Below are 223,388 nucleotides of genomic sequence, written 5' to 3' on the forward strand. Positions count from 1 at the left end.
AAGAGAGGTGCTTACGAAATACGATTACAAAAATGTCAAAGAACTTAAAAATAAACAATTAATAATCAGTGGGTTTTAAGCGCCCACCAATGATAAAAAGACTTTAAAGGCTGTTGAAAAAGTAGACATGAAAATCATGAGATATTTACCAGAATACAGTTACATTCCTAAATAAATAAAAAAAATGCGCCGCACTGTACTATTCTAAGAATATTAGTGCGGCGTTGCATTTTACCTCCAATATTTTACTCTTTCACTTCTTCTTTATCAGGTGTCCAGGCCAATGCAATCCCTAAAATAATCATGGTGGCCAAAAATTCATAATAATATAAGAAATGCCCCTTCAGATTGGCTAATAGATTAACCGAAGCAACTGTAATCAATAAAAGTAAGGTGATCATTATAATCCATTGAATCTTGCTAAATACCTCTCGTTGGGTATAAAACAATATGGGGAATCCAAATAACGAAAATGTTATATAACCAAAACTACCTGTCACCAAAGCTACCAATGATAGGATTGCGATAACAGAAAGGATTGATATTAAGATAATTTTGCGTTCCATAATGTACATGTAATAATCACAATTAATTCAGATTTCATGTTTAAAGACAATTTAAATGTGAAAGTGTTTAAACAACAGTGAATTTTTATTCTGAATGACAAATATCCAATCACAATTTTATACAGTACTATATCCAATTTTAATTAAGAACCGATTTTAGACTACTTTTTCAACCTTTGAGAATACCATAAAAATCGATTTTAATATCATTTAACCTTTCTGTACAGAAATTCAAATTAACTCACAATACACTCATTTGCATACTATTAAAACCATAACAAACTCAAAAAACAGACTGAAACCTGCATTTAAATATTTTTAACTGATAACCAACGGTTTCCAACAAAACAATTTCCACCTTTTTCCATTTATTACATTGACCAAAAGACACTCAAGCGGTCAAGGGGATTAAATAAAGGGAAACACTTGGGAAATGATTAAAATGACATTCAGAACTAAACTTATTCTGGTGGTTTTTGCACCATTAATTGTAGCTACCGGAACTGCAATTTATGTCTCGTCTTCAATGCTTAAAAAGCAAGGACTTGAGACACTCGAAAGAAAAACCAACGCTATTCTTAGCAGAATGGAAGCCGTTAGAAGTTATGTTGCAAGCCAATTTAATTTCGAAGAGGAACAAAACAAAGTAAAACTAACACACCCGGATGGGATTCTATCAAGGGCTGCAAAAGATTCTGTTTTAAAGAAGGTTCCCATCTTTGCTTCAATGGCTGTAGGTAAAGACAATGCCGAGAAAGATAGTTATGAATTCAGAGTTGCCTCCTTAAAAGCGCGAAATAAGGATAATAAAGCTACTACTTTTGAAACCAAATTTATAAATAAATTTGAATCAAATCCTGAACTGGAAAGCCTGACATACACCAATAAGGAAACCAATGAATTATGGGTGATGAGACCCGTTAAACTATCAGAAAAACAGGGGTGTTTACATTGTCATGGTCATCCATCACGCAGTCCATGGGGAAATGGTAATGATATACTGGGATATCCAATGGAAAATTATGCTGACGGAGATATGGTTGGTTTATTTATTCTTAAATCAAGTTTGAATGCCAATAATAACGAAGTACAGGCTCATATAAAATCCGCCATATGGAAGATTACAATCATCATGTTAATCATCCTACTTGTGGTGGTTATTTTTAGCAGTTTGTTTATCAAATCAACCAATGCTAAAATTCAAAATATCATTAGTATCAATAAAAAAATTGCCAGTGGCGATTTAACTCAAAAGCTTGAAATTAAGGGGGAAGACGAATTTTCGGAGATTAACCGCAACCTGAATCAAATGACTGAGTCTTTGACTCAAGTAGTACAATCGGTTATTGACACTTCTAAAAAGTTAAAAGCCGAAAGCTCAGGTACTACCAAGTTATCGCGTCAATTAGCAGATTCATCCAACAATCAAGCTGCAGCTGTAGAGGAAATTTCGGTATCAGTTGAAGAAATCACAGCCTCTATTGAAAGTAATTCCGATCATGCCCGAACAACCGAAAAGGTAGCGATGAACTCTTCTCTTGAAATGGAGGAAAGCAACCATAGTTCTCATCAGGCAATCAAATCGATGATGGCAATCAAGGAGGAGCTGAAAGCTATTAATGATATTGCAATGCAAACCAACATACTAGCCTTAAATGCCAATGTTGAGGCTGCAAGAGCAGGTGCAGCCGGTAGTGGTTTTGCTATTGTAGCCAGTGAAGTTCGAAAGCTGGCAGAGAAGAGTAAGCTGAGTGCCGAAAGTATCGAAGCTTTATTCAGCAGTGGTTTAGACACTGTTGAAGAGACAGGGAATAAAATTTCAGTTTTGGTACCTGAGATTAAAAAGACATCCAGCTTAGTTGCTGAAATAGTCGCTTCCAGTCTGGAACAAAAAACGGCCGCTTCTGAGGTTAATAATGCTATTCAGGGATTGAACAATAGTACACAAACCAATGCCTTTATTGCCGAAAACATGTCAGCAAAGGCAGATGAACTGCAGAAATACGCTGACATACTTGAACAACGTGTTTCATTTTTTAAACTAAACAAATAAAAATATTAAATCTGAATCCTATATTTTCGATTTTTCGAATCAGAACATTTTCTCGGAACTCCACTTATTCTGAAATATTTTCTCCCCTCTGATTTGAGATTTCAATTAGGATTCAGATTTTTTAAAAGTCTGATGAGTCTTATCTGCCAACTTTTCCTATTTGATGAGTTTTTTATTAAAATCAGAACACTTTAATTAATTTTACTGCAAAACATTTATATGCGAAGTATTCTGATTCTGTTTTTTCTGGTATCGATAACGTTGAATGCACAACAAAAAATTCAACTTTTATTTTTGGGTGATGTAATGGGGCATGATTCTCAAATAAACTCTGCCCGAATTAACGAAACAGGCGAATATGATTATTACAGTTGCTTTCAATACATTAAGGATGACATAAAAGCAGCAGATATTGCCATTGCCAATCTGGAAGTAACATTGGCAGGCCCACCACACAAAGGATACCCTCAGTTTTCATCCCCCGACACACTTGCCGATGCTTTAGTTGATGCAGGAGTTGACGCTTTGGTGATGGCAAATAATCACTGCATTGATCGCAGAAGACAAGGATTAGAGCGAAGCATTCAAATTCTAGATACAAAAGAAATTCCTCGTACTGGAGTATTTAAAGATAGCATCGACAGGATAGTGCATAATCCTCTTATAATAGAAAAAAAAGGATTCAGACTTGCCATCTTAAATTACACTTACGGAACAAATGGTATTAAGGTAACTCCACCCAATATTGTAAATTACATCGATACAGCATTAATGTCGAAAGATATTGCCCTGGCAAAAACGATGGAGGTTGATAAGGCAATTGTGTTTCTTCACTGGGGTTGGGAATATAACCTGTCTCCTAATTCAGAACAAAAACAGCTTACTCAGTTTCTATGGCAAAAAGGAATTGATATAATCATTGGATCTCATCCACATGTTGTTCAGCCAATGAAATGGGTAAAAAACGAAAATCAAAACCAACTGGTTGTTTACAGCTTGGGTAATTTCATTTCTAACCAGCGAACAGCACCCAGAGATGGTGGAGTAATGGCAATGGTTGAGCTGACCAAAGAAGGCGACTCTACTTATATCTCCAATGCTGATTATCAATTAACATGGGTGCACACCCCAATTGAAAATGGTAAAAAGAAGTTTTATGTTCTTCCGGCAGATCGGTACAAAAATGCCTATTGGCCTGATACAACTGCTCGAGAAAGAATGAATGAGTACATTAAAGAAGCGGGACAGGTTTTTAAAAACAATATCAACATTCCAAAGCGGAATTTTCAAATTCCGTTGTTAGCCATAAAAAGGAAAGAAATTGATACCGTTCAAATCAAGGCCCCAAAAAAAATATAAAAGTAATCCGCTTTCCTCTTTACATCAGGAACCTATTACTAGCTCGGCTGTAGGTATTTCCTGAAGCATCTGGTAGGCACCTTTATCATCAGTTAACTGAGCACAGAAATGCTGCAACCCATTTGTAACCATCATATAGTCAACCTGAAGTTTCATATTATACCTGGCAGCCTGATCAAAAACCGATTTTGTTATAGCAACCGCCGGAGCCTTGCATTCCACAATCATACTTGGCATACCTTTTCTGTTATACACCACTATATCAGCCCGCTGATTCAATCCATTTACTTTAACAGGCATTTCAACAGCAATCAATCCCGGTGAGTATTTTTGATGATGAATTAAAAAAGAAATCAGATTTTGCCTTACCCATTCTTCGGGAGTTAGTGCTACAAATTTCTTTCGAATCACATCAAATATTTGTTCCTTACCTTGATGATTTCGAAATCTGAACTCATAAGTCGGGAGATTAAGCTTTTGCATTCCTCGAATTTTTCAACAAAGTAAATCAAATTAGGCAGAAAAAGTTACCTTAGCGGATTAATTAAAAACCGGCTTCGAAGTCCGGCTAAAGTTCGAAAAACTGCCAAACGAAGCCTAATACACATCCTTAACTAAATTGCCCATGAAGACAAAAAAAGAAATTGTTGACAACTGGCTACCCCGATATACAGGTAGAAAACTGGAGGAGTTTACCCCCTATATTTTGCTGACCAACTTCAATCATTATGTTGAGTTGTTCTCGCAATGGTATGATGCTCCCATACTTGGTAAAAATGGAAACATGCCTAACTGTTCAGCCAATGGAGTTACCATTATCAATTTTGGTATGGGAAGTCCAAACGCTGCAACCGTAATGGATTTATTGAGTGCCATTATGCCTAAAGCAGTGCTATTCCTTGGTAAATGTGGGGGATTAAAAAGAAAAAATAAACTGGGTGACCTGGTACTTCCTATTGCAGCAATTCGCAGCGATGGTACGTCTGACGATTATTTACCACCAGAAGTTCCAGCATTACCGGCTTTTAGTCTGCAACGTGCTGTTTCCAGTACCATTCGCGACAGGGAAATGGACTATTGGACAGGCACTGTTTTTACAACCAACAAACGGGTATGGGAATACGACGATCGGTTTAAAAAATATTTAACCAAGACTCGCGCAATGGCTATTGATATGGAAACTGCAACCATATTCACGGTTGGTTTTGCCAATGGTATCCCAACAGGTGCGTTGTTGTTGGTTTCAGATCAGCCTATGATTTCAGCAGGTGTAAAAACCGAAACTAGTGACAAAAAAGTTACTGCTAATTATGTTGAAAACCATTTGAAAATTGGAATCAAAGCAATGGACACCATTCAAAACAATGGAAAGTCGGTAAAACATTTGAAGTTTGACAATTAATAAAGGTTGAGCAATGACTTTTGAGCAGATCTTAAAAGATTTAAAGCAAAAACAATACAAGCCAATTTATTTCCTGATGGGTAATGAAGGTTATTTTATTGACCAAATAACCAATTATATTGCCAACAATGTATTAACGGAAGAAGAGAAAGGATTTAACCAAACTATTCTGTATGGGAAAGATGTTGAGGCAGAAGATATAATTATGGCTGCCCGACGTTTCCCAATGATGTCGCAGCATCAGGTGATAATAGTTAAGGAAGCTCAAAACATTGCAAAAATAGAGGATCTGGTCATTTATGCCGATAATCCTCTAAACTCAACTATTTTAGTAATTAACTATCGTTATAAGACTCTTGATAAGCGTAAAAAACTTTACAAGAGTATTCAAAAAAACGGGGTATTATTTGAGTCAAGTGCTTTACGTGAATATGAGATACCCAAATGGGTAAGCTCGTATTTGCAAAACAAAGGCAAAACCATTGATGCGAAAGCCTCAGCCTTGCTGGCCGAATTTCTGGGAACAGACCTATCCAAAATAACGCATGAACTGGATAAACTTGAACTGGCAATAGGCAGTTCTGTTAAACAGATTGACTCCTCTCATATTGAGAAGAATATTGGAGTTAGTAAGGATTATAACAATTTTGAATTGCAGAAAGCAGTACTTTATCGCGATATTGCCAAAGCCAACAAAATAGTACTTGCCTTTGGGAAAAACCCGAAAGCATATCCAATTCAGGTTACTATAGTAACTCTATTCGGAGCCTTTTTAAAATTATTATCGTTTTACTATTTGCCCGATAAATCAAAGAACAGTGTTGCTGCGGCTCTTAAAATCAATCCATTTTTTGTACAGGATTATATGGCAGGAGCCAAAAACTATCCGGCTCGTAAAGTGATTCAGATCATCAGCTTATTAAGAGAGTATGATATGAAATCGAAGGGATTCGACAGTGCTACAACCGATCCTGGTGAACTTTTAAAAGAGTTGATTTTTAAAATAATGCATTAAAAGATATTTTGAATGACAGTTGCCATTATCATCATAATTGCCATAAGTGCTATTAGTATTGCAGGATTCAGCCAAAATGAACTGATTTACAAATACCAGTTTAATGCATGGCAAATCAAACATCGCAAGGAATACATCCGATTAATCAGTCATGGTTTTTTTCATGCTGACTGGATGCATCTGCTTATAAACATGTTTGTTCTCTACTCTTTTAGTGATGCAGTAATTTATTATTTTGCCCAATCATTACCCGGAAATCCGAACCTTTTATTCATCGTATTCTTTTTTTCTGCTATTGCAGTTTCAAGTTTATATTCTTTCGTTAAAGAAAAAGACAATTATAACTATAATGCCATAGGTGCTTCAGGAGCTGTTTCAGCAGTTGTTTTTGCATCAATACTTTATGATCCATATGCTACCATTTATCTGTACTTCATTCCTGTTCCTGGAGTTGTTTTAGGCATTGGTTATTTGGTGTATTCACGAATCATGTCGAAAAAAAATATAGACAATATAGGACACGATGCCCACTTCTGGGGTGCTGTATACGGTATGGTTTTTCCAATTATTTTTGAGCCACGTCTACTGATCGATTTCTTCCAGCAAATCTTCTTTTTGTATTAAAATGAAAAAAGCAGTTTTTATTGACAGAGATGGAGTAATCAACAACGACGAAGGTCACTACTACATTTATAAACCTGAAGATTTCAAGATAAACGAAGGAATAATTGAAGGCCTTACTCTTTTACAGGAACATGGCTTTCATATAATTGTGGTAACTAATCAAGGTGGAGTTGCCAAAGGCGAATATACCGAAGAGGATGTTAAAAGAGTTCACGATCATTTTCTTGATTTAATGACCATAGCAGGTATAAACATAACTGCCATATACTACTGCCCACATCACAATAAAATTTCAGATTGCGATTGCAGAAAACCTAAGCCCGGAATGATTTTAAAAGCGTTAAAAGAACATCAAATTGACGTCGAATATTCATTTCTGATCGGTGATTCGCCAAGAGATATAGAAGCCGGAGAAAGAGCAGGCTTAAAGCAATGTTTCAAAATAAAAGCGAATCATTCTATAATACCGGCATGCAAAAACATTATTGAGCAATGAACACAACCCAATTCATTTGCCTGAACGGTCAAAAACTTAAAGCAGATCAGCCCTTACTGATGGCTGATAACAGAGCTTTTCGCTATGGTGATGCATTATTTGAAACCATCAGATGTATTCATAAAACTCCGATGTTTTTTGAGGATCATTACCAACGCCTGTTAAACGGAATGGTTCTGCTAAAGATGCAATCTCATTCGCTCGCTCCCTTATCCTTTTTAAATGAGCAGGTCATATCGTTAATTAATAAAAACAGGTTATTTGGTGATGTAAGAGTACGGTTAACCGTTTTTCGTGAGGATGGTGGATTATATACTCCAACTGAAAACAAGGTTCAATACCTCATTGAAACATCTCCGTTAGAAAGCCATTTTTATAATTTAAACAGCAAAGGCTTGTTATTAGGTAACTACTCTGATGACAGGAAAAGCCTCAATCGTTTTTCTCGTTTTAAATCGGCCAATTCTCTCTTATTCGTGATGGCAGGTTTATACAAAAAAGAAAATAAACTGGATGAAGTATTAATTTCTAATGACCAGAACTACATAATTGAGACACTTGCTTCTAACCTGTTCTGGATAAAAGATGGTAATGTTTACACGCCACGCAGAACTTCCGGTTGTGTTGACGGAGTGATGAGAAAACAAGTACTTTCAGTTTTACACGAGCAAAAGATACCCATACAAGAAACAGAAGGAACAAGTATCAATGAATTACTTCAGGCCGATGAGATATTCATCACCAATGCAATTCAAGGAATGCAATGGGTTGTTGGCCTCGAAAATAAACGTTATTTCTGTAATAAAGTCAAAGAGATACATCGTCTGTTAGTTGAACGTGCATCTAGTTATTTGAAGGATTTTCAGGAAAATTAGTCCACATTTTGAATACCTCTCCAAGATTCTCCATGGTCTTTTTCCAGAAATTATCAATATCTCCATCCATTATTGTCCGGTCATCGAGTGTTGAAACAATCCAGGAATTTTCTTCAATTTCTGCTTCCAACTGCCCGGGTGACCAACCTGAATATCCGGCAAAAAATTTCACTGAACGATGATCTGCTACACCTGAATTGATCATCTCCTTAATCACCTCAAAATCTCCACCCCAATATAAATTATCTGTTACCCTTACAGAACCGGGAACTTTTTCACCCAACGTATGAATATAATGCAATGTATTAGACGAAACCGGACCTCCAATAAACATTTCCCCTTTGAAGTTAAACAAATCCTCAATCACCTCATCCGGATATAGATCAGATGACTTATTTAAAACAAAACCAACCGCCCCTTCATCGCCATGTTCGGTTAAAAAAACTATAGATCGATTAAAATAGGGCCCCTGAAGAAAAGGTTCTGCAATTAAAATTCTCCCCTTCATTGGCTTTATCTTCGGCAGACGAGTATCAAAAATATTAAATTCTAAATCTCTCATTTAGTAACCTTCCTTATTTATTCCACATCCGATTATTATCATCCCCAACTTGAATATCAAACACTTACCCTCAGTTCGACAGGTTATTAATTGTTTAATTTAATACATATTCGCATTTCATTCAACACTTTAATAAAAAAAATGATCGATAATTTGTTTAATACTTCTGATATTTGGCTTTTATTACACAAAAGTTAAAACGTTTAGATAGAATATGGCTCTAACAATATCGTCTTCCTTTAAGCGAGTTTTGCTACTTACATTAACGATCTTCTCTCTTTCTGCAACTTTAAATGCCAAAGACATTGTTCTTAAATTACCACCTGCAGTAATGAAAGGTGTGAATGCCAATATTAGTATTGAAGGTATAGATCAAATAACAAATACACCACCTAAGTTATTGATTAATGGAGTGAGGGTTAGTCTCGAGAAAGACAAAGATGGATATCACACCCAACATTCTTTTACCAAACCTTCTGAAATACAAGTCATCAGTACAGGTAAGGTAATCACTAAAAATGTTAACCCAATCCCACTTTGGCTTTCAATACTTCCTCCGCTTATTGCCATTATTATGGCACTGATCACCAAAGAAGTTTTTTCATCTCTGTTTGTTGGATTATTATTTGGAACAGCAACCATTTATAAATACGCTGGTGTTAACTTTTTTATTGCAATTGGTAAAGGAACACTGGCTATTGTTGATACCTATTTGATGGAATCTCTGGTAGACGCTGATCATATTTCCATTATTATTTTTAGCATGCTGATTGGTGGAATGGTTACCATCATATCTATGAATGGTGGTATGAAAGGAATTGTAAATGTTCTTTCTAAATATGCTCGCAATCGTCGTTCAGGCCAATTTATAACCTATCTGATGGGTTTGGTTATATTCTTTGATGATTATGCCAACACATTGGTGGTTGGGAATACCATGCGTCCGGTTACCGATAAACTTAAAATATCACGCGAAAAACTGGCTTATCTGGTTGATTCAACCTCAGCTCCGATAGCGGCCATTGCATTTATCACCACCTGGATAGGTGCCGAATTAAGCTATATTCAGGAAGGAATAATAAATCTCGGATTAAATACCACTCCTTATTCTGTTTTTATTAATTCGCTTCAATACTCCTTTTACCCTGTATTAACACTGGTATTTGCAGGATTAATCATCTGGCAGCAGCGGGACTTTGGCCCCATGCTAACAGCCGAAAAACAGGTAACACAAAATGACCTGCAAGTGGATAAAAAAGAAGGGAAACGCAGTCCTCAAATAATGAAAGAACTGGAGGTTGCCGAAAATATTACACCCCGATGGTTTAATGCTGTAATACCCATCTTAGTAGTAGTTATTGGAACATTAATAGGACTGATTTACACCGGATGGGATGCAACAACATGGATGAGTAAAAATTTATCATTTACTGCCAAATTATCGCATACGATTGGAGATGCAGATGTATTCAGTGCTTTGGTTTGGTCATCCTTAACAGGAGTATTTACTGCAATTATTCTTTCATCAGTTCAACGTTTGTTATCAATGAAAGAAAGTATTGAAGCAGTAATTAATGGATTTAAAACCATGTTTCATGCCTTACTCATTCTATCGTTGGCATGGTCGTTGGCATTATTAACAAGTCATTTACACACAGCTGATTTTATTACCCAGATATTAACCAGCATTAATATAAGCCCTCTGTTTATTCCTGCTTTAACCTTTGTATTTTCAGCCTTTATTGCATTTAGCACTGGTTCGAGTTGGGGTACAATGGCAATTATCTACCCTCTGATGTTGCCTGCTGTATGGAAGTTAGGAGTTGATGCAGGAATGCCACATGATGAAGTTATGCCACTGTTTTACAATGTTGTTTCAGCTGTATTGGCCGGTTCTGTTCTGGGCGATCACTGTTCACCTATCTCAGATACCACCATCTTAAGTTCACTGGCTTGTTCATGTAATCATATCCATCATGTTCGCACGCAGATGCCATATGCTTTAACTGTTGCAGGCATTGCCGTTATTTTTGGTACACTTCCTGTTGCTTTTGGTTTACCTGTATGGATTTCTTACATCATATCCATCGCTACGATTTTTGCCATCGTTAAGTTAATCGGTAAAAAAGTATAGAAACACAAATAAAAAGGTCGCAACTCATTTAAAGTGCGACCTTCAATATTTTATATTTTTCAATCTAGTATATCGAGGGGAAACGCTGAGGATCAGCTTCCGCCATCATATCGTAGATTGCTTCGTAAACATCTTCTGCACTTGGATTACTAAAGTAATCCCCATCAGTACCATAAGCAGGCCTGTGATCTTTTGCAGTTACAGAACGGGGAGCAGCATCTAAATGATAAAAAGCTTTTTGTCCTTCAACTACTTTATTCATCATGTAAGCTGTAGCTCCACCCGGCACATCCTCATCAAAGAATACAACACGACTGGTTTTCTTAACCGAATCACCAATAACTCCATTTATATCGAAAGGAAGCAAAGTCTGAACATCAATCAATTCAACCGAAACACCAATTTCATTCAGTTGAAGAATCGCTTCCTGCGCAATTCGCACACACGAGCCATAGGTAACCAACGTAACATCTGTTCCTTCTATTAATATTTCGGGAACACCCAATGGAATTTTAAATTCTCCGATATTATTAGGACGAGGTTCGCGCAGTCGATAACCATTTAACGGCTCAATTACCAGAGCAGGATCATCTCCCTGCAACAAAGTATTGTAGAAACCGGCGGCCCGAGTCATATCACGAGGAACACATACATAGATGCCCCTGATCGAATTAATCACCATACTTAGTGGAGAACCGCTGTGCCAGATTCCTTCCAGACGATGTCCACGAGTACGCACAATTACAGGTGCTTTTTGTCCGTTTTTTGTTCGATATCGTGTTGTTGCCAAATCATCACTCATGGTTTGCAAGGCATACAAAAGATAATCGAAATACTGAATTTCTGCGATTGGACGAAGACCACGTAATGCCATCCCTATTCCTTTACCTAGTATGGTTGTTTCGCGAATACCTGTATCCCTCACCCGCAAATCTCCATATTTGGCTTGCATTCCTTCCAGCGTTTGATTTACTCCACCTAAAAAACCAGTATCTTCACCAAAGGTGATTACTTCAGGATAATTGGCAAATATATAATCAAAATTATCCCTTAATATTTCACGCCCAGGCACCTTTGCTACTTCTTCATCATACGAAGGGGCAACAGAAGGTACACTAAGTGCAGAATGTTCATCTTCGGAATACAACCAGGCACTATAGTTTTCCCAACCTTGTTCATTGTAATTATTCACCCAGGCTTTTAGATCATTCTTCATGCTATTAGGCTTATCGCATGAAGAACAGAAATATCGCAACACCTTGCGGGCGGCACTTAAAATATCTTTTCGGGTTAATGCAATTAATGATTGAAGTTCATTGGATATTGCATCAATTTCGGATTGTTTAAAATTACTGCATACACATTCCTTACGGGTAATGATATCAATCAGTTGTTGTCTTTCAGCTTTTAAAGAGTCCTGAAATTCTTTGTAGGCATCTTTTTGTGCAGCTCTAACTTCATTATATGCGTCTTCTTCAATCTGATCCAAATCTTCACCAGATGCCAGATTGCTCTCTATCATCCATTTTCGCATCTGTTTAATTCCATCGTACTCTTTCTCCCATTCGAGACGGTCAGCACTCTTATATCTTTCATGCGATCCGCTGGTTGAGTGACCAACTGGTTGAGTTAACTCCTCCACATGAAATAATACGGGAACATGATCAGCACGACATTTTCTGACACCTTCTTCATACATCTGACAAAGGCCTGCATAATCCCATCCTTTTGCTGTATAGATGAGCATCCCTGTACTATCTTTAGGGCCCTTTTCAAACCCCTTCATCGCTTTACTGATGCTTTCTTTAGTAGTTTGAAATTTCTTGGGTACCGAAATACCATATCCATCATCCCAAACCGAAACTGCCATGGGTATCTGCAGAACTGCAGCCGCATTTAAGGTTTCAAAAAAATGTCCTTCAGAGGTACTTGCATCTCCAATGGTGCCAAAAGCGACTTCATTACCATTAATACTGAAACCCGTATGATTTTTCAACTCAGGATTATTACGATAGAGTTTAGAAGCCATTGCCAAACCAACCAAGCGCGGCATTTGACCTGCAGTTGGAGATATATCAGATGCAGTACACTTCAGTTTGGTTAAATCCTTCCAATTTCCCTTGTCATCAATAATTCGGGTTCCGAAATGATTATTAAACGAACGTCCTCCATTATCAGGATTTAACTCAGTTCGGGTTTCACCATAAAGAAGTGCAAAAAACTGCTTGGGAGTTGTCATACCCGCAGCCAATATAAAAGTCTGATCGCGGTAATAGCCAGACCTCCAATCACCTTCTTTAAATTGTTTAGCCATTGCAATCTGAGGAATCTCTTTTCCATCACCGAAAATTCCGAACTTGGCTTTGCCACCCAATACTTCTTTACGGGCCAATAAGCTCATATTACGGCTTACACAGGCTATTTTATAATCTTTTAATACTTCGTTTTTAAAATCTTCAAAGCTTAATTCAGCTGCTTTTTCAGACATACTTTTAAATTTCAAATTGTTACTGCGTTGTACACTATGAACTACCGTGTTTTCTATTCAGTCAATTATTTTCAGCACTATTCAAACATACGAGATCGTAAGTTTGTTTTAACATTGATATAAATTGTTTTTTCGTATTTTTGCAAAATACAAACTTATAGAGATATGTGGCAGGTTTTATTATTATCGATTGCTTTAATAGGTATTGTTTTTATTCTTTTTGCAACTAAAATTCTTTTACAAAAGAATGGAAAATTTCCGAACATGCATATTGGAGGCAACAAAGCTTTGAATGAAAAAGGTATTTACTGTGCTACTACCCAGGATAAGTTAGCACGTAAAGAAGCCTTTAATATTAAGCCATTGCAGTTTGATGGCGAGTACGAAAGCAACACTACCAGCTGTTAATTAAATTTTCAAAATCCATTTTTCTTACTAATTAAAAATCAATAAATAAGAAAGCATTTTACTTATTTAAGATATTGACATCTTATATTATTTATTGTATGTTTGAATAAATTGTGAAGGTTAATCTTAAGAAAACCTTTCATAAGGACTAATAAAATTAATTACAAAATAGTGTCAAACTAAAGAGCTTGAAACTGCCGGGTCAACAAAAAGGCGGGTGTCGGCCAGGCAGCTCAAGGTTGCGTTTTGCAACATTTTTTTGGGTTATCACAAAAGGGGGCTACTGCTCCCTTTTATTTCCCTACTCAACACTTTCAATAACTTTTTTAAATCCTTCAGTTAAAGTTATCTCATATTCATTTCCATCAGTTCCAGCTGAAATAAAATAAGCTTCCAGATCAGGATTATTTTCTACTATCTTCATTCCTTTTTCAACACCTAAAACCATAAAAGCTGTAGCATATGCATCAGCAGTCATACAATCGGGAGCCAGAACTGAAACTCCTAACAATTGATGAACGACAGGATAACCTGTATAAGGACTTATTGTATGTGCATATTTTTTACCGTCTTTAAGATAGAAATTTCGATAGTTACCTGATGTTGCAAGGGCAACATTAGAAATAGAAATAATCTCCTGTAATTGACGCTCTAACACTTCAGGATCATCAATGGGTTTATCTATTCCAACCTTCCAGTTCAATCCTTTAGGGTTAGATCCTTTTACGCGCATCTCGCCACCTATTTCCACCATATAATTATTAACCCCTTTCGACTCTAAATAATCAGCCACAACATCAACAGCATATCCTTTAGCAATAGCACTGGCATCCAACATTATTCCCGGACGTTGTTTCACTATGATGCCTTCTTTCAATTCGACCATATCCATTCCTACATCTTCCATTAATGAATCGATTAATGCAGTTGTCACACTATCCTTGTTCGAGAATCCAAAGCCCCAGGCATTGACTAAAGGGGCTACGGTCATATCAAAAGCTCCTTCGGTAGCGGCTGTAATTTCTTTGGCTTTATTGAAAACAGTTCTGAAATACTCATCCGTTTCCATTGACTGGTTGCGGTTAATCTTGCTAATAACTGAGTTTTCCTGATATGTTGACAGTGACATATTAAAATCGTTCATCACTTTTTTAACCTCTTCATCCAGATCTTTATCGGCTTCGTAAGTAAAATGATAGATGGTCCCAAACACCAATCCTTCATTTTTAAAGAAAGTTGTATTTTTCCCACATGAGACCAGTAAAAGTCCCAATACCAACATTGCAGTATAACGCTTCATATATCGTTTTTTAATGGAGCAAAGTTAGTTTTTCCTGCGCTTGTGAACAATTGATTAAAATCCTTTTTTTAAAACAAAAAAGCCCCTAAAAGGGGCTTTTATATATCTCAATTTATAACTACGATCCAAAGTCATCGAATGCAACCATTTCGTCAGGCACACCCAAATCATAAAGCATTTTTGTTACCGCATCGTTCATCATAGGAGGTCCACACAAGTAGTATTCAACATCTTCTGGTTCATCGTGCTTAATCAAATATTCATCATGGATTACCTGATGGATAAATCCAACGGGTCCTGTCCAGTTATCATCAGGATGAGGCTCTGATAAAGCAATGGTAAACTTAAAGTTAGGGAATTTCTCCTCAATGGCACGGAAATGATCTTCGTAGAAAATTTCTTTCTTAGAACGGGCACCATACCAGAAAGTAACTTTACGACCTGTTTTTACTGTATGGAATAAATGGAAGATATGAGAACGCATTGGAGCCATACCTGCACCACCACCAATAAACATCATTTCGTTATCTGTCTCTTTAATGAAGAACTCACCATAAGGACCTGAAACAGTAACTTTATCTCCTGGTTTACGAGAGAAAATAAATGAAGAACAAATACCTGGATTTACTTTCATGAATCCACCAGCTACACGATCAAATGGAGGTGTAGCAATACGGATGTTCAACATCACGATATTACCCTCAGCAGGGTGGTTAGCCATTGAGTAAGCACGGAAAGTTTCCTCAGGATTCTTCATCTTAAGATCAAACATTCCGAATTTCTCCCACTCTTCGCGGTACTCATCACCTACAATAATATCTTTGAAATCAACATCAATCTTAGGTACATCAATCTGGATATAACCTCCTGATTTAAAATCAAGAATTTCTCCTTCTGGAAGCTTAACCACAAATTCTTTGATGAAGGTTGCCTGGTTGTCGTTAGAAACAACTGTACACTCCCATTTTTTAATACCTAAAATTTCGTGAGGGATTTCCATTTTCAAATCTTCCTTCACTTTCACCTGACAAGCTAAACGCCAGTCATTAGCCTGCTCCTTACGGGTAAAATAACCTGTTTCGGTAGGAAGAATTGAACCGGCTCCTTCGTGCACCTGGCAACGACACATAGCACAAGTTCCACCTCCACCACAAGCTGACGGTAAGAAGATTTTATTGCTACCCAAGGCAGACAACAAAGTTTGCCCCGGATCTACCACTAACTCTCTTTCGCCATCGTTAATGTTAATTGTAACCTCTCCTGATGGCATCAGTTTTTTCTTTGCATAAAGCAAAATCGAAACCAATGCCAGAACTACAATAAGAAACACTACAACGCTGACACTAATTATCATTGTTTGACTTGCTAATAATATCATTTTCAAAATCGTTTTCTTATTATAACTGAATTCCCATAAAACTCATGAAGGCAATACCCATCAATCCGGTTACAATAAATGTAATACCCAAACCTTTTAATGGAGCTGGCACATCTGAATATTTGATTTTTTCGCGGATAGCTGCGATACCTACAATGGCAAGTAACCAACCAATACCCGAACCTAATCCAAACACAGTTGCTTCGCCAAGCGTTTCATAACCTCTTTCCTGCATAAAAAGTGATCCTCCAAGAATAGCACAGTTTACTGCAATCAAAGGCAAGAAAATACCTAATTGTGAATACAAAGCAGGAGCAAATTTCTCAACTATCATCTCTACCAACTGCACCATAGATGCAATAACTGCGATAAACATGATGAAGCTAAGGAAACTCAGATCAACACTTGCAAAGTTTGGTCCTAACCAGGCCAAAGCACCTTCGCTTAATACATATTTGTTTAGCAAATAGTCAACCGGAACAGTTATAGACAAAACGAAAACAACTGCTATACCAAGTCCAAATGATGTTTTAACTGTTTTTGATACCGCCAGGTATGAACACATACCTAAGAAGTAAGCAAAAACCATGTTGTCAATAAAGATGGACTTAATGAATATATTAAATAATTCCATTTCTCTTTGTTTAAGGTTTATGATTCAAGAAGCTCTTTATTGCGTGAACGCTGTACCCAAATAATGATACCTACCACTACCAATGCCATTGGAGGCAGAATCATAAATCCATTGTTTACATATCCTAAATCATACATAAACTGAGGAATTATCTGAAGGGTTCCCAAACCAGGTAATGTTAAAGTACCAGATCCGAATAATTCACGGAAAAATGCAACAATAATTAAAATCATTCCATAACCGGCTCCGTTTCCGATACCATCTAAAACAGAAGGCCATGGTTTATTACCTAATGCAAAGGCTTCCAAACGTCCCATGATAATACAGTTGGTAATAATCAAACCAACAAATACACTCAACTGCTTACTAACTTCATAGGCAAAAGCCTGTAATACCTGATCAACGATAATTACCAGAGCTGCCACAATAACCAACTGCACAATAATACGAATACGTGCAGGTATAGTGTTACGCAACAAGGATATTACCAAGTTGGCAAATACTGTTACAAAAGTCACAGAGATGGCCATTACAATAGCCGGCTCTAACTTAGCTGTTACCGCTAAGGCTGAACAAATACCTAATACCTGAATGGTAATAGGGTTTTGCGTACCAAGAGGGGTGGTAATCAGCTTTAAATTTTTTGCTGAGAACAAAGGTTCTTTTTCGCTACTCATTGTTAAAACTTTTTTAGTTCTTTAAAAATGATTCATACCCACTCAAACAATCCTGCAACATGGCTTGTACTCCTCTACTGGTGATAGTACCTCCTGAGATACCATCCACAGCATGAATATTGCCTTCTGATTGTCCAGCTTTCGTAACTTCAATTGAAACCAGCTTATCGCCTTCAAAAATTGTTTTTCCAACAAATGGTTTCTGGAAAGCTTCTTTCTCAATTTCAGCACCTAATCCAGGTGTTTCACCTTTATGTCCGAATGTTGCACCGTACACAGTGTTTTTGTCTTCGTTTAATGAAACATAACCCCAGATTGGTCCCCAAAGACCTTTACCTCGAACGGGTAGTATATATTTAGTGCTGCCATCTTCCAATTTACATTCATAAACCGGATAACCACGCTCGGCATCACTTTTCTTAAGTTCTTTTGCTAAATCAACATTAAAGGCAACTGCATCCAGTCGTTCTCCTTTTTTGTTAATCACATATGCATTGTCTCCAATGAATTTCTCATACTTAGCCTCTGCATCTTTTGCAGTACTTTCAATATTTACCGACTTCAGGATATCGATCTTCTTAGCTACTTCAGCATTTTTAGTCTGAATTGGCTTTAACGATTGTGACAAAAAGGCCAAAATGGCTGCCACTACAATAACCATCACGGATGCATAAAGAAAGGTATATGTATTTCCTTGTCTATCCATTTCTAATTTGTTTTAAGCATTTACTTTGGCACGTTTCAAACGTCGTTTAATATTTCCTTGTACCACAAAATGGTCAATAAGTGGTGCAAAAGTATTCATCAACAGAATGGCCAACATTACACCTTCCGGATAAGCCGGGTTAAATACCCTGATCAGAATAGCGAATACACCAATCAAGAATCCGTAAATCCATTTTCCAGCTTCGGTACGTGAGGCAGAAACAGGATCGGTTGCCATAAATACAGCTCCGAAAGCAAAACCACCTAAACATAACTGATGAATAGCATCTACCTGCATAAGCTCATTAGCTCCCCACATGTTGAATAACAATGCCATTAAGTAACCTCCTGCAAATACCGAAACCATAACTTTCCAGCTACCAATACCAGTGTAAATCAAAAGAACTGCACCAATTAAAATAGCTAAGGTTGAAGTTTCACCTATTGAACCAGGAATCATACCAATAAAGCTATGCCATAAGTCAAATGCACCATTGGCAAATTTATCAACATGACCGCTTGCGGCCTCTCCTAATGGAGTAGCACCGGTTACACCATCAAGGTCACTTAATCCATGAATCCAGATTTTGTCTCCCGACATTTTTGAAGGATATGCAAAGAAAAGGAATGCACGTGCAATCAAGGCAGGGTTCCAGATATTCATACCTGTACCACCAAATACCTCTTTACCGATAACAACAGAAAAAGCTGTTGCAACAGCAACCATCCATAATGGAATATCAACAGGTAATACCAATGGAATTAACATACCTGATACAAGGAATCCTTCCTGTACTTCGTGTCCGCGAATTTGGGCAAACATAAATTCAATACCCAAACCTACACCATATGATACAATTACAATTGGCAATACTTTAAGAGCACCAATGCCAACCATTTGCCAAAAACCAGCAGCTTCACCAATAGCTAGGTAATGCTGATAACCGGCATTCCAGATACCAAAAAGCAAGGCAGGCACTAAAGCCATAACCACCATTGCCATGGTACGTTTAGAATCAATCGAGTCGCGCACATGTACACCGTTTTTGTTTGTATGGTCTGGCACAAACAATAAGGTTTCAAATGCATCGAAGGTCGAATGAAACTTCTCAAACTTCCCGCCTTTCTGAACGTGAGGTTTGATATTATCTAATAAATTTCTTAACGCTTTCAATGTTATTTAGTTTTTTAGTTATTAGTCAGTGGTCAGTAGTTATATTTTTTCACAATTCACTACTAACTAGCTACTACTGACTAGCTCAACTCTTTAATCATTAAATCAATACCTCTACGTAACATAGCTTGAAGTGGCTGCTTTGAAGTACAAACAAACTCGCAAAGTGCAACATCTTCTTCAGCCAACTCATAAATTCCCAATTGTTCCATTTTATCAATGTCATCCACCAGGATGGCACGGAATAAAAATTCAGGAAGAATATCCATTGGCATTACTTTTTCGTACTCACCTGACATAATGAATGATCTTCGGCCTCCATGCATATTGGCATCTAAACGATACTCTTTTTTCTTGCACATCCAGCTAAAGAAGGTACGAGAAACACTGTATTTACCAAAACCAGGTGCCGCCCATCCCATAAATTCGAAATAATCACCTTCAGGAATAACTGTTACCTGTGAGTGATATACTCCTAAATAACCGTCATCATCTATTTGTGTACCGGTAAGAACATTACCGCTGATGTATCTTAAGGTACCGTCTTTCTTAACATTGCCTTTCACTAATGTTGAAATAGATGCTCCTAATTTAGTGCGATAGTATGCTTTTTTCTCAACCTCACTACCCGCAACAACAACTACACGGTTTGAATCATACTTTCCTTCCGCAAATAATTTACCGATGGCTACAATTTCCTGTGGTTGTGCTACCCACACTACTTCACCTTTACTTATTGGCATTGTATGGTGAATTTGAACACCCACATTACCTGCAGGATGAGGACCTTCAAAAGAATGAATAGTAACCCCTTTAAGGTTATTGAACACTTTTGAAGCAGCACCATTTTGAACACCAACATGAACATTGTCGCATAAACGCTTAACAACGTCAATACCTGTTTGCAAAGCCTCTTCCTGACCAGTTAACACAAAGTCATAATCAGGTGCTAAAGGAGCTGAGTCGAATGCTGAAATGTAAAACGCCTTAGGTGTTTCTTTTGCATCAGCAATTACATCATAAGGACGCTTACGAATGAATGGCCACAAACCTGCTGCCTGTAACTTTTCAACCACTTGTTCCTTTGATAACTCACTGGCTTTAGCCGGGGCAAATTGCTCAGCAGCATCGGTGCCATCTGATTTCACCACAACTTCCAAAATCTTACGGCGCTCACCGCGGTTAACCGCATGCAACTCGCCACTTACAGGTGAAACGAATTTTATTTCAGGACGATACTTGTCGAAAAATAAAACCGTACCCGTTTTCACCTTGTCCCCAACCTTTAATGCCATTTTAGGAACCACACCATGAAAATCGGCAGGTTTAATCGCAAAAAACTCGGGTAATTCGGCTTGTCCGAATACATTATCAGCTTTTCCTGAAAGCTGAATATTCAGACCTTTTTTTAATTTTATTACCTCTGACATGTTTGAAAAACGGTTTTTTTATTTTTAAGCTGCAAAAATATAGAAAATTATAACTTTTCCATCTATATTACGCTCTTAAAAAGAGCTTAAATACTGCTTTATTTTAGTTTGCTGAGTCAAGGAAAGCACAGCAAATGTAGAATTGTTTCTTTATTTATCCAAACAGATATGTCTATATTTAAATACCTTTTAATTAGTACATTCGCAACCATACCCTTTTTGACAACAGGCAACAACCCTGTTTATACGGCTTCTAATATACATACAGTACAGTTACATAAAACTGGCTGGAATCAAAGTTTACCCATTATTCATTTAAATTCTCAGGAAGAATTAACACTTAGTTTCGATGATTTTGCCTACGATACAAAAAACTACCAGTACAGTATCATTCATTGCGAGGCCAACTGGGAAGAATCAGATCTTATGCAAACAGAATTTATCAAGGGATTTATGCCCAACCCCGTTTTGAATTATCAATACTCATTCAACAGTACTTTTGATTATATACATTATTCAGTGGCTTTTCCCAATGAGGATATTAAAATTAAGATATCAGGAAATTACCTAATTAAAATATTTGAATTGGGCAGCGAGGACAGCCCAATTCTTACCCGTCCGTTTTATGTTTCTGAGTCGCAGGTAGGCATTGTTCCTCAAGTCAAGTACACGGCAAGTGCATCCTTGAGATCATCCATGCAGGAATTGCATTTTACCGTGCAGCATCCTGGATTCAACATCAATAACCCCAGAGAAGACATCAAGGTTGTATTGCAACAGAACGGCAGGTGGGACAATAGGATAACGAATCTAAAACCTTTATTCATTCGCCAATCAGAACTGGTTTATGAACACAACCGGGAAATACTATTTGATGGAGGAAACGAATTCAGATGGCTCGATATAAGAAGTACACGCTTTGCTCCGGAATATGTCGAAAGTATTACCTTTCATGATCCTCATTATCACTTTACTTTATTCCCGGATAAAAGTCGTGGCGATAAATCCTATTTTTACAAAGAAGATTTTAACGGTAAATATTATATCGATGTACGCGAGAATCGTGATCCGGAAATTGAAGGTGATTATGTTTTTGTACATTTTAAATTGCCCGTTGAAAAGCCTATTCTATCAGGTAAAGTATATGTTACCGGCGCATTGAGTGACTGGCAGATGGACGCCAATAATGAAATGCAATACAATACACAAACCAACATGTACGAGCTAACACTACTTTTAAAACAGGGATTTTATAATTACCATTATCTGTTTTGGGATGAAAACCAAAAATATGCTGATGTTGGAACTTTTGAAGGAAATTTCGGACAAACCGAAAACGACTATATTATATATGTATATTATCGAAGTATAAGTGATAACTATGATCGTTTGGTAGGAGTTAATGTGACAAATTCATTAAAATACACCATGACAAATTAAGATTTTGCAAAATCGTAAATAAAAAACTGATTAATCTCATAAAAAGAGCACCCTAAACCCTGACAAAATTCATACCCTTGGGCTGCAAAATTCAATAGCTTTGTTTTCAATGAGAAGTACTGTTTAAATGGTATTCAGAGCAACATTTAATTTCAATTAATAATGTTGTATCTTTTGTAAACAGTATACATGATTTTCATTGATTTGATCAACACAAATAATAACCATCATAAACAAAACGCTATGCCAAAAGGAATCTTTAATGTGCCAAAAGCTGTTAACGAGCCTGTAAAGAGTTATGCTCCTGGATCTCCAGAGCGTGCCGAACTAAAAAAGCAATTAGAATTGCTAAGATCACAGGAGTTGGATATTCCGATGTTCATCGGGGGTCAGGAGATCAGAACTGACAATAAAAAACGAATTCATCCTCCTCATGAGATTAATCATACCTTAGGATATTACCACCAGGGAGATGAAACTCATGTTCATATGGCTATTGACGCAGCCCTTAAGGCTCGTAAAAAATGGGCTGAATTAAGCTGGGAGCATCGTGCTTCAATCTTTTTAAAAGCTGCTGATTTATTAGCGGGTCCATATCGTCAGGTATTGAATGCTGCTACTATGTTAGGTCAGTCGAAAAATGCTTTCCAGGCTGAAATTGATGCTGCTTGTGAGTTGGCTGATTTCTTCCGATTCAATGTTCAGTATATGACACAAATTTATTCGGATCAACCTGAATCATCACCTGGTATCTGGAATCGTGTTGAATACCGTCCGCTGGAAGGATTCGTTTTTGCATTGACTCCGTTTAACTTTACCTCTATTGCTGGTAACCTGCAAACAGCACCGGCTATGATGGGTAACGTTACCGTTTGGAAACCATCTAAGACAGCTGTTTATTCAGCTTATTTCCTAATGAAATTATTTAAGGAAGCGGGAGTGCCTGATGGCGTTATCAACCTTGTTTATGCATCTGGTCCTGTTGCTGCTAATGTAGTATTTGAACATCCTGATTTTGCAGGATTCCACTTTACCGGCTCTACATCTGTTTTCCAAAGCACATGGAAAGCCATCGGAACCAACATTGCTAAATACAAAACCTACCCACGTATTGTTGGCGAAACTGGTGGTAAAGACTACATTTTTGCTCACAAATCATGTGATGTTAAAGCGGTTGCAACAGCTATTACCCGCGGAGCCTTTGAATACCAGGGACAAAAATGTTCTGCTGCTTCACGTGCTTACATGCCATCGAGCAAATGGGCAGAAATCCGTGAACTAGTTGGAGAGCAATTGAAAGAAGTTAAAATGGGACCTCCTGAAGACTTCACCAACTTTGTTAATGCTGTTATCGACGAAGCTTCATTCGACAAATTGGCAGGAGCTATCGACGATGCAAAAGCAAGTAAAGAAGCTGAAATTATCTTTGGAGGTAACTACGATAAATCGGTTGGTTATTTTATTGAGCCTACCATCATCCTTACAACAAATCCGAAATACGACACTATGGAAGAAGAGTTGTTTGGCCCTGTTCTGACTATTTATGTATATGATGACACCAAACTTGATGAAACACTTGATACATTAGATTCAACATCTATATATGCTTTAACAGGTGGAATATTTGCACAGGATCGTTACATTATTGAGAAGTTAACCAAACGTCTTGTAAACACAGCAGGTAACTTCTACATCAATGATAAACCAACAGGTGCTGTTGTTGGTCAACAACCTTTCGGAGGTTCTCGCGGATCGGGTACCAACGACAAAGCCGGATCAGCTATTAACCTTATGCGTTGGGTTAGTCCTCGTACAATTAAAGAAACCTTTGTTCCGCCACATGATTATAAATATCCATTTTTGGCAGAGTAATAAATCAAATCCCGCAGATGCGGGATTTTTTTTGTGCCTTTGCTAAGCTCTGAGGCACAAAGTTTATTACCTTTGTCGAAAAGGTACTATATGAACTGGTCGAACTTTAAAAAATACATTCAGCCACTAATCAGTAACAAATACTTTATAGCATTTGTGATTTTTGTGGTTTACATAGGTATTTTCGATCAGAACAACCTGATTGACCGCTTCAAGTTACAATCCCGCATTACCAAATTAGAAAAGCAGAAAGAGCACTACATTGAAGAGATTGAGCAAAACAACCGAAAAATGAAAGAGCTTCAGAGTAGCACCGACAATCTTGAAAAATTTGGAAGGGAAGAATACCTCATGAAGAAAAAAGACGAAGTGCTTTTTATCGTTGAAGAAGAATAATATGGATTTTAAGAGAGTTTTAAGCATCCTGTATTACATCGGTATGGGACTGGTATTTTTAGGAGTACTGATGGGTGTGACAAATGTTGACTATGACTACCTTGTTTTATTTATCGGTAGTTTACCAATTATAGGTGTAAGAATTTATAACCGTGTCATTGGTCGAAAAGAGAACTTTCGTGTATTTTCTATATTAATTTACAGTTCGATATTTTTATTACCGACAGCATGGGCAATGTATACTAACCGCACTTATTGGGTAGTATTTATCATTTGCATGGTAGTACTTGATTTTTATGCCAGCTTTCGACGACTCAGAAAATAAACAAGTAGAAGGTTAAAAGATTAAAGGATAAAAGATAACTATATTTCAGACTGAAGACTATTCAATTAGGATAGAATCACTGCTTTTCCCATTTTCTAAAATAGTCCAATACATCATTGGTATCCATCAGATCATCGGCATCCCTTTCAAGCAATTCAAGCAGATCGAGAGAAACATCAAAAACGGCTGTTTTTTCCAGAAAATGTTCATGAACATAGTTCAGGTATTTCACAACTCTAAAAGCGTCAAAAACCTCAAAAAACCGTTTATTAAATGTGTTTAATGAAGAACAATTATTATTCACATTAGTAAGATCAGCATAGAAGTCTGAATTCAATAAATAACTTCTGATTCGACCGCTTAATTCACTTAAAAGGTCCAGATAAGCTTCTTGCTCTATCTTATAGAATTTATCTCGCATAATAAACAAATCCTTCAGATCGATAAAAGCCTGCAAATTATAAGTCTTATAATCATCAGAATCATTAATTAGTTTTGCAATGGTAGGTCCGGTTCCAAATGGAACACGATCAGAAATACGTGAAGATGGATAAACACATGTGGTATTCAACTCCGAAAAACTACCTAAAGAAATTACTTTCTGAAGAAAATAAAAATCTTCACCGGCTTGCTTTCGAGGTATACCTCCTGCCCTAACGTACGCTTCTGCTGTAATAGCGAAGCTGGAACCAACTGTATGAAAAGCATGTGGATGTCCGGTCCATCGCAATGCCTGCAAATAGTATCTTAAATGTAGCTCATATTGAAAAATTGCCTCTTTTTGCGAATCATTAAGCCCTTCACTTTGATGTTCGAAACAAATGGTACAACCATTTAATATTTCTTCTTCAAACTTCTTCCATACTTCTGTAAAGTAATTGGAACTTACAACACAATCTGCATCTAATGACAAAATGATTCCTCCTGGATTATCCTCATCCGCATATTTAGAAACGGCGTAATCCATGCCAATTTTACGCGCCCAGCCAACTCCTGCATGTTTGGCAATTAAATCATAGGCTTGAATAACTGAAATAGAAAAATGTGTATATTCTTGACTTTGACCTATCAAATAATCAAAGAGTTTTTGCTGACGAAGCTTTACGTCTGAGCTGCAATCTGAAGAGTAATTAACAACCATTATTAACTCTATCTGCATCTGGCATTTTTTGGCAGCCACATGTATAGAATCAAGCAAAAGATCAATACTTTCCTCTTCAAGATATACTGGGATAACTACCCTTATATCTTTCTTTGAGTCATCCTTTTCAAAGGGAAAACTAACTGAATGTCTTGACAAATATTTCTGAAAAAGCTTATCCATAAAAATAAAAAAGGCAGAACTTAAAAAAGTTCTGCCCTAATATATCAATATAATTTCTTACTTGTTACCTGCTTCGTGACGTGCATTAAGAGCCTCAGTAACATGTTTTGTAATATCAACTCCTTGTGCACCATACAATACATTATCACCCAATGTATTGCTTAAAATAACTTTATAAGGCTTATCCTTGGCAAATTCCTTAAGATAATTTTCCAATGTATCACGAAGCTGACGATTTAATTTGTCCTGCTCCTGCATCAATTCATTGGTTAAACGTTGATTTAATAGCTGTAAATCCTGTTCTGCTTTTGCTAAACGATCTCTTTCTTTATTAAATCTATCCTGCGACAAGAAGGCATTGGTTTGAACTTTACGTTGAAAATCCACTGCATCTTGCTGAAAAATCCTTGCTTTCTCTGCGTAATCAGCTCTTGAAGCCTCTTCTTTACCCATCAATTGCTCGTTAACCACTTTTGCAAAGTTATAATTCAACAACAATGAGTCTGTATTAATAAAAGCAACAGGATAAACATCTCCATCGGCAGCAGCTTCACCTTCTCCTGAAACTACAGCTTCTTTTGAAGAAGAAAAATGTAGTACATATAAAATGATAACAGCAATTAATAAAACCCCATTTAATACTGTAGATACTTGTTTCATATTCTCACTAATGATTTTATAGCTTATTTTTAACGGAGAACAAATATAATCTATTAGCCTGCATATAAAAATATTTGCTCAATTTTTTATTCACATATTCGGCATTGCCCATGCTCAAATGCCACAACATTAATTACTTCATTATCTAATAAGGGTTCTTAAATTTTTAGTTAGAAAATTTTCCGTGTACGACGACGATACTTAGAGCCTGAAGCATTGCCGTATCCGGGAGCACTACAAGGGATCGCTCCCCTTGGACTTCTTTTCTTATAAACCTGATTAAACCGATAAATAAGTGATAATTCATTAGCCCCGTTACTATATCCGCTCAACTCAGATAAGGTAAAATCGTAACTGTATGCAAAACGAATATTTCCAACATTTACTCCCAAAATAAATATCAAGCCATCATTGTTACTCAATCCATTCTGCGAAGCAAAAGGGATACCCCTATACCACACACCTATTTCCATTGGATTAAGGAACCAGTATGTTCCAAAATCCAGCTGATTAAACCCTTGCTGAATGCGATAATTAAATGCTGCTGTTAAACTCTGATCTATTCGGCTTCTTCCTGTTTTGTATTCAAATTTATAACCACCATAAAAAGATGTTTTGATTGGGTTATAGGTCTCAATATCGGTAATAGCAATATCATGTTTAATGATATTATCAACCGACATTCCAAACCAGAAAAAATCACTATAGATCATGGCCGATGCTGCTGCATCGAAATACTTAGTATTTTCATTACCATAAACCGAGCTTCCAATAGTAGATCCATCACTTCCCTGATCGGAAGGTAAAACAGAACTTACGGCATTCAGATTTACTTCAGCATATTTAAATTGAATACCAGGTCGGACAAAAATCCCATCATTAATCGCAAATTCATATGCATAAAGAGCACTGATATCCTGACGAACCAATTTCCCATCACCACTATCATCACGCAAAAACATTAATCCTAAGCCACTACTGTAGTCTTCAAAAAAATGATCTGCAGCTAATGCATATGTTTTGTAAGTATTGGGTATACCTGGCCATTGATCGCGATAAGTCAGGCTTATGCGCGATCCATTAGTTAGTCCGGTAAAGGAAGGACTTAAATACAGAGGACTGGCGTACACCTGAGAGAAAGATGCATCCTGAGCATTAAGATGCATCATATTGAGGCATCCAATTAACAAGATTATAATTCTCAAATGTTCTTTCTTCTTTATCATGGTTAAGGTTTCCCTAATATAGGTATTAAAATTATCTAATTAATAGAACAGTTCCTGTTTTTCTAAACTCAACTCCATTAAGGTATCTACCACTTGCTTTATATACATAGACAGCCTGTGGAGCCAGTTTATCTTTATATCGTCCATCCCAGCCTATTTCAATATCGTTGGTTTCGAATATTAATTGTCCCCATCGATTAAATATCTGCATATGGAAGTTATCAACATCACGGTATTTTGGCTTAAATATGGTATCATCACGTTCTCCTATTCCACCTGTTGTACTTCCGTCTGGTCGAGGAGCAAATGCATCAGGGAAGATGACAAAACCAGCTAATTTAGCTTCTACAATATTATTAGCTACATAGGTATTGTCACAACCAAAACTATTTTCAACAGTTAGCGTGATGGAATAAATACCATCTTGCTCATAATAGTGACTTGGATTTTGTTCATTTGATGTTTGCCCATCACCAAATTCCCATAACCAAGTTGCAGCATCTAATGAAAGATCTGTACACTTAATCGGATCATCAGGAACCCATACAACTTCTGGTGTAATACTAAAGTTAGCCACCGGATGATCATGAACTGTTATTATATGTGTCGATACAGCATCCTGACCATCAGGTCCTGGTACTGTAAGAACAACAGTATATTCGCCCGGATTCTCATAAGTATATGTAGGATTACGTAAGGATGATGTTGTTCCGTCACCAAAGTCCCAGACGAATGAGGATCCACCAACTGTATAATTGGTAAACTTCACTTCCAGAGGATAACATCCGGCATCAATACTTGTTGTAAACCCGGATTCCGGTACCGATTTATATTCAATGGTCACGTCATCATACGCCACACAACCTTCTGTTTCAATCGTCCATCTGAAGGTACTCTTACCTTCTGGAAGATCACTAACTGTTGTATTAAAGAAGTTAATATCATCAAATGTACCTCCACCGGCTACAATTGTCCATGTACCCACTAATGAGCCCGGATTTTCAGCCTGCATATCATATACCGGTTCATAAGTCACATCATCTTCTCCTGCATACGGACGAGCCTTATTACTAATGATCGTCACTTCATCTTCAGTAGTACATTCTCCATAGCCAATGGTCCATTTGTAAACGTTTGTTCCATAACCAATATTAGTAACCATGGTATTATACTGATTAGGATCATCAAATACTCCGGAACCACTAATCACTGTCCAGGTACCTGTGCCATCAACAGGGTTATTTGCATTCAGAACAATGTAATCATCACAAGTAGTTCTGTTTGCTCCCGCTTCTGATTGATCAGGAACCTTATTGAAAACAGTTATCTGATCAGTTGAGAAGCATGATCCATTCTGTATTGTCCACATCAGTATATTCTCACCGAAACCTAAATTACGTATTGTGGTTTTCTCTGCTGAATTATCATCAAAATCACCTTTTCCAGAAACAACCGACCATGAACCAACTCCATATTCAGGTGTATTAGCATCTAATTGTGCCCAATCTTTACAGTCCTGTACATCGGGTCCTGCATTCGCTTTTGTAGGTGTATTATTCTCAATCGTAATCAAATCACTTAATGTACATTGTCCTTTCGTTAATGTCCATCGAAGAACTGTTGTTCCATGAACGAGATTTGAAATCGTTGCCGAAGGACTGGTTGGATCACTAAAATTACCTCCACCACTCTCAATAGTCCATAATCCGTCACCATATTCAGGTGCACTGGCTTTCAATGTTAACTGAGAAGTACATAATTCTTCATCTTTACCAGCATAAGGAAGAGATGGTTCATTATTAACAATGAGCACTTCATCACTAAGAATACAAGCTTCGTTTTGAACAATCCATCGGAAGACATTATCCCCTTTCGACAATCCAATTACTTCTGATTTCGGATCATTAACATCAGCAATAAATGCCGATCCTGACAACACTTCCCAACGACCTACTCCAATATCAACGGCAGTAGCATTCAGATTCGTCGTATCATCACAAATGGTTTGACTATTACCTGCATAGGCTGCACTTGGTGAATTATTGATTATTGTAACCTCCTGAGAAGTTTCACAACCTTCATAAATGATCGTCCACAGTAGTTGATTATTTCCTTTTGCAAGGTTTCGCACAATGGTGTTAGGATTGTGCTGATCTTCAAATACTGCCTGGCTGGTTCCTCCAACAACGCTCCAGTTACCAATACCCGGACTGGCATTATTAGCCTCTAATTGGGTTTCATCTGCACATATAGTCTGAACCGGTCCTGCTGAAGCATCAATTCGGTTATAGCTGATCTGAACGTCATCAACAGAACTACAACCTTGATGAGTAACCGTCCATCGGAATATATTATCTCCAAAAGCAAGATTAGTGATCTCAGCGGAAGGATCTGTAACATCACTAAAGCTACCAGAACCATTTCGTATATTCCATTCTCCGGTTCCAATTGCCGGTGTATTCGCTGCCAGGGTTGTACTATTATCACATAATTGCTGATTTGGTCCTGCCTCTGCAGGTGTTGGGTTGTTATTTATTACTGACACCTGACTTACCGAGTTACAACCATTATAACTGATTGTCCAGGTTAAAACATTTTCTCCCTGATCGAGGTTACGAACTGTTGAGTAAGGACTATTAGGCTCATCAAAATTAGCAGAACCAGATCCACCAACAATTCCCCACGTTCCTTCTCCAGGATATGGATTAACCGCTTCCATTAAGGCTGTATCAGCACAATTAACCTGATCATAACCGGCAAACGATTCAATAAAGTTATTAGCAATCTCAACATCATCAGAAGAAATACAACCATTGTTATTAATTGTCCAACGGAATCGATTCTTACCTGTCGACAAACTTGAAACATAGGTATTAGGATCAGCATTATCAGTAATAACACCTGCACCAGAAATCAGTTCCCACATGCCAATTCCATATAATGGCGTATTAGCAGATAAACGAACACTATCCACACCACAAATTGGTCTGTCCTGTCCGGCATGTGCAACAGATGGTTGATTATTAATAATCACAATATCATCAACAGAAGTACAAGTTCCTGATGTAATCACCCAGGATAATATATTTAGTCCCGGAGCCAATTCTTTTGCCCAGTTTCCTTCAATAACTGCTGCCCCTTCTTTTACCTTCCACTCTCCGGTACCAAAAGTAGGCGTATTAGGTCGTAGTTCTACAGAATCGGAACAAACATAAACGGTATCTTCACCAGCATCAGCAATAGTTGGCAACATATTATTGATAACAACTGAGTCAATTGAACTACATCCATATTGTGAAATCTCGTATTTCAATACATTAGCACCTTTCGAAAGACCTCTGATATATGTATTCGGGTTGGTATCGTCATCAAATACTCCGCTACCGCTAATTAACATCCACGATACATTACCTATTGCCGGTATATTAGCTTCCAACTGGTATTCATCATCGCAAATATCTCTATCCGGACCCGCATTGGCATTTGTAACCTTGTTATTTGTGATGGTTACCTCGTCAGTTGAATTACTATTAGTATAATAAATAGTCCAACGGAAGACATTATCACCAGGTCCGAGATTGGTCACTATAGTCTTTTCATTATTGATTTGAGCAAACTGACCGGCTCCACTAACAACAGACCATTCTCCAATTCCAACATCCGGATCATTCGCCTGTAATTCTGCGTAATCATCACACACTTCCTGGTCAAGACCAGCATTTGCACTAATAGTCTCTCCATTGGTAATGGTCACTTCATCAAATTCTGTACATCCCATATTAGTAACCGTCCATCGGAAGATATTATCTCCTCTGCGTAAATCAGCCACTGAAGTATATGGATTCAGATCGTCTGTTATAGTTGCGCCTCCTGCAACCAACGACCACCTGCCTACTCCGGCTACCACAGGAGTTGCGTTAAGATTAGTAGCACCACCTGCAATAATCTGATCTGTACCAGCATTTACTGGATAAGGAGTATTATTATTAATAATAACAGTATCAGCTGATTCACAACCATTATATGTAATTCTCCAGATAAATCCATTCGGTCCATTTAAAAGACCTCCAACCTGTGTTTCAGGATCTGCATTATCAAAAATAGTTCCACCTCCAACACCCGGCAGCACGCCCCATTCACCTACTCCAAGTGCAGGGGTATTTGCTCTTAAGCTGGTAGTTCTGCCACACACAATGGTATCCTTGCCAGCACTTACAACAACATGATTATTAATCACGGTTATATCAGCCGAGCTTGAACAACTCTTATGCATAATAGTCCATCGGAAGATATTCAATCCTTCACCCAGATTTGTTACTTGAGTTACCGGATCAGATGTATCTTCAAAAGTTCCTGATCCTGTTACAATAGACCAGAAACCTGTTCCTACAGAAGGTGTATTTCCTGTTAACTGGGTTTCGTAAGCGCAAATAGTCTGATTACTTCCAACTTGTGCCTGTGTTGGTTCATCATTGGTAATAACAATTTCATCTGTACTGATACAACCAAACTGGTTTAATTCCCATACTAACCTATTTGTTCCCTGTGCCAAATCTGTTACTGTTGCATTAGGTGAAAATCCATCATCAAATGAACCTGATCCTTCAACAAATATCCATCTTCCGGTAACATTAGCAGGAGGCACAGTTGCATTCAAGACTTTTACACCATCACAAACAGTTTCATCAACTCCTGCATCAACCAGTAAAGTATTATTTCGAACGGTTATGTCAGCAAATTTCTCACAACCATTTTTAGAAGTAGTGTATCTGAAAATATTATCTCCAAAATCCAAGCCTGTAATCAAAGTAGTTGGTGCATCTGGAGTATCAATCACACCTGATCCGCTAATTAAAGTCCAACGTCCGCTACCTTCTATAGGTGCAATGGCATTTAATGTTACTTCACTATCACATACCGAAACAGATGTTCCATCTGTTATTATTGCATCTGAAGGCTCATTATTGGTTACTTCTATCTCTCCAAAGCTTTCACATCCATTTTGGGTTAATGTCCAACGGAAACGATTTAAACCTGGTTCCATATTGGTTACAATGGTTGTAGCTGTATTGGCCGGAGCAAATGCTGCAGTTGATCCAACTGGATAAACAGCTTCCCATCTGCCAGTAATTCCGGAAATAAATGTTCCACTCAAAGTTGTACTTCCGTCACACACATTACTATGATCAGCTACAGCCGATACAGATAATGTATTATTTCGGATGACAACTTCATCATATACTGCACAGTCATTTAATCCGCCTGTGCTATTATTGGTTACTGTCCAACGGAATACAACGTCTCCTCTGCTAAGATCAGATACTGTTGAATTAAATGCTGTTGGATCATTAATTACGGCATAACCTGAAATTACTTCCCACTGACCACTCCAGTTTGCATTGATAGTTGCAGGATCGGTTGCTGCCAAAGTATAAGTACTTCCACAAATACCATCATCCAAACCGGCATAAGCAGTTGGTAACGGATAAACATTAACCGTTAATGTTGCTGTATTAGGTCCGTCTCCACATGCATTATATGGAGTTACCTTGATGTCTCCCGTGATTACATCCAACATAGGATCCAGATCAACTTTAATGGTTGCAGCATTGTCTGCACCCTGAATGATAAAGCCTGTTGGTAGCTCCCAACGATAATCAGTTGCATTGGCTACTGCCGATACACTAAATGTAATATCTGTTGATCCCTGACAGAACTCTGTCGGACCAGTTATAACTCCCACACTACCTGGCAATAATTTAGCAGGTATCCATAATTCTGCAGGCTGACCATCACCACAGGTATTGGTTGCGTATACCTCAATATATCCACCGGCAAAATCAGCATCGAAATCCAATTCAACCGAAGTTGTTCCATTACCTGTAACAATTGTGCTTCCCAATGGAGCAGTCCAGATATATCCTCCATCTGCATCTGTTACCGGATCTATAGTATAAATAACACCGGTTTCGGACTGACATACACCACCTAAAACATCATTGTTTCTGATAGTATCGATTCTTCCAGGTAATTGCTTAACGGTTACATTAGCACCAATCGTTGTTGTTATATCCATCACGCAACCATTAGCATCAACAACATTGGTTATTTCATAGCTTGTTGATTCGGCTGGTGAAACTGCCCAGATATATGTGTTACCCGAACTTGGTGATACTGTCATGGATTTATTTACTCCATTTTCAGTGTATGTTATGGTATAAGGATAAGCTGTATTTCCAAATTCAATTGAAAGATTGGCGGTTCCACCATAACAGATATTTGTACTTCCACTCAACAGTACCGATGGTTTTGTATGAACGGTAACATCAACCTGACCATTTCCTGTGGTAGAACAAGAATTAGCATCAGACACTGACAATATACTGTAACTTGCATCAGCAGCAGGTGAGTCAGTGAATATAAATGGTGAGACATTAACTGTTTCTGTCGAAGATGTACCATTATTATTGTCCACCCAGGTAACTGTCCATGGTGCCACTCCAGTCAAACTCACACTTAAACTAACAGTACCATCAGAACACATTTCATCCGGACCACTGATATTGGCAGTTGGTAAAGGATTTACTCTTAATTGTACCTGACCACTACCTGTTCCTTTTAAACAGGTTGTATTGGCAGGATCAGCTACTTTAGTAATACTGTAGGTTCTATTAGAAACAGGAGCAACCGTTATACTATAAGGTGATTGATTAACTATTTCATCCCAGTAGGTTGAACCATCATACAATGTCACTCTCAAACTACCGTCAATTGCAAAATTCCAACCACTGGTAGTTAATACCATATCAAAATCTTCACCTACACAAATCTCAGATGATCCATCAGCAGAAGATAGTACAACTCCTGCTTCAGGTTGAGTGATAACTTTTATATCAGTCGCATTACAATTACCCCTTGATGGTGACATTGAGTCAAAGCTACCGGCATAATCATAGGCAAGAATAGTATATTGCCCTGCCGGAAGATTAGTAAATGTAAAAGTACCGGGTGCTGATGCGACCTGTTGAGAGGCATAATACCCTTTATCACTAATAATTTCAACAAAGTATTCACTTGCTGCACTTGGTTGACCACCCGTGATTGATCCCTGTATTTCTCCTGTATTTGTACTGTAGCAGTTAATCTGGTTACTTACTGATGTGGTTAATGTTAATACCGGATTTTCACTAATAACAATGTCCTCCTGGTATGTCACTGGCACATCATCCGTAACAATAACCCTATATGTTCCGGCAACCAAACCTGTTAAATGAAGTGATGTTGCATTTACATCCTGATTAACTCCCGGACCGGTTACCTGTATTCTGTAATAAGAACTGGCTATTGGATATCCACCGTAAACACGATTTATATGCAATTCTCCATTGGAATCACCATTACATGGACTAACATTAAACACGGTTTTTTCAAAGCCTAAAGCTTCTCCAGGCTCAACAACCTTAATACCTGTATACTCAAATCTACATCCATTGGCATCAACAGCCACTATTCTATAGGTTCCCGAACTCAATCCTATAACAGGATTGGTTGTACCTATTAAAGTATTGGTAGCATCGAACCACTCAAATGTATATGGAGCTACCCCACCTGTAACATCAACCAAAATTTGGCCATCAGATCCTCCTGTTGTTGAAACATCGGTAATCTGTGGATTAGAAACGGTTATATGAGATGTTGGTTGAGTTATTTCAATATCACCCGAGTTTAATGTACATCCGTTTGCATCTTCAATAAGAACAGAATAGGTCCCAGCGACCATAGATGTTGGATTACTACCTGACGGATTACCGGATCCGGTCCATGAATATGTGTAAGGAGCTGTACCTCCTGAAACAACAACTTCGATTTCACCAGTTGCTTCACCATAACAAAGCACATCCGTAATATTCACCGCATCTATGCTGATTGGTGATGCAGGCTGCTTAATCGTATAAGCACCAATAAATGAACATCCCAGATCTAAATCGGTAACCTGAAGAGTATAAACGCCAGCCAACACATTGGTAATAGTTGCCGTTGTTGCTCCATTGCTCCAGCTATAACTGTAATTTCCACTTCCACCCGTAACAGCTGCCGATAAAGAACCAACAGCTTCGCCATAACACTCAATATGTGTTATTTGAACCTGTACATCTAATCCGGTTGCAGCAACAATGGTAAAGTCTTTTGTGATAGCACAATCAACCCCTCCGGATGTTCTTCCATCTGTAATCGTAACAGTGTAAGTACCCGGTGCTAATCCACTTTGATTTCTCGCCCCTGGTGTTAATGCTGAAGGACTTCCATCAATAGTTGACCAAGAGTAAGTGTAATTACCATCACCTCCAATAACATCGTAAGTTATACTTCCATCATTATTGCCTGAACAAGTAACATCTGTGACTACTTCATTAACAATTTCTATGGCACTTGTCAAAGTCGCTGATAAAGTATATGTACAAGATGATCTGTCCGGATCAGCATCTGTTATTACAACAGAATAAGTTCCACCGGATAATCCGGTTTGATCCTTGTCAGTTGGTATTAGTTGGATAGGATCACCGTCTACTGTACTCCAATAATAGGTATATGTTCCTGACCCACCTGTAGGAATCAGATTAAATGCTCCATTAGCACCATCACATTCAGTATCAGTAATATTGATTATTGCATCAATAGATGGATATTCAGAAATTGTAATATCTTTTGTGGCAGTACATAAATTAGCATCACGCACCAATATAGTATAAGTTCCGCCTTCTAATCCTGTTTGATTTTTATTTCCTTGAATAATTCCAGAAGAAACAGGTGACCATGAATAAGTATATGGTGCAACTCCGCCTTGAATTTCAAGATTTATATATCCATCCGCATCACCATTACAGGTAACATCACCGATATCAGTTGCATCAATCAGTATTGGCAATGGTTCCCCCACTTCAAAAGTGTATGTTCTGTTACAATTAGCACCATCACTTTCAATTAAATCTGTAATAACCAGAATATACTCTCCTGCAGTAAGGTTGTTAATTGTTGGGGTTGTTGCCGTAAATGTAGCATCACCTGTTTTTGTCCAGCTATAACCGAACGAACCACTACCACCAGTTAAATTAATAGAAATAGCACCTGTATTTCCACCATTACATTTAACATCTGTAATAACCGGAGTTATGGCAATTTCTTTAGGAATGGTAATACTGTAACTGGTTTCACAATTGTTTTTATCTGATACCTTAACAATATAAGTACCACCCACATAAACAGTAAATAAATGATAATTCGTTGGATCCTGAATAACTGCACCCGGACCAGAAACATTGTATTTAAAATCTCCGAACGAAGGGTCCTGAATTCCTGTTCCTCCTGTCAGATTATAAATTTCAATAGTTCGTGTATATGGATCACAATCAGTAATCAGATATCTTAAGTTGAAATCCAATGCTGTTGTTGGTCCACTAACAGTAAAAGTACGACTTGCAGTACATGAACCATCTGTCACAAGAACTGTGTAATTACCAGCAACCAGACCTGTAAGGTCTTTATTGTCTTCGTTGGTTGCAGTGATTGATGGTCCTGTCCATAGATAAGTAGCAGTCGCACCTACACCAGTTATATTTAATGTAATAGCTCCATCAGATCCACCATAACAACTTACATCATAGGTAGTACCGTCAACAACAATGGTTCTGTCGTAGTCAATGATAAAATCTTTTTCAACAATACAGCCACCTCTATCTGTATCTGTTATTGATAAAGTATAGGTACCAAATGATAAACCATCCTGATTTAATGTGGATTGATCAAGACCAATTCCTCCATCTGGCGATGACCAACTATAGCTGTAATTTGACGATACACCGTCAAGATTAATACCTGTAATGCTACCATCAGCTACACCTTCGCAACTGGCATCTATTGCATTTCCTGTTATAGTAATTGGTTTTAATTCAAAATCATAAGTCTGAACACAATAATCAGTATCTAATGAATTTTGATCATACACATATAATGTATATTTATCTGGTGCCAGATTACTAAATGTTTGTGTATAAGTACCTCCACCAGGATTAGTAACCAAGATAACTTTATCACTACCTGTAAAAGCTTCCAGTGAAAGAAGATAGTTGTGATCTACTCCATTAATGATACCGCCTGAAATTTCTATTACCAATTCTCCATCAGGCCAACCAGCAACCTGATCATCACAACTTATAAATTGATTGATAACATTTAGGTTCAGACCTGTAGGCTCACTAATTAAAGTATTATTTACTGAAATGGTACAATTATGTGCATCGGTAACAAGTACGTCATACGAACCTGCTATAAGATCAGTAACCGTAACACTTGTAATACCCACCGGAAGAAGGATATTTCCAGTACCATAGTTATATCTGTAAGGTTCAGTTCCACCGGTTATTTGAATCAACAATTCACCAGAATCATCTCCATTACATGTTAGAATGTTTGTTGGCGTAATGGTTAAACCTAATGGCTCAGGTTGCTCAATTTCATGAATTAATTCGCCTATGCAGTTAGTTGTATTATTGGTTACTTCAACTTTATACTCTCCGGCTATTCTATTATTAATAAATGAATTGGTTTCTCCTGCAATGATATCATACGTTCCTAATGTTGCATTAAACAAATACCATTGATAACTAAATCCTATACCTCCTGTAGCTGATACTGAAATACTTCCATTGGAACCACCATTACAGGTAACATCTGTTGAACTTTGTAATGAAACAATAATCTCCGCAGGTTCAGCAAGAACATATGATTCGGTTTCAACACAAGTACCGTTATAACTAACCTGAACATTATACGTACCTGCCATTCCCAAATTATTGATTGTATTATTAACTCCAACTGTACCGGACAAAGAATATCCACCAGGACCTGTCCAGTATATAGGATAAGCGCTAACATCATTGGCACCATGCACCACATTAGCCACAATCTCACCATCACCAGAACCATAACAACTAATATCAGTTGGTACAAGGTTTATTACCAACTCATCAGCCTGACTAACAGTAATCGTTTTATCCAGTGTAGCCCCATTGTTATCAGTAATTGTAACTACATAAACTCCTGCATAAAGATCCTCAATTTGATGATTGTTAATTGATACAGACTCAGAATCTGTAACAAGAGTGGCATCATACTGAGTTCCGTTCCAAACAATGCTATATGGACCTGTACCTCCGGATATAACCAAAGATATTATTCCTGTATTGGTTCCATAACAATTGATTGAATTGGCAGATATCAGAAAATCAAGAGCATCTGTATCAGTAATTTCAATTGTATTAATAACAGAACAATTAACATTATCAGTTACTGTGTAAGTATAAGTTCCTGCTGCTAAGTTGTCTCTGGTCCAAACATTATCATAGGCAGCACCATCATCCCAGGTAATTGTGTACCCCGGCACTCCACCAGTAGGCGTATCAACAATAATTTCACCATCAGAACCACCAGCAACTGTTATTTGATTAACCGTGTGAGTTACCAATATTGGAGTTGGTTCTGTTATCGAATATGATTCTGAAACAAAACAGGTATTGTTATAATTAGCAGTAACAGTGTAGGTACCTGGTAAAATTAACCCCGATTGATCACTTGTTGCGCTTGCAATACCTGATGCAGAGAATCCACCTGGTCCAGTCCAGACAAGGTTATAATTTGGCATATCTGCAACATCATGTCCACTCAGACTCACCTGAATATGACCATCTGCTGCTCCGGCACAAGAAATATCATCGAGAGCTACATTGTTAATTACTAACTCATTAGGTTGATTTACAATGATCGGATAACTTATTGTTGCTCCTGTTGCATCTGTAATTCGAACCTGATATGTTCCTGCATATAAATCTTTTAACTCATAATTGGTTGTAATATTCAACTGATCACCTGAAGGTGTTGTACCATCAAATAACAGCGCATCCCAATGTAAATCAAATGGTGCAACTCCTCCTGTTATAACCAAGGCAATTATTCCTTTTTGTTCACCATAACAATTTATGTCGGTAACCGTGTAGGTAAAATCGAGTGCATTAATATCCAGGATAGTAGCTGTATAACTTACACTACAACCAGAAGCATCTGTTACTGTGAAATCATAATTACCAGGAGCTAAATTTGTTCTTGTCCACATTCCATCGAATGCAACTCCATCAGCCCAGGTTATATTATACGGAGACACACCACCAGTTGGAACATTAACTGTTATCTCACCATCATTGGCTCCTGCCGCAGAAAGATGAGACTCTGAATAGGTAACTAAAATCTCAGTTGGCTCAGCAATAACATATGTTTCAGTTACTGAACATGTCGAATTGTAATTTACGGTTACAGTATAATTACCAGGTAAACTAAGTCCACTCTGATCATTAACAACACTGGCCAGCCCTGCATCTGCATAACCTCCAGGACCAACCCAACTCATATTGTAGTTGTCCATATCAGCCTGCAAATGACCACTTAACTCTACCTGAATTCTTCCATCTCCAGAACCAAAACAAGAAATATCATCTCTTACGAGTTCATTGATTATTAATTCATCAGGCTGAGTAATTATGATATTTGTCTTACTAAGCTTAGCTCCATTTATATCTGTTACAGTTACTATATAATCACCTGAATACAGTGACGTAATCTCATAATTAGTTGACGATGAAACATATGAATTACTTAAAGTTGATCCATCGAATAAGGTACCAGACCAACTGATTGTATAATCCGGAGTTCCACCCGTAATTGCAACAGCAATAATTCCTTCAGCATCTCCATAACAGTTTATTGTATTTGGAGTTACCGTAAAATCAAGAGCCTGTGTTAATAATACATTAACAGTCTCAACATATAAACAACCCTTGGCATCTGTGATTGTAAAAGTATATGCCCCAGCTGACAAATTGGTTCTTGCCCAAATTCCATCATATGCAACTCCATCACTCCAACTTATTGTATAAGGACCAGTTCCTCCAACCGGTGGATTAGCAACAACGATGGCACCATCATTCAAGCCAACAACAGAAATATGACTTACGGTATATGTAGTGGTTAATTTAACAGGTTCTGTTATTGTACTATTTGCGGAAACAACAACACAATTATTATTATCGGTAACCGTTACACTGTAATCACCTGCTGGTAAATTAATTGCTTTGGCCTGATCTCCATCATTGGCAGGTGGGACATCAATACCCGTTGACATATTTCTCCATTGATAAGTGTAAGGAGCAGAACCTCCACTAACGCTAACTTCAATACTTCCATTAGTATCGCCGTTACAGTCATTATGGGTAAGAGTAATATTATCAATAGTTATTGGATTTGCCGGTTCAGTAATAACCTGATCTGCAATAGATTTAACACATAGAGTGCTTACATTTCTTACATCAACGGTATAAACACCAGCACTTAAATTTTTAACCGGACTGGTTTGCCATGCTCCTCCATTAATGGAATATTCATAAATACTTGTTGACGGAAGCGTTGAAAAGATCAACTGTCCATCATTATCACCATTACATGAAACAGGAAAAACTGTTACTGTTGTTGTAAAGTCATTTGGTTCAGTTACAACAAATGGTCCTTTTAAGGATGACTCACAAGTAGTTAATAACTTATCACGAACCTTAGCCAGGTAGGTACCTGCAGCTAAACCAGTGAAACTAGCCGAAGATTGCCAGGTTCCATTACCCAAAGCATCTTCAAGATAATATTCGTAATCAGTTGCTACTGAACGACCACTTGCTAATATTGAAATTGCTCCATCAGATAAACCATTACAACTTACATTAGTTACCGAAGCTGAAAAGTCTAACTGCGAAGGTTGAGTTAAATTCTGTTGAACAGTATTAATCGCATAACATCCGGCTATACCAAGATCTTCAACCTGGATAACATATAAACCAACATCTAAACCAGTAAAAGTATAACTGGCTGAAGGTGCTCCAACCCAGGTACTTCCACCATCAATCGAGTATTGATATGCACCCGAACCACCTGTTGCACTTACAGTTATTTTTCCATCAGCTGCACCATAGCAAGAGATATCTGAATAAGTATCAAGCGATAAAGTGATAACTGAATTTTCTGTAACTAAATAACCTTTTGTTAAAGTACAGCCATTAGCATCTGTAATGGTTACTTCATAATTTCCTGCAATTAAATTAATTGCATTAGCAGACTGACCTCCATTCAATAATGAAACAGGAGTACCTGTATCAATATTCGTCCACTGATACGAATAAGGTCCAGTACCTCCAGCGACCACAATCGAAATCTCACCTGTTGCTGATCCGTTGCATGTTGCAGGAGTTACAACTTCAGAAGTGAATGATAATCCGGCAGCTGGCTGATCAATAACAACCGAAAGCACATTTGTTTTCTCACAATATGTTGGAGCAGTTGTACCCCGGTCACGAACAGACACCTGATATGTTCCAACACTCAAGCCTGTGAAAACAGGATTTGTATTCCAAAGTGTTATATAGTTCGCTCCATCAAATAATCTATACTCTATCAAACCTTCACCACCTGAAGTACTAACAGTAAATGAACCATCGTTTCCACCAAAACAACTTACATCATTATGATCAGCAACAACTTCTGTTGTAACAAAATCTGATGGTTGTGTTAAAGTGACTGTTAGAATATCAATTTGATTACAGGTTAAATCAACTGCTTCAGCAATACTGAATGAATATGGAATGTCAGCACTCAGGCCTGTAAATATATTACTTGCCAACCATGTAGTACCTCCATCAATAGAGTAAACATAATTACCACTTCCTCCTGCGCCTGTAAGTTCAACTTGTCCATCATTACCCAAATTACATGAAACATTTGTTACTGATGGAGGATCAAACGATAAAGAACTTGCTTCTGAGACACTTACAACAATAGTTGCCTGTGTACAATTAGGATATGCAGCATCTCTTACCCAAACAGAATGGTTACCAGCAACTACTCCACTAACCATAAAAATATTTGGTGCTGTTGTTGGAATCTGCCATTGAGTATTATCCACAGCTGGATTTACAATTGAGAATTCATAGGTTCCATTTCCTCCTGCTGCTGTTACAGAAAATGATCCGTCGGAACCACCGTTACAACTTACCTGATTATTAGCTGACTCAATTAAACTCAAAGGTGCAGCAGGTTGAGTTATCGTAACAGGGGTTGCATTAATATAATTACAACGAGTATAATTTCTGTCTCTTACATATAATGTATAATCACCAGCAACTAATCCCGAAAATTCATACAGCGTATTATCTGTTGCATGATTACTTAAAAACCAATCAATTCCATTTATGCTAAACTGGTATTCGCCACTTCCGCCGGTTGCTTTCACAGTGAACGCTCCATCGGCTCCACCAAAACATCCGTTATTAATATGGTTAGCAACTATATCATACTCATAAACATCCAGTGCAGGATTAGCCAAAATGGTTACAGGTAAAATAAACTCACAACCTAAAGCATCTTCAACATGCACATCGTAAGTACCTGCTGCCAATAGAGTAGCCGTTAATGTTTGCTGATTATTCGCTGCAGCCGGCCAGGTAATTTTATATCCTGTTGGATAAGTAACAAGGTCCACACCGGTAAATGGTGTTCCTCCCGTAATTATTATAGTTGCACTTCCTTCGCAATCCACTCCGGCTGTACAAGGAGTACAACCAACATTTACTTTTTTAGTCAGATCCTCAACAACATTCAGACTATTAGCAGGTTCAGTAATAGTAACTGAAAGTGGGCTAACAATCTCACATGCTGCAGTTGACATATCCTGAACATAGAAATCATATGTTCCGGCAGCTAATCCTGAGAAAGTTGAAGTTGCTGTATATGTTCCGGTTGCACCTAACTTATATTCATAATTTCCACTACCTCCAGTTGCGATTAAGCTTACACTACCCGTAGATTCGCCCTTACATTCAACGTGAGTTATATTTGTAGTCTGTAACACTAACTCATACTGTTCAACAGAAACACTTCCGGTCATTACTGATTCACAATCGCCAACTTTGGCAACAACAGTATATACTCCAATATTTTCAAATAATAAGTCCGTACCTGCAGCAGTTCCATCATCAGTAAAATTAAATGATGCGCTGCTTGTTGCATCATAGGTAACTGCAGGAGTTAATGAACTTCCGGCAAATAATAATTCGTAAGTTACTCCTGTATTGGCTCCATCCAATCCAATCTTAACTCCTTTGGGAACGTCATCAACACAGTACGCTGAATTACCTCCAACTACATCATTGACTGTTACATTATAAATAGTAGAAGGTGAGTCTACTATTTCAATCTGCTTTTCATAGTAAGTAAAACAACTTCCCGGATCACTCAAATATTCGTATCTGATTGTATATGTGCCAGCTACCATCGCTGATGGATCAAGAATTGCTTTACCGTCATTGGCTGCAATTGCATTACCATTACTATCTGTACCCGTATTACTTACTCCTACTATTTCAATAAAATTACCCTGTCCATCAGGAGTTCCATCAAGGTCAATATCAGGAAGATCTCCAATCAAATCAATCACTCCTGAAGTGCGACAAATCTTTTGACCATTGGTCACTCCAATAAATGTAACCGGCTGAGCCAGATGTACAGTAACATCAACAGTATCATATCCTATACATCCATCACCAACTTGTTCGTAAGCCATGATAACCTGATACAATCCAGCTCCAATTGAAGGATCGATGGTTGCTGTATTTGTTCCTGCTATCTGGGTTAAAAATGCTGATGGATTACCATTCTTTTCAGCGGTAAAAGTTGCTGTTACAATTGCAGTATTTAATTCATCAGCTTTAATAAGTTGAGTTGGTTGATTTGTACAATAATCAGAAAGCAGATCTACTATAGAAACATCTACTTTGGTAACAGTAATATTTCTGGTTCTACTGGTTATACATCCATTATTATTAATGGTATAGGTTACCGGATTAGTAGCAGGTGAATAAACTACATTATCGTCATCGGTAAAGAAGTTCAAACCACTTACCCCATTGCCTGTAAACCATGCAGAAGCACCAGCAGGAAGAGGACTCTCTACACCTTCCAAAGTAACAGCACCGGTTTCGTAACAGAAAGTAGTCTGACCAGAACCGCCATCAATATCAAAGGATGGATCAATTGATTCATACAAACTAAAATAGGTGGTCAGTGTATTCAGACAGGAGCCTGAGTTATAGTTATATTTAATCTGATAATCTCCAGGGCCATTGGCAGCAAAGAATGTGGCTGGCACAAAATCATATGTATCATTTGGTATACCTATATACCCTGCAATTGGAGTGCCTGTATTGTCACAAATATCAAAAAAAGTTGTTCCAACTGCCGGATCTACACCATTAACCTGACCACGAAGTCGAACGGCAGTATTGTCAGAACTACAGTAACTTGGAGCAATTGAATTAACCAGATTTAATGGAGTTCCAACAGTAACTGTCAAACTGGTACTCCCATTACAATTAGTGGAAGCATCGATATATGTTAATGTAATCGTGTGGGTCCCAAGACCAGCTGCCGCCGGAGAGAAAGTAGCAGTACCATCTCCATGGTCTGTAATACCAGCACCAGAAAAAATCGCATCATTGGTTGTAATATCAGCACCATTATGTCTTGCTTGTAAAACCACATCCGGAGAATCTGCACAGTAATTTACATCGGGTGCCGAACCATCAGATTTAACAATTGTCAAATTAGTTCCAATAGTATTTGAATGAACAGTAGCAAGCTCTCCTACCGAAGCAGTACATCCATTTAAATCTGTGTATGAATAATAAATAGTATAACTTGTTCCGGAGGCACTTACAGCTCCGGGATCAAAATCAGCAGTACCATTAAAGTTATCTGATATTCCTGGTCCGGCCCATGAACCACCCGCATTAGTAGGGCTACCAACTAAAGTAACAACACCTTGATCTTCACAGAAATCACCAGGAAGATTTAGAATATCAACTGTTGGTAAACTATTCTCTGTTATAATAATATTATTGGCCAGTAAAAGAGAACAGCTATAATTATTTGATACAGCCTCAACTCTGTAATTTCCTCCTGTAACATTTGTAAATGTACGAGGATTTCCATTACCTGTTATAGCCAGAGTGTCGCCAGTTGTATTATCAATTAATAAATATTGCACCCCTGATTCGGTATCACCCAAATCAATATTAACACCCAGTCCTCCCACGCAATAGGAAGTACTTTGAGGTGTAACAGTCTGAGGCAGAGGCTGAGGTTCAACGGTTAATACATCCGTTAAGAATCGAGAACATCCTCCTTTGGATGCTAATACAGTATAAACTCCCGGTACCAATCCATTAAATGATACCGGATTAACTCCATTACCAAGAACGGTACCATAAGTCGGATCGACGAAATTATCTTTATATAAGGTATAGCTTACTCCTAATTCTCCGGGACTAATTACAACATTACCTGAATTACAGACATAAGGATTGGTTGCAAATGCTTTATCTAATGGCTGAGCATTTATTGTAACGAATCCACTCACCCACTCCTGACAGCTACCTCTTTCAGCACTAACAGTGTAAACTCCGGCAGCAAGTATTTGATTATTTACCAACGTCCTTGCTGATCCACTTAATCCGTTTACGACATAACCAGTTGCAACAGCTCCTGTACCATCGTCATAGTATAAAGTATAAGTTACACCTGTTTCACTCTGGCTAATTGAAACTGTTGTTGCAACATTTTCACAAGTCTCTGTTGAATTAATTGTAATTAATGAAACATCAGGAGACGGAAATATCTGATATGAATTGGACATTACAATGGAACAAAGTGTTCCTTTGACAGCTTCTACCCAGTATAATCCTTCCTGATCCTGAGGTGTAAATGTTATATCTGCTCCTACAGAACTTCCCGCTCTGGTTTCAACGGCTACTCCTCCAGAACCACTATCTCTGTATAAGGTATAAGATATACCGTTTTCACTTCCACTGGTTGAGAAGGTAACCTGATTGGCCGGATCGGAACAGCGGGGTGCAACTCCTGTTGCTTGTAAAGGATGATCAACAGGTTCTGCTGTTGCAATAAATTCACCATCCATTGGCACATCAGCACATGTAACAGTGGATGCAAAAACCTTATAGGTACCAACGGTGGTATATCCAAGGCCTCCATTATCCCAAACTAAAGGTATTGGATCGCCTGTGTTGTAAGTTATTGCACCACCAATGTTATCAGTATAAATACCATCTCCATTATTGTCCCTGCGTAATTGATATGTAATGCCGTTCTCTGGTGTGGCCAATGATAAACTTACCGAATTGGAAGGGACACATGCATTGTTACCTGTTGTAGTTTGAACAGCTGGTGAAGTATATACATTAAATGTCACAGTTTTAGATCCTGTCCAAAGACAGCCTGTAGACACTTCCTCAACTTGTGTAATTTCAAATGTAGTGGTTGAAGTAATAACAGGTAAAGATACCAATCCTCCATTAGTATTTAGAGTTCTCGTAAATACGTTTGTACCATCATTAAATGTTAAAGTATAAGGGGCAGATCCTCCATTAACTGTTACATTCAGTTGTGGTGTTCCACTTATACAAAATGGTTGAGCATTGTTTGCTTTAACCAATGCAACATCATCTAAACGTATGGTTTGAACAGTGATAGGTATAGAAGTACTTTTACACTCTATATTATCTGCATCTTTTAATACAACATAGTAGTTTCCAAATGCATTGTAATCTAATGCATTAGTATTATCATTATTTAATGGATAAGTACCATCATCATTTTCAGGTTGAGTGCTGGTCCCGGATACGAATGAACCATTCTGATACCAGTCATATTCAATATTAGATGGTAGAGATCCACCAACAAGACTTGTTGTTAATGTTTCAGAAAGTGTTCCATCACAAATCTCAAATAATCCCGAGCCTGTTGGCCTGTCATCAATTGAAATGGCTGGGAGAGCTAAATTACTTATAACAACCGGATCTGTTTCAACCGGAACACAACTTCCAGGGTTAGGATAATCAAAGTCTGTAACAACAACTGTGTAAGAACCAACCCCAGTCGCAAAACCAGGAGCAGGATCCACCAACGTGTAAGTTGAAGTTGTTGCACCTGCTATTGGCACTCCATTTAACATCCACTGGTAACCAAAATGAATCGGATCGAAAGGTAGAACTTCCAAAACATGACTACCATCAAAAACAGTTGGATCACAAGCTGATTTTCCACCTTGGATCTGCACTACAACATTTGATATTTCAGCAAGTTGAATGGTATTGGTAGTGATATCCAAACAAGTTCCATTACTTACCAAAGCATAAAAAATATCCAAATCCTGATATCCTATGCTAGGATTTAAGTTAAAAGTTTCAGGATTTGATGCCCCACTTTCTTCATGAGTACTACCATCCGGATGATAAATAATATAGTCTATCGATGAAATAAGAGCTCCTGGATTTACCGGATCAGGAACTACTTCAAAAGTATATTTGGATGGCGTATTACAAAACAAAACATTGTCTGTTGTCTTGGGCGAATTATTATTTAGTAAAATATACTCCGGTGAGACATTATTAGTAATTTCTATTGTGATATCATAGGTTTGATCTATGCCATGATACCATGTTATTGTAAAAGTGGTACCTGCAGGATAACCATCCAAACCACTGATAATTGCATTCGGATCATTTAAATTTGAAAAAGTTAAACCGGCTGTATTACTCCAATAGCCTTTTTGAAGGTGACCAGGAGGTGCTGCATTTGCACCCATATAAGTAGGATCTGTCAGGTTTGCAGCCACACGCACCACACCATTCTGACAAACAGGTACGTTTATCTGGCTTATAATATTACCTGGTATAATCCATAATAATAGCAGGATTATTACCCATGATGTAATCCGTCCTCTGAATGTATTTTTGACTAACGTTTGGGTATTAATGCCCATAAGTCCAATATTTGTGTTTAAATTCGAATTTTTTCCTTAGTCGTTCTACGCAAATCTAATCATTTTGTTTGCTACCTCTTAACTTTTACAAGTAAACATTCCATAATACATGCACATTTTTCATTAGAGTAACCGAAATGCATTTCCCGGCAAACTTTTTACCATACCTGCAAATTCAAGTGACAACATATTGGCACTCACCTTACTCACTGGCAGGTTACTCGCTAAACTCAGCTCATTAGCTGTCATTTCCTTATTGTTATACAATAAAGTATACAATAACTCTTCTTCACTGTTATTGAATTCATTAAAAATTTTCTTTTGCACCGAATTATGATTTTTATCAACCTCCCATCCCAATGCATTTGCTACATCCTGCGCATCTTCAACTAAACCTGCAATATTTGATTTTATCAGATAATTGCAACCTTTCGCCATTTCATTATTTACACATCCCGGGAAAGCTAATACATCCCTGTTGTATGAACTTGCTATTCGTGCTGTTATAACAGCTCCTCCCTTAATTCCAGACTCCACCACAATTAATGCATCAACCAACCCCGCAACGATTCTGTTACGCCTGACAAAGTTAGGCTTATCAGGATTGGTCTTTGTTAAGAATTCGGTTATTAGGCCTCCCTGTCCAATCATTTGAGCTGCGGTATTTCTATGCAATGATGGATAAATCCGGTCCAATCCATGCGCCAACACACCATATGTTGCAACACTATTCTTCAATGCTGATTGATGAGCACAAACATCTATACCATAAGCCAAACCACTCACAATAACTAAATCAGGGTAATTAACAGCCAAACCACTAACGAGTTTCTCACAGTTAATTTTAGCATCCTCTGAGGACTGACGAGTTCCAACAATTCCAATGACCTTTCTGGAATCAAGTTTATTCTGCCCTTTCAGAAAGATCATCAATGGAGCATCATCACAGTAATTTAAACGGGAAGGAAATTCGGGACTTGTAAAAAACAAAGGCTGAATCTGGTGTTGAAGAATAAATTCGATTTCTTCTTCTGCCCGCTCCAGCACATCCGCACTTTTTATTGATTTTGCTACCACAGAACCTATGCCGGGAATCTTGGATAAAGAACGCTCACTTTGTTTGAATACTTCTTCAACCTCGCCCACATATGCAACAAGGTTACGAGCCAATTTGGGTCCTATTCCTTTAACCAGGCTTAGGGCAATTTGATATTTCAGTAGTTCGGTCAAGTTAGAAATCAATAGGTTGCCTAAAGTTACCTATTAATCACCAAGTTGCCAATTTAAAAATAGTTTTTTTACAGGTAAATAATTACTGGTTCTCAGTTGTTGGATACTTAACAGGATAATAACTTCTTCCTTCCATTCATTTATCAAGTGATTAGTATATTTATAAACGCAAGGTAAGTCCTGTTGTGACCAATCCTAAATTAGCTTTGCCAACTTCCAGAAGCATCGAAACATCATCAGTAACAAAATAACGAACACCAACAGCTGGTCTCAACTTTAGCTTTAATTCTTTATCATTAAAATTTTCATAAATCTCCAACTCATCATTCCAAACATCTGTTTCTTTTTTGGACGACCATTCAAACATCACTCCCCCTGTTACATAAAAATCCCAATCACCCAGAAAAACAGAATAATTCGTCCATTTCTCTATCCACCCGGCAAAATGAACGGATGCTAATCCTCCTAAAACAACCTTGCCGTATTTATGAAGATTGGTAGAAATAGTGTCATTTTTATATTTATCCCGATTAAAACCAAACATTCCCCCAACACTTAAAAAATCATTTAATCCATATTCAACAGCCATCGAAACAGGAGGAATCTTTGAAATACTGTATCCATCCCAATCATTCTTATCACTGTAATCAGCAAACGAAATTTTTGGACTTACATACCAATCTGCTTTTTTATACTGGGCACTAATCGAGGTAGTAAAAAGTAATAACAGAAGAAAAAGAAATATTTTGGGCATAACTACTTTACTTTATTGATGAAATCAATATACTTTTTTAATTCATTAATTTGTGTTTTGTCGCAAGCTGCAATACCAACAGATGGAAATATGGCATGTCGGCCCTGTATGCTTCCTTCTATCTTCAAACTACGCCCCAAGCCACCAAGTCCCATCGAGAGTTTAATTTTCTTTACTTTCTCAACAGGAATCAGAATTCGTTTATATTGCCTGCCAAATGGAAAAAGCCTGTAAAACTTAATATCTATCTTATCAGCAGTCAATTCAACATCTACATAATAGAAACCACCAAAATAATAAACAGCTATTGCAACCAGAAGTAGCCCCCATAATATTAGCTCTAATGTAATGTTTCTGGGTTCTATAAACAGATAGTTCCCGGCCACTAAACCTAAGGCAATCAAAACCATCAGAGCCAGAATCATGCCTCGGGGACCCACTTGCTTCTTATTATTAAATTTTATAGTCATTAATCTAATTGTTATTATTCATCAAAGTCATAATTCGTAAGAAATATCTACCAATTAATAATGAATTATTATAAAATCCTAATCGTATCTAAAAACCTATTCCTAATTCCCAAAATTAACTATTTTTGCAATTGAATATTTAAAACTGATCAATGTTTCCGCTATTATCAAAAGAGTCGAATGTATTTATAGTAGATGATCTGACAACAGACATTGAGCATCTTATATCAAATTTTCCAGAAGAGAAAGTCTTCCTTCTATCAGATAAAGAGTCATATAAACACTGTTTCCATAAAATTGAAAAAGTAAAAGGCCTTAGTCCTGAACGTACTGTTATTATTGCCGACGGCGATAACAACAAAGGACTTGCTGCCGTTGAGGAGGTATGGAAATTACTAAGTGATGGCGGTGCCGACAGGAAATCGCTATTATTAACTTTAGGGGGTGGAATGCCTTGTGATTTAGGTGGGTTTGCCGCTTCAACTTTTAAGAGAGGAATTAAATTTATTAATATTCCAACAACTCTTTTATCACAGGTTGATGCTTCAATCGGAGGGAAAACAGGTATTAATTTTGCTGGTCTTAAAAATGAAATTGGGGTATTTAATCATGCCACAGCCGTATTGATCGACACCAGCTTTTTTGAAACCCTTGATAAGCCAAATATTATTTCGGGTTTTGCCGAGATGATTAAGCATGCTTTCATCTACTCTGCCGAAGAATGGGAGAAACTAAAAAGTTTCGATATTAAAAATCCTGATTTGGATAAGCTGAAAGAATTGGTGGCTGATTCGATCCGCATCAAAGATTATTTTGTACAGAATGATCCTACCGAACACCATATTCGTAAAGCATTGAATTTCGGACATACCTACGGACATGCATTTGAAAGTATGGCCTTGTACGAAGACAGGCCATTACTTCATGGTTATGCAGTAGCATTTGGTATGATTTGCGAACTATATCTGTCGCATACCCGTTTAGGATTTCCAATGCCTTTGGTATTAGAATTAGCTGAACGATTGGAAGACATTTACGGACACTTCGACTTTTCAACAGATAAGTACGATGAGTTATACAGGCTGATGACACATGACAAGAAGAATGAAGGCAATAAAATCAATTTTACCTTGCTCGAAGAAATCGGTAAGATTCAGATAAATTGCCAGGCAAGCCAGAAAGAGGTTTATGATGCCTTGTACTTTTACAACAATTTCAAATAAAACTTAAAATGCAATATACGCTTCAGTTTGAGAAAAAGACAGACAGTGTGCAAATACAACTGCCTGCTTCTAAAAGCATAAGCAACCGGTTATTATTATTAAACGCATTAAGCTACAGTCCTTTCGAAATCAAAAACCTATCTGATAGCGATGACACAAAAGTGATGCTAAACGTGTTAAATTCTGATACTTCAACTTTTGATGTGGGTGCTGCCGGAACATCGATGCGTTTTCTTACAGCGTTTTTATCTAAAATTGTTGGTGAGTGGACCATCACAGGTTCTTCACGCATGAAACAACGCCCCATTAAAATTTTGGTTGATGCTTTAACTCAACTAGGAGCCAGAATAGAATACATCGAGAATGAAGGATTTCCTCCCTTAAAAATATTTGGTTGCGCTTTAAAAGGTGGTGAACTAGAATTACCGGGTGATATCAGCAGTCAGTATATCTCGGCATTGATGATGATAGCTCCAACTATAGAAAATGGTTTAACATTAAAACTGACGGGAGATATAATTTCAAGGCCTTACCTGAATATGACGTTGGCTTTAATGAAAGAATTTGGTGTTACAGGTACATGGAAAGGTAATTCAATCATCATTCCGGAAGCCAGTTATAAAGCTGTTCAAACAAGTGTAGAATCGGACTGGAGTGCTGCCAGCTATTGGTACGAAATTGCTGCCATAAATCCTGAATTGAGTGTCACTTTAAAAGGATTAAAGCGATACAGTCTGCAGGGTGATTCGAATGTTCAGAAAATATATAAAGAGTTGGGTATTGAAACCAAATTCTCACAAAAAGGAGTAAATCTGGTTAATACTGGTAAAAAGTGCAGAAAACTAAATTACGATTTTATTAATGAGCCTGATCTGGCTCAAACAGTTGCCGTTACCTGCTGTCTGATGAATGTTCCTTTCCATTTTACAGGGCTGCAAACATTAAAGATTAAAGAAACTGATCGTATCTCAGCTTTGATCAACGAATTAGGCAAGATGGGTTATCTGCTTGAATCAAATCAAAAAGACAACCTGATTTGGAGCGGAGATAAAAAAGACGTAAGCGGAACCATTGAAATCGACACCTATAAAGACCATCGTATGGCAATGGCCTTTGCACCAGCTTCATTTACCGGTGTAAAAATATCTGTAAATGATCCAATGGTGGTTACCAAATCTTATCCTCACTATTGGGAGGATTTAAAATTGGTTGGTATTACTTCTGCTGAATAGATCGCACTAAAAAAATTAAAACGGGATAGCATCTTAAATGAATTTTTCAAATAGGATGCGATCCCGTTTTTTTAGCTTATCTAAATATTATTCCTCCAAAGCAACCTGTTTACTTAATGAATCAGCCGTTTTAATTAGTCGTACCATCTCAGCTTTAAAACCATCTTCATCTTCACCACGGGCCTCTTTAGCAATATCTTGAATTGAATCATAATTCATGTCACCAATATATTTAGAGTCACTTAACCTCATTCCAAAAGCAGCAACTGATGCCGCAAATCGAAAATCATGACTGGCCTTTTTAAATTCATCAACTGTTCCTTTTACAGCAAATACCATTAAGGTACTTTTGTTTTCATCAGGTTTTTTATACCTCAATTTCAATGTCAGCCATTCATTGCTTGTATCATTAGTTCGATGAACCAGCTTTTTCTGATATTTTAAATCATCCACCGTTTTAATCCACACTTCAGCATCCTCAGCTCCCTGCGGAATAATTTCATATAGTGCGGTTACTGTATGACCAGCTCCAATCTCTCCGGCATCTTTGGTATCATCATTAAAATCTTCTTTATTCAACAATCGGTTTTCGTAACCAATCAAACGATAAGCCAGTACCTTTTGAGGATTAAACTCAATCTGAAATTTCACATCCTTGGCAATGGTAAAAAGGGTTCCGCCAAATTCACTTACCAGAGTCTTCTGAGCTTCCTGAAGGTTATCGATATAGGCATAATTACCATTGCCTTTATCTGCAATTATCTCCATTCGATCATCTTTATAATTGCCCATTCCAAAACCCAGCACTGTCATAAATATGCCATTCTCTTTTTCCTGCGATACCAACTCTTCCATTGAGGCATTTGAACTCTCTCCCACATTAAAATCACCGTCAGTGGCCAGAATAATTCTGTTATTTCCGCCTTTTATCAAATGCTCCTTAGCTGTTTTATAAGCAAGCATCAATCCTGCTCCACCTGCAGTTGAACCTCCGGCCTGCAATCGGTCCAATGCATCCAGTATGGTCTTTTTATTTTTACCGGAAGTTGGCTCCAACACTAAACCTGCAGCTCCGGCATACACCACAATCGACACATAATCTTCATCTCTCAATTCATTAACCAGCAATCGGAATGATGATTTTAAAAGAGGTAATTTATTACTGGAATTCATTGAACCCGAAACATCAATCAGAAATACCAGATTGGATGCAGGTAGATTTTCTTTGTCAATCTCCATTCCTTTCAAACCCACTTTCAATAGGTAATGATCATTATTCCAAGGACAAACAGCCATTTCAGAACCAACAGAAAAAGGGTGTTCATCATCAGGCAATTCGTAATCATAATTAAAGTAATTTATCATCTCTTCCACTCTAACAGATCCTTCAGGAGGTAGCTGTCCCTGATTCAAGAATCGACGAACATTGGTATAACTGGCCCGGTCAACATCAACCGAAAAAGTAGAAAGCGGCTCATCGGTTACCTGTTTATAGCCATTTTCACTTACCGAAGCATAACTTTCGGTATTAAACTCTTTGTCATAGGCAATATGGTTAGCATAACCACGGATCATCACACCGGATGTGTTGCCTTTTAAACTATTTGAAATCGCTCCTGTTATGGAACGCTTTTGCCGTACACCATACCCAACAACCACACATTCTTCAATAGCCACCTGGTTATTCTTCATCACCACATTGATAACCTTTTTGCCTTTCACTGCAATTTGTTCTTCTTTCATACCAACAAAAGAAAAGACGAGTACATCTGAATCTGAATTAACAGTGATCTTATAATCACCATATGCATCTGTTATGACTCCGGTTTGTGTACCTTTTATTAACACACTCACGCCAGGTATCTCTGCTCCTGTTTCATCAGTTACCTTACCTGTAATTACTTGCTGAGCTATTAACTGAAAACTCATCAAAGCAAATATCATTGATATTAAAGCAATTCGTTTCATAGTATTTATATTTTATGGTTCTACATTCTGACAATAGGATGCAGCCCATTTATTTATTCCATAAAAAATTTTGATATTTTTTCTACTTTTAGAGCATTCTAATAGATCTATGATTCAAAATTTCTTCAAAATCAAACCATTAAGCGATGATCTTTTGCTAAAGAAATTTCAGGAAACTCAAAATCTTGATTTTCTTGGGCAACTTTATGAAAGGTACATGCACCTGGTTTATGGGGTATGTTTAAAATATTTGAAGAATAAAGAAGAGGCCCAGGATGCTGTTATGGGTATTTTTGAAAAACTTAACAAAGAAATTCCCGGAAAAGAAATAAATGATTTTAAGCCCTGGCTGTATGTTGTAGCTAAGAATTATTGCCTGATGCAACTGAGAAAAGAACAAAGCCTTAAAAAGAATTCATCTGAATATGAAAAAAGTGAACTTCTTTTTATGGAAACAGAGGAACCTTTGCATCATACTAATAACTGGGAGCCGGATGCTATGGATATCCGACTGAAAGAGTGCCTTGAAAAATTAAAAGACAGGCAGAGAAGTTGCATTGAATTATTTTATTTTAATGAACTTTGTTATAAGGAAATAAGTGAAAAACTAACACTTGACGTTAAGAAAGTAAAAAGTTATATACAGAATGGAAAACGTAATTTAAAGAATTGCATTGAGTCAAAAGCATGAATAAGTTAAACGGACATAATATGATAACAGGTTTGTCATCATTCTTCCAATATTTGAAAGGAAAAATGAATGCCCGTGATGAGCATGCTTTTGAACGCCATTTATTAAATGATCCATTTGAATCTGATGCTCTGGATGGGTTTAAAAACTTTAAAGAAGAAGATCTGACTAAAGATTTAGCTTTTCTAAAATCTAAAATCCAGAAAGATAAAGGTGGTATTGTCAGGTTTATCAATCGAAAGTCAGTGGCTGTTGCTGCTTCTGTTATTGTTATACTTGGACTTCTTTCTGTTTTACTATTATTACAACCCAAACAACCTCAATTAGTTTCGCAAAAAATTGAACCCGTTATTCAACAAGAAAAATCTTCGCCAGACAAACAAGATCAATTGGATCAGCCAAATACTGAAGCTCTGCAAGAAGAGGATAGAATTGTTGTTGAACCAGAAGAAAAAGTACTTGCTGATAAGGTTACGCTAGCTGATGCAGAACCTGAACTGGCAGACGAAAGCGAATCTATTGAAAAGCTTCCCTCTGTTCAAGCTTCTAAAAGTAAGGTTCAATTGGCATCATCAAAAAAAGCTAAAATCAATTCTTTCAATGTTGAACCACAATCTTTTATTGAATCAAATCAACGAAGAACTGAATCTGACAGTGGCAACAACCATTTATCTGGAACATTAAAAGGAGAAGAATTTATTGGTGGAGGTACTGGTCAAATTGATATGGTTACCATACAGGGTAAAGTCAAAGACAAATATCAACACCCGGTAGCTGGTGCCAACATCCAGGTCAAAGGCACTTCACATGCTACTTTATCAAATGCGGATGGTAGTTATCGACTAAAATTTCCGATAAACGATACAGCCCAACCTGTTACAGCTTCATTTTTGGGCTATGTTCCATCTGAAATAGCGCAGAATAACAACGACACCATTGATTTTACGCTCAATGAAGAATTCTTTGCTCTAAGTGAAATTCAAACGATCAGTCCCAAAGAAGAAAAACCTGCACAAACAGAGGACTTTGTTCCTGCTGAACCTGAAATTGATATGGATGAATATCTGGATGAATTACTAAAAGAAATGCGCTACCCTGAGGATGGCAGCGGCAAAAAAGAAATCGTTGTAGCCCTGGTAGTTATATCTGATGATGGAGATATAAAAGACATTAATATAAAACGATCACCGGGACATGCATATTCCATTGAGGCTATACGAATTATTAAAAATGGTCCATTATGGAAACCAGCCTATCAGTTTGGAGTACCCGTTCAGGACGAAGTAAAGGTGAAAATCCAGTTTATTCCTCTAGTAGAGAACGAATAGCTGTTTTGGTTATTATCCCGGGTTGTTTTAATATTTCGCACAAGCCATTATCTTTGAATAATTCAAACACCTATAATGAGTGGAATTAATATAAAGCAGCACTACCTGTACAAAGCTCTGATAATTTGGCTTGTGTTTTCACAATGCAGTACCAGCGATCCGCTAATTACTTCAACTTTTTTACTCGAAGACAAATGGTTACTAACTGAGGTTGTAGCACCAGATTATCCGTTTCCGCTAGATCAGGACACCAATGACATCAGTCTGTCTTTCCCAAAAACAGAGGAGTATGAATTATACTTATCTGAGAAAAGTTGTAATGGTGAATATATTGCCAGTCAGGATGGCGAAATTGAATTCACCAGAACCAATTGTTCAACAGACTGTTGTGTTTCGGAGTGGGATCATTACTTTTTAACCTTGTTGAATAAATCAACACAATTCAAGGCAACTGACGGAGAGTCACTTAAGCTCATCATTAATGAAGATAATTATCTGATCTTTGATTTCGAGAACAAAACCTTAACGAACTAAAAAATTTGATTGTTACATTTTTTTATACGTGTAAACATTTTTTAATTTGTCATAAATTTGAAACTTTGAATTCTAATAAATTCATAAAAACCTAATTATAATGAAAAAGCTAATTGTGATAGTAGCCTTAATAGGCATCGTTTTTACTTTGAACGCACAGGACAGGATTGCAGTTGGATTAAAGGCAGGATTTAACTCTACCAAAATAAAAATATCTGATTTCACATCGAGCGATAATCTTGATGACATAAAAAACAATGCAAAAAGTGGCTTCTTATTCGGAGCATATGGAAAAGTTAGATTAATTGGCTCTTTATCATTTCAGCCTGAATTGTATTATGCAAAAAAGACATCTGAATTAAAAGCATATTACAACGGGGGATTTGATGTTAGCCAAAATGATTTCCATACATGGGACATCCCTTTGCTAGCTAATCTTCAGCTATTAGATTTATCTGTTATTAAAGTTTATGGAGTTGCCGGACCGGTTGCCTCGTTTATTGCCAAAACAAAAACAGATATTCCTGAGCTGGATGAATACAAAAAAGCAAACTGGACTTTCCAGGCAGGAGCTGGTGTTCAAATCTGGCGTTTAACTGCTGATGTACGCTATGAGTGGGGTTTATCTGATATTTCAGATTTAGCTGATTACAATATCGGTCAGAAAACTGATGTATTGACATTCTCTGTAGGTTACAGATTATTCGGTTTATAAAAATATTACCCAAATCTTATATGAAAGTGGCCGGTTTCCGATTGGAGCCGGCCACTTTCATTTTCTGTTGTAAAAGGAAAAGAGTAATTTAACCTTTCTAATAAATGCAGACATGGATACAATTTTAGTAACAGGAGGTACTGGATATGTAGGATCCTGGATAGTAAAAGGGCTGCTTGACAAAGCATATACCGTTAGATTAACCGTTAGAGATAAAAACAACGAAGCCAAATACGAAAACCTAAGACAGATAGCCCTTACAACCAAAGGCAAACTTGAAATATGGGAAGCTGATCTGCTTGAAGAGGGTTCCTTCGATGATGCAGCTTTGGGTTGCGATGCAATTATCCATGTTGCTTCTCCTTTCACGTTAAGATTTAAAGATGCTCAACGAGATTTGATTGATCCTGCCATTAAAGGTACACGTAATGTATTGTTTGCTGCAAGCAAAGCAGGTACTGTCAAAAAAGTAGTACTTACATCCAGTGTAGCAGCTATTCATGGCGACACCATCGATATGCAGGAACAAGGTCTCGACGAATTTACTGAAGAACAATTCAATGGTTCCAGCTCGTTAACACATCAACCTTACTCTTTCTCTAAGGTTTCGGCAGAAAAAGAAGCCTGGAAGATTGCAGAAAGTCAGGATGAATGGAAATTGTTTGTTATCAATCCATCTTTTGTTATGGGACCTTCATTAAGCAGTTTATCCGATTCTGAGAGTCTGAGTTTTATGAAGGATATTCTTTCCGGAAAATTTGCCATGGGTGCACCGGCTATCATGTTTGGTTTTGTTGATGTTCGTGATGTGGCCAAGGCACACATTCTTGCTTTAGAGAATGAAAAGAGTGAAGGTCGGCATTTGTTAGCCGAACGAACTATTGATGTTTTGGATTATATTAAGTTGATAGAAAAAGCTTTTCCAGGCAAATTTAAACTTCCAACGAAACATGCGGCAAAGTTTTTGTTATTGATGACAGGTTGGATGTTTAAACTAAGTAGCAAATTTATCAAACGTAATGTTGGATTTCCGCTCAGTTTGAATTCAACCAAAAGTCGTGAAGCATTAGGTTTGGAATACATTCCTTTGGAACAAACCGTTAAAGACATGGTGGTACAAATGCTTGACGATAAACTGATTTAATCTAAAAACAGTAGCTATGAAAAACTATCTTTTCCTCTTTCTTATAACAGTAAGCTTGTCAACCTTTTCGCAAGTAAAACAAGATGATCCGTTTAAAAGAATGGATGAAGAATATAAAGCTCTTATGGATCGGATGAACCAGGATTACGAGAAGAAAATGGAACGAATGCAGAAAGAGTATGAGGATCGCCTCGAAAAGATGAATAAAGCTTTTGAAAGTTATCTAAAAAAAGGCTTTACTGAAGTTGAGCAGATTGAAAATGAAGAAAAAATAGCTGAAGTTCCAAAGCCTATTGATCAACCTGCATTTGAACCAGTTGTTGATGAACCCAAAGAGGTGGTTGAAGAACCTGAGCCCATCATCATACCGGCACCGGTAAAACCCGATATTGTACTGAATGAAACATCTGCTATATCCATTACCCCAATGTTGCAACTACCAGCTGATGCCGATTCTTATACGCAAAATATAAATGTCGACTTTTTTGGTTCCAATGCCGCTTTAAAGATTGACAACCGAATGAAATCCCTGGCGTTAAAATCAGTAAAACCTCAAAGTTTTGCTCAATACTGGGAAGATTTCACTCAAACCTATTACGCAGTTTATATTGAATCAATGGTGGCCTATGCTGAATCGAAAAACCTCAACGACTGGGGTGTTTATCAACTCGTACAGAATACGTCCAAACAATTATTTCAAGCGTCTAATAACAAAGAAATGTGGACATGGGCAATTCTGAATCAGGCTGGTTACCAGGCAAAAATTGGCTATACTAATCAAACGGTTTGTTTATTATTACCTTTTATGCAACAGATCTATGAAAAGCCCTATTACAACATTAATGGAGATAATTTTTATCTTCTGAACACAAAGGTTAATGCCAAAAATATTTATACCTATACCGAGAGTTTTGGTGGAGCTACAAGAAAAATAGACCTGCATCTTCCATTTAGCCTGAACTTTAACGATCCATCAAATACAGTTACCCGAAAAACAAAGTTACCGGGTTCAGATGAAGCTATCAATCTGCAGCTTGACAAAACGATTATTGCCTTCCTGAACAGTTTTCCACAAACCGACAACTCAGTTTACCTCAACGCAGCCATGTCGGGAAGCCTAAAAGAAGCTTTATTTGAAGAATTAAAACCAAAGGTAGAAGGTAAATCGGAAACGGAAGCAGTGACTTACTTATTGAGCTATCTCCATAACTCATTCGAATACAAAACAGACCGTGATCAGTTTAATTACGAAAAGATGTTCTTTCCTGATGAGATGTTTTATTATCCTTATTCCGATTGTGAGGACAGGGCTGTTTTATTTACACGACTGGTAAATGATTTGCTGGGTATGGATGTGGTGGCTCTAACTTACTTCAGTCATATGGCTGCCGCTACGGCTTTCAGTACTCCGATTGAAGGATACTCAGTGATGGTTGACGGACGTAAATATACCATTACCGATCCAACCTATATCAACGCCCCAATTGGTGCTGTGATGCCTGAATATGAGAAATACAAACCACTGGCTATCAGAATCAATAATGACAGCAGATCAAACAACATGTGGCAAATGATTGCCAGATCGCTTGAACAAGGTAATGAAGGCAAAGTGTTTATCTCAGACAGAAAAATGGCCCAGAATGGTAATTACCTTTTGTCTGGTTGGTTTAACAATCAGATAAATATTGGAGGACAAAGCTATCAGGCTTATGGAGGAACACGTGATTTATGGTATGCTGCCTTTAACGGCGGAGGCGACCTTCAATGGTTTTTACCGGTAAACTGCACCGACAATGCATTTAGTCAGGCATTTAATGTTGGTAAAGAAGGTAATATTTATTCGTTGATTAGTTATTCAGGTACTGTAAGTCTTAGCCAACGACGTTTGGCCCGAAGTGAGCAACCGGCGCATTTAATTTTAGGCTTATCTGACAAAGCCTATCCTGTGCTTAGCGACAACATTGATTTTGAAGTCCCCGAAGGTAAAAAACTAGCTTTCTATGGTAAATATAAAGCTGATGGCACCCGAATTGATTTGCTGTCCTTCCCAACTGAGAAAGTAACTTTCGACTCACAAATTACAGTCGATTCAAACGACGAAGTGGTAGTTCGCGGAGTTGTAGGTGAAATAGAAGGTTTTACCAAAGAAGTACCCATTCTTCTTGCAAGTGCCTCATTCAGTGCCGAAGACCAGATAGAAAGTTACATGAAGACTTTCGCCGATCAGAACTACAACAAGCATATGATTGCCTTATTCAGTGCTCTCAAACTACTGTCGCTAAATGGAGGAAGAATGTCGGGCATGACGGTTCGTAACCTGCTGAATAAAAACAATCCGGAATTTTATAAACGAAATCCTAAGATTTATGAAGGACTGCTACGCATGCAGTTTGTTGTTAATGATGCTGGTGTAATAAAGGTAGAGACCTACAAAGGAGATAACATCTCGCTTTTTTCAATGAAGATTAAAAACAACAGCAATCTGCAGATTATCCAGCCAACAGAAGATAAATACGAGGTTAAATTCCTAAACGGAGTTCAGGTTGGTAAAGCCGTTGTATGGTATGATCTTAACTCAATAAGTATGGATGGAACTAGTGGTGATTTGGTTTTCGACTATGATAAAGACCACGCTAAAAAAACAGTCAACATTAAGGAAATTGTAGACTAAATAAAAATATAAGGATCGAATCTCCATTAGCTAAAACACTATTAAAGATTCGATCCATTAACTTTCTCAGGTTTTGATATTTTTAAAATTTCAATTCTTTTTCTATTTGTAATATCAACCGGTCCTTTTTTTCTTCAGCTTCTTTTGAAATTCTGATTGCTTTCTCATTACTTTTATTTATCCTGATCAACGGAAGAAATTGAAAAAATGCAATCCAATACATCTGGGCAATTGAAATGCCGAATAACTCAATATTGATGACCTTTCCTGCTATCACAAGCATCCCTGCAGTAATAACAAAAAGAATAATCCTTAGAGTAATTTCACTCACAACATTTTCTCGAATTATTTTCCGTGGATTCGTATGATATTTTTTATCAAAAGCATGTTGAAGACTTTCTTTCAAACTCAATTTAACTTTAATAAGCTTATTTAGATCAAATCCCCTTTCAAAAAGAAGATTTCCTGCATACAACTGAGGCTCAATATTAATACGATTTGTATCCCTAAATAGGTCAAATAATTCATTTGATGAGCATGTATCCAGTTTTCGTTTCCAATCAAGCATTCTAATCATGACTATTCCATCAACTTATACATTTTATCGGCAACACATTTACCAAAATCAATATAGTCTTTGCTCTGATAATGCCAGGGATCGGAATAATGATAATACTTGGTTTCTCTAACAATTTCAGCTTTGTTATCTTTACGTACATAATCTTCCTGAGCCTGGCGAACCAGATCACCGTAAGGCCATACGATTCCTCTCTTATGATTCCACGAATCAGTAATTTTACCAATCACAACAGGGAGATCATCTGTACGGAAAGCAGCTCTTATCATATCCATCAGTCGCTTTAAACTGGCCTCGTAACGCTCAGCAATTTCCACTGTTTTATCGGCATCACTCTCTCCCTGCATCCAGGCAATTCCGCAAGGAATTAAAACGTCCTCTTTACCGTCACTATTAATATCTGTTTGGGATAAAGCTCCATTAATGGTTTTCAAAAAATAGTCCCATTGATTAATTCCACCTTTTCCCTGGTAATCAGGCTCCCAGCAACCAAAATTACCGCCAGCCAGGCTATCAATAGAACTTCCTCCCCGGGCATATTTAATAATTGCAATCTTTTCATTTGGATAAAGCTGTTTTAAGCGATATGCAAAACTCAGCTCCAAACCAAACCGATCGCTCAACATATTTTTTGTACCATCCGATTTAAAACCTGTTCCATGGCCTGGCTTGAGCAGTTCCCAAATACCTAAACCTCCATTTTCATTTCCATCGCCAACCGGATTACCATGAAATATCCAGACATCATCCAAGGTATTCAATAAACTGTCTGGCAAGTCCTTGTTATAACCATAGCCTTCCATATTGGACTGACCTCCCAAATAAAACAATTTAAATTCTTCTCCTTTTTTCTTAGCGAAACCCGAAACAGTTAAAAGTGATAAGAGAAATACAATTCCAATCTTCATAGTATATTTTGTTTATTTTAAGTTCTATCTAAAAATTTACCTGCTTAATACGAATTTAGATATTGTTTATCAATCTGTAAAAGAATCCCATTTTCATTTTCAATAATTATATTGTACTTTAGCCAAACACCTTCGTATTCTAATGCCCTCAATCTGTTCTTTTTTGAGGAATATCGTAATACCAAATTCTATAAAATGAAATGTACATTAAAATGTAGCGTTATGTTCGCTATGTTCTTGATTGGGTCTAATCTTTGGAGCCAGTCAATAAGCATTAAACATTCAGACGGATCCAGCACTGAATTTGAAATTAGTAATCTGAAAAGCATTGTTTTTACCAACAACAATCTGCTATTCAATAAAACAGAAGGTGCTTCTAACTATTACAGTATTTTTTATACTCAACAGTTATTTTTTGATGCCTCAACTGCGGTTGATAAGAATCCTTCCTTGGATGATAAAATTAGTGTCTATCCTAATCCGGCCAGCAGTTTTATCAACCTTCTTATGAACGAAGTAACAGAAGGAAAAATTTCTGTTTATTCTATCACAGGAGAGTTAATTAAACGAACCGATATCGAAGGATTAAATACTGCCATCGACATCAGTTCCTTACCTAATGGCATCTATCTTCTTCAAGTTAATAACCAAACCATCAAATTCATCAAGCAATGAAAAAAATACTTTTACTCATCTGTATTTTAAGCCTTGGTGCGTTTGTCAAGGCCCAGCAATATATCCACTTTTACAACCAGAATACACCTGAAACATATGAACTGTTTGAATCGGACAGTATGTATTTCAGTAACGACCAAAGTACGCTATACTTCATTAACAATGGTACCGTTATTTCGAAAATTACTTCAGATATTGACAGTATCTCCTTTACCCGCAATAACAGTTATAATATCTATATAAACTATGATGGTTCGAGTGTAAGCATCATCAATCCATTGGCCGACCAAGGGGTAAGCATCACCACCGAAGGAGCCTATGTTACCGTAAGCTCAACAATGGATACAAAGGATATTAACTATATCTGTTCAGGCACAACAAGCAATGGTATGCTTAAAGTATATTCTTTGAAGCGTTTCAATATCCTGCTTAATGGCGTCAACATTACCAATCCTGTTGGTCCGGCTATAAATATTCAAACAGATACAAAAGCAACCATACATCTTGTTGCAGGCACCAGTAATTTTCTGGCTGATGGTGCAACCTACAACGATCCGGTTATTACAGAAGGTGAAGAAGAAGATCAGAAAGCGGCCCTGTTTAGTGAAGCCAAATTGGTTTTTATCGGTGGTGGATCATTGGATGTAACCGGATACGGAGAGGACCAACATGCCATTCGTTCGGATGATGAGATCATCATTAACGAAGGAAACATAAACGTTATCAGTAGTGTGAAGGATGGTATTCATGCAGCTGATGGATTTTATATGTATGGTGGTAATCTCGATATTACTGCTTCGGGTGATGGCATTGACGGCGACGAAGGTGTGGTTGAAATTCAAAACGGATCAGTTGTAATTAATAGTTTGGCAGATGATGTTAAAGCAATAGCCTGCGACAGCACTATGTCAATTAGCAATAGCGTTATTGAATTAACCATTCTGGGCGATCAGTCCAAAGGATTAAAAAGTAAACAACCCATGCAACTAATTAACTGTTCCATCACAGGTACCGCAGCCGGAGCCACCGTTTTGGAGGCTTCCGGTTCGGGATATGATCCCTCGTATTGTACTTTTATCAAAAGTGATGACGACCTGATATTAACCGGTACTACCATTGATATTACCACCAAAGGGATGGGATCAAGAGGTATTTCGGGCGATGCAAATGTACTTGTTAATAGTGTTACAATCACTATTGTTTCGAGTGGCAATGGCACAACCTACACCAATGAGGAAGGTGTTAAAGATGCCTACCATGGGTCATGTATGTCAATCGATGGTGATCTGACAATTAATGGCGGCACATTATCATTGTCCAATTCCGGAACCGGAGGAAGAGGAATTTCAGTTGATGGTTCCATTTACTATGGAGATGGTTCAACATCCCCTCAAATGGATGTTACAACTACAGGTTCTTCTATTGTTATTAATCAGTGGCAGGGTGATTATGACGAAGCCAAAGCAATTAAAGCTGATGAATCCATAACCATTAGTAGTGGTATTCTTACTGTTTCAAGTGCTGATGATGGAATAAAAGCTGAAAATTCAGTAATTATAAACGGAGGTTTAACCGACATACAGAAATCTGTTGAAGGTATTGAAGCTCCATACATTACAATTAATGATGGTGAAGTAAGAGTGAAAGCTTCTGATGATTGTTTTAATGCCACCTTTGGTAATGGTGGTGAAGGTGATGATGGAAGTAAACTTTATATCAACAATGGATCTATTTATTTGAGTGGAACAGGAGGTGATGCCTTGGACAGTAACGGAAGCATGGCAATTTCAGGTGGAACCATTTTGGTTCACGGACCACAATCCTCACCAGAAGTTGGAATGGACGTCAACGGAAGTTCTGTCATAACCGGTGGTTTTATCCTGATTTCCGGAACCAACTCGAATATGACCTACAACTTTACCAGTGGATCAACTCAACCTGCTATATTATTTAAAACAAATACAAGATTAAATGCAGGAAGCCTAATTCATCTGGAAGATAGTAACGGGAATGATCTTTTTACTTTTGCTCCAGAAAGAAATTATTACTCAATAATTTTCTCCTCTGATGAATTAAGTACAGGCACAACTTATAAATTGTATACCGGTGGTTCTTATAGTGGCGATGAAAACGATGGATTGTACACTAACGGCAGCTACACCAGCGGATCATTAAGAAAAACCTTTACTATAAGCAGTACAATAAGTACAGTAACCTTTTAGTATTTGGTTTATTTAAACACGTTTACCCGGGTCCACAGGAAGACCCGGGTTTTTTATACCCTGACCTCTTTCTTCCATTGACTATATTCGTGCAGTATTTCAGGCAGACGTTTAAAATTAATGTTACCTGAGAAGGATTTAATGAATTCCGATTCTATTCCATACTGAATTAACAAGTCTCTTATATTTTTTACTTCTTTAGATTTCTCTGCTCTTATCAGGCCTTCTGCTTCCGAATACAAATAATAATCAACATAGGTGTAATACGTATTTGATAATAAACCTTTGTATCCAATATTATATATTCGAATCTTATCCTGATATAACTCAACCGATCCGCTAAACTTCAACAATAAAAAACGATGTTGGTTTCGTTCGCACTTATGCAAGCTTCTTTTATCAAGATTAAAACTTTTATATGCATAAGTCTGCCCTTGAAACTGGAAAGAAAACATTTTTAATTCATCAGCTGCATAGGCTTTCCAGGTGTTTAATCCGGCAGGCCTGAACCAAACCTCATAATGAAGCGTCTCTTTGTCAAATGAATTAAAATATACGGCACCCGAAGCTTCGTTGAACCAGTTCAATCTGACCTCCCCCATTATGGTATCATTATCATTACTTACCACAAATGCCCTTGCATTATAAAAAATAGCATCCGCAGCAACCGGAATAAGAAAAAGCCAAAGAATTACAAAAAAATATTTCACAACAATGCTTATTAGGTTTAGATAATAGTGTTAAGATAATTAAATTTAACTTCATCAAACAAAAGTCATCTCCTTTCTTTCATTCTGAAATACGTTTTAAAACGTATTTCGGGCGATTACACTTTTTGTAAGTTTGCATATGGTTGTTTTAGTGTCATTAAGTATTTCAGTATTATTCCAGTTTGGAGCCTTCTTCATTACTATTAGTCTAATACCAAAGACTAAGTTTAATGTCGCCTGGATTAGCATCTCTATTGGTTTACTTTTGATGGCCTTCAGACGATTAAACGATTTACTTGCCCTGATTTATGGAACTGATCACAGCACGCTCTCTCAGGTGAATAACTGGATAGCCGTTGTGATATCGGCCACAATGTTAATAGCATCCATCTATATCAGAAAAATCTTTGCTCAGTTAAATCATCTTGAAAATATAAGAAAAGACAATGAGTCGAAAGTACTGAGTGCAATATTGCAAACGGAAGAAAAAGAACGGAAGCATTTCTCAAAAGAATTACACGATGGTCTGGGCCCCATATTAAGCTCTATCAAAATGCTTTTGTCAGCGTTAAACACTCCCTTGCTTGATAAGGAAAACAATGAAATTCTGTCAAGAACCGAAACAGCCGTTGATCAAGCTATACAGACAACAAAAGAGATATCAAACTTTTTGAACCCTAAAGTACTTGAACGATTTGGCCTTAAAAAAGCCTTACAAAATTATGTAGATGATATTGAAGCTTCAGGGAAATTAAAGGTCAGGCTTGAGATTAATCTAACTAATGAATTAGCCGATTATAATATATCCCTGATTTTATACCGGGTGTATTGCGAACTCATCAACAACACTCTCAAACATGCAAATGCTAAAACAGCATTCATATCAATGTTTGTTCATCAGCAGAGTGTAATTGCCTTATATGAAGATGATGGTATAGGACTAGACCAAAGTAAAGCCCTTGCAAAAGGTTCAGGTATATTAAATATCAAATCGCGGGTGAAATCGATTAATGGTAGTATTGAATTATCAACCGAACAGGGTAAAGGCATCTACATTAAGATAGAAATACCAATATGAAAGAAAAGGTAAGCATATATTTGGTTGATGATCATATTCTTTTCCGTGAAGGCATACGTTTTTTGTTGGAAAAATGCGATAATGTTACTGCTATCTATGAAGCAAATAATGGTAAAGAGCTATTGGTAAATGTTGAGGAGGTTTCGCCCGATATTATATTAATGGACATTGATATGCCCGAAATGAACGGAATAGAGGCAACTTATAAAACCTTGCAGATTTTACCCGACTGTAAAATTGTGGCCTTATCAATGCATGCCGATGAATGCTTTTATAAAGATATGATAGATGCAGGTGCAAAAGGCTTTTTATTAAAAAACTCCCGTTTTGAAGAACTTCAGAAAGCCATTGAAGAAGTATCAAAAGGTAATAGTTTTTTCTCACCCGAGATTTTGAATTCTATTCTCAAGAATATGAGCAAAGCACATAAACCGGATCGCTCATCAGAACTAACCGAACGCGAAGCTGAAGTATTATTACATATTTGCCAGGGTTTGCAAAATGGTGAAATTGCCGATTTACTATTCTTGAGTAAACGCACTGTTGATAAACATCGCCAAAACATACTGCTTAAAACAGAATCAAGAAATACCGCAGAACTAGTCGTTTATGCCATTAAAAACGGTTACTACAAACTATAAACTACGTTTAAAAGCGTAGTTGAATATACTATTTAAACGGGTTTGACTTGTAGCTGACTTTTATGAATTTTGAAATCATAAAAGTACCCCATGCTTATTCCATTTATAATTCCTTTTTTGGTTGCCATGTTTTTATCCATCAATATGGGAGCCAGTGGCACAGCACCTGCCTTTTCGGCTGCTTATGGATCAAAAATCATCAAAGAAAGTTTAATTCCCGGACTATTCGGACTGGCCGTCTTTGCAGGTGCTATCATTGGTGGTAAAGAAACAGCCAAAACAATTGGAAGCGGCTTATTATCACCCGAACTGATGTCATTTTCGGTAGTTTCTGTTATTCTTTTCTCAGTGGCAATCTCATTGTTGCTTGCCAACATAATGGGTATTCCTCAATCAACCAGCCAATCAACCGTAACAGCAGTTGTTGCACCCGCCATCTATTTTAACTCATTCGACAGTCATAAACTCTTTTATGAGATTTTGCCAACCTGGTTTATTATGCCGGTGCTATCATTTATACTTGCTTACTGTATTGGAAAATATATCTACAAACCGCTTCGTAGGCGTGGTTATACCATTTCATCAAAGCTGAATCAGAGTCCTTATATTAAAGCATTGGTACTGATAATGTCAATGTATGTGGCATTTTCAATTGGGACCAATAATGTTGCCAATGCCGTTGGACCCATCACTACCATGGCCTTTAATGAATTAAATATAGCCAGCGGCAACTTTGTTCAGGTAATGATCCTCGGCACTTTAATAGTTGCTCCGTGCTTTGGTATTGGCAGCTCAATAATGGGAAATAAAGTACTCAGAAATACAGGCAAAGAGATTGTAATGTTTGGCAGAATTGAGGCCGCAATCATTGCTTTTCTTTCAGCTTCACTCCTGCTTGTTGCATCACTTATAAAAGGAATTCCAACATCCCTCGTCCAATTAAATGTGGCAGCCATAATTGGCATTGGAATTGCCAAGTTAGGTCACCGGAATATTCTTAGAAAAACAGAGGTGAAGCGTTTTTTTATTATGTGGATGATCTCTCCATGTATTTCATTCGTTTTAAGTTTAAGTCTGATTTATATTTTCGATTACTACCAAATCTTTAAAATTTACTGATTAAAATTCCTATTCTATCTGTATAATTTGCCTTTGCCAACTAAGAAAGATTTTAAATTGACAAACGTACCTTTTATCATATGTATAAAGTTCAATATTTATGAAACAAAAAAATTGAATTGATGTATCCTAAGCTTTAGGGGAAATTAAGTATGGGACCGGTTGCATTTACATGTAACACATCAAATATTATAATGGGGAAAAGTGCTGCACTAATTATTTTGTGCATCTTAATTACATCGTTTGTATCGTATGGACAAACAAGCAAAACTGACAGTCTGTTGAGATTGTTACAGGATGAGATTGTTGATACAGCCCGTATTGACATCTTAAACGAATTGGGGAATGAACTCATCCTTAAGTCGCAGAGGGAAGCCCAGGATTATTATAACGAAGCGCGTCAAAAGTCGATCGATGTTAATGATACAGTCAGAATTGTCACAAGTCTGATTGGTCTTTGTGATGTTTATTCAATGAATGGTGAATATAAAAAAGCGCTCGAATATATTACCGAGGCAATGAATTATGCCTACAATAACAATGATCTATTGGCCACATGTCACAGTCGTTTAGCAATTGAGTATTACAACCTGGGTAAGGATGAAGAATCTATTAAACATGACAGGCTGGCACTCCATTACGATTTGCTTGTTAAAGACTCCTTTAAAATAGCCTATGATCTTCATAATATTGGAACCTATTTTCTGGGGACAGAGCATAACGATTCGGCTACCTGTTATTATAAAAAATCGAATGAATACATTAAGAATATTGATGATGAATTAACTGCCTATAATAACAGCCGTATTGGTTTTGCACATAGCCATGCTAAAGAATATGACACTGCTATTAACTATCATTTATTGGCATTAAAACGTTTCGAAAAAGATAGTTCATTATATGAGATGGCAATGGAAGAAACCTATCTGGCCAATCTTCAATCATTAAAAAACAACTCTTCAAAGACTCTCGAACACATTAATAATGCAAAAAAATATAGTTATGATTTAAATAATCATGTCTTGATAAAAACGGTACATCACCTTTAATATGAAATGTACAACAATCAAAAAAACTATCAAAAGGCATTGGAACATGCTCTATTAAAACAAGCTTATGGCGATTCCCTTGAAAAGAAAAACCAGGAGAATATAATAGAGAGACTTAGAACGGAACAGTCTTACGGAGAACAACAAAGAATTCTGGAAACCACAGAAAAGAGCAATATAGAACTGGCCAGTAAACAACAAAAACTCTTAATACTCAGTATCTCCACAATTATCTTATTAATTATTTGTGTTGTTGTATTGCTTGAAAACAGACTTAAACAAATCAAAAATAAGGAACTGCTTGTTCAGGTAAAACAAATCAACGATTATCAGAAGAAACTTCTTTCTATAATAGGTCACGACCTGAGAGATTCTGTTGGCAACATGAAGAATTTCACGGAATTAATGCACTATAACTTACTCGAAAATAAATCGATTAATCAGATGGTGACCAAATTTGTTCCAATGGTAAATTCTACTTATGATTTACTCAACAATCTTCTTTTCTGGTCGAAAAATAACAGCAAGAACTTTACGCCACAGTACGAATCTGTCAGTAATCTTAAATTAATATCAGAAACCATCAAGCATGTTGATCACCTTGCAAAAGCAAAAGAAATTGAAATTGTAGAAATGGTTGATGAAGCAAAATTGGAATGTGACAAGAACATGTTGCTGACTATTTTACGAAATCTGCTATCCAATGCAATTAAGTTCTCATACCCTAATTCAAAAATTCATATCGGTTCTAAGGCTATTGAGAATATGATAGTATTTTCAATTTGCGACCATGGGGTTGGGATGACAAATGAACAAATTGCGAAAGTTTTAAGTGAGGATATTAACGAACGTTCGAAAGGAACAGCAGGAGAACATGGTTCAGGTTTGGGACTTTCGTTGTGCTTTTCATTTGTAAAAAAACACAACGGTCAGATAAGTGCTGTAAGTTCACCTGGGAAAGGAAGTACTTTTTACCTACACCTACCATTAAGCAAACACCACAAGATTGATTCAGAAAATGTTGAAAGACCAGTTGCCTGCTGGATAAAAAAACACATATTAAAATAAAAAAAGACCACCCGAAGATGGTCTTTGACATTGGTATCTTAATCAATTATTTTTCAAGAAGAACAGGTGCAACTGTTGTCTCTTTCAATGTTATATTATCCGAATTCAGAATACTTTCGATATTGTTTATGTTAACGTTAGCACTGTTTAAAAAGTCAGATGGCACCACAACCACACGGAATGTTTGATTGAGAGTATATTCGTCTGGCAATGTTGAAAACACTACGTCTCCACTTAAAAATACAGCCATGTCAACAATTCTGTTATTAGGTATATCGGCAGTAAAGTCATAATTATATTGCAGAATGGCTCCGCTTTCAAAGTATTCAGTTTGTGGTAATGGTCGCCAATAGTCTAGTCCGTCTGCACTTTTCCAAAGGATATAGGCTAAAATTACATCCGATTCATAGGGGTCAAAACCGTTATCAAGAAAATTAAAAACCATCTGATAGTCGTTTCCTTCTGTAAAATTACCGGTAAATTCAAAGGTAGTACCAATAAAATCACTACCTGATTCCCCAGGCAGTCCCTCTGGCCCTGTTGGTCCCATAGGACCTTCACAAGCTGTTAATCCCAATGTTAGAGCGATGATTATAAAAGTAAGAGTTCTCATAGCAAATAAGTTTTAGATTAAAATTGTATTTATGACAAAGATTCAATTATCGTGCCGAAAAAGAAAAGCCAAAAGACAATGGAAGTAAACCTCAGACTAACAGACTCTAGAACAAAAACAAACCAACAACACCCGAAAGTATCAATAATAAAATAGGATGGATTTTCTTTACCCAAATGATTATACTCAAGCACACCAAAGAAAGAACTACTGCCATCCAATTAACGTCCGCAAGCATACTTCCAAAGTGTGTTTCACGAATTACCATTAATCCGGCATATAAAATAAGTGCAACAGTTACCGGTTTTAATCCGGCAAAGATGGCTTCCTTGATTTCGCTCTCTTTAACTTTTCGTAAGAAACGAGCCAAAATCAACATCACAATAATAGATGGAGCAGCCAGTGAGGTCGTGGCCACAATACTTCCGGTAACACCTGCTACACTTCCTCCAATATAAGAAGCTGTATTCATGGCAATGGCTCCGGGTGTCATCTGTGAAAGAGAAAAGAAGTTAAAAAAGGCTTCCTGCTTCATCCAGTCATTCCGTTCCAACTCTTCCAGTATCAAAGGAATCATGGCTAAGCCACCTCCGAAATTAAATAAGCCAATTCTAAAAAATGACACTGCAAGCTTGTATAAATCTGATAACATCTGCTATTTCTTTTTAATTGACTCTTGATTTTTTCTTAGCGAAGGAATAATCCATTTCCAGACGAAGCCAAACATTGCCCCGATAAGAATCACATATATAGGATGCAAGCCTATTAGCAATGCAATAATTGCCAGAGTGAACATTAAAAAAGGGATATGACTTTTAATACCTGATCGAAACAACTTATAAACAGAATGGAAAATCATAGCTGCAAGACAGGCTCTGATACCGGTAAATACTTTCACCAGGTATTCGTTCGACATCTGACTGTCCATCATAAAATAAAGTGTTGTAACGCAAATAAGGGAAGGAACAATAATCCCCAATGAGGCCAATATGCCTCCCCAGATACCGTTTCGTTTGCTTCCAATAAAAGTTGCCAGATTAATCGCAATGGTTCCGGGAGTCATTTGAGAGAGAGACATTATTTCCAGCAACTCATCATTGGAAATCCACTGCTTTTTCTCAACCAACTCCTTTTCAAGGATGGGTATCATTGCATACCCACCTCCAAACATTACGGAACCCAACTTAACGAATGTTACGAATAAATCGAAGTTTGCTTTTGCTTTTGCCATAGGGCAGCAAAATTACATATAATTAATAGCCATTGAAAAAGTCACTTGACTATATTAATTTAAAGAATTCAGTTTTTTATCAGATGAAATATCTAATTAATTAGATCCATTTCTTTTAAATGAATTGCAAATTTTTCACGAGCCTCTTTCTGAACCGTGAATGTATAATCAAAATAATCATCCTTATTTCCATAATATTGTTGGAGATAATTCATTCTTACCTCCCGAATAATTCCCTTTAACTCATCTTTAAATTGTATATAAACACCAAAGGGTACATCATCTTCACAATAAAAGTGAATCAATAATTGTGAGTTTTCTTTAAGTTTATTCTTTAATTCTTGCTGCCAGAGATTATCCTTGTCAATGTTATTAATTAAAACCTTGGTTGGGGTTAGTTTAATATCCGTGTGTTTTAGTTTTGAATTGTCAAGGAATGGAGGTTGAGGAACCTTGCTAGAAGGAATATAATCCGACATCCCTTGTCTTGTATAATATCGATCATCAAATTCTCTTTGAACAGGCAATACTGAGTAAAACACACGATGTATACCTACTAGTTGAAAAACTCTTTTCAATCTTAAAACATCTTTATAATTGCATCTTTGATCAATATTCAGCCTGTAAATCACATCTCTAGTCCAGCTTATGTTTGGATTTATCTTCTCTATTTCCTTGGTTATCTGATCAAAGCTGTATTCTTTCTGATTAAAAAAGATAGTTGGTTCGCCTCTACTTGATAGTACCATGTATAAAACTTCATCTCCATCCCTTAAATAATATTCTTCCGGATCATAAACTTCCGGCAATTGAAGATGATACTCATTTCTAATATTTTTTGATAATATAAACTTATTAATACTTTCAATATCGATGATATTGATTTTGGTTAATAATAAGCCATTTATAGCGATAATAGCAAATGCTAATCCAATCATTTTAAATGCCTTGTTCTTGTAAATTCTACGAACAGCTATCCAAGGCTGAAGGAATAAAACAACCAGGATAAGAATAAATAAAAACCAGAAAGCCGGATAAAAGCTTAATATATAATAATCAGTAGTGCAGACATAGAAAAAATTAGCAATTACCAGAACAATCTTAGCCATCCAATGCATAAAATACCAGGGTAAAACACCAGCATCATTCAGGATTACACGTCTGCGATTATCGTGATTAGTAAAAACCTGCATTGGTTTGTCTATCCAAAAACGAAGAACAACCGATTGAGCTAAAACACCTGCCAACAGCCCGGCAAAAAGATTATAAAACAATTGTTCTTCCTCATTTAAAACCGGCAAATCATACTCTGAATTTATAGCAAATAAACGCAAGGTTTCCCTCGACATAAACAGAAAACCATATAATGCAAAGGCATATAAAAAACCTGTAATCAATCCTAACCATAAGTGAAAAGTTGATTCGCAAAGCTTTTTTTGGGTTTGCCTGGTTTCTAACAAGTTGAAGTATTTTACTATTATTCTTTAACTATTAAAGATTTACTTCTTGTTTGGCGTGTTGCATTGATAGAACAAATTCCTGGGCTTTACGTATGCGCAAATGAATGTTTCTAACCATACCATCATTTCCTCTAATCTCAAGTACAACACTTCGATCTTGTGCACTTAGCAATTTTACCTGTTTTAAGGAGGTTTTATGCAATAGATCATACCTCGTTCCAAAACCAGCAAAAAGCATATTTGACCTGATCCAAAGTTCATTTTTAGTCAAAATAACTTCCAAAACATTCTGAGCTCCCCCCATTTTAGTCATCCAGTTTTTTGCTGAATAACCAGAAACTCTTTTTTCCTGGAACAATACCTTAACTGAATTCAAATCAGGAAAAATGGTCAATGCCTTACGACCGTTTCTGATAAAAAAGAAAACAATTAAAAATATTAACAGAAACCAGATAACAAGAAAAATATATTGAGAATCCATAATTTGCTTTTATTTAAAAAACATCAATACACAATATCATTTAACTACTAGCTAATTAAGAAAATAACGAAAGGGAACAAAGTAAAAAACAACAATCCTATTGTTCCTATCCATGTTTTAACATCGTTAAGTTGTTTATGTACTGCAGAAAGAATGATCATTATCCACCCAGCCAACAAACTAAGGGTAGCGAAAATATCCAGAATGCTTATAACTAAATTGACCCTGACTGGATCATAAAGAAATGTATTGAATTTAATCGTAATAAAGAAAACCAATATATTAAGGATAACTACATGAATAAATATTCTGAATACCCACTTTTTATAATTCATTGATCAGGTTTATCTGGTTACTTTTATAGAACTAAAAATAACAAATAAACCCAACTTAACAATTTATATCTTAACACGAATAAGATAAAAAGCTGAACAATCAATTTCCTGTAGGTTTGTGGTGTTACCTTGTTAAACGGTCAACAATTTCTTTATGATCCGGAAATGGCTTTGACAAGTCCTCCTTTAGAGCCAATTCAAAATCCTCAAATTCAAAACCGGGTGCAACCGCACAGCTAACCAGGGCAAAACCAAAACCATCTTTTAGTTCTGCGGCAAACCACACACCCGATTCAACAGTATGCTGAAGTATGCCGGTTGCATCACTCAACTCAATTGTCCGGTAGTTACCCTGTTGATTAATTTCATGAATAATAACGGGCATACCTTTATGATAATACCACACTTCAGGTGATTGAATACGGTGAAAGGCTGAAAAATCAGAGTCGGCTAACAAATAATAGATCGAGGTAAGTGCTTTTCTGTTATTTCGATCTTCAGATTTTACCACTTCCATTTCTGAACGATACACTTCTTTGTACCAACCTCCTTCAGGGTGACGCTCCATCTGGTATTGATCCACCAGTCGACTAACTTCTCTGGCCACATAGTTTTCGGGTACATTCAAATGATTTTCATCCACAAATTTTTGCAGGCCGGCTTGTGCTTCTGCCAGTTTTTCCTCCCAATGCTTTACAGAGTTCTCACCTATCTTATCGGTTACATATTTTACTCCAACAAACGGGATCTGATGCAACCGGCAGACTCTTGCAATAGCAAATGATTCCATATCAAACACATCACCTGTACCGTCGGCCTCTGTTAAAAAAGTATCTCCTGTGTTACAGGTACTATCAAACTGCCACCTCTGAAAGAAAGACAACTGATTTATTTCCTCGCTAAAATCCTCAAGGTATGGTACCCCAAAAACATGCAATTTCTCCATGTCCCTGTCAACAAACTTACTGCATAAATGAATAGTTCCAACCGGAAACTGAACAGATCCGGCTGTACCAATATTCAGCACTACTTCTGGTTTATACCTATCAATACTTTCCTTAACTGCCAAAGCAGCACTCACCTTGCCAACACCTGTTTTACAGTAGTGGAAACGACATCCGGGCATCGATAAATCAACTTTTTCTTCAGCTACAGCATAAACAACCAGTACATTCAACATGGTAATTTGTTTTAAGGATGGGAAATTCAAAGGCAAAAATAAAAAATCAATAGCTAAAACACCGGCTTCGTCGTATTATTATCTCCTAATAGTGAAATTGTCTCTTATAAAATTTTCAAGTGCTAACCACCTCTTTTAATGAGCATTTTATCACTAAAAATTGGAAGTGTCGTATAAATGTCGTGTTTTTGTAGTTGTATTGTTACGGCATTCTGACTGACATTTGAACAAAAAAACTGAAAATGGAAACAGGCAAACTCATAAAAGAATTAAGGCTACAAAAAGGAATGACTCAGGAAGAATTAGCTGAGAAAACAGAGCTTAGTTCAAGAACAATACAACGCATCGAAAGTGGCGAGGTAGATCCCAGGGCCTATACACTGCAAATGATAGCCAAAGCACTGGAAGTTGATTTCAGTTTGTTTATAAAAAAGGAAGCAGATGAAACCGATTTTACAGGAGAACCCACTCAAAACAATTGGCTGGCTCTTTTACATTTAAGCGGATTGATACCACTCATCCTTCCGACTGTATTAATCTGGAGGCTAAAAAAAGACAAAACAAAAGCAATGCTACTTCACTTTCGTGCGGTGATAAGTTTTCAATTAATAATATGGGCTATTTGTTTAGCATGCATCTGGATATACTGGAAAGTTGATCAACCCATACCGTTGATGGGAACTTTATTTGCTAGTGCATTGGTTTCAATCATAAATTCGATACAGGTTTTGTTTGGTAAATCATTTATTCATCCTTTTCTAAAAAGGTACTAGAATACTATTTTTTAATGTTACTCTCAGTTAATATGGAATGAATAAAAAAAAATTTACAAATCAATTGATTATATCTGCAATCTTTAACGCTGCATTAACAGGCGTAGTTTTGCGTAAAACCTGGATGACCTTTATTTTTGTGCTCCCACCAAATGAACCAATATGCGCAAGCAAATCTCACAGAATAGTATTTATAACTACATTGTTATTTTGCTACTATTAACTGCTGTTGCCATAACAGGAGGAGCAAAATTTGAATGGTTAAAACCATCGAAAGAACCGATCTACAATCTATCGGATATTAAAAAAGTTTACCCTCAGGCAATCTCTTTCAGGAAAAACACGGATAAAAGCCTGACTATACTGGATGTCAGCAATAAAGCAATTGGCTTTGCACTTATCTCAGAGGAGCTGGAAGCCCGATCTCAGGGATATGCAGGTAATGTTCCCTTGCTAATTGCCATAAATGCAGAAAGAATGATAACAGGTGTTCACCTGTTAAAAAATAATGAAACAGGAGATTACATCGAGCATGTTGTTGACAAACATCTTCTTGATTCATGGAACAGATTACCCCTGGATACTAACCTGATGAACATACAGGTAGATGCCATAACCGGAGCTACCCGAAGCAGTAACGCTATTATCCGAAACTTTGAAAAAACCATTGGTAATTACTTATTACTGGAAAAGCAACGTATTAAAATTTCGTGGTCTTTAATTCTTCAGATCACAATGACCGTTGTGCTAATACTTCTTTCCTTAAACATGGTGCTTCGACGCAAGCATAAAAAAATATACATCTACTATTTGGTGGCCGTTTTAGGCATTATGGGGCTTTGGCTAAAACAAATGCTCTCATTAGAGGTATTGCACAACTGGTTAAGTCACGGATTGCCTTGGCAAAGTAATCCGTTATTAATTGTTATTTTGATATTATCTGTTGCAATGGCAATTGCCGGTCATAAAAAATACTATTGCAATTTTCTTTGTCCTATGGGAGCCCTGCAGGTTCTTACAGCAAAAATATCACCATTCAAAAAGAGACCATTCCCTGTTAAACTTGGAGTTGTAACATTACGGAATATTTACCTGACTTATATCTGGGTTAGTCTTATTTTAGGTTTTGCCCTACCCCTGGCAAACTTAGAACCGTTTATATCCTTTTCATTCTCGGTCGCTTCAATAATAATGTTAGGAGCCGGTATATTGATTGTTCTGCTATCAGTGTTTTTCAATCGTCCCTGGTGCCAGCTTTGTCCAACCGGTTGTTTGCTCGATACCATACCCTCATTATACTCCAACGTAAAAAATAAAAGCAATGAAAAATAAAGCATCACTACTTAATATTGTTTTAGCTCTCACTGTGGTTATTTTGGTTTTTCAGATAAATAATACTGATCAACAGATAAAGCCAGCAACACCTGCTGTTTCTGCAATTCATCAAGCACAGCCTCATGACAGTATTAGTTCTGTAAAAAAATCAGTGGGTCCAAAAGGTTTGATTATGCCCATGCCAGCATTGGTTATCGGATCGTACAGTGCAGAAGGAGAACCCGATATTATGACAGCTGCCTGGGCAGGCATTGCCAATTCCGACCCAATGAGTATTGCTGTATCCATTCGCTCTTCGCGAAAAACCTATGAAAATATAATGGCAACCGGTTGTTTTACTGTAAATGTACCTTCGGCCCGGTATGTTGCAGAAATGGATTATGCCGGACTTGTCTCTGGTCATGATGAAAATAAATTTAAGACCTTAAATCTTACTCCGGTGAAGGGCGATTTTGTAAATGCACCTTTTGTTGGCGAATTTCCTATTGTGATTGAATGTGAAGTAAGTGAAATGATAGATTTGGGTTCTCACCGTCAGTTTATTGGTAAGGTTATTGACACTAAAGTAAATCAAAACCTGTTAAGTACAGATGGTCATGTTGACATTGAAGCCTTACAACCCATAATTTATGCTGAAGGATATTATTATGGTTATGGTCAACGACTGGCAAAACCATGGGATATTTATAAAAAATTTAAAGATGATATGGAACCAACATTTCAACCTGTAATCCATCCCAATCCTACCTTATCGACCATTTACAACCGAAAAAGTGTTCGTCACTTTACGAATGAGCAGGTGCGTGAAGATGAGTTAACTGAATTGGTAAAAGCAGGTATGGCAGCTCCTACGGCTGTTAACAAACAACCCTGGGCTTTTATAGCGATTAACGACAGAGCCATGCTTGATGTATTGGCCGATTCATTACCTCATGCCAAGATGCTTAAACAAGCTACAGCTGCAATAGCTGTCTGTGGAGACCTTAATAAGGCTTTACAGGGGCAGGCCCGGATTTATTGGGTTCAGGACTGCTCGGCTGCTACTCAAAATATTTTGCTTGCAACAGAAGCAATGGGACTGGGTGCTGTATGGACAGGTGTTCATCCAATAACTGAGCGCGAAGCAACCGTTAAAAACCTATTGAATTTGCCCGAACACATTATTCCGCTTAATGTTATTGCAATTGGCCATCCTACAGGTGAGGATCAGCCAAAAGACAAGTGGAAACCTGAAAATATGCATATCAATAAGTGGTAAAATAAAAGATCCGACTTCAACACAAAAAGGTTGAAGTCGGATTTTCGGTTTGTTCATTCTTTATATGCTAACTCAATTCTTCCTGTTTAATTTCGATTGATTAAAACAGATGTCATGCTAAGCGATCCACCAATTGCTTTATCATTAAATAAGGATACTTTATCCTTTTCTTCCTTTAACCCCAGCACATAGAGCAATGGTAAATAATGATCTGGCGTTGGTATTGAAAGCGAAAAAGCCCTGCCTTGTTTTCTGAAGTCAATCAATGACTGATGATCATTGTTTAAAATGAATCGATTCATCTTATCCTGTGCTTCCAAAGCCCAATCGTATCCATATTCGGGCAATTCAAGTTTATCCCAGACAACCATCCTCAAATTATGTATCAGGTTTCCACTTCCTACAATCAATACCCCTTTTTCGCGCAGAGCCGCCAGCTGTTGACCCAGTTCATAATGATATTGAGCATCTTGTCCATAATCCAGACTTAATTGCACAACCGGCACATCAGCATCAGGATACATATGACGAATCACACTCCAGGCACCGTGATCCAGCCCCCACTGATGATTCAATCCTACATCAGTAGTTTTAATCAATTGCTGAGTTTCTTTAGCCAGTTCAGGACTACCCGGTGCAGGATACTGCACATCGAATAAGGCCTGAGGGAACCCTCCAAAATCATGAATTGTTGGAGGATGTTCCATCGCTGTAACATAAGTCCCGCGAGTTTCCCAATGAGCTGATACAACCAAAATAGCCCTTGGCTTCTCAAAACGATCCGCAACCGCTCTGAATTCCCTGGTAAATATATTGTCTTCGATGGCATTCATCGGACTACCATGCCCCAAAAAAAGCAGTGGCATAGGTGCTGTCTGGCTGCCTGTGTTTGCTAATTTATTTAATCCGTTTAGTTTCATTGTTATCGGTGTTAACGAAAGGGCTGATACTGTCCTGATGAAATGTCGTCGTTTCATATCAGAAAGTTTTATTCAGCCTGCTTTACAAATTGTACCTCGGCTTGAATTTTCACATCTTCACTAACTAATACGCCACCTGCTTCAAGAGCAGCATTCCAGTTCAAGCCCCAGTCTTTACGATTAATTTTCCCTTCCAATGAGAATCCGGCTTTTTCATTACCCCAAGGGTCTTTACCAATACCACCAAATTCAACATCAAAAGTTACTTCTTTTATTACATCTTTAATGGTTAACAAACCTGTAAGTTTGTATTCGTCATCATCTACTTTTTCAAAAGCAATGCCTTCAAATGATAAGGTAGGATATTTCTCTGCATCAAAGAAATCGGCACTTTTTAAGTGATTATCTCTGTCGTCATTATTTGTAAAGATTGATGCTGCATTAATAGTTGCCGTAATCTTTGACGATTCGAAATCTTCACCATCAATATTGGCTGATACTTCTTTAAATTCACCTTTCACATTTGAAATCATCATGTGTTTCACTTTAAAAGTTACTTCACTGTGTGTTGGGTCTAATACCCATACTGTTTTTGTTGCAGTTTCCATTTTATTATTTTTTTATTTGTTTGTTTTTATATTTTAAGAAAGATAAAAAATTTGTTATGCGGCCTAATCAATCGGTAAATTGATTAATCGAACATTGCGCATCACTAACTTCTGACTACTGTCTAACAACTAATAATTAATTGTACAGTGCAAAGTTGCAACAAACAACAAGGCAGGTGGTAACACTATTCGGAAAAGGAGTTGTAATTTTAAGAAATAAGAGTCTTTTTTTCTTTTCTAAACTGACCTGGAGTGATTCCTTCGCGTCGTTTAAAAACGTTGGAGAAGTAGGATTTTTCACTATATCCCAATTCAAAGCCAATCTCAGCAACTGTTTTATCTGTTGTCAGTAAAAGGTTTTTTGCTTCGATTAATTTTCTGGTTTCAATAATTTCAGAGACACTTTGCTGAAGAATATTCTTACAAATAATATTGAGATTACGACTACTCATAAAAAGCTTCTCGGCATAGAATTCAACTCCCTCAGGTCGACGAAAGTTTTCTTCCAGAGTTTTCAGAAAGCTTTTAAAAGTTGTACTCTGGCTTTTTAATGTATGTTCTGTCTCTGCCTCCAGTTTTCTGCGTTCCGCTTCTATCATAGTAAATAATGCACTCAGCAGATGTCGTACTACACTATAATCGGGTTCCTCAGCTTTAACTTCATCCTCCATTAACTGACACAATGTTTCCAGTCGTTTGAAACAACGATCGGGAGGTAAAGCCATATTGGCATTATCATGATAAATGGAATACAGCTGAAAAGTGGTTTCAGCAATAAACTCACTACGAAAGCGAATACCCCATATTTCGCACTCACCCTTTTGCAGGCCCGGAACAACCCTGTGAACTTTACCTTTAGCCACAAAACTGATAAACGGGGCTTCAATTAACTGAGAATCAAAATCGATAAAATGTTCAACAGTGCCCTTCACCCCAACCAGCAACTCTTCATAGTCGTGAGTATGAGGCTCATTTTCTGAAGCTGCGATGCGTGCCACATCATCAGTCCCCAGCTTAAATATGTTGAACATTTGTTCCATATCGTAAACTTAACTTTTGTAAAAATAAACATTTTACAATTGCTAAAGTTTCTTTGGAGACTTATAATTCCCTTAGCCCTTCTTCAACATATTCCATTTGCCACAGTTTAAACAAAAGTGGATCAGATGGTATTTCAGCAGGTTTCTCACTAATCAATCCAAGGATTATTTCCTTATCGCCAACTGATATTTTTTCTTTGAGAATTAAAGGCTTTGCTAAAAAATATTTTTTGTCGGCAATTAGTAATTCCTGACAATCCATAGCTGCCTCTTCTTTCTCATATAATTTCACCGATCGATACTCAATATGATCTTCAGCTATTGAACGGATATAACCATTCTCTGTAATTTCATTGGCATTAACATTTAACGCCTCAGCAATTTGTCTCCTGTACCCTGCTTTCTGAAAACGATGCTTATAAAAGAATGAGCAGTAGTTGATGCCAATTTTCAAATTATTCTCTCGTGCATAATGTATGATCTCCATTGCAGCCAGTTCAGATTCCAGAACAATGGGCCTCTCTGCCGGAATATAGGTGTAATCTCTTTTTGAAAGATGACGCACATTGTGAGGTGTCAATCGTAATTGATGAAGGTTCAGATTGGTAACACCAGCCTCAATCATTTTGGGCAATAAGTCAATTAACCGTTGTTTTTCCTCAGGAACAGCAGGTATTTCAATGGTAATATTGGGTATCAGACCTTTTGCCGAAGCAATCTTATCCAGTTTAAAAGCCGTTGCACCTATATCAAACCTTATTTCATTTAACCCTGCTTTTGCCAGTTGTTCCATCTTCTCTCTGTCTGCCAAAATACCATTGGTATAGGCCCAGATGTATAAATCTTTATCGCATTTCTTTCTCACTTCAGTGAGATAAGCTAATGTACGATCGAAAAACAACAATGGTTCTCCTCCACTAAAACTGACCCCCTTAAACTTAAACTGGTTAATATAATTGGCATATTCTGTCGGTGTTTTAAAATCAAGTCCCTGGGTTGAAGGTACTTCATCTTCGTTTTGCGATACAGGACAATAGAAGCATCCTGCATTACATTTGTTAGTTATAAACAAACAACTCCAGCTCCCTTCACCACAAATTTTACAACCTTTCGAAATCTGATTATGATATGGTTTGGTCTGTTTAAATAATGTATTTCCCTGCAACTGATTAATTAAAGATACACGTTGTTCCAGAGCTTCAAAAGCTTCGTATGGATTCAGCCATTTTAAATCAGGATAGGCTGAGAAATCGCTTTTACACTTGTTCACAAGCGTATTAAGCCAATTATAATATTCTCCCATAAAAAGAATGGAAATAGAAGTAAAACGATAATGTATTAATTGAAAGTAATATGAATGCCAAGAGCTAATTACAGCTCCGAGAAAATAAACAGGAACATCAGATACTGTTCCTTGGTAGTACAAATCGAAATACTATTTGGCTTTTTATCCATTTCTTTAAATATCCCGACAAAAATAGCTAATTCTATTAATTGTCGGGCAAGGTTTTAGAAGAGGTAAATGTTATTTACCTCCGAATTCAATCTTCTGAATATTCTTGGCAATTTCAATACGATTTATAAGTGAATCAATAATCATCTCGTAAAGGCGATCCTTCAAAACAAGGTCTTCAATACCAGCATCTATATTTGGATTATCATTCACCTCAACAACATAAACCTTATCTCCAACCATCTTCAGATCAACTCCGTATAGTCCGTCACCAATCAAAGCGGAGGCTCTTAAGGCAGTTTGAATTACTTTATCAGGCACATCCGTTATGTTTAAAGTCTCTGAATCACCTGATTGATCCTTCTCTTCATTTTGCCAGTTATAAATCTGCCAGTGTCCTTTGGTCATGTAGTACTTGCAGGCATAAAGTGGTTTATTATCGAGTACACCTATACGCCAGTCAAACTCAGAATACAGAAACTGCTGACATACCACCATGTCCGATTTTTTAAATAATGATTGTAAGGCTGTCATTGCTTCTTTCTTATCTTCAACCTTTGTTACACCCAAAGAAAATGCACTATCCGGTTGCTTTAATACCAATGGAAAGGTAAGCTTATCCAGCATCGATTCATCAAACAAGTTCTTTGTAAGAATCTGGGTTTCGGGCGTAAGTATCCTGTGTCTTCTGAAAGTTTCGTTCTGATAAATCTTATTCGAACATTTCAGTATTGACCATGGATCATCAATCACCACCAAACCTTCGGCATATGCCATCCGCGAAATCTCATAAGTATGATCATTCACATTGGTTGTTTCCCGAATAAAAAGAGCATCAAACTCATTGATCTTGTCGGCATCTGCTTTAGTTATAAACTCAACAAACAAACCTTTTTTATTGGCTATTTTCTTAAACTTACGCAATGCTTCGGGACACGAAGGAGGTGTGGCCTCATTAGGATTGGTTAGAATCGCAAGATCGTATTTATAGTTTTTAAGTTTTGGAATAGTATACCTCTTCTTATTAAAATGGCGTCTTGCAAATTCATAAACATTTTCCAAATCATCCTGCGGAAGCTTTGCCAATGTTAATACCTGGATATCTTTAATCAACCATTTTTCATGCTTCACAAAAACCACTTTAAACAAAGGAGATTCAAATAACTGGTATAACTTTAAGCTAAGTTTTTTAAAATCCTTGTTTTGTGTCTGGCCAAAATAAACATTCAACGAAAAGGTTGTTCCTTCTACTTTACTTAAGGCCTTACTGATGTGTTCTTCAATATCATAGGTGGCAGACTGAATCACATTTAAAATCCGAAAATCACGGATCGTAGTTGTGCTTGGCATCACCCGTTGCCCTCTTGCTGAGGCCAGTAACGACACATAATATCCATAACTCTGATATTTGTATGAGCTACAAAGGTTGAATACGCGTAAATCAGGGTTATTCTGATATTCGGGCTGATTAATGTAGTCCTTAACTGTAATAACCTTTGCATTCACATCAGGGAATGGCCATTTTACAGGACGGTTAATTACAATGATATTTTTTATGCCCTTATCATTATTATCGTCATCAATCTGATAAACCATCTTAACAGCATCTTTGCCATCACCATAATAATCGGGTTTCTGCTCCCTGATAACAAATCCCTTATTTTCGTACCAGGAAATTAATTTTGGATTATCAATATCAGCTTCGAGGGTGATGCTGTGCATTTGTTTCTTTACAGCATATTCCAGGATATAATCCATCAGAAAAGCTCCATACCCTTTTTCCTGAAATTCAGGCAAAACAGCTATTGAGTAGATTCGAAGGGTATGGCTGTATTTAAATAAAACGATTGCTCCAACCGATTTTTTTTTGTGTTTTTGTTCTGCAATTAAAACTTCCTGAAAGTCGCTATTAATACCTTTTTTGATGTTTCTTCTTGCCGTTTGTTGCGATGTTGAAAAAGCCAGTTTTTCCAGCTTATCCAGAAAATCGAGATCACTATCACTCGCTTTTCTTATTGTTAAACTCATCAGGTTTATATCAATTATTATCCTTTTCTTCTTCTGGTACCTTTATTCAAATCCTTTTCGATAGATTCAATCATCATACCGGCAATATCTTTGCTTGTAGCCCCTTCGATACCTTCCAAACCTGGCGAAGAGTTTACTTCAAGTAATAATGGTCCATTTTCACCACGTATAATATCAACCCCGGCCACTTTCAAATTCATTGTCTTAGCCGCTAAAATGGCAATCTTTCTCTCTTCAGGTGTAATTTTAACCAGTTGAGCTGAGCCACCCATGTGGATATTCGCCCTGAATTCACCAGGAGCAGCAGTTCGCATTATACTTGCCACCACCTTTCCATTGATGACAAAACAGCGGATATCTTTTCCATTGGCTTCTTTAATAAATTCCTGAACAAGAATATTTGCCCGCAAACTTTTAAAAGCATTAATCAAACTCTCGGCAGCTTTTTTGGTCTCAGCTAAAACAACTCCTTTCCCTTGTGTTCCTTCCAGTAATTTTACGATTAACGGAGCACCACCCACCATCTTGATCAAATCATTAGTATCAAGCGGTGAATTGGCAAAACCTGTTGTTGGAATAGGCAGTCCACTATTAATTAATAATTGTAAGGAGTACAACTTATCTCTTGAAGATGCAATGGCTGAAGCTGAGTTTTGAGCGTAAACACCAATGGCTTCAAAGTGACGTGTTAAGGCACAACCATAAAAAGTCATACTTGGCCGAATGCGTGGAATAATGGCATCAAACTGATTTAACAACCTGCCACCTCTATAATGCATTTCCGGATTTTTCCCATCGAGTTTTATATAGCAATCCTTAATATTGATAAACTCCATGTTATGGCCTCGCTCCTCACCAGCTTCAATAATTCGTCGATTACTATATAGCTCTGGATTGCTTGCCAATACACCAATATTAAGTCCTGAAGGTTTTTTTCTTTGTGTTGAATAATAAGAAGATAAAACTTCCTGAGAAGGAATCCCTAATAAACAAGATGCCTCAGGATCTACCAACATGATACCTGCCATTGCCTGACGGCCTAACAACATACGATATCCCATCGATATTCTGTTGGTTAAAGTTACTTCAATATCCCATGAAGATTCTGCAATATTTATGGTAGTGCGAATTACATAACGCAGCTCACCCAATCCGCTCGAACTTTTAATTCTTCTTTTATCAATGACTGGCGCTTCACAATATACTGTTGTTCTACCATCATTCTGTAATGGATGAACTTCAAAACTCACCCAGGATTCACCATTTTTCTTAAATGGCATTATATTCACTGCATGCAATGCAGATGTTTTTGCGCCTGAATCAACACGAATATTAATAGCCGGTATATTCAGCTGAGGTAACGAACACCATTCTTCACTTCCAATAACAATTTTTTCAGCACTCTTCATTCTTTATATATTACTAATAAATAAAGTTTTACAATAGATATTCTTTTGTTTTTTTGCAAGCTAAAGGAATAAAATAATCCTTTAATATTTTTCATTTAAATTGAAATATTTCAATTTTTTTTCAATTAATTAAAATCTGTTAATTATACTTGTATACGATTAACATAAAGATCAAATTTTCAGATATAAAATCCAATTATTCGAAACAACCTTCAACTTTAATCTTCATGAAAACAATCACCTTCCTCTTGATTACATTATTATTAGCAAGTTCTTGTACGAATAGGAAAAAAACTAAAGATCTTTTCCCGGAAATTTTACCTGAGGCACCAATTGCAGAGAAACATGATTCGGTTTTAACCATTCACGAGCATTCCAGAATTGATCCTTATTTCTGGATGAGATTGAGCGATGAACAAAAAAACGCAGAAAATAAGGATGCGCAAACTCAAAAAGTTTTACAATACCTCGAAGCTGAGAATATTTATTTGGATACAGCCATGTACAAAACAAAGGAGCTTCAGTCAAAACTTTATAATGAAATTGTTGGTCGTATCAAACAAGATGATGAATCAGTTCCATATTTCAAAAATGGATATTGGTACTATAGTAAATATAGCGATAAACAGGAATACCCTGCATACTTTAGAAAAAAAGAGTCACTTGAAAACCCCGAAGAAATTTTATTAGACGTTAATCAGCTAGCAAAAGGACATGATTATTATGCAGTTGGTTCTATGGAAGTAAGTCCGGATAATAAAATACTTGCTTTTTGTGAAGATACTATTAGCAGAAGAATTTACACTTATCGTTTCCTGGATCTTGAAACGGGTAAATTTTTGGATGATAACTTGTACAATTGCGAACCAGGTGGAGCATGGGCCAACGATAATCAAACGTTTTTTTATACCACTAAAAACAAAATTTCTCTTCTTAGTGAAAAAGTTTGGCGACATAAACTCGAAACATCTAATGACAAGGATGTAATGGTTTATCATGAAGAAGATCCATCCTATTACATCGGAGTATATAAATCAAAGTCTGATAAGTATATCATTATCTATAATAACAGTACATTAATCTCTGATTACCAAATTCTGAAAGCTGATAATCCGGATGGAGAATTTAAACAATTCACTCCACGTGCCGGAGCTCATGAATACAGTATTGAACATTATGAGGATAAATTCTATGTACTTACGAATTATGATGCTGTAAACTTCCGATTGATGGAGACTCCGGTTAATGCCACTTCTATTGAAAACTGGAAAGAAGTGATCCCTCATCGTGAAGATGTATTGATAACTGATATTGAAGCATTTAAAAAATACCTGGTTATTAGTGAACGCTCCAATGCTTTAACTCATTTGCGCATCATCAATCAGGAAACAAAAAAAGAACATTACCTTGATTTTGGAGAACCGGTATATGTATCTTTCATAGGAACAAACACTGAATTCGACACTGATATTTTAAGATATGGCTACAGCTCATTAACGACTCCGGTATCGACCATCGACTACAACATGAACGATAAAACAAAAGATATAAAAAAGGTACAGGAAGTTGTCGGCGGTCATAATCCTGATAATTATGTAACCGAACGCCTTTGGGCAACTGCTCGCGATGGTAAAAAGATACCTGTTAGCATCGTTTACAAAAAAGGATTAAAGAAAGACGGACACACTCCATTACTATTATATGGTTATGGTTCATATGGCAACACCATTGAACCCTGGTTCAATTCAACCAGATTGAGTTTATTGGACAGGGGTTTTGTTTATGCCATAGCTCATATCCGTGGAAGTCAGGCCATGGGTCGTCAATGGTATGAGGATGGTAAAATGATGAACAAAATCAACACCTTCACCGATTTCATTGATGTTGGTCATCATCTTGTCAAAGAAAATTACTCTTCTCCACACCATTTGTATGCCTTGGGTGGCAGTGCTGGTGGATTACTGATGGGAGCTATTGCAAATATGGAACCTGAACTTTTCAATGGAATCATTGCAGCGGTGCCTTTTGTTGATGTGGTTTCAACCATGCTCGACGAAACTATACCTCTTACAACCAATGAATTTGATGAGTGGGGAAACCCAAAGAACAAAAAATCATATGACTACATGTTATCTTATTCGCCATACGATAATGTGGAAGCGAAAGATTATCCAAACATGATGGTTACAACCGGACTGTTCGATTCTCAGGTTCAATATTGGGAACCCGCCAAATGGGTAGCCAAACTTAGAGCAACCAAGACTGATGATAATTTACTGGTTATGCATACCAATATGGAAGCAGGCCATGGTGGTGCTTCAGGCAGATTTAAGCGATATAAAGAAACAGCATTGGAATATGCCTTTTTATTAATGCTGGAAAGTAAAAAAGGGGAATGATAGATAGATTCTGATTAAAGATCGCTCGACCAGGAGCAGAAATTGGAATCACAGGGGCTGAATATTCAGTCCCTTTTTGTTGAAGTGTTTACTGTATAATTTGAATGCATAAAAATAAAAAACATTTAATTGTTGATTTTCTGTCATTTAAACGTATTCTCACAAGATTCAACTAAAATTATAGTCGAAAATATTTCGTTTCTTCAAATTAAACTGTAAGTTTGAACTATAAATACAGTTGAAATATTTTTTTGGTTGATATGGGTTATAATCTGAAATTTATTTGACTGAATTTTATTAAGCAACAAGAATATCTTGCTCCCTGGTACAACCCGGGTAAGGGACATGATGACAGCTGAATCGTGAAAGATGTTCAGTTGCTTAATTTAAAATGATAATTATCCAATTGAAACTTGCACGATATGCACGCAGTGATTAATTATTTGGTTGAGTCTTCGATTTTTTTAGGTATCATATCAGGCATTTATTTTGCTTTTTTATCCCGCCTGAATACCTTTTCATTTAATCGTTTCTTTTTGTTGTTAAGCCTTGTTTTAACGATGATTATCCCATTTCTGACAGTCTCATTAACAATGGAAACAAGCAATACAATTGACTCACAAACCATTGGTTACACCTTAAACGAAATATCGGTTTACCCAACCGATGCCCAAAATACCATTGTTTCGTTTATTAGTGGATTGTCAATATTTAAATGGATTTACATTATTGGTCTGATCCTGCTATTTATCCGGTTATTTGTTGCCTATTACAGGCTAAGTATAATTGGTAAGCAAAATTCAAGTAATCAGCACAATGGTATCAGAGTCATTCAACTGAATAACCCTTATCATGCGTTTTCATTCTTCAAATGGATATTTATTAATTCATCGCGATATAGCGAAGAGGAACAACAACATGTAATCAACCATGAGAAAGCACACGTAAGCTATTACCACACTTTGGATAATATGTTTCTTGAACTGTTTCTCATAACCCAATGGTTTAACCCATTTGCATGGTTAATAAAAAAGGCACTGAAAGAAACCCATGAATTTCAGGCCGATCGGTCCGTACTTAAACACGGCGCTTCTGTAGGGCGTTATAAAGCCCTTTTATTATCAGAAGTGTCAGGACATAAAGTACTGGCCGCAAATAATTTTAATGAATCATTAACCAAGAAAAGATTTAACATGATGTCGAAAAAAACTACTTTAAAAACTAAGATTATATTTCCACTTTTTGCAATTAGCTCATTAATAGCTTCTGCATTGATTTTTTCATGTAATACCGAGAAGGTTGAGGAGACCTTAGCCACACCAGATGAAGAAAAGGTGGAGATAGTAAACGTTACTGATGAATCGATTAAGGCAACCGAAGTAACCGGAGAAGTATTTCAGGTTGTTGATGAAATGCCAAAATATCCTGGAGGAGAAAAAGCCTTAAGAACCTTTATTGCGAAAGAAGTAACATACCCTAAAGAAGCCGAAGAGAACGGAATTCAGGGAAAAGTTTATATCACATTTGTAGTTGCTGCCGATGGATATGTAGGCAATGTAGAAATTGCAAGAGGCGTTGATCCTTCTTTAGATCAGGAAGCAATTAGAGTTATTGAGAGTCTGCCCCAATGGACACCAGGTAAGCTTGAAGGAAAGAATGTTAATGTCAGTTTTACTGTTCCCATTAATTTTGCACTACAATAATCAATCATAAAAAATATAAGCCCCGACCCATTAAGGTTGGGGCATTAAATAAATAATATCCACACATGAAACTTAAAGAATTAACCAAAGCTGAAGAACAAATGATGCATCGAATTTGGCAATTAGGCCGCACTACTGTTAAAGCCATTGTTGAAAAGATGCCTGATCCAAAGCCTGCTGTTAATACAGTTTCTACCATTGTGCGGTCATTAGCTGATAAAGAATATTTAGGTTTTGAGCAGGTGGGGCGTGGATATGAGTATTTTCCTATTGTTGAAAAAGCAGAATACCGCAAACAGTTTATGTCGAGAATGATGTCTACCTATTTTCAGGATTCATTTAAAGATCTGGTTTCTTTCTTTGCGAAAGAAAATAAGATAAAACCAGAAGAGCTGGATGAATTAATTCAAGAGGTGAAACGCGATCTTAAAAAGGAAGAAAATCAATAACTAAATTGGTTCTGTTAATCAATTATAAACCATACGGAATAAGATAATAGCTATATTTATTGCAAATTAAAATAGCTATTGATGTACTGCCCCAGATGTAATACCACTTTAGAAGAAAAAAACATTAATGATCTATCCGGATCAATTCAGGTTGATACCTGTCCTTCGTGCGGAGGAACCTGGTTTGATAAAGGAGAACTGGAACAAATTGAGAATGTGGTTGAGCTTTCAATCATTGAAATTAGAAATATCCCCAAAAAGAAAGAACAGCTGGAAAAATTAAAATGTCCCGACTGTAATCTTCATCCAACCCTCTCAAAACATGCTCATCAGAGGGATAAGAAGGTAATTTTTGATTACTGCGAAATATGCCATGGAATCTGGCTTGACAGAGGCGAACTGGAAGCAATTCAAAAAGACAACTTGTTAAAAACAATCAGCACTCTGTTCAAAAAAATGATCTGATTACTGAAATACGAAGCTCATAAATACCTTGAATACTATATCCGTTCAATATTACAAAAGCCCGGTTGGTGAATTGATCATTGGTGATTACAATAACCGATTGTGTCTCTGCGATTGGCACTTTCGTAAAATGAGAGAATCGATTGACAAGAGAATTAAAGGAGTGTTAAACGCTGAATTTAAGGAACAAAATACAGACCTTATTGCTTCAACCATTCTTCAGTTGGAGGAATATTTCGCGAAAGATCGAATCACATTTGATCTTCCAATTGAATTTGCGGGAACAAGTTTTCAAAAATCAGTTTGGGAAACCTTGCAAACCATTCCATACGGACAAACAGAAACTTACCTTGGTTTATCCAGACGATTGGGAAATGAAAAAGCCATCAGGGCTGTGGCCAGTGCCAATGGAGCGAATGCCATATCAATAATTATTCCTTGCCATCGCATAATAGGTAGTAATGGCGAACTCACAGGATATGCCGGTGGTTTACATGCTAAAAAAAGACTTCTTCAACTGGAGAATGTTTCAAATATTTCTACGCAACAGCTGGAAATATTTTAAACTATACAGCTCCCTGATCAATCATTGCTTCAGTAACCCGGTGAAAGGAAGCAATATTGGCTCCATCCCGATAATTGATACTTCCATCTGGTTTTATCCCATGGAGTTTACACATTTGATAAATCCTTTCCATGATATCTTTTAACCGATGATCTACTTCTTTTGGAGTCCATGTCATTTTCATTGAATTTTGTACTAATTCCAGGGCAGATACCGCAACTCCACCCGCATTGGCAGCTTTACCGGGTGCCAAAACAATTTGATTCGAATCAAAAAACTCCAATGCTTCTGAATTACAAGGTCTGTCTGCTGCCTCAATAACATATTTACAGCCTCCTTGCATAATCTGACGTGCTTCATTAAGTCCAATCTCATTCTGAATAGCACAAGGTATCGCTATATCACAGGGTATTTGCCAGGGTTTTTGATTTTCGTAATACACAACACCAGGGAATTCAATCGAATAAGGTCGAACCAGATCCTGAGAGGTTGCCCGCAGTTCAACCAGGTAATCCAACTTATCACCTGTTATTCCATCCGGATCATATATAAAACCATCAGGACCCGACAAGGTTACAACTTTAGCTCCTAATTCAACGGCTTTACGAATTACGCCATATGCCACATTTCCAAATCCTGAGACACATATTGTTTTACCATCAAGACTTTCATTCTGATCTTTAAGTAATGCCTCTAAGAAATAGATCACTCCAAATCCGGTAGACTCAGCTCGTAAACCTGTCCCTCCCCATTCAGAACCTTTGCCGGTAAAAGTTCCACTATGCATATGCGTTAGCTTCTTAAACATTCCAAACATATACCCAATCTCGCGACTACTTACCCCCACATCGTTGCCAGGAATATCCATTTCTGATCCCAGCAGATCCCATAATTGCAGCACAAAACTCTGACAAAACCTCATTATCTCACCTTCTGATTTCCCTTTAGGATCGAAATTTGCTCCTCCCATTGCTCCTCCTAAGGCCAATGATGTAAGACTGTTTTTAAATACCTGTTCAAAAGCAAGCATTTTAACAGTACCTAATGTAAGGGCCGGATGAAAACGCAATCCTCCTTTATACGGCCCGAGTGCATTGTTATACTGAACCCTGTATCCTCTGTTCACAATCACCTTTCCCTGATCATTCATCCAGGGCACCTTAAACACAAAGACACGATCCGGCTCCGTTATTCGTTCTAGAATAGCAGCATTATTCAACCTAAAATCATCGCTGATCCGATCTTTAACTGATGTCAGAAAATCTCTGACACTTTGAATAAATTCAGGTTCTCCGGGATTCTGAATTTCTAAATCAAATAAAAAACGTTCCAGACCCATTTGCTGTTTCTTTAACGGTTATTTATCACTGAGCAGGAGGCATTACCAAACCAATGCCTTTCTGACCATCCACTTTAATAATACCTTCTGAAGGCAGTTTCACATGACGAATGAATTCATCTTCATACTCCGCTGGCAAGCCATCCAGATAATCCATGTTAATATATCCTTCGCCAATAGATGGTGTAATCGTAAAATAAGCCACTCTCAGACTGGTTAAATTTTGAAAGAAATGCGTCCCCTGACTAGGATCAACTCTGTAATTCTCCAATCCCATTTCAACAATAACACGGGCAGCCGAAATTTGAGTCCATTTAACCGGTACACCTAACCATGGATCCTGAGATCCCCAGCGACCAGGTCCTATCAGAATATATGATTTATTACTCTGATGAAATGGAGTATTCAACTTTTCAAAGATGGGGGCCAGTTTAGCATTATTAGCAGGGTTGAAGCCATTCTTTTTAATGTAAATTACATCTTTTACACCATTAATGATTCCATTTCCCAAAGCTGACTTGGAATAAATCAGGGTATCTTTTTGATTTACTTCTTCCAGCTTTTCAGCAATGGTTTCTTTACTGTCGACAATTGGTCTGATCTGTAGCAAATAAAAAACAGGAGGATGACCTTGTGGCGTTTGTAAGTCAACTGCAAACTCTATCTCCACAGGCTGATTCATTTCTCGCTGGCCAACTTCCAGTACTTTATGCATTATCTCAGCTAAAGGGAAAGCATCGTATTTCAATACATTGGCAAAAGTAACCAGGCGTAATCCTTTAGCCATCAATCCGTCCCGTATCATGTGTGTATTATAATCATACACCGATCCCAACCAACGTAAGGTTCCATGTTCTTCTGCCACTTTGATGGATAGTTTTTTGATATTAACATCATCATCCACTGAGGCCTTAAAACTATCCGACTTCAAATCAAGAGCATAAAAATTCTTCTGAGTTTCGCGTACTGCCAGATCAGGACTTGATAACTGAAGTATCTTTCTCGGATATTTAGGAGAGAATCGTAAGGTCATTCCTCCTTCGACTATATGTTTACCTAATCCCATGGCAACATTTACAATTCCATCTTCAGCTTTTTCGGGTGCTATCGGGTAAAAATTCACTGAACGTCCAACCCCCGAAAATGTTGGGTAAAATACATCCCCATGACGCTGCCCTACAACCTCCTGCAAAACAATACCCATTCGCTCCTCGTCAATAACATTCATGGTCGCCTCCATATATCTCTTACTGGAATTATAAAACGCAGAAGCATAAACACATTTAACAGCATCGCAAAGCTGATTCAGCACCACTCTTTCATCATCACCTTTAGGAATCATATAGGTTGAATAAATCCCTGCAAAAGGTTGATAATGGCTATCCTCCAGCACACTCGATGAGCGTATGGCAATCGGTCCTTTAATAATTGAAATAAATTTATAGAGATCACCATGAATTCGTTCAGGAAGATGCCCGGCCACAAAAGCTTTCATAATTTCTTCATCCGTAGCATCTGACAATGCAATTGGATAAAGCTTATTTACTTCCATAAACTCGTCAAACACATCCGTACTTAAAACAACCGTTCGAGGAATGGTAATGATTACATCAGAAAGAGTATTCAGGTTTTGGTGTTTTTTGATTAGCATATTTAAGAAAGCCAAACCACGGGCCTTTCCTCCAATGGTTCCTTCACCAATTCGGGTAAACGTAAGATATTCATCAAATTTCTCGCGATAGAATTTTGCAATTACACCACGAGCCTTACTGTAACGAAAACTTGCTATGGTATCAAACAAAAATCTTTTGGTTTCTTCCAGGTCGGCAAAATCTTCAACCTTCAGATACTTGACCACTTCAGCTACAGCAAATAAAGCCCGGGCATTAAGCCATTTGGATACATGATCACGCTTAAAATGATAAAACAAGGATTCATCGGGTATCTGAAAAAGTTTTTCCTGTAACTCTTTCAGATTACTCACTCGGCAAACTTCTATACCAGTTGATGGATCAATGAAAACGAAATCACCAAAAGCCATATAGGTATTGATAAACTCTTTCAGCTCACGGAGTAACGAAGAGGAATGCTTATAAAGAAATCCAACCCTTAAATCTTTAGCCACTTCATCCAGACTTCGATTGGACGACTGTAATAAAAAAGGCATATATGGATTAGCACGCTTAACCAGTTTCGCAAATTTAATTCCAGCCTGGGTATCTTTTATACCCTCTTTATCAAAGGATACATCAGAGATAATTCCCAACAGATTATCATTATACTTTTGATATAATTCAAGAGCTTCTTCATAAGTACGGGCTAATAATATTTTAGGTCGCCCCCGCATGCGCATCATTTTTTGATGCTCATTTAAGCCCTCATCCATAAACTTCTTAGCCTGAGTCAGAATCAAACGATAAATCAATGGCAGATAGCTCGAATAAAAACGTATTGAGTCTTCAATCAATAAAATACATTGAACTCCCACCTCCTCAACATCATGCTGAACATTCATCTCATCCTCAATCAGCTTAATAATAGCAAGCATGATATCTGCATTACCCAACCAACAAAAGATGTAATCAATAGCACTGGTATCCTCACGACGCATCCTGACTGATACTTCGCGTGAAAAAGGTGTCAGTACTACAATGGGAACAGACTCGTAACGTTCTTTTACCTTTTTTGCCATGTTAAAAGGATCCATACCTCCAACACTTAGCATGGTAATAACCAGATCGATTTTTTCCTTTTTCAACACTACAAATGCCTGCTCTGCTGATTCAACATGATAAAATTGCGGAGGATATCTAAGGTTGAGTGAGACGTATTCGTTAAATATTTGCTCATCAATACGTCCGTCTTCCTCAAGCATAAAGGCATCATAACCACTACAGATCAGCAAAACCTTGTGGATGCGTCGTTGCATCAGATGGCTGAATTGTGTTTCGGTAAAATAGTTACTTTGTCGTATATCAAAATGGCTCTTCATTGCGTTGGTGCGAGTTCTTTAAGGTTACTTAATCTATCTCAGACTTCGTTAAAGGTAATAATTGATTTTCGTTTTCGCCCATCCATCCGAATGACAAGTTTTTCTTTAAACCTGATGTGTTTGAAATATTTTGTCTGTTCAATTAATTCCTGCTGATCCAGCACATCCCATCTAATACTATCATCACTACCAGCCTGATGAACTGAGCAATAACCAACATGCATGGATGTAACATTATGAAAAAAATGCGATCCACCGGAAGCTTCCAATGGAAAACCTTCCAGATCGGTTTCCACTATCATTTGAGCATTTGAAATCTGAGTCCACGATACCGGAATTCCAATCCACCTGTCGCGGGTTCCCCATCGACCAGGACCAATCAAAATATAATGTCTTTTTTCAGCCTTCATCTTTTGATTTAAGCGTTCAATCTCCATTGCCATCTCCTGAGTTCTGGCCTTATCAAATCGATCAATATCGATATATATAATATCGGTTACCGTTTTATTTTTACCATTTCCCATACTTTGATTGGACTGCAAAATCACTTTATCTTCATCAATGTGACTCATATTAATGGAATAATTTTGAGCTCCACCCAGTAAAGGTTTTATTTGAAGTAGGTAGAAAGTAGCTCTTCCTCGTTCATCTTTATTCAAATCCACTGCAAATTCAATCTCAACTGGTGATCCCATCGCTTCTTTAACAACATCCAGAACAACTTCAATGGTTTTGGCCAGAGGTATATAATTGTATTTAAGAATATTGGCAAAATTAAGTATTCTGGGACCTGACTGATCCAACCCAGGCTGAATGGTCTGGTCATCGGGATTATAAACCGAAGCCAGGTGTTTGAGTGTTCCATGCATCTCTGCTTCCATACTATCCAAACGAACCAATCCGGCTGTTTCTCCCTCCAGTAAATTGAGATCGAACTTACTGAGGTCGACAGCATAAAATTCTGTTTGAGAATTCTTTAATTGATCTTTTGGTGAATTATTGTCCAGATCGGGATAAACCGGACAAAAACGGAGTGCTTTCTCACCATCCACCACATATTTACCAAAACCAAGAGCCAGAACAGCAAAACCATCCTCCGGATTCATATGACCAAACGAATAGTAATTATACGATTGCGCAACCCCACTTATATGAGGATAAAAAACATTCTCGTGCTGTCGCCCCACTGCTTCCTGGATAATTACGGCCATTTTCTCCTCTTCCACTTTAAAGTCCACTGCCTCGGTAAATGCTCTTGCTGTATCGCTGAATACAGATGCAAAAACCAGTTTAACAGCATTACAAAGCTGTCTCAACCGCTCTTCCACATCTTTATGATTATTGGGTAGAAGATATGTTTCAAACACTCCTGAGAATGGCTGTTTCTGACTATCTTCCAATAGACCCGATGAACGAACTGCTATTGGAGATGAAAAAATAGTTAGTAACCTTTTAAGTCGATGTATCAATGTTTGAGACAATTCTCCTTCGAGAAACATTTTTTTAATCTGATGATAAGTTAGTTCACGAAAGATCAGTTCATGAAAATTATTGCGTTCCATAAACAATTCAAACTCATCGGTACCAATCACTGTAGTGCGTGGTGTTCTTATGTTAATCCCGGAAACATGAGCATCAAAATCAAAATTATATAGTAATGTATTAATAAATGACAAGCCTCTGCCCTTTCCTCCCAATGAACCTCCGGCCAGACTCACAATATTACTATCATCCAGGGTGTCAATCTCATCAAAATCTATTACTTTGCCCTGATTCTTTTCTTCGCGGTGTGATTTTATAATATTTAAAAGATAAGTCCTGATACTTTCTGTATCATCAAAATCACTGATGCGATAAGGTGCTATCATTTTAGCAATCTTGAATTCACCGCGCGCCATTAGCCAAAGTGAAAAGTGATTCTTTTTGGCATGGTACTCAACTGATTCAATGGGCACATTCCTCAGATTCTGTTCAAATTCCTTTAGATTACGGGCAATGGCAATGTTTCTACCTTTAGCATCCTTATAAACAAAATTACCAAAGCCAAGATAATGACTGATAAAGGTTTTAATATCCTGCAAAAGGCTCTCACTGTACTTATTAATAAAGACTGTTTTTAATTCATAAGCATCCTGTGAATATTCAATCTTAGAACTTTGTAAAATTACCGGCAGATCCTTAATCTGCTCCTTGGCATAATTTACCAATTCAAATCCTGCGTTTGCATCCAGCCTTCCATTATGAGAGAATTCAACATCCGAAATCAAGCACAAGAGGTAATCCTGATACTTTTTAAAGATGTCCAGTGCTTCTTCGTAATTTATGGCCAGCAGCACCTTGGGGCGGGCTTTTAACCTTAATACAGCATATAATTCATCACCCTGCACATCATCGATTAAACGACGTGTTTGTTCCAGCACACTGGCATAGAGCAATGGTAAATATTTTGAATAGTACCTTACAGAATCTTCCACCAACAAGATAACCCTTGCCAAACCAATCTCTGTATCATTCTCAACATTAACCCTATCCTCCAGATGAAATACCATTGATGAAAAAACTTTGGGATCACCATTCCAAACAAAAATCTCATCTAAAACACCTAACTCACGTTGACGCCCCTGAAAATATGGGATATCAGTATCATTGTTGAGCAACATAAAAATTGGGATGTAAGGAAATTCCTTTTTCACCATCTTGCTTAGTTTGACGGGTGATTTTTTCTCCACACCCACCATCACAATGATTAAATCAAAATGTTTCTCATTCAGTTTTTCTAACGCCTCTTCATAAGTTGTAACTCCAGTTACCCTAGGCAATGATGAAAGATGCATCTGGTAAAAACTGCCCATTATCTGTTCTGAGAATCTCCCCTCATTTTCAATGGCATAAGCATCATAAAGGTTGGCAACCAATAAAATTTCTTTTACCCTGAAAGGCATTAAATCGTGATATATATCCCTGGCTGCATTATTCTTATGCATAAAGTTCTGCAACAGGTGCTTACTTCCTTTTGTTACAGAACTCCTTTTTTCAATTGTATTCTTTGCAAATGCCAAATGACTGTTGGGCTTTCTGATCTTATCCATCAGGTTACGGGCTTCCAGACTATTCAAATAACCAACAATCAGATTTCCAAGGTTTGATATCAAATCATTTTCTTCATTAAGGAATAACTCTTCCTTGGTTTTAGCCAACTCCTTTAGGTAATAAATTTCAATCAATCCTTTTTTACCATTAATGGTTTCGAAGTTGTGACGTAATACCCATGGTGATTTAACAAAGCCTGAACTCAAATATTCTTCACCCTCAAAAACAATGCGTGCAACTGAATATTCGGGATGTTGCATACCTGCCGGAATATACTCAACAATATGAGTAAGAGTATAAGGCACCGGCATCTGAAGACTTATAATTCTTGATGTTTCATTAATCGTTTTCAGTTCTTTGACGCGCTCCTGTCGTGCCAGTTTTTCTTCTTGTGCCAGCTTTGCATTTAAAAAATCTGTTATTAATCTGGCCAGATTAATTAGAAGATCTCTCTCTTCACTCAAAAAAGGATCGCCTGAATAGAATGAAAAATCCCGTATGTAAAAAACATCTATTGAACCTGATTTGCCATCAGTAGTTTTAAAACGCTGTGTTTGCACCCATTCTGTTTCTACAAAAAATTCGCTCAGATACTCTTTGTTGCCATAGGTAATCCGGGAAACAGCATATTCAGGATATTGCCAGCCAGATGGAAGAATAAAGGCAACTTGCTGCAAAACATCGTCAACTGACTTACCTTGATTGATGATGCGGGTAGTTCTATTGATAGTAGATAATTCCTTAAGTCTCTCAATTGATTCGGAATGATTGCGTTCAGCAACAATGGTATTAATATAATTGGAAAGCATTCGGGCTGTTTGATTGATAAGTAGCCTTTCTGACCTTAAAAAAGGCCCTTCATCCTTTTCTTCAGCGGGTTCGAGATAAAACAAATCAATGGCTCCCTTCTCACCATCTATAGTAGTAAAACGCTCTGTAAGGCCCCATTCCGTTTCAGCAAAGTTATTTGTTTGAGCATGACATTTCTTATAATAAATTCTCACACCAACCTTGGCCGGCTTTTCCAATCCATGAGGTAACACATTTAAAACCTCTTCCAATGTTTCATCTATTGGATTGTCCTGCATTAATATCTCCCACAATGTATTAATTGTTTCTAAAACGTTACCTGAACTTTTATCATCAGGAACGGTATGGAGATGATTGAGCTGAGGCCAATTACGTTGCATATACTTAGCTGTTTGATACTTAAAAGATACAAAATCAAATCAACTTTTAGTCAAATAATATATGAATGATTGTTTTAAATGTGTGAATAAATACTTTCTAATATCTATTTAAGTGTTATTATTCACATTTTTATAGCTTCTTGTTAATTTATTTTGTACCTTTTTATTTTTCTTGACAAGTCATTTTAAACTAGTGATTGATAATGTTTTAATTAAAGGAATAAGAATCTAATAGGTAACAATAACCATATTACTCAATTAACAACCCTTTAATGTAATTAGTATGTCACACACTCATCATTAGGCATTAACGCCTTTATGGCCGAATTAATGGCCAAAAATCCCGCCGAACCTGAATTCCATCAGGCAGTACATGAGGTTGTAGAATCTTTGGATGAGTTTCTGGATGAAAATCCAAAATACAGACACGCTCGTATCCTAGAAAGAATTGTTGAACCTGAACGGGTTATCATGTTCAGAGTACCGTGGATCAACGACAAAGGAGAAATGTGTGTAAACCGAGGCTATCGAATCGAAATGAACAGTGCTATCGGTCCTTACAAGGGAGGTTTACGCTTTCACCCAACGGTAAATTTAGGAATTCTTAAATTTTTGGCTTTTGAGCAAGTGTTTAAAAACAGCCTGACAACCTTACCCATGGGAGGTGGTAAAGGCGGTAGTGATTTCGATCCCAAAGGAAAGTCTGATAACGAAGTGATGCGATTCTGTCAGAGTTTCATGACGGAGTTGTATCGACATATTGGGCCAGACACGGATGTTCCTGCCGGAGATATTGGTGTGGGAGGTCGAGAAATTGGCTTCCTTTACGGACAATACAAACGTATTAAAAATGAATTCACAGGTGTTCTTACTGGTAAAGGACTTAATTACGGAGGTAGTTTAATTCGTCCTGAGGCTACAGGATACGGCAATGTTTATTTTGCCCAGGAAATGCTGAAAACCCGTAACGAAACATTCAAAAACAAAACAGTACTCGTATCAGGTTCAGGCAATGTTGCTCAATACACAGTTGAAAAGGTTAATGACCTGGGTGGCAAAGTTGTGACTCTTTCCGATTCTAATGGCTATATATACGACCCCAATGGAATCGATCCTGAGAAACTAAAATTTGTTATGTATCTGAAAAATGTAAAACGAGGCCGAATAAAAGAATATGCAGATAAGTATGGTGCTAAATACATAGCAAGTGAAAGGCCATGGTTAGAAAAAGGTGAAATTGCATTACCCAGTGCTACCCAAAATGAAATTAGCGAAATTGAAGCCATCACGCTGGTTCAAAATGGCTGCTATTGTGTTTCTGAAGGAGCTAATATGCCATCCACACCTGAAGCAATTCATATTTTTCAGGATAAAGGTATCCTCTTTGGTCCGGGTAAAGCTGCCAATGCAGGTGGAGTTGCTGTATCAGGGCTTGAGATGACACAAAACAGCATGAGACTTAACTGGACAAGAGAAGAAGTAGATAATCGCTTACAAATGATAATGCAAGGTATTCATTCAACTTGTTGCCAATACGGAACAAAAGACAATGGATTTATTAATTATGTAGATGGTGCCAATATTGGAGGTTTTGTAAAAGTAGCAGATGCAATGCTGTCTCAAGGGGCTGTTTAACGTATCAGCTAATTAGTATTAAAACACCTGATAAACAATACGCTATAATCAGGTGTTTTTATTTGTACTAATCATACTATTATGAAATACATTTATATCCTTATTTCACTTTTCGTTTTCCTGTCTTGCCATCCCTCAAAACAAACAAGTTCAGAACAAGCTACATTCTTTCAGTTTGAGATTGAAACCAAATTAAAAGGTGAGCCAGAATTAATATATGACAAATTAACTGGTGACATTAGTCCATGGTGGGATCATACCTTCAGTGAAAAGCCTTATCAACTCTACATCGAAGCAAAACCAGGTGGTGGTTTTTTTGAAATTTTTGATGAATCAGGTGACGGAGTCAGGCATGCAGTGGTTACAGGTGCACAAAGAGGTAAATTACTTCGGATGGAAGGACCTTTAGGATTAGCAGGTCATGCTCTTAACCTTGTTTGCACTTACAACCTATCTTCTGCAGAAGATTCAACTATTATTAAACTGGAAGTTCACGGATCTGGCGAGTACCAGGATGAATGGCCAGAGGTAATTGAGAAAGTATGGTCACACTTCCTTATAGAACAGTTTAAACCATATTGGGAAGAATCGATCAAATAAAAAAGGGAGCATAAATGCTCCCTTCTATTATTTCTATAAAATTCAATTATTTCACTTCAGCTTTTTCGCTTGCAGAGTAGTTAATCTTTAACGCTGCAGCTTTACGCAAAGCTTGCTTAATTTCTGTGATAACACCCATTGGGCAGTCTTTGTCTGCTTTGATAGAAGTAGTCATTTTTGGCTGATCACTTTCTTTCATCGCATCCCTTGCTTGCGCAATATAACTTTGAATGTCGTCAACAGTAGCAAATTGATCATTTAACTGAATTCTTGGTTCACTACCATATAATGATCTGTACTTACCAGTTGGCACACCCACATAAATAAATGTTACCAACTCTTTTTTCTCCAGTTTTGATAATTCAGTCGCTTGTGCAGGAGCAATGTTAACCATTAGATCCACCTCTTTCATAGTTGTTGAAACCATGAAGAAGAAAAGCAACATAAATACAATATCTGGTAAGGAGGACGTATTAATAGCTTGCTGGCCTCCACTCTTCTTTTTTCTGAATTTAGCCATTCTATTTACCTCCTATATTTTTAGGTTCAGCTTCAGAAATCTTTTGAGGTATGATGGTACGAATTGCATCCTGCTCTTCTTTTTCCAAGTCATCATAATCCTTGCCAAATTTACGTTTCGCTAAATCCTGTCTCAGTTCATTAATAGCACGCTGAAGTTCGTTTTGAACCATCAAATAAGTTTGGTATTGAGTTCCATTATCTGTTTGTAATGAAATCACACCTTTTGTAATCATTTGCACTCCAAAGAAAGGCACTTCTGCTTCTTTCTTCTCAGGCAAATTATCTTTATCCAATGGATTCTCAATAAACTCCTTAGTTGCTTCAGTCAACTCTTCCATACTCATTGGTTTACCTTCTACCAGTAACTGATTGTTACTGTTCACCAATACCGTAAATACATTTCGCTCCTTAATTGGAGGTGTATCATCAGGCTGATCTTCCTGCATTGGAGGAAGTAAACGAGCCAAACCAGTATCAGTGTCCATGGTAGTAGTAACCAAGAAGAAGATCAATAATAGGAAGGCGATATCCGCCATTGACCCTGCATTTACTTCCTGTACTTCTCTTTTTCCCATAAACGATTATACTTTTATGGTCCCTTGACTAACCGAGATTAATCAAGCAGGGACAATTATTTAAATAGTCGAGATAATTCTGAATAAAGGATTGCAATTACAGCAACTCCAAACAGAATGTACATTCCATATAACATAGTACCTGCCATGGCTAACATGCTAGGCACATTATCAGGACCTTGATAACCTATAATATCTAACGGAGTAGTATCTGCTAATGCATAAGAAACAAGCACTACAATAAGTAATAATCCCATAGAGATTAGTGTTCTTACTGCATTTTTTGGATGCATTACCAGGTTAAAAACTTCCGCTAACAATGTAATACCTCCTGTCAAAAACACTAACAAAATACCCCAGTTTAAGAATGCATTAGTATAAACTGGTGTAGTATAAGCAGCCCCTTCAACTTCGCCACCGAAGAAGAACATTGCTGCAAATACCAATGTTATTGCTAACAACAGGTATAGAACAATATTTAAAATTTTTGAAAGCTTAGTCATAACGACAGATTATTTTTTCATGTTGAACTTTACCAAAATATCTAGAAGCGAGATAGAAGCATCTTCCATTGTATTTACAATACTATCGATTTTTGCAACGATGTAGTTGTAAAATACTTGTAGAATCATAGCTACGATCAAACCAGATACTGTAGTAATCAACGCTACTTTAATACCACCTGCTACTGCTGATGCTGAGATAGTACCCATAGACTGAATATTATCGAAAGCTTCGATCATACCAATTACAGTACCCATAAACCCAAGCATAGGAGCCATAGAGATAAATAAAGAAATCCAGGTTAAACCTTTTTCCAAAAGACCCATTTGAACTGATCCGTAAGAAACAACTGACTTCTCAACTACTTCAATACCTTCATCGAAACGATCAAGACCTTGGTAGAAAATAGAAGCAACAGGACCTCTGGTATTACGGCATACTTCTTTAGCAGCTTCAACACCTCCGTCACTCAATGCATTCTCAATGTTTTGAAGTAACTTCTTAGTATTTGTAGAAGCTAAATTCAAATAAATAATTCTTTCAATACAGATTGCTAAACCAAAAATCAAGGCTAACAATACAAAACTCATAAAGATAGCACCACCTTCGATGAATTTTGCTTTAATCTGCTTGTGAATACCCTTTGGTGCTTCAGGTTGAGCAGCTTCATCTGCTACTTCTGTTGCTGGTTCTTCACTAACTGCTGGTTCTTCAGTTACCTGCTCTGTAGCTTCAGCTACATTTTCCTCGTCCTGAGCATACAAGGCATTGGCACCTAAACTCAGCATTCCAAATACTGCTAAAAACGCAAATAGCTTTTTCATAGTCTGCTAAAAATTTTGATTCGTATCAGTTTTGTTAATACTTCAAATAATTCTTACTGTTTATCCCTTAAGTCTTAAACTTTTAGACCGTCAGTAGATAAAAATCCTTTAATTTTTCAGGCATGCAAAATACAAAAAAAATGCCAATTACAAACTTTCTATATATATATTTCGCCATGAAGCGACTTATTAAGATTGTTTTTAATCTCCTCCTTGGAATTCGTATTGGCTAAGAGATACATCAATTTCGTAATTGCCGATTCTGTTGTCATATCATGCCCACTGATAACACCCATTTCCAGAAGATGAACTCCTGTTTCGTAACGCCACATCTCCACGCTCCCTGCAAGACATTGTGTAACATTAACAATTATTAATCCTCTGGCCAGTGCATCTTCTATTTCTTTTAAAAACCATTTTTGTGTAGGTGCATTACCCGAACCATAAGTTTCAAGTACCACAGCCTTTAATCCATTAACAGACAGCACAGCCCTAACAACCTCTTTATTAATGCCTGGAAACATTCGCAGAAGAGCCACATTGGTATCCATCTTTTTTGAAACTTTAAAAGCGCCACTCATGGTTTTATACCTAATATAAGGGTAGTTGTATTTTATATGAATCCCTGCTTCGGCCAAAGGTGGATAGTTATCAGATCGGAATGCCCTGAAATGCTCTGCATTATACTTTGTGGTACGGTTACCTCTGAACAATTTTTCATTAAAATATATACATACCTCAGGCACCAGGGCCTGACGATTTTTTTGAGCTGCAGCAATCTCGAGGGCTGTGATAAGATTTTCTTTTCCATCAGTTCTGATTGTGCCTAAAGGAAGTTGACTACCCGTTAAGATAACAGGCTTCTTTAAATTTGTTAGCATAAAACTCAATGCACTTGCAGTATATGCCATCGTATCAGTGCCATGCAGAATAACAAACCCATCATAAAGAGCATAGTTTTCTTCGATAATCTCTACTATCTTAACCCATATATCAGGGTTCATATCTGAAGAATCCACCAAAGGATCGAACGAATAACTCTTTACATTAAAGTCAAACTTCTTTAATTCAGGAACTTGCTTTGAAACCTTTTCAAAATCGAATGGAACCAGGGTGTTGGTCTCCGGGTCTATTACCATACCTATGGTACCTCCTGTATATATTATAAGAACTTGTCTTTCTTCCATAATTTAAAACACTATATATTAAATATGTGTGATGCATTATCGCTCGTATGGGCGATAATAAGGTCTAAAGGCATATCATACACCTGACTTAATGTATGGGCGACTTTTTCGATATAGGCTGGTTGATTTCTTTTACCCCGATACGGAACAGGTGCCAGATAAGGTGCATCGGTTTCCAAAACCAGTTTATTTAAAGGCACTTCTTTTAACACATCCCGCAAATGAGTGTTTTTAAAAGTAACCACTCCGTTAATTCCCATCATAAAAGAACCATATTCAACAATGCGTTTAGCATCATTAATATCACCTGTGAAACTATGAAAAACTCCTTTCAGCTTTTCATCCAGCTGTCTTTCTACCACTTCAAACACTTCCGAAAATGCATCACGACAATGAATGACAATTGGTAAGTCGAGCTCTTTTGCCCAAATAATTTGCTGCTCAAATGCCTCCATTTGTTCTTTTACAAAGGTTTTATCCCAATATAAATCAATACCAATTTCTCCGACAGCAATATATGAACGCTGATCAAGCCAGTTTTTAACTATCTCCAGTTCTTTTTTATAATCCTCTTTGATAGAAGTTGGATGCACCCCCATCATTGCAGTGCACATTTCTGAAAATTCACTTTCTGTCTGATGCATTCTTTCTATGGATGAAGCATCAACATTGGGCAATAATATTTTTTTTACACCGACTTCACGAGCCGCTTTAATTATTTCTAATCTGTCCTGATCAAATTCTTCGGAGTAAATATGCGAATGCGTATCAATCAAAATATTCTACTTTAATATATTCTCAATGCAAAATTAACTCATTTTATCAATCACCCCTTTATTTACAGGGGTAAATCTCATTTTTAAATTAATTATTGAGCTTTTGATTATTTCATATTAAAACAAAGCCGCTTATTGAATCATAAGCGGCTTCATCAATATTTCATAAAAGAATTATACTATACCCTGAGCAATCATAGCGTCAGCTACTTTTACAAAGCCTCCAATATTTGCTCCTTTAATGTAGTTAACCTTACCACTTGGTTCGGTTCCAAAGCGCACACACGTATTATGAATATTGGTCATAATCTGATCGAGACGTTCATCCACTTCTTTCTCAGACCAACCCAAACGCATACTGTTCTGTGTCATTTCTAAACCAGAAACAGCAACACCTCCTGCATTCACTGCCTTGCCCGGCGCAAAAACAATCTTGTCGGTTGCTAAATAAGCTGCTTCAGTGGTACATCCCATGTTAGATGCTTCTGCAATCATCTGGCAACCATTATCAATTAACATCCGTGCATCCTTCTCATTCAATTCATTTTGAATTGCACAAGGAATGGCAATATCCACTTTTTGCTCCCATGGTTTTTTGCCAGCAAAAAACTTAGCCTCAGGATAACGTTCAGCATATGGTGCTACCACATCCATATTAGATGCACGAAGCTCCAACATATATTCAATCTTATCATCAGATACTCCTTCAGGATCGTATATATAACCATCCGGTCCTGAAATAGTCACCACCTTGGCACCGTATTCAACAGCTTTAATCGCAGCTCCCCAAGCAACATTCCCAAATCCGGAAATAGCCACCGTCTTGCCTTCCAGCTTTTCGCCTCTGACAGCCAACATCTCACGGACAAAATAAATGGCGCCAAAACCAGTTGCTTCGGGACGAATTAAACTTCCTCCAAACTCGGCTCCTTTACCCGTTAAAACTCCCGTAAATTCGTTGCGCAGCTTCTTATATTGTCCAAACAGATAACCGATTTCTCGACCACCCACACCAATATCACCGGCAGGCACATCGGTATTAGGTCCGATATGACGATACAATTCGCTCATAAAAGCCTGACAAAAGCGCATTATTTCTAGATCCGACTTGCCTTTGGGATTGAAATCTGATCCTCCTTTACCACCACCCATAGGCAATGTGGTTAAACTATTCTTAAATGTTTGTTCAAAACCTAAGAATTTCAGTCCGCTCAAAGTAACACTCGGGTGAAAACGCAATCCACCTTTATATGGACCAATTGCCGAATTGAACTCAACACGATAACCTCGGTTTACCTGAACCTCACCGCTATCGTCAACCCATGGAACACGAAACATGATTACCCTTTCAGGCTCAGTCATGCGCTCCAAGATCTTAGCTTTAATATAATGTGGATTTTCCTGATAAAAATCCCATACTGTTTCTACTACTTCCTGCACAGCTTGCAAAAATTCGTCTTCGCCCGGGTTCTTAACCCTAACGCTATCCATGAATTCCTTCATCTTAGTATCCATATCGAATAGTTTTTATTTGGATCTTTTTATGTAACCAAAAATAGATATTTTAAAACAACATCCTTATAAATTGTAAGGAAAAGAATAAAAATCAACTTTTGACATATTACGCTGAATATCAATTTTTTGTTATTGCCTTAAATATGATTTTTATCACTCTATGATAAATATCACCATTTAAAGAACCACTTCAAACTTCGAAATTGTAAGTAAACTTAAAAAATGATCCACATTTAATCTCTTCAACCATTAATAAAATGTAGTGAAGGATCAACCTTTTTTTCATCTAAAAATAAATTTGGAAGCTCCTATTTTAAGGCTTCAAACAATACTTCTACAGGATGAATAGCAGCTACATCTGTGCCATCTTTTATCTGATGTCGACATGAAGTACCTGCCGCAACTATAAGCGAGCGCTCTTTGTTCTCTCTAACATCCGGAAACAGCACCAACTCACCTATCTTCATTGATAAATCGTAGTGTTCTTTTTCGTAACCAAATGAACCCGCCATACCACAACAACCAGAAGGAATTTCATCAGCCCTATAATTAATTGGAATTTCAAGAACCTTTTTAGTATAAGAAGTATCTGACAATGCTTTTTGGTAACAATGAGCATGAAAACGAATATTCTTTTCATCTTCTACAAAAAGTGATTGATCAATCTTTCCTTCATCCAACTCTTTGGCCATAAATTCCTCAAAAGTAAAGGTGTATCTGGCAAGCTGCAGGGCTTTTTCCTTTAAATAGGTGGGCACCAATTCCGGGTATTCATCTCTGATGGTTAGAATTGCAGATGGTTCTACCCCAACTAAAGGATTTTTTTCATCGACTACATCCGAAAGAGCCAGCACATTTTTGACAGCCAACACTTTTGCATCACCCACCAATCCTTTTGACAAAAAGGTACGACCACTCTCTGCATGATATGGAACTGATACACTATAACCCAATTTTTCCAATAACAGAATCGTTTTAATTCCAATTGGCGTGTCATTATAATTGGTAAACTCATCGGCAAACAACATCACATTCCGATTAGTCTCTTTGATTGCATGATTCTTAGCCCATTTTCTTAAGGTAAAAGAATGAAGTTTTGGCAAACTTCGTTTTGAAGAAAATGAAAACAATGATTCTGTAATGCTTCCTGTAATTTTCAATCCTACTCCTTTATTATATAGGTATGGCCAAATCATAAAAAGCTGGTTCAACTTTGGCAAACGACCAATAAGTTTGTTTCGCAAAGGCGTACCATATCTTTGATGATACTCATGCAGAAACTCTGCTTTCAGTTTGGTCATATCTACACTGCTCGGGCATTCTGATTTACATGCTTTACATGAAAGGCAAAGATCCAATACCGCTTTCACTTCATCAAAACCCATTTTATCATCAGGCAAGCCACCTGTAAATAGTTCACGAAGCATATTCGCACGCGCCCGGGTCGTCTGCCGCTCATCTCGCGAACCCATATAACTCGGACACATAGTCCCTCCAATCAAATGACTTTTTCTGCAGTCGGCCGAACCATTACAACGTTCTGCAGCACGCACCATCCCTAGAGTCTTTGACCAATCAAACAATGGCTTTGAAATAACATCTTTCTTTACCTGCCTGTAACGCAGCGATGTATTCATCTGAGGCGTATCGGTAATCTTTCCCGGATTAAATAAATTTTCAGGATCAAATATCTCCTTGACTTCCTTAAATAACTGATAGTTCTGCTCACCCACCATTAAAGGAATAAATTCACCACGCAAACGACCATCACCATGCTCCCCGCTTAGCGAACCACGGTATTTCTTTACCAAATGAGCAACATCCTCAGCAATGTCGTGAAATAGCTGCACATCTTCAGGACGTTTCATATTTAAGACCGGACGTAAATGCAACTCTCCGGTTCCGATATGAGCATAATAAACACAATCTTTTCCATAGCTCCCAAGTACGTTATTAACATCAGCTATGTAATCCGGTAAATCAACAGGTCTTACCGCAGTATCTTCTATAACAGGAACCGGCAAATCATCGCCCGGCATATTTGACAACACCCCTAATCCAGCCTTTCGAAGAGCCCATACCTTTCCAATTTCGCTGCCGTGAAGAACAGGATAAGCATACCCATATCCTTGTTCTTGCATAGTCGTTATCATTTGACTTGCCAACTGATCAATCTCCTCCTTAGTATCACGGGCAAACTCAACCAACAACAATGCTGCCGGATCTCCCTCAACAAAAAAACGGTTCTTGTTCTGTAATGGATTATCCTTTGTAAGATCCATTATGGTTTTATCCATTAGCTCAACAGCGCCAGGATTATATTTGAGTGCAATCAGATTAGCCTTTAACGCATCTTCTATTGAATTTAGGTGTACACAAACTAATCCCTTCTCTTTGGGTGGTACCGATACCAGATTGAGTTTAATTTCTGTTGTAAACATCAAGGTTCCTTCTGAACCAGCCATCAGCTTACACAAATTGAATTGCTCTCCATCTTCATTAAAAGGTAGTGTATCCAATAACATATCCAATGCATACCCGGTATTTCTCCGATGTATCTCCGGATGCGGAAATTCCTTTTTTATCGATTTACGGTTTTCCTTATTAGAAAGAATATCTCTTAACCCTCTGTAAATATCTCCTTCGAAATTCTCCTGACGACACTTACTGTCGAATTCCCATTTCTGTAATGATTTAAAATGAACCGAATCACCATTCGATAAAAAACCTTTCAATTCCAGGGTATGATCGCGAGTACTACCATATATCAATGAATGAGCACCACATGAATTATTGCCCACCATACCTCCCATCATACAACGGCTCGAAGTAGAAGTTTCAGGTCCAAAAAATAAATCGTACTGCTTGAGATATTGATTTAATTCATCCAAAACAACACCAGGCTCTACCCTTACCCATTTCTCCTCTTTATTAACCTCCAGGATCTTATTCATATAACGACCAACATCAACAATCAAACCGGCACCAACCACCTGGCCAGCCAGTGAAGTACCAGCTGTACGCGGAACAATTGGAATATTATTCTGAGCTGCAAACTTCACAATTGTTGAAACATCATTTACATCACGAGGACGCACAACACCTAATGGCTGCTCAAAATAGGCTGATGCATCAGTGGAATAAACCTGAAGGGAAGTATTATCAAAAAGTAGATCGCCTTTGATTTTGCTTTGTAATTCATCAAAAGGGTACGGTTCGTCCAGTTGGGTATTCATTAGCTTTGATCAATGATTAGTTAAACGAATTTATGAATTTTATTCTTTTTCATATCGTTACATTAACAGGAAAATCCGATTAAGTTTTTCAACCAGCCTCAAGCATAACTACTTCGAACAACTTATTTGAAGTTTATCCCAGATTCTTATTCGAACTATCAGATATAATAACTTACTTCATACATCCCAATTTCATGATCAATTAAAGCTTTACAACGAACTGCCTTCGACAAAAGAAAACAAAAAACAATATTGACTGTTTCTCCGATAAAAACATAGTATGATGAATAAGCCAGACTTAAATAACAGAGATAACATTGAAAAACAAGTCAGAGCTTTTTATAAAAAAGTTCGTAAAGATGACTTACTGGGTCCATTCTTTAACCAAACCATCACCAGCGAAGTGGAATGGGAAGAACACTTGTTGTTATTAACATCTTTCTGGGAGCTCAATCTTCTGGATGTAAGAGGATTCAATGGCAACCCCGGATTAGCTCATCAAGGTGTTGACAAAGCCTTTAAGCATAGTATTACCACTAATCATTTCGACAGGTGGGTAGCAATTTGGAAAGAAACCATTGATGAACATTTTGAAGGCGAAAAGGCTGAATACGCAAAAATGCGAGCCACCAACATGGCAAAAGGGATGTACAAAAAAGTAATTGACAAACGCCCCGGAGGGTTTATAATTCCGGGTGGAGCTTCGGGATTGTCGTTTGGTTAAGCATCACAGACCCAATTTACAAAAATGTAGCATCCTACCGAATTGTCAAATTTTGATTAAGGTGGGAATCTGTCACTCAATCCTTTTATTTAATCTTAATAATTTAATATTTTTACGAACTCAATCACCTATATCCTTGTTTCCGATAAGAGAGCTAACGATGAACTAATACAAGTATCCATTGTTAGACTGACGAATAATTGTAAAAGAATTTATGGCTGAAGATCAGAACAAAATATTAGACGAAGTTACAGGAGGCGAATACAAATACGGTTTCTACACCGATATTGAAATGGATACCATTCCGAAAGGATTAACAGAAGATGTGATCCGAATGATTTCGGCGAAAAAGAATGAACCCGAATACATGCTGGAATTCCGTTTAAAAGCTTTTGAGAAATGGCAAAAAATGGAAATGCCGGATTGGGCTCATCTCAATATTCCTGAGATTGATTTTCAGGACATCATCTATTATGCTGCTCCAAAGAAAAAACCACAATTGGAAAGCATGGATGATGTAGATCCGGAATTAAGAGCAACTTTCGATAAACTGGGTATTCCTCTTGATGAACAAAAAATATTATCAGGCGTAGCTGTTGATGCTGTAATAGACAGTGTTTCTGTTAAAACCACTTTTAAAGAAACTTTAGCAGAAAAAGGTATTATCTTCTGCTCCATCAGCGAAGCCGTGCATGAGTTTCCCGACTTGGTAAAGAAATATCTGGGAACAGTGGTTACCGATTCAGACAACTTTTTTGCAGCCTTGAATTCAGCGGTTTTTACCGATGGTTCATTTGTATATATTCCTAAAGGAGTTCGCTGCCCGATGGAGTTATCAACTTACTTCCGAATCAATGCAATGAATACCGGGCAATTTGAGAGAACCCTGATTGTTGCTGATGATGACAGCTATGTAAGTTATCTGGAAGGATGTACAGCACCTCAGCGAGATGAAAATCAGCTTCATGCTGCCATTGTGGAGATTGTAGCCAATGAGCGTGCTGAAGTAAAATATTCAACAGTACAAAACTGGTATCCCGGCGATAAAGAAGGTAAAGGAGGTATTTATAACTTTGTTACCAAAAGAGCCATTTGCAAAGGCGATTACTCAAAAGTTTCATGGACTCAGGTTGAAACAGGATCGGCCATTACATGGAAGTATCCAAGCTGTATCTTACAGGGAGACCATTCTGTTGGTGAGTTTTATTCAGTTGCTGTTACCAATAATTATCAGCAAGCCGATACCGGAACCAAAATGATTCACCTTGGTAAAAACACCCGAAGTCTGATTGTATCTAAAGGTGTTTCGGCAGGTAAAAGTCAAAACTCATATCGTGGCTTGGTAAAAGTTTCAAAAAGAGCAGATAACGCAAGAAACTTCAGTCAGTGTGATTCATTGTTATTAGGTGACAGGTGTGGCGCACATACCTTCCCTTACCTGGAAATCGCAAATAACTCAGCCAAAGTGGAACACGAAGCCACCACATCAAAAATTGGTGAAGACCAGATATTTTATTGCAACCAAAGAGGATTAAGCACCGAAGATGCTGTTGGGCTGATAGTTAATGGTTACGTTAAGGAAGTAATCAACCAGTTACCAATGGAGTTTGCCGTTGAGGCACAAAAACTTCTTCAGATAAGCCTGGAAGGAAGTGTAGGATAACCCAAAATAATTAATCAAAATAGCAACTTATACAGTTTCAACATATGTTAGTCATAAAAGATTTACACGCCAAGATAGAAGATAAAGAAATACTGAGAGGTATTAATCTGGAAGTTAAGCCAGGTGAAGTTCATGCCATTATGGGACCTAACGGTGCCGGGAAAAGTACCCTATCATCAGTATTGGCAGGTAACGAGAAATTTGAAGTTAGTGAAGGAAGTGTTTCATTCAATGATAAAGAATTACTGGAGTTATCTCCTGAAGACAGAGCTCGTGAAGGTTTATTCTTAAGTTTCCAGTATCCAATTGAGATACCTGGGGTTAGTATGGTTAACTTTATGCGTACTGCTGTTAACGAGCACAGAAAATACAGAGGCGAAGATCCGATTTCAGCCAGCGAGTTTTTGAAGCTAATGCGTGACAAAAAGAAATTGGTTGAAATTGATTCAAACCTTACCAACCGTTCAGTGAACGAAGGTTTCTCCGGTGGTGAAAAGAAAAAGAATGAAATTTTCCAGATGGCAATGCTTGAACCTAAATTGGCAATCCTGGATGAGACTGACTCAGGTTTGGATATTGATGCTTTGCGTGTTGTGGCCAATGGAGTTAATAAGTTAAAATCACCAGAAAGATCCACTATCGTCATTACACACTATCAGCGTTTATTAGATTACATCGTACCCGACTATGTGCATGTATTGTATAAAGGTCGCATCGTAAAGTCAGCCGGTAAAGAGCTAGCGCTGGAACTGGAAGAAAAAGGTTACGACTGGATTAAGAAAGAATTTGAAGATTAATTAGTAAGGAGTACAGAGCAAAAGGTAGTTTGAACTGGAACCTTTTAAAGTTTATAATCTTGATACTTTGTACTTGATACTCACTACTAAATTATTTTAATATGAATGTAGCTTGCCGAATAGTAAATCTGCAAGAAGAATATATAAAACTCTTCAACGATCAAAAGTCATTGTTGCAAAGTGGTGCACCAAAAAAAATGAACTCTTTGCGTGATGATGCTTTAAAAATCTTTGAAGAAAAAGGTATTCCTTCCAATAAAGTTGAGGCCTATAAATACACTAATCTTCAACCCTATTTCAAAGGAAGTTTGAATGTAGCATTCACCAATGATGCTGCTCATAACGATATTACACAGCATTTTCATTGCGAAGTACCCCAGCTGAATACATACAATGTATTTTTAGTAAACGGATGGTTTTCGGCTAAAGACAGTGACCTGAATCTTCCGGATGGTGTTATTGTTTGCAGTATGCAGGAAGCCGAACAAAAAGCACCCGACGTTTTTGAAAAATATTATGGAGAAACAGCTCCGATGAAAGAGGACAGCCTGGTTGCAATGAATACTGCTTTTGCTCAGGACGGTGCCTTTATTTATGTACCAAAAGGAGTTGTGCTTGATAAACCAATTCAGTTGGTTAATATAATGACCGGTGATGAAGATCGATTGGCATTTCAACGCAACCTGATTGTAGTTGACGAAAATGCTCAATTAAAGGTAATGCTTTGCGATCACACCATGTCGTCACAAAGATTTGTGATCAATACCGTTACTGAAGTTTTTGCAAAAGAAAACAGTGTTTTTGATGTTTACAACGTGCAAAACCAACACAACCTTACCACACAGGTTCAGGGTATTTATGTACATCAAAAGAAAAATTCCAACATATTAACCAATAATCTGACGCTTCATGCAGGCATTGCCCGTAACAACGTTAATGTTACCATGGACGATGACCATTGCGAAAGTCATGTTTACGGATTGTACCTGAGTGATAAAAACCAGCACGTCGATAATTCAACCTTTATCAATCATGCCAAGCCTGATTGCCAGAGCTTCGAGCTATTTAAAGGTGTGATGGATGATTCGGCTACGGGTGCATTCTCAGGAAGAGTTTATGTTGCTCAGGATGCTCAAAGAACCAATGCGTATCAAAGCAACAACAATCTGTTGTTAACCGACAATGCAAAAATTAACAGTAAGCCTCAATTGGAGATTTATGCCGATGACGTTAAATGTAGTCACGGTGCTACTGTTGGACAGTTGGATGACGAAGCTATGTTTTACCTTCGTGCACGTGGTATTAACAAGGAAGAAGGTCGCATCTTATTAATGTTTGCATTTGCTTACGAGGTTATTGAGAAAATTCGGGTTGAACCTTTAAAAGAACAAATCAGAGGGTTGGTTGAAAAACGTTTCAGAGGCGAATTTGACAAATGCGATTCTTGCGTAGTTTGCGGACAGCCAGGCTCCAATGCCAGCTGTTTGTAGCAACTCATTTATAATATAGCGGGGCAAAAGTAAATACCAGACTTTACTTTCCCCGTTTTCTTTTTTAACAGACAAAAATGAGCATAGACATTCAAAAAATACGAAAAGACTTCCCTATTCTGGATCAAACCGTTTATGGAAAACCGTTGGCATACTTTGATAATGCTGCAACAGCACACAAACCGCTTCAGGTTATTAATGCCATTGATGAAGTCTATACAAAATACAATAGCAACATTCACCGAGGAGTGCATCATTTAAGTAATGTATGTACTCAGGCCTTTGAAGATGCCCGTATTAAAGTGCAACATTTTTTGAATGCCCCCAATGCTCACGAAGTAATATTTACCCGCGGAACAACAGAGGCAATTAATCTGATTGCATCCTCGTTTGGTGAAACCTTTTTAAATAAAGGGGATGAAATTATTGTTTCTCAACTGGAGCATCACAGTAATATTGTTCCTTGGCAATTACTGGAAAAACGTAAAGGAATAGTTCTTAAAGTGATTCCTATCAATGACGCCGGAGAATTAATGCTTGACGCTCTGGAAGAGTTGATGAGTGATAAAACCAAACTAATATCGGTTGCTCATATTTCCAATGCCTTAGGCACCATCAATCCGATCAAAACCATCATTGACAAAGCCCATGCACGTAATATTCCGGTTATGATTGACGGAGCCCAGGCTGTGCAACATGTAAAAGTGGATGTTCAGGCTTTGGATTGCGATTTCTATGTTTTCAGCGGTCATAAAATTTATGGTCCAACTGGAATTGGTGCTTTGTATGGTAAAGAAAAATGGCTGAACCAAATGGAACCCTATCAGGGAGGTGGTGAAATGATTCAAACCGTTTCGTTTGAAGGAACAACCTTTAACGAATTACCATTTAAGTTTGAAGCCGGCACACCTGATTACAGTGGTGCAGTAGGATTAGCAGCTGCCATTGACTATGTGAATGAGATTGGTTTGGAAAATATTGCTGCCTATGAACATGAACTACATGATTATGCTCTGGAGAAGTTAGCTGCTATTCCTAATATGAGATTTTTTGGAACAGCTAAAGAAAAAGCAAGTGTAATTTCCTTTATGGTTGGTAATATTCATCCTTTTGATATGGGTACCTTGCTTGATAAAATGGGCATTGCAGTAAGAACCGGTCATCATTGTGCGCAGCCACTGATGCAACGGTATAATATCCCGGGTACAGTTCGCGCATCTTTTGCCGTTTACAATACCAAAGAGGAAATAGACCGATTAATTGAAGGCGTCATCAAGGTGAGTCAACTTTTTGGTTGATTCGTTGAAAAATACCAACTTTGCCAGATGTTAAGAAATTGCTCTGTTGAGCAAACAGATCCACACAAAAAGTAAGACAATGACCATTAACGAGATACAGGAAGAGATTGTTGAAGAGTTTTCAGTATTTGATGACTGGATGGATAAATATTCGTATCTGATTGAAATCGGTAACGACCTTGACGGTTTTCAGGAAGAGAACCGTTTGGATAACAACCTGATTGAAGGATGCCAGTCTAAAGTGTGGTTACATGCCGAACTAACAGACGGAAAGATATTTTATACTGCAGACAGCGATGCGATTATTGTAAAAGGCATCGTTGCTTTACTTGTAAAAGTAATGAGTGGTCGTACTCCGGATGAAATTCTGGAAAGCGAATTGACTTTTGTTGAAAAAATAGGTTTGAAAGAGCATCTTTCACCTACCCGCTCAAATGGTTTGGTTGCTATGATTAAACAAATACGTTTATATGCATTGGCTTTTAAAGCTAAACAAGCCTAAACCAATAAGCTTTACGACTGTTTAATGAGAAAGGATAGACATGGGAACTGAATTTTTACAATTAGAAAGCCAAATAATCGAAGTATTAAAAAACGTCTTCGATCCTGAAATACCTGTAAACATTTACGATTTAGGTTTGATTTACGAGATTGATGTTGACGAAGAAGGCAAAGCCCGAATCGTTATGACATTGACTTCACCCAACTGTCCGGTAGCTGAATCAATGCCGGAAGAAGTGCATGATAAGGTATCGGCTATTGAAGGTATCTCACATGTAGATCTGAACCTTACTTTTGATCCACCCTGGACCAAAGACATGCTTTCGGAAGAGGCTCTTCTTGAACTTGGTTTACTTTAAAAATGAACGAAATACATTTTGATTTAATACGTCGCTATCCCCGCAATATGTTCCGTATTGTCATGGGAGTTTTATTGCTAGGCTCGGTCGCTTATTTTCTCATTAAGCAGGTTGAGTTTTTTACCTTAACACACCTTCTTATTTTCACTTTAGGCGGTCTTTACTACTTATTGATGGGATTAGGCATTAATCCATTAACAGTTTGGGGAAAGGCATACATCAGTGTTAACTCAAACACCGTTGCTGTAAAACCAACGATATTTGCAAAAGCCAATTCATTTGAATGGTCAAATATTAAAGAGGTTCAGATAAAAGTGATGGACATCCGCTTTTTATTCAATCAGGGCGAACCTTATGAATTAGAATTCGGAAAGCTGGATGATGAAGAACGAGTTAAGGAGTTGAAACATACAATTATTGCCATAAGTAAAAAAAAAGGTATTAAATTGGGGTAAATCTACACCACCAATGCATAAAACTCTTTCGTCTAAACAACTTATCATAAACGAAGCTCTTCGCTTAGGTTTTTCTGATATTGGTTTTTCTACCGTAGAACATCTTGCCGAAAACGAAATTCATTTGAAAGAATGGCTCGACAATGGTTTTCATGCCGGGATGAGTTACATGGAAAACCATTTTGAAAAAAGGATTAATCCGGCCTTGTTGGTTGAAGGATCCACAACAGTTGTATCGGTCCTGCTTAATTATAAACCTAAGTTAGAACAATCAGATCCTGAAGCTCCTAAACTAGCTCGCTATGCATATGGCAAGGACTATCACTTTGTGATAAAAGACAAGCTTCAGTTGCTTTTCGATTATATCAAATCAGATATTTATCCAGATCTGGAAGGGCGCATGTTTACTGACTCTGCTCCTGTTCTGGATCGTGCATGGGCGGTAAATTCCGGATTAGGCTGGATTGGAAAGAATACGAATCTGATTCATAAAAAACTAGGTAGTTTCGTTCTGATTGGTGAACTGATCATCAACATGGAGATTGAGCCTGACACCCCTATTAAGGAGGCTTGCGGAGGCTGTACCCGCTGTATTGATGCCTGCCCTACTAAAGCATTGATAGGTCCCTATCAGTTGGATTCAAACAAGTGTATCTCCTATCTTACTATTGAACATCGCGAAGAAATACCTGAAGAATTCAAAGGGAAATTTGAGAATTGGGCCTTCGGATGTGATATTTGCCAGGAAGCCTGTCCCTGGAACTGGAAAGCACGTCCCACATCAGAAAATGAATTTCAACCTCATCCAGATTTACTGCAAATGACCAATGACCAATGGCATAACCTTGATGAAGATCGCTTTACCGAACTCTTTCGAAAATCGGCAGTAAAGCGAACCAAATACAAAGGACTAAAGAGGAATCTTGACTTTTTAAAAAAGAAATAGCGGACTGGCTGAAAACCTAATCCGCTAAATATTATGCTTAAACAACAGGATGTACCTGCAATATCTTCATACTAATTTACAGCAGCTTTCTCTAATACTTTCACTGTGTCAATTGCAATTACCTGCTCTTCGTTGGTTGGAACCACCATTACTTTTAATTTAGATTCAGGAGTACTTAATACCTGTAGCATTCCTCTCACACCATCGTTTGCATTTTTATCAAAAGTAAAACCTAAAAATTCCAAACCAGTGCAGATCTCTTCCCTCGACTCTGGTCCATTCTCGCCAACTCCGCCGGTAAAGATCAATAAATCAACCCCTCCCATTTCACCAGCAAAGGCTCCAATATAACGTTTAACCCTCATATGATACATGTCTAAAGCCAAAGTTGCCCTTGGGTTCTTCTTTTTCCATGATTCTTCTTCAATATCACGCATATCTGATGAAATTCCTGAAATACCCAGCATTCCACTCTTTCTGTTTAACAGCTCATTGGCTCCTTTCATATCAAGGTTTTCTTTTTCCATCAGAAACAACAAAGCGCCCACATCAAGATTACCTACGCGGGTTCCCATAATTAATCCTTCAACAGGAGTAAAACCCATTGAAGTATCAAACGATTTACCATTTTTGATAGCAGCTATAGAGGCTCCGTTTCCTAAATGACAGGTCACAATATTTATTTTATCCATTTCAAGCCCTAAATGCTCACACGCTTTCTCTGCCACATATTTATGACTGGTGCCATGAAAACCATATCGGCGTAATTTATGCTTGGTATAATATTCATAAGGAATGGCATAAAGAAAATTCTCTGGTGGCATGCTTTGATGAAAAGAAGTATCGAAAACAGCTACCTGTGGTACTTTTGGCAGAAGTTTCTGCATGGCATCAATACCCGCAATATGTGCAGGGTTATGAAGTGGAGCCAACTCACTTAGTTTATTAATCCTCTGCTTAACAACATCATCAATTAATACACTTTTACTAAAATACTCTCCACCATGAGCCACACGATGTCCGATTGCCTGAATATCCAAAACATCTTCAATTACTCCATATGCCCGGTTAACCAATGAATCCATAATCAGGGTTATACCTGCTTCATGATCCGGAATTTGATTAGTGAATTTATATTTCTTAAACTCTCCGTCTATAAGTGGCTTATGTGTTGAAGAACCTTTTTTTTGCCCAATGCGCTCAACAGCTCCAATGGCCATTACCACCGGATCATCAATATTTTTCATATCTATCAATTGATACTTAATTGATGAACTACCACAATTTAAAACCAATACAATCATAAAACTACGCTGCTTTTAAGGATATTTTAACTTTTTTACATTTAATTAACTCCAATGATACATTAAAAAAATGACATACTAGCAAATAATTTACAAACGATTACGTGATATAAATCAATTACTTTCGTCAGGATGTTCATATATAAAATAAGGCCACCTTCCATTCCGGAAAGGCAGCCTTATTGCAATTACAACAACCTTTTTTTTATTTAATTATCATCTTTTTTGTTAGTACTTCGCCACTGGCTTTTAATGAATAGAAATACAGACCACTACTTAAACCATCTACTGATATATTTAACTCATGATTACCTGCACTTTGATATCCATCTTTAATTGCTTTTACTATTCCCCCTGTTGAGTTATAGATAGTGAGAACCACATCGGCAGATTCTTCTAATTGGTATGCAATAATTGTATTACCAGAAGCTGGATTTGGAACATTTTGCTTTAATGTAAGACTGCCTTTTTCTTTAACAGTAACACCTGTTGAGGGATCGTCTGCAATTAAAGCAGGAATAGGATCCCAATCGTCACCTCCTTTGGTAAAATTAAAGGTAGTAATATCAGAATCATCCAATAAAACAGGCGTAGTTAAAACAGTTGACCAGGTTGCTCTACTACCGGAATTATCTTCTCCTGACGCTTCAATTGTTCCATACTCATACATATAAGTCGACTCGCCACCCAAAGTACTGTTCCATCCAACAGGTACTATTAACGACTGACCAGTGAATGATGGATTTGTTGTAGCATTGATGGTAGTATTATAGAAAACAACTTCACTGGTTGTTGGCGCCCATGGACGTCCAAAATAACCGGGTTTAGATTCATTGGCTGAAGCTGTTTCTGTACTTAAATCAGCTGATTTAACAGTACACTCATACATCAGATAACCTCTTCCACTTGTCTGCTGTGCAGCTGTAATATAAGCCACATCATTACTATCATCACTGGTATTTAAAACCAGATTCGACTTATAAAAGACTGCAATCATTCCACCAAAAATATAATCGGTTGCTCCCATCATATCACCTTTGTAAACAACTACTCTGGCATCTTTCGAACCATAGAATGAATCCTGACGACCAATTACTCTACAGCCTACCATTACAGTTTTATCACCACCGGATGTAATAGCAATAGCAGCTGCCCGTTCAACAAATGACTTGTTCTGAACATCTGTACTACCCACCTGAGTTGGTCGTGTACCTTTTCCTCCAACTGTCCATTCCACAACAACATCTTCAGATTCTTTTAGAGAGATGTATTGATTGTAAGAATTTTCGAAAATGATATTTTTTGCAGTAAAATTACTGGCATTAACAACAACTGTTGCATTCCAGTAAGAACCATTTGTTGTGCCTGAACCGGCATTCTCATAAGATAAATACCCATTCTCTTTATTAACTCTTAGCACATCAGCATTCCATTTCTGATCGGAACCCATACTATAATAGTTGTATCCATGACCATAATAAGAAGTGATACGAACAGCATTGACATCAATATCAACACCTTTATTCATTAGGGCAATGCTTGGAGTAGCTGAAGCGTTCTCCAAAGAAATATTAGGTTGATTAATCACCAACATCTCTTCATAATTACCCGGATCTATCATCACTGTTACCTTTTGATCGGCAGTGCGATTCATTTTGGTGATATAATCCAAAGCTCCGTTTATTGTTTGAAAATCTTTATCGACACCAACTGTTATCACATCAGTATAATCAACAACCTCAACAACAGCAATAGATGTAAGGTAAGTAGTTGTGATGGTTGCAGTCGATCCAATAGTGATAGTTACAAAACCATCTTCAGTTCCTTCATATAAATATTCAGCAGTTTCAATAATACTGGTACTTTTGCTTTCGGTTGAATATACTGTACCTTCAATATCAAACTGAGCTGTATAATAATAAGAAACAAGCACCTTATTACCTGGTGATACAGGAACACTGATCACAGCTCCATCTTTTCCTAATAGATGACTTTTTTCTGCCTGATTAGAAATTGTGCCTGTTCCACTAAATAACAATCCGAAGTATGAGGTAGCACCACTTGCAATAGCTTTCTCATTAAAATCCCACATTGTTACCTGTTCAAAAGAAAGTGTTTTATCAGCCACTGCCCCAGCAACCGTTAAATTGGAAGTTAGTGATAATTTTACCGCATAATCATCAATTCCATCTGCACTAATTTGATAGGTTCCATCTCGTAACTGAATGGTTTCTCCGGCAGCAAATGAATACGAATAACCTACCTCATACAGATTGGTAAATGTTAAACCTAATACAGAAACGGCTTCACTGGACAATCCTTCTGTTGTAATGATAATATCATAAACAGGTTTTGCTGTGAAAGTAATATCTGATGTTCCGTCTTCGGTAACTGTAATAGTACTAGATCCAATAATGTAATCATTTACACCATTTGCAGTAATGGTATATTCGCAGGCTGGTTCCAGAATAACTGAATAAGTTGCATTGTTTACATCAATAGACACTTCAGGCACATACACTTTGTTTTGAGCCGGATCTGGGGTATAAACCAATTCAAGATTAGCAATCTTATCTCCCAAACCAGTAATAGTACCAGTCACAGTATTTAAAGCAATTTGTTCAACAACCATATCAACTGTTGCAGCACTTGTAACGTCAATCGACTGAGCACTTGTAATGATATAACCATTGGCATCAGATAGCGAAAGGTTGTAGGTGTGACCTGCAGGTAAATCAACAGAATATGACTGGGCGTCAACAATAGCTGTCCATGCTTTACCTGTTACCGAGTTAGTAAATACAATTCCATAACCATTAGGAATACTTGCAGCACTTGTTTCATCAACTGAACCAGAAATGGTTACAAAATCAGCATTTTTACGGTACACACGAAATACACTTAATTTATCTGTTTCATCATATAAACGATAAACACCTGCCTGTCCTGCAATAAAATTGTATTCGGCTGCAGCATTTGTTAATGATTGCTGATCTTTTTGAATGGTAACATCCTCTTCAGTTACAAATGTAAGAGTACCTGTGCCGTTTTGAGATAAAGCCACCACAGTTATTTCATCATCCTCGGCAAGTTCAATCGTAAAATAACGGGTTATAGGAAGACCATTGGCATCCAACGAAACTGTACCATTAGCATAAACACGACCTGTATAAACATCACTGCTTACATTTGAATCGTAACGTGTTAGATTCACATTACTGGTACGTAAACGATCAGATGTTTCATTTCCTTCCCACGATAATACATCTGCTGTAAAATCAGGTAGCGTTAACCCTGCAGTTCCGGCAGCAACGCCATCATACCATGCGTTAATAGCATCAACATCCAAAACGTTTGTATAAGTATCGGTACTTAGTTGCTCAGCACCAAAATCCCAAACCTGTGTCATCCCATTCAAACCAGGTAAAGCATCTTCATTGGTGATAGTTAAATAATGAATATAAACTGATCCGCCAGCTGTTAAAGTTCCGGTAATAGTCTGAGCCGATCCATTAAAAACATAAGTACTAAGATCCCCGTCAGTTGCTCCTGCCACATTTTTTAAACTTGCTGAAATTGTAGCTAAAGTTGTTCCGGACTGATCTTTCAATTCGAGGGTTGCACCTTCGGCACTATATACACAAATACTAAATGAAATAGTTGCCTTATTGGCAACCTGCATACTAAATACATTTTGATCTTTAAACTGACCTCCATGCGTCCCATCGTTAAACTTAAAAGCACTACCTGTACCTTTATCAATAGTTAAGGCTCCATCACTTGATGACACATTATCTAATGATGTTCCGTCTGTTGGCAAAATACTACCATCTCTAAAGTCATAAGTAGTAGTACCCATTATTTGACCATAGCTTGAGTAAGCTATAAATGCCATTAATAGAAGTAAAAATGTTTTTTTCATTGTATGGATTTAATTAAACTTGATTTTTCAAATCCTAACTTATTACATCTTTACTATCATTATATAAATGTAGGTTGCATAGATTTCAATGCAAGTTGCATGGATGATTTACCCACACTAATAAGAAGAAGTAACGACTAAGAAATTACTCTTTTATCAAAATATCTTATTTCACCTGAGATGGTGAATAGCCATACTTATTTTTAAATACGGTACTAAAAGAGGCAGGACTCTTGAAACCGGTGCGGTAAGCAGTATCACTCACTGTCAGACCGTCTTCCTGTAATAAACGAATTGCTTCTGCAAGTCGTAAGTTATAAATGTACTCGGTTGGAGTCTGATTTAAAATAGCTTTTATTTTACGATTCAACTGTGTTCGGCTAAAACCTACATCACCAGCCAACTGTTCAACACCATAGTCAGGCTCTGAAAGATTAGACATCATGGCTGCTTTTAACTTCTTAACAAATACCTGATCATATTTTGACAATCCTGAATTATGAGACGGAATCACACCATTTATTAATGATTGTTGAATATTCTTACGAAGCTGCAACAAGCCCTTTATTCTAATCTCCAGATAATCGAGACTAAAAGGCTTTGGAATATATTCATCTGCTCCATGTTTCATACCCATTATCTTTGAATCCTGATCACTTTCGCTGGTAAGCATTATAACTGGAACATGACATGTAGCCGGCATTTGTTTTAATTGAGAACATAGTTCAAAGCCATCGAGTACAGGCATAACAACATCGGTAATTATTAAATCCGGAATATTCTCAACTGCTGAATCAAGTCCTTCCTGACCATTTGTAGCAGTCAGGATTTGATATTTTCCTGACAGATTCTCTTTTAAAAATGAAAGTAAATCTTCATTATCGTCAACTATTAGAACAGATGCTCCTGTTGAACTGCTCATATCAGATTCTTCAGAGCTATTACTTTCCTTATAAGTGGAAGTTACCGGGTGCCCAACAATCGGTTTTGCTTTTACAGTATTATGACCATCAACCAACATTGGAATATAAAACGAAAAGGTACTACCAACACCTAATTTACTTTCACAATGAATAAATCCATCGTGCAACTCTATCAAGGCTTTTGCAAGGCTAAGACCAATACCGGCTCCCAATCCTTTACTGTTACTTTGATAAAACCTTGAGAAGATCTGCCTAACCTCATCTTCTGTCATTCCTGATCCATTATCTGAAATGCTGACACTAATATAGTTGTTACTTAAGTTTCGTTTTGAAAAGCCTGTTGATATAATATGCTCATCCAATTCATCTGAGCTAATCGTCTTTATTAATATATGAATACTGCCACCCTCACGAGAATACTTTACACTATTCATCAGAAGGTTGTTCAGAACCTTTATGATTTTATCTTCATCGAAAAGTATATCTCCCTGATCAACTTCAGAAGTATAGCTCAACACAATCCGCTTACTTTGAACAAGCTCCTGAAATTCCTGAATAGTAATGAGTACCGTATCTTCTATATTACCATATTTAGGTCTATAATCCCCTGTTGATGACTGAACCTTCCTATAAAGTAATAATTCACCAATCAAATTTTGTAGATGATGCATCTGCTTTGTAATAACATCAGCATATCTTTGCGTTTCTATATTCTGAGACATCTTTGCCAATAGCTTTTCCAGCGGTGCCAGAATTAATGTCAATGGCGTTTGAAATTCGTGAATAACATTTGTAAAAAACTGGATTTTAGCAGTTTCAAGATCAATCGTTCGTTGCAACTCTTCCTTCGTCTGTTTCACCTGTCTTTTTAACTTAATCTGAGCACCTATTATTCGTATCGAAATAAAAACTACAACACCAAAAAACAAAGCATAAAGCAAATAGGCCCAAACCGTTGCATAGTAAGGTTTGTGGATTATTACATTAATTACAACAGGTGTCTCGCTCCAATCATTCTGATAATTTGTAGCTTCCACAATAAATTGATATTCACCAGGATTCAGATTGGTATAATGAGCAACTGTATATTCAGTTGGTCCTTGCCATTCTTCATCGAATCCTAACAATTTATATCGATATTTATTTCGGGATGCAATTGCATAATCCAACAGTGCAAAATTGAATGTCAATTGATTTTGCAGGTAGTTCAATTCTAAAGAATGATTACCGGATAGATTGCGATTCACTTCCTCCCCACCAGCCATTACGGAAGTCACCATCAAAGGAGATTCTTTCGAAATCTTTTTTATTCTATCAGGATAAAAACAAATTAATCCATCATAATAACCTAATGCCAATTGCCCGTTTCTTAATTTTAAAGCAGACCGGGGTTCAAAAACTGATGTTGGTAAACCATATTCCTGATTAAAATTCTCAACCGAAAAATCCAGAATATTAAACTTGACAAGGCCCATATCAGTCCCCAACCAAATATTATTATTGTTATCGGGAAGAATATTATAAATGGCATTGGAAGCCATCCCATTCTGTTTTAAAAAAACCATCACTGTATCGTTCTTCAAATCCAGGCAATTTAATCCCTGCGATCGGGTTCCAATCCAAATCCGCTGACGAACATCTTCATAAAAAGCTCTGATACTATTATCGCTTAGTGGAAGATCAGAGTTGGTTGAGTAATGAATTAAACTGTCCTTTTCCGGCAGGTATCGATACAGTCCATCAAACATAGTTCCTAACCAAAGTGATCCGTCTTTTGTAGTTTGGATAATTCCAGCTTGCACTTCGGAATTGAAAAAACCATCGTGCTTTACAGAGTGGAAACGTACCAATTGTTTTACCTTTTCATCATAAATAAAAAGTCCTTTGGAAGTTGCCACCCAAACATTACCAGCTGCATCGCCTCCAAAAGTCCAAACAGATTTAACCGGATGAAATTCCAGACTGCTGAATTTCGTATCTGTAATCAACACACCTGTTTCAGATCCAATCCATAGGCGTTTCTTATTATCGAAATATAGGGCTTCTATCCTTCTAACCTGATCAAAAGGCATATTACCCGGATGAACAAACTTAGGTACTTTCGAACCTTTTGAAATTTTAAATAAACCTTCGGTCCGTGTCCCCAACCATAAGGCACTGTCTCCATCTTCACAAATTGACATCACAAAAAGATTCTTTTCAGGATGTGTTATAGATACTCCCTCGAACAACTGTAAACGCTGATCATATATAAATAAACCATCGTATTTGGAAGCAACCCAAACATTATGATTGCGATCTTCAATCATATCCGTGATTGTTCCGGTTTTTAATCCGTTAACTTTGATTGTGCCTGTAAACTGATACTGATCATCCAGATCCTTTTCATCAACACAAACTAGGCCATATTGCATGGTTGCCACCCACCATCGATCATTAGAATCAATAAAAAGCTTGCGGATACCAACTTTACCATCATTATATAAATTCTTTTGATGAATTTGAACCTGATGAATCAATCCCGACTCATTTTCAAGCACAAAAACTCCTTTGGATGAGCCTAAAACGATAAAGCCTGACCTGATATCAAGGGAAATAATATCGAGATGTGAAGTTGATTTTATACGTTTTACATTTCCTTCTTTTTGAATAAATAATCCTTGAGTAGACCCGATGAGAACCTCATCATTATTTATCTTCAAGCATCTGACCCTAACAGAACCGTTCCCCGGCAATTTCAATTTAGATGGAATTGTAACGGAATCAGACATCATGTAGTAACCACTGTTTGTTCCAATCAACATGTCTCCAGCCTGATTCTCCATCAAAGCATTTACTTTTTCATTGTTTTCTGTCAGAAAATGTTGAATGAATTCTCCCGAAGAATCAAACAAATCTAATCCTCCAGTTGTACCAACCCAAAGTCTGCCTTTTTTATCCTCGGTAACAACATTAACAAAATTATTGGTGAGTGGCCTTTCAGAATTATTCTGATGAGCAAAATGAAGAATATTAACTCCATCGTACCGATACAAACCCGAAGCTTCAATACCAAACCATATATATCCAAAACTATCTTCGTAAAGACAGCTTACGATGGAACCAGGTAATCCTTTTTCAGAGAATAACTGTTGCAGCTTAATCTCTCTGTTACTTGCAAGGCTAGAGAAACCAAGCAGTATAAAAAACAACCAGGTAATAAATCGTTGAAAAAAAAGATACATATCAAATAAAAGTAATCGTTTGAAGTTACCTAATATTAAGAAGAAATGCACTAAAAATAATTCTAAACAAACAACACAATCCAATCATAACCATCTATATATGTATCAATTAGATAACGCAACATTAAAACTAGCTGAACATTTGACTACCCATAAACATCTATTCAGCCCCTTAATACAATCTTCAAAATCAAATTGATATTTCTGATTTTATTAACTTGCCAATACTGCAAATCACAACTCAAATTCAATGAAAAAGGCCATTCTGTTATTAATGATAATGACTTTTGGATTTCTTATCCAAACAATTTCTCAGAATCAAAATTCATCTGTCTGGACATCTGATCTTGGCAATGGCAAATATAAAAATCCAATTATTTATGCTGATTATTCCGATCCTGATGTAATCAGGGTGGGCGACGATTATTATATGACCAGCTCAAGCTTCAGCAACTTCCCCGGTTTACCAATACTTCATTCAAAAGATTTGGTTAACTGGAAACTTATTGCACATGCAGCTATTCAATACCCTGACGATTCATTTAACAAGCCACAACATGGCAATGCCATTTGGGCTCCAAGCATCCGTTATCACAACAATGAATTCTATATCTATTTTGGAGATCCGGATAGGGGAGTATTTATGACCAAGGCAAAAAAGGCAGAAGGGCCATGGGAACCTCTTCGCCTCATAAAAAAAGTAACCGGTTGGATTGACTGTTGTCCTTTATGGGATGATGATGGAAAAACGTATTTGGTTCACGCCTTTGCTAACAGCCGTAGTGGCATTAAAAGTCTTCTGGCGGTATGTCCCATGAACGAAGAAGGTACCGAGGTATTGGAGACAAGCACTATTGTTTTTAATGGACAAAAAGATTACCCAACTATTGAAGGTCCCAAATTCTATAAGAGAAACGGATATTACTACATTTTTGCACCGGCAGGTGGAGTAAAACCTGGTTGGCAAACAGTTCTGCGATCAAAAAATGTTTACGGCCCTTACGAGGATAAAATTGTTTTAGAACAAGGAAGTACAAACATTAACGGACCTCATCAGGGTGGTTGGGTTACAACACAAACCGGCGAAGACTGGTTCATACATTTTCAAGATCGATATGCTTACGGCAGAGTGGTACATCTCAATCCGATGAAATGGGAAAATGACTGGCCACAAATGGGGGTTGATTACGATGCAAATGGAATAGGTGAGCCTGTAACAGAATATACCAAACCGAATATTGGTGCCTCTTATCCGTTAATGACACCTCAAACCAGCGACACCTTTGAATCAACACAATTAGGCTTGCAATGGCAATGGAACAGTAATTTCAATAGCAACTGGTATAGTCTGACAGAAAATCCAGGATGGCTCCGATTGTTTCCTGAAGAAGTCTCAGAGACAATGAATTTATGGGATATTGGCAGATTGTTATTACAGAAAACACCAGCGCCCAAATTCTCCGCATCAACCCAATTAAAATTTATAGCCAACAATGTAAAAGAGAAAGCAGGACTCGTAGTTTTTGGCATGGATTACTCTTATATCGCACTTGAAAAAACTACCGATGGATATCAAATAACACAAACCAAATGCTTTGACGCCAACAAAGGTAAATCCGAAACCCTGGTTGAAGCCGTTCCATTTAAAAGCAATTCGGTTTATTTAAAAGTTGAAGTTCATCCTGAAGACCCATCTTCTATTATTCCTGTAGTAATTTGCAAATTCAGTTATAGCAGTGATGGTAAAAAATTCATACCCTTTGGAGAACCATTTATTGCTAAAGAAGGTCGTTGGGTAGGTGCAAAAGTGGGCGTATTTTCAACATCACCCGATAACAACTCTTCCAACTATACCGATTTTGATTGGTTTAAAATAGAAAAATAAGATAACTAACTTAATTTAAACAATTTAAATTTTAATCTGTTGAACAGGCATAATTCATTTTTAGATCATCTAATAAAATTAAGAGTATGAAAAAGAATATGGGATCAGCAGATAAAATTGTAAGATTTATTATTGCTGCAGCAATTGCCGTTTTATATCTGACTAATGTAATTACAGGCACACTGGGAACAGTATTACTTATACTAGCTATTGTATTTTTACTAACCAGCCTGATAAGTTTTTGTCCTTTGTATTTACCATTCAGTATTAATACCCGACCAAAAGATAAATAATTTACCAATGTAATAATTCAACACAGGTCGCTTAAGTAGGCGACCTGTGTCTGTTTATATAGCTGATTTGGGACAAATGAACAAAAATATGTACCAAATCAACCAATTTCTCCATTTGATCTTTGAGGAAAGTATTATATTTTGCCCGTTCAAAATCATACTTTTTAAAGAAGAATTGACAAGATGAAATCTATATCATTAGTAACTTTATTTCTTACGATAACTGCTTTCACAGCAACATCATTCAGCCAAACACGCCAAACAATTGATTTTAAAAGCGATTGGAAGTTTCACAAGGGCGATGTTGAAAATGCCAATGAAACAAATTTTGATGATGCCCAATGGCAATCAGTTTCTGTACCTCACGATTGGGCAATTTATGGCCCATTCGATAAAGAAGTAGATAAACAAACTGTGAAAATTGTTCAGAACAACGAAAAAGTTGCTACCGAGAAAACCGGTCGTACCGGAGCATTACCTTTCATTGGTGTTGGATGGTATCGCAAAACTTTTACCCTCGATGTTCTGACATCCAATAAAAAAGTGTTGCTTGCATTTGACGGAGCCATGAGTAATTCCAAAGTATACGTAAATGGTGAATTAGTGGGAGGATGGCCCTTTGGTTATAATTACTTCTATTTCGACATAACTGACTACATTAAAAAAGACGAACAGAATACTTTGGCTGTGCGTCTTGAGAATTATCCCTTCTCTTCAAGATGGTATCCCGGAGCAGGATTATATCGAAAAGTTCAATTAATAGTAAAAGATGCAACCAGCTTTCAACATTGGGGACATTTTATAACCACACCATATATTTCTGATGATCTGGCCAAAGTAACTATCCAATCAAAGGTTAATGGTGAGAATGTCAGAATAGAAACTATTATCAAAGATGCTAAGGGCAATCAGGTTGCTACAAGCAAAACAGATGCCCGTTTTGGAGATGAATTGGAACAAAATATTCCTGTTAAAAAACCAAATCTTTGGAGTCCTGAGAATCCATATTTATACACAGCTGAACTTAATCTATTTGAAGGTGATGAATTAAAAGACAGCGAAACTATTCGTTTTGGTATCAGAAAAATTGAATATAGTCGCGAGAAAGGATTTTTGTTGAATGATGTACCTACCAAATTCAAAGGTGTTTGTCTGCATCACGATTTAGGGCCTATTGGAACAGCCATCAATAAATCGGCTCTTCGTCGCCAGTTAACGATACTTAAAGATTTAGGATGTAATGCCATTCGTTCATCTCACAATATGCCATCCATTGAACAACTTGAACTTTGCGATGAAATGGGATTCCTGTTTCTGGCTGAGAGCTTCGATGAGTGGAAAAAACCAAAAATCAAAAATGGCTACAACCTGTATTTTGATGAATGGGCTGAAAAAGACGTGGTAAATCTGGTTCATGCAACACGTAATCACCCATGCATTGTCATGTGGAGTTCAGGAAACGAAGTACCTGATCAATGGGGATCGGATGGAGTGAAACGTGCCAAGTGGTTGCAGGATATCTTCCACCGCGAAGATCCAACCCGCCCTGTTACCGTTGGTATGGACCAGGTAAAAGCTGTAATGGAATCAGGCTTCGGTGCCATCATGGATATTCCAGGATTGAATTATCGTGTTCACCTGTATGATGAAGCCTACAAACGCTTCCCGCAAGGTTTTATTCTTGGTTCCGAAACTGCTTCAACGGTTAGTTCGCGTGGTGTTTATAAATTTCCTGTAGTTAAAGGACCGGATAAAAAATACGACGATTACCAATCTTCCTCATATGATCTTGAATACTGTAACTGGTCAAATATACCTGAAGATGATTTTGTTCTGCAGGATGACAAAGACTGGGTATTAGGTGAATTTGTATGGACCGGCTTTGACTATCTGGGCGAACCAACACCTTACGATAATTATTGGCCGTCGCGCAGTTCATATTTTGGCATTTGTGACTTAGCCGGATTACCCAAAGACAGATATTATTTATATCGCAGTCGTTGGAACACCAATGAAACAACTTTACATATCCTTCCCCACTGGAACTGGGAAGGTCGCGAAGGCGAAATCACTCCAGTGTTTGTTTACACCAGTTACAAAAGTGCAGAACTATTTGTAAATGGGAAAAGTCAGGGCGTTCGTACAAAAAATGATTCAACCAAACTGGATCGATACCGTCTAATGTGGATGGATGTTAAGTATGAACCGGGGACCCTTAAAGTGGTTGCTTTTGATGATAATGGTAAAATAGCCGAAGAAAAAGAAATAAAAACGGCTGGCAAACCTTATCAGTTAGTTTTGGATGCTGACAAAAAGGTGCTTGCTGCCAATGGAGAGGACTTGAGTTATGTTACCGTATCGGTTGTTGATAAAGACGGTATACCTTGTCCGTTAGCACAAAACCAATTGAAGTTTAAAGTAAGTGGCGATGCAAGCTATCGCGCAGCTTGTAACGGTGATGCAACATCGTTGGAAATGTTCCATCAACCAACCATGAAACTATTTAATGGTAAACTGGTTGTTTTGGTTCAGTCGGGTGGTAATAAAGCAGGTAGCGCTAAACTAACTGTTAGTGGTAAAGGTTTAAAAAGCGCCAGCACACAAATTGAAATTAAATAAATGAACATCGCTGGAGTTGATGGATGCCGTTTCGGTTGGATCGTTGCTTATTATGCCAACGATAAATTCAACATCGAAATCTTTTCATCCATCAACCAGATGATGTAAAGCATACCTCCCATGGAGCGTATCTTAATTGATATGCCCATGGGTTTATCAACTCCAGGATTTCCCAGAACTATTGATGCTACTTTAAGAAAACAACTCCCAAAACGTGGATCCACTGTTTTTAATGTACCCTGTAAGGCTGCAGTTTATGAGAATGACTTTAATAAAGCCAAACAGTTGAATATTGAAACAGAAGGTAAAAGTTTGTCGATACAAACTCTCAACATCAAGTATAAAATTAAAGAGCTGGATGAATATCTGACACAAGACGAAACTGAAACGAAATTTATTGAAAGTCATCCCGAACTTTGTTTTAACAACCTTAATAAAGGTATTTTACTTTCTAAAAAATCAACACCACAAGGGCTAACTGAACGCCTTGAAATCCTTCAAAAATGGGATAGTAACATCATACCTGTCTATCAAAAAGCCTTTCAACAGTTCAAACGAAAAGATGTAAAGTCTGATGACATTGTGGATGCTCTATGTCTGTGACTGGTTAATAAGTTAGGATATGAAGACAAGCTGAGTTTTATAAGGGATGAAAATTCACACTCGGAAGATGGAGTATTGTATAGGATTGCTTATTATAGTATTTAGTCATAAGGCAGCAGGCAGAAGTTTGAAATAAAAGCGACTAGCTATTAGCCTTTAGCTACTAGCCTTTTCAAAGCATTTAGAAGTACATAAAGTTAATTGGTTGAATCAATATGTATGTAACTCTGCAATCTCAATCTCACCTTTGTTAATTACTTCCGACAACAGCCCTGTTAACTAATAAACAAATAGTATATTTATATCATCTATTGAACCAAGCATATAAAATCAGCACTATGAAAAAAATCTTGATCTTATTCGGGATTCTACTTTTATCTGGAATTTCCATTGCTCAAAACGTATTTCAGAATATCCCCAACAGAAAAACAACCACCCTTAATGGCAAATGGCATTATATTGTAGATGTTTATGAAAGTGGTTATTATAATTATCGATACGAACCCCGGGACCAGAAAGAACATCCTACCAACGAAGCCATTTTTCTGGATTTAAAACCCAACGACAGATCTGATTTACACGAATACGATTTCGACACCTCTCCCACTTTATATGTTCCGGGCGATTGGAATTCACAGGAAGAAAACCTGTTTTATTACGAAGGAACCGTTTGGTATCGTAAAACATTTGATTATAAAAAAGAAAATGCAACCAATCGAATATTTCTCAATTTCGGGGCGGTTAACTATCGTGCTGACATATATTTAAACGGCATAAAACTGGGCTTTCACGAAGGTGGATTTACACCATTTTATTTCGAAGTGACGAATCTTTTGAAAGAAAAAGACAACTCCCTTGTGGTGAAAGTTGATAACAAACGCAAAAAAGAAGCGGTTCCTACTTTAAATACCGACTGGTGGAATTATGGTGGTATTACCCGCGACGTTGATTTAATCGAAACTCAATCGACTTATATTGCTGATTATTCAATTCAGCTTCAAAAAGGGAATGCAGGTTTGATTGAAGGTTACATTAGTTTAAATGGCGATGACAAAGCCAATCAACAAGTAGCTATTTCAATACCGGAGTTGAAGATCAATCAAACCTTAACAACCAATAGCGAAGGAATAGTCTCTGTTGCGATAAAGGCAAAAAACATTAGTTACTGGTCACCTGAAAATCCAAAACTTTATACTATTAATTTAAAATATGGAAATCATACTTTGAATGATAAAATTGGTTTTAGAACAATTGAAGTAAAAGGCTCCGATATATTACTTAATAATAAAAGTGTTTACCTGAGAGGAATAAGTATTCATGAAGAAAATCCGTTAGGAGGCAGAAGAGCCTATTGTAAAGAAGATGCCGAATTACTTTTAGGATGGGCTAAAGAACTGGGTTGTAACTTTGTTAGACTGGCTCATTATCCACACAACGAACATATGCTACGTATGGCTGATGAAATGGGCATTCTGGTTTGGGAAGAAAATCCGGTTTACTGGACTATTCCATTTGAAAACCATGACACCTATTTATTAGCAGAAAAACAGTTAAAAGAAGTGATGATGCGCGATAAAAACAGGGCTTCGGTGATTATCTGGTCCATGGCAAATGAAACACCTCGAAGTGAAGTGCGATTGGAATTTCTGAGAAACCTGGCTGCCACAGCACGTAACTTGGATAACACCCGCCTTATAAGTGCTGCTTTGGAGAAAAACAGAGTAGAAGGAAAAGAAAACACATTGGGCATTGATGATCCTTTTATGGATTATGTCGATATCATCAGTTTTAACGAATATGTGGGTTGGTATGATGGATTACCCGAAAAATGTGAACGGGTGCAATGGGAAATTAATTATAACAAACCTGTATTTATCTCTGAGTACGGAGGTGGTGCTTTGCAAGGCCTTCATGGTGATAAGTTAGATCGTTGGTCGGAAGAATTCCAGGAAGACCTTTATATAAAAAACATTGCCATGCTTCGCCAGATTCCTCAGTTGAGGGGTATGTCACCGTGGATTCTGGCCGACTTCCGTTCCCCACGTCGTATGCGTCCCGTAATACAAGACGGCTGGAACCGCAAAGGATTAATATCTGAAAAAGGAACCAAGAAAAAAGCCTTCTTTGTTCTGCAGGAATATTATAAAGAAATGATGGATAAGTGGAGTAAGTAAAACTACATTTATCAATGTTAACCATAGATTATTAAGGTTATCACAAATTGTGATGAATTAATAATCTGTGGTTTGGAATATCAACTTCATTTTTATAGAAATTCACCAATGACTCTTATAAAAAGATACTCAGTTCATTTAATCATAATTTACCTTGCAATCATTTCAATTTATGGAGTAATTGAAAAAATAGTTACTCCCAGTCCATTTGAGACGAGAAATGTAATAGCCTATATATTAATTATAACAATAACTCTTCTTAAAATATTTAAAATTAATCATGTAAAAACCACTCTTGCTCTTATCTTAATAACAGGCTTGTTTAATTTTATTCAGTTTACAAATTTCTCTTATCTATTCATATTTAGCTTAGGAAGTATGATTAAAATTGAAATACAACCAGTTTCTGCATATGCATTATTAGCCTTAATTCTTCTCAATAAAAAAGAAACAAGAAATTTCATTAATAAACTTTTTCCACCTAAAAGTGAGTCTGAAATTGAATTGGAAAATAAGAACCTTACCAATACGTTTAAACAAAAATTTTCAAAATATAACGATGTCCAATTGAAAGATATGCTTGATAATTCAGACTCTTATCAGGATGAGGCTATTCAAGCTGTTAAAGAATTAATAGAAGAAAAACTAAATAATTAACCCTAATGAGAAAAGCTCTTTACCTATTAAGTATTGTAATTTTTATTAGCTGCAACACTAGGCATTCAAACGAAAAAACTATTGGCCTTAAAGAACCTCTAAATGAAACCCCTGAAGTTTTTGAACAAACAAAAATTGAAACAGAGCTTAAGAGCTTTGGTAAGAGGTATTCTGAGAATGTCATAGAACAATTATTTAATGAGGCAAAAGAAAAAGATACTGATCTTGAGAACCTCATGAATGATATTAGTCAAATTAAAGTTTCTACTATCGACAGCCAGGAAGCATATAACATATATAAAAACAATAATGATTTATATTACCATAAAGTAAATGACTATCTCCGTCAAATTAATGATACTACATTAAGGATGGAAATTGAGAGAATATTCAATATCTCAGAAAAAAGCTTTCAAAGTAAAGTAAGCCAACACGAAAGGACAATAACATCCATTACTGAACTTTCCAATCAACTTGGTGATCATACACTTGCATTGAAACTCCTGATTACCCAACAAATGATTATAAACTATCAGAACAATGAATTACCAGATATTAAATCCTTAAGGAATCTTGAAAAAGACTATAAAACATTAATCGAAAGAACAAAGACGAAAACACCTAAATGATGAGCCCCAAAAGTCAATCCACTCAAAAATCCTTTTCTTACATACAAACGAATATTGCTTCAATTGACAAGGTATTTCCACTTCTTTGCCCTGTTCGCGAAAAAGACTGGTTAGATGGGTGGGAATACCGAATGATTTATTCAAAATCTGGGGTAGTTGAAGAAAACTGTGTTTTTGCCACACCTCATCACGGAGAGTCGGAAACAATCTGGCATGTTACTCAACACGATCAGGAGAGGTATCAGATTGAATTTGTTCGGTTAACACCGGGTGAAAATGTAGTACGAATCAACATTCGACTTGAAGCTGTATCAGAAAATAAAACCTATACTTACATTACATATCTATACACAGGGCTCAATGAAAAACAGAACCATTATATACAAAATCAACTGGTAAATGACTTTAATTCTTCTATGCTCTGGTGGGAGACTGCCATTAATTACTACCTGAAAAATGGAAAGATCCTAAAAAAGGATTCTTTTTAGCTTGCGATCTAATCCACTATATTTAAATACCTTGCAAATAAATGCCGCATAAATGCCGTGTATAAGTCAATCCAAATATTGTACCCCTTAACCCAAGTCTAATACTTTTGAAACAAACGACCGCTATGAATCAAAAACCTATCGGAACCCGAATTGCAGAACTCAGAAAAGAAAAAGGACTCACCCAATCCGAAGTAGTTGAAAAGTGCAATGTAAACATCAGAACACTTCAACGAATTGAATCGAATCAGGTACATCCTCGCATGTATACAGTGCGGGCTCTTCTTGAAGCAATGGAATATGATTTGGATGTTTTAAATGAACCTAACGAAACAAACCCTTCATCCAGTCTAAAAGAAAAGGTGACTAACTTTTTTGATCAGGCAGGTCTCATGTTTAATCAAAACAAAAGTATTATGAAAAAAGTAATGTTCTCTCTACTGTTTGGAGCCATCGCTGTATTTATCATTAGCATGGGGATGACCACGAAAAACAAGTATCATAAACCGGACTACTTAATTGGCACATGGCAATTAGTTAAAAGTGGATCTACTGAAATATCAACAAATGATGCATTTACCAGATACATGAAATTTGACGGTAACTTATTTGTCTCATTCAATAAAAAAGGTAGCCTATATAACGGTGGTAAATATTTGGCTGACGATGACGGAAATATTGTTACCATTCATGCCTATAATGGAAAACTATGTAACAATTCAAATTATTACACCTATGAAATTAATAAAGATACCATGACATTTAAAGGCATGTTTCTTAGGCCCTCTGGTAATAATTCCTATCACAGTAGTTCTATAAACGAAGTTTGGGTTAAAGTAGAAGATATCAAATTCAAAAAAGAAAAGTCTCCATTCGCGGATTTAATTATTTATTAAATAATACACAATCATAGTTAGTAATGGGGTTGCCTCTTCATCCGGGCAGCCCTTTTCCATTTACCCATTCTTTCCTTCCTGTTTTCTCTTTTCTATAATAGAAATTGATACAGATCATTTGTTATTCACCCCTTACTTCTGTAAAAAAGGATAAGTTTTACTAATTTCGCAGCCTGAATATTAAGTGAATAATTACGACCATTCAACTATATTATGGAATACAATTTTAAGGAACTGGAACAAAAGTGGCAGAAATTCTGGAACGACAATCAAATATATAAGGTAGAGGTTGATAACAGCCGCCCTAAATATTATGTATTGGATATGTTTCCCTATCCTTCGGGAGCCGGCTTGCATGTTGGTCACCCGCTGGGTTACATTGCTTCCGACATCTACAGCCGCTACAAGCGATTAAACGGATTTAACGTATTGCACCCAATGGGTTACGATGCATACGGATTACCAGCAGAACAATACGCTATTCAAACAGGGCAACACCCGGCTATTACTACCGAAAATAACCTAAACCGTTATCGCCAGCAACTCGATAAAATTGGATTCTGTTATGATTGGGATCGCGAAGTTAAAACCTGCGATCCGGATTACTATAAATGGACACAGTGGGCATTTATTCAAATGTTCAACCACTATTACTGCAACCAGGCTATGCAAGCCCGCCCTATCAGCGAATTGGTTGACGTATTTGCCCAAACAGGTACTGAAGGATTAGACCTGGCTTGCAGCGAAGAGTTGATATTTACTGCCGACGAATGGAAAGCTAAATCAGACAAGGAACAACAAGAGATATTATTAAACTATCGTTTGGCTTACTTGGCAGATACGATGGTAAACTGGTGCCCTGCTTTAGGAACTGTTTTAGCCAACGATGAAGTGAAAGAAGGTGTTTCGGTTCGCGGAGGTCATCCGGTTGAGCAAAAAGTAATGCGCCAATGGTCGTTGCGTGTTTCTGCTTACGCCGAACGCCTGTTAACCGGTTTGGATAATGTGGATTGGAGCGATTCTTTGAAAGAAATACAGCGCAACTGGATTGGTCGTTCCGAAGGTGCTGAGATGACTTTTAAAGTAAAAGAATCGGATGTTGAGATGGAAATCTTTACCACCCGCGCCGACACTGTTTACGGGGTTACCTTTATGGTTTTGGCTCCCGAAAGCGAATTGGTCGATCAGTTAACCACTTCCGAGCAACGCGCTGCCGTTGATGCTTATATTTTAGAGACCAAAAAACGTACCGAACGAGAACGTTTGGCTGAAGTAAAAAAAGTAAGTGGTGTTTTCTCCGGAGCATATGCGATCAATCCATTAACCAAAGAAGAAATTCCGGTTTGGATCAGCGATTATGTATTGGCAGGATACGGAACAGGAGCTATTATGGCTGTTCCTGCCCACGACTCCCGTGACTTTGCTTTTGCTAAACACTTCGATTTACCTATCCGTCAGGTGGTAATTCCTGAAGGTGGTGAAGCAACTGATCCGGCAACCTGGAATGATTCCATCGACTCAAAAGAAGGAACCATGGTTAACTCAGGTATCTTAGATGGACTGAGCGTAAAAGAAGGTATTGCTAAAACAAAAGAATATATTAAAGCTGAAGGAATTGGTAAGGTAAAAGTAAACTACCGCCTTCGCGATGCTATTTTCAGCCGCCAGCGATACTGGGGTGAGCCATTCCCTGTCTATTACAAGGATGACATGCCTTATATGCTGGATGAGTCAAAATTACCATTAACATTACCTGAAATTGATAAATACTTACCTACCGAACAAGGTGAACCTCCTTTGGGACGTGCTAAAAACTGGCAAACCGAAGATGGTTATCCTTTGGAATTAAATACCATGCCTGGTTTTGCCGGATCATCGGCTTATTACCTACGTTACATGGATCCAAAGAATGATACAGCTTTGGTAGGCAAAGAGGCTAACGAATACTGGCAGGATGTTGACTTGTACATTGGAGGAACTGAGCATGCTACTGGTCACCTGATCTATTCACGTTTCTGGAACAAGTTCTTATACGATATGGGTGCCGTAATCAAAGACGAGCCATACAAGAAGCTGATCAACCAGGGAATGATTCAGGGACGTTCTAACTTTGTATATCGAGTAAAAGGAAGCAACACTTTTGTTTCGTACAACCTTCGTAAAGACTATGATGTAACAGAAATTCATGTGGATGTTAACATCGTTCGCAACGACGAATTAGATATAGAAGCTTTCAAAAAATGGAGTCCGGATTATGCTAACGCTGAATTTATTTTGGAAGGTGATAAATACATCTGTGGATGGGCAGTAGAGAAGATGTCGAAATCGATGTATAACGTAGTTAATCCTGATGATATCATTGAAGAATATGGAGCCGACACCTTGCGTTTATACGAGATGTTCTTAGGTCCTTTAGAGCAAAGTAAGCCTTGGGATACGAACGGAATAGATGGTGTTCATAAATTTCTAAAAAAAACATGGCGTTTATTCTATAACAGTGATCAATTAGCAGTAAGCAACGATAAAGCAACTCCTGACGAATTAAAAGTATTACACCGCACCATTAAAAAGATTACCGATGATGTGGAACGATTCTCTTTTAATACATGCGTTAGTGCCTTTATGATTTGCGTGAACGACTTAAATGATCTTAAATGTAACAAACGTGAGATTTTAGAGCCTCTGTTAGCACTATTAGCTCCTTTTGCTCCACATATCTCAGAAGAATTATGGAGCCAGTTAGGAAATACAACTTCCGTTGTAGATGCTCAATGGCCCGAATTAAACGAAAGTCATCTGGTGGAGTCAACCGTTACTTATCCGGTTTCATTTAACGGCAAGATGCGTTTTAAAATCGATCTTCCGGCAGATATGAATCCAAAACAAGTTGAAGAAGCTGTATTAGCTCATCAGTCAGCCGCCAAATGGATAGAAGGAAAAACCATTCGCAAAGTAATTGTGGTTCCTAAAAAGATCATCAACATTGTTGTAGGATAAATCCAGATGTTAGATGATAGAAGTTAGTAATTAACATTCACTGTTTTCTAACTTTCTACTGACTAAGAATTACGTCAGATACAATCAAACTGCTTGATATTTTTATCAGGCAGTTTTTGTAATACCAAACCACCCATTAATAATAAATAAGTACAAAATAATGACTACCAATAAAATATTATCTGAGCTACGAAGTTACCTGATGTTGACTCTTGGATTAGCCATTGGAACTCTTGGGTGGACCGGATTTCTTATTCCGGCTAAAATAGTAGGTGGTGGCTTAACCGGGGCCTCCACTATTCTGTTTTTTCTTTTTGGCTGGGATGTAGGTTTAACTTCATTAGTAATCAATATTGCCCTTATTCTTATTGCCATGAAAGTACTTGGGGCCTCATTTGGCATCAAAACGATCTATTGCGTTCTGGTTTTCTCAGGGCTTTTATCTTTAATGAGACCTTTTTTTGATGCACCCATCGTTTCTGAGTTAATGATGAATGCCATTATAGGTGGTATTTTAGGAGGATTAGGCGCTGGCATCGTCTTTGTTAATGGCGGAAGTACCGGTGGAGTAGACATTATTGCCATGATCATTAATAAATATAAAAACATCAGTTTAGGCCGACTGCTTCTTGCAATGGATGTTATCATTATCTCCTCTTCGTTTTTTCTTGTACAGACTTCATCCATCGAGACCGTTGTTTATGGTTTTATGACCATGGCTATCGTAGCCTATACAGTAGATTTAGTGATATCAGGAAACAAACAAACTGTCCAGTTCTTCATAATATCAACCAAACCAGAAGAGATACAAAAATCAGTGATTTTTGATGCCAACAGAGGACTTACCATACTTCATGGAACAGGGGGATATTCCGGCGAAGATCGAAAAGTATTGATGGTTATTGCAAAAAAAAGTGACACTCAAATGATATTTAAAGTAGTGAAGCAGATAGATGCCGATGCTTTTATTACTGTTGGAACGGTAATGGGAGTTTACGGACAAGGCTTCGATAAAATTAAAATTTAAGCAAGAAAATCTTAACTTAGGGGCTATAAAGAAAAGTCGGATTAAGGTCTCGCTTTTTTTTACCCTGACAATTCACCCTTATTATTAAATTAAAATGAAGAAGAAGACTTTTTTTCTTATCGCTATAGTTGTAATAATTTTAGTTCCACTTACTTTTCTACTTGTCAGCAGATACCAACATCCTAAATCTGTAGTAACACAAGAAACTCTGGATTCTATGAATGTTGTTGTGGTGCCTGAACCAGAATTATTATATGGCATTCCATTAGACTCTTTTATAGTTGATAAAGAAAGAGTAAAACGCAACCAATTTTTAGCCGATATATTCTTAAAAGCCGGTGTTGATTACCCAACTATTAATACAATTGTGGAAAGAACAAAACCAGTTTTTGATGTCAGAAAAATTAAAGTTGGAAATAACTATTCACTGTTTTTAAGTCAGGATACATTGCGCACTCTGGAGCATTTTGTATACGAAATTGACAATACCGATTATATGGTTGTCTCACTCGAAGACTCCATTCAGGTATATCGCGGAGTAAAAGAGACCGTTCGCATCTCAAAAGAAGCCTCAGGAGTTATTAACTCTTCTTTATGGAATGCAATGTCCGACAACAACCTCAATCCTTTATTAGCCATTGAATTATCCGAGATTTTTGCCTGGACAGTAGATTTCTTTGGCATTGAGAAAGGCGATTATTTTAAAGTGTATTACGATGAAGAATTTGTGGATAGTTTAAGCATAGGTATTGGCAAGGTCCACGGAGCTCAATTTCATCACAGAGGAAAAGATTTCTATGCTTTTAATTTTGAAGAAGATAGTGTCTGGAATTTCTTTGACGAAAATGGACAAAGCCTCCGAAAAGCGTTTCTGAAAGCTCCCCTTAAATTTTCAAGAATCAGCAGTCGTTTTTCCAATAGTCGTTTGCACCCGGTACTCAAAATACGTCGTCCTCATCATGGAATCGATTATGCAGCTCCAGCAGGAACACCTGTCTATGCACTGGGAGATGGTCGTATTTTTGCAAAAGGATACCAGAAAAATGGTGGAGGAAATTATCTTAAAATTAAGCACAATAGTGTATACACAACTGTTTATATGCACCTAAAAGGCTTTGCTAAAGGCATTTCACAAGGAACATATGTGCGTCAAGGTCAGTTAATAGGTTATGTTGGCTCAACAGGTCTTGCAACGGGTCCGCATCTCGATTTCAGAGTTTATAAAAACGGTAGTCCAATTGACCCATTAAAAGTGGAAGCTCCTTCTGTAGAACCCGTAAAAGAAGCGAACATGGCTCGTTTCAAGTCATTTATTGAACCATTAAAATCAAAGATTGACAGTATTGCACTTCAAAATTTATAAGTTCTAAGTTTTAAAAAATAAAAGAGGCTCAAAACTGGGCCTCTTTTTTATTTGATTGATATCAAACTTTATGCATTCAACAATTCATCAATTGTTTGAGGGAAATATATATATTCCAACTCATGTACTTTGGCAGCAACATCATCAGCTGAATCAGAAGGTTCAACCTTACAACTCACCTGCTTAATTACCTGTCCTTCATCATAATGCTCATTCACATAATGAATTGTAATACCAGACTCCTTCTCTTTGTTATCAACCACAGATTGATGAACATGATGGCCATACATTCCTTTGCCTCCATATTTTGGTAAAAGGGCTGGGTGAATATTGATAATTTTATCAGAAAATTGCTGAATATATGCCGATGGTATTAACCATAAGAATCCTGCTAAAACAATTAAGTCCGGTTTAAGTTCTCGTAACTCATTCAATATCTCTAGGTTATCCCTGAATTCATTTCGACTAAACACCCTACATGGTATACCTAAATTATCGCAACGCTCAATAACATAGGCATTTGGGTTGTTGCAAAACACTCCTTTTATTTCGACCGTCCCCTTCTCTTCAAAATATTTTGCAATGTTTTCTACATTCGATCCAGACCCCGATGCAAAAAGCACTATCTTTTTCATTATCTTAATTTTACACGTATTTTTTTACACCAAAACAAGGTGCAAAAATAGGAAAATTTATAGGCTAATTGGTATTTTCTTTACATGAAGTTTGAATTATTATCCACAAATGTATTTCTTTGCAAAGTTGTTTTATAACATTTTATTAGTATTAATTTAAAAAACTTAAAGCTATGTCAGACATTGCATCAAGAGTAAAAGCAATTATCGTAGACAAGTTGGGAGTTGACGAAACTGAAGTTGCACCAGAAGCTAGTTTCACCAATGATTTGGGTGCTGACTCTCTTGACACTGTAGAATTGATTATGGAATTTGAAAAAGAATTCAACATTGCAATTCCAGACGATCAAGCTGAGAATATCGGAACTGTAGGTGACGCTATTGCTTACATTGAAGAGAACGCTAAGTAAGAACGAGTAGGATACTTTAAGAGTAGTTATGGAGTTAAAAAGAGTTGTTGTTACGGGACTAGGAGCCATTACGCCGATCGGCAACACAGTAGAAGAATACTGGAATAGCTTGATAAATGGAGTAAGTGGCTGTGCCCCTATTACTCAATTTGACGCCTCCAAGTTCAAAACTCAGTTCGCTTGCGAAGTAAAAGGCTATAACGCCAATGATTATTTTGATCGCAAAGAGGTTAGGAAACTTGACCTCTATGCCCAGTACGCTATGATTGCTGCCGACCAGGCAGTAGCCGATTCAGGAGTTGATCCTGAGAAATTGGATGCTGATCGTGTTGGCGTAATCTGGGGTGCCGGCATTGGCGGCTTGCTTACATTCTTGCAAGAAGTTACAGGATTTGCTCAAGGGGACGGAACTCCACGTTTCAGCCCTTTCTTCATTCCGAAAATGATTGCTGATATTGCCCCGGGCCATATTTCTATGAAATATGGATTCCGCGGACCCAATTTCGGCACTGTTTCGGCATGTGCATCTTCTACTAACGCCATTGGCGAAGCGTATAATCTTATTCGTTTAGGCAAAGCTGACATGTTTGTTACAGGAGGTTCTGAAGCCGCAATTAATCAAGCCGGTGTGGGTGGATTTAATTCAATGCAGGCTTTGTCAACCCGTAATGACGATCCAACGACAGCGTCGCGACCTTTTGATAAAGGACGTGATGGTTTTGTGATGGGAGAAGGAGGTGCTTCTTTAATTATTGAAGAATACGAGCACGCAATTAAGCGGGGAGCCAATATCTACTGTGAAATAGTAGGTGCTGGTATGACTGCTGATGCACATCACTTAACAGCCCCACATCCTGAGGGATTGGGTGCCAAGAAAGTTATGATGAATGCGTTAGAAGATAACGGTACTGATCCGAATGAAGTAGATTACATCAATGTACATGGTACAGCTACTCCACTTGGTGATATTGCCGAATCTAAGGCCATCAAAGAGGTTTTTGGTGATCACGCTTATGACTTGAACATCAGTTCAACAAAGTCTATGACTGGTCACTTGTTAGGAGCTGCAGGAGCTGTTGAATCAATAGCTTGTATTTTAGCTATTAAAAATGGTATTGTTCCTCCAACAATCAACCACTTTGAAGATGATCCAGAGATTGATAACAAGCTTAATTTCACTTTCAACAAAGCACAGAAACGTGAAGTAAAAGTTGCTTTATCAAACACTTTTGGATTTGGTGGTCATAACGCATCCGTGGTATTTAAAGCTTTGTAAAAAAGTAGTTTTGATTAAACCACTTTTGCACATTATAAAACTTCTTCCTTTTCGAGGGAAGAAGTTTTATGGTTTTATCCGAAACACTACCGGATTAACCCCGTCCAGCATAGAACTTTATGAGCAGGCCATGATCCATAAATCGGCTATGCTTAAGGACGCACATACCAAACGATACATGAACAATGAACGCCTGGAGTATTTAGGCGATGCCATCTTGGGTTCCATTGTTGCTGAAGTATTGTATGAGTATTTTCCGCATAAAAATGAAGGTTTCCTTACGAAAACCAGGTCACGCATAGTTAATCGCTCATTGCTTAACTCCGTTGCCTTAGAAATGGATTTGCACAAATGGGTTAAAACACAGTCGTTGCTCGATGTTTCCCAGACAAGTATATTGGGAGATGCTCTGGAAGCCCTGATTGGGGCCGTATATCTCGACAAAGGTTATAACAAGTGTAAACAGTTTGTTTCTGAAAAAATAATCAATCATTATATTGATTTACCCAAAATTGCCAGGGAGGATAATAATTACAAATCATTATTAATTGAATGGGGGCAAAAACAAAAGAAGACTGTTAACTTTATTACCGAAGAACTACACACTTTCGAAGAAACAACCATAAAATTTAAAGCAAAAGCATTAATTGACGAAGAATTATTTGGCGAAGGTGAAGGATATTCGAAGAAAGAAGCACAACAAAATGCCGCTCATCAGGCTCTGGAGCATATCGAATTAACCTGACAGTATTAACTAACCTTAATTTATCAGAAAGACAAGTAGTGTTTTTATTTGATTTTTTAGTAAACTTGTTTTGAAAAATTACAATTGATTTTTCTGTTAAACCGATCACTATTTCTGAAATTCATCCTGATAAATGACTCAATTCACGACCAATTATCTTTACTCTACAACTAATTAATTCGCTGTTAATTAATGTTAAACACAACTTTATATTCATTCAGCCTGCTATTTTTGTTATATGAGTAAGAAATTAATACTGATACTGACCATTGTAATGGCAATTTCCTTAATTGGATTAACATATATCCAAACGTTATGGATTATGAATGCCACTAAATTGAAAGAAGATCATTTCGATCAATTGGTGATTCAGGCAATGGATGAAGTAATAGCCAGACTTGAAAATGATGAGATCTCTCATTTATCAAGAAGTGTGGTGGCTCCAAAACCACAAAGCAAAGTCCCTCAAAACCTGCAACCCGACACTAAATATTTCAGAAACAACAATGAAGATTTATTAAAGCAAGAGCAAGAATTTCGCATTTCACTGGAATTAGACTTTTCTCGCGGACAATATGATGTTTCTACTTATGAACAGGATTCACTAACCACCACTTTTCAGGGAAGAACATCTAAAGGTGTTTTTGGACGTACAGATCCATTAACAAGCACCATGATGACTATTCAAAACGAATTGCGTAACCGCTTCAATAAACAAAATGATGCATTGTTGAGAACGCTGCTGCAGGATGTGCCGATTGAAAATCGCATTGATAACATGCGTCTTCAGCAATATCTCTTCCAGGCATTCGAAGACAGAGGCATTCCTTTCCTATATGAATACGCCATCATCAATCAAAAAGGAGAATTGGCATTTCAGACCGAAAGTTTTAATGAAAACCCTGAGCAGTACAAAATTTACCAAAGAAGACTGTTTCCGAACGACATACATGCAAAAGCCAACTTTATAAAAGTTCATTTTATACAAATACCTAATCCTATTTTGGAATCATTAGGATTGGTTATTCCATCGGCAGCATTTACTTTGATCATGATCTTTCTTTCAATTATCACCATCATGATCATTGTAAGACAAAAAAGAGTCGATCAGATAAAAAACGATTTTATCAACAACATGACTCACGAGTTTAAGACTCCTATTTCAACCATTTCTCTGGCATCTCAAATGCTCAAAGATGGTAGTGTGATCAAAACTCCTAAAACGTTAATGCACATATCAAGTGTTATACAGGATGAAAGTAAACGTTTGAGTTTTCAGGTTGAAAAGGTGCTTCAGATGGCCATTTTTGAAAAAGGCAAGAAAGGCTTAAAATTAAAGAACATTGATGTTAATGACCTTATTCATAATGTCACCAACAACTTCAGAATAAAGGTTGAAAATGCAAACGGTAAAATAATTGAACGTTTAGAAGCGAAAAACAGCATTATTAGCGTTGATGATGTGCATTTTACAAATGTTATTTATAACTTGCTTGACAATGCCGTGAAATATAAAATGGGGGCACCGGTTTTATACGTCAAAACTTGGAATAAAAACAACGGAATTGTAATTTCGATAAAAGATAATGGGATGGGGATATCAAAGGATAACCTCAAAAGGATATTTGAGAAATTTTACCGTGTACCAACCGGTAACGTTCATGATGTTAAAGGCTTTGGTTTAGGATTAGCTTATGTAAAAAAGATAGTTGAAGACCATGGCGGTGAAATATCAGTTGAGAGCGAACTTAAGGTTGGCACTAAATTTGACATATTCCTACCTCTAAAAACATTAAAGAATGGAAAAAGAATATAAAATCCTCTTAACAGAGGACGATGAGAACCTTGGAATGCTCCTGAGAGAGTACCTTGAAGCAAAAGGCTTCGAAACTGATTTATTGCCTGATGGAGAAGAAGGTTATAAGGCTTTTATGTCAAAAAAATACGACATCTGTATTTTAGATGTTATGATGCCAAAGAAAGATGGTTTTTCATTGGCTAAGGATATTCGCATGGTAAACGCTGATATTCCTATTATTTTCTTAACTGCAAAATCACTTAAAGAAGATATCTTTCAGGGTTTTAAAATAGGTGCCGACGATTATCTTACAAAACCTTTTAGCATGGAAGAGTTACTTTTCCGCATTGAGGCTATATTACGTCGCACAAAAGGTGGTAACGTTGCTCAGGAATTTTACCAGTTGGGTAAATTCAAATTCGACACACAAAAGCAACAATTAATTAATGACGATGATGTTATTAAATTAACCACAAAAGAATCGGAGTTATTAAAATTACTTTGTACCAATGCTAATAAAGTATTGGAGCGCAATTTTGCTTTAAAAACAATTTGGGTTGACGATAACTATTTCAATGCACGAAGCATGGACGTATACATTACCAAACTTCGTAAACATTTGAAGGATGAACCTAATGTTGAAATCATTAATGTTCATGGTAAAGGTTACAAACTAGTTATGTAATTAATTATTATATCATAATATAAGCCGCTTCGAAATCGAGGCGGCTTTTTTTGTTTCATCAGCCAGATTAATTGTATTTTCACTAAAAAATTGATCATGGAAACCTTCAGAACCGTTGTTGATGTACCTCATCAACAAGATAGAATGAGCTATGACTCCCAACTTTTATTTATGGGTAGCTGTTTTGCCAATAACATAGGTTCTTATTTCACTGAAACAGGTTTTAATGCTCTTGTTAATCCATTTGGTGTTTTATACAATCCTTTTTCAATTTCAGAATCCATTAATCGTCTAATAAGCAACAAAAAATATGAGCTATCTGACTTAATATCTCATAATGATCAATGGCAAAGCTTTGACTTTCACAGTCAGTTTAACCATACAAATAAGGAACAATGTTTACAAAACATTAATGATTCACTAAAAAAGGGAACCGAAGTACTCCATAATGCAGACTATCTGCTTCTCACATTTGGCACAGCCTGGATTTATCAACTGAAGGACTCTGAAAAAGTGGTATCAAATTGCCATAAATTTCCGGCATCTCATTTTAGCAGATCTCTTCTATCAGTAGAACAAATTACAGAGACATATAGTCAATTAATTAAGCAGCTAAAAGCAATCAATTCCAATCTGACAATCATACTAACTGTTAGTCCCGTTCGTCATTGGAAAGATGGGGCTCATGGTAATCAGATCAGCAAAGCAACATTACTCTTGTCAATAGAAAAACTTTGTTCAAAATTTGATCATTTATTTTATTTTCCAGCTTATGAAATCCTGTTAGACGACCTTCGCGACTATCGTTTCTTCGATAGTGATATGCTGCATCCTTCGAAGGAAGCCATTGATTATATCCGCTCTAAGTTTATCTCTTCGTGGATTGATGATAAAGGCCTTGATTTCATCCAGCGAATGGAAAAAATAAAGAAAGCAGCAAGTCATAAACCATTTGATCCGAATTCGGCACAACATCAAAAATTTATCAAACAACAAATTGCAGGATTAGAACAGATTCAAAAAAAATTCAATAATGTTACTTTATCCTACCATATCGAAGTATTCAACAAGCAATTAAATAAAACGGTCAAATCACATAAAAAAAGTAGATAATTATATCCTTTCTTATTGATCAATTGAATTTTTTTTACAAAATTGCAGCAAGAGAGTTGACAATTAGAATCTTCTCACTTTACATTTACCCTTAAACTCATCCTGTTTCCAATTTGAAAAGTCTGCACTTAGGTGATGGGTTTATACTTAATTTCTTAGCATATGAGTATTGAACATTTGGATAAAAGCCAGTTGGTTAATCTGGAGTATTCTCTTTTTAAAGAAATTCTACGGACCAACAGAGCAGGTGCCTATTCAAGCAGCTCAATCATTGGCTGCAACACCCGCAAATATCATGGATTGCTGGTGGCTCCTATCGAACAGCTCGATAATGAACGACATGTTTTGTTATCCTCCTTAGATGTTAGTATTATTCAAAGAAATAAAGTATTTAACCTGGGTATTCATAAATATCAGGGTAGCCATTACGAACCCAAAGGGCATAAATATATTCGTGATTATACAACGTTTCCAATACCCAAAACATCCTATCGGGTTGGAGGTGTCGTAATGTCTCAGGAAGTAATTCTTTCTGAGAAAGAGTCGCAAGTACTGCTTCGTTACACATTAGAAGAAGCTCATTCTCCAACAACCTTGCGTTTAACACCTTTTCTGGCTTTCAGAAACATTCATGACCTGACTCATGAAAACATGTATGCCAACACCAAATACAAAGTGGAAGATAGTGGCATTAGTATATCTTTATATGATGGATTCCCTCCAATCTATATGCAACTTAATAAAGCTAACGACTATGTTCCCAACCCCGATTGGTTTCGCAACATTGAATATGTAAAAGAACAAAACAGGGGTTACAATTATTCTGAAGATTTATATGTACCTGGCTATTTTGAGGTTGAAATAAAAAAAGGTGAAAGTATCGTTTTTGCAGGTGGAACAGTAGAAGCAAAACCGGGTTCATTAAAAGGAAAATTCACCCGCGAACTTAATAAGCGGGTACCTCGAAGCAGTTTACAAAATAACCTGCTAAATGCAGCTCAACAGTTTATTATCCGTAATCAGAAAGAAACCAAATTAATAGCTGGCTACCATTGGTATGGAACCCGCTTACGTGATACCTTGGTTTCGTTGCCAGGATTAACCGTTTTTCAAAAAGATAAAACTGACTTTTCGAAAATTCTAAAAACTGCCGTTGAACAAATTAAAAAAGAGTACCTCTCGGGTAATGATTTCATTGTAAAAGACATTGACGCACCCCTTTGGTTATTCTGGACTTTTGAAATGTGCATCGAGTATTGTAAGGTAGACAATATTTGGGATGAATTTGGTGATGTAATGAAAGACATCCTTAACAGGTACAAAGAAACCAATCATGAAAAATTCAGATTAGTTGATGGATTAATTTACGCCAAAGTAGAAAATATCCCTCTTACCTGGATGGATGCAATTGTTGATAATAAGCCTGTAACGCCAAGGTATGGAATGCCAGTTGAGGTAAATGCTCTTTGGTATAATGCGATCAGGTTTTCAATTGAATTAGCAAAACAAAATAACGAAACTGAATTTGTATCGGCATGGGAACCATTTGCTGAGCAAGTTAAAAACTCGTTTAATAAATATTACTGGATAGAAGAGCTGGAGTACCTTGCTGATTGTAATGATGGTGAGACAATGGATGGGAGTATCAGGCCCAACCAATTGATAGCAGCAGCACTCCCCTATTCTCCACTAAGTACTGATCAGAAAAAATCGGTTGTTGACATCATAAAAAAAGAATTAGTAACGCAAAAAGGAATTCGCAGCCTTTCTCCGCAAGACCCGCATTATAAGGGTGTAATGGAAGGAACCGTTGCCCAGCGTGATTTAGCACTTCATCAGGGAACTGCTTTTCCATGGCTGGTTTCATTTTTTGCCGATGCTTATCTATCGCTTCATAAACAAGGAGGTGTCTACTTTATAAAAAGGATACTTGAAGACTATGAGAAAGAATTAGGGGAACACTGTTTAGGTACCATCTCCGAAGCGTATAACGGTAACCCACCACACACAGCCAAAGGTGCGGTGTCGATGGCATGGAATGTTGCTGGTATTTTAAGAGTCATTAAATCGATTGAACCATACTCACTTTAATAAACCTAAGTCTATGAGAGTACTTATGTTTGGATGGGAATTCCCTCCCCATATTTCGGGAGGATTAGGTACAGCCTGTTATGGGCTTACCAAGGGAATTGCCCATATCCCCGATTTGGATGTAATTTTTGTCGTTCCAAAAGCGTTTGGAGATGAAGATCAATCAACCATGCAGCTGGTTGGTGCAAATAAAGTTCCAATCAAACATCGAAAACTGAATGTCAGTCAATTTTCTAAGACCTTGGATTATATTGAAGTAAGTTCAAAATTGGTTCCTTATGTCGATCCGGATGAATTCTGGAAATTGCAGAGTTATGAAGTGAGTACTATGCATAAATTTGTTCAGACTGACGAATCTGGTCTCGTTCAGTTTACCGGTACCTATGGTCCAAATCTTCTGAAAGAGATTGCTGATTACGCGATCATTGCCAATTTAATAGCTCAGGATCATGAATTTGATATAATACATGCACACGACTGGCTTACCTACCCGGCAGGTATTGCTGCGAAAGAGGCTACTGGTAAACCTTTGGTTGTGCATGTTCATGCCACTGATTTTGACAGAAGTGGAGGAAGTGTTAACCCAACCGTTTACGAAATAGAAAAACGTGGAATGGAAGCTGCTGATAAAGTAATAACAGTTAGCAACCTAACCCGAAACATTGTAATTGAAAAATATGGCATCCCCGAAGATAAAGTAGTGACAGTTTACAATGCTGTTGAGCCAAATCATAATGAAATCCCTGTTCCATTTCAAAAGAAGGTTGGCGAGAAGATTGTTACCTTTTTAGGTAGAATCACAATGCAGAAAGGCCCAGAGTACTTTATTGAAGTCGCCAACGCCGTTCTAAAAAGAGTTGACAATGTGCGATTTGTGATGGCTGGAAGTGGCGACATGATGGAAAAGATGATTCGAAGAGCTGCCAGTCTGAACATTACTGATAAATTCCATTTTACAGGGTTTTTAAAAGGTGATGATGTATTTCATATGCTTCGCATGAGCGATTTATACGTTATGCCATCTGTTTCTGAACCCTTTGGCATCTCCCCTCTTGAAGCAATGCAAAGCTCTGTTCCTGTGCTGATTTCAAATCAATCAGGAGTAGCAGAAATACTAACTTATGCGATTAAAACCAATTTCTGGGATATTGAAGCCATGGCCGACGCTATCCATGGTATTGTAAGCTACCCGGCACTTTCAAAGATGTTTATTAAACATGGAAAAGAAGAAGTTGACTCATTAAAATGGGAAAACTCAGCCAGAAAAGTGAAATTAGTTTACGACAGTGTTTTACCCTAAAGAAAACCACAGACTATGAGAAATATTTGCTTTTATTTTCAGGTACATCAACCATTCAGATTCAGAAGATACCGTTTTTTTGATATTGGCCAGGACCATTATTACTATGATGATTATACCAACGAATCGGTATTAGACAAGGTAAAAACCAAGTGCTATTTACCAACTAATGAATTATTGTTAAAGCTCTTAAAAAAGTACAAAGGTAAATTTAAAATAGCCTTTTCTATTTCCGGCGTTGCGTTGGATCAATTCAGACTATATGCACCCGAAGTAATCGAAAGTTTCAAAGAATTGGTGGATACTGGTGATGTTGAATTACTGGCTGAGACATATTCGCATTCTTTGGTTGCTCTAAAAGACGAGAAGGAATTTAAGCGTCAGGTAAAACAACATGCTCAAACTGTAAAAGAACTTTTTGGGTACAAACCTAAAGTATTTCGAAACACTGAATTGATCTACTCTGATGAAATAGGTCAAATGGTCAAAACATTGGGATACGAAGGTATGCTAACCGAAGGGGCCAAACACATATTAGGTTGGAAAAGCCCTAACTTTCTTTATTGTAACGCCATCGATCCTAAATTAAAAGTATTGCTTAAAAACTTTGTTTTAAGTGACGACATTGCATTTCGCTTTGGTAACAAAGGATGGTGCGAATGGCCTTTAACAACTCAGAAATATGTTGACTGGCTTGCTCAACTGGATAAGAAAGAAGAAATCATAAACCTGTTTATGGATTACGAAACCTTTGGAGAACACCAATGGAAAGAAACAGGAATTTTTGAATTTTTAGAAGATTTACCAGAAAAGGTCATCAAACATAAAAAGCTTCAGTTTGTTACCCCTTCAGAAGCGATTGAGAAGTTACAACCCGTTTCGTCCGTGCATGTTCCACATCCAATTAGCTGGGCTGATGAAGAACGTGATTTAACTGCCTGGCTAGGTAATGAAATGCAAAAGGAAGCTTTTGATAAACTATATTCGCTTTTGCCAAAAATTAATCAATGCGAAGACGAAAAGCTGTTGAAAGACTGGCAATATCTTCAGGTTAGCGATCATTTTTATTACATGAGTACTAAATTCTTTTCCGATGGAGAAGTGCATGCATATTTTAATCCTTATGAAACGCCTTATGAAGCATTTATAAACTATATGAATGTATTGAGTGATTTCACACTGCGATTAAATGCAGCCATTCCAGAATCAAATATAGAACAGGAATTAGCTAACCTGTCGCGTATAATTGAAAAGAAAGACAAAAAAATAAAACAACTGGAGAAACAATTAAAATCCACAACTAATAAAATTTAAAACAACAATCCTCAATTATAGTAACACACAGGCAACTTGACTTATTAACCTTAAACTTTTTATCATGAGTATTAAGAAACAGTACCTAAAAAGTCGACCTGAATGTAAAGTGACCTTTAAATTAGGCAAATTAAACAATGTTGAATCCGTAAACATTGTTGGTAGTTTCAACAATTGGAGCCCTACTGAAACAAGTATGGAAAAACTTAAAAACGGATCTTTTTCTCAAACCTGCTACCTAGAAACAGGTGTTGATGTTCAATTTCGTTATTTGATTGATAATAAGACATGGATGACCGAAGAGGAAGCTGATGATTTTGTCGAGACTGGAATGGGCGACGATCAGCTGAATGCGGTTATCAAACTGTGAAGAAAGAGTTGACCTATTGGTCGGAAAACAAAAAACAGAGGTATGATTAGTAGCTTTTTAAAGCCCGACTATATTTTTGAAACAAGTTGGGAAGTGTGCAATAAAATGGGCGGCATACATACGGTTTTAGCCACCAAAGCACAAACGTTGGTGCAGGAGTTTCAGGACAAAGTGATTTATATAGGTCCTGATGTTTGGAGGGGTACACCTACAAACCCTGAATTTTTAGAGGAAAACAGCCTTTTTCCGGATTGGAAAGATGAGCTACAACAGGAAGGAATTGCGGTTAGAATAGGAAGATGGAATATTGTTGGAAGACCAATAGTAGTTTTAGTTGACTTCACCTCTTTCATGCAAATGAAAGATGATATACTTGCAAAGTATTGGGAATGGTTTGCAGTTGACAGTATTAGTGGGCAATGGGATTACATCGAATCGGTTTTGTTTGGATATGCTTCAGGAAAGGTAATCGAAAGTTTTTATCGTTACTTCCTGGGAATGAACGACAAGGTAATTGCTCATTACCATGAATGGATGACCGGATCCGGAGCTTTATATCTAAATAAAGCATTACCTCAGGTTGGTACTATTTTTACAACACATGCAACTGTTGTGGGCCGTTCACTTGCTGGTAATGGATATGCTTTTTATGACAGCTTAACCGAATATGATGGAGATACAAAGGCACAGGACCTTCACATTGTGGCGAAGCACTCGATGGAAAAGAAAGCAGCAGTTAATGTTGATTGCTTCACAACCGTTTCTGAAATCACTGCCAGAGAATGTAAACAGTTTCTGACCCGTGAAGTAGATGTTGTAACTCCCAATGGTTTTGAAGAAGATTTTGTTCCCAAAGGAGAAGATTTTGATCAGAAAAGATCCATCGCCCGTAATAAACTGAAAGAAGTTGCAGAAGCTCTTTTGGGCTACGAACTATCTTCAGATGCTATGTTTATTGCTAATAGTGGACGCTATGAGTTTAAGAACAAGGGTATCGACGTTTTTATGGATACTCTTCAAAAACTAAACGAACCTCAGGCATTGGATCGTGAAGTAGTTGCTTTTGTACTGATTCCAGCTAACTCCTATGGCCCTCGGAAAGACTTAATTGAGAAATTGGAAAGCAAAGATAAAAACCATCTGCTTGACAATCCTTTTTTAACCCATGGCCTGAATGATCTGGGTTATGACCCTATCATCAATAAAATACAAGATACCCACCTAAATAACGAACAAGGTGATAAAGTTAAACTGATATTTGTTCCTTCCTATCTCAAAGGTGATGATGGTATTTTCAATATGCCATACTACGATCTTTTGATTGGTATGGATTTAACCGTTTTCCCTTCTTATTACGAACCTTGGGGATATACTCCGGTTGAAAGTCTTGCATTTCAGATCCCAACCATTACTACGGATCTAGCGGGATTTGGATTATATGCAAGTAAATTATCTAAAGATATTACTGAAGGAGTTGCTGTTCTTCATCGTGATGATTCAAATCACAACGAAATTGTGAATGCCACAGCAGAAGTAATTAAGCAATATGCAAAACTTGGTAGTGATGATGTTGCATTAAGTAGAAGCAAAGCGAATGACATAGCAGATTCGGTTGCCTGGGATGCATTAATAAAGCATTATTACAATGCTTTTGACATTGCTTTAAAAGCTGTTGAAAGTAGAAAAGATTCGATAAGTCCACTTCAGAAAGATGCAAGAATCAGAACTAAACCGCAACCATCATCTCAGCCAAAGTGGAAAAAGATTATCGTTAAGTCTAAACTACCTGAGTCTCTTGCTCCCCTTCAGGAGTTAAGTCACAACTTATGGTGGTCGTGGAATTATCAGGCAACAGAGCTATACGAAGAAATAGATGGAGAGCTTTGGTCTGAAGTCAAGAAAAATCCAATGTTACTGCTTGAAAAAGTACCATATGACAGATTAAGTACTTTAGCAAAGGATGAGCAATACGTTAGTAAAGTAAATAAGGTATACTCCATGTTTACAAAATATATGGAAAGACCTTATTGCGACAGCCCTTCTATTTCCTATTTCAGTATGGAATATGGAATTAACGATATCCTGAAGATATACTCAGGTGGATTGGGTGTATTGGCCGGAGATTATCTGAAAGAAGCAAGTGACTGTGCTGTCAATATGGTAGCCGTAGGTTTATTATATCGATATGGATATTTTAAACAAGCCCTGTCGCTAAGTGGTGAACAGATGGCGCTTTATGATGCACAGGAATTCTCAAGTCTGCCTCTCGACGAAGTTAGAAATGAAGATGGTTCGTTGGTTGAAGTTGCTCTTAATATGCCTGGGCGCACAGTTTACGCCAAAGTTTGGAAAGCAATGGTTGGGCGTATTCCGTTATATTTACTAGATACCGATGTTGCTAAAAACAATCAGCAGGATAAAGACATCACTCATAGCCTGTATGGAGGTGACTGGGAAAATCGTCTAAAACAAGAGATATTACTTGGTATGGGTGGAATGCGCATGTTGAATGAACTTGGTATTAACAATCAGGTTTATCACTGCAACGAAGGTCACGCTGCTCTTATCAACATTCAGCGAATGATTGATTTAATTGAAAGTAAGTTTACTTACAATGAAGCAATGGAACTGGTTCGCGCCTCTTCATTGTTTACAACTCATACCCCTGTGCCTGCAGGACACGATAAATTTGATGAAGATCTGCTACGTGTATATATGCGTCACATCCCTGAGAAGCTAAATGTTTCGTGGGATGATTTCATGGATCTGGGACGAGAAAACCCTGGTGATAAAGGTGAGAAATTCAGCATGAGTAACCTGGCGGCAAAAACATCTCAGGAGATGAACGGAGTTAGCTGGTTGCATGGTGAAGTATCTAAAGATATGTTCCAAAATCTGTGGAAAGGATTCTATCCACAGGAGCTTCATATCGGATATGTAACCAATGGAGTGCATTACGGAACATGGACTGCTAAAGATATGAGGGTATTTTATGAGACTCAGTTCGATGATGACTTCATGACTGATCTTGCCAATAAAAAATACTGGGAACATATTCAGAGTTTATCTGACGGTAAAATATGGTCGATAAGAAAAGATCTTAAGAAAAAACTGATTGATTATATTAAAGACCGTACTTACGAAAACTTATCTACCACACATTCTGATCCATCTACTATTTACGAGGTGATGGAAAAGTTGGATGAAAACTCTTTAACCATTGGTTTCGCACGCCGATTTGCCACTTACAAAAGGGCTCACCTGTTATTTACTGATACAGAAAGATTAGCCCGGATTGTTAATAATCCTGATCGTCCAGTTCAGTTTATATTTTCAGGTAAAGCACACCCTGCTGATGGTGGTGGTCAATCGTTGATCAAGCACATTGTTGAAATCTCGCGTCGCCCTGAGTTTATTGGAAAAATTGTTTTCCTTGAAAACTATGACATGGATATGGCTAAACGTTTGGTTAGTGGTGTAGATGTTTGGTTAAATACTCCAACCCGTCCATTGGAAGCATCCGGTACATCAGGACAGAAAGCCGAAATGAATGGTGTACTTAACTTCAGCGTATTAGACGGATGGTGGTACGAAGGATATCGCGAAAATGCAGGATGGGCACTTACTGACAAACGTACATACGAGAACCAGAATTACCAGGATGAATTGGATGCCGCTGTAATATACAGTATCCTCGAAAATGAGTTGATTCCTGCTTATTACGAACAGGATGATGACGGAATTTCTGCCAAATGGATGCAATATGTGAAGAATTCAATATCATCCATTGCACCTGACTATACAACCAAACGTATGATGGATGATTACCGCAGTCGTTTTTACGATCCAATGGGTAAACGTCTGAAGACTCTGATTGAAGATGATTATAAGATTGCACGTGAGTTGGCAGCATGGAAGCGTAAGGTTTTGTTAAACTGGGATCATGTTGATGTACTGGAAATTGATTTACCGGATATCGGTCGTCAGGAACTTGGAATTGGAGAAGAGTACTCTATTCATGTGGCTATAGATCTTAAACAGTTGTATGGTATTGATGTTGGACTGGAGATGGTTGTTGTTGATGGAAATGATGATGCAAGTCCTAAAACAGTTCATACACATGCTTTCGACCTGGTAAAAGAGGAAGGAACAAAAATTCATTATCAACTTAAACATACCCTTAATTTACCGGGAGTATTTAAGTTTGGAATAAGAATGTATCCGACACATGATCATCTGCCCCACAGGCAAGATTTTAGTATTATGCGATGGTTATAATATTCACAAGGGGCTTCGGCCCCTTTTTTTTGTTTGCTATTGACTTCCTGAATTATTTTTAGAAACTTGATTTACAATTCATTCCAACAAATTAAACCCAGATAATCTAAAAATAAGATGAACTCAAGAAACATTAAGCTTATCGTCTTTCTTGCCCTGCTCATTCATGGCATAGGGCATTTTCAAGGAGTAGTTGCCAGTTTAGGTGTTAAAATTAATAAGGCTGACCCTGCTAAGTCATGGTTGTTTAAAGACTTTAGTGAAAGAACCAATAAAACAATTTGTTTCATCCTATTTCTCACAACAGGAGTATTAGGAATCTTAACAGCACTTGGTTTTAAAGACATATTGGTTGCAAATGAAAGCTGGCAAACACTTGCAGTTATTACTGCATTTTTATCTACAACCTGCCTCATTATTTTTCCCAATGGATTCGCACTGTTTTTTAATAAGGTTGGAGCCATTGCTGTTAATCTCTTTATCTATTATTCAATTTTATTCGCTCAAAAATGGCCGACAGAAATCTTTCAGGAGTGAAAGATTGGCAATTAATTTTTCCGGCTTAATGAATAACAGATGATGAATGTTACCTATCTTCATCAACTATTTAAAGATTCCATGAAATTATTCACAAAGCCAAGACTTATATACCTATTCTCAACTTTAGTACTAATCTTTTTCGGATTGTATATAAGATCAGAATATATAACTATCACCGAATTGATTGAACCCTATATCGGGGATATCATCTGGGGAGCCATGGTATTTTGTTTTTTCGGGGTGTTATTTCCAAAATTAGCGCTATATAAACGGTTATTGGCTGCTTTAATTTTTTCATATCTAATCGAGTTCTCACAATTAATGAAATATGATTGGATTGAAACACTTCGCAGTTATAAAATCATTGCTTTGGTAATTGGTTATGACTATTCAACAAGTGATCTGATCTGTTACTCCATTGGTATTGGAACTGCTTACCTAATTAATAGAAGAATCTTGAGGTACATTATATCCTAAATTAACTCACCAACTTCCATCCGTGCAAAGTCAATTAAATTTTTGGGATTTAATTTGATCTGCATACCACGTTGGCCGGCACTGATAAAGATGAAATCAAAATCTAAACACGAATGATGAATATAATTAGGATAAGGTTTTTTCATACCAATTGGTGTGCATCCTCCTCTGATATATCCGGTAAGAGGCAGTAATTCTTTCATCTGAATCATTTCGGCTTTTTTATTACCCGAAATTTTGGCAGCTTTTTTTAAATCCACCTCATCATTCCCGGGAATCACACAAACGAAAACTCCTGTTTTATCACCCCGTAAGACCAATGTTTTAAAAACCTGTTCTACATTCTGTCCCAATTTAGAAGCAACCGTTGGAGCACTTAAATCCGTTTCATCAACAGTATATTCAACTGTTTCGTATTTTATCTTTTGCTTATCAAGTAACCGAATAGCATTGGTCTTTTTCATTTCTGTTTATTATGTCATAAAAATACATCGAAATTTTTCGTTTAAACGAAAAAAGAGGAAATGCTTCCACTTCCTCCTTTTTTTTATGAATTGTGTTTGACTACAGCATTATAGTTTTACTCAATTTTCCAGCCTTCACCGAGTTGTATTCAATGGTAATTTTACCACTTCCTTCCACAATAAACTCATATTCTTTTTTATCAAACCCCGGAACTGTCACAAATTGAATCTCAGGTTTATATTCTTTATACTTCACATCATCCAGCAATAAATTAGTGATCTGACCACCCGTAATTACTTTTGCACCCTTGATCGAAAGCTGATCTTGTGGGAAAAGTTTTTCTTTAACCGAAATACCTGTTAAACTTGGCATTCCTTTAGCATTGGTTAATCTCACACGTACTCTCTTTAACTTGCCATCCAGCTTTTGAATATCAAAAACATCCATCGTAACTTCTGGTGTTTGCTCGGCCGCGAATAAGATAACAGATGCATTTCGATGCACCAGATCATTGAGCATAAAAGGATGTGGCAAACGGTTACTCATCTTAACCCAACCGCCAATTTCAATCTCACCATACTGCGGATGATTAAATTTAACCCATGGTTTGTATAATTCACCTAAACCAAGATGATCGTTAAACTTTAATTTTTCCCTGTTTGATTCATCTCTGTCCTCCTCTGGTTTTGTAATATCCTTGCGATAAGTTTCCTGCGAACCCATGAACAACTCTCCAACAAATGTGTAAGCGCCACAAATATTATACATAAACTCTCCGTAATCACCTGTTGTTGGATACAATTCCCATGAAGGCATATATCGATATCCGGGTGTCATCTTTTCAGCATTCTGGCCAAGATAATCGTAAAGTTTAACATCAACAGGGGCAAGTGTTTCATCTTTTACAGCCGGGCCACGAAGCCACATACCACCATAATTATGAAACATAAATGCCATAATGATATTGGGTCGTTTCATCACATACTCAGACAAAGCTTTTAATCCAACACCCGACAATGGGTACAATCCCGAACCTCTCTCAATATAATTGGGATTCCAACGATATCCCCAGTTACGGTTTGGATCGAGATATCCTTCTGCATCTTCATTAAATCTTCCGTCTCCGTCATTATCAATACCTTCACTTCCCAACAATGTCCATTCACCTTTTTCACCCGGCTTAACCCTTACCATCAGACGTTCATCTTCAGGGTCTGTTTTATATTTCCCAAAAGGATCGCGAATTCGCATCTGGCAAATGCTTCCATCGCCATCCAGATCATCATAGGTATCTTCATCCAGTAATCCATCCTTATCGTCATCACGAGGGACACGCAGGCTCCGGCTACTATGCATGGTATTGGCATCATTGAAAAAATGAGCACGCCCATCAACATTTACAACAGGTACTATGTAATGCACATTTTTATCAACCACTTTTTTGATTCGTTCATTTTCGTTGTACTTAGTCAACAGCATATTGGCATAATACAAACAGACCTCACCAGCCTGAATTTCATTACCATGAATATTACCATCCACATAGATGCCCGGCTTATCCGACTCTTTTCCGGTGGCTTCATTGTTTATGGTCAAGGCATAAATGTCGCGACCTTCTTCACTTTGTCCCACCACATCAAGCGATGTTAATTTAGGATAGGCCTGATGCAATGCTTTTAACGCCTCGGTTACCTCATCATAGTTGTAGTAAAAATCGAAACGTAACGGCACTTCAATCTTATGTTGTTCATTTTGTGCCATTATGTGATGACCTATCATCACCAATAAAACTAAAAGTATATTCTTCATGGCAGATTATTTTTCGATTTTAACTTCTTGTTCAATATTTACAATTGCAGGACAACTTGTTGCCAACTTCAATACGTCAGACTTACCAGCCTTGATCACCCAAACTAATTTTTGTGCATGGTGACTTTGAACGGATTTAACCCTCACTCTTTCTTTTCCTTCAATGATAGATAATCCATCACCTTTAAGAGTGACCATTAATGGTGCCGGTTGCTGATTGATTTGTCCCATATAGGTAGGATATGGCAGATTTCCGATATTTTCAAGATAAGTCTCCAAACGGTAGACTCCTCCACCCAAAGGGCTAAGTTTTGTGCCAACGAATTTAAATGCAGGTAGCTCACTACAAATACTGGCAAGGGCCGGAATTTGTTTGGCAAGAATTGAAGCGATACTATCCTCAACAGGTGTATTATCCATAAACGGAATCAAACCTCCAATTTCAACTTCGCCCAACTGTGGATGATTATAAACCTGCCAATCTACAAAAGCTTTTTGATTCGTGTTTTTATAATATTCCAGCAATTGCTCTTCTTTGCCTGGCTTTGCTTTTTTAGTTGCTTCAACCTTATCCTTTTTAGTTTTCGTGGTGTCGCTTTTTATTTCAGGTGTCCAAAGATTTACACTTAGTGATGGCACTCCCAATTGAAAGTAGGCCCATAACTCTATCGATCCATTCAACGGATCTTCCGGTTTGATCCTTTTAGTCTGATATCCTTGCTTTTTAAGGTTTGTCTGGTATTTTTTTGAAAGATCTTTATAGAACGAAAGATCTTGTTTCTGAAAATCAGTCAGGGCCTTCTCCATTAGCATTCCAACTACATCTGACTCCTCAATGTCGTATTCAGGATGTGCATCACTAATGGCCTTCACAACCTCTTTCACCGAATAGGTTTGCTGAGGCGATAGCCCTGATATACGGGCAATGCGGCTATTTAACTTTACTTTTTCCGGATCAAATCCTCCTTTACCTGGCTCCGGTATATTGGTTAGTAACGAAGACTCTCCTAAAGTAATACACATATTTATCTCCGGATGATCATATATAAACTTCATTATTCCATATGTCTCACTTGCATAACCAGGCCATAATCCCGAAACTTTATCAAAGTATTTAAAAGCATGTGGGAAGTTTATCCCCGGATTAATTCCGCCCAAACCATCTTCATTAAATAAACCATCTCCATCATTATCGGTACCTTCAGAGTACAATGTCCATCCTCCATCTCCATCTTCATCCTTTGTCATCAAAAGCGAATCGGTTTTTGAAATTGAATACTCACCATCTGGTTTTTTAACACGCATCATGGTAATAAAGCCATCTCCATTCAAATCTTCCACACCATCTTCGTTGGTTTGCTCATCCATATCATCGTTGACAGCAAAAGCATTTTTAGGCGATTTGATTTTTGAAACGGCAAAAAAGTTCTGGGCAGCATCAGGATTACCAACAGGAAGAATGTACCATTTTAACTCTTTATTAAGTTCTTTGTGTGCCGTTAGATACTCAGTAAGGTACAAGGCTCCTTCGGTCGAAAGAGGATTTACACCCTGCATATTGGCAGCTACAAAAACTGCCGGTACATTTTTAAGATCAGCACCAACCTCAATTACTGTCAATTGATTACTTCCAGGACTAGTGGCAATGTTATGCAGTTTTACCTTTCCATTGGATTGATCTTTAATACTTTTAAGTAAGGTTGTGATTTCACTCGTCTTATGATAAGATTTAAAGTGTTCTTCCTTCTGAGCTTTAATCGGAATTGATAGAAGCATTAGGCCGGCCAGGAAGAAGCCAACATGTTTTTGCATAGATTAAATATTAACATTATTAATATAATGCAGCATTCGATTGGGCTACATTTTTACCAGTACGTTGCGTTACGTATACTATTTGGAAAGAACCGCACCATTCAATTGTGCAATTATGAATGATGCAGCTGTAAACTTAAAATAAATGATGTTGTTAACAAAAGGCCAGCTTATTTTTTCAACTTAAAGTCAAATTAATAATACCAGGCAGAACTAATAAACACTCTTTATTTCCTGTTTTTTAATCACTAAAGCCATTCGGGCAGGCAGATACAATAACAAATGATGTTGTCCGTTGGCAATTGCCTGACTATAATACATCTGTCCTTTTTCTATTCGGTTAAATCCACCAAACTTTTCATCATCAGTTGTAAAAAGAACCTTGTATTTACCAGCATTTACTGGTATACCATAACCTGTAAATGATTGAACCGGATTAAAATTAAAAACGAATAAATAGTCACCCCTTGAAAAAGCCAACACCTGATCCGGTCCATTGTCAAAACGATGTTCCAAATATTTATCGAGAACTTTTTCTGAAGCAAAAAGATTTATAGCTGCCTCATCAAACTCATTTAATTGCTTGAATCGCAAATCAGAATTTTTCACCAGAGACCATTGACGACGGGCATACTTAAATGAAAAACCATTTCCTTCTCTTGGAAAATCGATCCATTCGGGATGGCCAAATTCATTCCCCATAAAATTTAGATATCCGCCCGAAGCTGTACCTAAAGTGATGAGGCGAATCATTTTATGTAATGCCATAGCTCTGTCAATCACAAGATTTCTCCAATGTGTTGACATGTGTTCATACATCTCCTTATCTGCCAACCTGAAAATGATAGTTTTATCGCCCACCAAGGCCTGGTCGTGCGATTCGGCATAACTGATGGTATGCTCCTCTACCCTATGCTGACTTAATTCATGATAAATTTGCCCAACATTCCAGTTTTCATCAGCCTGTTCCTTTATCAGTTTTATCCAAAAATCAGGCACACCCATTGAAAGACGATAATCAAAACCGATTCCTCCGTCCTTAATCCTACCCGCTAAACCGGGATAACCACTCATCTCCTCAGCAATGCTTATTGCATATGGTTTTACATCATGAATAAGTTGATTGGCCAGAGTGAGATAACAAAGAGCATCTTCACTGGATACACCATGAAAATAATCATCGTAACCTGTAAAGTCCTTGCCCAAACCATGGTCGTGATATATCATACTGGTAACTCCATCGAAACGAAAACCATCAAAATGAAATTCTTCAATCCAATACCTGCAGTTTGATAACAGAAAGGCTAAAACTTCTTCTTTACCATAATCGAAACATCTTGAATCCCAGGCCGGATGGTCGTACTGATCGAAATATTGGGTGCGGTCGCCATCAAAATTACTTAGTCCTTCCAACTCATTTTTCACCGAGTGTGAATGCACAATATCCATAATAACAGCAATCCCCATGTTATGAGCTGTATTAATCAGCCCTTTTAGTTCTTCAGGTGTACCAAACCTTGAACTGACAGCAAAAAAATTGGACACATGATATCCAAAGCTTCCGTAATACGGATGCTCCTGAATAGCCATCAGCTGAATGGTGTTATAACCAAGCGATTTGATATGAGGCAATACATTTTCGGTAAATTCGGTGAATGAGGCAACCTTTTCTTCCTCAGAAGACATTCCAACATGTGCCTCATAAATCAAAGGATGAAAATCATCAGACTGTATCTTAAATTTAGAATCAGACCAAGTATACTCATGTTCGGGACACCAAACCTGAGCATCAAATCCTTTGGTTGCTTCATCCTGTATCACTCTTTTAGCATAAGAAGGAATACGATGTCCGTCACCACCTTCCCAAAAAACATGCAACTTAAAATGATCTTTATGCGACAGAATATGATCAGGAATAAACAATTCCCATATTCCTTTATCCTTCCTGATAAACTGAAATCCCGGCTTGGGATTCCAACCCGTAAATTCGCCTATCAGATAAATTGCTGTTGCATTAGGTGCCCACTCTCTCAATACCCATTCGCCATTCTCCGAATGCAGTCCCATCCACTCATAGCGTGATGCAAAATGCTTAAGCCCTCCATACATTTCATTTATCTCATCCAGTTTATGAAGAAACTTTTCATGCCGTCGAATTATCTCACTTGTATGTGGTTCAAGCCATGGATCAGTTTTTATGAGGTTGGGTGTGGTCATATTTTATTGTATTATACCGGATTTTAACAGATTTTCAAGATCTTCAGGTGTATCAATGGCAACTGCCTGTTCATGGGTTTCTTCTACCCGAATGGAATAACCATTCTCAAGCCATCTCAATTGTTCTAAAGATTCGGCCAGTTCCAATTGGCCAAGGGGCAGGCGGGTTATTTCATTTAAAACATCCGAACGATACCCATACAAACCAATATGATTATAATACTGATGTTTACTAATCCAATCCTTCTCTGGTTCTGAACGCAGGTATGGAATAGGCGAGCGGCTAAAATAAAGTGCTTTTTTATCTTTACTAACCACTACTTTAGGTTTGTTGGGATTAAATAAATCTTCTGTTTTAGAAACAGGTTTAACCAACGTAGCCAGTTGAGTTTCTTCTTCATTAAAACAATTGGCAACCAAAGCAATCTGTTCGGGGCTAATAAAAGGCTCATCACCTTGTATATTTAAAACTGCATAAAACTCTTTTCCTTCTATTTTCTCAACTTTTTGTAATGCCTCTGCACACCTGTCGGTACCACTCTGATGATCAACTGAAGTCATTACTACCTTTCCTCCAAAACTCAAAACTGCCTTTTCGATGCGTTCATCATCGGTAGCAACATAAACAAAATCAAGGTGTTTTTTGGTTTGTTCATACACCCTTTGAATCATTGGTTTTCCGCCAATATCAGCCAAAGGTTTACCGGGGAAACGGGTTGAGCCAAAACGGGCGGGGATTAATCCCAGAATATTCTTTTCAATCATATAATCATCAAATCGGTTTCATGGTAAATTTAATGATATTTTCTTTCGGCTTCCTATTAACAAAAATTGTTTTGAGCTTTTCCCTGAAAAAACAATGAGAATTGTAACTTTGTCAGTCAATCTGCTAAAATTGCAGTCTAAATATTTTCGACTCAAAAAAAGTAATCCATGGATCTACAGCAAATCAAGCAAAGATTTGGCATCATAGGTAATGCATTTGGTCTCAACAGAGCCATTGATGTTGCCGTACAGGTTGCTCCAACCGACCTTTCTGTATTGATTACTGGTGAGAGTGGTACCGGTAAAGAAGTTTTTCCTCAAATCATTCATCAGAACAGTGCCCGAAAACATGGCCCTTATGTTGCCGTTAACTGCGGTGCCATTCCTGAAGGTACTATTGATTCTGAATTATTTGGCCATGAAAAAGGAGCATTTACAGGAGCTCTTTCTGATCGGAAAGGTTATTTTGAGGAAGCGAATAAAGGAACCATCTTTTTGGATGAAATTGGGGAACTTCCTTTGGCAACCCAGGTGAGACTTTTAAGAGTACTGGAAACAGGTGAATTTATGAAAGTAGGTTCATCAAAGGTTCTTAAAACAGATGTTCGTGTGGTTGCTGCCACTAATGTCGATATGGAAAAGGCAATCAAAGAAAGTAAGTTTCGCGAAGATCTGTATTATCGTTTAAACAGTGTACCCATTAAGATTCCGCCTCTACGGGATCGATCAGAAGATATTTACTTGCTATTCAGAAAATTCTCAAGTGATTTTGCCAATCGTTACCGCATGCCGGCTATCAAATTGGATGAAGACGCTAAAAAACTTTTAATGGGTTATCGCTGGCCGGGTAACATTCGTCAATTAAAAAATATCACAGAACAGATTTCTGTTATCGAACAAAAAAGAGAGATTGATGCAGAGGTTATGAGTCGTTATCTTCCTTATCATACTGGAGGTAATCTCCCAGCCTTAATCGACCAGAAAAGCATGCCTGGAGGAGCCGATTTCAATACCGAAAGAGAAATATTGTACAAAGTTTTGTTTGACATGAAACGCGACATGAACGACCTTAAAAAACTTGTTCATGGCTTACTGGAAGATGGTCCGGTTGTGGCACAAAGTGAGCATGCCAACATTGTTCAAAAGTTATATCAGAATGATGACGGTAGTTTTATAAGTGATAATAATGTGCCCACAGTTCCAACTTTTAACAATGTTTCAAACGATCAGCATACTGGTATTGAGGATACCGAAGAGTTTGTAGAAGAATCATTATCTCTGGCTGATAAAGAAATTGAACTGATAAAAAAGGCATTGGATAAATACAATGGAAAACGAAAACATGCAGCCCGTGAATTAGGTATTTCGGAGCGCACGTTATATCGTAAAATAAAAGAATATCAAATAGAAGGATAATATACTTGGAAGATGATTAAAAACATCAAAATACTAGGTGCATTGGCTCTGATCATTTCAGGATTGGTAGCCTGCAAAATTGAAATGACAATGAGTGGAGCTTCTATCCCTGAAAATATTAAAACCTTTTCGGTTCAATATTTCAACAACCGTGCTCCTTTAATTAATCCTACGTTAAGTCAGGAATTTACTGAAGGGCTTAAAGATCGTATTACGAATGAATCGCGTCTTAAGCTGGCTTCAAATAATGGGGATATTGATTTTTCGGGTGAGATCACCGGATACGACATTCGTCCTATGGCTATTCAGGCCGATGCGGTTTCGGCACAAACCCGATTGACGATGAATGTTAAGGTACGCTACAAAAATTATAAAGACCCGAAAAAGAACTGGGAATCTTCATTCTCCGCTTTTCGTGATTTTGATTCTGATCAGAACATTAATGCGGTAGAAGCTGATTTAACCAAAGAGATGGTAGAAGAAATAACTGAAAATATTTTCAACAAGGCTTTTGCCGACTGGTAGACATCACACATGAACAAAACAGAGTTTTTTGATTACGTTAACAGCCCGGATCGACTGAACAAGGATACCGTTGCTTCACTAAATGAAATTATTGAAGAGTATCCCTGGTTCCAGACGGCTCGTCTGTTGCTTGTTAAAAACCTGCATGTAATTGATCACGTAAAGTTCAATAGCGAACTAAAAACATCTGCAGCTTATATCGTTGATCGTAAACGGCTATTTGATCTGATTCATAATAATGAGATGATCAAAGAAGAGCCTGTTCAGGAAGAGGTGAAGGTAGTGGAGCAAAAAGCTGAAGAACTCGAAATTCCAAAGACAACGATTGAAGAAGAACCGGATGTCAAAAGCCGTTCTTCCATTGAAATGTCGACAAACATCAGTTCTATCAGTGATTATTTCCAGGCTGATGATGTGTATGAAACCAACGATGGAAAAACACTTGATTTTAGTAATCTTGGAATCAAATCTGATGAAGAAGAAGCTCCTGTTGTTCTGCCAAGTGCTGACTTTCTGGAATATGAATCAAGTGACTATACAGGTTATCAGTTACATCATGCAGACAACATTAATGAAGAAGAAAATCGATCATTCTCTGATTGGTTAAATGCCTTACGTCATGCTCCTGTTCAATCCAGTGAAAAAGAGACAGCTAATCCAAAGAGAAAATCACAGCAACTAATCGATAATTTCTTAAATATTGATACCCCAAAGGTTATTGCCAAACCCAATAGTAAACCTAGCAGTAACGGCAACGAACGCCATGAACAAAGTCTTAAGGAAAGTGATGATTTACTATCGGAAACATTAGCAAATATTTACATCAAGCAAAAGCATTACGAAAAAGCTATTGCTATTTATGAAAAGTTGCGTTTGAAATATCCCGAAAAAAGTGTTTACTTTGCCGAGCAAATTAGCAACCTAGAAAAAAGTATTAATAATCAATAAATAGAGAAATATGTATTCGTTTATTTCGATACTAGTTATTATAGCGAGCATCCTTCTAATCCTTATCGTTTTGGTTCAAAACTCAAAAGGTGGAGGTTTAGCTTCTAATTTTTCAGCTTCCAATCAGGTAATGGGAGTTCGAAAAACCACTGACTTCCTTGAAAAAGCTACATGGACTTTGGCTGGTGCTCTTTTAATCCTATCATTTGTTGCAGTAATGGTATTACCTAAAGCTACTGCCAGTAGTGCTGAAGTAGATGAAAAAATTAATGCATTACCACAGCAACAACAAGAAGTACCTGCATTTCCTACTCCGGCAGAAGGTGATCAAACTCAGGAAACAACTACTGAAGGCGCTGAATAGCCTAAGTAGGATGAAAATATAGTAAGCCGGTCTTTCATTGAAGGACCGGCTTTTTGTTTATACCAACACAATGTTAGCTGACAGTCACAGCTAACACATTCTGCAATTTTGACTTTTCATGACACAGCCCCGTGACAGATAACTGAAAAAAAGGCAGACTTTTTATCAAAAATACCCGTAAATTGTATTTGGCATACTTTGTGAGATTCTTGCCAGCGTAAAATAGTTTAATCTTAAAATTTAATAGATATGTCAGATTTAAAAGGTAAAGTTTTAGCCGGTAAAATTTTGGTTAAGCCACAGGAAGCTGAAACTAAAACTTCTAGTGGTATTATCATTCCTGATTCAGCAAAAGAAAAGCCATTACAGGGCGAAGTTGTTTTAGTAGGTGCTGCTAAAAAAGACGAAGAAATGGAAATTAATACAGGTGATGTTGTGCTTTATGGTAAGTATAGCGGAACTGAATTAAACATCGATGGTACTGATTACCTGTTGATGTCTCAGTCTGATGTGTTGTATATCCTTTAAAAATTAGTTAGTTAGTTTTCAGTCAGAAGACAGACGTATATATAAACGTCTAAAATACTGACATTAAGTAACGAAATTAAAAAAAATAAAAATGGCTAAAGAAATAAAATTCAATATTGAAGCTCGCGAACTATTAAAGCAAGGTGTTGACGAGTTGGCAAATGCAGTTAAAGTAACATTGGGTCCTAAAGGCCGCAACGTAATTATTGATAAGAAATTTGGTGCACCAGCCATTACAAAAGATGGTGTATCAGTTGCTAAAGAAGTTGAGTTAGCTGATCCATATGCTAATATGGGTGCTCAAATGGTTAAAGAGGTAGCTTCTAAAACAGGTGATGACGCAGGTGATGGTACTACAACTGCTACTGTTTTAGCTCAGGCAATTATCAACGTTGGTTTGAAAAACGTTACTGCAGGTGCTAATCCAATGGAATTGAAGCGTGGTATCGACAAAGCTGTTGCTGCTGTAGTGGCAAGTATTAAAGATCAATCGCAGGAAGTTGGTGAGCACAGCGAAAAAATTGAACAAGTTGCGACTATTTCGGCCAACAACGACAGTATGATCGGTAAGTTGATTGCTGAGGCAATGGAAAAAGTAAGCAAAGAAGGTGTTATCACTGTTGAAGAAGCAAAAGGTACTGATACAACTGTAGAAGTTGTTGAAGGTATGCAGTTCGACCGCGGTTATATCTCTCCATACTTTGTAACTAATACAGAGAAAATGGAAGCTGAAATGGAACATCCAATGATCTTAATCCACGACAAGAAGATTTCTACCATGAAAGATCTTCTTCCTGTTTTGGAAGCAACTGCTCAGGCTGGTCGTCCTTTGGTTATCATTGCAGAGGATGTAGATGGCGAAGCATTGGCTACATTGGTTGTTAACCGCCTACGTGGTTCATTGAAAGTTGCAGCTGTTAAAGCTCCTGGATTTGGTGACCGTCGTAAAGAAATGTTACAGGATATCGCAGTATTAACAGGTGGTACTGTAATTTCTGAAGAAACTGGTTTGAAATTAGAGAATGCTACTTTAGAAATGCTTGGAGAAGCTGAAAAAGTAACTATCGATAAAGAAAATACTACTGTTGTAAATGGTGCTGGTCAAAAAGAAGTAATTGACGGACGAGTTGCTCAAATCAAAGCTCAGATTGCAAACACAACTTCTGACTATGATCGTGAGAAATTACAAGAGCGTTTAGCTAAATTAGCTGGTGGTGTTGCTGTTCTATACGTAGGTGCTGCTTCTGAAGTTGAAATGAAAGAGAAGAAAGACCGTGTTGATGATGCATTAAGTGCAACCCGTGCTGCTGTTGAAGAAGGTATTGTTCCTGGTGGTGGTGTTGCTTTTGTTCGCGCCATTTCTACTCTTGAAGGATTAAAAGGAGAAACTGAAGACGAAACTACCGGAATTGAAATCGTTAAACGTGCTATCGAAGAGCCATTGCGTCAGATTGCATTCAACGCAGGTAAAGAAGGTGCTGTAATTGTACAAAAAGTTGCTGAAGGAACAGCTGACTTTGGATACAACGCTCGTTTCGACCGTTTTGAAAACCTATTGGAAAGCGGAGTGATCGATCCGGCTAAGGTAACTCGCGTAGCTCTTGAAAATGCTGCTTCTATTGCTGGTATGTTCTTAACTACTGAGTGTGTTTTAGTAGAAGAAAAAGAAGAAGCTCCAGCTATGCCTCCTATGGGCGGCGGAATGGGTGGCGGAATGCCAGGTATGATGTAAAATTATCATTCTTAATATAGAAAAAGGGATTCATATGAGTCCCTTTTTTTTTGTTTCTCTAAAAACGGATCATTCAAAAATTAATCGTTTGTACTATTAAATATTTGATGACCTGTTAAAAGATTTAATTCCCCATACTATCTACACTTAACAAAACTCAATACAAGTCTTGATTGCTTCCTAATTTTATTAGTAATTTTACTTTCATCGGCTTGAAGTGATAATTCAAGGAAATAAGTATCTTTGCACACCTGATTTGTGAAGTTGAAAAAAAGAGGTTGAACGAGCAGTATAATAGTTTTTAAATGAAGAACATACGTAACTTTTGCATCATAGCCCATATCGACCATGGTAAAAGTACCCTGGCAGACCGCTTATTGGAATTTACCAAAACTGTTTCAGATAAAGATCTTCAGGCTCAGGTTCTGGATGATATGGATCTGGAACGTGAGCGAGGCATTACTATTAAGAGTCATGCCATACAAATGGACTTTGAATACAATAATGAAAAATACGTTCTGAACCTGATTGATACCCCTGGACACGTTGACTTTTCATATGAGGTATCACGATCCATTGCTGCCTGTGAGGGAGCTTTATTGATTGTTGATGCAACACAGGGTATTCAGGCACAAACTATATCGAACCTTTATCAGGCTATCGAACACGATTTGGAAATTATTCCTATCCTCAATAAAATGGACTTACCCAATGCCATGCCTGAGGAAGTGGAAGATCAGATTATAGACCTGATTGGCTGCGATCGCGAAGATATTATCAGAGCCAGTGGTAAGACCGGCGAAGGTGTTGAAAACATTCTGGAAGCATTAATCCACCGAGTACCTGCTCCGGTTGGGGATCCTGATGCTCCGCTTCAGTGTTTGATTTTCGACTCAGTATTTAACTCTTTTCGTGGTATCATCGCTTACTTTAAAGTTGTAAACGGAAGCATCAGCAAAGGAGACCTTGTTAAGTTCTTTAACACCGGCAAACAATATGATGCTGACGAAATTGGTGTTCTGCGCCTTACTATGGAACCCCGAAAAGAACTACGTACCGGTGATGTAGGTTATATCATTTCAGGTATTAAAACCAGTAAAGAAGTAAAAGTGGGTGATACCATTACCCATGTAAAAAATAGTTGCAGCAAAGCCATTTCAGGTTTCGAAGAAGTAAAACCAATGGTATTTGCGGGTGTTTATCCGATTGATGCCGAAGACTATGAAGACTTACGCGCGGCAATGGAAAAACTTCAGTTGAATGATGCCTCCTTAACTTACGAGCCTGAATCATCGGCAGCACTTGGATTCGGATTTCGTTGTGGGTTCTTAGGTCTGCTTCATATGGAGATTATCCAGGAGCGTCTGGATCGTGAATTTGACATGGCTGTAATTACTACCGTGCCTAACGTGCCATATATTGCGCACACCAAAAAAGGTGAAATTATCCATATTCATACACCATCCGAGTTACCTGAACCCACTGTGCTGGATCATGTAGAAGAACCTTATATTAAGGCTTCCGTCATTACAAAGGCTGATTACATTGGAAGTATCATGTCGCTTTGTTTGAACAAGCGAGGTACTTTAATGAAACAGCATTACCTGACAGCTGATCGTGTTGATCTGGAATTTGATATGCCATTGGCTGAGATTGTATTTGATTTCTACGACAAGTTGAAGAGTATTTCCAAAGGTTATGCATCGTTTGACTATCACCAAACAGGTTTTAGGGCTGCCAAACTGGTTCGGTTGGATATTCTGCTTAATGGAGAAAGTGTAGATGCTCTTTCATCACTTATCCACTTCGATAATGCGCAGACATTTGGCCGCCGTATGTGTGAGAAATTGAAGGAACTGATACCTCGTCAGCAATTCGACATTGCGATTCAGGCTGCCATTGGTGCTAAAGTTATTGCCCGCGAAACAGTTAAAGCCGTTCGTAAAGATGTAACTGCCAAATGTTATGGTGGAGATATCTCGCGTAAACGTAAACTATTGGAAAAACAGAAGAAAGGTAAAAAGCGTATGAAGCAGGTGGGTAATGTGGAAGTTCCGCAAAAGGCCTTCCTGGCAGTACTTAAGCTTGACTAGACAAACATTATATATTATAAACGCGCAAGGAATTCACTCTTTGCGCGTTTTTATTTTATCAAAAAGAACAATCGCTATCCTTCTTTATCCTTCTTCAACAGATTGTAGATGGTCGACTTTCCCATATCCAGTTTATCAGCCACCAGTAATACATTGTTGTTATATTTTTTAAGGTAATGACGAATAATCCGTTCGGTAAATTCTTTCAATGTCATTTCCTCATTAAAAAGATCTTCTTCGGATTGAGTTGAGTTAAAAATAATGTGCTCCTGATCAATAATATTGGAATTTGTCATTACAGCTCCTAATTCAACAACCGCCTTTAACTCACGAACATTACCCGGAAACCGGTGACTTAATATTTTTTTCTTGGCAGCTGGTGTCAGTTCCAGTTTCTCCAATCCATTTTCCTTACAAAAGGCTGCAATAAAGTGCTGAGTAAGTAAAAGTGTGTCATTCCTCCTATCTTTCAATGGAGGCAGATGAATTGGCAAACCCAATAATCGATAGTATAAATCTTCACGGAAATTACCTGCCCGCACTTCTTCTGCCAAATCCTTATTGGTTGCCGTTATGATACGGGTATTAATTTTAATAACTGCATTTCCTCCAACACGTGTAATTTCGCGTTCCTGAAGCACACGCAATAGCTTAACCTGCAAATTAAAATCCATCTCCCCTATCTCATCCAGAAAAACTGTACCTCCATCAGCTTCTTCAAATTTTCCTTTTTTTGAAGTTATGGCTCCCGTAAACGCTCCTTTTTCGTGACCAAAAAGCTCACTCTCGATCAATTCTTTAGGAATAGCCCCCATATTAACTGCAATAAACGGACTGTCTTTACGGGGTGAGTTATAGTGAATGGTTTTTGCGATCAATTCCTTACCCGTTCCTGTCTCACCATAAACCGAAACATTTATGTTGGGTACTTTAATGGCTTTATCTATCAAGGCAAAAACCTCTTTAATAGCCGGACTATCGCCAATAATAGCATTCTTATACTGGTATTTATTGCTGATTTCAGACTTTAGCTGACTTATCTCGTTCTTAAGATTCTTGTTTTTACGGATGTTTTGAATACTGTGTAACAGTCGATCCTTAATATTCTCATCCTTTGTTATGTAATCGTATGCACCTTCCTTCAGTAGTTGAACAGCAGTAGAAATATCATCCTGACCAGAAATCACAATCACATCAATCTCAGGATTAAAACGCTTAATTTTTTTCAGAATTTCATTACCAGTAAAATCAGGCAACCCCAAATCAAGAGTTACCACATCAGGATTATCGTTTAAATTTCTGATAAAATCCTTACCATTAAAATAAGACTGTACCTCATAATCAGGATTGAGCTTCAAAGTGTGTTCAATCAGTTTATTAAACACCTTATCATCCTCAATAACATTAATTCTCATGATTCAATATCTTTGGTCTGTTCAATAACCAACCCTTACGAATGGTTTGCAATTCAGCGATAATTGGTAAATTTAGAAATTGTTTTTACTCTACAGGGCAATTTTTGTGTTTTAATGAAATATTTTTGCTCAAATTGAGTTTTAATCTTGATTAAGAAGACGTCGCATTACATGATATATAGAAGAACCGGTTTTGTACTTATTGTAATATTAGTGCTGGTTGGCTGTAGCACAAAAAAGAATACATGGCTCAGCCGTAACTACCATAACCTAACTGCCTATTACAATGTCTATTTCAATGGCAAGGAAGCCCTCAATGCAGGTGTAAAATCCATCAGGGATGGTTATAACAATGATTATAACCGTATTCTTCCCATGTATGAGTCATCTGATAAGAGTGCCATTGGTGTGGCAACGAGCAATATGGAGCGTGCTATCGAAAAAGGTGGAAAGCTGATTAAAAAACATTCCATTACCGCCAAACCAAAGAAAAAATCCGGATCAAAAAGTACCCGGTCCGCAGAATTTTATTCACAAAAAGAATATAATGAGTGGGTTGATGATGCTTACCTTTTGATTGGTAAAGCTCAGTTTTACAAACATGATTTTTTACCTGCTATCCGAACTTTTCAATATGTTATTCGTGAATACAATAATAAGCCTGCTCAATACGAAGGGCTTATTTGGCTTGCACGGGCATATACTGAATACCAGGATTACATTGGAGCTTTGTCGGCACTTGAAAGCTATGATTTGGGAGGCAATGCCCCTATCGATTTATATGGAGAGTATATGGCTGCTTATGCTAATTTATTGCTGAAGCAGGGAAAATATCCTGAAGCCATTCCTTACCTTAAAAATAATATTGCCAACAATGTGGACCGTAAACAACGACTTCGGTTTACATACATCCTGGGGCAGCTTTATCTCGAAACAAATCAGAAAAAAGAAGCAGTAGAAGCATTTACTTATGTTTCCAAAAATAGCCCTGATTACGAAATGACATTTAATGCAAAAGTGATCAAAGCTTCTGTACTCTATAATGATGCCGATATTGCAACTGTTAAAAAAGAGCTGACAAAACTACGTAAAGATAAAAAGAACAAAGAATATCTTGATCGTATCTATTGGGCTTTCGGACAGGTATCGGAACAGGAAAACGACCTCGACGAAGCGTTGGCCTATTATATTAAATCGATCAACAGCAGTATTGATAATAATGATCAGAAAGCTCAATCGTATATTGATGCTGCCGAAATATATTATAATCGTTTCGACTACCCCGATGCCTACTACTATTACGATAGCGCGCTGATGGTAATCAACGAGGAGGTTGAATCGTATGACGAATTAGTAGAACGACATGCTGGCTTAAGTGGCTTGGTTGAGAACATTCTGATTGTTGAGAACGAGGATAGTTTGCAACGTCTGGCAGATATGAGTGAACCTGTATTACTGGCTTACCTGGATGACATCATTGACAAAAAGAAGAAGGAGGAAGAAGAACGATTAGAGCGTGAAAGACAAGAAAAGGAAGATTCTGAAGATCCATTTTTCCTGCAGAATAATCAAAGCACTGTAAATTCAAATCAATCAGGCGGCAAATGGTATTTTTATAACCAGGTATCGAAAGCATCAGGGAAAACTGAATTCCAGAAACGTTGGGGTAAGCGTAAGCTTGAAGATAACTGGAGACGGAGTGATAAGAGTAAAAACATGGATGAGGATTTGATGCCTGAAGATCCGTTTGATGCCCCGGATAATCCACTTGCTGATGCATTAGGTAAAAAAGCAGATGAGGCAGCAGAGGAAGATTCTCCATCAACTCCTTCATCAGGAAATATTCCTACTCGTCAGCAGTTACTGGCTGACATTCCGCTTACTCCTGAAGCCAGAGCCGTTTCAGATGATAAGATTGAAACATCGTTGATGGAGATGGGACTTTTGTTCATGGATCGCCTGGAGAACTACCCAAAATCGATAGAATCTTTAGAGGACCTGCTGAAACGATATCCTGAAGGTCGCATGAGAGATCAAGCTTTAGTAGCTCTTTATAATGCTTATCGACTAAATAGAGATGAGACCGGTATGGCATCAACCCGTCGAAGACTTGAAACCGAATTTCCAGACAGTCGTTTTGTAACTTACCTGAACGATCCGGATTTCTTTTCTAAACTGGATAAGATTCAGAAAGAACAAGATCTTGCCTACGAAAAAACATATGAAGACTTTCTCTTTGGTCGTTTTATCGATGTAATAGGAAAAAGTAGTGAGGTAATCGAATCAAAGAATGATAATCCTTTATTGCCTAAATATTATCTTTTAAGAGCACTATCTCAAGGAAAACTAGGTAACACAGGTTTCTTTAGAAGCGATCTCGACTCATTAATTATCAAAGCACCAGGGACAGAAGAATCTGCTTTGGCTGAACAGCTTATTAAGCACCTGGAAGAAGGAAAGACACCTGTTCAGGGAACTTTGTTTTCGGCAACACCTCAGGGATCAAGAACAAGTTCGGATATCAACAATCTGTCCGATGAAGGTGGAACATCTGCCAACCAACTTCAGTTTGTTTATACCGAAAACGAACCATATGAATTAGTGGTTATGAAGATTGAACCTGCTAATGTGAACCGGGCAATTTACAATGTGGCAGATTATAACTTTTCGCGCTACTTATTGCACGATTTCGAAATAAAAGAGCAAACGTTGATAAATGGTGACAAAGCCATCATCGTTAGTGGATTTAAAAACAAAGGTGAGGCAATGGACTATTTCTATTCGTTGCGCGAAAGACCCGAGTTTTTCAAATTTGACTTTTTTAAAGACAACATTGCTGTTATCTCACAATCAAATGCCAATAAGTTCTATTTATCAGGTCTGATAAAGGAATACATGGAATTCTTCAACACTTACTATCTGACCATGGTTACGAAAAAAGAGCTGGACAAAGTAAGAAAAGAAGAACCTGAAATTGATGAAAGTGCTTCAAAACAAGAGGAAGAAAAAGTTGAAGAATTAATTGAAACTACTGCTGAACAAGCAAAAGAAACAACGGAAGTTGAAGAAAATAAAGCAGGCGATAAAGTAGAAGAAGCAGCCAATGTTACAACATCACCTGTTGCTGATTCAACTAAAACTGAAGAAGTAAAGCAACCGGAAAAACCAAAACGAAGATCTATTTATAGTTATGCTCCGGATACGACACATAATATTATCGTAATAATTGAGAAAACAAGGTTAGATTACAATAGACTAAAAACAATCTATGCCAATTTCGCACGCAACAAATTTGGAACCCGAATAAAAGTAGATTTGATTGATCTCGGCTCCAATTATCGTGCTTTAAATATTGCCGGATTCAATAACGCAGATGAAGCCAAAGCATTTATTGGTGAAATAAACTCCAATGATTTTCTTACGCGTGATATCATTCGAAAGGAACACTTTATTTGGAGTATATCACCAGCGAATCTTGAAATTCTGTTGAAGAGACCAACTCTCAGATCTTATGAAATGTTCTATAAAGATTATTATTAGTTAAGAAAGGGAAAGTTATGAGCGACAGCAACATAAAAATTCTATGGGTAGATGATGAAATAGAGCATTTACGGGCACATATCATGTTTCTGAAAGAAAAAGGTTATACCGTTGAAACATCTACAAATGGTCAGGATGCACTTACAATGGTTGAGAAGAGTTTTTATGATCTTATCTTTCTGGATGAAAACATGCCTGGCTTATCCGGTCTCGAAACACTCAACTTCTTAAAAGAACTTCGTTCTGAGATTCCGGTGGTGATGATCACCAAGAGTGAAGAAGAAGATATCATGGATCAGGCCATCGGCAATAAAATAGCTGATTACCTTATTAAGCCTGTGAACCCAAGACAAATTCTTCTTACCATCAAAAAGAATCTTAATACCAAAGAGCTGGTTACTAAGACCACCACTTCGGGCTACCAGTCGCAGTTCGGGAAAATTGCACTCAAAATAAACGACTCGTTTACCTATAAAGATTGGGTTGAAGTTTACAAACGAATCATCTATTGGGAGCTTGAATTGGAACAGGGAGATGGAGCGATGGACGAAGTGCTTCGCATGCAGAAAAACGAAGCAAACCAGTCGTTTACAAAATTCATCAAAAAAAATTACATCGACTGGTTAAATAACGAAGATGATGCACCATTGATGTCACATCATCTGATAAAAAACAAAGTATTGCCCCTTCTCGATCAGGGTAAAAAAGTTTTCTTTATTGTGATAGATAACTTCCGATACGATCAATGGGAAGTATTAAAAAGGGTTATTTCATCAGATTATCTGATTGAAGAGGAAACTCCTTTTTACAGCATATTACCTACAGCGACCCAATATGCACGTAACTCAATTTTCTCAGGCCTTTTACCTTCTCAAATAAAAAAGATGTTTCCTCAATTCTGGGTTGATGAAGATGAAGAAGAGGGTAAAAACCAATACGAAGAAGAGTTATTAGGTACTTTGTTCGATCGATTCAGAAAAAAAGCAAGTTACAGCTATCATAAAATAACCGACAACGAAGGCGGCAAAAACATGCTGGATAATCTCCACAGTCTTTTGGAAAATGATTTAAATGCCATTGTTTTCAATTTTGTGGATATGCTCTCCCATGCCCGTACTGAAGTTAAAATGATTAAAGAGCTGGCACGCGACGAAGCAGCCTACCGATCCCTAACCTTATCATGGTTCAACCATTCTTCGTTAAGAGAATTACTTCAGCGTTTGAAAGAAGAAGACGTGACGATTATCTTAACTACCGATCATGGAACAACAAGGGCTCAGAATCCTGTTAAAGTTATTGGTGATCGCAATGTAAACACGAATTTACGTTATAAGCAAGGGAAAAATCTTGCATATAAAGAAAAAGAGGTATTTGAAATTAAGCAACCTGACAAAGCCTTTTTACCAAAACTAAATATTTCAACCACATACATTTTTGCCTGCAACAGCGACTTTTTTGCCTATCCTAATAATTACAATCATTACGTAAGTTATTATCGCGATACCTTTCAGCATGGCGGTATTTCACTTGAAGAAATGATAATACCTTGTTCCCAGTTAAAAGGCCGAAAATAATTGATGACTTTTTCGTTTCCAAAGATTATTTTTGCAGACACAATAGTATGATATGAATACATTTTATATTGATTCATTAGATAAAATCGATGAGGTTGCACAAGCCTTTCTTGCTGAATATGCCGACGAACGGGTGATGGCTTTTTATGGAGAAATGGGAGTTGGCAAAACTACTTTTATTAAAGCGCTTTGTAAGGCATTAAACATTGAAGACACAGTTAACAGCCCTAGTTTTGCCATTGTAAACGAATACCATAACCAGGAAGATGATATTGTTTACCATTTCGATTTTTACAGGCTGAAAGAAGAGGAAGAGGCTTACGACATGGGTTATGAAGATTACTTATACTCAGGGCACCATTGTATGATTGAATGGCCTGAAAAGATTGCTTCATTATTACCCAAAGGTCGTCTTGAGTTGCACATTACTGAAGAAATGGATGGAAGGCGAAAACTAACCATTGAGAAACAATAACTTTTCTGAAAGTTGATCTTTTTTGCTATCTTCAGGCAGATTGGAATTTACATAAATAACAGGTAGCATTTAACTTATGATGGGCGAAAACAAACCTTATTCTTTAATGGGACAGACACACTTGTTACCCAGAGAAGAAATGCTTGAAACAGGAAAGAGAAAGAAGTTAGTTACCATAGGCATTCCCAAAGACTTTTCTTTCTTCGAAAACCGTGTTCCTCTTTCACCGCAAGGTGTTGAGCTACTTATTGCCAATGGCCATTCGGTTCTTTTTGAAGCAGGCGCAGGCGACAGGGCCAATTATTTCGACCATGATTTTGCTGAATGCGGAGCCAAAATAGTTCAGAAAAAAGAAGTTTTTACGGCCGACATCATTCTTAAGATTTCAGCTCCCAACGACGAAGAAATAGAACTTCTAAAACCGAATCAGGTTGTTTTTTCACTTATTTATCTATACAATCAAAGTCGTGCATCCATCCAAAAAATGATGGATAAAAAGATTATTGCTATTGGCTACGAAGTTTTAAAAGATGGTAATGATTGCTACCCTATCATACGTAGCATGAGTGAGATTGAAGGAGCTGCTTCTGTAATGATAGCAAGTGAATACCTGAGTAAAGCTCATAATGGGAAAGGTGTATTATTAGGTGGCATTACCGGTATTTCGCCAGCCGAAGTAGTTATTTTAGGTGCAGGCACAGCAGGTGAATTTGCTGCCAGAGCTGCATTAGGTTTAGGTGCATCTGTTAAAGTTTTTGATAACTCGTTTCACCGACTTCGGGAACTTGAACGTAATATTGGACAACGCATTTTTACTTCAGTATTACATCCACCGGCTGTAACAAAAGCCATGCAAAGTGCAGATGCTTTGATCGGAAGTCTTCGTTACCTGCAGGCAGGACATACATTTATGGTTACTGAAGATCAGGTTTCGCAAATGAAACCCGGCTCTATCATCATTGATTTAAGCATGGATCAGGGTGGCTGTATTGAAACAAGTAAGTGTACTAATTTTGATCGCCCTATCTTTCATAAACATGGAGTAATTCATTATTGTGTACCTAATATTGCCTCAAGAGTTTCACGCACTTCATCCATTGCCTTAAGCAATATATTTGCTCCTATCCTATTGAGCATAGGCGAGTCAGGAGGCATTCAAAATTTAATAAAAGAAAATTTAGGCATCAGCCAGGGTGTGTATCTGTACAAAGGAATACTTACAAACAACTTGATAGCCAATCGCTTTAGTTTACCTTCTAAAGATATTGGTTTACTAATGGCTGCCTTTTAAGGTTGAATGCGGCATTGTTTATTTGTGATGATTCAAAGGGTATAGTAAATCGGAAACAAGCTCCTTTCTTGTATTCTTTATCCAACCAGATTTGGCCGCCCAAAGTCTCTACATATTTCTTTGATATGGCTAACCCCAGTCCGTTGCCACCAAACTCACGTTTAAAACTATCAGACCCCTGACGGAACATATCGAAAATAACTTCATCCTGACCAGGCTGAACTCCAATGCCATTATCTTTCACAAAAAACATTAGTTGATCATTCTGAACCTCATAACCAAAGCTTATTTCACCACCTTCATTTGTGAATTTCAAGGCATTATCCATGAGATGTTTCATCACTTTTGATAAAGCTTCCTGATCAGAAATGATGACATCCATTCCGTCTTTCAAACCATTTTCAAAATTGATATTGACACTCTTTTTAATAACTGATGCTTGCTTTGCAAAATAGGTATGAGTATGCTCCATTAAGTCATTCAACACAACCTTGCTATATTCTTCCTGCATCAATCTGGTTTGCAACTTCGAAATATCAATCAGGTCATCCATTACCTTAAGCAGCTGCAAACCATTTAAATTGACTATATCAACGTACTCATCCCGTTCTTCAACAGTCAATGAATCAGACCGAAGCAGTTCCATAAATCCAAGAATCACGTTTAAAGGAGTTCTTATCTCGTGACTTAAATTAGCAAGGAATGTTGATTTTAACTGATCGTATTCTTTTGATTTAAGTTGGGCTTTGCGCAATTCTGCAACTGAATAATCTAGTTTCTTATTTTTATCTTTTAAAGCACGATGCATCAGTTCCAACTCAGCATTACGCTTTCTAACTTCTTCTTTAGCTTGCAAATGTATAATCTCTGTACTCAAACGGGGAGTAAACAAATACATCAGTGATTCAATTGTTTTATAATCCTGAATAATTGGATCTTTAAATAAAGCCACTATTATTCCAATTGGCTCATCTGAAGAATTAAATAACGGAATTCCTATATAACCTTCTACAAGATTTTCTGACAAAGGTGTATTTCTGGTAAATTGTTCCCAGGCACAACTGGTAATTGTATGTGTTTTCTTTCCGACAACATTGGCACAGGGAGTGTCATTCATTTGATAAACAATATTGTCATAAAAATCAGTATTACTACAATAAACCAAAGACTCAATTGAGTTTTGTTTATTCTGATAGGTACCAATCATTAAATAATCCGCTGAGATTAATCCACATATTTTCTGACCTATATAACGAAAATAATCATCACCTATATGGCGATTACTCGGTGAAAAAATATCATAAATCACAGGCTCAACCTTCTTGAAGGTTTCAAGTAAATTATTATGTTTTTTATTCCTGAAAAATAATCTCTTCCAATCCATGCAAAATACTTAACACCACCAAAATATATAAAATACACTTCCTTTATAATTTATTTTGATTAGTTGCTCTTATTTGTAGTTTGAATGCATTATTAACACAATAAAATTTTAACTATTACCGAATAAAACAAATGTTAAATCTTTAATAACCTGCTGCATTTCCATCTTTCCTGGATTCAGATGCACCAAAATAAACACCTTTTTCTGGGTCATACCAGATTGCCTGATAACCACCATATTCCCCCGGCGAATAAGTAACCCGGTGACCTAACCGCGTTAATCCCAAAATTTGTTGCGGATCAAATCCTGTTTCCAGATGAATCTCACCTCTTCCTTTTGAGGAAAGTCCTGTGGGAGTAGATGATCCATCGTGACTAAAACGGGGAGCATCACCTGCTTCCTGAAGATTCATACCGAAATCAATGATATTCATTAAAATCTGAACGTGTCCCTGTGGCTGAAAATCACCTCCCATCACGCCAAAACTCATCACAGGTTTTCCATCTTTCGTTACAAAAGCAGGAATTATGGTATGAAACGGTCTTTTGCCAGGCTCAAATACATTTGCCTGATCAGGATTTAAAGAGAAAAGTTCCCCTCTGTCCTGCAACATAAAACCCAATTCCGGTGGAACCATTCCTGATCCCATTCCACGGTAATTACTCTGAATCAGCGAAACCATATTGCCCCATTGATCGGCTACAGTCAGATATATTGTTTCTCCGGCACTTATTTCACCAGCCTGATAAGATCCTGCACGTTCTTCATTAATTAAATTCCTCCGTTCACTGCCATATTCATCAGAAATTAATTTCTCAACCGGAACATCTGCCATTTGCATATCTGCATAATACTTAGCCCGGTCTTCAAAGGCAAGCTTTTTTGCTTCAGTTACCAAATGTAAATGACGTGCAGTGCCATATTCATCTTTTCTGAAAGAATATCCTTTTAAGATAGATAACATTTGCAGGGCTGTTATACCCTGACCATTGGGTGGCAACTCCCATATATCATAACCCCTGTAATTTATTGAAACAGGATCAACCCACTCGCTATGGTGTGCTGCAAAATCTTTCGTTGAAAGAAAACCACCCTGACTTTTAATAAAATCTGCAATTGTTTTTGCCACTTCACCTTTATAAAAACCATCCCGACCTTTATTCGCAAGTATTTTATAGGTGTTAGCTAAATATGGATTCTTAAATATTTGTCCTTTCTCAGGTGCTAAACCATTATTGGTATAGGTATCAACCACGTTGGGGTACTTTTCAAATCGGTTTACAGATAGTTTCCAATAATAAGCAATAAGCTCAGTTAATGGAAATCCGTCTTCAGCATAATTGATTGCGGGCTGCAAAATATTCTTCATTGGAAGTTTTCCAAATTTAGAGTGTAACTCAAACCAGCCATCAACACACCCGGGCACTGTAACAGGTAATGGACCAAATGACGGAATCATATCTAACCCCTGATTTTTAAAATAATCCAATGAAAGATCTTGTGGTGATCGTCCACTTCCATTTAAACCATAAAGTTTCTGTGTTTTTGCATCCCAAACAATAGCAAACAAATCACCGCCAACTCCAGAACCGGTTGGCTCCATCAACCCTAAAGTGGCATTGGCAGCAATAGCCGCATCAATGGCTGATCCACCTTGTTTCAGTATATCTAATCCTACTTGTGTTGCTAACGGATGACTTGTGCAAACCATTCCGTTTTTACCGATCACCTCACTTCTCGAAGCAAAATTTCTTCCGGTTATCCGATCCTGTGCACTCGCTAAAACCGGAATTAATATGAGCAAGACAAATACTTTTATTCTCATGATATTAACCTCTTGTTGTTACACAGATAAAAGTATAAAAAAACAGCGAGAGGTTCATGTAATAAACCTTTCGCTGTTCAAAAACTTATTATTGAATAAACTTATGCTCTTGCCAATTTACTTTCAGGTCGGTTTATATAGTTATAAAAAATACCTACCAATAAATTACTGTCCATGTCAGGACGAATAGGTATAATTAAATCTGCAAACGTATCTGCAAACGAAATTTGTAATTCATTACGTTTTGGGAAATCAATGCTGCTAACCTTAGCGTGAGTTCTAATTTCTCCTAATGCTACAATTAATTTAATATCCATCTTTCTTTCCTTTTAGCGTTTAGTTTACCGTCCGCCGTCTATTGTTTTCCTGATGTAAAAATAGGTGCCATTAAACTCTTAACCAAAGGATTTAAAGGCTTTTCCACAAGATCAAAATTCTTTGCGGTTAAAATATCAATAAAGAAGGATGAATGAAATTGCATATGGATGAATACTATTTTTTCGATGGTGAATACACTTCATTAAAGAGAAATATCTGAGCAGCTAAAAATAAATGAGGACTAAATCAGTTTATTGTTAGGATACCTTTCTTATACAAAGGTCAAAACAAGGCAAGAAAATTAACCCTATAATTGAGTAGTTTTTTTACCTTTGTTTTCGTTGAAAAATCTTCATCAATAAATGGCAAAAACAGAAAAAAGCAAGACACTAGTTCAGAAGTTAAAACATAAATACCGACTTGCTGTCTTTAATGAACAAACATATGAAGAAGTCTTTGGAATGAGACTTTCAAGACTGAATGTTTTTATAAGCATTGGTATCACTTTTATAATTCTGATCATTTCTGTTATTTATCTGATTGCCTTTACAGGATTGCGCGAATACATACCTGGCTATCCATCCGGGAAAGAAAGACGTATGATCATTCAAAATACGCAAAGGGTAGACAGCCTGATTATGGAAATTGAAAGACGCGACAGATTCTTTAGAGATATCCGGGCAATCATGTCTGGTGAGTTACCAGAAGGTGCTACAGCTGAAGACCTCGATAGTACCGGCTCCATTAACAATAATAAAATAACCTTCAAAAAATCAGAAGAAGATTCAATCTTTAGAGAACAAGTTGAGCAGGAAGAGAAGTTTAACCTTTCTGCCTTTGAAACTACCAGCTCTAAACTTGAACTGGAACATCGCTTTCTATTTTCTCCATTAAAAGGGGTTGTTGTTAATAAATTCGGTGAATCAGAAGGTCATTTTGGAGTTGATATTGTTGCAAAAGAAGGAGCCAGAGTTAGTTCCGTTCTTGATGGAACCGTTATTTTTACCGGCTGGACTGTTGAAACAGGATATGTCATTCAGGTACAGCATAGTCATAACCTTATCTCGTTGTATAAGCATAACGAACGACTCTTAAAAAGTATGGGTGATAAGGTGCAGGCAGGTGAAGCCATTGCTCATGTTGGTAACTCAGGCGAATTAACAACCGGTCCACATTTACATTTCGAACTATGGTATAATGGCGTTGCTGTAGATGCCGAACAATACATCTCATTTGAGTAACGACAAAATATACACACAAGGGTAGATTCATGTTAAAAAAGATAGCGATTCTTGGATCGACAGGATCCATTGGCAGGCAAACACTTGAGGTTATTGAACAACATCCGGAAAACTTTTCAGTTGAGATATTAACAGCCAATAACAGTGCTGAACTACTCATTGAACAAGCCATAAAATTTAAGCCAAACACTGTTGTAATAGGGAATAAAGAAAAATATAAGCAGGTCAGTGATGCTTTAATTGACCATGATATAAAAATTTACGCAGGCGAAGAAGCAATTGCACAGGTGGTTGAGATGAATACGGTTGATATTGTTTTAACAGCAATGGTTGGTTTTTCAGGATTGCTCCCAACAGTTAATGCTATCAAAGCCGGAAAAACAATAGCCTTAGCTAATAAAGAAACCATGGTGGTGGCAGGTGATATAATTACCAAACTATCCCATGAATACAAAGTTAGCATCTTGCCCGTTGACTCAGAACATTCTGCTATCTTCCAATGTCTGGTGGGTGAATATCATAATCCAATTGAAAAAATTTATCTAACTGCCTCAGGTGGCCCTTTCAGAGGTAAGAATGTTGAGTTTCTTAGGAAAGTAACCAGGTGTCAGGCATTAAATCATCCTAACTGGAGTATGGGCGATAAAATCACCATTGATAGTGCTTCGTTGATGAATAAAGGTCTGGAAGCGATTGAAGCCAGATGGTTATTTGGATTGCGTCCGGAACAGATTGACATTGTAGTACATCCTCAGTCTATCGTTCATTCATTGGTTCAGTTCGAGGACGGATCTATGAAAGCGCAGATGGGATTACCGGACATGCGCTTACCTATTCAATATGCCTTATCTTTTCCTGAAAGACTAAAGGTAAATTTTGAGCGTTTTAACTTTTTAGACTATCCTTCATTAACTTTTGAAAAAGCGGACATTAAAGTATTCCGAAATCTGGATCTTGCATTTGAAGCGATGAAAAAAGGCGGTAATCTGCCATGTATACTTAATGCAGCTAACGAAATTGCTGTCGATAACTTCTTAAAGAGTAAAATTGGTTTTGTTGAAATGTCGGATATTATTGAAAAAACAATGGAACTGTCAACATTTATTGCTGCTCCAACGTTTGATGATTACCTAAACTCAAATGCAGAAGCCCGGGAACTGGCTTCAGAAATAATTAAGAAGAGAAATTAAAATTTAATGATTAAACCGCAGCTGATCTAAATGTCAAAAAGAGACTCTTACACTTGAGCTGTTAATGGTTAATCTACTTTAAACAGAAAAAGATATATTTGTTGCCTAATTACGAAAACTGATATTAATGGATATTTTTATAAAAGCCGTACAATTAATTCTAAGTCTTTCCATACTCGTTATTCTGCACGAGTTTGGCCATTTCTTTTTTGCCCGTTTATTCAAAATCAGAGTGGAAAAATTCTATTTATTTTTCGACCCATGGTTCTCGTTGTTTAAATTTAAAAAAGGGGAAACTGAATATGGTGTGGGATGGTTACCATTAGGTGGTTATGTTAAAATATCCGGTATGATTGATGAGTCAATGGATAAAGAAGCCATGGCTCAGCCAGCCCAACCCTGGGAATTCAGATCAAAGCCAGCCTGGCAACGACTATTAGTAATGGTTGGCGGAGTTGTGGTTAACTTCATCACAGCCTTGTTTATCTTCTGGATGATTTTGTTTAAATGGGGAGAATCCTATATACCAGTTGAAACTGCTAAGTACGGATTATACTACCACGAAATTGGTCATGAAATAGGACTACAGGATGGAGATATTGTATTGAAAGTTGACGATTTTGATGTTGAATCAAGCAGTGATATTGCAAGGCTTATTCTTATTGAAAAAGGCAAAATCCTTACGGTTAAAAGAGGAGAAGAAATTATTTCAGTATCAATACCGGAAAGTTACGACCAGACTTTTTTAAGAAATGAAGTCAAGGATTTTGCAGGCATACGAACACCCGTTGTGGTAGCCGAAGTTGTAAAAAACTCAAATGCGTCTGAGGCAGGCTTATTGATTGGCGACAGCATAGTAAGCATCAATGATAAATCAACTGCTTTTTTCAATGAGTTTACAGAAGAAATGCAGAATCAAAAATCAAATGATATTGATTTAGGTATCTATCGCAATGGACAACCTATGACCATACATGCACAAGTTACCGAAAACGGAACGCTTGGATTTGATGCTTCAGGAGCTACCGGTTATGCAGAAATTAAAATGCATAAGTATGGCTTATGGGAAGCTTTCCCTATCGGTGTTAAGATGGGATTTGATACTCTGATCAATTATATCAAGCAGATGCGTCTTATCTTCACCAAAGAAGGGGCAAAACAAGTGGGCGGATTCGGTGCAATGGGTAAATTATTCCCTGCAAACTGGAGTTGGTTGATATTCTGGAGTAATACTGCCTTGATTTCTGTCATTCTTGCATTTATGAATATATTGCCTATTCCGGCTTTAGATGGTGGACATGTATTATTCTTACTTTACGAAATTGTTACCGGTCGTAAACCCGGAGATAAGTTTATGGAATATGCTCAGGTTACAGGTATGATTTTATTATTGGGATTACTTCTTTTTGCCAATGGAAATGATATCTTTAAATTGTTCTCAAAATAAAGTCAATTAATTAAATTTGTAGTAACAAAAACTTTTTAAAATGAATCTAGCTAGCATTATACTTTGGGCATTGCCTGGTGGACCAGAATGGATCTTAATTATTTTGGCTTTGTTGTTGTTATTCGGAGGTCGTAAAATTCCTGAGTTAATGAAAGGTCTTGGACAAGGTATGAAGGAGTTTAAGAAGGCCCGCAACGAAGATGGTACTGACAAAGAATCAGACAAAAAAGACAAAATAGAAGATAAAACTGCCGAGTAAGGTAGCTTTTTGATAAAAATATTCAGGCCGCCCTCCTTGAGGATTGGCCTTTTTTGCATATTGATAATATGCCCTTTTAACAGGATGTGAGATGAGGATTATTGTTTTTTTGTTCGCTTTAGTGTTTGTTCAACTTATTTCTGCACAAAACAGTGCTGAAGCTGTTTTACCCCACTATCCCGATTGGATGTATCAAAACAGGCTGGAAGAACTGGATAAAAAAACCTCCATCAATCTGGACTACAATTCGCAGGTACAGGCTTTTATTGAAGTATATACCGTTAAACGACGAGATCATCTGGCAAATATCATTGGCCTTTCTGAAATGTATTTTCCATTATTCGAAGAATATCTGGCCAAATATGATTTACCTATGGAATTAAAATACCTGGCTATTGTAGAGTCGGCACTCGACCCCAGAGCAAAATCTAAGTCAGGAGCCATGGGACTTTGGCAATTTCTGTATCATGCATCCCGTATGTTTGATTTGAAAGTTGACACCTATGTTGATGAACGGTGCGACCCGGTAAAAAGCACTGAAGCAGCCTGCAAATATTTACGTTATCTATATCACAACCTTAACGACTGGCAATTAGCTCTTGCAGCTTATAACGGAGGTATTGGAGTTGTACAGAATGCTATCGAACGATCGGGTGGTAAAACCGATTTCTGGGAACTGCAACCATATCTTCCGGCTGCAGTAAAAAGTTATGTACCTGCCTTTATTGCAGTTAACTATGTAATGAATAATTACAACAAACACGAAGTTGAGGCCAATCCACCTAAAATGAATTTTAATGAAATTGACACTGTATTTGTTTCAAAATCATTAACCTTTCAACAAGTAAGCGATGCTTCGGGTGCATCAATGGAAATGCTTCGCTGGCTGAACCCGTCATTTATTAAAGATTATATACCGGCAAATGATTTGCCAACCCGCATTTTTCTTCCAAAAGCTAACATTGTAAGTTTTGTAAAAGCCGAGAAGAACCTTGAGAACGCAGGAGGACCGGTTGTAGAACTAATTCCGGTTGGAGATACCAACGGACGCGAAAAAATAGATCATGTGGTTAGTAAAGGTGAATATTTTCATAAGATAGCCATCGATCATTATTGCCGTATCAGTGATATAATGCTCTGGAACAACATGAAAAAAAGAGATCTTTATGTTGGGCAGAAACTGGTAATCTGGCAACCCAAAGAGGAAGAAAACTATTTTTTTGTAGTGGATGAAATCATGAATCCTGAGAAATTAAATTGGAAAGAAAGTTTTTTAGCTACAGAATAACTGATTTTAAAACATCAATATATTATGAATAAGTACTTCAGACAATACGGATTACTATTAATTATCAGTTTGCTTCTTTTTTCATGCAAGGATAAAAAAAGTAATTATAAACCCAATGTAGCTGGTAAGGCCGGAGAACTTCTCATTGTGATGGATGATAAGATAAAACAATCTGAAGCCGGAAAAGACCTTCAAAGAGCCGTACTTGAAACATATTTAGGACTTCCTCAGGACGAACCTCACTTTGATATGCTTATCACTCCTCACAGAGGATTTTCATCAAACCTAAGAACATTCAGAAACCTGATTGTAACTGAAATCTCAGGTAATATTAAGAATGATACCGTTATGTATTATCATGATTACTGGGCTCGCCCACAGTCAATGGTTCGCATTACAGCTAAAGACACCGTTAGCCTGGGTCAGTTAGTAGAACGACATACCCTACGCATGTTGAGTTTCTTCAATAAAGCAGAAAGAGATCGCAGTATTGGTTATTTTAAAGCCACTCCAAACTCACAAATCATTGAAGAAATAAAAACCGAATGGAATATCAATCTTACTGTTCCGGCCAATTTTAAAAACAGAAATACCAATGGACACTTTACCTGGCTGGGTGAAGATGCTCAATGGGGAACTCAGGGCTTTTTGGTTTACGAATTTCCATATATTGGTGAGGGCACATTCTCTAAAGAATACTTATTGAATAAACGTGATTCGGTTTTACAAAAGAATGTTCCGGGTCCAAGTGATGGCTCATACATGACTACAGAACACAACGTTCCTGTAATTTATAAAACAGCCGAAATCAATGATATTCCTGTTGTTGAGATAAGAGGCCTATGGAAAGTTATGGGTGATATGATGGGTGGCCCCTTTATTTTGCATGCTCATCACGATTTAAAAAACAACCGCGTGGTAGTTACAGAGGGTTTTGTTTATTGCCCCGAGAAACCTGAGAAAAGAGATAAAATAAGACAACTCGAAGCCTTGATGTACACTTTTAATTTTATACAATAATGCTTCCAGAACTCAATCGAAAAGCTCTTCAACAGGCATGTACCAGAGAAGACTTAATCAAAAAAACTGCCGCTCAGATCATAAAAGACTTTGCTGAATTTGGCTTTGATGTTCATTTTTCTGGTAGTGTTGAGAATTTTTACGATGAACTATTCGGACAAATGAAAAAACACCTGGAAGCGATTCTAAGTGAGCACTACACTCGCTTTTTAAGTTTTTTATACCGTATTGATGTTACGGAAAATCAGGTTGCTCATTATCAAAATGAAATGAAGGATGCCAGTTACGAAGAAGCTCTCACTGAACTGATTATTCATCGCGAATTAAAAAAAGTGATGATAAGAGAATACTTTAAAGCTAAAAATCCGTCAACCGAAAATGACTTCGGATTGTTGGATACCTAGTAACTGTAAATAAAATAAATATGACACTTCAAATAAAACACACAGGAGAGAAACCAGAAGGTGTTCGTAACCTGTTTTTGGTTAATGATACTAACGTATTAAAAGATTTCGGCTTTAACAATGAAGCTTTGGCTTTTGTAAAAGAAAAAGCAGAAGCCGATGAAAAACTTATTACCATCACAACCTACCATATCACTTACCATGTTCTGATAATTGAGAATGAACTATTAAGTGATAATGTCATTGAGAAAATCAGGAAGAATGGGCATACTATTACATCAGGTATGCGTAAAGACAAAAAGGAAGCCATTTGTCTTTATGATTCAACAGGTAATAAAGCAGCTGTTTTAGCTCTTGCAGAAGGGCTGGCTCTTTCCTCCTATCAGTTTGATAAATACCAAACAAAAAAAGATAAGAGTTTTGATGATTTTACCATTTGGGTAGCTTCAGCTGCTGTTAATCAAATTGAATTAAACGAATTACAATTGCTTTGCGAAAGTGTTTTTTTAACACGCAACCTGGTTAATGAGCCTGTATCAACACTGGATGTGGCAGCTCTTTCAGAAACCATTGAGCAACTTGGAAAAAAATATGGATTTTCGGTTGAAATTTTCAACAAAGCAAAATTAGAATCACTTAAGTTTGGCGGCTTATTAGGAGTAAATAAAGGTAGTATTGATCCTCCGGCATTTCATATTCTGGAATGGAAACCCGAGAATGCTAAAAACACAAAACCAGTTGTGCTGGTTGGTAAAGGTGTAGTTTTTGATACAGGCGGTATCAACCTTAAAACACCTCCGGGAAGTTTGGATGACATGAAATCTGACATGGGAGGTGCGGCATCGGTAACCGGAACATTAATGGCTGTTGCAGCCAACAAATTGCCGGTTCATGTTATTGGATTAATACCAGCAACAGATAACCGTCCGGGAGGAAATGCAATTGTTCCGGGTGATGTTCTTGCCATGCATAACGGCAAAACTGTTGAAGTTTTAAATACAGATGCCGAAGGCCGATTGATTCTGGCTGATGCCTTAAGTTACTCGAAAAAATATGATCCCGAATTGGTTATTGATCTGGCAACTTTAACAGGAAGTGCGGTAATGGCAATTGGGCAGTACGCTACAGTTGGTATGGGAACAGCCGACGATAAGATTTTCGAAAGTATTACTCAAGCAGGATTCAGTGTTAACGAACGAATTGTACGCTTTCCGTTCTGGGAGGACTACGATGATTTGATTAAATCAGAAGTTGCTGACATCAAAAATATAGGTGGACGTGAAGGCGGCGCAATCACAGCAGGTAAATTTCTTAGTCATTTTGTTGATGCTCCGTGGATACATCTGGATATTGCCGGACCTGCATTTGTAAAATCAGCTGACAGCTACAGAGGTTATGGTGCATCAGGAGTTGGAGTACGATTGCTATACGAATTCCTGAAGAACAGATCTGAATAAACCTTAGGCTGTCACAATTGAATGAATTATGCTGACTAATAAGTCATTTTTATTACTTTTAGTCTGAAAAACGAATCATTTAATGCCCAATGGGCACAACAATATAGAAATGAGTGAAAACTTAATAAAAGTCGGTATAACACAAGGCGATATTAACGGCATTGGTTATGAGGTAATTTTCAAAACACTGGCCGACAACCGTATATTCGAATCTTTTACACCCGTTATTTACGGATCTTCAAAAGTGGCAGCTTATCATCGTAAAGCTTTAAACATACCTAATTTCAGCTTAAATAGCATTAAAGACATTGGTGAGGCGCATAGTAAACGCATTAATATTATCAATTGTCTGGATGATAACATCAGAGTTGAGTTGGGAAAGTCGACTACTATTGGTGGTGAGGCAGCCTTTAATGCATTGGAGTTAGCTGTAAAGGATTTGAAAGATGGAAAAATTGACGTTCTTGTTACGGCTCCGATAAACAAAAAAAATATCCAATCCGATTCTTTTAATTTTCCAGGACACACTGAATATCTGGAACAACAAGCAGAAGGTTCTAAGGCCTTGATGTTAATGGTTTCGGACATAATGAAAGTTGGAGTGGTTGCAGGTCATGTACCATTAAAAGATGTTCCTTCAAAAATCACGAAAGAATCTATCCTGGCCAAACTCCGCACTCTGAACGAAACTTTAACAATGGATTTCTCCATTCGCAAACCTCGTGTTGCTGTGCTTGGATTGAATCCTCATGCCGGTGATCAGGGTGTTTTGGGAACTGAAGAACAAGACATCATTATACCAGCATTGGATGAAGCCAAACAAGAAGGTATTATGGCTTTAGGCCCCTATCCTGCTGATGGTTTATTTGGTAGTGAGCAATTCAAAAATTTTGATGCTATTCTGGCAATGTATCACGATCAGGGCCTTGCTCCATTTAAAGCACTTACTTTCTCAAAAGGAGTGAACTATACAGCTGGCCTGCCATTCATTCGCACTTCACCTGATCATGGAACGGCATTTGATATTGCGGGACAGGATAAAGCAAATTTTGACTCATTCCGCCAGGCTGTTTATTTAGCAATAGATGTTTGCAATAACAGACGAGAAAATAAAGAACTTAGGAAAAATCCTCTTAAAACACATGATTTAAGTGAACTCGAAGGTGGTGAATAAAACACAACCATTTAAAATATTAAAAGCAGCCTGATTATTTGGCTGCTTTTTTATTTTACATAACAATTGGGATCCTTTGCATGAAAGTCATTATACTTTATGTATGACAAACATTTTAGACCTCCAAAGCAATCTTTTTTATAAAGACATTCCTGGCATGATTCATCCAATTGCTTTGCATCTCGTAATTTGAGAATAACAGGGTGATTATAATAAATATCCAAAAGATCATCTTTGAATATATTTCCTAATTTAACAGGAAGTCTTCTGCAAGGTAGAAGATCGCCGTTAGGCAACACAGATAGCAAAGTATTACCTGCTGAGCATTTATAGGGTCTTCCTCCTGATTCAATAAACTGAAGCGCTCTTGATGAACTCACCTGAGTATTATAAACAAATCCTTTCAGAAAACTACTTTTTGCATCATTTATACTTGCATTCAGATACCTGAATTGACTTGTAGTAAGCTCTAATTCGTCAGTGTCATTATTGGGTAAATATCGGTCTGTCCATACTTTTTTTACTTTATTTTTCCTTGCAAACTGCACAACCTTTGAATATTCTCTATAATTTCTTGAATTCGCAGTAAAGGAAAGTATGGTAGGAATTTCATATTTTCTATACATTTTAATTGCCTTTTGCACGTTTGCATATGATCCCTTCCCCCTAATAGAATCATTTATTTCCTTGCCCCCTTCCAAACTTAATTGAACAAATTTAGGTTTTAGCTTCTGAAGTTCTTTTAGCTGGCATTCAGATAATAAAAATCCATTACTTAAGATACCAAATGAAAAATGAAACTGTGTTACAGTGGTATTCAGGAGTTCTATTAAACTTTCATATAAAAACGGTTCTCCACCTGTGAAATTTATATGACATGTTATATTAGAATTCCTTTTAGCCAATTCATCAATAAAAGATGAAAGCCTGGAAAGTATTTGGATATTACTTTCAAGACTCAATCCGTTATCCTGATAATCTTCCTGATAACAATGCAAACATCGATAGTTGCATTTATCCGTGAGGTGCCATTGAATAGTCATTTGTATTAATTTTAATCACCACCACATCCTCCGCAGCCGCCACCACAACCACCACTACAACTACTTCCACAACCACTGCTGCATCCGCCACCTCCATCAGAATACCCACCACTGCATCCACATCCGGAGCATCCTCCAAACCAGATCCACGGAGAAGGATTTTTATCGAATGTATCCGGCAAAAACAGCCCTTTATTTGTCATATTAAATGCAGCTATTCCAAATATAGCTACTCCAATTAATTCTTCATCGGGAGTAATATCCTTTTTGGTTTTTAACCAATCATAACGCTGCTTTGCCTTTGCCAACAACTTTTTACCCAACTTAGTCTGATGAGGTTTATTCTTGCCAAATAATATCCACGAAAGAATCACAAAGAATAAAAGCTCCAGCACTAAAAAGAAAACTGGCTTATCATTTTGAATACCCATCAACATCTTAATTATACCAGGTAACATTGCAAGAATGACAGCTAGAATGGATATATTCTTATTCTTTGAAACCATTTCTTCATCGGTAACAACCTTAGCTCGCTTAAGCTTTGTGATCTGTAAATTTAATTTTTGAGTAAATTGTTCCGAGTTATCACTCACTATATCCTTATACAATTTAAAATCATTCAGGTAGATCCAAATAATTTTTTGCAATTCAGTCTGATTCTCTACTGTTATATCTTCTTTTCGATTAAAAGCAATTGCTTTTCTTCTTGTATTCATTTCTATATGAGATTTATTCCACATCTCATATAGAACGACAGAAATAATGGCTTTTATTCCACCCCGTATATAAGCAAGTTCCAAATACGAAAAATTAGACGGATCAGGAATCGCCATTGAGTTGGTACTATCAATCTTTGTTAATATCCATCCCAGTATAAGTACAATAGTCCCATAGATATAATAGTAAAGTAAGAAGTCAGGACCTTTAATATTTTGAAGATAATCCAACATTGAGAATTCGATTAGTTGATTTATATATTAAAACTAATTCAACATAATCAATATGCAAAAGATCATTTAAAAATTTATGCATTTAAAAACAAAAAAGCCCGGCATTATACCGGGCTTTACTTTATAGATAGCTTTTAATCTTACAATTTTCTGCTTACTTCAACTTCTTCGTAGGCCTCAATGATATCGCCAACTTTTATATCGTTGAATTTTTCGATATTCAAACCACATTCATAACCTGATGCAACTTCTTTCACATCATCTTTGAAGCGTTTCAATGATCCTAATTCTCCGGTATAAACAACGATACCATCTCGTATTACACGTATTTTATGAGTACGTTTTACTTTTCCTTCCTTCACCATACATCCGGCAATAGTACCCACTTTAGAGATTTTGAATACTTCACGAATCTCAACTGTTGCAGTAACCTGCTCTTTAATTTCCGGCGAAAGCATACCTTCCATTGCTGATTTTAATTCTTCGATTGCATCATAGATGATTGAATACAGACGGATATCAATTTCTTCTTTCTCTGCCAATCGACGGGCTGTCATTGAAGGACGAACCTGGAATCCAACCACAATGGCGTTGGATGCAGCTGCCAACATAATATCCGATTCTGAAATCTGACCTACAGCCTTGTGAATTACATTCACCTGAATTTCTTCAGTAGATAATTTGATTAATGAGTCAGATAATGCCTCGATAGAACCATCCACATCACCTTTCACAATCACATTCAGTTCCTGGAAGTTTCCGATAGCAATACGACGACCGATTTCATCAAGCGTGATATGCTTTTTAGTACGCATACCTTGTTCGCGCTGTAACTGCTCACGTTTGTTGGCAATATCCTTCGCTTCACGTTCGTCTTCCATCACATTAAAACGTTCACCCGCCTGAGGAGCACCATTCAAACCAAGAACCAAAGCTGGTTCAGATGGTCCAACTTCGTCAACTTTCTGATTACGCTCGTTAAACATCGCTTTAACGTGTCCGTAATGAGAACCTGAAAGCATCATGTCACCAACACGCAAGGTACCAGCCTGAACAAGAAGTGTTGTAACAAAACCACGTCCTTTATCCAACGATGATTCAATAACACTACCTACTGCACGTTTTTCAGGGTTTGCTTTTAGTTCAAGAAGGTCAGCTTCCAATAATACTTTTTCAAGTAATTCCTCGATATTAATACCATTCTTAGCTGATATTTCCTGACATTGGTATTTACCACCCCAATCTTCAACCAGATAATTCATCTGAGCAAGCTCTTCTCTGATTCTGTCAGGGTTCGCTCCAGGTTTATCAATTTTGTTAATCGCAAAAACAATTGGCACACCTGCAGCAGATGCATGGTTGATTGCCTCAACTGTCTGTGGCATCACATTATCATCAGCTGCAATTATAATAATTGCAATATCGGTAATCTGAGCACCACGGGCACGCATCGCAGTAAACGCTTCGTGACCAGGTGTATCAAGGAAAGTAATCTGACGACCACTCTCAATTTTTACACTATATGCTCCAATATGCTGAGTAATACCTCCGGCCTCACCGGCTATTACGTTTGCACTACGAATATGGTCAAGTAACGATGTTTTACCATGGTCAACGTGTCCCATCACAGTAACAATAGGAGGACGTTCAATCAAATCATCATCACTATCCTCTTCCTCTATAATTGATTCAGCAACATCAGCACTTACAAATTCAACAGTGTAACCAAACTCTTCTGCAACCAGGGTAAGTGTTTCAGCATCTAATCGCTGATTAATTGAAACAAACATACCCAGGCTCATACAAGTAGATATAATCTGGTTTACTTGCACATCCATCATGTTAGCCAATTCATTAGCCGTAACAAACTCAGTTACTTTAATAATTGACTTTTCTTTTTCCTGTTGTTCCAGATCAGCCTGATGACGCTGTGACTGAGCTTCACGTTTTTCACGACGGTGCTTCGCTCCTTTGCTCTTACCTTTAGAAGTTAAACGAGCAAGCGTATCCTTGATTTGCTTTTGTACATCTTCTTCGTTAATCTCGGCCTTTTGCGGACGTTTCTTAACTTTCAGATTACGTTTTGAACGAACCTCTTTCTTCTCTCCTTGTCCCTGTCCTTGTGGTTTCTTTTCTCCACCTGCTTGAGGTTGTTGTTGTTTTTGGTTGATGTCAACCTTTTCTTTATCTTTTTTGATGCGCTTACGTTTGCGCTTCTTACCATTATCTTTGTTACCTTCTGTCTTAGTTGGTGTTGTTGGCAATTCAATCTTTCCAACAACAGTTGGTCCAGACAGTTTTTTAACCTGAGTAGGACGAAATGCTCCTTCCTCTTCTGTTGAGCTGCTTTGAGATTCCTGTTTTGGAGCTTCTGCTTTTGGAGTTTCTTCCTTTTTGATAACCTCTGGTTTCTTAACAACAGGTTTCTCGGGTTTTCTTTCCTCTTGCTTTGGAGCTTCTGCTTTTGGAGCCTCTTTTTTAACTTCAACCTTTTTGGGAGGATTCAAGTCGATTTTACCAACTACTTTAGTCTCAGCAATTGGCTCAACACGGGTTGGTATATGTTCAGGTTTCTTAACAACCTTTGGTTTTTCTTCCTTAACCTCTTCAGGCTTTTTCTCAACAGGTTTTTCAACCTTAGGCTCTTCTTTTTTAGGAGCTTCAACCTTTGGAGCCTCTGCCTTTGGGGTTTCCTTTTTAGGCTCAACCTTTTTAGGAGGATTTAAGTCGATTTTACCAACCACCTTTGGTCCCTTCGCTTCTAACTTGCGTTCCTCGGCAGCCGGAGCATCATCCTCATCATCAACATCTGAGTCATTATCACCTTGAATATCTTCAATAGAGATTGACTCTTTTCTTGGTTTATCTTTGAATTTAGCTAGCTTTTCCGATTCTTTCTTTACATTAGAATCGCTACGGTATTCTTGTCCAAGTACCGAATACATTTCTTCTGATACCTTTGTATTAGGGTTACTTTCAACGTCATACCCTTTTTTATGCAAGAATTCCACAATGGTGCTAATTCCAACATTGAATTCACGAGCTACTTTACTAAGTCTTTTTCCAACTGCCATATAACAGGACTATTCTTTACAAGTTAATTTTGTTTGGACAATGCTTTGCGACGCAAATATAGCGAATTATTCAAATTCAGCGCTTAATATGCCCCTAATCTCACGAATGGTTTCTTCTTCCAAATCAGTACGTTTAACCAAATCTTCTAATGAAAGATCCAGTACTGATTTTGCAGTATCGCATCCAATCGCTTTTAATTCGTCCAAAATCCAAGCTTCTATTTCATCAGAGAATTCATCCAACTTAACGTCTTCATCATCCTCATCAACCTCGCGGTATACATCCAACTCATAACCAGTCAACTGACCAGCCAATCGAATATTTAAACCACCTTTACCAATAGCCAATGACACTTCTTCAGGACGCAAATAAACCTCAGCACGACCTTCGTCTTCTAAAATCTTAATATTTGTGATTTTAGCCGGATTTAATGCCCTTTGAATAAATAACTGTGTATTGGCTGTATAGTTTATTACATCAATATTTTCATTTCTTAACTCACGTACGATACCATGAATACGTGAACCTTTCATTCCCACACAAGCTCCAACAGGATCAATTCTTTCATCATATGATTCAACAGCCACTTTAGCTCTCTCACCTGGTACACGAACAATTTTCTTAATAGTAATTAAACCATCAAAAATTTCGGGTACCTCCAACTCGAATAATCTTTCAAGGAAGACTGGTGATGTACGGGAAAGAATAATCAAAGGATTATTGTTACGGATTTCAACGCGAATTACAACCGCTCTTACACTATCTCCCTTACGGAAGAAATCAGAAGGGATCTGCTCAGCCTTGGGCAAAATCAGTTCATTTCCTTCATCATCAATGATAAGAATTTCGCGCTTCCAGATCTGATAAACTTCTCCGGTAACAATTTCACCAATGCGATCTTTATACTTGTGATAGATATTATCTTTTTCCAATTCCAAAATACGAGCCGACAAATTTTGTCGAAGACTCAAAATTGCACGACGACCAAAGTCAAGGAATTTAACTTCATCAGTTACTTCCTCACCCAGTTCGTAATCATCATCAATTTTCTTTGCTTCTGTTAAAGAAATCTGCAAGTTTGGATCTTCCAGATCTTCATCTTTAACAACTTCGCGGTTACGCCATATCTCAAAGTCACCTTTGTCATCATTAATGATTACATCGAAGTTTTCATCTGTTCCAAATCTCTTGATTAAAACACTTCGAAATGCATCTTCCAAAACACTGATCATGGTTGCACGATCAATATTCTTTAATTCTTTGAACTCTGAAAACGTATCTATCAGATTAATATTTTCCATACCTCGGAATATTTAAAAAGATATAATGTCTTTTACCTGTTTAACCTCATCAAATTTAAAATCAATCAAACGCACTTGCAATTCTTTACGCTTTTTGCCTTCCAACTTCACTTTTTCTTCTACTTCCACACTAAAGCCATTCTCTGCAACTGTCGTTAATTTACCTTTTACTTTGGCACCATCAGCCGTAAGCACTTCCACATCGTTGCCGATGTTTTTATGATACTGGCGCGTTACCTTAAATGGCTGACCAATACCTGCCGATGACACTTCCAACTCAAAATCCTCCACTTCACGATCTAATTGCGAATCTATCAATTTACTTACCTCAATACAATAACTGATAGGAATACCATTGTCGCTATCGATAACCAAGACAATTTTATTGCCTGGACGAACGGCCAATTCGACGATAAAGATATCATCTTCATTGAATTTGGCAGTGACAATATTTTCAATTAATGTTGGATCAATCATTTTTTAAGTGTAATAAAATAGGGGACTACAATCGTCCCCTATACCTTTTTTCGGTAAATCTCCGCAAAGATAACTATTAATCAGTATTATTCCAAACTTATTAGAAGACCTGATAAATAATAATAAATTACTCAATAAATCATTTTACCTTTTCATGTGCATAAATAAAGGTTTAAAGCATCTTTTACTACAATACAAGCAGCTATTTTGTATCTTGCGTCCCCAATCAAATAATTTGGACTCAACCCCATTTAAGAAATGTCAACAGGAAACAAAAGAAAAATAATAAATGATCCGGTCTATGGATTTATAAAGGTGCCTTTCGACATCATATACGACTTAATGGAACACCCCTATATTCAGCGTTTGAGAAGGATCAGGCAATTAGGCCTTACTCATTTTGTTTATCCAGGGGCAATGCATACCCGATTTCAGCATGCTATGGGGGCAATGCATCTGATGAATTCAGCAGTTGACATTCTTCGATCAAAAGGTCATGAGATTACCGATGAAGAATCAAAAGCCGTTCATGCTGCAATTTTATTGCACGACATTGGTCATGGCCCTTTTAGTCATGTTCTGGAAAACACATTACTTGCAGTTGACCATGAAGACATCTCTAAACTGATGATGGAAGAGCTTAATAAAGAGTTTGACAATCAGTTGGATTTGACACTTCAGATATTTAATAACACGTATCATAAAAAATTCCTTCATCAACTGGTATCAAGCCAATTAGATATGGATAGACTGGATTACTTAAAACGCGACAGTTTTTTTACCGGTGTTTCAGAGGGCGTAATCGGATCTGATCGTATTATTAAGATGTTGAATATTCATGATGATTCACTGGTAATTGAATCAAAGGGAATATATTCCATTGAAAAATTTCTGGTTGCCCGCCGTCTGATGTATTGGCAGGTTTACCTTCATAAAACAGCGCTGGCTGCCGAGCAAATGTTGATACATATCTTAAAACGTGCCCGCCAGCTGGTTTCTGAAGGAAAAGAGTTATTTGCTCCACCCCACCTGTTGTTTTTTATGAAGCAGAAACCAACCATTGATGATTTTCAGACACAAAAAGAGATAATTCAGCATTTTTCGTTGCTGGATGATGATGATATTATGAGTTCAATAAAAGTCTGGACTTCTCATCCGGATAAAATTCTGTCCAATCTGGCAACCAATTTTGTTGGAAGAAAATTATTCAGAGTCACCTTTTCCAATACAGTTATTAAAGCCAGTCAAATAAAAGAATTAAAAAAAGCTGTTGCAGATCAAATGCAGTTGACAAATATGGATGACGCAGACTACTTTGTAATTGCAAATCATATTTCCAATAATGCATACAGTAAAAACGATGATCGCATCAATATATTATTTAGTGATGGTAGCATAAAAGATATCGCTTCGGCATCTGACATGCTTAATATTTCGGTATTAGGTAAAACAGTTACAAAACATTACCTCTGCCATCCAAAATCCGTTCATTCATAGACAGATCACTCAAAAGTTTACATTTTTTAAAGTCAATATATTTACTAGCTTTGCATCAAATTTTTACATACAAAGCCAAAATAATAGCGTATTTTTACGCATTGAAAACTAGCCTTCCAATGTGGCAAGTATTCATAAACCAAAGAATTAAATGAAATTTACAGCAGGTCAGATTGCAGAATTATTAAATGGCAAAGTTGAAGGAAATCAAGACGCCATTGTTAAAAATGTTTCGAAGATAGAAGATGGAAAACCTGAAACATTAACTTTTTTGGCCAATCCCAAATACACGCACTATATTTATGAAACAAAAGCTGATGTTGTTATTGTAAACGACTCTTTTGTTGCAGAAAAAGATATTACAACTACATTAATCAGAGTACCTGATGCCTACCAGGCACTTGCTCAATTACTGGAAATGTACGAACAAAGTCAACCGAAGAAAACCGGAGTAGAGCAACCATCCTTTGTTGATGCTACTGCTAAAATTGGTGACTTTGCCTACATAGGAGCATTTAGCTATATTGGTGAAAATGTTCAGATTGGAAACAACGTTCAAATTCATCCTCAGGTATATATAGGCGATAATGTAAAGATTGGCGATAACACCACACTCTTCCCGGGTGCTAAAGTTTATAAAAACTGTATAATAGGCAATCATTGTACTATACATGCCGGTGCTGTCATCGGAAGTGATGGTTTTGGTTTTGCCCCGGCTGCCAATAATGAATATAAGAAGGTACCACAAATTGGCAATGTTATCTTAAAAGATCATGTTGAAATAGGTGCCAACACCACTGTTGACAGAGCCACCATGGGTGCTACTGTTATTAATAAGGGTGTTAAACTGGATAATCTGGTTCAGATTGCTCACAATGTTGAAATAGGTGAAAACACTGTTATTGCAGCTCAGTCAGGCATTGCAGGCTCAACAAAAATCGGAGCAGATTGTATGTTCGGAGGTCAGACAGGTATTTCCGGACATATACAGATTGCCAATAAAACCAAATTAGGAGCACAAACAGGAGTATCTAAATCCATTAAAAAAGAAGATACCATCCACCTGGGCAGTCCTTCAATGGAAATAATGAATTTCAATAAAGCATACGTTCTATTCAGAAAATTACCTGAATTGAAAAAAGCAATTGACGAGTTATTACAACAAGCAAATAATGCTTAGTATTTTGTTTGAAAGAGTAGATTAGAAATATGGTTGAAAAGCAAAAAACACTCAAAAAAGCGATAAACCTTAGTGGCACTGGCTTACATACGGGAGCAAATGTAAATCTTACTATACATCCAGCTCCAGCCAATCACGGATATAAATTCAAAAGGGTTGACTTGGAAGGACAACCTGTAATTGATGCTTTGGCTGATAATGTAACAATGACTCAACGAGGCACTGTTTTGGCTAAAGGAGATGCTACTGTAAGCACCATAGAGCACTGTTTATCTGCTCTTGTTGCATTTAAAATTGATAACTGCCTTATAGAGGTAGATGGTCCGGAAGTACCAATACTTGACGGTAGTGCAAAATATTTTGTACAAGCAATCAAAGAAGCAGGTACAGAAGAACAAGATGAAGAACGAAAGTACTTCATTGTTAAAGAAAAGATGGTGTATGAAAACCAGGAGAAAGGGATAAAAATCGTTGCACTTCCAGATGATGAATTCAGTGCAGATGTAAGAATTTCTTTTGACAAATCTTTATTACTGGCAAATCAATACGCAACACTCGATTCATTGGATGATTTCGAAGAAGAAGTAAGTGCCTGTAGAACTTTTGTTTTTCTGCATGAACTGGAACCTCTTTTAAAAAATAACCTTATCAAAGGGGGTGATCTGGACAATGCGATTATCATTATCGACAAAGAAATTTCGCAGGAAGAGCTTGACAACCTGGCTGATTTATTCAACAAGCCAAGAGTTGAAGTTCAACCTACAGGAGTTTTAAATAATATTGAGTTGGTTCATCCTAACGAACCAGCCCGCCATAAATTATTGGATGTAATTGGTGATTTGGCTCTTTGTGGTATGCCAATTAAAGGACGTATTATTGCTACTCGCCCGGGTCACATGGCCAACACAGAGTTTGCAAAACTGATTCGCAAGGAGATCAAGAAAAGAGCTCTTCGACCAGAAACTCCAAATTACGATGTGAATAAGGAACCTATTTATGATATCAATGATATCAAAAGTATGTTACCTCACCGCCCCCCGTTTTTGTTGGTTGATAAAATTATTGAACTTAACGAAAAATCAATCGTGGGTATTAAAAACGTGACCATGAACGAACCTTTCTTTGTGGGGCACTTTCCAAATGAACCTGTAATGCCGGCTGTTTTACAGATCGAAGCAATGGCTCAGACTGGAGGAATTTTTGTACTTAGTCAATTAGACGATCCTAGTGCATACAGTACTTATTTCTTAAAAATTGACAATGTAAAGCTTCGTAAAAAAGTAGTACCTGGAGACACCCTTATATTCAAACTTGAATTGATGAGCGAATTCAGAAGAGGAATGGCCAACATGAAAGGAACAGCCTTTGTAGGTGATGCCATTGTATCGGAAGGTGAATTTGTTGCTCAGGTAATAAAAAATAAAGACATTAAATAATCAGCTATCGTTCAGGTCTTTTTGACAAAAATGACGCAATAAACAAATAACAAATGAAACAACCATTAGCATATATCCACCCTGAAGCAAAAATTGCTCCTAATGTGGTTATTGAACCATTTGTAACCATCGATAAAAATGTTGTTATTGAAGAAGGTACTACAATTGGATCAAATGTTACCATTCTTGAAGGTTCAAGAATTGGAAAAAACTGTAACATATTTCCTGGTGCAGTTATTGGTGCGGTTCCCCAAGATTTAAAATTTGCAGGAGAAGAAACCACAGCTGAAATTGGTAATAACACAACCATCAGAGAATGTGTTACTGTGAACCGTGGTACAAAAGCCAAAGGAAAAACAGTGGTTGGAAGCAACTGCTTATTGATGGCTTATACACATATTGCTCATGATGCCATTGTTGGCGACAATGTTATTTTAGCCAATGCTGTTCAGGTTGCCGGTGAAGTTGTTATTGACGACTGGGCAATTATCGGTGGAACATCGGCTATCCATCAGTTTGTTCACATTGGTGCGCATGTTATGGTTGCAGGTGGTACCTTAATTGGTAAGGATGTTCCTCCATATGTAAAAGCAGGCCGTGAGCGTATTTCTTATGCAGGAGTAAATTCAATTGGTTTACGTCGTCGTAATTATACAAACGATCAAATCCGTGATATTCAAAATATTTACAGATACCTTTTCCAAATGGGATTAAACAACTCTGATGCCATTGAACGCATCGAAGCTGAGCTTCCTGCCTCTAAAGAACGCGATGAGATAATTCTGTTTGTGCGCAACTCACAAAGAGGTATTATTAAAGGATATTATCCTGACAGAGACTAACTCATTCAGGCATAAAAAAAGCGGCAATTAGCCGCTTTTTTTTTATTGTTATGGTATCGATTAACCAATTAATTCTTTGTATTGTTCTGCAGATAACAAGCTATCTAATTCTGCAGAATCTGATACTTCAATTTTAATCATCCATCCACCTTCGAAAGGTTCTTTATTAACCAAATCAGGTTGATCTTCCAAATCAGGGTTAATCTCGATTACTTTACCTGTGATTGGCATATAAAGGTCAGACACTGTTTTTACAGCTTCAATTGTACCGAAAACCTCTTCCTTTTCCAGCTCTTCACCTTCTGTTTCGATTTCAACAAAAACTATGTCGCCAAGTTCTCCTTGTGCAAACTCAGTGATACCAACAGTTGCAATATCACCATCAACAAGAATCCATTCGTGATCCTTTGTATACTTTAGGTTATCAGGAATATTCATTAAAGTAGTTGTTTAAAATTACTATTTCTCAAATGTAAATAATTTATTAAAGAAATTCTACGAAGCAAATAATTCTATTTTCTTAATTCCTCAAAACAAACTCACTAAAATACTGATTTACTAACCATTAACAAATAAAGGACTATTTAAAGCCTAATAAAAATCATATTTTTAAAGTGATTATTGCGCCAGTGAAAAACGGAAACTAACTCCAAAATTTGTATTGGTTGTTGGATAAGACAATGAAAGATATGGATTATTAACATTCGTATCGTAATACAATTGCATATTAAACCTATCACTTAATGCGTAATCAGCTGTAACTTTTACAGAAGTAATTTTTTGTCCCGATGTTAGCTGATTATATTCTTCTTCAATCTTTCGAATGATACTGGCATTATCTCTGAAAGAAACATCAGCACGGATGTTTAAATCATTACTAACCGATTTATCTCCAAAAATAAAATTCATCTTATCAAAGCGATAACCCAGTCCAATCACAATTTCATCATTGTAGGTTTCAATTACCTGGTTATTACCCATACTTAAACTAAGGGTTCTGGCTTTTTTAATCTCGGCACGTGTTGTAATTGAATTAACCCATGTAACATTAAACTGAATTAATGGATTAAACTGTTCTGAAACCGTAATTGTATTGATATCATATGCTATAATAGATCCGAATTCTGTTTCTGGTGTTTGAGAAATATATGATCCCATATTATAGGTTGAACGATAAGCATGCGAAATATCGAACGATTTAATTACTTTTTGGAAAAGTTTCACACGCGATAAACCGTCATATGAAACTCTCCAGTTAGGGCTAATCTGGGATAAGCCAGGGAATGTTTCTGTAAAAATAGAACTTGCACTTCTACCCGAATAGGCAGCAAGGAAAGAAGGTATTAATACATCCTGTTTATTCAGGTTCACTTCATCTGCTGAATATCCCAAACGGTGAGCTACAATTACACGGTTATTTTTAAACTCATCAAATATTTCAGAATTAAGATTACCGGTCTTATCAATTTCTGTAAATGCTGTTCGCCAAACATTAAAACTCATCGATAAGCTACCGTTTTCTGTTCTTCCACTTGCATTACTTGTACCTCCAATGTAATACTCATTCTTGTTTCGTGAGAAACTGCGATCGGCATTTAAATCAATCCTCAATCCCTTAATTGGTTCCAGGCTAACTTTAACTGAAAAGTCTTCACGATGACTCATAACATAAGGATTCACCATCGACTCATCTGATGTAAGCCATCCATTTTGAGAAGCACGTACAGCAAAATCAGGATCTTGCCACCCTAAAATAAAAGGCGTGCCCGGTGCCGTAAAACCACCGGCAGTCCCCATAAATCCAGCATCCTGGGTATATCCTGGTAAAATAGTACCATTGTTTTCAGAATATGAAATAGTAGCCGTTTTAACCGATGTAAGCAACAATGATGTGTAGTCAAGTACAATATTTAAAGGTGTTGTATTATCTACAATGGTTCCGGTTACCATCACACGCGATGATTCTGAACCTTTCTCCGGTATAAACTCAACTTTATTTTTCCCTAATACATTTACTTCTCCTTTAAGAGGACGACCTTTTTCGTCAAAAACACGAACAGAAACCTCTTCGGTTTTAAGTTTGTGATTTATCACATAGGGCACCTTTTCTTGCAACGCAATTTTTGTATCATTAAAGCGAACCGTTCGTTTACCGTTTTTATTAGATGAATTTCTGGACGATCTGTATTTCTTATCCAATTCATTCAAATAAGGCACTTTTCGGTATAGAGTTGTCATGTTTAACTGACCATTACCTTGTATGGTATTTGAATTGGAAATAGTGTTACCCCAATCCAATGCATCGGCATCATCGGCATACAAAGGTTGTGCTTCCCATTGGTAGGTAGCCCTGTATTGCAGATTAGCATTGGTAAAGTCAAGTAATGGGAATTTATTTATTGGCAATGTGTATGACACATCCAAATTATGCTGATAGGTAGTTGTTCTACCCATACTCATAATATTTCTCCATACCTGATCTTTCCACTCGTCATAAGCATCTCTGTCGTAGTTCCTGTCAACAGCTCCTTCAGGCTCATCAATACGAGCATTGGTTGTTGCTCTGAAACTTAATTTTAACGACTTGGTAATATTATAACGCATATCGAAATAACGGTTCCAGTCAAAATCCTTTGAAACAGTTAGCTCAGGCGCATAGGTTGATCCGGTATTATTTCGCAACAATTGTTCGCGATAGTTTCTGTTTAATTCCCAACGATACGAAAACTGTGTTGGTAAAAGATAAAAGTTAAAATCGCGGATTAACGCCAAGGCATTGCTTTTAATACCATTAAACGGTTCAATTGCCTTTGGTTTGGTATTATAGTTATATGCCAATACTCCACGATAGCTCTTATCGGTGAGATGATCTGTTTCTATATCCCTCGAATTAGTTTCGTTGTAGGCATAGGTAGCCGACAAGTTAGTAGGACTATAAAACTGAACTTTATCTTTCTTTGGATTCAACCGCACATTGGTAAAGTTGACACTTTTGCGTTTTACAACACTCTGCGACATATCTTTAATTGAATCACGAGCCTCTTCACTATCTGCATTATCAAGTGCCACATCTAAAGGAATATCCGGATCAAGAGGATAATACTTTGGACTGGTCACAGCTTTTGAATAACCAAGATAAAAAGGTACACTCAAACGCGACTCTGGTCCGAGTAACTTACCTAACTCAAGATTGGTAGCCACATCGTATTGGTAAAAATCTTCCTGACTACGATCCTGAACACTCTGATCAATACTTCCCCAACCGACCGTACTGGTTTTACCGGCTAATGACACATTACCCAAATCAGCCAGTTTAACCGACATACGGGCATTGGTAGCCCATCCTCCATCTTCATCAAAATCGGTTAGTCTTAATTCATTAAACCAAACTTCTATCGATTTAGACTGCGATCCCCGGGTACGAACTCCCATCATAAAAGTACGCACATTACCAAGGTTAGGATTACCTTTTACAGTTACAAAGTTCGTGGGTTTATCAGGGTCTGGCGAAGTATATAAGGTTGACAGAGTTACATCTGAACCTTCTACTCTCCTTTCATCATTTCGCTTTAACTTAACAGCCTGTAGCAATTCCAAAGGAAAATCGAAATCATTATCTTCAGGCCAAACGATACGTCTTTCATCATAACTTTCACCATAATCACCTTCAGGTGTAAGCTTCAGCGGAATAGCATATTCGTAATAGTTGGTATTATAATCACTTCCTAACCTGATGAAAGCCACCATCTCATTATCCAGTAAATATTCACCTTCAATAGCTTCGGCATGCGCGAACATTTTCAAACGCTTATATTGCCTCATATCCATGTTCATGGTTTTGTAAACAGCACGAGCGTCACCGCCTCCCAAATCCTGAACTTTAAACAATAATGCCTGCTCATTTAACTCACGTAATTGAGGATTGGCAGGATCAATCACACGGTCAACCCCTGGAGGTAGCACATAGTTGACGGGTGTTTTTTCTGAGTTCTCTTCAATATTTACAGCTGAAACTTCAAAAGTGGCATTAGATTCAACAGTTATATCATCATTCAATTCTCCCTGATACTTTCTCCAGTCTCCTTTAATAAGATCCAGCGTTGCTAGACGAAGATGAATGGTATCCTTAAATCCTCTCATGAACATACGCATAAAACGTATGCTTCGGAGATCTGATAATTCATTAATATTGTCATCCGGATCCTGAATAGGAATACGGAACAGATACCAGTTTACCGTTCTTTTTCCTTTATCTTCAACATCACCTTCACGCTTATCCACAATGTACTTATTCAAACCTATTTCCATTGTTGATCGCGAAATTGGCACCTCGTACTGATAATAACTTTCGTACTCACTTAAAGTATTATCTCGGTTGATATCTTCTCCATCCGGCAAAGCCTTGGAAGCCGTTGAATAAGTCTCTCCTGAATATTCCGAAGGTCTTGAGTTTCCTTCAGGACTATTAAAATCTTTATAACGTTCTAAAATGCTTGCCTTGGCCTCATCCAAAGCTGAACCTCTGAAATATTGGAAATCATCCGTTGCCGGGTCACTTAAGATGGCTTGTTTAGCCTCATCTGACAAATCCATTGATTGAATTTCCTGAACAAAGTCAGTGTAAAACGAAAGCTCTCTTTCTGAATCCATTCCGTTCAATCCAACATCCTGAGCCAGACGAGTCGCCGGATCGTTACTAAATGCATTCACCAAATCCTGTTTGCGGGATACATATCCCCAGGCAGTGCTGTCAACATCAAATTCTTCATTGGGACCCGGCAATCCTTGTTCAAATGATTTACGGGCATCTCTAAGTATGTCTTCAGAAACGTTACCCAGGTTAAAATAAATGGTACCACTATTGTCTTCAGCCCCATCATCATAAACGTATGGGTCCATCATCCAGAATTCGATATATTCAATATTGGCAGCTTCAAAGTCATTGACGTCAATAGGTCGCATCATACCACCCCAACGCGATTCCGGTTCCTTTAAAGTTCCATCGTAGTTAACACCAGCTGAAACACCTGAAATACCGGCATCTCCAGCATCAAAGTTATAAGGACCCCGATCCATTGGATAGTACGATATATTTAATACCGAAATATTTGTTGGCTGACCATATGCAGTCTGACGATTTGGAAAAAGTTCTTGCTCATAGATTTCACGCACAAAGTGGTTCATCCTTTGCTCCTCATCATCTTTAATATGCTGAGGTGTACGACTATCTTTTCTTAAAAACAAAGGATCAATACTATACCAGGCAAATTTAGCGCGATTGGCACCTGCATTAATATTATCTATCAATTCCCCCTCTGGGAAAATAGCCTGTCCCTGTGGTACACTTGCCATCTGCCAGGCTGTCCAGTTACGCATATCATAAGAGATACGTGTGCCTTCAAAATCATCCAGATAAGCTGTACCCGTTTCTCCAATCACACCTGAGTGACCCGGAATTAATTGAGCAAATTCGCCTTCAAATGTGATACTCGATTTCTCCTTGGTTTGAATCAGAGGCAACGCATCCAAAGCCTCGGTAATGGCCATTGACTCGGTAAAATAAGAAGTATTTAATCCCCAAATCGTATTGGAAATAGGCTCATCACCAATGTTTACTTTTTGCGTCAATGGTCGCTCACTCAAATGCATCAAGGTACCTCCAATGTTGAAATTCTCGTTGAATTGATAATTCAAATGAGTTCCAACCAGTGTTTTTGTTTGAAGGTTAAATAATGATTGATTTTCAAGACTAACCTGAATGGGTGTTCCGGAAGATAAAATACCCTGATTAATGATTCGAACCCTTCCTAAAGTATAATCAACAGTATAGTCTGTATTTTCGGTTAATTTGATCCCTCCTGCCGTTACAATTACCGATCCTTCAGGTATATTCATGGCATTCAAAGAGATCTCCGATCCAGAACTGGATTTATAACGCCCCTTTAATTTATACTTATTACGCGAAGCATCCTGTTCAGCAACTGTTTGTGTATTATCATACAACGACTGAAATACATATTTATCTTCCAGGGCACTATTGTTTATCTTACTCTTTAAATTACTACCAAAAGGTTCCAATACAGGAAAGATAATTCGCCCGTTACTTGCGTTAATGGTTAAGTTTTGAACAAAGTCGAAAAGACCATCGGGTTGATAATCGTTATTGGAATTCAGGTTATCCAGATTCATCAAACGAATAAATAGCTGACCATTCAGACCTTCTCCACCATCAGGGAAATAATTGATATCGCTACCAGTACTATCGTTGGTATAGGTAACATTCAGAATAAAATTCTCATTATTCACCTGGTAGGCATTTAATGAATAAATATTCTTCATCATCAAATCCCAGGTTGGCATTGTTGGTGAAAGGTTAGTACCCTTCAGTAATTTTGTGTATAGCGTTTTTTCTGCTTCATTCTGGTCGGTTGTAAATTCACCCACCATATATGTTTTACCAGCATCGGTATACTCATAAGCCACACAGAGCACCTCATCGGCATTTAATGCCGTATTCAAAGAGATATATCCCAATTTAGCCTGAAGGGTATATTCTGTTGACGCCAGTTTTCGGGCATTTTCTAACTTTTCGTAATGTACAGCATTGGAGAAACTACTACCAACAGATGCAAGTGTTGAAGTGACATTATTAATATCGCGGGTTCCGGCAAATGAACCTTCACTCATTTGGTAATACAACTCGTTAGCACCGTTAGATGGCGCTACACCAGTTTGAGCATTCCACAAATCAGGCTGTGCTGCGGCAGTCCTGTTTTCACCCAAATCGACAAAGGCAACCACATTACGCGATTCTGTTACGTCACTTCTGCGGTTAGTTACCCAAACTTCAACGCGTGTAATATTTATTGAACTATTCACTGTTGGCAGGCGCTTCAGTGCGTTGTCGTATTTATCCCTGAAATACTTACTTAAGAAAAAGTGTCGGTTACGATCGTAATCAATAGCTTCAATTTCAAACTCCTGTGTTTCAGCTCCACCTTCTACATTAATCACTGATGTCTCGCCACGCTGTTGAGAGAAAATACTGGTGACTGTCAGCTTACCAAACTGCATTTCGGTTTTAACCCCGAACAGACTCTGACTACCCGTGATTAATGTTCCGGGTAATGGCAAGGTAACATTCCCTGCTTCTACTTTTTTAAGGATATCATCCTCATCCCCTTCGTATTCCAGGTTGATCTGGTTCTCAAAATCAAAAGTTGCTTCGGTATTGTAATTAACACCCAACTTCATTTTTTCTCCGATGGTACCGGAGATATTCATTTGAATTTTTTCCTGAAAATCAAAAGTTGTTGTTTTTCTCAAACGCTCCTGTAAGGTAGGGTTATCTATCTTTGTGCGTTGAATACCCACTTTTAGTTCGGCCATTCCCTGCAATCGCACATTCACACTGTTACTCCCAAAGATTCCTTCAAAAGCCTCACCTCCAACATTATTCCAAATCTTGTTAAAGATTGAGTTCTGACCATAATTTTGTGAATCTTCGGCTTGCTTGGTTCGCCAGTAAGACATGATGGATTTTCGAGTATCCAAATCCATATATTCTTCCAAGGTCATGGTGTAAGGCAACTTAACATTGATATCACCCATTCTGCGATAAATGGTTACCTTACCTGTTTTGTAATCATATTCGGTGTAATATTCAACATTATCAGGATCCTGAAGATCCAATCCTTTTTCTTCTTCTTTTTCTAGATATGGAATCCCGCTTTTATCGACAATCGGATACTTTAAATCGAGTGAATCGGGTTGCTGCTCCCAATTCTCCGGCAATGAAAGATCATAATCTTCAGTAACAGGCGTAGCACCAGCTACCCATATCAATCCGATTATGGTTAATACCGCAATACTATTTCGTAGATTTTTTTTCAAAGATGATCAGTTCCCTCTTTTACTTACATAATTTTAAGTGCCTGTTTAATAACCTCTTCAACTTTTGCCGAAGGGTTTTCTTGCAAAATCTTGTCGACTGCTTTTTGGGCACTATTCTTTGCAAAGCCTAACATTACTAAAGCAGATAACGCTTCTTCGCGTATAGTATTGTCTTGTTCGGCAAATATTTTCTGATCAAGCGGCTCTTTACCTAACTTATCCTTCAAGTCAACAATGACGCGCTGAGCAGTTTTTGCACCAATACCTTTAACTCCCTTTATTTGATTGACATTTCCGGTTAAAATGGCTCCCTTTAATTCATCCGGTGTTAATGATGATAACATCATGCGAGCAGTGTTCGCTCCAATACCGGATACTGAAATCAGGTGGCGAAACAGTTCCCTTTCCGAAGGATCAGCAAAACCATATAATTGAAAGGCATCTTCACGAATATTTTCATGCACAAATAACTGTGCTTCACTTTTACCTTCTAATCGCGAAAATGTATTTATCGAAATATTTAGTAAATAACCTATGCCATTGACATCAATTACAACATGAGCCGGACTGGCTTCAGCAATTCTTCCGCTTATGTATTCGTACATCTAAATTGGGTTAAAGCGTAAATATATAAAGGAAAACACGGATGTAAAAGTACATCCATAAAAAAGCTGCAGATCATTACTCTACAGCTACCTTCCTAAATTATTTTTTCAATGGATTCCAACCTTGTGCCTGCAACTCAACTTCCTGATCTGCATTGGTAACAAGGTAACACCCCTTACTTTCTTCAGTTATATGACCGATAAGGTAAATATTTACTCCTTCTTTTCCGGCAAACTTTTCGTAATCATCCTGACTGATGGTAAAAAGCAATTCATAATCTTCACCACCATTCAATGCTGCCACCAAAGGATTCATCCCCATTTCTTCAGCAAGCATCGAAGTAGTTGGATCAATTGGAATTTTATTTTCATACAATCTACATCCTGTTTTAGATTGAGAACAGATATGTTTGATCTCACTTGATAAACCATCTGAGATATCAATCATAGACGTGGGTTTAACATCAATCTCATCTAAAAACTCGATAATATCTTTACGAGCCTGAGGTTTTAACTGACGGGATAAGATATAATCATAGCCCGAAAGATCAGGTTGCACATTCGGATTACCAGCATAAACCCTTTTTTCTCTTTCCAGCAATTGTAAACCCATATAGGCAGCACCCAAATCACCTGATACACAAATCAGGTCATTATTCTTGGCCCCGTTACGATAAACCAGCTTCTTTTTATCAGCAACACCTATAGCAGTCACCGAAATTGTTAATCCGGTTAAAGAAGATGATGTATCCCCTCCAATCAAATCAACATTGTAGTAATCGCAAGCAGCATAAATACCTTCATACAATTCTTCCAAAGCTTCAACTGACAGCTTAGAACTTACACCAATTGACACCGTAACCTGACCTGGCGTAGCATTCATCGCATACACATCACTCACATTTACGGCTATTGCTTTATATCCTAAATGCTTCAATGGGGTGTAGGTTAAATCAAAATGAATACCTTCCAATAACAGATCAGTAGTAACAACCGTTTGCTGTTTCTTCAAATCCAACACCGCAGCATCATCTCCAACTCCCTTTATTGTAGTCTTTTGTTTTAGTTTTATATCATTAGTCAAATGACGAATCAAACCAAATTCACCTAATTGACCAATCTCAGTATGTTGTATTTTACTCATTACTTTTTATAATTTGAGCACAAAAGTAAGAATTATAGCTGACCTTGACATCTATAAAAACACTTGATTTAGAATATATCTTTTAATGAAATGAAGAGCATTTAATTTTTGTCTTCATTTTTCACATTTTTTATCTTGACAAATGCTTTTTTTGACAGCATTATTGCAAAATGAACGAATAGATTTTTTTCATAGATTTGGGTTTAGGTTATTGAGAATCCGGTTTGCAAACGAGCAAACCGGTTTTCTTATGTTATAGCCTGATAAAGCTCAATAGACGAAACAAAAATGAAGAAAATCTTTCAACCTACATTTATCTGAATCCATACAACTTAGGCTCATCTTTAAAATTAAACTTCAAAAAAACCATTCAATAAATTTGTTTATTCAGGTAAATCCTCTATTTTTGCAGCCGCAATAACAAAGACAACAAATTGTTTTAAGATATATTGCGGGGTGGAGCAGTTGGTAGCTCGTTGGGCTCATAACCCAAAGGTCGT

The 223,388-nt window shown here is 37.3% G+C and carries 163 protein-coding genes; 96 read left to right on the forward strand and 67 right to left on the reverse strand.

Going from position 1 to position 223,388, the window contains the following annotated elements:
- Positions 1 to 245: 245 nt before the first annotated feature.
- Entirely contained in the window at positions 246 to 566 is a 321-nt protein-coding gene (locus ACRD62_RS01220; RefSeq protein WP_430818297.1) for a hypothetical protein, read from the reverse strand.
- 433 nt (positions 567 to 999) lie between these two features.
- On the opposite strand from ACRD62_RS01220, the gene ACRD62_RS01225 reads away from it, so the two are divergent.
- Both ACRD62_RS01225 and ACRD62_RS01230 read left to right on the forward strand, forming a co-directional pair.
- Positions 1,000 to 2,619 carry a methyl-accepting chemotaxis protein gene (locus ACRD62_RS01225; protein ID WP_430818298.1) on the forward strand — a complete coding sequence of 540 codons (1,620 nt, stop codon included), beginning with the start codon at positions 1,000 to 1,002 and terminating at the stop codon, positions 2,617 to 2,619.
- A 219-nt stretch (positions 2,620 to 2,838) separates the two neighbouring features.
- Positions 2,839 to 3,978, forward strand: a complete 1,140-nt coding sequence (locus ACRD62_RS01230) for a CapA family protein (protein WP_430818299.1) — start codon at positions 2,839 to 2,841, stop codon at positions 3,976 to 3,978.
- A gap of 24 nt (positions 3,979 to 4,002) precedes the next feature.
- On the opposite strand, the gene ACRD62_RS01235 is transcribed toward ACRD62_RS01230, so the two are convergent.
- Positions 4,003 to 4,461, reverse strand: a complete 459-nt coding sequence (locus ACRD62_RS01235) for a type I restriction enzyme HsdR N-terminal domain-containing protein (protein WP_430818300.1) — start codon at positions 4,459 to 4,461, stop codon at positions 4,003 to 4,005.
- A 142-nt stretch (positions 4,462 to 4,603) separates the two neighbouring features.
- Between ACRD62_RS01235 and ACRD62_RS01240 the strand changes: the two genes are divergently transcribed.
- The 5 genes from ACRD62_RS01240 to ACRD62_RS01260 are packed head-to-tail and all read left to right on the forward strand — an operon-like array spanning position 4,604 to position 8,390.
- Positions 4,604 to 5,380 carry an AMP nucleosidase gene (locus ACRD62_RS01240; RefSeq protein WP_321405515.1) on the forward strand — a complete coding sequence of 259 codons (777 nt, stop codon included), beginning with the start codon at positions 4,604 to 4,606 and terminating at the stop codon, positions 5,378 to 5,380.
- Between the two features lie 13 nt (positions 5,381 to 5,393).
- Complete coding sequence (holA, locus tag ACRD62_RS01245; protein WP_430818301.1) at positions 5,394 to 6,395, forward strand: DNA polymerase III subunit delta; 1,002 nt, start codon at positions 5,394 to 5,396, stop codon at positions 6,393 to 6,395.
- A gap of 12 nt (positions 6,396 to 6,407) precedes the next feature.
- Positions 6,408 to 7,019, forward strand: a complete 612-nt coding sequence (locus tag ACRD62_RS01250; RefSeq protein WP_430818302.1) for a rhomboid family intramembrane serine protease — start codon at positions 6,408 to 6,410, stop codon at positions 7,017 to 7,019.
- 1 nt (position 7,020) lies between these two features.
- On the forward strand, positions 7,021 to 7,515 hold the full coding sequence (locus tag ACRD62_RS01255) for a D-glycero-alpha-D-manno-heptose-1,7-bisphosphate 7-phosphatase (RefSeq protein WP_430818303.1): 495 nt from the start codon (positions 7,021 to 7,023) through the stop codon (positions 7,513 to 7,515).
- A complete protein-coding gene (locus tag ACRD62_RS01260) occupies positions 7,512 to 8,390 on the forward strand; it encodes an aminotransferase class IV (protein WP_430818304.1) in 879 nt (292 codons plus the stop codon). The genes ACRD62_RS01255 and ACRD62_RS01260 overlap by 4 nt, the downstream gene beginning before the upstream one ends.
- Here ACRD62_RS01260 and ACRD62_RS01265 read toward each other — a convergent pair.
- Positions 8,359 to 8,898 carry a YqgE/AlgH family protein gene (locus tag ACRD62_RS01265; protein ID WP_430818305.1) on the reverse strand — a complete coding sequence of 180 codons (540 nt, stop codon included), beginning with the start codon at positions 8,896 to 8,898 and terminating at the stop codon, positions 8,359 to 8,361. The genes ACRD62_RS01260 and ACRD62_RS01265 overlap by 32 nt on opposite strands.
- A 268-nt stretch (positions 8,899 to 9,166) precedes the next feature.
- On the opposite strand from ACRD62_RS01265, the gene ACRD62_RS01270 reads away from it, so the two are divergent.
- Complete coding sequence (locus ACRD62_RS01270; protein ID WP_430818306.1) at positions 9,167 to 11,086, forward strand: Na+/H+ antiporter NhaC family protein; 1,920 nt, start codon at positions 9,167 to 9,169, stop codon at positions 11,084 to 11,086.
- 64 nt (positions 11,087 to 11,150) lie between these two features.
- On the opposite strand, the gene ACRD62_RS01275 is transcribed toward ACRD62_RS01270, so the two are convergent.
- Positions 11,151 to 13,574, reverse strand: a complete 2,424-nt coding sequence (locus tag ACRD62_RS01275; protein WP_430818307.1) for an alpha-ketoacid dehydrogenase subunit alpha/beta — start codon at positions 13,572 to 13,574, stop codon at positions 11,151 to 11,153.
- 165 nt (positions 13,575 to 13,739) lie between these two features.
- On the opposite strand from ACRD62_RS01275, the gene ACRD62_RS01280 reads away from it, so the two are divergent.
- On the forward strand, positions 13,740 to 13,982 hold the full coding sequence (locus tag ACRD62_RS01280) for a hypothetical protein (RefSeq protein WP_430818308.1): 243 nt from the start codon (positions 13,740 to 13,742) through the stop codon (positions 13,980 to 13,982).
- 301 nt (positions 13,983 to 14,283) lie between these two features.
- On the opposite strand, the gene ACRD62_RS01285 is transcribed toward ACRD62_RS01280, so the two are convergent.
- From ACRD62_RS01285 to ACRD62_RS01315, 7 genes are all read right to left on the reverse strand, one after another.
- Positions 14,284 to 15,282, reverse strand: coding sequence for an FAD:protein FMN transferase (locus ACRD62_RS01285; RefSeq protein WP_430818309.1), 999 nt, complete (start codon positions 15,280 to 15,282; stop codon positions 14,284 to 14,286).
- A gap of 118 nt (positions 15,283 to 15,400) precedes the next feature.
- On the reverse strand, positions 15,401 to 16,660 hold the full coding sequence (nqrF, locus tag ACRD62_RS01290; protein ID WP_430818310.1) for an NADH:ubiquinone reductase (Na(+)-transporting) subunit F: 1,260 nt from the start codon (positions 16,658 to 16,660) through the stop codon (positions 15,401 to 15,403).
- Positions 16,661 to 16,679: 19 nt separating this feature from the next.
- Positions 16,680 to 17,294, reverse strand: a complete 615-nt coding sequence (gene nqrE / locus ACRD62_RS01295) for an NADH:ubiquinone reductase (Na(+)-transporting) subunit E (protein WP_430818311.1) — start codon at positions 17,292 to 17,294, stop codon at positions 16,680 to 16,682.
- Positions 17,295 to 17,311: 17 nt separating this feature from the next.
- Complete coding sequence (locus ACRD62_RS01300) at positions 17,312 to 17,971, reverse strand: NADH:ubiquinone reductase (Na(+)-transporting) subunit D (protein WP_430818312.1); 660 nt, start codon at positions 17,969 to 17,971, stop codon at positions 17,312 to 17,314.
- Between the two features lie 13 nt (positions 17,972 to 17,984).
- Complete coding sequence (gene nqrC / locus ACRD62_RS01305) at positions 17,985 to 18,677, reverse strand: NADH:ubiquinone reductase (Na(+)-transporting) subunit C (RefSeq protein WP_430818313.1); 693 nt, start codon at positions 18,675 to 18,677, stop codon at positions 17,985 to 17,987.
- Positions 18,678 to 18,689: 12 nt separating this feature from the next.
- Positions 18,690 to 19,850: an NADH:ubiquinone reductase (Na(+)-transporting) subunit B gene (locus tag ACRD62_RS01310; protein WP_430818314.1), complete on the reverse strand. Its 1,161-nt coding sequence runs from the start codon at positions 19,848 to 19,850 to the stop codon at positions 18,690 to 18,692.
- An 80-nt stretch (positions 19,851 to 19,930) separates the two neighbouring features.
- Entirely contained in the window at positions 19,931 to 21,280 is a 1,350-nt protein-coding gene (locus ACRD62_RS01315) for a Na(+)-translocating NADH-quinone reductase subunit A (RefSeq protein ID WP_430818315.1), read from the reverse strand.
- 168 nt (positions 21,281 to 21,448) lie between these two features.
- Here ACRD62_RS01315 and ACRD62_RS01320 point away from each other — a divergent pair, with 168 nt between their 5' ends.
- The 4 genes from ACRD62_RS01320 (at position 21,449) to ACRD62_RS01335 (ending at position 25,313) form a co-directional block, all read left to right on the forward strand.
- Positions 21,449 to 22,720, forward strand: a complete 1,272-nt coding sequence (locus ACRD62_RS01320; RefSeq protein ID WP_430818316.1) for a type IX secretion system plug protein — start codon at positions 21,449 to 21,451, stop codon at positions 22,718 to 22,720.
- 243 nt (positions 22,721 to 22,963) lie between these two features.
- A complete protein-coding gene (gene pruA, locus ACRD62_RS01325; protein WP_430818317.1) occupies positions 22,964 to 24,592 on the forward strand; it encodes an L-glutamate gamma-semialdehyde dehydrogenase in 1,629 nt (542 codons plus the stop codon).
- Positions 24,593 to 24,682: 90 nt separating this feature from the next.
- Positions 24,683 to 24,988 (forward strand): FtsB family cell division protein, encoded by a 306-nt coding sequence (locus ACRD62_RS01330; protein WP_321405534.1) that lies wholly within the window; start codon positions 24,683 to 24,685, stop codon positions 24,986 to 24,988.
- Position 24,989: 1 nt separating this feature from the next.
- Positions 24,990 to 25,313 (forward strand): hypothetical protein, encoded by a 324-nt coding sequence (locus ACRD62_RS01335; RefSeq protein ID WP_430818318.1) that lies wholly within the window; start codon positions 24,990 to 24,992, stop codon positions 25,311 to 25,313.
- A 76-nt stretch (positions 25,314 to 25,389) separates the two neighbouring features.
- Here ACRD62_RS01335 and ACRD62_RS01340 read toward each other — a convergent pair whose 3' ends face one another.
- The 7 genes from ACRD62_RS01340 to ACRD62_RS01370 all read right to left on the reverse strand — a co-directional run bounded on the left by ACRD62_RS01340 (position 25,390) and on the right by ACRD62_RS01370 (position 51,957).
- Positions 25,390 to 26,637, reverse strand: coding sequence for a glycosyltransferase family 2 protein (locus tag ACRD62_RS01340; protein ID WP_430818319.1), 1,248 nt, complete (start codon positions 26,635 to 26,637; stop codon positions 25,390 to 25,392).
- 57 nt (positions 26,638 to 26,694) lie between these two features.
- Positions 26,695 to 27,297: an OmpH/Skp family outer membrane protein gene (locus tag ACRD62_RS01345; RefSeq protein ID WP_430818320.1), complete on the reverse strand. Its 603-nt coding sequence runs from the start codon at positions 27,295 to 27,297 to the stop codon at positions 26,695 to 26,697.
- Positions 27,298 to 27,467: 170 nt separating this feature from the next.
- Complete coding sequence (locus tag ACRD62_RS01350; protein WP_321405540.1) at positions 27,468 to 28,523, reverse strand: PorP/SprF family type IX secretion system membrane protein; 1,056 nt, start codon at positions 28,521 to 28,523, stop codon at positions 27,468 to 27,470.
- Between the two features lie 31 nt (positions 28,524 to 28,554).
- Positions 28,555 to 49,503 carry a PKD domain-containing protein gene (locus ACRD62_RS01355; RefSeq protein WP_430818321.1) on the reverse strand — a complete coding sequence of 6,983 codons (20,949 nt, stop codon included), beginning with the start codon at positions 49,501 to 49,503 and terminating at the stop codon, positions 28,555 to 28,557.
- A 123-nt stretch (positions 49,504 to 49,626) separates the two neighbouring features.
- Positions 49,627 to 50,733, reverse strand: coding sequence for a DNA-processing protein DprA (gene dprA, locus ACRD62_RS01360; RefSeq protein WP_430818322.1), 1,107 nt, complete (start codon positions 50,731 to 50,733; stop codon positions 49,627 to 49,629).
- Positions 50,734 to 50,893: 160 nt separating this feature from the next.
- Complete coding sequence (locus ACRD62_RS01365) at positions 50,894 to 51,487, reverse strand: outer membrane beta-barrel protein (protein ID WP_430818323.1); 594 nt, start codon at positions 51,485 to 51,487, stop codon at positions 50,894 to 50,896.
- A gap of 2 nt (positions 51,488 to 51,489) precedes the next feature.
- Positions 51,490 to 51,957, reverse strand: coding sequence for a hypothetical protein (locus ACRD62_RS01370; RefSeq protein WP_430818324.1), 468 nt, complete (start codon positions 51,955 to 51,957; stop codon positions 51,490 to 51,492).
- 152 nt (positions 51,958 to 52,109) lie between these two features.
- Here ACRD62_RS01370 and aroB point away from each other — a divergent pair, with 152 nt between their 5' ends.
- Positions 52,110 to 53,180 (forward strand): 3-dehydroquinate synthase, encoded by a 1,071-nt coding sequence (gene aroB / locus ACRD62_RS01375; protein ID WP_430818325.1) that lies wholly within the window; start codon positions 52,110 to 52,112, stop codon positions 53,178 to 53,180.
- Positions 53,181 to 53,188: 8 nt separating this feature from the next.
- Complete coding sequence (locus tag ACRD62_RS01380; RefSeq protein WP_430818326.1) at positions 53,189 to 54,412, forward strand: 3-phosphoshikimate 1-carboxyvinyltransferase; 1,224 nt, start codon at positions 53,189 to 53,191, stop codon at positions 54,410 to 54,412.
- Positions 54,413 to 54,499: 87 nt separating this feature from the next.
- Here the strand turns inward: ACRD62_RS01380 and ACRD62_RS01385 are convergent, their stop codons facing one another.
- Positions 54,500 to 56,380, reverse strand: a complete 1,881-nt coding sequence (locus tag ACRD62_RS01385; RefSeq protein ID WP_430818327.1) for a vWA domain-containing protein — start codon at positions 56,378 to 56,380, stop codon at positions 54,500 to 54,502.
- A 109-nt stretch (positions 56,381 to 56,489) separates the two neighbouring features.
- Between ACRD62_RS01385 and ACRD62_RS01390 the strand changes: the two genes are divergently transcribed.
- From ACRD62_RS01390 to ACRD62_RS01415, 6 genes are all read left to right on the forward strand, one after another.
- Complete coding sequence (locus ACRD62_RS01390) at positions 56,490 to 57,071, forward strand: RNA polymerase sigma factor (protein WP_430818328.1); 582 nt, start codon at positions 56,490 to 56,492, stop codon at positions 57,069 to 57,071.
- Entirely contained in the window at positions 57,068 to 58,399 is a 1,332-nt protein-coding gene (locus ACRD62_RS01395; protein WP_430818329.1) for a carboxypeptidase-like regulatory domain-containing protein, read from the forward strand. The genes ACRD62_RS01390 and ACRD62_RS01395 overlap by 4 nt, the downstream gene beginning before the upstream one ends.
- Positions 58,400 to 58,474: 75 nt before the next feature.
- Positions 58,475 to 58,933, forward strand: coding sequence for a hypothetical protein (locus ACRD62_RS01400; protein WP_430818330.1), 459 nt, complete (start codon positions 58,475 to 58,477; stop codon positions 58,931 to 58,933).
- Positions 58,934 to 59,033: 100 nt separating this feature from the next.
- Positions 59,034 to 59,648, forward strand: a complete 615-nt coding sequence (locus ACRD62_RS01405) for a porin family protein (protein WP_430818331.1) — start codon at positions 59,034 to 59,036, stop codon at positions 59,646 to 59,648.
- Between the two features lie 112 nt (positions 59,649 to 59,760).
- On the forward strand, positions 59,761 to 60,792 hold the full coding sequence (locus tag ACRD62_RS01410) for an NAD-dependent epimerase/dehydratase family protein (protein WP_430818332.1): 1,032 nt from the start codon (positions 59,761 to 59,763) through the stop codon (positions 60,790 to 60,792).
- A gap of 16 nt (positions 60,793 to 60,808) precedes the next feature.
- A complete protein-coding gene (locus ACRD62_RS01415) occupies positions 60,809 to 63,463 on the forward strand; it encodes a hypothetical protein (protein ID WP_430818333.1) in 2,655 nt (884 codons plus the stop codon).
- 82 nt (positions 63,464 to 63,545) lie between these two features.
- Here ACRD62_RS01415 and ACRD62_RS01420 read toward each other — a convergent pair whose 3' ends face one another.
- Entirely contained in the window at positions 63,546 to 64,040 is a 495-nt protein-coding gene (locus ACRD62_RS01420) for a hypothetical protein (protein ID WP_430818334.1), read from the reverse strand.
- A 2-nt stretch (positions 64,041 to 64,042) separates the two neighbouring features.
- The gene (locus tag ACRD62_RS01425) at positions 64,043 to 64,948 is read right to left on the reverse strand and encodes a sialate O-acetylesterase (protein WP_430818335.1); all 906 of its coding nucleotides are present in this window, start codon (positions 64,946 to 64,948) and stop codon (positions 64,043 to 64,045) included.
- A gap of 195 nt (positions 64,949 to 65,143) precedes the next feature.
- Between ACRD62_RS01425 and ACRD62_RS01430 the strand changes: the two genes are divergently transcribed.
- Both ACRD62_RS01430 and ACRD62_RS01435 read left to right on the forward strand, forming a co-directional pair.
- Positions 65,144 to 65,623, forward strand: coding sequence for a T9SS type A sorting domain-containing protein (locus tag ACRD62_RS01430; RefSeq protein ID WP_430818336.1), 480 nt, complete (start codon positions 65,144 to 65,146; stop codon positions 65,621 to 65,623).
- The gene (locus tag ACRD62_RS01435) at positions 65,620 to 67,845 is read left to right on the forward strand and encodes a carbohydrate-binding domain-containing protein (protein ID WP_430818337.1); all 2,226 of its coding nucleotides are present in this window, start codon (positions 65,620 to 65,622) and stop codon (positions 67,843 to 67,845) included. Before ACRD62_RS01430 ends, ACRD62_RS01435 begins: the two co-directional genes overlap by 4 nt.
- Positions 67,846 to 67,898: 53 nt before the next feature.
- On the opposite strand, the gene ACRD62_RS01440 is transcribed toward ACRD62_RS01435, so the two are convergent.
- The gene (locus ACRD62_RS01440) at positions 67,899 to 68,555 is read right to left on the reverse strand and encodes a hypothetical protein (protein WP_430818338.1); all 657 of its coding nucleotides are present in this window, start codon (positions 68,553 to 68,555) and stop codon (positions 67,899 to 67,901) included.
- A gap of 139 nt (positions 68,556 to 68,694) precedes the next feature.
- Here ACRD62_RS01440 and ACRD62_RS01445 point away from each other — a divergent pair, with 139 nt between their 5' ends.
- From ACRD62_RS01445 to ACRD62_RS01465, 5 genes are all read left to right on the forward strand, one after another.
- Entirely contained in the window at positions 68,695 to 69,633 is a 939-nt protein-coding gene (locus ACRD62_RS01445; protein ID WP_430818339.1) for a sensor histidine kinase, read from the forward strand.
- Positions 69,630 to 70,274 carry a response regulator transcription factor gene (locus tag ACRD62_RS01450; protein WP_430818340.1) on the forward strand — a complete coding sequence of 215 codons (645 nt, stop codon included), beginning with the start codon at positions 69,630 to 69,632 and terminating at the stop codon, positions 70,272 to 70,274. The genes ACRD62_RS01445 and ACRD62_RS01450 overlap by 4 nt, the downstream gene beginning before the upstream one ends.
- 90 nt (positions 70,275 to 70,364) lie before the next feature.
- Entirely contained in the window at positions 70,365 to 71,393 is a 1,029-nt protein-coding gene (locus tag ACRD62_RS01455) for an inorganic phosphate transporter (RefSeq protein WP_430818341.1), read from the forward strand.
- Between the two features lie 194 nt (positions 71,394 to 71,587).
- Positions 71,588 to 72,442, forward strand: coding sequence for a hypothetical protein (locus tag ACRD62_RS01460; protein WP_430818342.1), 855 nt, complete (start codon positions 71,588 to 71,590; stop codon positions 72,440 to 72,442).
- A gap of 6 nt (positions 72,443 to 72,448) precedes the next feature.
- Positions 72,449 to 73,510, forward strand: a complete 1,062-nt coding sequence (locus ACRD62_RS01465; RefSeq protein ID WP_430818343.1) for a sensor histidine kinase — start codon at positions 72,449 to 72,451, stop codon at positions 73,508 to 73,510.
- Positions 73,511 to 73,556: 46 nt separating this feature from the next.
- Here ACRD62_RS01465 and ACRD62_RS01470 read toward each other — a convergent pair whose 3' ends face one another.
- From ACRD62_RS01470 to ACRD62_RS01495, 6 genes are all read right to left on the reverse strand, one after another.
- Entirely contained in the window at positions 73,557 to 74,123 is a 567-nt protein-coding gene (locus ACRD62_RS01470) for a hypothetical protein (RefSeq protein ID WP_430818344.1), read from the reverse strand.
- Between the two features lie 106 nt (positions 74,124 to 74,229).
- Entirely contained in the window at positions 74,230 to 74,775 is a 546-nt protein-coding gene (locus ACRD62_RS01475; protein WP_430818345.1) for a chromate transporter, read from the reverse strand.
- Positions 74,776 to 74,778: 3 nt separating this feature from the next.
- Entirely contained in the window at positions 74,779 to 75,354 is a 576-nt protein-coding gene (locus ACRD62_RS01480) for a chromate transporter (RefSeq protein WP_430818346.1), read from the reverse strand.
- Between the two features lie 92 nt (positions 75,355 to 75,446).
- On the reverse strand, positions 75,447 to 76,814 hold the full coding sequence (locus tag ACRD62_RS01485; protein ID WP_430818347.1) for a hypothetical protein: 1,368 nt from the start codon (positions 76,812 to 76,814) through the stop codon (positions 75,447 to 75,449).
- Between the two features lie 31 nt (positions 76,815 to 76,845).
- Positions 76,846 to 77,295, reverse strand: coding sequence for a hypothetical protein (locus ACRD62_RS01490; RefSeq protein ID WP_430818348.1), 450 nt, complete (start codon positions 77,293 to 77,295; stop codon positions 76,846 to 76,848).
- A 459-nt stretch (positions 77,296 to 77,754) separates the two neighbouring features.
- Positions 77,755 to 78,810: a cupin domain-containing protein gene (locus ACRD62_RS01495; RefSeq protein ID WP_430818349.1), complete on the reverse strand. Its 1,056-nt coding sequence runs from the start codon at positions 78,808 to 78,810 to the stop codon at positions 77,755 to 77,757.
- Between the two features lie 242 nt (positions 78,811 to 79,052).
- On the opposite strand from ACRD62_RS01495, the gene ACRD62_RS01500 reads away from it, so the two are divergent.
- The 3 genes from ACRD62_RS01500 (at position 79,053) to ACRD62_RS01510 (ending at position 82,176) form a co-directional block, all read left to right on the forward strand.
- Positions 79,053 to 79,583, forward strand: coding sequence for a helix-turn-helix domain-containing protein (locus ACRD62_RS01500; RefSeq protein ID WP_430818350.1), 531 nt, complete (start codon positions 79,053 to 79,055; stop codon positions 79,581 to 79,583).
- 162 nt (positions 79,584 to 79,745) lie between these two features.
- A complete protein-coding gene (locus tag ACRD62_RS01505; protein ID WP_430818351.1) occupies positions 79,746 to 80,915 on the forward strand; it encodes a 4Fe-4S binding protein in 1,170 nt (389 codons plus the stop codon).
- Complete coding sequence (locus ACRD62_RS01510) at positions 80,905 to 82,176, forward strand: flavin reductase (protein ID WP_430818352.1); 1,272 nt, start codon at positions 80,905 to 80,907, stop codon at positions 82,174 to 82,176. Before ACRD62_RS01505 ends, ACRD62_RS01510 begins: the two co-directional genes overlap by 11 nt.
- An 86-nt stretch (positions 82,177 to 82,262) precedes the next feature.
- On the opposite strand, the gene ygiD is transcribed toward ACRD62_RS01510, so the two are convergent.
- The 6 genes from ygiD to rimK all read right to left on the reverse strand — a co-directional run bounded on the left by ygiD (position 82,263) and on the right by rimK (position 89,634).
- A complete protein-coding gene (gene ygiD / locus ACRD62_RS01515; RefSeq protein WP_430818353.1) occupies positions 82,263 to 83,153 on the reverse strand; it encodes a 4,5-DOPA-extradiol-dioxygenase in 891 nt (296 codons plus the stop codon).
- Between the two features lie 11 nt (positions 83,154 to 83,164).
- A complete protein-coding gene (locus ACRD62_RS01520) occupies positions 83,165 to 83,704 on the reverse strand; it encodes a YceI family protein (RefSeq protein ID WP_430818354.1) in 540 nt (179 codons plus the stop codon).
- Between the two features lie 209 nt (positions 83,705 to 83,913).
- The gene (locus ACRD62_RS01525; protein ID WP_430818355.1) at positions 83,914 to 84,744 is read right to left on the reverse strand and encodes a helix-turn-helix domain-containing protein; all 831 of its coding nucleotides are present in this window, start codon (positions 84,742 to 84,744) and stop codon (positions 83,914 to 83,916) included.
- 61 nt (positions 84,745 to 84,805) lie between these two features.
- Positions 84,806 to 86,170 carry a radical SAM protein gene (locus ACRD62_RS01530; protein WP_430818356.1) on the reverse strand — a complete coding sequence of 455 codons (1,365 nt, stop codon included), beginning with the start codon at positions 86,168 to 86,170 and terminating at the stop codon, positions 84,806 to 84,808.
- Positions 86,171 to 86,269: 99 nt separating this feature from the next.
- Complete coding sequence (locus ACRD62_RS01535) at positions 86,270 to 88,225, reverse strand: GNAT family N-acetyltransferase (protein ID WP_430818357.1); 1,956 nt, start codon at positions 88,223 to 88,225, stop codon at positions 86,270 to 86,272.
- Positions 88,226 to 88,242: 17 nt separating this feature from the next.
- Positions 88,243 to 89,634: a 30S ribosomal protein S6--L-glutamate ligase gene (gene rimK, locus ACRD62_RS01540; RefSeq protein ID WP_430818358.1), complete on the reverse strand. Its 1,392-nt coding sequence runs from the start codon at positions 89,632 to 89,634 to the stop codon at positions 88,243 to 88,245.
- A gap of 227 nt (positions 89,635 to 89,861) precedes the next feature.
- Here rimK and ACRD62_RS01545 point away from each other — a divergent pair, with 227 nt between their 5' ends.
- The 5 genes from ACRD62_RS01545 (at position 89,862) to ACRD62_RS01565 (ending at position 95,215) form a co-directional block, all read left to right on the forward strand.
- Positions 89,862 to 92,033, forward strand: coding sequence for a S9 family peptidase (locus ACRD62_RS01545; RefSeq protein WP_430818359.1), 2,172 nt, complete (start codon positions 89,862 to 89,864; stop codon positions 92,031 to 92,033).
- A gap of 422 nt (positions 92,034 to 92,455) precedes the next feature.
- Complete coding sequence (locus tag ACRD62_RS01550; protein WP_430818360.1) at positions 92,456 to 93,736, forward strand: M56 family metallopeptidase; 1,281 nt, start codon at positions 92,456 to 92,458, stop codon at positions 93,734 to 93,736.
- 65 nt (positions 93,737 to 93,801) lie between these two features.
- The gene (locus tag ACRD62_RS01555) at positions 93,802 to 94,185 is read left to right on the forward strand and encodes a BlaI/MecI/CopY family transcriptional regulator (RefSeq protein WP_430818361.1); all 384 of its coding nucleotides are present in this window, start codon (positions 93,802 to 93,804) and stop codon (positions 94,183 to 94,185) included.
- Between the two features lie 81 nt (positions 94,186 to 94,266).
- Positions 94,267 to 94,650: a zf-TFIIB domain-containing protein gene (locus ACRD62_RS01560; protein WP_430818362.1), complete on the forward strand. Its 384-nt coding sequence runs from the start codon at positions 94,267 to 94,269 to the stop codon at positions 94,648 to 94,650.
- A 28-nt stretch (positions 94,651 to 94,678) separates the two neighbouring features.
- Positions 94,679 to 95,215 carry a methylated-DNA--[protein]-cysteine S-methyltransferase gene (locus ACRD62_RS01565; protein WP_430818363.1) on the forward strand — a complete coding sequence of 179 codons (537 nt, stop codon included), beginning with the start codon at positions 94,679 to 94,681 and terminating at the stop codon, positions 95,213 to 95,215.
- A gap of 1 nt (position 95,216) precedes the next feature.
- Here ACRD62_RS01565 and gdhA (ACRD62_RS01570) read toward each other — a convergent pair whose 3' ends face one another.
- The 3 genes from gdhA (ACRD62_RS01570) to ACRD62_RS01580 are packed head-to-tail and all read right to left on the reverse strand — an operon-like array spanning position 95,217 to position 103,826.
- Positions 95,217 to 96,554, reverse strand: coding sequence for an NADP-specific glutamate dehydrogenase (gdhA, locus tag ACRD62_RS01570; RefSeq protein ID WP_430818364.1), 1,338 nt, complete (start codon positions 96,552 to 96,554; stop codon positions 95,217 to 95,219).
- A 25-nt stretch (positions 96,555 to 96,579) separates the two neighbouring features.
- Positions 96,580 to 99,546 carry a PEP/pyruvate-binding domain-containing protein gene (locus tag ACRD62_RS01575; protein ID WP_430818365.1) on the reverse strand — a complete coding sequence of 989 codons (2,967 nt, stop codon included), beginning with the start codon at positions 99,544 to 99,546 and terminating at the stop codon, positions 96,580 to 96,582.
- Between the two features lie 38 nt (positions 99,547 to 99,584).
- Positions 99,585 to 103,826 (reverse strand): PEP/pyruvate-binding domain-containing protein, encoded by a 4,242-nt coding sequence (locus ACRD62_RS01580; protein WP_430818366.1) that lies wholly within the window; start codon positions 103,824 to 103,826, stop codon positions 99,585 to 99,587.
- Between the two features lie 318 nt (positions 103,827 to 104,144).
- On the opposite strand from ACRD62_RS01580, the gene gdhA (ACRD62_RS01585) reads away from it, so the two are divergent.
- A complete protein-coding gene (gene gdhA, locus ACRD62_RS01585) occupies positions 104,145 to 105,461 on the forward strand; it encodes an NADP-specific glutamate dehydrogenase (RefSeq protein ID WP_430818367.1) in 1,317 nt (438 codons plus the stop codon).
- A gap of 81 nt (positions 105,462 to 105,542) precedes the next feature.
- On the forward strand, positions 105,543 to 106,061 hold the full coding sequence (locus tag ACRD62_RS01590; RefSeq protein WP_430818368.1) for a hypothetical protein: 519 nt from the start codon (positions 105,543 to 105,545) through the stop codon (positions 106,059 to 106,061).
- 46 nt (positions 106,062 to 106,107) lie between these two features.
- Here the strand turns inward: ACRD62_RS01590 and ACRD62_RS01595 are convergent, their stop codons facing one another.
- The 8 genes from ACRD62_RS01595 to ACRD62_RS01630 form a co-directional block, all read right to left on the reverse strand.
- Positions 106,108 to 106,581, reverse strand: a complete 474-nt coding sequence (locus tag ACRD62_RS01595; RefSeq protein ID WP_430818369.1) for an ExbD/TolR family protein — start codon at positions 106,579 to 106,581, stop codon at positions 106,108 to 106,110.
- Between the two features lies 1 nt (position 106,582).
- Positions 106,583 to 107,158, reverse strand: a complete 576-nt coding sequence (locus ACRD62_RS01600) for an ExbD/TolR family protein (protein ID WP_430818370.1) — start codon at positions 107,156 to 107,158, stop codon at positions 106,583 to 106,585.
- A 56-nt stretch (positions 107,159 to 107,214) separates the two neighbouring features.
- Positions 107,215 to 107,661, reverse strand: a complete 447-nt coding sequence (locus tag ACRD62_RS01605; protein WP_321405628.1) for a hypothetical protein — start codon at positions 107,659 to 107,661, stop codon at positions 107,215 to 107,217.
- Positions 107,662 to 107,670: 9 nt separating this feature from the next.
- Positions 107,671 to 108,486 (reverse strand): MotA/TolQ/ExbB proton channel family protein, encoded by an 816-nt coding sequence (locus ACRD62_RS01610; RefSeq protein ID WP_321405630.1) that lies wholly within the window; start codon positions 108,484 to 108,486, stop codon positions 107,671 to 107,673.
- A 158-nt stretch (positions 108,487 to 108,644) separates the two neighbouring features.
- Entirely contained in the window at positions 108,645 to 109,673 is a 1,029-nt protein-coding gene (locus ACRD62_RS01615) for an asparaginase (RefSeq protein ID WP_430818371.1), read from the reverse strand.
- An 11-nt stretch (positions 109,674 to 109,684) separates the two neighbouring features.
- A complete protein-coding gene (locus tag ACRD62_RS01620; RefSeq protein WP_430818372.1) occupies positions 109,685 to 110,449 on the reverse strand; it encodes a TatD family hydrolase in 765 nt (254 codons plus the stop codon).
- 174 nt (positions 110,450 to 110,623) lie between these two features.
- The gene (gene gdhA, locus ACRD62_RS01625; protein ID WP_430818373.1) at positions 110,624 to 111,964 is read right to left on the reverse strand and encodes an NADP-specific glutamate dehydrogenase; all 1,341 of its coding nucleotides are present in this window, start codon (positions 111,962 to 111,964) and stop codon (positions 110,624 to 110,626) included.
- Between the two features lie 308 nt (positions 111,965 to 112,272).
- Positions 112,273 to 115,200 carry an FAD-binding and (Fe-S)-binding domain-containing protein gene (locus tag ACRD62_RS01630; RefSeq protein ID WP_430818374.1) on the reverse strand — a complete coding sequence of 976 codons (2,928 nt, stop codon included), beginning with the start codon at positions 115,198 to 115,200 and terminating at the stop codon, positions 112,273 to 112,275.
- A 280-nt stretch (positions 115,201 to 115,480) separates the two neighbouring features.
- On the opposite strand from ACRD62_RS01630, the gene ACRD62_RS01635 reads away from it, so the two are divergent.
- The 9 genes from ACRD62_RS01635 (at position 115,481) to queG (ending at position 123,433) form a co-directional block, all read left to right on the forward strand.
- Positions 115,481 to 115,924, forward strand: a complete 444-nt coding sequence (locus ACRD62_RS01635; protein WP_430818375.1) for a group III truncated hemoglobin — start codon at positions 115,481 to 115,483, stop codon at positions 115,922 to 115,924.
- A gap of 214 nt (positions 115,925 to 116,138) precedes the next feature.
- Entirely contained in the window at positions 116,139 to 117,587 is a 1,449-nt protein-coding gene (gene sufB, locus ACRD62_RS01640) for a Fe-S cluster assembly protein SufB (protein ID WP_430818376.1), read from the forward strand.
- Between the two features lie 44 nt (positions 117,588 to 117,631).
- Positions 117,632 to 118,384 carry a Fe-S cluster assembly ATPase SufC gene (gene sufC / locus ACRD62_RS01645; RefSeq protein WP_430818377.1) on the forward strand — a complete coding sequence of 251 codons (753 nt, stop codon included), beginning with the start codon at positions 117,632 to 117,634 and terminating at the stop codon, positions 118,382 to 118,384.
- Between the two features lie 101 nt (positions 118,385 to 118,485).
- Positions 118,486 to 119,874 carry a Fe-S cluster assembly protein SufD gene (gene sufD, locus ACRD62_RS01650; RefSeq protein ID WP_430818378.1) on the forward strand — a complete coding sequence of 463 codons (1,389 nt, stop codon included), beginning with the start codon at positions 118,486 to 118,488 and terminating at the stop codon, positions 119,872 to 119,874.
- A 77-nt stretch (positions 119,875 to 119,951) separates the two neighbouring features.
- The gene (locus tag ACRD62_RS01655; protein WP_430818379.1) at positions 119,952 to 121,172 is read left to right on the forward strand and encodes an aminotransferase class V-fold PLP-dependent enzyme; all 1,221 of its coding nucleotides are present in this window, start codon (positions 119,952 to 119,954) and stop codon (positions 121,170 to 121,172) included.
- Between the two features lie 79 nt (positions 121,173 to 121,251).
- Complete coding sequence (locus tag ACRD62_RS01660; protein ID WP_321405648.1) at positions 121,252 to 121,674, forward strand: SufE family protein; 423 nt, start codon at positions 121,252 to 121,254, stop codon at positions 121,672 to 121,674.
- 40 nt (positions 121,675 to 121,714) lie between these two features.
- Positions 121,715 to 122,032, forward strand: a complete 318-nt coding sequence (locus ACRD62_RS01665) for an SUF system Fe-S cluster assembly protein (RefSeq protein WP_430818380.1) — start codon at positions 121,715 to 121,717, stop codon at positions 122,030 to 122,032.
- Between the two features lie 2 nt (positions 122,033 to 122,034).
- Positions 122,035 to 122,487 (forward strand): hypothetical protein, encoded by a 453-nt coding sequence (locus ACRD62_RS01670; RefSeq protein ID WP_430818381.1) that lies wholly within the window; start codon positions 122,035 to 122,037, stop codon positions 122,485 to 122,487.
- Between the two features lie 13 nt (positions 122,488 to 122,500).
- On the forward strand, positions 122,501 to 123,433 hold the full coding sequence (gene queG / locus ACRD62_RS01675) for a tRNA epoxyqueuosine(34) reductase QueG (protein WP_430818382.1): 933 nt from the start codon (positions 122,501 to 122,503) through the stop codon (positions 123,431 to 123,433).
- 71 nt (positions 123,434 to 123,504) lie between these two features.
- On the opposite strand, the gene ACRD62_RS01680 is transcribed toward queG, so the two are convergent.
- From ACRD62_RS01680 to ACRD62_RS01690, 3 genes are all read right to left on the reverse strand, one after another.
- Positions 123,505 to 124,737, reverse strand: coding sequence for an acetate/propionate family kinase (locus ACRD62_RS01680; RefSeq protein ID WP_430818383.1), 1,233 nt, complete (start codon positions 124,735 to 124,737; stop codon positions 123,505 to 123,507).
- Between the two features lie 205 nt (positions 124,738 to 124,942).
- The gene (locus ACRD62_RS01685; RefSeq protein ID WP_430818384.1) at positions 124,943 to 128,659 is read right to left on the reverse strand and encodes a pectinesterase family protein; all 3,717 of its coding nucleotides are present in this window, start codon (positions 128,657 to 128,659) and stop codon (positions 124,943 to 124,945) included.
- Between the two features lie 166 nt (positions 128,660 to 128,825).
- Positions 128,826 to 132,806, reverse strand: a complete 3,981-nt coding sequence (locus ACRD62_RS01690) for a hybrid sensor histidine kinase/response regulator transcription factor (RefSeq protein WP_430818385.1) — start codon at positions 132,804 to 132,806, stop codon at positions 128,826 to 128,828.
- A 250-nt stretch (positions 132,807 to 133,056) separates the two neighbouring features.
- Here ACRD62_RS01690 and ACRD62_RS01695 point away from each other — a divergent pair, with 250 nt between their 5' ends.
- From ACRD62_RS01695 to ACRD62_RS01750, 12 genes are all read left to right on the forward strand, one after another.
- Positions 133,057 to 134,691, forward strand: a complete 1,635-nt coding sequence (locus ACRD62_RS01695; RefSeq protein WP_430818386.1) for a glycoside hydrolase family 43 protein — start codon at positions 133,057 to 133,059, stop codon at positions 134,689 to 134,691.
- 86 nt (positions 134,692 to 134,777) lie between these two features.
- Positions 134,778 to 134,984, forward strand: a complete 207-nt coding sequence (locus tag ACRD62_RS01700; RefSeq protein WP_430818387.1) for a YgaP family membrane protein — start codon at positions 134,778 to 134,780, stop codon at positions 134,982 to 134,984.
- 183 nt (positions 134,985 to 135,167) lie between these two features.
- A complete protein-coding gene (locus ACRD62_RS01705; protein WP_430818388.1) occupies positions 135,168 to 137,603 on the forward strand; it encodes a glycoside hydrolase family 2 TIM barrel-domain containing protein in 2,436 nt (811 codons plus the stop codon).
- A gap of 120 nt (positions 137,604 to 137,723) precedes the next feature.
- Positions 137,724 to 138,206 (forward strand): DUF429 domain-containing protein, encoded by a 483-nt coding sequence (locus ACRD62_RS01710; RefSeq protein ID WP_430818389.1) that lies wholly within the window; start codon positions 137,724 to 137,726, stop codon positions 138,204 to 138,206.
- 338 nt (positions 138,207 to 138,544) lie between these two features.
- Positions 138,545 to 140,380, forward strand: a complete 1,836-nt coding sequence (locus tag ACRD62_RS01715) for a glycoside hydrolase family 2 protein (protein WP_430818390.1) — start codon at positions 138,545 to 138,547, stop codon at positions 140,378 to 140,380.
- Between the two features lie 72 nt (positions 140,381 to 140,452).
- On the forward strand, positions 140,453 to 141,037 hold the full coding sequence (locus ACRD62_RS01720) for a hypothetical protein (RefSeq protein ID WP_430818391.1): 585 nt from the start codon (positions 140,453 to 140,455) through the stop codon (positions 141,035 to 141,037).
- A 5-nt stretch (positions 141,038 to 141,042) separates the two neighbouring features.
- On the forward strand, positions 141,043 to 141,666 hold the full coding sequence (locus ACRD62_RS01725) for a hypothetical protein (protein ID WP_430818392.1): 624 nt from the start codon (positions 141,043 to 141,045) through the stop codon (positions 141,664 to 141,666).
- Positions 141,663 to 142,154, forward strand: a complete 492-nt coding sequence (locus ACRD62_RS01730; RefSeq protein WP_430818393.1) for a hypothetical protein — start codon at positions 141,663 to 141,665, stop codon at positions 142,152 to 142,154. Before ACRD62_RS01725 ends, ACRD62_RS01730 begins: the two co-directional genes overlap by 4 nt.
- A 125-nt stretch (positions 142,155 to 142,279) precedes the next feature.
- Positions 142,280 to 143,050, forward strand: a complete 771-nt coding sequence (locus ACRD62_RS01735; protein ID WP_430818394.1) for a helix-turn-helix domain-containing protein — start codon at positions 142,280 to 142,282, stop codon at positions 143,048 to 143,050.
- Between the two features lie 213 nt (positions 143,051 to 143,263).
- Positions 143,264 to 146,047: a leucine--tRNA ligase gene (leuS, locus tag ACRD62_RS01740; protein WP_430818395.1), complete on the forward strand. Its 2,784-nt coding sequence runs from the start codon at positions 143,264 to 143,266 to the stop codon at positions 146,045 to 146,047.
- 160 nt (positions 146,048 to 146,207) lie between these two features.
- A complete protein-coding gene (locus tag ACRD62_RS01745; protein ID WP_430818396.1) occupies positions 146,208 to 147,074 on the forward strand; it encodes a YitT family protein in 867 nt (288 codons plus the stop codon).
- 94 nt (positions 147,075 to 147,168) lie between these two features.
- Positions 147,169 to 148,437, forward strand: a complete 1,269-nt coding sequence (locus tag ACRD62_RS01750; protein WP_430818397.1) for a M23 family metallopeptidase — start codon at positions 147,169 to 147,171, stop codon at positions 148,435 to 148,437.
- Positions 148,438 to 148,505: 68 nt separating this feature from the next.
- Here the strand turns inward: ACRD62_RS01750 and purN are convergent, their stop codons facing one another.
- The gene (purN, locus tag ACRD62_RS01755) at positions 148,506 to 149,072 is read right to left on the reverse strand and encodes a phosphoribosylglycinamide formyltransferase (protein WP_430818398.1); all 567 of its coding nucleotides are present in this window, start codon (positions 149,070 to 149,072) and stop codon (positions 148,506 to 148,508) included.
- A 173-nt stretch (positions 149,073 to 149,245) separates the two neighbouring features.
- Here purN and ACRD62_RS01760 point away from each other — a divergent pair, with 173 nt between their 5' ends.
- The 13 genes from ACRD62_RS01760 (at position 149,246) to ACRD62_RS01820 (ending at position 165,469) form a co-directional block, all read left to right on the forward strand.
- A complete protein-coding gene (locus ACRD62_RS01760; RefSeq protein ID WP_212214682.1) occupies positions 149,246 to 149,482 on the forward strand; it encodes an acyl carrier protein in 237 nt (78 codons plus the stop codon).
- Between the two features lie 28 nt (positions 149,483 to 149,510).
- Entirely contained in the window at positions 149,511 to 150,758 is a 1,248-nt protein-coding gene (fabF, locus tag ACRD62_RS01765) for a beta-ketoacyl-ACP synthase II (RefSeq protein ID WP_430818399.1), read from the forward strand.
- Positions 150,759 to 150,768: 10 nt separating this feature from the next.
- The gene (gene rnc, locus ACRD62_RS01770; RefSeq protein ID WP_430818400.1) at positions 150,769 to 151,503 is read left to right on the forward strand and encodes a ribonuclease III; all 735 of its coding nucleotides are present in this window, start codon (positions 150,769 to 150,771) and stop codon (positions 151,501 to 151,503) included.
- Positions 151,504 to 151,741: 238 nt separating this feature from the next.
- Positions 151,742 to 153,319 (forward strand): sensor histidine kinase, encoded by a 1,578-nt coding sequence (locus ACRD62_RS01775; protein ID WP_430818401.1) that lies wholly within the window; start codon positions 151,742 to 151,744, stop codon positions 153,317 to 153,319.
- A complete protein-coding gene (rprY, locus tag ACRD62_RS01780; RefSeq protein WP_321405682.1) occupies positions 153,303 to 153,986 on the forward strand; it encodes a response regulator transcription factor RprY in 684 nt (227 codons plus the stop codon). The genes ACRD62_RS01775 and rprY overlap by 17 nt, the downstream gene beginning before the upstream one ends.
- 96 nt (positions 153,987 to 154,082) lie before the next feature.
- Positions 154,083 to 155,099, forward strand: coding sequence for a GSCFA domain-containing protein (locus ACRD62_RS01785; protein WP_430818402.1), 1,017 nt, complete (start codon positions 154,083 to 154,085; stop codon positions 155,097 to 155,099).
- A 162-nt stretch (positions 155,100 to 155,261) separates the two neighbouring features.
- Positions 155,262 to 157,190 carry an amylo-alpha-1,6-glucosidase gene (locus ACRD62_RS01790; protein WP_430818403.1) on the forward strand — a complete coding sequence of 643 codons (1,929 nt, stop codon included), beginning with the start codon at positions 155,262 to 155,264 and terminating at the stop codon, positions 157,188 to 157,190.
- A gap of 13 nt (positions 157,191 to 157,203) precedes the next feature.
- Positions 157,204 to 158,490, forward strand: coding sequence for a glycosyltransferase (locus ACRD62_RS01795; RefSeq protein ID WP_430818404.1), 1,287 nt, complete (start codon positions 157,204 to 157,206; stop codon positions 158,488 to 158,490).
- A 15-nt stretch (positions 158,491 to 158,505) separates the two neighbouring features.
- Positions 158,506 to 159,804, forward strand: a complete 1,299-nt coding sequence (locus ACRD62_RS01800) for a glycoside hydrolase family 57 protein (protein ID WP_430818405.1) — start codon at positions 158,506 to 158,508, stop codon at positions 159,802 to 159,804.
- A 64-nt stretch (positions 159,805 to 159,868) separates the two neighbouring features.
- On the forward strand, positions 159,869 to 160,174 hold the full coding sequence (locus ACRD62_RS01805; RefSeq protein WP_430818406.1) for an isoamylase early set domain-containing protein: 306 nt from the start codon (positions 159,869 to 159,871) through the stop codon (positions 160,172 to 160,174).
- Between the two features lie 42 nt (positions 160,175 to 160,216).
- Entirely contained in the window at positions 160,217 to 164,452 is a 4,236-nt protein-coding gene (glgP, locus tag ACRD62_RS01810; RefSeq protein ID WP_430818407.1) for an alpha-glucan family phosphorylase, read from the forward strand.
- Positions 164,453 to 164,569: 117 nt separating this feature from the next.
- Positions 164,570 to 164,989 carry a hypothetical protein gene (locus ACRD62_RS01815; protein ID WP_430818408.1) on the forward strand — a complete coding sequence of 140 codons (420 nt, stop codon included), beginning with the start codon at positions 164,570 to 164,572 and terminating at the stop codon, positions 164,987 to 164,989.
- A gap of 147 nt (positions 164,990 to 165,136) precedes the next feature.
- Positions 165,137 to 165,469: a ribosomal maturation YjgA family protein gene (locus ACRD62_RS01820; RefSeq protein ID WP_430818409.1), complete on the forward strand. Its 333-nt coding sequence runs from the start codon at positions 165,137 to 165,139 to the stop codon at positions 165,467 to 165,469.
- Here the strand turns inward: ACRD62_RS01820 and ybaK are convergent.
- From ybaK to kdsB, 5 genes are all read right to left on the reverse strand, one after another.
- On the reverse strand, positions 165,466 to 165,933 hold the full coding sequence (gene ybaK / locus ACRD62_RS01825; RefSeq protein WP_430818410.1) for a Cys-tRNA(Pro) deacylase: 468 nt from the start codon (positions 165,931 to 165,933) through the stop codon (positions 165,466 to 165,468). The genes ACRD62_RS01820 and ybaK overlap by 4 nt on opposite strands.
- Before the next feature lie 100 nt (positions 165,934 to 166,033).
- Complete coding sequence (locus tag ACRD62_RS01830) at positions 166,034 to 167,743, reverse strand: M14 family metallopeptidase (RefSeq protein WP_430818411.1); 1,710 nt, start codon at positions 167,741 to 167,743, stop codon at positions 166,034 to 166,036.
- A 6-nt stretch (positions 167,744 to 167,749) separates the two neighbouring features.
- Positions 167,750 to 169,555 carry a DUF8731 domain-containing protein gene (locus ACRD62_RS01835; protein WP_430818412.1) on the reverse strand — a complete coding sequence of 602 codons (1,806 nt, stop codon included), beginning with the start codon at positions 169,553 to 169,555 and terminating at the stop codon, positions 167,750 to 167,752.
- Between the two features lie 213 nt (positions 169,556 to 169,768).
- Positions 169,769 to 171,772: an alpha amylase C-terminal domain-containing protein gene (locus ACRD62_RS01840; protein ID WP_430818413.1), complete on the reverse strand. Its 2,004-nt coding sequence runs from the start codon at positions 171,770 to 171,772 to the stop codon at positions 169,769 to 169,771.
- 3 nt (positions 171,773 to 171,775) lie between these two features.
- Positions 171,776 to 172,537, reverse strand: a complete 762-nt coding sequence (gene kdsB, locus ACRD62_RS01845) for a 3-deoxy-manno-octulosonate cytidylyltransferase (RefSeq protein ID WP_430818414.1) — start codon at positions 172,535 to 172,537, stop codon at positions 171,776 to 171,778.
- Positions 172,538 to 172,705: 168 nt separating this feature from the next.
- Here kdsB and ACRD62_RS01850 point away from each other — a divergent pair, with 168 nt between their 5' ends.
- From ACRD62_RS01850 to lepA, 7 genes are all read left to right on the forward strand, one after another.
- Entirely contained in the window at positions 172,706 to 173,953 is a 1,248-nt protein-coding gene (locus ACRD62_RS01850; protein ID WP_430818415.1) for a sigma-54 interaction domain-containing protein, read from the forward strand.
- A 12-nt stretch (positions 173,954 to 173,965) separates the two neighbouring features.
- Positions 173,966 to 174,478 (forward strand): LptE family protein, encoded by a 513-nt coding sequence (locus ACRD62_RS01855; RefSeq protein WP_430818416.1) that lies wholly within the window; start codon positions 173,966 to 173,968, stop codon positions 174,476 to 174,478.
- A gap of 9 nt (positions 174,479 to 174,487) precedes the next feature.
- Positions 174,488 to 175,426 (forward strand): tetratricopeptide repeat protein, encoded by a 939-nt coding sequence (locus tag ACRD62_RS01860; protein ID WP_430818417.1) that lies wholly within the window; start codon positions 174,488 to 174,490, stop codon positions 175,424 to 175,426.
- 10 nt (positions 175,427 to 175,436) lie between these two features.
- On the forward strand, positions 175,437 to 175,790 hold the full coding sequence (gene secG, locus ACRD62_RS01865; RefSeq protein WP_321405707.1) for a preprotein translocase subunit SecG: 354 nt from the start codon (positions 175,437 to 175,439) through the stop codon (positions 175,788 to 175,790).
- 249 nt (positions 175,791 to 176,039) lie between these two features.
- Positions 176,040 to 176,318 (forward strand): co-chaperone GroES, encoded by a 279-nt coding sequence (locus ACRD62_RS01870; protein WP_430818418.1) that lies wholly within the window; start codon positions 176,040 to 176,042, stop codon positions 176,316 to 176,318.
- A 91-nt stretch (positions 176,319 to 176,409) separates the two neighbouring features.
- Complete coding sequence (gene groL, locus ACRD62_RS01875; RefSeq protein WP_430818419.1) at positions 176,410 to 178,050, forward strand: chaperonin GroEL; 1,641 nt, start codon at positions 176,410 to 176,412, stop codon at positions 178,048 to 178,050.
- Positions 178,051 to 178,355: 305 nt separating this feature from the next.
- A complete protein-coding gene (gene lepA, locus ACRD62_RS01880) occupies positions 178,356 to 180,143 on the forward strand; it encodes a translation elongation factor 4 (protein WP_430818420.1) in 1,788 nt (595 codons plus the stop codon).
- Positions 180,144 to 180,217: 74 nt separating this feature from the next.
- Here the strand turns inward: lepA and ACRD62_RS01885 are convergent, their stop codons facing one another.
- The gene (locus ACRD62_RS01885) at positions 180,218 to 181,558 is read right to left on the reverse strand and encodes a sigma-54-dependent transcriptional regulator (RefSeq protein WP_430818421.1); all 1,341 of its coding nucleotides are present in this window, start codon (positions 181,556 to 181,558) and stop codon (positions 180,218 to 180,220) included.
- Positions 181,559 to 181,729: 171 nt separating this feature from the next.
- On the opposite strand from ACRD62_RS01885, the gene porW reads away from it, so the two are divergent.
- The 4 genes from porW to ACRD62_RS01905 all read left to right on the forward strand — a co-directional run bounded on the left by porW (position 181,730) and on the right by ACRD62_RS01905 (position 188,438).
- Positions 181,730 to 185,098 carry a type IX secretion system periplasmic lipoprotein PorW/SprE gene (porW, locus tag ACRD62_RS01890; RefSeq protein WP_430818422.1) on the forward strand — a complete coding sequence of 1,123 codons (3,369 nt, stop codon included), beginning with the start codon at positions 181,730 to 181,732 and terminating at the stop codon, positions 185,096 to 185,098.
- Between the two features lie 17 nt (positions 185,099 to 185,115).
- The gene (porX, locus tag ACRD62_RS01895) at positions 185,116 to 186,672 is read left to right on the forward strand and encodes a T9SS response regulator signal transducer PorX (RefSeq protein WP_430818423.1); all 1,557 of its coding nucleotides are present in this window, start codon (positions 185,116 to 185,118) and stop codon (positions 186,670 to 186,672) included.
- Positions 186,673 to 186,724: 52 nt separating this feature from the next.
- Positions 186,725 to 187,147: a tRNA (adenosine(37)-N6)-threonylcarbamoyltransferase complex ATPase subunit type 1 TsaE gene (tsaE, locus tag ACRD62_RS01900; RefSeq protein WP_430818424.1), complete on the forward strand. Its 423-nt coding sequence runs from the start codon at positions 186,725 to 186,727 to the stop codon at positions 187,145 to 187,147.
- Between the two features lie 106 nt (positions 187,148 to 187,253).
- Positions 187,254 to 188,438, forward strand: a complete 1,185-nt coding sequence (locus ACRD62_RS01905) for an alanine dehydrogenase (protein WP_430818425.1) — start codon at positions 187,254 to 187,256, stop codon at positions 188,436 to 188,438.
- Here ACRD62_RS01905 and ACRD62_RS01910 read toward each other — a convergent pair.
- The 3 genes from ACRD62_RS01910 to ACRD62_RS01920 all read right to left on the reverse strand — a co-directional run bounded on the left by ACRD62_RS01910 (position 188,404) and on the right by ACRD62_RS01920 (position 191,964).
- Positions 188,404 to 189,822, reverse strand: a complete 1,419-nt coding sequence (locus tag ACRD62_RS01910; RefSeq protein ID WP_430818426.1) for a sensor histidine kinase — start codon at positions 189,820 to 189,822, stop codon at positions 188,404 to 188,406. The two genes, ACRD62_RS01905 and ACRD62_RS01910, sit on opposite strands and share 35 nt — an antisense overlap.
- Positions 189,823 to 189,964: 142 nt before the next feature.
- Positions 189,965 to 191,647 carry a gamma-glutamyltransferase gene (ggt, locus tag ACRD62_RS01915; protein ID WP_430818427.1) on the reverse strand — a complete coding sequence of 561 codons (1,683 nt, stop codon included), beginning with the start codon at positions 191,645 to 191,647 and terminating at the stop codon, positions 189,965 to 189,967.
- 101 nt (positions 191,648 to 191,748) lie between these two features.
- Positions 191,749 to 191,964 carry a hypothetical protein gene (locus ACRD62_RS01920; RefSeq protein WP_430818428.1) on the reverse strand — a complete coding sequence of 72 codons (216 nt, stop codon included), beginning with the start codon at positions 191,962 to 191,964 and terminating at the stop codon, positions 191,749 to 191,751.
- Between the two features lie 363 nt (positions 191,965 to 192,327).
- Between ACRD62_RS01920 and ACRD62_RS01925 the strand changes: the two genes are divergently transcribed.
- The 9 genes from ACRD62_RS01925 (at position 192,328) to pdxA (ending at position 201,445) form a co-directional block, all read left to right on the forward strand.
- A complete protein-coding gene (locus ACRD62_RS01925; RefSeq protein ID WP_430818429.1) occupies positions 192,328 to 193,206 on the forward strand; it encodes a M23 family metallopeptidase in 879 nt (292 codons plus the stop codon).
- Positions 193,207 to 193,235: 29 nt separating this feature from the next.
- Entirely contained in the window at positions 193,236 to 194,396 is a 1,161-nt protein-coding gene (locus ACRD62_RS01930; RefSeq protein WP_430818430.1) for a 1-deoxy-D-xylulose-5-phosphate reductoisomerase, read from the forward strand.
- 127 nt (positions 194,397 to 194,523) lie between these two features.
- Positions 194,524 to 195,843: an RIP metalloprotease RseP gene (rseP, locus tag ACRD62_RS01935; protein ID WP_430818431.1), complete on the forward strand. Its 1,320-nt coding sequence runs from the start codon at positions 194,524 to 194,526 to the stop codon at positions 195,841 to 195,843.
- A 40-nt stretch (positions 195,844 to 195,883) separates the two neighbouring features.
- Entirely contained in the window at positions 195,884 to 196,102 is a 219-nt protein-coding gene (gene tatA / locus ACRD62_RS01940) for a twin-arginine translocase TatA/TatE family subunit (RefSeq protein WP_430818432.1), read from the forward strand.
- Between the two features lie 91 nt (positions 196,103 to 196,193).
- A complete protein-coding gene (locus ACRD62_RS01945; protein ID WP_430818433.1) occupies positions 196,194 to 197,390 on the forward strand; it encodes a lytic transglycosylase domain-containing protein in 1,197 nt (398 codons plus the stop codon).
- A 24-nt stretch (positions 197,391 to 197,414) separates the two neighbouring features.
- Positions 197,415 to 198,410 carry a DUF4837 family protein gene (locus tag ACRD62_RS01950; protein WP_430818434.1) on the forward strand — a complete coding sequence of 332 codons (996 nt, stop codon included), beginning with the start codon at positions 197,415 to 197,417 and terminating at the stop codon, positions 198,408 to 198,410.
- Complete coding sequence (locus ACRD62_RS01955) at positions 198,410 to 198,814, forward strand: hypothetical protein (RefSeq protein WP_430818435.1); 405 nt, start codon at positions 198,410 to 198,412, stop codon at positions 198,812 to 198,814. The genes ACRD62_RS01950 and ACRD62_RS01955 overlap by 1 nt, the downstream gene beginning before the upstream one ends.
- 20 nt (positions 198,815 to 198,834) lie before the next feature.
- Positions 198,835 to 200,271 carry a leucyl aminopeptidase family protein gene (locus tag ACRD62_RS01960; RefSeq protein ID WP_430818436.1) on the forward strand — a complete coding sequence of 479 codons (1,437 nt, stop codon included), beginning with the start codon at positions 198,835 to 198,837 and terminating at the stop codon, positions 200,269 to 200,271.
- Positions 200,272 to 200,380: 109 nt separating this feature from the next.
- Entirely contained in the window at positions 200,381 to 201,445 is a 1,065-nt protein-coding gene (gene pdxA / locus ACRD62_RS01965) for a 4-hydroxythreonine-4-phosphate dehydrogenase PdxA (RefSeq protein WP_430818437.1), read from the forward strand.
- 50 nt (positions 201,446 to 201,495) lie between these two features.
- On the opposite strand, the gene ACRD62_RS01970 is transcribed toward pdxA, so the two are convergent.
- The 5 genes from ACRD62_RS01970 to rimP all read right to left on the reverse strand — a co-directional run bounded on the left by ACRD62_RS01970 (position 201,496) and on the right by rimP (position 208,291).
- Positions 201,496 to 202,488, reverse strand: a complete 993-nt coding sequence (locus tag ACRD62_RS01970) for a radical SAM protein (protein ID WP_430818438.1) — start codon at positions 202,486 to 202,488, stop codon at positions 201,496 to 201,498.
- Positions 202,489 to 202,499: 11 nt separating this feature from the next.
- Positions 202,500 to 203,438: a TIGR04222 domain-containing membrane protein gene (locus tag ACRD62_RS01975; RefSeq protein WP_430818439.1), complete on the reverse strand. Its 939-nt coding sequence runs from the start codon at positions 203,436 to 203,438 to the stop codon at positions 202,500 to 202,502.
- Positions 203,439 to 203,578: 140 nt separating this feature from the next.
- Positions 203,579 to 206,512, reverse strand: coding sequence for a translation initiation factor IF-2 (gene infB, locus ACRD62_RS01980; RefSeq protein ID WP_430818440.1), 2,934 nt, complete (start codon positions 206,510 to 206,512; stop codon positions 203,579 to 203,581).
- Between the two features lie 66 nt (positions 206,513 to 206,578).
- Entirely contained in the window at positions 206,579 to 207,814 is a 1,236-nt protein-coding gene (nusA, locus tag ACRD62_RS01985) for a transcription termination factor NusA (RefSeq protein WP_430818441.1), read from the reverse strand.
- 12 nt (positions 207,815 to 207,826) lie between these two features.
- Entirely contained in the window at positions 207,827 to 208,291 is a 465-nt protein-coding gene (rimP, locus tag ACRD62_RS01990; protein ID WP_430818442.1) for a ribosome assembly cofactor RimP, read from the reverse strand.
- 258 nt (positions 208,292 to 208,549) lie between these two features.
- Here rimP and ACRD62_RS01995 point away from each other — a divergent pair, with 258 nt between their 5' ends.
- The 4 genes from ACRD62_RS01995 to lpxA all read left to right on the forward strand — a co-directional run bounded on the left by ACRD62_RS01995 (position 208,550) and on the right by lpxA (position 213,246).
- A complete protein-coding gene (locus ACRD62_RS01995) occupies positions 208,550 to 209,788 on the forward strand; it encodes an HD domain-containing protein (protein WP_430818443.1) in 1,239 nt (412 codons plus the stop codon).
- Positions 209,789 to 209,939: 151 nt separating this feature from the next.
- Complete coding sequence (gene lpxD / locus ACRD62_RS02000) at positions 209,940 to 210,968, forward strand: UDP-3-O-(3-hydroxymyristoyl)glucosamine N-acyltransferase (RefSeq protein WP_430818444.1); 1,029 nt, start codon at positions 209,940 to 209,942, stop codon at positions 210,966 to 210,968.
- Positions 210,969 to 210,997: 29 nt separating this feature from the next.
- Positions 210,998 to 212,404, forward strand: coding sequence for a bifunctional UDP-3-O-[3-hydroxymyristoyl] N-acetylglucosamine deacetylase/3-hydroxyacyl-ACP dehydratase (locus ACRD62_RS02005; protein WP_430818445.1), 1,407 nt, complete (start codon positions 210,998 to 211,000; stop codon positions 212,402 to 212,404).
- Positions 212,405 to 212,457: 53 nt separating this feature from the next.
- Positions 212,458 to 213,246, forward strand: a complete 789-nt coding sequence (gene lpxA, locus ACRD62_RS02010) for an acyl-ACP--UDP-N-acetylglucosamine O-acyltransferase (protein ID WP_430818446.1) — start codon at positions 212,458 to 212,460, stop codon at positions 213,244 to 213,246.
- Between the two features lie 60 nt (positions 213,247 to 213,306).
- Here lpxA and gcvH read toward each other — a convergent pair whose 3' ends face one another.
- From gcvH to thiL, 4 genes are all read right to left on the reverse strand, one after another.
- Positions 213,307 to 213,684 carry a glycine cleavage system protein GcvH gene (gcvH, locus tag ACRD62_RS02015; protein ID WP_430818447.1) on the reverse strand — a complete coding sequence of 126 codons (378 nt, stop codon included), beginning with the start codon at positions 213,682 to 213,684 and terminating at the stop codon, positions 213,307 to 213,309.
- Between the two features lie 180 nt (positions 213,685 to 213,864).
- Positions 213,865 to 221,139: a T9SS outer membrane translocon Sov/SprA gene (gene sov, locus ACRD62_RS02020; protein WP_430818448.1), complete on the reverse strand. Its 7,275-nt coding sequence runs from the start codon at positions 221,137 to 221,139 to the stop codon at positions 213,865 to 213,867.
- Positions 221,140 to 221,162: 23 nt separating this feature from the next.
- Positions 221,163 to 221,744 carry a Holliday junction branch migration protein RuvA gene (gene ruvA, locus ACRD62_RS02025; protein ID WP_430818449.1) on the reverse strand — a complete coding sequence of 194 codons (582 nt, stop codon included), beginning with the start codon at positions 221,742 to 221,744 and terminating at the stop codon, positions 221,163 to 221,165.
- A gap of 100 nt (positions 221,745 to 221,844) precedes the next feature.
- On the reverse strand, positions 221,845 to 222,888 hold the full coding sequence (thiL, locus tag ACRD62_RS02030; protein WP_430818450.1) for a thiamine-phosphate kinase: 1,044 nt from the start codon (positions 222,886 to 222,888) through the stop codon (positions 221,845 to 221,847).
- Positions 222,889 to 223,388: the final 500 nt, after the last annotated feature.

Source organism: Carboxylicivirga caseinilyticus (assembly GCF_050589785.1).
GTDB classification, from domain to species: Bacteria; Bacteroidota; Bacteroidia; order Bacteroidales; family Marinilabiliaceae; genus Carboxylicivirga; species Carboxylicivirga caseinilyticus.

Coding starts and splice junctions, on each gene's coding strand:
- ACRD62_RS01690 (WP_430818385.1), bottom strand. CDS start 132,806: ATGTATCTTTTTTTTCAACGATTTATTACCTGGTTGTTTTTTATACTG.
- ACRD62_RS01410 (WP_430818332.1), top strand. CDS start 59,761: ATGGATACAATTTTAGTAACAGGAGGTACTGGATATGTAGGATCCTGG.
- ACRD62_RS01680 (WP_430818383.1), bottom strand. CDS start 124,737: ATGATTGTATTGGTTTTAAATTGTGGTAGTTCATCAATTAAGTATCAA.
- porX (WP_430818423.1), top strand. CDS start 185,116: ATGAGCGACAGCAACATAAAAATTCTATGGGTAGATGATGAAATAGAG.
- nqrC (WP_430818313.1), bottom strand. CDS start 18,677: ATGGATAGACAAGGAAATACATATACCTTTCTTTATGCATCCGTGATG.
- ACRD62_RS01270 (WP_430818306.1), top strand. CDS start 9,167: ATGGCTCTAACAATATCGTCTTCCTTTAAGCGAGTTTTGCTACTTACA.
- ACRD62_RS01335 (WP_430818318.1), top strand. CDS start 24,990: ATGGATTTTAAGAGAGTTTTAAGCATCCTGTATTACATCGGTATGGGA.
- ACRD62_RS01715 (WP_430818390.1), top strand. CDS start 138,545: ATGAAAAAAATCTTGATCTTATTCGGGATTCTACTTTTATCTGGAATT.
- ACRD62_RS01400 (WP_430818330.1), top strand. CDS start 58,475: ATGAGTGGAATTAATATAAAGCAGCACTACCTGTACAAAGCTCTGATA.
- ACRD62_RS01385 (WP_430818327.1), bottom strand. CDS start 56,380: ATGAAACGAATTGCTTTAATATCAATGATATTTGCTTTGATGAGTTTT.
- ACRD62_RS01415 (WP_430818333.1), top strand. CDS start 60,809: ATGAAAAACTATCTTTTCCTCTTTCTTATAACAGTAAGCTTGTCAACC.
- ACRD62_RS01970 (WP_430818438.1), bottom strand. CDS start 202,488: ATGACTATTCAATGGCACCTCACGGATAAATGCAACTATCGATGTTTG.
- ACRD62_RS01250 (WP_430818302.1), top strand. CDS start 6,408: ATGACAGTTGCCATTATCATCATAATTGCCATAAGTGCTATTAGTATT.
- ACRD62_RS01235 (WP_430818300.1), bottom strand. CDS start 4,461: ATGCAAAAGCTTAATCTCCCGACTTATGAGTTCAGATTTCGAAATCAT.
- infB (WP_430818440.1), bottom strand. CDS start 206,512: ATGGCAGTTGGAAAAAGACTTAGTAAAGTAGCTCGTGAATTCAATGTT.
- ACRD62_RS01315 (WP_430818315.1), bottom strand. CDS start 21,280: ATGTCAGAGGTAATAAAATTAAAAAAAGGTCTGAATATTCAGCTTTCA.
- ACRD62_RS01750 (WP_430818397.1), top strand. CDS start 147,169: ATGAAGAAGAAGACTTTTTTTCTTATCGCTATAGTTGTAATAATTTTA.
- ACRD62_RS01550 (WP_430818360.1), top strand. CDS start 92,456: ATGCACGCAGTGATTAATTATTTGGTTGAGTCTTCGATTTTTTTAGGT.
- ACRD62_RS01240 (WP_321405515.1), top strand. CDS start 4,604: ATGAAGACAAAAAAAGAAATTGTTGACAACTGGCTACCCCGATATACA.
- ACRD62_RS01805 (WP_430818406.1), top strand. CDS start 159,869: ATGAGTATTAAGAAACAGTACCTAAAAAGTCGACCTGAATGTAAAGTG.
- sufD (WP_430818378.1), top strand. CDS start 118,486: ATGAATGTAGCTTGCCGAATAGTAAATCTGCAAGAAGAATATATAAAA.
- ACRD62_RS01930 (WP_430818430.1), top strand. CDS start 193,236: ATGTTAAAAAAGATAGCGATTCTTGGATCGACAGGATCCATTGGCAGG.
- ACRD62_RS01745 (WP_430818396.1), top strand. CDS start 146,208: ATGACTACCAATAAAATATTATCTGAGCTACGAAGTTACCTGATGTTG.
- ACRD62_RS01615 (WP_430818371.1), bottom strand. CDS start 109,673: ATGGAAGAAAGACAAGTTCTTATAATATATACAGGAGGTACCATAGGT.
- ACRD62_RS02005 (WP_430818445.1), top strand. CDS start 210,998: ATGGTTGAAAAGCAAAAAACACTCAAAAAAGCGATAAACCTTAGTGGC.
- ACRD62_RS01775 (WP_430818401.1), top strand. CDS start 151,742: ATGAGTAAGAAATTAATACTGATACTGACCATTGTAATGGCAATTTCC.
- ACRD62_RS01545 (WP_430818359.1), top strand. CDS start 89,862: ATGAAAACAATCACCTTCCTCTTGATTACATTATTATTAGCAAGTTCT.
- rseP (WP_430818431.1), top strand. CDS start 194,524: ATGGATATTTTTATAAAAGCCGTACAATTAATTCTAAGTCTTTCCATA.
- ACRD62_RS01790 (WP_430818403.1), top strand. CDS start 155,262: ATGAGTATTGAACATTTGGATAAAAGCCAGTTGGTTAATCTGGAGTAT.
- ACRD62_RS01555 (WP_430818361.1), top strand. CDS start 93,802: ATGAAACTTAAAGAATTAACCAAAGCTGAAGAACAAATGATGCATCGA.
- ACRD62_RS01670 (WP_430818381.1), top strand. CDS start 122,035: ATGAACGAAATACATTTTGATTTAATACGTCGCTATCCCCGCAATATG.
- leuS (WP_430818395.1), top strand. CDS start 143,264: ATGGAATACAATTTTAAGGAACTGGAACAAAAGTGGCAGAAATTCTGG.
- ACRD62_RS01995 (WP_430818443.1), top strand. CDS start 208,550: ATGTCAACAGGAAACAAAAGAAAAATAATAAATGATCCGGTCTATGGA.
- lpxA (WP_430818446.1), top strand. CDS start 212,458: ATGAAACAACCATTAGCATATATCCACCCTGAAGCAAAAATTGCTCCT.
- rimP (WP_430818442.1), bottom strand. CDS start 208,291: ATGATTGATCCAACATTAATTGAAAATATTGTCACTGCCAAATTCAAT.
- ACRD62_RS01840 (WP_430818413.1), bottom strand. CDS start 171,772: ATGACCACACCCAACCTCATAAAAACTGATCCATGGCTTGAACCACAT.
- ACRD62_RS01610 (WP_321405630.1), bottom strand. CDS start 108,486: ATGAAAAAGCTATTTGCGTTTTTAGCAGTATTTGGAATGCTGAGTTTA.
- ACRD62_RS01420 (WP_430818334.1), bottom strand. CDS start 64,040: ATGATTAGAATGCTTGATTGGAAACGAAAACTGGATACATGCTCATCA.
- ACRD62_RS01490 (WP_430818348.1), bottom strand. CDS start 77,295: ATGGATTCTCAATATATTTTTCTTGTTATCTGGTTTCTGTTAATATTT.
- ACRD62_RS01815 (WP_430818408.1), top strand. CDS start 164,570: ATGAACTCAAGAAACATTAAGCTTATCGTCTTTCTTGCCCTGCTCATT.
- ACRD62_RS01220 (WP_430818297.1), bottom strand. CDS start 566: ATGGAACGCAAAATTATCTTAATATCAATCCTTTCTGTTATCGCAATC.
- ACRD62_RS01835 (WP_430818412.1), bottom strand. CDS start 169,555: ATGCAAAAACATGTTGGCTTCTTCCTGGCCGGCCTAATGCTTCTATCA.
- ACRD62_RS01255 (WP_430818303.1), top strand. CDS start 7,021: ATGAAAAAAGCAGTTTTTATTGACAGAGATGGAGTAATCAACAACGAC.
- nqrE (WP_430818311.1), bottom strand. CDS start 17,294: ATGGAATTATTTAATATATTCATTAAGTCCATCTTTATTGACAACATG.
- ACRD62_RS01905 (WP_430818425.1), top strand. CDS start 187,254: ATGGGACAGACACACTTGTTACCCAGAGAAGAAATGCTTGAAACAGGA.
- ACRD62_RS01920 (WP_430818428.1), bottom strand. CDS start 191,964: ATGGATATTAAATTAATTGTAGCATTAGGAGAAATTAGAACTCACGCT.
- ACRD62_RS01630 (WP_430818374.1), bottom strand. CDS start 115,200: ATGAATACCCAACTGGACGAACCGTACCCTTTTGATGAATTACAAAGC.
- ACRD62_RS01665 (WP_430818380.1), top strand. CDS start 121,715: ATGGGAACTGAATTTTTACAATTAGAAAGCCAAATAATCGAAGTATTA.
- holA (WP_430818301.1), top strand. CDS start 5,394: ATGACTTTTGAGCAGATCTTAAAAGATTTAAAGCAAAAACAATACAAG.
- ACRD62_RS01885 (WP_430818421.1), bottom strand. CDS start 181,558: ATGAGAATTAATGTTATTGAGGATGATAAGGTGTTTAATAAACTGATT.
- thiL (WP_430818450.1), bottom strand. CDS start 222,888: ATGAGTAAAATACAACATACTGAGATTGGTCAATTAGGTGAATTTGGT.
- ggt (WP_430818427.1), bottom strand. CDS start 191,647: ATGAGAATAAAAGTATTTGTCTTGCTCATATTAATTCCGGTTTTAGCG.
- ACRD62_RS01695 (WP_430818386.1), top strand. CDS start 133,057: ATGAAAAAGGCCATTCTGTTATTAATGATAATGACTTTTGGATTTCTT.
- aroB (WP_430818325.1), top strand. CDS start 52,110: ATGTTTCCGCTATTATCAAAAGAGTCGAATGTATTTATAGTAGATGAT.
- ACRD62_RS01230 (WP_430818299.1), top strand. CDS start 2,839: ATGCGAAGTATTCTGATTCTGTTTTTTCTGGTATCGATAACGTTGAAT.
- ACRD62_RS01365 (WP_430818323.1), bottom strand. CDS start 51,487: ATGCCCAAAATATTTCTTTTTCTTCTGTTATTACTTTTTACTACCTCG.
- gdhA (WP_430818367.1), top strand. CDS start 104,145: ATGGCCGAATTAATGGCCAAAAATCCCGCCGAACCTGAATTCCATCAG.
- ACRD62_RS01480 (WP_430818346.1), bottom strand. CDS start 75,354: ATGGCAAAAGCAAAAGCAAACTTCGATTTATTCGTAACATTCGTTAAG.
- gcvH (WP_430818447.1), bottom strand. CDS start 213,684: ATGAATATTCCTGATAACCTAAAGTATACAAAGGATCACGAATGGATT.
- ACRD62_RS01350 (WP_321405540.1), bottom strand. CDS start 28,523: ATGATAAAGAAGAAAGAACATTTGAGAATTATAATCTTGTTAATTGGA.
- nqrF (WP_430818310.1), bottom strand. CDS start 16,660: ATGATATTATTAGCAAGTCAAACAATGATAATTAGTGTCAGCGTTGTA.
- ACRD62_RS01580 (WP_430818366.1), bottom strand. CDS start 103,826: ATGCAACGTAATTGGCCTCAGCTCAATCATCTCCATACCGTTCCTGAT.
- ACRD62_RS01510 (WP_430818352.1), top strand. CDS start 80,905: ATGAAAAATAAAGCATCACTACTTAATATTGTTTTAGCTCTCACTGTG.
- ACRD62_RS01320 (WP_430818316.1), top strand. CDS start 21,449: ATGTCTATATTTAAATACCTTTTAATTAGTACATTCGCAACCATACCC.
- ACRD62_RS01975 (WP_430818439.1), bottom strand. CDS start 203,438: ATGTTGGATTATCTTCAAAATATTAAAGGTCCTGACTTCTTACTTTAC.
- ACRD62_RS01600 (WP_430818370.1), bottom strand. CDS start 107,158: ATGGGAAAAAGAGAAGTACAGGAAGTAAATGCAGGGTCAATGGCGGAT.
- ACRD62_RS01860 (WP_430818417.1), top strand. CDS start 174,488: ATGAACAAAACAGAGTTTTTTGATTACGTTAACAGCCCGGATCGACTG.
- secG (WP_321405707.1), top strand. CDS start 175,437: ATGTATTCGTTTATTTCGATACTAGTTATTATAGCGAGCATCCTTCTA.
- groL (WP_430818419.1), top strand. CDS start 176,410: ATGGCTAAAGAAATAAAATTCAATATTGAAGCTCGCGAACTATTAAAG.
- ACRD62_RS01330 (WP_321405534.1), top strand. CDS start 24,683: ATGAACTGGTCGAACTTTAAAAAATACATTCAGCCACTAATCAGTAAC.
- fabF (WP_430818399.1), top strand. CDS start 149,511: ATGGAGTTAAAAAGAGTTGTTGTTACGGGACTAGGAGCCATTACGCCG.
- ACRD62_RS01590 (WP_430818368.1), top strand. CDS start 105,543: ATGAAATACATTTATATCCTTATTTCACTTTTCGTTTTCCTGTCTTGC.
- ACRD62_RS01800 (WP_430818405.1), top strand. CDS start 158,506: ATGAGAAATATTTGCTTTTATTTTCAGGTACATCAACCATTCAGATTC.
- gdhA (WP_430818364.1), bottom strand. CDS start 96,554: ATGGGTCTGGAACGTTTTTTATTTGATTTAGAAATTCAGAATCCCGGA.
- ACRD62_RS01955 (WP_430818435.1), top strand. CDS start 198,410: ATGCTTCCAGAACTCAATCGAAAAGCTCTTCAACAGGCATGTACCAGA.
- ACRD62_RS01275 (WP_430818307.1), bottom strand. CDS start 13,574: ATGTCTGAAAAAGCAGCTGAATTAAGCTTTGAAGATTTTAAAAACGAA.
- rprY (WP_321405682.1), top strand. CDS start 153,303: ATGGAAAAAGAATATAAAATCCTCTTAACAGAGGACGATGAGAACCTT.
- ACRD62_RS01345 (WP_430818320.1), bottom strand. CDS start 27,297: ATGAAACAAGTATCTACAGTATTAAATGGGGTTTTATTAATTGCTGTT.
- ACRD62_RS01655 (WP_430818379.1), top strand. CDS start 119,952: ATGAGCATAGACATTCAAAAAATACGAAAAGACTTCCCTATTCTGGAT.
- ACRD62_RS01710 (WP_430818389.1), top strand. CDS start 137,724: ATGGAGCGTATCTTAATTGATATGCCCATGGGTTTATCAACTCCAGGA.
- glgP (WP_430818407.1), top strand. CDS start 160,217: ATGATTAGTAGCTTTTTAAAGCCCGACTATATTTTTGAAACAAGTTGG.
- ACRD62_RS01395 (WP_430818329.1), top strand. CDS start 57,068: ATGAATAAGTTAAACGGACATAATATGATAACAGGTTTGTCATCATTC.
- kdsB (WP_430818414.1), bottom strand. CDS start 172,537: ATGATTGAAAAGAATATTCTGGGATTAATCCCCGCCCGTTTTGGCTCA.
- ACRD62_RS01945 (WP_430818433.1), top strand. CDS start 196,194: ATGAGGATTATTGTTTTTTTGTTCGCTTTAGTGTTTGTTCAACTTATT.
- ACRD62_RS01730 (WP_430818393.1), top strand. CDS start 141,663: ATGATGAGCCCCAAAAGTCAATCCACTCAAAAATCCTTTTCTTACATA.
- ACRD62_RS01635 (WP_430818375.1), top strand. CDS start 115,481: ATGATGAATAAGCCAGACTTAAATAACAGAGATAACATTGAAAAACAA.
- ACRD62_RS01705 (WP_430818388.1), top strand. CDS start 135,168: ATGAAATCTATATCATTAGTAACTTTATTTCTTACGATAACTGCTTTC.
- ACRD62_RS01660 (WP_321405648.1), top strand. CDS start 121,252: ATGACCATTAACGAGATACAGGAAGAGATTGTTGAAGAGTTTTCAGTA.
- sufB (WP_430818376.1), top strand. CDS start 116,139: ATGGCTGAAGATCAGAACAAAATATTAGACGAAGTTACAGGAGGCGAA.
- ACRD62_RS01495 (WP_430818349.1), bottom strand. CDS start 78,810: ATGTTGAATGTACTGGTTGTTTATGCTGTAGCTGAAGAAAAAGTTGAT.
- ACRD62_RS01605 (WP_321405628.1), bottom strand. CDS start 107,661: ATGACTAAGCTTTCAAAAATTTTAAATATTGTTCTATACCTGTTGTTA.
- ACRD62_RS01285 (WP_430818309.1), bottom strand. CDS start 15,282: ATGAAGCGTTATACTGCAATGTTGGTATTGGGACTTTTACTGGTCTCA.
- ACRD62_RS01870 (WP_430818418.1), top strand. CDS start 176,040: ATGTCAGATTTAAAAGGTAAAGTTTTAGCCGGTAAAATTTTGGTTAAG.
- ACRD62_RS01445 (WP_430818339.1), top strand. CDS start 68,695: ATGGTTGTTTTAGTGTCATTAAGTATTTCAGTATTATTCCAGTTTGGA.
- lpxD (WP_430818444.1), top strand. CDS start 209,940: ATGAAATTTACAGCAGGTCAGATTGCAGAATTATTAAATGGCAAAGTT.
- ACRD62_RS01560 (WP_430818362.1), top strand. CDS start 94,267: ATGTACTGCCCCAGATGTAATACCACTTTAGAAGAAAAAAACATTAAT.
- ACRD62_RS01855 (WP_430818416.1), top strand. CDS start 173,966: ATGATTAAAAACATCAAAATACTAGGTGCATTGGCTCTGATCATTTCA.
- queG (WP_430818382.1), top strand. CDS start 122,501: ATGCATAAAACTCTTTCGTCTAAACAACTTATCATAAACGAAGCTCTT.
- tsaE (WP_430818424.1), top strand. CDS start 186,725: ATGAATACATTTTATATTGATTCATTAGATAAAATCGATGAGGTTGCA.
- ACRD62_RS01735 (WP_430818394.1), top strand. CDS start 142,280: ATGAATCAAAAACCTATCGGAACCCGAATTGCAGAACTCAGAAAAGAA.
- pruA (WP_430818317.1), top strand. CDS start 22,964: ATGCCAAAAGGAATCTTTAATGTGCCAAAAGCTGTTAACGAGCCTGTA.
- ACRD62_RS01785 (WP_430818402.1), top strand. CDS start 154,083: ATGGAAACCTTCAGAACCGTTGTTGATGTACCTCATCAACAAGATAGA.
- ACRD62_RS01460 (WP_430818342.1), top strand. CDS start 71,588: ATGGGGAAAAGTGCTGCACTAATTATTTTGTGCATCTTAATTACATCG.
- ACRD62_RS01430 (WP_430818336.1), top strand. CDS start 65,144: ATGAAATGTACATTAAAATGTAGCGTTATGTTCGCTATGTTCTTGATT.
- ACRD62_RS01795 (WP_430818404.1), top strand. CDS start 157,204: ATGAGAGTACTTATGTTTGGATGGGAATTCCCTCCCCATATTTCGGGA.
- ACRD62_RS01405 (WP_430818331.1), top strand. CDS start 59,034: ATGAAAAAGCTAATTGTGATAGTAGCCTTAATAGGCATCGTTTTTACT.
- ACRD62_RS01225 (WP_430818298.1), top strand. CDS start 1,000: ATGATTAAAATGACATTCAGAACTAAACTTATTCTGGTGGTTTTTGCA.
- ACRD62_RS01265 (WP_430818305.1), bottom strand. CDS start 8,898: ATGAAGGGGAGAATTTTAATTGCAGAACCTTTTCTTCAGGGGCCCTAT.
- ACRD62_RS01470 (WP_430818344.1), bottom strand. CDS start 74,123: ATGAGAACTCTTACTTTTATAATCATCGCTCTAACATTGGGATTAACA.
- ACRD62_RS01340 (WP_430818319.1), bottom strand. CDS start 26,637: ATGGATAAGCTTTTTCAGAAATATTTGTCAAGACATTCAGTTAGTTTT.
- ACRD62_RS01830 (WP_430818411.1), bottom strand. CDS start 167,743: ATGAAGAATATACTTTTAGTTTTATTGGTGATGATAGGTCATCACATA.
- ACRD62_RS01435 (WP_430818337.1), top strand. CDS start 65,620: ATGAAAAAAATACTTTTACTCATCTGTATTTTAAGCCTTGGTGCGTTT.
- tatA (WP_430818432.1), top strand. CDS start 195,884: ATGAATCTAGCTAGCATTATACTTTGGGCATTGCCTGGTGGACCAGAA.
- ACRD62_RS01535 (WP_430818357.1), bottom strand. CDS start 88,225: ATGAGTTTAACAATAAGAAAAGCGAGTGATAGTGATCTCGATTTTCTG.
- sufC (WP_430818377.1), top strand. CDS start 117,632: ATGTTAGTCATAAAAGATTTACACGCCAAGATAGAAGATAAAGAAATA.
- ACRD62_RS01525 (WP_430818355.1), bottom strand. CDS start 84,744: ATGGAACAAATGTTCAACATATTTAAGCTGGGGACTGATGATGTGGCA.
- ACRD62_RS01390 (WP_430818328.1), top strand. CDS start 56,490: ATGATTCAAAATTTCTTCAAAATCAAACCATTAAGCGATGATCTTTTG.
- ACRD62_RS01575 (WP_430818365.1), bottom strand. CDS start 99,546: ATGAAGAGCCATTTTGATATACGACAAAGTAACTATTTTACCGAAACA.
- ybaK (WP_430818410.1), bottom strand. CDS start 165,933: ATGAAAAAGACCAATGCTATTCGGTTACTTGATAAGCAAAAGATAAAA.
- ACRD62_RS01925 (WP_430818429.1), top strand. CDS start 192,328: ATGGCAAAAACAGAAAAAAGCAAGACACTAGTTCAGAAGTTAAAACAT.
- ACRD62_RS01260 (WP_430818304.1), top strand. CDS start 7,512: ATGAACACAACCCAATTCATTTGCCTGAACGGTCAAAAACTTAAAGCA.
- ACRD62_RS01595 (WP_430818369.1), bottom strand. CDS start 106,581: ATGGCTAAATTCAGAAAAAAGAAGAGTGGAGGCCAGCAAGCTATTAAT.
- ACRD62_RS01455 (WP_430818341.1), top strand. CDS start 70,365: ATGCTTATTCCATTTATAATTCCTTTTTTGGTTGCCATGTTTTTATCC.
- ACRD62_RS01450 (WP_430818340.1), top strand. CDS start 69,630: ATGAAAGAAAAGGTAAGCATATATTTGGTTGATGATCATATTCTTTTC.
- ACRD62_RS01950 (WP_430818434.1), top strand. CDS start 197,415: ATGAATAAGTACTTCAGACAATACGGATTACTATTAATTATCAGTTTG.
- ACRD62_RS01355 (WP_430818321.1), bottom strand. CDS start 49,503: ATGGGCATTAATACCCAAACGTTAGTCAAAAATACATTCAGAGGACGG.
- ACRD62_RS01475 (WP_430818345.1), bottom strand. CDS start 74,775: ATGTTATCAGATTTATACAAGCTTGCAGTGTCATTTTTTAGAATTGGC.
- ACRD62_RS01505 (WP_430818351.1), top strand. CDS start 79,746: ATGCGCAAGCAAATCTCACAGAATAGTATTTATAACTACATTGTTATT.
- ACRD62_RS01910 (WP_430818426.1), bottom strand. CDS start 189,822: ATGGATTGGAAGAGATTATTTTTCAGGAATAAAAAACATAATAATTTA.
- ACRD62_RS01700 (WP_430818387.1), top strand. CDS start 134,778: ATGAAAAAGAATATGGGATCAGCAGATAAAATTGTAAGATTTATTATT.
- purN (WP_430818398.1), bottom strand. CDS start 149,072: ATGAAAAAGATAGTGCTTTTTGCATCGGGGTCTGGATCGAATGTAGAA.
- ACRD62_RS01465 (WP_430818343.1), top strand. CDS start 72,449: ATGTACAACAATCAAAAAAACTATCAAAAGGCATTGGAACATGCTCTA.
- ACRD62_RS01685 (WP_430818384.1), bottom strand. CDS start 128,659: ATGAAAAAAACATTTTTACTTCTATTAATGGCATTTATAGCTTACTCA.
- ACRD62_RS01960 (WP_430818436.1), top strand. CDS start 198,835: ATGACACTTCAAATAAAACACACAGGAGAGAAACCAGAAGGTGTTCGT.
- ACRD62_RS01425 (WP_430818335.1), bottom strand. CDS start 64,948: ATGAAGATTGGAATTGTATTTCTCTTATCACTTTTAACTGTTTCGGGT.
- porW (WP_430818422.1), top strand. CDS start 181,730: ATGATATATAGAAGAACCGGTTTTGTACTTATTGTAATATTAGTGCTG.
- ACRD62_RS01760 (WP_212214682.1), top strand. CDS start 149,246: ATGTCAGACATTGCATCAAGAGTAAAAGCAATTATCGTAGACAAGTTG.
- ACRD62_RS01725 (WP_430818392.1), top strand. CDS start 141,043: ATGAGAAAAGCTCTTTACCTATTAAGTATTGTAATTTTTATTAGCTGC.
- ACRD62_RS01850 (WP_430818415.1), top strand. CDS start 172,706: ATGGATCTACAGCAAATCAAGCAAAGATTTGGCATCATAGGTAATGCA.
- ygiD (WP_430818353.1), bottom strand. CDS start 83,153: ATGAAACGACGACATTTCATCAGGACAGTATCAGCCCTTTCGTTAACA.
- ACRD62_RS01500 (WP_430818350.1), top strand. CDS start 79,053: ATGGAAACAGGCAAACTCATAAAAGAATTAAGGCTACAAAAAGGAATG.
- lepA (WP_430818420.1), top strand. CDS start 178,356: ATGAAGAACATACGTAACTTTTGCATCATAGCCCATATCGACCATGGT.
- gdhA (WP_430818373.1), bottom strand. CDS start 111,964: ATGGATACTAAGATGAAGGAATTCATGGATAGCGTTAGGGTTAAGAAC.
- rimK (WP_430818358.1), bottom strand. CDS start 89,634: ATGAAGAGTGCTGAAAAAATTGTTATTGGAAGTGAAGAATGGTGTTCG.
- nusA (WP_430818441.1), bottom strand. CDS start 207,814: ATGGAAAATATTAATCTGATAGATACGTTTTCAGAGTTCAAAGAATTA.
- ACRD62_RS01380 (WP_430818326.1), top strand. CDS start 53,189: ATGCAATATACGCTTCAGTTTGAGAAAAAGACAGACAGTGTGCAAATA.
- ruvA (WP_430818449.1), bottom strand. CDS start 221,744: ATGTACGAATACATAAGCGGAAGAATTGCTGAAGCCAGTCCGGCTCAT.
- ACRD62_RS01300 (WP_430818312.1), bottom strand. CDS start 17,971: ATGAGTAGCGAAAAAGAACCTTTGTTCTCAGCAAAAAATTTAAAGCTG.
- pdxA (WP_430818437.1), top strand. CDS start 200,381: ATGAGTGAAAACTTAATAAAAGTCGGTATAACACAAGGCGATATTAAC.
- ACRD62_RS01520 (WP_430818354.1), bottom strand. CDS start 83,704: ATGGAAACTGCAACAAAAACAGTATGGGTATTAGACCCAACACACAGT.
- ACRD62_RS01370 (WP_430818324.1), bottom strand. CDS start 51,957: ATGACTATAAAATTTAATAATAAGAAGCAAGTGGGTCCCCGAGGCATG.
- ACRD62_RS01280 (WP_430818308.1), top strand. CDS start 13,740: ATGTGGCAGGTTTTATTATTATCGATTGCTTTAATAGGTATTGTTTTT.